This is a genomic window from Blastopirellula sp. SH421 (assembly GCF_057808535.1).
The window spans coordinates 2,766,757-2,997,442 of record NZ_CM173712.1 but is presented as its reverse complement, the minus strand read 5'-3'; the positions used below and the strand labels follow the sequence as shown (position 1 = coordinate 2,997,442).

The window sequence follows — 230,686 nt, the reverse complement described above, 5'->3', positions numbered from 1 at the left end:
GCGACGCAGGGAACCCTGACCGTCAGCAGCTTCGGCAGAGACAACGACATCCAACTGACCGCCAACCAACCCGGTTTTGAGGCAGGTGACGTACGGATTAAGTACTCCAAGGGAACAACCAGCACTACCAGCGCAACCTATTCGGCGCCTGTTGGCGACAATCCCGCCAAGCTCGAAGTGACCCTCGGCGTCACCGAATACATAGCAGCCAGCGTCACGGTCGACACCGCCGGCTCGGACAACGACTTCCGTATCACCGCCAGCCTGGGCGGAGCCGACTTCAACGATATTTCGATTCAGTTCGCCGACTCGACGATCGCTGGACAGGAAACCGTAACCTACGACGCCGACACCAAGACGTTGACAATCAACAAAAACGCCGCTTCCACCGCGGCCCAGATTGTCGATGCGATTAACAACGCCAGCGGTCTCTCGGACATTCCCTTCGCCGTGATCGACGGGGCCGCCGCCAACTCGGACTTTTCGCTCACCTCGGATTCGACCGGGCTGGCCAACAATAACACCACGCTCAACTTTATCGGCGGCGCATTGGCCGGTTTTGAATCGGTCGCCTATGATAACTCGGATCCCGATAATCCGATCATCACGGTCATGATCGAAGACGGCGTGTCGACCGCCAACGATATCATCTCCGCGATCAACCTTGACGCCACGGTCGGTCCCTTGTTCACCGCCGCCGCCAACATTGCCGGCAGCAACGGTACCGGCGCGATTGCGGTGGGCGATAGCGGAGCAGTCACAACCACTGCCAACAACTCCAGTGTTGCTGCATTATTCTCGGCGGAATTAGTTGAAACGATCGGCACCGGCGCTGGCGCCGTCTCGTTCACCGGCGTCTTCGGCTCAACCACCGCCGGCGGCATTGATGGTGGCGACATCAGCGCCAGCGCCAATGACGTGATCGCCGCAATCAACGCCGCGACCGGCAATACCCAGGTCACCGCTTCGCTGGCAGTCGGCAACGATGGGCATGACGCGGTTACCGAGTTCACCAATTTCGCCTTCAACGGCGTCCCCGAACAAAACACCAGCCTGCAATTTCTTGCCCCAGAAAACTCGCCCAACATCCGCTTTGTCTCGAATGCCGGAACCGGGCTCTCCATTGACACTACGACCGACCCCCGCGTCGAAGGTCGATCCCAGTCGATCATCCAAAACGCGGACCCCGACGGCACGTTTTCTATCATCGCCAAGCTCAAGGGAACCGACTATGACGGCTACTCGATCAGCTTTGTCGATGATCCCAAAGTGACCGGCGGAGCAAACGAGTTTTCGGTTCTCGACAAAGAGAACAAGACGCTGGCCATTCATATCGAAGATGGCGTTACAACCGCCGAAGACCTGTTGGCCGCCGTCAACAATGACGCCTACGTCAGTAAATTCTTCGAAGCCAAAAATTTCGGCTCCAGCGATGGCAGCGACGCTGTCACCATTGCGGATCTGACGATTCCGACCGCAACATCCGGCGGCTTGGTGAAGGAAGGAACCCTGATCGTCAATCTAGAGACCGACGTAGATGGCAACATCAAAACAACGGCCAACGATTTGACCGCTTTCTTTGATAATCCCAGCGCCTTTATCTCTGATCCCGTCAAGGCCGCCAGCACCCTCTCTTACTTGCAAAACCGTGGCATCAGCGTCACCAACGTGGAAGGAAGCAATGGCTCGGGCGTGCTAGAAGTGACCGCCGAAGACATCCTCTTCGCCACCAGCGGGAACGAACTAGAAGACGCCCAAGCCTCCGGCTCCACCTATGCAGTCAACGGCCTCAACGCTCAGTTGGCCTTTACTGCGATTAACTCGGGCGAAGCCTTCGACAACGTCACGATTAACTTCGTCAATGACGCGACCGTCACCGCAGGCGTCAATGAGCGCGGCGAATACGAGCCGGCGACCAAAACCTTAACCTTCTACATTCAAGCAGGTGCGACCACTGCCAGCGACATCGAAGATATCTTCGCTCCGCTCGACGCCAACTTCAACGAAGACCTGTCGCAACTGTTTAGCGCGGCGGCTGTTGGCTCCGGCGCCGGATTGGTAACGACTGACGACACGGCGACCCTGACCGGCGGCGTTGTCAACAACGGCACCACCGATGGCGCCGCGCTGATTGGCAACTCAGACCTAGAGGATCTAGGCCTCACCTTCCGCGCAACCAACTTTGGCTCAGAATCTTTTGTCAGCGTAAAAGCGCTCAGCGGCTTCTTTGGGCTGACCGATCAAAGCGGCAACACCAACGTCGATCGAGCTTCCGGAACCGATGTGGACGTCCGCATCAACGGAATTCAAGCGATCGGCGATGGGCTCAAAGCCTCGATCAACACCTCCTCGCTCGACCTCAGCTTCTCACTCAGCGAAAACGTCGAAGACGATTCCAGCTTTGAATTCCAGATCGTCGGCGGTGGCGCGTTGTTCCAACTAGGCCCTGACGTCGTCAGCAATCAGCAAGCCAGACTCGGCATTCAAAGCGTCAGCACCGCCACCTTGGGCGGCGTCAGCGGACGCTTGTTCGAGCTCCGCTCCGGCGGCAGCAAGAGCCTCACCGCGGATGTCGGCGGAGCGGCCAAAGTGGTCGACGAAGTGATCTCGGTCGTGACCTCGTTACGCGGTCGACTAGGTGCTTTCCAAAAGACGACTTTAGAGTCAAACATCTATTCGTTGAACGATACGCTGGCCAACTTGACCGAAGCCGAAAGCTCGATCCGCGACGCCGACTTCGCCACCGAATCAGCAAGACTCACGCGAGCCCAAATTCTCGTCCAGTCTGGCACTTCAGTCTTGGGCATCGCCAACCAAAATCCTGAAAACGTGCTCAGCCTGCTGCGATAATCACCAAACGTCCAGGCCAGGACGTCGGGTTGATTTTGGCTACGGAACTATCTCCAACTCGGCCACGATCGTCCACCCATCCACCACCGGCAAATCGTTCGCAAAGCGAATTGCCGGACGGTCGGTCCAGGGATCACGAATCCCCAGCCCCAACCGGTAAACGCCAGGGGGAACATCGAACGCAAGCTGAGCTTGCTCCGAAAATCGTCCAGGCCTCCAGCGGCGAATATCCCAATCAGTCTTGTGCAGTGCGACCCGCTCGCCAGCCGCATCAAGCAAAACGCATTCGACCGCCCAAGGGTAATAAAACGGAGCGACCCCTTGGTTCTCACCTTGTAAAGCCAAGGAAACCGGCTGGCCAGCCTGTGCTTGATCTTGGGTGACAATTTCAGCGATCCGAAATTCGTAGCCCATCTTGCGGACCAACTCTTCGCTGCGTCGGCGAAACTCGGCGTCTTCTGACTCCTCCAGCGCAGGGCAATACGGCCCCACCCAACTAAAGTGCGCCCGCTTTAGCATGGTCTGCGTAGTCTCCCAATCTTTTCCCAGCCATCGCGTAGCCTGGTTGGGCTCCATCTCGCCGCCGATGACGGCAACTTGCCAGTTCTCTGTTCGCTTTGCAGCTCGCACCCCAGCTAGAAAACTCCAGTCTTCACCGTTGTCCGTGTCTTGCGGAAACATGTCGTCGTGAAACCCGATCCACGCTTGACGGCCAGCATCGTCTCTGGCGTAGCGAGCCATCAATGACTTGTCCGGAAACGCTTTGTGATAAGCTGCGATAATCTGGCGTTCCGTTTTTGGCGAAGCATACAACTGCTCCGGCGGCCAAGTGTGCCATTCCCCCCAAAAACCAAGTAACCCCAACTGCACAAACGCGATGCGGGGATGATTGTTGTAGCGTTTCCCCAACGCGGCGATCAATCGCTCCATCGCGGCGATCATCCGCCGATTGTCGTAATCTGGCGACAGTCCCCCGCCATGTTCCTGATAAGCGGTCTCTGCAACGCCGGCCTGACGCAACCAATCAGGCAGCCCCGACGGCAAAGAGGGATAGTCAATATAAACCCGAAAGACAATGTGCTTCCCCTCGGCCTCCGGCACATTCCAGCTCTGCTCCCACTGCTCAAATCGATATTCGCCTTCGGTCGGCTCTAGCTCACGCCATGAGGTGTAAAAAAACACCATCGAATAGGGCTGATCGATCTCGCCAGCATCCGTATAAGGACACCAGCCCTTCAGCGGATTATCCAAAGGCCCCGCCTTAGCCGCGGGACGAATCACAATCTCTGCCGCCAAGCTATTTCCCCCGGCCAGCAAAAAAGTCGCCGTCCCCAAACAGGCGAACAGCAGCGATCGAACTGATTGCATAGTTTTCTCGTCGTTTCAGCCAGAAGTTACGCAGCCCGGCCGCTCAACAGCTCGCCAAGCATCCCTCCGATTAAGTTTACCAAAGCGAAAACTCTGCGACGACTTTGATGGATTCGCGCTGGTCGGCGAATCAGCTGCCACGAATTGCTCCCAAGCAGGAATCAGATACGCCGCGCTGCGGCTCGGCAAGCTACGGGTCTAGGTTGCGGATTGGTCCCAAGCCGGACGCCATGCTCTTTCAGTACAGACGCCGTAACCGCATGCGGAAATGAACGGGCAACTAAGCAGACGTCCATAATGCTCGCAGTCGTGACCATTTCTACATCCTAACTCTTGGAACCGGTCGGGATTAAACTTTACTTGCATGCCCATTCATGGCCACGCAAGGCCGTGGCCATGGCACCTGCGCCCAACAACGCATCGTGATAATCTCTCAATTCAAAGCGAAGTCCTTATAGCATAGCAATTTGAATCTAGCAATTCTTTGACGGTAATACCTAAAGACTCAATATTCCCTGCCTCATCCTGTAATATTTCCGCACCGCTATTTGCAAGATCAACGACTAACTCCCAGCCGTCGGTATTAAATGCAAACGTTAAGAGCTGCTGCCCACGTCGAAAATTTATTGGATCGAATATATCAGTTAGATGCTGTATTTCGAGAGCCCACTCATGTTGTTGAAAGACAAATCTCGCTGGGAGCGCTGACCGAATCGTTTTATCCGCCATTAGTTCTAATAAACCATCTGGTGGCGTGAGACCGAAATGTGATTGAAAAGCTTGTGGTGAATAGGTTTGCATTGGCATTTTATGATCCACATGGATCAGGAAAGGCGGTGTAAAACTTCTGCGTTTGAGCATCAAACTTAATCACTGCCCGGCTGGTAAACACTGTATCAAACGCACCGCGATTAGTATAACTCCCCCTGTTGATGACCGTCGGCGGGGTGGCACAGACGAACAGCCCATTTTTCGCGTGCCACTGGCCCCTTTCAGCCAGTGTCTTCTCTTTCTTCCTCCTGCTTCGCAGTGAAAGAAAGCAACAGAATCCAATCCCATTTTTTTTGACTCGGCTGCTTGGTTATTTTATCTTCCTATTTATGGACGCCCAAGCGCCGCAGCGAAAGCGAGTCAAGCATTTTCATGTTCCAGGGCATTTTCATGCGTTGACCTTTTCTACCTATCGTCGTCGACCACTGCTGACTAATGATGCTTGGCGAACCATCTGGGCTCGATCGATTGACGACGCCTGTCGAGCAGAGTCGTGCCAATTGATCGCGATGGTTTTTATGCCGGAGCCGGGTGCCATGGGCACGGCCTTGCGTGGCCATGAATACGGCCAGCAATTGCCAAGGTATTTCAAACCGCCGGACAACTCTTACCAGCCGCCGGGCCTTTGCCCCAATTTCTGACCAGCCCTGCTTGGCGATGTTTCAGCGGGGGACAAAAAAACGCGGCTAACGCCGTGTGGCTGATGTGCACCAGGATCCATATTCGCCTTTAGCTCCCGCGAAAGCAGAGTCCGACTGGCGCGATGCACTTTGAGTACAGACGCCGTAACCGCATGCGGAAATCAACGGGCAACTAAGCAATCATCCATAATGCTCGCAGTCGTGACCATTTCTACATCCTAACTCTTGGAACCGGTCGGGGTTAAACTTTACATGCACGCCCACTCATGGCCACGCAAGGCCGTGGCCATGGCACCTGGGCGAACCCAACGTACCAACGTACCAACGTACCAGCGAACCCGAAGACTAAGTTCAACGACAAGACCAGACCAAAGGATCAACCGTTAACCTACTAGCCCCTTCCCCTGCAAAAAAAGAGAAGAGGGGAAAGGCCCGGTCGAGGTGCGCCTTGACAGGGGACTTCCTATAGGTGCCACCCAACGCTGGTAACGATTTCGTCTTTTTAGAAATAAGTCTTGATGCGGACTGCGGTTAAGCAGTTCAATGCGGTCGACTAAAACCGTATGCACTGACGACCAAGAAAGGATTCTTGGATGCCGCATCAAGACAGCACCGATATTCGCACGAATTTCCAGGCTTTGAAAGCCGGCTTTCAGGAGCTTTTGTCGACGAAGTTTGACTTGCCCAAGGCGCACGGCAACACGTCGCTGCAGCCGATGGCGCTAGCGGCGATGGCAATCACCTGTTGGGGCTATCCAAAGAAAAAATACCCCCAATCATGCGGCCCTGGGAGAAGCGGCGATGACGAAAGGGGCACAACGGGATGCTGCGAAGGAGCGAGCTTGGCGAGAGTTGATTTCTGGTCAAGCGAAGAGCCGATTGTCGGTGCGGGCTTGGTGTTTGCAGCAGGAGATTTCGGAAGCTTCGTTTTCTGCCTGGAAGCGGGCGAGGCTTCGGCTGGATGGCACTGACCAACGGTCAATCCTTCGGGCGCCGCTGGCCTTTTTCAGCCAGTGCTCTTCATTCGGAGTGCGGCAGTTGTCCGCCACTTTTATCGAACAGTTCCTGCGGCGGAAACGATCGCTTCGGAAGACGGCGGCGTGGCACAGTCGGAAGTTTTTTTTCGAGTGCCACTGGCCAAAGCCAGTGTCCTCTCTTTCTACCGCCGCACAACTCAGAAGCGACAGAGCGACTCCGGCTTCTGTTCTTTGACTCTACCGCGTGGTTGATTTATCTTCCAATTCATGGACGACCGCCCGCCCGCGACCTTTCTGGCTGGTTTTGCGGTTTGATTCGTCGGAGATGACTGTGGCGGCGAGATTTTTGACTAGCAGCGCCGCGGATTGCGCGTGGGTCGCGATGGCGTTAGAATCTGTTGCTTGCTTTCACTGGGAAGCAGGAGGAAGAAAGAGAAGACACTGGCTTTGGCCAGTGGCACTCAACGCTGGTAACGATTTCCCGTCAGCCCAAAAAAACGTCTTGATGCGGAAGGCCCTGGGGCCTTCAATGCTTCGTCGCCAAACGTCGCATACCCCCAAGAAGGAATCTTGGAATGTCGCATCAAGACAGCATGGATGTTCGCAAATCGCTCGATAATTTGAAAGCCGTATTGGAATTTTTGTTGCCGCCGGCTGCGCTTCAAACGCCTCGGCACGGCAATGCGGTCGTCGACTCTTTCACGCTAGCGGCAGTCGCCGTCGCCACCTGGGGATGGTCGTCCAAACGCACTTTGAGTCAGCGCGTCGAGGAGGCCTGCGGCGCGGTGCGCAGCCTCTATCCCGATTGTGACGTGCTCTCGCGCCAAGGTTTGTGTCAGGCGTTGGCGACCTGCGGAGACGCGACTAGTTCGCAGGTTAGCGAGCATATTCAGCAGCAACTTCGGCAGTGGAGAGGATGTTGGACGACCGCCGGAAAACCAACTTACGCCGTGGATGGAACGAAGTTCGCCGCGCCGCGCACCGCGGCCAATCAGCAGGCCTTCTCCGCCGATCACGATGAAACGGCGAAGCCAAAGCAATATAAGAAAGAGGCTGACGCTTCGAAGGCGAGTACGGTTCAAGTGCTGGTTACGCTCTTTTGGCACATTGGCTCAGGCATGCCGATCACGTGGCGGCAGACGCCTTCCAACGGCGTTGAACGCAAGGAAGCGCTCGCCATGCTGGAAGAGTTGCCGGCGGATGCGCGGATCGTGGGAGACGCGCATTACACCGGCTATCCGTTCTGGTCGGCGATCTTGCAATCGGGACGGTCGTTTGTCGTTCGTATCGGTTCGAACATTAAGTTGCTAAAACAGCTCGATCCGCAACTGAAACGCCGCGGCGAGCTGGTTCATTACTGGCCGGAAAGCTCCCAGAAAAAGAACCAACCGCCGTTGTTGTTGCGGCTGGTTCATCTGAAAAGCTCACGCGGCGAGGTATGGTTGTTGACCAATGAAATGGAGCTGACAAATCGTCAGATTCAAGAGATCTACCAGGCGCGCTGGGGCATCGAAGTCTTCTTTCGCACGGTCAAGCAAAACTGCGGAAAAGCGAAAGGACTCTGTCGAACGCCGACGCATGTGAAGACCGAATTGACTTGGACGCTGCTCGGCGTCTGGGCGTCGCTATTTATCGCCAAGCTTCAGTCCAAGCGACATCGCCAGCCGCTGCAACAACTGAGCCCGATGCAAGTGATGGATGCCTTTGCAAAGGCGCTGCAGCAAACGGCCCTGGGCCTATGTCAGGCGGTGCAATTGAACCTGCACAAGTGCCAAAAGGCCGACGAAAGCGGTCGCACAAGCAGCAAGAAAAGCCGCAATTATCCCCGCAAAAAGAAACCGAAACCATGCGGAAGCCCGACAATCATCAACGCCACGCCTGAACAAATAGCGGCTGCGAAGATGATGCTAAATTGAAATCGTTACCGGCGTTGGGTGCCACCCCGCCGCGATCAAGAACTGGCTGGTGCTGATCGGCGTGGAGGTGTTGTACATCGAGCCTAGCTCACCTTGGCAAAACGGCTTGTGCGAAAGTTTTAATAGCCGCCTTCGTGATGAATACCTGCACCAGACCGACCTGCTGGGCGTGGAGGACGCCCGAATCAAAGCTCGGGCCTGGCGAGAGGACTTCAATAACAACCGTCCGCACAGTTCGCTGGGCTACCTGCAGCCTTCGGAGTTCGCGCGCCTCTGTGCTGCTTCCACTTCAGTCGCTGCGCTCCTTCCGTTCCAGCAGCACAGCGTCCCTTTTGAATCGTTACCTGTTTCCCAACCCAATCTTTCATAACGCCTGGTACAGAAAAAAGGGGCAGCCCAGAGTGACATCGCCAGCAATGTGCGAGCGAGTCTGGCGGAATTGTAAATTCGAGCCTCCTCGAAATAGTTCCATAGCGGGACGCTTATCGCCATCAATTCGATTGAATGTCGCTCGCCGTCACCACGCCAAAACATCACTTTGAAACGTCAGCCGATGTGCGCCTCGCAGGACCAATTTCCACATCTAGGCATAAAACAAAGCCCTAAAAATGCTCATCGCGTTCCCTAAGTCGGCCAAGAAACGCCTCCCGGCAGACTCACCCGTTCTCAGCATCGCGCCGTGATCACTACGTGGGGTCGAATCCTCATTCGACGAGGATCCTCCGGTGGAATTCAGGCAACCGTTGAGGTGAAAAGGATAGGAAGGACGGTTGCATTAATTGGATTCCAAGGCTTTTAGCCAGTCATCGAAGCTCATAAATTCTTCCCATTCGCCTGCTTCATCGCGGATCAGTTCTTGCGTCCATTGGCCTATTCCTTGATCCGTGCGAGTCAACATAAATACCAGCGTTTCCCCAGGAATGTCAGCAGCGAGTTTGTGTTCACTCAGTCGCTTGCCGCAGCAGAACAAAAGTGAAAAGAGGTGGATGTAAACAGACTCGCCATGATTCACGGAAATCGATAGATCGCCCACCAATACGAGCTGGAGCGGTGGACAGAGGTCGATTTGAACCATCGCACCGACGCCGCTATGTCTAGCGTTGTCTTCATCGTCGATGAAGACCTCATCTATTTTGAATCGGCGTTCAAGATGTTTTGCCAGGCTATCGCAAACCAGCTGAAATAGCTGAGTCCATTCCTCATCTGTGCGAGTGTTCCCAAACGAGTTGTCCCAAAGTTTTTCGATTTCATTCACAGTCCGGTCCTGAATTGTTCGGATATGGATGGATTTTGTGCATCGAACCGGAGCTCCCATTTGGGAACTGAATTTCAACGTAACGGCTGTGTGGCACTGACGAATAGTCATTTTTTTCGCGTGCCACTGGCCAAAGCCAGTGTCTTCTCTTTCTTCCTCCTGCCTTGCAGAGGAAGAAGGCTCAAAACTTCTATCTCATTTTTGAACCAGCTGCACGGTTATCTTATCGTCTTGCGCATCGCCATGCAGGGAAAGTTTGACCGCGACATTTTCCAAATTTCCAAGCTGTGGGAATGGTCATGACTTCAATTGTAGGGGGCGATGGATGGCCGGTAATCATGGCCGCGGTGGGCGGGGGCGCCCGGCTGCTGCTGCCGATGAATTTAGAACGCTAGTCGACCGGGGAGAGGTTCGCGACCCAAAGTCGCTGGGTGTTCTGCGGTGAATCCGTTGGGGAATCTACTTTCGGCGGAGCGAAAGGGGACAGTCGTCCGCTTCGGGCCGATGGTCGGTTGACTAAGATTGCACCTTGACAAAGTCTTAGTGTTTTGTTACAACATATTCACGCTTTTAAACGCGATGTGCGACGCGATGGTTTCAGTTTGCCGGCGCCTCGTCGTGGAAGGTCGGCAACTTCGGGGGAGGTTGGCGGGGTGGTTTGCTGCGCTGGTGGGTTTTTGAGCTGGATATACGGCAGATCGGCCGGGCGATAAAGGTGCGCGCCTGGGGAGAGGACGCGATTGACCGAGCAAATGCAACGCGTTGGTTGCGGATCCGCCGCGGACAATGGGGGTCAGATTCGGATCAGAAACGTCGACGCCAAAAAACGCTGCTGTCCGGTCCGGTTCGGTGTCCTGTCCCATCGGGGCGAATGTCTAAGGACCAATGTCTGACTCAAAGAAAATCCCTAGCGACGATGTGCGGTTTTCGTGCTTCGTCGTTGACTTGCAAGCGTATTTCCCTCGCTCGCGCATTCGGGCTACGAAGAATTGGAGACATACAAAAAAAGTAACACGGTCCGGTCCAGTCCACAGTCCGGTCCGGTGGATCACCAATTCACTCTTTATTAGACATTAGGATTTCGACATTAGTCATTTACTTACACCCACATTTCCCTCGCTCGCGCATTCGGGCTACGAAGAATTGGAGAGATACAAAAAAAGTAACACGGTCCAGTCCGGTCCACTGTCCGGTCGCTCAGAAAAAAACCGACGCGGAGTCCGGTCCGGTGGATCACCAATTCACTCTTTATTAGACATTAGGATTTCGACATTCGTCATTTACTTACACCCAATTTCCCTCGCTCACGCATTCAGGCTACCAAGAAACTGGCCACGCAAAAAAAAATCGCCGCAGTCCGGTCCGCTTTCATTCCTCATTCACTTGCAACCGCATGTCCATCGACTTGCGTTGCGTCGTGCGTTCATTCCCGATGTGCAGTTCGCCAAGCCTTGGGGGTGACGCTGCGGATTTTTCGGAAGGCTCGGTAGAAGGTTGAGAGTTCGCCGAAGCCGCATTCAAACGCGATCGATGCGATCGTGCGATCTGATTCTTCCAGCAGCTGACACGCGTGATCAATGCGCTTGCGCTGCACATAGTTTAGCCAGGTCTGCCCGGTCAGGCGGCGGAAGATGTGGGTGAAGCGGCGACGCGGCATTCCCAGCTCTTTCACCACCTCATCAATGGTGCTTGCTTCAAAAAAGTAAGAATCAACATGCCGAACATAGGAGGCGACTTCATCAACATCCGGTTCCAAACTCAGATCACTAACAGGCTGGCCCGTGGGGATCGACTCAGAGGTGAGCAGCGACAAGACCTCCAGCGCGTTGGCGACCATCGCCAGCGGCGTGGTCGGATCGGCTTGCCACTGCTGATACAGCAAACGACGCAGCCGGCGCTCGATCCGCTGCGAGAAATGAAGCTGGCAGGCCTGCTTGCCATGCGGCAAGACCGACGTGACCTGCGGATCGAAGCCGAGGAGGCGTTTTTCGATGCACAGAATGTAGAGCGACATCGGCGAGTTAGGATCATCCTCGATCCGATTCCGCCGTTCGGCCGGAACTACCACAATATCGCGCGGCCCGACGGTATAGCTGTCATTGCCGATCGCGATTTGTCCGCGACCGGCCAAGACATATTGCACCTTGATAAAAGGGTGCGAGCGCCACTCCATGACAAAGCCCGGCGCATGATGGCTCTCGAGGATCGCGACGCCCCAGCTGGGGAGATTCTCGGGCAGCGGAGTTTGCGTGCGCACAAGCAGCCGGCGCCCAGTGATGGGATCAGTCTGCGATGCGTGAACAGGGGGTACTTTCATAGCGGTTCATAGTAATCGCAAATGACCGACAAGTAATTGATAGAGCAGGGGGAGCGCATAAAAAAACCGCGTCCTAAGTTGGACGCGGTTTTGAATGGTTGTTAGCAACACCAGGCGAGATGATTATCGCTTGGGCGGGCCCATTGGCTGCGAGCCTTCGTAGGGATCACCGACACGGTGCAGGTGATTATGGTCGATGTAGACCACTTCGCGAGTATCTTCGTCAACCAAGGTATGCGGGACAGGCCAACCGATTCGCTTGACTTCGGTGAAGTAGACCGTGCACTTGTAGTGGGCATGGTGCAGTTGAACCGGGCCAACCAGCGGCATCACACGCGGCGGATCGACATAGTCGGCGATCTTTTCTTTGACGATGCGAACGTTGTTGCGATTCACTTCGTGCAAAAACGGCATGCCCCCTTCGGTCGGACGAGCTCGCTCGAGCGCACGCATCACTTCATCATCGCTAGGAGTGTCCATCGCAACGTGCGGACCTCCCGGCGGAATCGGCGGCAGAACCGGTACACGACCGTACCGTTCGTGCTCGAGAAACTCGTCTTCTTTCGCCTCTTGAAAGTAAGGCGAAACCGGGAACGGCATAAAAAACGGGCCCAAATAGGGACCTTGCGTCGCACACCCGACGTTGGTCAACGTCGCTGCCGCGATCGCCAAGCCAAGATAGGTACGAAGGCTGATACGGAACATGGAACTACCTCTCAGTTTTGCCAGGGCGCTGTTTTGCGGGCGAAGCCCAATCCGTTAGGTCGCCGCTCAAAAACGCGGCATCTGCTGCTAGTGCTATTTATCGTGTGAAGCTGTAACAAACTTGCGGCCTTTTCCGGTCGCACGGCAATTTCCTGAAACGCAGGCCCGATTTTCGCTCTGCGCATGAAAAAACCCCTGAAAGGCAGCAATCTTTCAGGGGTTCGGATCGCCATCCAGCTTTCGCCCTGGCTAAACGGCTACTCGCTTTCGGTGATGGTATCGCTTACGTATCTCTTGCAGCTTGCTGAAAATTGCCAATATGACGCTTTTCAACTTTGCCAATCTCTAAGCCGAGCTCTTCGCAGCCCGCCGAATCAAAACCGATGTCGCGATTCTGGCGTTTCAAGTTTTAAAAGCATTCGCCTGCCGAAACTCAACAGGCGATGTGCCCATTACCAGCGGCCGTGACGACGAGCCTTGAAGTCAACTGTCCACCAACCCTTGTTGAATTCCATCGTGACTTTACGCCAGCCGAGCGGAACTTGCGGGTACGGGTAGAACGGACCCACATACGGCCAAGCCGCCGGTGAGTACTTTTTGGGATATTGCAGAGCAGCGTAGTTGGGGTAAGCCGCGTAAGCTGGCCAAGCATAGCCCGGCATCTGCGGGTTGTCATACCGAACCGGCGACGCGTAACCTGATGCGGTCGGGTAGTACGACGGAGGCTGCACCGGTACCGGCGGCTGCATCCGAGCCGACGCGTAGCGGAAGTCTTGCGTTCCGGCCTGAGCAAACGCACGCGGCATTTGCCCTGGCGTCTGTGCCTGATCCTGCTGACCTTGCTGATAGTTCGGCATCGAAGCGATGGCCGGAGTTTGCTGCTGCGAAGCGGCCGGAATCGGACGCAACATTTGCGGAGCCAACGGAGCTGCCGAAGCGGTTCGCGGCAGATCGGCGTAGATCGGCTGTGCTCGCAATTCGCGAGGCTGACCTTCTGGAGTGACCGTTTCTGCGGCCGAAACCAGTACGCCTTGTACGGCGGGTGCGTTCGGTTGATTGACGGAAACGCCGTCAACGACCTGCTCTACGCCGGAAACACGACGAGCAATATCCACGGCCAAGTCATGCTGCGACTTGTCAGAGACATGCCCTTCGAGCCAAACAACGCCATTTTCGACGCTGAGGCCAATATTGAAACCTTTGAGGCTTCCTTCAGACTTCTTTGAGTTGAGTTGCTCGACAATCTGACGCGAGATTTCCGCGTCGTCGGCATTTACCGTCGCAACTGGGGCGAGCGTAATCGCCGCCAGTAGCGCTAATTTCCAAAACCGTCGCATGGTTCCCCCTCCTAAATTTATCCGTAAGCGATCCGAGTGAATCACGTCCGCCGTCATTTCCGTTGCGGGTCGAAAACGTCGACCTTCAAAAGTCGACAGGCGATGACGTTTGCTGCTCATGCTGCGTCGCTTGCGTTCGCTACGCACCGCGGAAGCGGCATAACTGTCATTAGTTGTCGGCAATGCGGACGTCCTAATGGCACTGTTTTTTTCGATTTTGAGGATACAAAGGACCTCAAAGTCACTCCCTGCGCAATAAAAGAACCTCGCCATGAGACGAGGCTCTTTGAGTCGCCTAGCGATCGCCACCCAAGACTAGTGGGTGTGATGCCGCGATTTACGACGATGGAATTCGAGCCACCAATAACCGTCATCCCATTCCAACGTCGTCTTTCGCCAGCCGAGTGGAATCTGCGGATACGGATAATGCGAGCCGATGTACGGATACGTCGAAGCCGCTTGTTGTTTTGGATACTGATCGACGCCGAAGCCCGGATAGCCTGGAGCTCCGCCCATGCCAGGCCCCATCCCGTAACCAGGATCGCCGTTGCCGACCATTCCATGGCCGTGGCCGCCGTATCCAGGCGGGCAACCTTGCCCCGGAGGACAGCCCTGACCTTGGAATCCGACTTGTTGAATTTGTTGACCCGGGGGCATCCCAGGAGGCATCTGCTGCTGATAGCCCACAGGCTGGCCAGCCATGATCGGTCTGCCAAGCGGCACTTGCTGACCGGGCGCCTGAGCCGATGCAAACATCGGCAGCGCGAATAATAGGAACGTGCTGGCGCTCCCAATCCACGAAAATCGCATCATCGCCTCCTGATTTCAGTGCGGCATGTCTGATCAATCGCCCCGGTCTGCTTTGCTGCGGGGGGCGAAAAGTGATTCATTCCCTCGAAGGCTGGCGCTGCTTTCACATAACCAGAAAGCAACAGCAACAGACTTCTAGCAATGATTTCGGCAGATCGGCCGGCTGAAAGGTAGGTTTTTTTCCGGTTTTGGCAATCATGCCGAAAGTAAGAGACCTGCTGACAACAACAGGCGACGGCAGAGTCCAGAATTTACGCCGTTAGCGATTGGCCAGACGCCAGGTCGCTAGCAAGCTGGCGAGCAAAAGAGTTGCTTCGGCTAGATCGAATGATACGAGATCCGACTCCCTTGACTATCAAAGACGCATCCAACCACCAACAACGACAGCACGCTGGCGCTGCAAATCCAATAAGGACAATTGACCGCGATCTGCAATATCGCGACCCCGCACAATACAAACATCGAAGCCACAGCGCCGCAGCGACAAGCAGTTGCGATCCAACCGCGAAACTGACGCTTACGAGCCAGCGTCACCCAGGCAGCACTTAGAAGATAGATGACTACCAACAGTGACAAGCCCTGAGTATCGACCACATCAATCAGACCTAGCATCCGTGCCCTCATCGAAAATCATAAGCCGTGACTCCCTAGACTTCCTTGTCCGGGGTAGGGCGGTGAATTGTTTTCACTTTTTCGCCCACTGGGCCTTTTTTTACTAAAGTCCCCCTCATTCCCGAAGATCAATTCCCGCATTTACCCTATTTTGTCACAAAAAAAAGCCGCCCCAATTGGGCGGCTTCTCGATTTACTACCGGATGTGAAGGAGCAGCAACTACTTCAGCAACTTACCCAACTCGGTATCGAGCTGGCTGACGTGAATATTACGACTAATCACTTTGCCATCGGCGCCCACCAAAAACATGGTCGGTAACGTCAACACGCCCAGATCGGTGGCGAGCGGGCTATCAAGTCCACCGTCTTCATAGATCTGCGGCCAAGTCAGCCGGGTTTGCGTCAGATACTTGGCCAGCTCGGTTTTATCCGAATCCAGACTGACCCCGATCAGCTCAAATCCCTTACGACCATATTTGGCCTGCAACTGACGCATGGTCGTCTGATCTTGCTTGCAAGGCTCGCACCAGGTCGCCCAAAAGTGGACCAGCACAACGCGTCCTTTGAGCGAAGCAAGACTGACCGGCTTGTTGTCGAGCGTTTTACCAGACACTTCGATCGTCTTACCGACCGAAGTCAAACGTCGCAGCGAACCTTCCGCCTTTTTCGACAGGGGAGTCCCCGCAAAGTCGTCACGAATCTGCGAATACCAGGCCTGGGCTTTGTCTTCTTCGCCAGCAAATTCGTTGGCGATCGCCAATTGCAACATTGCCTCGGCGGCGTCATCGCTCTTCGGGTAGGCTTTAACGAACCCTTCCAGACTCTCCAACCAGGCGTCTTGCACCTTGGTGAAGTTGGCGTTGGGGTCCTGCAATTGATGCGTGTAATCGGCGCTCATCCGCCGGAATTGAATGTAAGACGCAACATCGCTGCCGGGCGCAGCTTTGGCGGTCGCATCGGCGAGTGACTCTAGCTTGGCCATGCCGTCAGGATATTCGCCGGTTTGCACTCCAGCACTGATTGCGTCGGCCAATTGACGCAGCCAGTTGTCGCGTGCTTCGCCTTCGCCGCTAGCAGCGGCCAATGCCTCGATCGTGGCTATACGTTGCTTGGTAACGTCCTGGCGAGCAGCCGCAGTGGTCGCCATCGTCAGTTTTTCGTCCAACAGTTCCAGCTCATCCAACAGCTTTTGAGCTTCGGCATTCACCGCCGGACGACCGCCAGCTCCTTCCATTTCAGGGCGTTTGGCCGCAAACGACGCTTGGAAAAAGAAGCCTTGCGAAGCGGCCGAATCGGCGACTGCCGCGTTTCGCGGCGCGGCGATCACCTTCCAAGCATTCCCCAGCTTGACCAGCGTGCCGATATCGATCTGGCTATGCTCGCCAGCGGTTTCAACGACAGCGGCGACGTTTTCATAGACCAATAGGTCCTGGGTGGCCCCATTGGTTCCGGCCGGAACGATCCCAGGTCGGGTTGCACCAAAATGCACCCATTTCGTCCCGCTCTTCACAGCAGTTTGCGAAGCGGCCCACTTGGTGAACTCGTTGGCGGCGGCGGTTAGAGAACTGATCAACTCAGCCGCTTTGTCTTTGCCGAGTCCCAATTCATTCGCTTCGTCGGCGGTTAGCAGCAGCGATTGAAAGCGTTTTACGTCTTTTTCACGAACAGCGGCGACGATTTCGGCCGAGACCTCTTCTGGCGAAATAATTTCCCAGCGATCGATCGTTCCATCTTCATTGTCGTCAAAGCCCCAGCGAGAGCCGCCGGTCGCCAACCAACGATATTGATCGGCCTTGCTGTTGAAATCGGTGTCGAGATCGCGATAAACCTCGACTCCATTGTTGTAGTAGGCCCAGAGATCGACCTTGTTATCGCCGTTAGAGTCGACGAATTGACGCATCTTTTCGCCAGCCGGTCCATAAACCACCCAGCCCGTTGCGCCATTGACCTTTTCAGCGCGTATCGAGCACTTGGCGATCTCTTCCGGCGTCGGTATCTCGTATTCAACCTCTTGAAGAGGAGCCAACTGCAAGGCCTGTTCGACGGTGGGAGTCGCGGCTTGCAGTGTCCCCGTTGCCGCAGCGGCAAGCGCGGCGGCCAACGAGAGAGTAGTGTGCGGCTTGAAAATCGCCATTGTTCTATGCATCCTTGCTTCTGTGAGACTCCGGTGATGACAGCACCAGGGATTATCCACACTTTCCGTATTTACAACATCCTCAATTTTCGACGAATCAGCCCGGTTAAGACGAACCTATCCCGATTTTTTCGCCTCCTTTTTTCAGGCCGAACCCTTGATAGGTGGCCATTTTACCGCAGTTTTGCAGCTTTCAGCAGCAAATTTTTCGATCCAGGGCGGTTGCCCGTTTGACAAGAAAGCCGCTCTGCCTAGAATAACGAACTTCCTGTTACGGCAATGCCGTCAACAAGGGCGCATAGCTCAGTTGGTTAGAGCGCGTCGCTGATAACGACGAGGTCCCAAGTTCGAATCTTGGTGCGCCCACTTCCGACTCGGTTTAGACCGAATCGGGGCCGTAGCTCAACTGGGAGAGCGCCTGCCTTGCACGCAGGAGGTTGCCCGTTCGATCCGGGTCGGCTCCACTGCTTTGGCCGATTGCTTTTGACGAAACTGCTTGTTTGGCTCCGCTCGCGTTGATTCGCGATCACAGCCTCGAAAACAACTTTTCAGAAAAATGCAGTTGGCCCCTTTACTTCGGTTTTGGTTTGGTTATATTTGGACGCTTCCCCAAACGGGAACGAGACTGATCAAGGAGAGTTCAGTCATCAGGATTCGAGAGAATCGAGCCTGAACTCTCCTCGCTCAGTTCGAGCGGTTGGCCAAAGTGGCCAGCAAGTTCTTTGACAATTTGGCAAATGAAGTAGATGGCATTCATCACGTCTTGAAGATGTGGTTTGCGATTTAAACATGACTTCCTGGTGGAAGCGACTTTGCATGCAAGTGCAGGGGAGTGGAGGCTGAGGAGTTGGTTCAGTTTGCGGCCGCGGAATTGAGTCGTGAAGATATAGAGAATGCAAAAGTAACCGGACCCCCGGTTCTACAAGCTGGGGGTTAATTTTAAGGTGAAATTCTCGAGCGAATAATCGTTAAATAAGATCGGATATCTAAACTGGCCGCCGCCGTGAGGCGTCGGAAAGACTTAGGTCCGGTAGTTTGAAAGATGTTCTTTGCTGAAGAGCTTTGAATATTTGTGGTCAAGCTATTAAGGGCGTATGGGGGATGTCTTGGTATCAGAAGGCGATGAAGGGCGTGGAAGACTGCGATAAGCCTGGGGGAGTTGTCAAACGAACGTTGATCCCGGGATTCCTGAATGACTTACGTTGAATACATAGGCGTAAGTGGCTAACCCAGAGAACTGAAACATCTCAGTACCTGGAGGAAGAGAAAGAAAACTCGATTTCGTAAGTAGCGGCGAGCGAAAGCGAAATAGCCCAAACCGTGGGGATTTTCTTCACGGGGTTGTAGGGTCTCTCACATGGGAGTTACAAAGTAATCTGCTAGTTGAACGACATGGAAAGGTCGGCCATAGACGGTGACAGCCCGGTAAACGAAAGCGGCATTATCTCCCGAGAGATACCTGAGTAGGTTCAGGCACGTGAAACCTGGACTGAATCCACGGGGACCATCCCGTAAGGCTAAATACTCTCTGATAACCGATAGTGAACTCAGTATGGCGACTGAAAGATGAGAAGAACCCCTGTTAGGGGAGGTATGTGAACCTGAAACCATACGCTTACAAGCGGTCGGAGCCCGATTTATGGGTGACGGCGTGCCTTTTGCATAATGATCCGGCGAGTTACGGTCTGCGGCAGGTTAAAGTCTTACGGACTGAAGCCAGAGGGAAACCGAGTCTGAATAGGGCGTTAGTCGTAGGCTGTAGACGCGAAACCAAGTGATCTACCCATGAGCAGGTTGAAGCGCGGGTAATACCACGTGGAGGACCGAACCCACTTGGGTTGAAAACCGAGGGGATGACTTGTGGGGAGGAGTGAAAGTCTAATCAAACTTGGAGATATCTCGTTCTCTCCGAAATAGCTTTAGGGCTAGCCTTGAGCCACTACGCACCGGGGGTAGAGAGACTGAATCGATTTGGGGCCCCTTCCCGGGGTACCCTATTGAACCAAACTCCGAATACCGGGGCGACTATCTCAGGAGTCAGTCCACGAGGGATAAGCTTCGTGGTCGAGAGGGAAACAACCCAGACCGTCTGTTAAGGTCCCGAAGAGACGCTCAGTCACTAAGGAGGTTGAATTACTGTGACAACCAGGATGTTGGCTTAGAAGCAGCCACCATTTAAAAAGTGCGTAACAGCTTACTGGTCGAGTAATTCTGCGCCGATAATGATCGGGAGTAAGCGTCTCACCGAAGCAGCGGACGAAAGTGGTAGGAGAGCGCCGATAGTCAGATACGAGCCGTACCGAAAGGAGCGGTGTTGGGGCTATCGGGTGATTATGCCGGAATGAGTAACGATTAAACAGGTGAGAATCCTGTTCGCCGAATACCTAAGGTTTCCTGGGGAAGGCAATTCCGCCCAGGGTTAGCCGGTACCTTAGTCGAGGCCGAAAGGCGTAGACGATGGATAGCAGGTTAATATTCCTGCGCTAGAACGTTGGACCGATGGAGGGACGGCGTCCGAAAGGTGATCGGGCTGGTGGAACAGCCCGTGATTTGCAGCAAGTTGGGGAGATTGGAAAATCCGCTCCCGGAATACAAGCTGTCGATCTGACTCGATTAGAGGTAATCATCGGTAGGACGTCCAAGAAAAGCTTCTAAGGGATGAAGACGTTTTAACCGTACTAAAACTGACACAGGTAGGTAGGTCGAGTAGACCAAGGCGCTCGGGAGAACAGTGGTTAAGGAACTCTGCAAAATGACCCCGTAAGTTCGCGATAAGGGGTGCCCCTGACGGTGCAAGCTGTTGGGGGCCACAGAAAATCGGCTCTGGCGACTGTTTATCAAAAACACAGGACCCTGCTAACTCGCAAGAGGATGTATAGGGTCTGACGCCTGCCCGGTGCCGGTAGGTTAAGGAAGAGGGTGCAAGCTCGCGACCGAAGCCCCGGTAAACGGCGGCCGTAACTATGACGGTCCTAAGGTAGCGAAGTTCCTTGTCGGGTAAGTTCCGACCTGCATGAAAGGCGTAACGACTGGAGCACTGTCTCAACCACTGACCCGGTGAAATTGTAGTTGTGGTGAAGATGCCACATACCCGCAGTTAGACGGAAAGACCCCGTGAACCTTTACTGTAGGCTGATATTGGTCTGAGATATGTTCTGTGTAGGATAGGTGGGAGGCTTTGATCTCGGTGCGCCAGCATCGAAGGAGCCGTCCTTGAAATACCACCCTGAATATGTTTTAGCTCTAACCCTGAATATCCGTGAATCCGGACAGGGAACAGTGTCAGTTGGGCAGTTTGACTGGGGCGGTCTCCTCCCAAAGAGTAACGGAGGAGTGCAATGGTACCCTCAGCCTGGTTGGCCATCAGGCAAAGAGCGCAATGGTAAAAGGGTGCTTGACTGCGAGACTTATCGGTCGAGCAGGTACGAAAGTAGGTCATAGTGATCCGGTAGTCCCGTATGGAAGGGCTATCGCTCATCAGATAAAAGGTACTCCGGGGATAACAGGCTTATCGCATCCGAGCGTCCATAGCGGCGATGCGGTTTGGCACCTCGATGTCGGCTCATCACATCCTGGGGGTGAAGAAGCTCCCAAGGGTTCGGCTGTTCGCCGATTAAAGTGGTACGTGAGCTGGGTTCAGACCGTCGTGAGACAGGTCGGTCCCTATCTGCTGTGGGCGTACGAATTTTGAGGAGGTTCTTCTTTAGTACGAGAGGATTTGGAAGGACGACCCTCTGGTGTCCCAGTTGTCATGCCAGTGGCACGGCTGGATAGCTATGGTCGGAAAGGATAAACGCTGAAAGCATCTAAGCGTGAAGCCCGCTCCAAGATTAGAATTCGTAAGCACTTTAGTGCGAGAGTCCCCTGGAAGACGACCAGGTTGATAGGCTGGATGTGTAAGCACAGTAATGTGTTCAGCTAACCAGTACTAACGGACGAAAGCTTGACCACATATATTCAACGCTTTTCACTCGAGAAAAGCATTCTCTAGACAATCAACTTCGGTCGCATGCTCCAAGTTCATTCCGATGAACGAGACACACAAAGCTTCAATGCTTTCGGCATGCGACGGATGGCCACTACGCTGCGGACTGCTAACCCAGTCCGCCGTTTGCCATGAGTCATTAGGCTCGCGTCAGCCCTCACGTTGACGCTTGCCTTTTCCGGTGACCATATCGAAAAGGTTATACCTGTTCCCATTCCGAACACAGCCGTCAAGCTTTTCGAGCCGATGATAGTACCAAAAGTGCGAAAGTAGGTATCGCCGGATTTCATACAACAAAAAGGCCCCAGCTAAACCGCTGGGGCCTTTTTTTATGCGCGCTGCTCAACTTTTAGTTTGCGCTGCAATCGCAGGCCCGCCGATTCGGAAAGCACTGCCCGCACTTCGATGGGTGGTTTCTTTATGCCGATTATCCCGTTTGGGATCTCTCTGTTCGTTTAAAAGCGCTGCATTGATGCCTAAGTCTACTTACCTGCAACCTATGTTTGAGCAGATCCCCGCACAGGCGGCGGTTTTTGTTCTTTCTCCCCTGAATTCGCCATGTCGCTTCCCTTAGACATTTTGGACTGTCCCATCTGTGGGCAAGCCTTGATCCATCAGGACGATACGCTGGCGTGCGAATCGCCGACCTGCGGTCACGTCTTTCCTACATCGCGCGGCGTGCCGATTTTGATCAACGAAGCGAACAGCATCTTTGACATCCGCGGATTTGAGGCGGACGAAGAGACCTTTTTCCGCTCCAATCATCCGCTGCATCAGTGGATTAGCGAACATCTTCCTGATTTATCGTGCAACGTTTCCGCCAAACGGAATCTCGCAACGCTGGCCGAGCTGCTGAAAGCTCGCAAGCGACCGGTTCGCGTTCTTGTGATCGGCGGCGGGGTCGTGGGAGCTGGACTCGATCAACTTCTCGGTGATACGGCGATCGAAGTGATCGAAACCGACGCCTCGTGGGGACCAAGAACGAAGATTATTTGCGACGCTCATAATTTGCCGTTTCGTGGTGACGCGTTTGACGCAGTGATCGTCCAAGCAGTGCTCGAGCATGTGCTCGATCCGCAATGCTGCGTCGAAGAAATTTACCGCGTGCTACGCAAAGATGGCTTTGTTTACGCCGACACCCCGTTCATTCAACAGGTGCACGGCCGCCAGTTCGACTTTACTCGCTTTACGCGTCTCGGACATCGGCGACTGTTTCGCCATTTTGAAGAAGTTGAATCCGGGGTGACTTGCGGCCCCGGAATGGCGCTGGCCTGGACGGCTCGCTATTTCATGATGAGCTTTTTCCGCTCGCAACGTCTCCGTTCGGCGGCTAGTCTGGCGGCACGCTGCAGCCTGTTTTGGCTGAAATACTTTGACTACTACCTAGTGCGACAAAAAGCGTCGTTTGACGCCGCATCGGCCTTCTTTTTTATTGGTCGCAAGAGTGCGTCCATTTTGAGCGATCGCGATCTTATCGCCGATTACCAAGGCGGATTCTAGAAAATTATCGATTAACCACACGCACAAGTTTCGGCTCGGCTCGATTGGCCTAAAAGAGCTATTGAGGCTGGATCACTCATGAAAATTCATCAGTAAAATCGCCAATAACTCAAGCGGAAGACCAACCACGTTCGATTGGCTGCCGTCGACCACTTCGATCCAATCAATGCGATCCTGCAAGCCAAAGGCGCCTGCTTTCCCTCGCCAGAGGTCGGTATCGAGATAGGACTCGATCTCGGCGTCGCTGAGCATTCGCATCCGCAATGCGGTTTCCGCCGCATCGACTGCGATAAAATCATCGGGACGGCGCCAGAGACAGATTGCGGTGATGACCGTATGATCGCGCCCACGCAGCGTTTGCAAGATTTCGCGGGCATGGTCGCGATTGTGCGGTTTTCCGAGCGGCAGCCCGTCGCATGCGGCCAAAGTATCGGCGGCCAAAATAATTCCCTCCCCAGTTCGACCAGCAACATTGGCTGCTTTGTCGTGGGCGAGTCGCAAAACGGTATCGCGCGGCGATTCGCCGACTTGGGGCGGAGTTTCCGCGTCGGCATGTGGTAAACACACCTGAAAGTCGATCCCCGCGACGGTTAATAATTCACGTCGCCGAGGAGAGCCGCTGGCCAAGATCAAACTGGGATACATTCGCAGGTCTGGAATGATTGGGCGTGGGACGCTTAGAATCGAAGTTTTTGCGGGTAGCCCCGCGCTTTCCAATGACGATCATCCTATGAAGTACGCAGCTCCGCTAGTTCTTTACGAAGATAATCATTTATTAGCGATCTCGAAACCGGCGTTACTAGCGACCATGGGCGCTCAAGAGGGGGAGCCGAGCGCGGTACAGTGGGCCAAAGATTATTTGAAACGGACCTACAACAAACCGGGTAACGTCTATGTCGGCATTGTTAGTCGGATCGATGCCCATGTGACCGGCGTGCTGTTATTTGCGCGAACCTCCAAAGCGGCATCGCGACTTTCTGAGCAATTCCGAGATCGTTCGACCATCAAAGAATATAGCGCATTGGTTCCGTCAGGGCCCAAAATTCGCAACGGAGAGCTCGTTGACTGGATCCGCAAAGAAGATCGCCTCCACCGGATGGTGATCGCAGAGGAGGGGACTGCTGACGCCGACCGGGCCGAACTGGAGATCCTTGAACAACAGCGCCTGCGAAACTGCCAGATGCTGCAGTTACGGCTAATCACCGGGCGAAAACATCAGATTCGGCTGCAACTTGCCAATCGCGGAGCGCCAATTCTGGGGGATAAAAAGTATGGATCCACCGATCGTTATGCGCCGGGAATTGCGTTACATGCACGACGGCTTGTGATTACGCATCCCACGCTGAAGTCCAAACTTACGATCGAAGCGCCCTTGCCAGAGGCATGGCAATCTTATCTGTAACCAAGAAATGGTTTGAATCTGAAAAAACCTTAATTTCCATTTCTCGCCTCTTGAAGAATGCGGGAAGCGAGTAAAATCAACTCAACTACTTTTCTTTCTGGCAAGAGCGCCGTGTCTACAGGGTCAGCTAAATCGTTTCGAGAAACCGCGTTAGTCAGCGGACTAATCTCTTCGGATCAAATCGAAGAGACCGTTCAGCGACTGCATGCGGCTTCGATTCGTCGCACGGTCAGTGACGAGGATCTCGCAGCGGCCCTGGTCGAGTGCAAAATGCTCACCCAGTATCAGGCCGACCAACTGCGTAAAGGCCTGACCAAGCTCACTTTGGGCCCCTATGTCATTACTGACTGGATCGGTCAGGGAGGCATGGGGCAGGTCTTCAAGGCCGAACACAACTTTATGGGTCGCCAGGTCGCGATCAAGGTCTTGCCGCTGCAGCGCAGCACTCCGGAGGCAATTGGTCGATTCATGCGAGAAATACGCATGCAGGCCCAATTGGATCACCCTTGTCTGGTGCGGGCCTACGACGCTGGCCAAGATGGTAATGTCCACTATCTGGTGACGGAATACGTGCCGGGGACTGATTTGCGTCGGCTCATTCGCGCCAAAAGGCATTTGACGCAGTACCATGCGGCAACGATCGTTTCCCATGCGGCCCGCGGCCTTGATTACGCCCACCAGAAAGATCTCTGCCACCGTGATGTAAAGCCAGGCAATATCTTGGTGACTCCTGAGGGTCAGGCAAAAGTCTCTGACCTGGGTTTGGCTGACTTCATGAACGAAGCGAACAGTTCTGGTTCGTCGGGCAAGATCGTCGGCACGATTGATTATCTGGCGCCAGAGCAGATCCGCGACCCTTCCGAAGTTTCGACGCTGTGGGATATCTACTCGCTGGGCTGCACGTTCTATTACGCGCTGACCGGCAAAGTTCCGTTCCCCGGCGGATCGGTCCAAGACAAAGCGCGCCGTCATCGCGATGAGCCGCCGCTGCATCCGCATCGGTTCAACCCCGACATCGATCGAGATTTGGTTGACGTCATCGCCGAGATGATGGAGAAAAACCCCGACAAACGGATTCAATCAGCGGCCGAAATTGTCGCGCGGCTCGAACCATGGGTCTCCGATTCGCGGCAGTTCGAACTAAATCAGACGATGCAACCTGCCTGGCAGCCGCCACCGCCGGTTTACGCCAACGGCGGCCATCTCAACGATACCGAAGCCGGCTCGAACGCTTACGAGGTTAGCACCGACGATATCCCCAGCCAAACTTCGCAATCGACTGAGCAATCGTTGTTCGCATCGCAAGATACGCAAGCAATCCAATCTGCTAGTTCTTCACGGCTTCTCTTTCAGCCGCGTCAGACGCGGCGCGAACGTCGTTTGACGATCGCGCTATTGGTCGGCTTACCGCTGTCGGCCCTGCTGGGATCTATCGTCACCTACCTGATGATGGCGACACGTTAAAGCATTGCTGGCAAAGCACTGGTTAATTACCGAAATCGTCCGAGCTATTGGCGGGAATCGGAAACGGCTGCGAACCGCCAAAGGCTCCGTTGGAATCTCGCAATTTTTTCACTTCAGCGGCTAGATCACGTTCGAGATTGCGATTGTAGTTCTTACTGGCCGACTGCTGAGCTTTGTCAAACAGTTGCGAGATCTGAGCGGTGACGCGTGGATCGGACGAACCGCCCTCCAGAAAGTCGTTTTTTGCCTGGCGAAACTGATAAAGCAGGTCGTTGATCGACTTCATCTTTTGAAGTTCTTCCAACCACTTTTCGGCGTCATCGATGTTCTCCTCTTCCAGGCGACGACGAATTCGCTCAGCGATCAATTCGCGGCGAGCGATCGAATCGAGCATTTGACGTCGCCAGCCCAGCACAAACCCTTCCGCTTCGATCTGCCGAGAGTTGTCACTGACCAGCGCCGTTACCTGCTGATCGAGGCCCGGCACCAGCGGCAGCCGAGCCAACAAACTTCCGCCGCTGCGCACGTATAACAGGCGCAGCGGATGAGCCGGATCCAGCAGAAGTTCCACGACTCCATGCTCGTCGCTTTCGGCAAGCCGTTCGCTTTTGCCGGTCTTGGTATCTTTGGCGTAGATCTCATAGCCCGCGAGCGCATTCCCCTGGCGACTCTTTAAGTGAAGCTCGGTTTGCTCTCGCGACGGTTTCACACCAATTGCAAGGCGTTCGACACGAACACTTTTTCGCCCGGCCAGCGGACGCCGAAAGCCAGAGAGGATTTTGCAACGTTTGAAGTTCCACTGATCCTCCAGCACTTCCAACACCGTCCAGTCGATCGGCTGTAGCCCGTTGGGCTCGATTTGGCCGACCCGGTTCAACCGCCGCAGCATCACGGTCATCGCCGAGCCAGGCGGAACGCTCGCCGGCGAATCAAGCGACTCGGCCAAGCCTTGCGCTTTCATGAGGATCAGCGCTTCGTCCTCGTTGATCCTTTCAATCTGTCCGATCGGTTCAAAGGAACGTCGTAGCAGATCCACCACAACGCTGCTGATCAGTTGCACATTGCCTACCAATTGGCGATGGACGCCGCCCCATTGTTGCGTGCGCAGATCAAATTGGCGCGTCGCCACTTCAAGCTGTGATCCGTTGGCCTGAATCGTCACCAAGGCGATCTTATCCAGCATTTGGTCGTTCGAGCTTGCCGCGAGCGGCGCCAAACTCTGCGTCATGCCGGCGAGATTGTGAAACGCGTCCCACTGCAATTCGATCGGACAAGCATTGACTTCAACGCCCCAGACCGCTCTGGCAGAGATCCAACTTCGCTCGATAATCTGCTCGCGCAACTGCTCCCAAGCCTTTTGCTCCAATAAGCGGGGATCATCGGTCGCGATCCAAACTTCGATCCGATACGGATCAAACTCCCACGGCGCCGCAGCGGCGTTTTGCGAGACAAACAGAACCCAGCCAGCCAGGATGGCGGTCAAACAAGATCGCATTTAATTTCCCTTTTGCGGAGTCAGGGAAATCGCCGACCAACGCTCGACATCTTGGAACAGCGTGATCGGCTGTCGCGAAATACCGCGGAACTCAGACGAGCGGACAAAGTGATCTCGCATCTGCCACAGCGGCAGCACTGTGGTTTCGTCAAACGCCACGCGATGCACCGTCCAAAAGCGTTCGCGCACTTGGGTCCAGTTGGTCGCTTCGTTTAATCTTCGCAGTGCGGCTCGCAAATAGAGACTTTGCTGATCTCCAGGAACGCATTGTTCAAAGAGTAGCGGAATATCAACGAGTGATTCCTGCACGCACGCTTCTACGTAAAGGAGATCTACGCCAGCATCGGCGGCGCGCATCGCTTCGGCAGGCGTGACCAACACTTCGATCTCGAAGCCAACACGTTGCAGATACTTGGCGATCGCCGTAACCGCTTCGCGAGAGATCTCGCTATCAGGATGGCCGAGCTTTAAGGATTTGGGCAGCGGCGACGCCTGGGAACCATCCGCTTCTGCCTGTTGCTCTAGTTCTAGCAGGGCCATGCGAAACAGAGTCACGCTCATTTCCGGCTCGTAAGGACGAGCGTCGATCGAAGTGTCGTATCCATAGCCGGCCGGATCGTCCGCTTCTAGGCCCGCCGGGATCGGTGCGCTGATCACATGAGAACCACGGATTTCCGTCTCTCCCAACAACCGACCGTTCAAGATCGCGCTGCGATTGATCGCATACAGCAAGCCGCGTCGAAAGGTGGGAGTTTGCATGAAGGGGTTATCGTAGTTGGGAGCGAGAAAATGGATCGTTGGCATCCGGTAATAATCGACGACCAGCGAATTGTCAGCTTTGGCCTCTGCAAGCTGGGTGGGAAACAAGCGATCAATCAGATCCACTTGCCCCGCACGAAGCGCCGAGAGGGCGCGGCTTGAATAGGCGAATGGCAGCATTTCGATTGCGTGCGGCTGCGTTGGAGTGCGAAGGGTGTAGTCCGGATTCACCACAAATCGCTGTAAGTCGCCGCTGCTGTTTTCGACATAGGGCGCCGCCGCTCCAAGTTTGTCGCTGATTTCGATCCGAGCCAACGCTTCAGGACGAACGTGAGGCGTTTCCAATTGCACGCGCAACTCGCGTCCATTCTCAAGATCCACGTATTCCAAGCACTCCTGCAACATGCTTAGGCGCAGAGAATCGGCAGGTTGTTTCAACAGTTGGGCCGAACAAGGATAGGTTTCGGTCGGATTGCGAAATAACAGGCTAAACTCGACGCCGCCAGCGGATCGACCTAACGTGCCAAGTGGCGAAGCGTATTGGCTGCCGTCGGCGCCAAACCCGATCATCTCGGTCAGGCAGCGATGCAACAGCCGCCGATCTCGCGTCGCAGCGAATGTCAGACTTGGGGAGTCGGTCGATATGCCTGGCGCAGTTATTCCGACCCGGATGAAAGGAAAACGTTCGGCAAGTTGTTGTGATAACTCGGCCCCGCCGCTGACATCGGCATAGATTAGACGCATTCGCTTGGCAGCAATAAATGCGGCGTTTAAATCCCCGGCCTCCATCAGTCGCTGAGCTTCGTCTCGCTGTTTGCCCGCTTCTGCTTCCAAATGAGCTTTCCATTTGGAGACTGCCGCTAAACTGCCGTACCGCCGCTGCGAAAATCGGGTCAGCAGATCACGGGCAGCAGCAAAATCTTGCTGCTCTACGTAATTCGCCAGCATCTTGTCGATGGCTGCGTTGATCGCCGTATCAAGGTTTTCAACCGGCGAGCGATACGATTTTGCTTCTTCCAGCAGCCCTAACGCTTCGCCATAGTTTTCATTGCGGAACGAAACCTTGGCGTTCTCATACAAGTAAGCAGAAAGCGAAGTCGACAATCCCTCGAATTGCGGATAGTCGATCAGCAAGCGGTCGAAGTAGGCATAGGCTCCGTCAAGATCGCCAGACGATACCAAACGTTTCGCTTCGGCCAACAAGAGCTGCGGAAAGCTGGCGTATTCCGTGATGAATTTACGTTGGACTTCCAGCGTACGGCCATCCTCGGCGATCATCCGGACTTTTTCCGTCTCTTGCAGGGTGTCCAAAAATCTCCCCTCGGGGAGAACCAACGGACGAATGCTGATCGCAAACCATTCATCTTTTTCGCGCAGCACGATCTGATCGAAAGGTATGTCATCCGGTTGAGCGACCCGCATCTTCGGCATCTCTTGCGCAGCAAGCGACGACGCCAACAGCCAAAGACTGCTGATTGCGATTGTGCGAATTGTCCAAGGTGATCGATTCACGAAATCGGTTACTTCCAATCCAGAACATGAACGACGCCGCCGTAGCCGTTGACCCACAACCTACCATCATGCAGCGAGACGCCGCCGGTCAACGGTTCGTCCAGTCGTATCGTTTTTGAAATTTCCCCAGAAGCAGCGTCAATCTGTAAGATTTTTCCATCCTTGCAGACAGCCAGGATCTGGCCGCTTGCGTCAATCGGTTCACCAGCCAAGACGGACGCATCGGTCGGCACGCGCCATCGCTCTTGCTGATCGGCGCTATAAGCGATCAATACGCCCAGCGACGTCTGCACTACCGCCAGATCTCCCAACGCAAACGGACCAGCAATCACGCGGCCATCGATTGGCGCCTTTTGCACCGACTGCAAGTCTGGGAGCGAAACGAAGACCAGCTCATCGGTGGTATAACCGATCTGCTTGGCAACCAGTGTTGGTCCCATCACCGCCATGCGGGGCCCCAATTTTGCATCGATGATGCACTCAGCGATGCTGGACAATTGCGGCGAATTGGGATCGTCAACTTGCATCCGATACAGCGTTTTTCTTCCATCAAAAACGATCGCCGCCTGACCGTCAGCGACAGGCATATTCCAATCCAGATTTTCACCCAGCGCCAACCGAGGTTGAAACGGCAATGCTGCCGCTGCGCCGGTCGCTGGATCCAGGTAAAAGACTTGACCTTGAGAACTGGGCGCCACAATGCCGGCTCCGGCAAGCACGGCCCCAGAGATCGCGTTGTCGCTAGGAACTTCAAGCGTAATTTGCTTCAACAGACTACCGCTGCGGGCTACGTCAAAAAAGATCGCGCGATTTTCCGGAGGCGCGGCGATAAACAGACGCTGCTTGTCTGACACGAAGATCTGGTGATTCAGTAGCGGAGGGGTCACATAGTTGGCCGAGTCCGACGGTGCGTCGGCAACGCCGGTTTGGATCGCGGCGCTGGTTAGCTCAAACAAGTTCCCCCGCGAAGTCATCACCAGCGGTGGTTGCTGCGGGGCGATTGCAAACGCCGGACCGGTCAGCGGCGCCGCCAGCGTTGTCTCCCAGCGCTGCTTGGATCCGCTTTCCTTCAGATCAGCGGCGGTGACAATGACTCCGCCTCCTTGCGCCGGTCGGCGGACATGAATGAGTAGATCCCCATCAATTTGTAAAGAGACAAAATTGTCGCGATCAAATTCGACGACGCGCGGAACAATGGATTGTTGCGAAAGCTGCAGTGCATACCGCGACAGCCGATTATCGCCGACCCAGAGATAGCCATTCTCTAGCGCCATGAGCGAATAAAGCCGTTCTCCCCGCGCGGCTTTGGTTTGCGCCAACAGCCGAACAGGATTCTCTTTGGTCATGCCTCCTTCAAAGACGAAAAGCGCGCCGCGATCGTTGGCCGCTGCGACGCGGGATTGAAACGTAAGCGCCGGCGCTAGGACTAATCCCGGCAAGCGCGTTGGCGATTGCAACTGCTGCAACTTGTTCTCGTTGGTCCCTAGAACATGCAACAGCGAGAAGTCAGCGCCCGCGTTTTCGAACAAGCACAAATGCCCTAGTTCGGTGAAGACCGGCGGAGAAACGATGGCGCCTGCTTCGTGCCCAAGAAAAATCGCTTGGCTGCATGTCAGATTCTTCCCATCCAAGACATACAGCGTCGAATGCAACCCGATTACCAATATGCGATCCTGCGAAGCGCCAATCACGGCCGCGACGGAAATCGGTTGCGGCAGTTGGACACTTTGCGTCTGCTCGCCTGACGTTTGATTGATCCTTAGCAGTTCACCTCGCTTCGTGACGACCAACAGATCGTCCCCCAGCGGAAGTAGCTGCAATACGTCTGCGGCTAGGGGAAAGCGCCAAGCGAGTTCGCCGGTCAGTGCGTTCAGTTTGACCAACTCTTGCCGGAGACTGTTGACCGCGATCACCGCCGATTGATCGGGGATCCGAAGCGGTTCTACTTGATCGGGAAATCCAAGAAAGCGCCGCCAAAGCGGAGTACCAGCGCGACGATCCAGTCCAAAGATAGCGCCATCCAGCACGACAGTCACCGCTTCTTTGGCTGCCTGCGGCGAGACGCTGCTATTGCGTGCGGCGATCAAGATTGTCCGAGAAGGACCAAGTGGATGATCTTGACGAAGCGGAGATACTTTCTCATCCGAAACAACCACTTGCGTCTCCAACGCTGTCACTACCTCACGTACGGCGTTCTGTAGTCGGGCGTCGTCGCTCAAGCCGGGATAGACGCGCAGCAGCGCCTGTCGGCGCCGATAGACCGTTTCAAAGTCCTTTAATTTTGCCGCCGATTGAATGTCGACGATTGCCGCAACAAGCGCTTCATCGCGCAAAATACCACGCTCTACCCGCTGAATATCAGCGACGATACCATCGATACGCGTTTGTTGACCGCTGCGTAGCGACGTGGGGAGATAGTTACTGTCATCAACCAGATCCATTGCGGCTTGCGCCTTGGCGACTAGTTCGCGCCGCTTGTCGGTCGCATCTTCAGCGATCGCCGCTTGCGCCAGACCATGGGCGACATCTGGCAACAGCGAAGCTAACTCGGGGCGAGCCAGAGCAAACTCGGGCTCGTCTTTCAGTTCGTTCAAGATTTCGGTAGTGCGCGCGAGCGATTGCTCATAATTGTTGGTCCCTTCGATGGCGAGCCGCAGATTCGCCAAGCCGCTTCGCACTCGCGCAGTGGGCGCTTGCGAATGGGTGGGGAACGACGAGAGAAACTTATCGTACTTGGCGACCGCTTGGGCGTACTTGCGTCCTTCATAATCCGCTTCCGCCAGTTGAAATACCGAGTCGCCGCTGTCCCACGACAGCCAAGCGAACAGCAATCCCCCGGCCAACAAGAGCATCACCAGTCCGGCGCCACCGAATAGTAACAACGGCGAGTCCCAGCGATTTTTTTGCTGCGGCGCTTTGACGTATTTCTTTCGCTTGCCAGGCGTCGCCCCGCCAATCGGCTCCAGTTCATCCTCCGGAGAGAGAATTTCGTCGCCGATGATGTCGTCAAACGCTGAGCCCCGATCTTGATCCAACGGAACAAGGTCGCCATCTCCCAGATCCACGATCTCTTCTTCGACCGGCGTCGAGCTGAGCCATTTTTCCTGAGCGCGGCGGCGGCCACTGCTGACATCTTTCGTGCGCTGGGTCTTGCCGCTTAGCGCTTCGGCGATCAAACGCTTGGCCTGATATTTGGTCAGGTGTCCACGCTGCAACAAGCTATTAATGATCTGCTCTGGATTCACTTCCCGATCCATTTGCGCAAGCTGCCGACGCAGTGCAGCGATCTGGTTTTCAGCCAGATACTCGTACGTTTCGAGCAGATCGAGGAATTCAGGAACGTTTATCATAAGCGGAAAGCGTTTCGTTCAGCGGACTAACGGTTGGGTGCGATCGACGATGGGGATGTCTATTCTTCTTCGGTTGTCACCAGTTTCACTTGATTCATTCCCACGGTATTGCCGGCATCGAGCGCGGCGACCACTTGTTCATGCATGGCATTGATATGCGCGTTGACCAGCAAGGTTCCCGGCGGCGCCGACGGGTTAGAGTTGCGGGCCTCTTGAATTTTTACAAGCAACTCTTGGCGGCTGGGAGCTTCACGCTCGTCGTTCCAAGCAGCGCAAGTGACAAAAAAAGTATTATACGAATCGATGCGGACGACGACGTAATCGGGATCGTCGATCAGATCTTCGATTGTGCGCGCTTGTGAACTGGGCGATTCGTTGCGCGGCGCTGGTGTTTCTAGCGTCTTCTGCAAGCTGAACGAAGCAGTCACCATAAAGAAGATGAGCAGCAGGAACGTCACGTCAACCATCGGCGTCAGATCCATTTCCTCTTCTTGGATCGCATGCTGCTGTCGAAACCGAACCGGCATCTCGTCGGCGATCGCATCCTCTCCCAAGCGATCTCGCTTGGCTTTTGAGTCTTCTTCGTCACTTGGCTTTGAACGGGTCTTGGCCGGAGCAGGGACCTCCAAACGAGTCGCACAATTTGCGCACTTGATCTCGGCGCCAACCATGTCCATACTCGCCGAAAGCACATCTCCGCACGCGGCGCAGCGGAATCGGAATAGGTGTTCGCTCATGCGCCATCCTTCACGCCGATATAGGCTTTGGAGACCTCGGCGCCTTCAATGTTGGACGCGGCGCGCATGACGCGCACGACATCGCCGGCATGCACATTTTTTTCTGCTTTGACCAATACCGATCGTGCGGGACGCGACTGCATTTCGCGGTCAACATAGGCCATGATTTCTTCCTCTTGCGCATCCAAACTGTCGGACGTGCGCGTCTCATCAAGCGGACCATCCCCCAGATAAACAACCGCAGCTCCGGCTGGACCGCTGGCGGTGATCGTCAGCACGACGGTCTCGGTAGCCGAGATGCTGACCCCTTGGGTGGCGTCAGGCAAGTTCCGGACCGAATCCGAGTCGAGACGCGAGGCGACCAGAAAGAAGATGAGCAGCAAGAAAGTAATGTCAATCATCGGCGTGATGTCGAGATCGGCTTCGTCTTTCTTCACCTTGGGACGGCGAAACGAGATCGCATCCGGCTCAACCGGCAAAGCCCCTGACTTCGATTTTCCCCGATTCGCGTCGATCATATTTCTGATTCTCGGTTCATTCGCTCGCGTAGTGCGCCCAGAAATCGCGTCACGCCGACACCGACCAGATCTTCCATTTTGCGAATCCGCACATTGATGCTGGCGGTGCAAAAGACCAGTGGAATCGCAATCGCTAGTCCGGCGGCCGTAGTGATCAACGCTAGGCCAATGTCTTCGGCCATTTTTGTCGCAATGTCGGTCCCGCCGCTCTCGCCGGCGGCTAATTTGCCGAACGCTCCCATCATGCCGACCACCGTCCCGAGCAATCCCACCATCGGAGCGCCTTTAATAACCGTATAGACCCAACTAAGTCGGTATTCGAGGTCAGAGAGGACATCCCGCTGAAAGCGGTCCAACATCATCTGTTTGATTTGCGCATAGCTATTGTCACGCATTTGCAACGCCAACAGCACCAACTGCGGCACCGCACGCGAATCATCTTCGCACAGTTCCTCAGCGGCAGAATAGTTGCCGCGTAACAACGGCTCTTCGACCGCATCGAGAAATGCATCTTGGTCGGCTTCATTGCGAAAACGTTTTTGGGCGACGCGCATCCAAACCACGATCACGCAAAATGCGCCCCAAAGCGCGATCAAAGCAAGTGCGCCGTAAATGATCAGACCAAAGATGTTGGTGAGCCCGCTGATATCCATCGAGTTGTCAAAACCTTGTTGGAAGTTTGGTGACGAGGGCGAACAATAGATCGCACTGGCCGGTTAACGAACGTTGCGATATTCCTGCCGAATGACGTAAAACTCGAAGTCGTTTCCCTTTTTCCGTACGCCAAAATACGTACGACGAATCTGTCCGATCGATCGCTCCTTGGCGTATTCCTTCTCGAGAAACGCTAGGATATTCTCGGTCGCGGGATCATAAAATTGCATGACGACAGGGCCCGGAGTCACCCCAGCGCTGCTGAGCAATTCTCGATCTGCTTCTTTGAACGAGCCGTCGCGCCAGGTCATGTAAAGCCGTTCTTCGGTGGCGGTTGAGCCTGCCGAGCTTTTCGGCGCGGTCGACAGATCGGCTGCGTACAGCACTTTCTCGCCACCGGCGAGCGTGCCCAACTGAATCTTGAAAAAGTCAAGCTGTCGCGCGTAGGTCGGCAGATCAGAAGATTCGAACTGAATTTCCCAGCGCTCAAACCGTGGAATCACATCTTCGCCATCCCCCGGCGGGCCCACAGGACGACTGTCCCCCAGTCCGCTGCCTGAACCGCTCGTGTTCATTTGGCCTTCTAACGTTTCGAGCGCCGCTGCTTGCGATGCGACCACTTCAGTAACCGCTTGCAGCGACATTTCGAGTTGCGGCTCGAATTCTTCGTCCAACTCTTCCAACCCAGGCGCTTCTAAATCTCGAGCGACGCCTGCGGCGTTTGCACCTCGTCCCGAGATTTCTTCTAACACAACCGGCACCGCTGTTTGCGTGGGATAAGTGCGCGTGGTCAGAAAGATCAAAAACAGGATTAATACGGCCAGTCCGACCAACAACAACAGCGCAACCAACAGACTAGCGACACGATCATACGACGAAACTCTCATCGGCGGCGTCGCTCGTGACGGCCGTGAAGCAGCAGAGGAAGTTTCAGACGAGCCGGCCATTCAGTCCAGGAACTCAGCGTCGGGACGGAGAGAGCGATACCATTGTTTCCACTGGTTCGCGTAAAGTGAGCGTTGCGTTACATCAGCGCCGCGAGGCATCCCGAAGCCGTTAAATTTGCGTGTCATAAAACGGAGAGTATCGCGTGCTTCAACTGCGACGCGCTCATCAGGATCGGTCAGCGCGTAGATCAAAGCCGGAATACTGTCAAAATCCTTCGCCTGGCGAATCGCGCGAATCGCCAACAACCGAGCACCAAACGAACCATCACGAATTTTACGTCGCAGTTGGATGATCTGTTCCGATCGACCTCGCTCATCATCACTGAGGGCAAACTTGACATCCTGATGGAGAAAGCGTTCAAGTTCGACGTCATCCGCTTCGATCATCGAAAGAAACTTATCGGATTCTAAAAGCTCCGATTTATTGACGACCTGGCCGTTTTTGATCGTCGCGTCTTCCACAATTTTCGGCAGCCCACGCCCACCGACAAGGCGTCCTTCGTCGAAAACGCGATTGCGTTTCTTAATCGAGTCGGCGGTGCTTCGCTTTAAAAACAACATTGCGAACGCCGTCGAGACAATCATGTCTTCGCTGCTACCCGTCCAACTTCCGTCATTTTGCTGCGTCGAATTGAGATGCTTCACCCCGGTATCATACCAAGCCGGACTGGGATCCTTTTTGCCGAGATCCAACTCGCGAAAGCTCTCGTACCGCTCTAGTGCGTACAGATAGTAATAATCCCACATCGACGGGGCGATCGTAAAATTAGACATCAGAAAGCCGCGTCCCGCATTCTTGGCTGCTGTGACCCTGCCGGCGTCGACCGCTTTTGTCAGGATGTTGGCTCGCTGTACTTCGTCAGGCGCTTTTATCTCTCGCACGAAGCTTGGTAGAGTAGGCCCCTTTGCGTCGTCTGATTCTATCGGATGACGACGTTCGGTAATGTTGAGCAAATCGCTCCCCATGTACAGACTGCACAGCGCGGCGCAGACCATCGTAAGCCGAATCTCCATCTGCGCGACGCGCTGAAAATTTCCGACGCCCGGATCGACGCCTTGGTAGCCCCATGCTCCCGATGGGTCCTGACAACGCAAAACCCAATTGCAGAGACGTTCTACCGTGGGTATCGGCACTTCAAAACCGCTTCGCTGCGCTAGCCACAATCCGAGTGCGCCATACTGCGTCATCGAATTGTCGCCTTCTTTGCGTTCCGCATATCCCCATCCGCCGCCAGGCTTTTGGGTGTCGATAAAATATTGCAGGAGATTCTGAATCTGCTTTTGATTCTCCTCAGGATCAACTTCACACAGCAAGATGAGCGCCATGCCAACATCGTAAACGTTATCGTTGGAATGACCGGGGACATTATTTCCCAGGCGTTTCGCTTCGGCGATTCCGCCTTCTACGAGGGGGTGACTTAATTTTTCACCAGCTTTGAGCAGCGCCAACGCAACCAACGCCTTGCCGCCGGGCCGAGCGTGCGGAGCCTGCTTCGTGAGAAATCCGGCCCCCTTTTTAATCATCGCTTCGACCTCTGGACTCTCTGGCGTATAAGCGCAGAGAACCGCAGGGAAGAGCATCACGAGGAAGACGCTCCACCATCGGCTGTTAAAAAGGTGAGATGGTCGGTCGCTGCGCATGGCCTAACGCAATGTGAAATAACAACGCGAACCCTGTTACGAATCGATCAGTCGATACGTACGGCGAAAGATTCAACGTTGTAAAGCAATGTTCCGTGAGAAAAGAAGTTCTGGTCAAACTAGAAGTTACTCGGCAAACTGTCAAGCAATTGGTGCGATCTTCACGCGACGTAAGTCACGACAGGGACTTTACCTGGGGCATTTGGGCCCCCAATTGACAAGGGGCGACTACTGTCCTAAATTTGGTCACTTGTTGGTTGGTCAGGTAGCTCAGTTGGTAGAGCATCGGACTGAAAATCCGAGTGTCGCCGGTTCGATTCCGGCCCTGACCACTTTCATTAAAACGTCGCAAGTCTTTAAAACACAAGACTTTCGGCGTTTTTTTATGCGCAGCCCGTTTCAACTTGGTTGCTCCCAGCCGCTGGAGCGTTGTTTTCGCCAGAAAATAGCGATATGCGCCTGCCCTACTCTCAGGCAATTCGCAGCGGTCCCCGCTTCGAAACGAGGGCGCCGCGAGCCGACAAACTTGGGAGTCTTCCCATTATCTTTTGGTTTTCCGCAGCTCGGATAAGCTTAGATGGCTCGTTCAGAATCTTACTTCGCGGTCCTTCTAGCACGAAATTGCCCAACGCTATGAACGTAATTGATTTCATCGAACGGAAATTTGCCGAAATGGGGGATCGGACCTACGGCGAAGAGGTCACCGAACGACAACACGCATTGCAATCGGCCTATTTCGCCGAGCTGGCCGGCGCCGACGAATCAATGATCGCCGCCTGTTTTCTGCATGATTTTGGCCACTTCATTTCGGGGAAAGACGAACGGATCGCCGACCAAGGGATCGACGCGCAGCACGAAGAACGGGGAGCTCGCTATCTCTCGCGTTATTTTAAGCCAGAGATCGTCGAACCAGGGCGCCTGCATGTTGCCGCTAAGCGGTATCTCTGTGCAACCGACGCCGATTATCTAAGCGGGCTATCCGCCGCTTCGCAGCAGAGTCTGCGATTGCAGGGAGGCCCGATGTCGGCCACAGAAGTGTCCGAATTTGAGCAAGAGCCATACTGGCGACAAGCGCTTGCGCTGCGTCGTTTTGACGATCTGGGGAAAGAACCAGAGCTGGAAACGCCGCCGGTTGAGTATTATCTGGCAAAGTTGCCGCAATTTTTACTTGACCTGCCGGAACTGGCGTAAGCGCAATTGCAGAATCGATCAAGCACAAGAACGGCGTAAAGCCGCGTGAAAGAAGGGCACGGGTCTGTTGCGCCCCTCATCTCTTGCGGCCTTACGCGTGTTCATGTGCGTCGATCGCGTTGAAGCGATTCAACGTTCGCGACTAAACCATGTCTTTCAGGTTTTTCAGTGCGCGGATTTTCACTTTGACCGACGCCGGCTTGGCCGGAACGTCCATCAATTCACCCGGCTTGAATGGGTTCGGAACGCCCTTTTTGGCGGGACGAGCCGGAACCTTCTTCTTCTCAATCTTGATCAAACCGGGCAGCGAGATGGCGCCAGCGCCAGTCTTGCCGAGCGATTTCTTCACTTGGTTCTGAAGAGATTCCAGGACCGTGGCCACGTCCTTTTTGGCAACGCCCGTTTCTTCCGCGATGTTGTTCAGCAGTTCGGTCTTCGTCAGCGGCTTCTTAACAGGTGCGGCCGCAGCGGCTTTTTTTGCCATTTTTTCCCTCCTTGCGAGGCTGTGCAGTATGGAATGAGTTGTCCGTCCGTTGAGCGGAACGCGTTGATTAAAAGATTTCAGTCGAGTTTTTCAAGCCGGACAGCGCTAGTTAAGCCCCAAAAAACCCGAAAAACCGGGAAATAACGCCATTTCGGCACATTTAGCCCCCTTTTTTTCCGGCAAAAATGGTCTGGCCTCGCGCCAGACAACCCGCAACAAGCTGAACCAATCCGCTGGGAAGAAGACTAAGTTGGTGTGATTCAATTGGTCATTTTCGTCCGGTTGTCGTAAATTGGGGATGTAAATACTTATCCAATCGTTGGAGTCGCCGCGCGTGAAATTTCGCAATCTCCCCTCCCTTCGCAACTGCAACGAGCCGCTTTGCCTGCGCCGCTTGATCACCATCTGCTTGATCGCGGTTGCGTCTGGCTGGGTCTCGTTGACTACGGGTTCTGCTTGGGGGCAAGTCGAAACCAACGAAGACGCCATCTTTTTGGCGCCCCCCCGAGAGATCCGCTTGCTGACGGAACGTGCTCGCGAAGCGATCGCTGAGAAAAAATGGACCGCTGCGGCCGAAGAGCTGGGAATGCTGCTCAACGATCCGGAATTGGAAGATTTCTTCCTGCCGGGGCAGATTTCGGGTCCGGTCGACATGAGCGTTAAAAAAGAGGCCCGCGACCTGCTTAACTCTCTGCCAAAAGAGGGGCAAGAAGCCTTCGAGCTGCTCTACGGCGCCGACGCCAAAGCGATGCTCAAGCAGGCGATCCTGTCGCGGGACTCTGCGATGTTGGCTGAAATCTCCCGCCGATACGCACATACCGACTCTGGCTATCAGGCGACGATCCTACTGGCCCGCACGCAGTTGGACCTAGGATCACCAATGTCGGCGGTCCTGGCCCTCCAGCCGTTGCTCAGCAGCCGTCTGGCTTTGCAGAAGTATGAGCCCGAGATCTCGCTACTGATGGCGATCGGCTATTTCGCCGCCGGTGAAGAAGAGCACGCGGTCGAAACGCTGGAGACCCTCCGCGAGAAGCATAAGACCCAAAATTTCAACGTGCCGGCGTCGCTCAAAGATCTCTTTGCCGAACAGACCAGCCCTCGCGAGTGGCTCGCTCTGCAGTTCCAAGACATGTCATCGCCCAGTTCCAAGATCCCGCAATCCTGGATCGTATTTGGCGGAGACGCGTCACGCAATGCGCCGACCCGCGGCAGTGCTCCGCTGCGTAATTTGAACTGGCACGTCCGCATGGCGCGTAGCAGCAATGATGAAGAGCAAGCGGATGATACGTCGCAAGGCTTTATCGAAAACGGCGTCGCTGTCCTTCCCGCCGCGCAACCGCTGGTCGTGCGCGACCAGGTTTTGGTTCGCACTCCCTGGCATCTGCTGGGCGTCGATTTGACGACTGGCAAGGTGAAATGGAACTACCCCTGGGACGCTTCGGACGTCAATCGCGTCGATTCGCGGTTTAGCGCCATGTCCAACGACCCAGGCTCCAGCTATCTCGATCAGATCAAAAAACGAACTTGGCTGGATGGCTGCTATGGTCAGATTTCATCGGATGGCGAACGCGTCTTCATCATCGAAGAAGCGCCCCCCAGCGAGACCAAACAAAACGGACCTGCGGTTGCTTTTTTTAGCATGGCGCGTGCTCCGGCCCCCAATCGACTACGGTGTTTTGGACTGCGTGGAGAAGGGGAGACGCTCTGGATTGCCGGAAGCGAAATGAGCGACGAGCCCGCTTTAGCCGAAGCACAGTTCCTCGGCGTTCCGCTGCCGGTGGAAGGCTCGCTCTACACGATTGCAGAAGTCAACGGCGAAATTCGCCTGCTGGTGTTCAACGCTGCTGACGGTGCGCTGCTGTGGTCGCAACAATTGGCGCAACTCGATGGACTGTGGATGTCGGTCAGCGAGCCGCCGCATCGCCTGTTTGGGGCTTCTCCTTCGTATTCGGATGGGGTCCTGATTTGTCCCACCAACATCGGCGTCGTCGCGGCGATTGACGTTCGCCAACGTTCGCTGTTGTGGGGTTATCAATACCAAACGCTCGAACGCCAGCCGCGGCAAAACTTCATTCAACGTCGAACCACCGAATCACGGCCTGGATACGGCGATCGCTGGTCAGATGGCAAAGTGGTCATCGCCGGCAATCGCGTTTTTCTAACGCCGCCGGAGACGGACGAAATCTTTTGTTTAGATCGGATGAGCGGCAAGTTGCTGTGGCAAAAGCCGCGGGAAGATGGGGTCTACTTGGCCGCCGTCTCCGGCGACATCGCGCTCGTCGTTGGCGCCAACAGCATCTATGGTTTGAAGGTGGATACTGGGGATGCCGCTTGGGAGAGCCAGTCGATTCCGGACGGCGGTTTGCCGAGTGGACGAGGATTCCTGAGCGGCGACTTTTACTACTTGCCTTCGACCCAGGATGAAATCGTCCGAATTAACATTCACACTGGCAAGTTTGACAAATCAATCCCGACCGAACGGACCTTGGGCAACTTGGTTTGCCATGGCCGATATGTGATCTCGCAAGGGGTAAACTTTGTCGCTTCGTTCAAACAGATTGACGCGCTGCGCGAAGAAGTTCGCGTCCGCTTGGCGAAGAACCCCAACGATGCTGAAGCGCTGCGCAACCAGGGCGAGTTGCTGGTCCACGACGGCAAGATTCAAGCAGCGTTGGAGACCTTGCATCGATCGTTAGAACTAGTCGACTCGCCGGAGACGCAGCAAGCCTATGTTTCGACGGCGTTAGAAGCGCTGCGCGAAGATTTCGCCGGCAATCGCGAAACGGCAGCCAAGCTGGAAGCGATTGTCGAAAGCATGGACGATCGGCTAGAGCTGGTGCGTGTCACCGCGCTTGGCCTGCATCAGAACCAAGAACATCAAGCCGCGTTTGAAGCATACAGCCGCTATGTCGACCTGCTCGATCAAACTCTCGAACAAGGCAAGTCAGAACGCCCGCTCCAAAACATTGGCCCCAATCTGCGGGTACAACGTGATTTTTGGATCGGCGGTCAACTGGCGCAGTTGTTAACCACGGTTGACGAAACCGTAGCCGCTGCAATGAATGAGTCGATCGCGCAGCGCTGGACTACGACGCAGGAACACGTCAAAAATGACGACTACGCTAGCCAACTACGTCGCTTTACCAGACGCTTTGGTGCGTTCCCCTTGGCGCGAGCTGCTGAATTGGAAATGGCTCGCGTTGCGATGGCCGATGGCAACGAATTGACCGCCGAAACTATTTGGCAACAACTCGCCTTCTGCGATGACCCTGCAATTGCCGCCCAAGCGACCGCCGAATTAGCCGGGCTGTTAACCGCTCGCGGGCATACGGCCGACGCTTCGCTCGTCTATCGACGTCTGGCCGATCGATTCCGAAATCAGAAACTCGCCAATGGCGACTCAGCACGCCAACTGGCGATGGAACAGGCAGTAAACGTCGCAAATCCTTATTGGAACTATGGCGCCGTTTCGATCGAGCGCCGCAGCGAAGACCTGGACGCCGCCGTTCGCATGCTACACCCAGTGCGGATCGACGAGCGTTTCGGCTTTGACATTCCCCGCGAGTCGTTAAAGATCGACACAGAAGAACGGCACATTGTGGCAGTTGACGAATATGGGAATCAACGCATCCACTTACCCTTCACCATGCTGAACGAAGCCCAACTCTACAATTCGCAAACGGCCCAGATTCATGCCGATCGGCTTGGCCATCTGGTCGTTGTTTCGTTTGGCAACGAAGTCCATGCGTTTGACACGCTCGATCGCAGTGAAGAGGACGACGTTCGCGAACGAGCATTGTGGCAAGAAAATCTTTCGCCTGAAGGAAGCAATCCCCGCAGCAGGCCGAAAGTCATCGCCATTGATGTGAAAGACAATCCGTTTGGCGACTATCCGGCGGATGGACGTGACTCTTTGAACGAACGCCCCATTGGCTACTTCAGTTCGCTCCGTTACGACTCGCTCTGCTTTCAGCGGGGCAACAAGCTGATCTGCGTCGATCCACTGACCGGCGACTCAAACTGGGAACGAGACAATGTGTCGCCCGGCTGCTACCTGGTTTCGAATGACTCGGTGTTGGTCGCGATTCCGCCTCGTAAAAATGAAAGCGAGACCGAGACCGAAGCAATGTTGTTTGATCTGCGGAGCGGCGCTCCGCTCGGAGTGATCCAAACGCCGGTGCGAGAAAGAATTTGGGCGACCTCTGGAACCAACTATCTGACTTGGGAAAAAGACGCCAAGCTGGCGGCAGTCGCACGCGACATCCTAACCGGGAAAGAACGGTGGCGTTACGAAGCAGAACTCGGCTCGCGCGGCCGAGTGTTTGGATCCCGCGTTGCGATTTTCGAGCCGAGCGGCCAGTTCCATGTTTTTGATCAGGAGAGCGGAGACACGATCCTCTCAGCCCAACTGGATGCCGAGCCGGAACTCGCCCAAACTGAGTGGCAAATCAAAGTCATCGACGGCGCGGATGACATCACGTTACTGGTCACCACGAGTCGCAAGAGTCCGCAGCTCAACTCACGCAGCATTCCTTACAATTCCCAAGAGCCAGTCGGCCCGGTGTCACGGGCTTACTGCTTCTCGCGTGCCGGTGGAGAGCTGCTGTGGCAAACACCTGAACCGATTCTCGATTTTCACCTGATCCAGTCCGAGCAGTCGCCGCGATTGCCGGTTCTAGCGTTCGCTTCACGGCAAAATCGGACCGACAAAAAAACGCACGAAGCGATCGTCTTGTTGGTCGATCGCCGCGACGGGCGCGTTTTACTACGAGACGGCCAGTCGGACCATACGATTACCTACCAACTGTTTGGCGACCCCGAGAACCAAACGCTGCGAGTTCTGATGGCAAAAATGTCGTTCACGCTCAACTTTACCGCCGCGCCTGCTCCCCCGGCGCCTGCCGGTTCTGCTTTGCCCAGCATCACTTACCCCCCCGCAAAGTAGTTTGGTCGTCCCTACTTGACTAGAAGCGATCAAAAAACCGCAAAGCATTGGCATACCCATACTTAGCGCAATCGATACAATCCTGCTTATCCGAACGGTCTGAAAGCAAGCCGCCTAAAGTTGATTTGCGAGCTACCTTTTGAGGTCGAAATTTGGCTTGAATGAACTAATTGTGAACATTACGACACGAAGAGTACGAATCGCCGTTTTAATGGCTGGCGATTTCGCCCTACGAACTACCACTGCCGTTTGATCGAAGGAACCGCTCATGACCGACTCTCCCCTTCAGGCAGACGCCGCCGCGGTTGAGAGAATAGCCGCTGCTCGTCGTCAGATTCATGAGCAACTCTCGCAAATCATCGTCGGGCAGACCGACGTTATTGAAGAACTGCTGATTTCATTAATCAGCCGCGGTCACTGCCTGCTGGAAGGGGTCCCTGGTCTGGCGAAGACCTTGATGATCAGCTCGCTGGCGAAAACGCTCAATCTGAGCTTTAGCCGCATCCAATTCACGCCTGACTTGATGCCGGCCGACATTACCGGAACCGAGATCATCGAAGAGAACCGCTCGACCGGCCATCGCGAATTTCGCTTTCTCGAAGGTCCGCTATTCTCCAACATCGTGCTCGCCGACGAAATCAACCGCACGCCTCCCAAGACGCAAGCGGCGCTGTTGGAAGCGATGCAAGAGCGGCAAGTGACCGTTGGCCGCGTCCGACATGAGCTGGCCGATCCCTTCTTTGTGCTCGCCACTCAAAATCCGATCGAACAAGAGGGAACCTATCCGCTGCCCGAAGCGCAGCAAGATCGGTTCATGTTCAAGGTTTATGTGAAGTATCCGAACTTTGGCGACGAGTTTGAAATCGCGCGCCGCACCACCGGGGGCGGCAAAGCAGAGATCGCTCCGGTCCTCTCCGGCGAAGAACTGATCGAGCTGCAAAAGATCGTCCGCGAAGTTCCCATTACTGACCATGTTATTCGCTACGCGTTGTCGCTGGTCCGTCAGACGCGTGTAGGAGCAGCCGGAACTCCTGATTTTGTGCAAGACTTGGTCAGCTGGGGCGCTGGACCCCGCGCAGTGCAGTTTTTGATTCTCGGCGGCAAGGCTCGCGCCTTGCTGCACGGCCGTACACATGTTTCGACTGACGATATCCAAGCGCTGGCCAAACCGGTATTGCGACATCGCGTGTCGGTCAACTTTGCCGCCGAAAGCGACGGTATTTCGCCCGACGATGTGATCGATCGGATCCTGGAATCGACCCCCACCAAGGAAGACGAGCTAACAAGCGATGCCCGATTCCAAAAGATTTTTGCATCCTGAGGCGATCAAGCGGATCGCTCGGCTGGAGTTACGGGCACGGCATATCGTCGAAGGTTTTCTTTCGGGAATGCATCGCAGCCCTTACTTCGGTCAATCGATCGAGTTCTTGCAACATCGCGAATACGCGTCCGGGGACGATCTACGTCATATCGACTGGAAAGTCTGGGCCAAGCAGGATCGCTATTACATCAAACAATTTGAAGAAGAAACCAACCTGCGCTGCACGCTGCTGGTCGACGCATCGTCGAGCATGCAGTACGGCTCGGGGCCGCTTAACAAGTACGAATACGCGTGCACCGCGGCGGCCAGTTTGGCCTATCTGGTGCTCAAGCAGCAAGACGCAATCGGCTGTGCGATCTATGACGAAAAGATCCGTGCTCGCGTGCCGATCATGAGCAAACGAAATCATCTGCTCTCGGTCGTCAAAGCGTTCGATGAAAACCAGCCACGTGAAAAAACCAGCTTCTTGCGCATCTGTCGCGAAGCGGCCGAAGCCTATCCGCGTCGCGGCATGATGGTAATCGCCTCCGATATGTTTGGAGATGTCGCCGACACCATCAAAGGGCTAAAACTGCTGCGTCAGCGCGGCCATGATGTCCTAGTGCTCCATATCCTCGATGACGACGAGCTCGATTTCCCTTTCAGCGGCCCGACCCGATTTGAAGGGATGGAGACCGACGATCAGTTGGACTGTAATCCGCGGGCGCTGCGTGACGGATATCTGCAAGCCATGCAGGCGTACCTGGACGAAGTCCGTCGCGGCTGTGCGAAAAACATGGTTGATTACGCTTTGGTCCGAACCAGCGATTCGCTGGGAGCGGTCCTCTCGACCTACTTGAACAGCCGACTCGGCATGCACCACCGCAACTAACCCCCATTTGCTTTCGCTATGCAGTTTGTCCATCCAGCACTGACATGGGGCTTTTTGCTCCTGCTCGTTCCCGTGTTGATCCACCTGATCAACATGATGCGACGACGTCGCGTCCAATGGGCCGCGATGCAGTTTTTGCTGGAAAGCCAAAAGCGTAACCAGCGCTCGGTCTGGTTCAAGCAATTGTTGCTGCTGCTCGCTCGTATGGCGGCCGTCGCGTTGTTGGTCGCGATCATGGCTGGGCTGACAACCTCGGATCAATGGTCCTCGTTGTTCGGCGGCGGTGGAACGCATCACTACGTGATCTTGGACGATAGTCTGTCAATGTCGGACCGCACCGGCGGCGTTGAAGTGATGGATCGAGGTCGTGAAGTGATCCAACAAATTTCAGCCGCGGCGGCCGATAAACGAACTCCTCAACGCCTGACCTTGCTACGCACCTCACGAGCCGGCGGCGGAGATGGCGCCGTCGCACGGGTTGATATAAGCGGCGACGATGTCGATTCGACGTTCCGAGATTCGCTGGAAGCTGCGCTGCGACAAGTAGATACGTCCGAATTGTCCATTGGCCCCGCCGCCGCGATCGCGGCCGTCAATCGCTTTATCACAGACAACGTAGAGAACGAAAATGCCCTGGTCTACTTGGTGGGAGACTTCCGCCGTCGCGATTGGTCGGAATCGCAAGACGTAAAACAACGTCTGCAAGAGCTCGCTGGCCGAACGGCCGAGATCCATCTGGTCAATTGCTCACGCCGCAATCCAATCAATCTGGGGATTACGCGACTGACGCCAGAGTCGGCCACGCTCGCCGCCGGAGTGCCAACTTTTTTGGAAGTGACCGTTCGCAATTATAGCGACAAAGCGGCGACCGGCGTGCAGGTCAAACTGCAGACCTACCATGACGACGGCGCCGATCGCAAGTTCAGCAGCGCCGGCGAAGGGCTGGGGACGCCCCACTCAGAACCGACCGTTTACTTTGAAGAAATCCCGCCAGGCGAAGAAGTGACGCGGCGCGCTCAGATCTTCTTTCCAACCGCCGGACAACATGCCGCCGTCGCTCAATTGCCGGACGACGCGGTGGCGGCCGATAATCGTCGCTTTCAAATTTTGAATGCTCCGCCCAGCATCCCCGTGCTGCTGGTTGACGGCGATCTGAATCAACGCAACGCCTACTTTATGAACGCCGTCTTTCAGCCCGGCGAAGCGGTGAACACCGGAATTCAACCGTTGGTCGTCGGTCCGCAATATCTCCGGGACACTTCATTAGAAACCTTGCAAGGCTTCGACGCGATTTACCTGTTCGATATCCCCCGCTTTGACGGCAACGCGATCGAAAAGCTAAACCAATATGCGGCCAGCGGGCGTGGAGTCGCGATCTTCGCCGGTCCCGGCACAACGGTTGACGCTTTGAATTCGCTGCATGCTGGGGGCTTGCTGCCGGCGGCCGTGATCGGCAAAAAGCAACTTTCGCCACCGATCCCCGGCGAAGAGACGGTCGATTTCGTGCCGTCGGATCATCCGATCTTTTCCGTCTTCCGCGGCGAGAAAAATCGGTTCCGCAACGACCTGAAATTCTACGAGTACTACGATCTCGACGCGACCTGGAAGCCCAGCGACAACGGCGCCGTGCTCGGCAAGCTGCGCGATGGCCGACCGCTCATCGTTGAGCAAGCAGTCGGAGACGGCAGCGTCGTCACGTTCTTAACCAGCTTGACCCCAGACTGGAATAACTGGTCGATCACGCCGGGCTTTATTGTCACCGCGCTAGAGTTGCAAGCTTATTTGGCCTCGGGTACGCGGCAATCGACCGAACGCTTGGTAGGCGCACCGATTCGTTTAGAGGTCGACGCTTCAAGCTTCCGTAATGACGCTCTGGTGTTTGCTCCCGGCGCCGATCGGATGCCGACCGTCAAACGAGATCGCGCCATCCTGATCAAAGAAGAAGGGCGCCCGCTGCTCAAGCTCGATTACGCCGGTATCAACAGCATCACCGGCGATTCGCTCACCGGCCAGTCTGGCGTCTACGACATTTGGCTTACCCAAAGCGACGGGCTTCCCAATCTGCGACGCTTCGCGCTGAATGTCGATCCGCTCGAAGGGGATCTGACAACGACCGACCAAAATGAATTGAAAGCGGCGCTCGCACCGGTCGTCTTCACCTATCACACCGTCGAATCGGTTGATTACAGTTGGAACGCCAGCGAAGGCTTTGCCTGGCAAGATTACCTGCTCTACGCTCTGTTGGGGTTACTGGTCGTGGAACAGTTGCTGGCTTACTTGACGAGCTACCATCCTCCCGTGATGGGAGCCGTCCGATGAACTTGTTACTAGCACAAACTGACGCGGCGACAACACATACAACCTACGAATTTTCGCGTCTGGCCGAAATGACGCAGTGGAGCCACTGGGCTTTGCTGGTCGCATTGGTCGTCGCGATGATCACCTTCGTCGGCTGGCTCTATCGCCGTGATACGCGCGAGCAATCGTGGCCGGTCCGCTGGACATTGACCGGTCTGCGTTTGACCGCACTAGCCGGACTGCTCCTCTTCTTTTTCAACCTAGAAAAGAAAACCGAGAGCGAGCTGCACGAAAATTCACGCGTGGTCGTCCTGGTCGACACCAGCCAAAGCATGGCGCTCCCCAACAGTATCGAAGGGGGATCGGCGCCGCGTTATGAGCAGATCGTCAACAAGTTCTCGCAAGGAGAACTGCTAGAGCAACTGCGGAAGTCGCATGACGTGCTGGTCTATCAATTCGACCAAACGGCCCAACCAACCGAACTGGCCGTCTTCCGACGCCCACAGACCGATAGCGCCGCTGAACGGGAAGATTCGGCCGAGATGGATGCTCGCTTCCGCTCGGCTCGGCTGTTGCTGCTAATCAGCTTTGGCGTGCTGGCGATCAGCTTAATCGCCTACTTGGTCGCATTCGTTATCCGCCGCACCACCCCCACCTGGCGAGATACAGCAGCGGCTTGGTCGATGATCGGCGCCTTCTCGTTGGTGGTTGGCGCATCGCTGGCGGCGACCGCCAACTTACGAGCTCCCGAGCTCAGCCTGCGGCAGCTTGCTCAAGGGGATCTGACGATCCAAACCACCGCACAACCCCAGCCCGCTCAAACCGAAGCCGAAGAAAAAGCAGCCGAGCCGACCTACGCCGACATCGATTGGCTAGACAAGATCAAGCCCCGCGGGATTGAGACCCGAATCGGCGATGCGATCGCCCAAGTGGTTCAGCAAGAGCGAGGGCGCCCGATCGCCGGCATTCTGTTGCTCTCGGACGGTGTAAATAACGGCGGGCTCGAAATTCGCGAAGCAATTCAGATCGCCGCTGATTCTGAGACTCCTGTCTTTCCGATTGGGCTGGGTCCTGCCGAGCGCCCGATCAACCTGCGGGTTGTCGATCTTGAAGCTCCAGCGCGCGTCTTCCCCAATGACGCGTTCCAAATCACTGGCTACCTCCAGGCCTTCGCGTCGAAGACCGACTTCATCAACGTGCAGCTCGCTTCCGGCGTGACCGACTCGGACGGCAAGTTCCGCGAAGAGTCGCTTGAAGGGGAAGCTCGCCGCATTCAATTGGGCGCCGATGGCGCGGTGATCGCAACTACATTTGACGTAACGCCTGACTCGCTGGGTGAGCGGACCTATCAGCTGCGAATCTTGTCGCCGGCAGGTTCCGATCAAGACACCAGCGACGATCAAAAAGATGTCAAAGTCCAAGTCGTCCAACGGAAAAACCGCGTGCTGCTGATGGCCGGCGGACCTTCTCGCGATTTTCGATTTTTACGCAATCAGCTCTTTCGCGACAAAGATGTCGAGCTGCACGTTTATCTGCAAAGCGGCAAGCCTGGCATCTCACAAGAGTCCGACCAACTGCTGTTTAGTTTTCCGAAAAGCGCGGCGGACCTGTTTGAAAACTACGACTGCATCGTCGCGTTTGATCCTGATTGGTCGCAACTGACGCTCGAACAAGCCGAACTGCTGGAACGTTGGGTCGCCGAAAAAGCAGGCGGGTTGATCGTCACTACCGGTCCGGTCTATACGGCCGAGTGGGCCAGTCAACGACGCGGCGATCCAGTGATCGACATCGTTAAGCAGTTGTACCCAGTTACGTTCCATAGCCGGGGCACCTCGATTGGCCTGGACCGTTTTGGCTCAGAAAAAGCCTGGCCGCTGGTCTTTACCAACGAAGGTCAGTCGCAATCCTTCCTATGGCTCGGCAACGATGGCGCCGGCAGCGCCGCTCGCTGGGAAGAGTTTCCCGGGGTCTACGGCTATTACGCCGTGCGAGACAAAAAAGAAGGCGCGTCGATCTTGGCTCGCTACAACGATCCCGATGCCGCGCTCGGCGATGATCCGCCAATTTATATGGCGACCCAGTTTTATGGCGCCGGTCGCGTCTTCTTTATGGCTAGTTCCGAAATGTGGCGCATACGCGCTTTGCACGAAGGCTACTTCGAACAGTTTTACACCAAGCTGATCCGCTACGTTTCGCAAGGTCGTTTGCTGCGTGACTCTAGCCGCGGCGTATTGTTAACCAACAAAGACCGACTGCTGGTGGGCGAAACGGTCGAAGTTCGTGCGCACTTAACAGACGCGAAGCATGAGCCGCTGACCGAACCGCTGGTCAAAGCGCTGGTTAGTCGCCCTGATGGACGTCGTGATGAGCTAACGTTGACCCAAGCCGAGCAGGGGGGGAAAGGCCAATACCATGGCCAGTTTACCCCGCTGATCGAAGGGGACTACCACATCGAATTGCAATTGTCAGGCGGCGGTGAGGATTCACTGCTGACGCGCGACATCCGCGTCCGACTGCCTGACAAAGAAATTGAGCACCCCGAGCGAGACGATGTCGCGATGCGACAAATCGCCGAGGGGACCGGCGGCGTCTACTATGTAGGGATGGACGCCGCGCTCGGCAAATCGCCACTGCCGGCAGTTTACCTGCCGGCCACCTTGCCGGCGCAAGATATGTACACCGCATTGCCCGATTTGGTTGATCGCAAGTTCGACCGGCTGTTGCGGACTTGGCTGCTTGGCCTGATTTGCGGGGTACTCGCCCTCGAATGGCTCACGCGGCGGTTGTTGAAATTAGCGTAACCTGAAGAGCAGTCGAACATGGCGACTCCCAAACCGAAACCCGATATCCCCGCCGATCTGCGCGAGCTGCTTGGTTCGCTGCGCCGGCGGATTCGGCTCTACGTGTTGCTCGAAGGTCTTGCGCTGCTGGTCGTTTGGCTGGCCGTTACCTTTTGGGTTGGTCTGGCGGTCGACTATCTGCCGGTCACCTTTGGCGCCAGCGAGATGCCACGCGCGGCGCGGATAGTCTGTTTGGTCGCAATTTACGGTGTTAGCGCTTACATTTTTTATCGCTGGGTCTTGGTTCGTTTGCTGACACGAATGTCCGACACCAGCATGGCGATCTTGATCGAACGCCGATATCCAGCATTCCACGAGAGCCTGCTGACCGCCGTCGAACGCCCTGTCGAAGAAGAGCTGACTGACGTCGCATTTCGCGAAGGGATGATCCGCCAAGCGGTTCGCCAAGCGGTCGAGAATAGCCACAAGGTCAAGCTCAACGAGATCTTTAATCCCTGGCCGCTGACTCGCAACATTACGTTGGCGTTCGCCTTGTTGATTAGCATTGGCGCGTTCGCCGTCATCTCATTCGACTCGTTTCAGATTTGGGGCCGCCGACTCTATTGGCTCTCGGACGAAGCTTGGCCCCGCTTGGCGCGAATTGAAGTGCTCGGCGTCGAAGTCAGCCGACCTTCCGGCGCCAGCGATGGAACGACCGCCGCCGATGTGGTTGAAGTCATCCCGTTCAAAAATGGGGTCGCGACCGTCGCGCGTGGTTCGTCGCCCAAACTGTTGGTGCGTGCCGAAGCCGACGCCCCAGTCGTCCCGACCTACTGCACGATCGTTTACGAGACAGAAGATGGGGCTCGCGGCAGTGTTGCGATGCAGCGCGTTGGCGCCGCTCGCAACGACTATCAACGCTACATTTTCCAGCGCAAACCGCTGAAAAGCATTTTGTCGTCCATCGCGTTTGATGTGATCGGCTACGACCATCGGCTCCGAGGTTTGCGGATCGAAGCGGTCGACAGTCCGGCGGTGCTCTCGATGCATGTTGACGCCGCTCCGCCGCAATACACCAATCTGCTGCCGCGCGTCTCAGAGCTCACTTCTTCTTCTGAACTTCCTGTCGGCTCGCAATATAAGCTGCTCGCGAAAACGAACAAGCCAATCGTCCGCGTCGAGATCGCGAACTTGCGCGAGCAAACTGAAAGCGAAATGACGCTGGCCGAGCCGGTCAATCAATTCGAGCTTGATTTTCCCCCGCTGACTGACGACTTGTCGCTAGAGCTCACGCTGATCGATAGTGACGGGATCTATAGCGAAGCTCCTTTCCGCGTGCAGATCGCGGCCGTCGCTGACCAAGCCCCCAACGTCAACTTGCAACTCTCCGGCATCGGCACGGCGATTACTCCCGAAGCGCGAATCCCGCTGCTGGGTACGGTCGCCGATGATTACGAAACCAAAGACGCTTGGCTTGACGTTCAACCGGGTGACGGCGATATCACCCCCTTTGCGATCGAGCCCAATCCCCAGGGCGAAGTCAGTTATGTCCTCGATCTCAAAGAAACAACCGGGGCGCCGCAGCTGGTTGCTGGTGATCAAATTTCGCTCACCTTTAAAGCGAGCGACCTCCATGACCTCACCGGTGGTCCCAACATCGGCGCCAGCACGCGATATCCTTTGGACGTGGTCACTCCCAGCAAACTGCTATCGCTGCTAGAAGCCCGCGAGTTGGGACTGCGCCGCCGTTTTGAACAAATCTTGCAAGAGACCCAGCAACTGCGCGAAGAATTTGTCCGCGTGCAGCTAGACGCCAAAAGAATCGCGACCGGGCCCAGTTCGTTTTCCTCGGGTGATTTGGAAGGAGAAGCCGCAGCCGATCCGGTCGCCAAGCTCAAACAGGCGATCGAGTTACAGCTGCTCCGCGTACAGCGAACTCCCCAGGCCAGCCGTAAAGCGGAAGAAGAACTGCGGGGGGTCGCCGTCGGGTTCGAGGAGATTCGCCAAGAGATCATCAACAATCGCGTCGATACCGAGAAACGGAAGGAACGTCTCGAAAATGACGTGATCGCCCCGATTCACCAAATCGCCGATCGCCTGCAGCCCGAGTTGCGAACCGCCATCCAGCAGCTAGAGGCCTCGTTAGGCGAACCCACCCAATCGGTGGATTCGGTTGGTGTGGCGATCGCCAAAACGGACGAGATTATCCTAGCAATGCAGCAAGTCCTGGATAAGATGCTCGACCTAGAGACCTTCAACGAACTGATCGATCAAATCCGCGAAATCATCCAGTTACAAGAAGAACTGCAAAAAGATACCGAAACTGAGCAAAAGCGGCTATTCCGCGATCTATTCAATTTAGAGTCGTCGGAATAAGACAATCCGCTTAAACTGGAGTAACGGCGAGCAACACCGCCCTGGAAGGACCGACCGATGTTCTATGTACGCAATTTGTCGCTTACGGCGTCTGCGGTCACCGTCTTTCTAGCCCTTGCCGCTGGCCTGCAAGCTCAGGACGCCGGCGAACCTGCCGACGCCGCCAAACCTGAGGCCGCGCTCTCCGAACGCCAAGGGCGCCTAGCCGCAGGTTTCTCGCGGCTCGAAGATCTGATGATCAAGATGGCCGAGATCGACGAGATCGAGAATCCAGAGAGGGCAAAACTGCTGCGTGAAGCGGCTCATTCCAGCAAAGACAAGCTGATTCGCTCGCAGCTCGAGTCGATTACCGCGATTCTGGGCGATGGCAAATTGAAGCGAGCCGTCGATGGTCAAAAAGATGTCTCCAAAGACCTCAACAACTTGCTGCAATTGCTGCAAAGTGAAAATCGCGACGATGAATTGAAGTCAGAACAAGAACGCATCCGCGAATACATCAAAGAGACACGCAAGCTTCTCAACCGTCAGCGCAGCCTCCAAGGTCGCGCCGAAGGGGGTGAAGATTCTCAGCGACTTTCAGAAGGACAAGACCAACTGTCGCAAGACGCCGCGAAACTTGCGCAGCAGATGAAAGAAAACGAAGAGCCAGAATCGGCCGAGAATTCGTCCGGCGAAGAAAAAGAGGGAGACAAAAATCCCTCCGGTGAAAAACCGAGTAAAGAGGGTGAATCGAAGCCGAGCGAAGGGGACTCGAAACCTTCAGAAGGTTCCGAATCGAAGCCGGGTGAATCCCAACCCGGTGAGTCGAAATCAGGGGACTCAAAACCAGGCGAAGAAAAGCCCCAGGAAGACAAGCCCGGCGATGAGGGCGAAATGAAAAAGCCAGGCGAAGAAGAGCCTAGCGAGAAAAAACCAGGCGAAGAATCGAAGCCAGGGGAGCCGATGCCGGGCGAACAAAAGCCCGGTGAACAAAAGCCCGGTGAACCGAGCGAAGGCGAACCGAAGCCGAGCGAAGGCGAACCCAAACCGGGTCAACCACAGCAGGGCAAGCCACAACCCGGCCAACCCCAACAAGGCGAGTCCCAACCCGGCGACCAGCAACAACAAGACCAACAACAGCAACAGCCTGACTTCCCGGCTCGCCAGCGAGTTGAAGAAGCGCAGCGACGCATGGAAGAAGCCAAGAAAAACCTCGACGAGAAAAAGACCGAGGAAGCGATCGAAGAGCAAAAAGAGGCTGAACGCGAATTGGCCAAAGCGCTCGCCGAACTGGAAGAAGTGTTGCGTCAGTTGCGCGAAGAAGAAATCGAACGCGTGCTGGCCAGACTCGAAGCCCGGTTCTCCAAAATGTTGGAGATGCAATTGAAGGTCTACGAGGATTCAGAGCGTTTGTCGCAGGTTCCCGAACCGCAGCGCGGCGCCGCCGAGGACATTCAAGCTGGCAAACTGGCCTTCGCTGAAAAGCAAATCGTGCTGGAAGCGGACAAAGCGTTAACCCTGCTGCAAGAAGAAGGCTCGTCGGTCGCTTTCCCTGAAGCACTACAGCAGCTGCGCGACGACATGCAGAATATCGCTGACCGATTGAGCCAATCCAAAGTCGATCCGTTGACGTTGACTTTGGAACAGGACGTCATTGACGCGTTGGAAGAATTGCTAGAATCGCTCAAGCAGGCCCAAAAAGATCAGGAAGAACGCCAACAGCAACAACAGCAGCAGCAACAACAACAGCAGGGCCCGCAAGACGAAGCATTGGTCAACAAGATCCAAGAGCTGAAACTAATCAAATCGATGCAAGTCCGCATTAACCAGCGGACTGACCGGTATTCAAAACTGCTACGCGATCTCGATGATGAAGTGGGTCAGGCGACGAGCGAGGAAGTGCTCGACGCGCTGCGCGAACTCGCCCAGCGGCAACAACGCGTCTACCAAATCACGCAGGACAACGTTTTGGGGAAAAACCAATGACGCCGCGTCTAATGCTTTCGATCGTGCTAAGTTTGGCGACCCTCTCGGCGGCCAGCGCCCAGGATGCTTTAAAAAAGCAGGCCGATTGGCACAATCCAGAATATCCGACGATCCGGCAAAAACTGATCGACTGGCTCACCGAGTCAGATGCTCCTGAAGCGCATATGACCGCCGTCTCGCAGCTTTGGCCAGAAGAGCCCCCCAGCGACACGCCTGCCGAGTTGGGAATCCGCATCCTGGAGACCGCTACGGTAATTGACGCCGACGCGCGAGAATTAGCGGTCACAACGCTGGGAACCGGCGCCGAACCCGAGTTGCCAGAATTTCCTTGGCTGGCCGACGAGTCGAAACCGTTTCCCAAGTGGATGCGTGATAACCTACGCTTCCAATATGGCCGCTGGCTGGCCGAGCAGCGGATGCTGGACGAAGCGTATCAACAATTAAAGGATCTGCCGGTCGCCGAGGTGGCTGATCCGTCGGCGCTGCTGTTCCATCGGGCCGTTTGCGAACATTACTTATTGAAGAAAGAAGATTGCGTCGCGACGTTGGGGACATTGCTCTCGAACCAAGAACAGATCGCTCCACGGTATTTGACGGTGGCCAAGTTAATGCTGGCCGACATCCAACCGCTGGAGACCGATTCGCTGGACGAAATCGCGCGTCTGATGCGCGATATCGAAAGACGATTAGACCTTGGGCGGGCCGGCAAAAAAGTCCGTACGCAAGAAGACGACGTGGTCGCCAAGCTCGACAAGATGATCGAAGATCTTGAAAAGCAAATGCAGCAACAACAACAGCAACAATCGCAGGGAGGGCAGCAGGGGGGCAACAATACGCAACCTACCAGTCCCCTGAATGAGTCGATGCCTGCCGGCGGATCCGGCCCCGGCAACGTCGATCCCAAGAAGATGAACCCCGGCGACAATTGGGGCAACCTGCCGCCCAAAGAACGCCAAGCGGCGCTACAGCACATTTCCAATGAATTTCCGTCCCACTATCGCCGCGTCATCGAAGAATACTTCCGCAAGTTAGCGCGTGAAGAGGAGTCGAAGTGAACTGCATTCCGCTCATCATGCTTGCCGTAGCCACGTTGTCGACAGCAATTACCGTTGATGTCGAAACGTTGGACGGCCGGACCATGCAGGGAGAACTGCGTCAACTCTCGGCGAGTGAAATCGGTCTGCGCACCAGCGTCGGCGACGAGAAGTTTCCGTACGATTCGCTGATGCAGGTTGATTTCCCCGGTGAAGAAACTCCCCCCGTCGCAGGCAGTGCGCTGCTGCAATTGGCCGACGGCTCTCGTCTGGACGTGAAGAACTTCGTTCTTGAAAACCGCAAGTTCCTCGTCACTGATGAAAGCTTTGACCTGTTTGAAGTTCCGGCCGCCGCGCTGCGCATGCTGCGGTTTGATGGTGATCAGCGCGCGTTGGACAAACGCTGGGATCAACTGCTAGAGGAAAAAATCCTCGGAGACGCGGTCGTCATTCGTCGCGACGATGATCTGTCGTTTCAAGAAGCGATTGTTCAATCCATCATCGACAACAAGGCTGCGATCCAACTGGATGATCTGGAAGCCAAAATCCCGCTCAACAAACTTGCCGGGCTCTTGTTTTATCAACGCAACAATCGCAAGCTGGCGCCCCCGCTGTGCAAGCTAGAACTGCACGATGGCGGAGTCATCTTCGCCAGCAAGCTGATGCTGGAAGGAGAGCAGTTGCAAGTCGAGTCGGTCTCGGGAGGCAAGTTTGTCATCGCCATTTCGGCGGTTCAGGGGATTGATTTCGCCGCCGGCAACATTATCCCGTTGACCGATCTTTCGCCGGACCAAGACGCATGGGCGAGCTTTATCCCGTCGAATCTGCCGCGAGACCAACTTTCGCTGATTTACGCCCCCGATGTTAGAACCGGCTCGGCCGCTCAGCCGCTTGAATTAAGCATCGGCGGTCAGTCAAAATCTTTCAACAGCGGAATCGCGCTTCATGCGCGTACCGAATTGTCCTACCTGCTTCCCGAAGATGTGCGCCAATTTCATGCCTTCGCCGGTTTGCCGGAAGGGGCGAGCGGCCCATTGAAGCTGACGATTACGGCCGACAAGACGGTCCTAATCGATCAAGTGCTCGACGAAAATCAATCGTCTCTTGATATTCATGGCGACGTTCGGGGCGCTCGACGCCTGAAAGTTGTTGTGGATTTCGCCGGCAACGGCGATTTGGGAGACCGCGTTTATTTGTGCCAACCACGGCTGATTAAATAATGCGTACGATCGCCTGCTACACGCTCTGTTTCGCCGCCACCTTCTGGGGAATGTCGGCTCTACTTCAAGCTGCGCCTCCGCAGGAAGTGCTGGACGCCGAAAACGCCCGAATTGCGGCGGTCGAAAAAGCGACCCGCTCGGCGGTGTGCGTCTTTGCAGGGGCCGCCGGCGGCGGGAGCGGAGTCTTGATCTCTCCCGATGGTTACGCAATCACCAACTATCATGTCGCTGATCCAGCCGGATCTTTCATGAAGTGCAGCCTGTCGGACGGCGTGATGTATGACGCCGTGATCGTCGGCATCGATCCCGTGGGTGACGTCGCGCTGATCAAGTTGCAAGGTCGCGACGACTTTCCGGCCGCCGAGATCGGCGATAGCGACAAAGTGGAAGTCGGAGATTGGTGCTTCGCCATCGGCAACCCATTTTTGCTGGCGACCGACATGCAGCCCACCGTCACTTGGGGCATGGTCTCCGGCGTTGGTCGGTATCAGTATCCGAGCGGGACGTTGATCGAATATACCGATTGCATTCAAACCGACGCTTCGATCAATCCTGGCAACTCAGGCGGCCCCCTCTTCAATCGCGATGGCCAAGTAATCGGCATCAATGGTCGAATCTCGATCGAAAAACGGGGACGCGTCAATGTGGGGGTTGGCTACGCGATTTCGATGAACCAAGTGATGAACTTTCTCGGTTACCTGAAAAGCGGCCGGGTTGTCGACCATGCGACGCTGGGCGCGACGGTCTCGACCGATTCGGAAGGGGAAGTGATCATCACCAACATCTTGGATACTTCCGACGCCTACCGTCGCGGGCTTCGTTACGGCGACGAGCTCGTTTCGTTTGGGTCAAAGCCGGTCACCACAGTCAATGGTTTCAAAAACGCGCTCGGCATCTATCCACGCGGCTGGCGCGTTCCGGTCGGCTTCTTCCGCAACGGCGAGCGACATGACATCGTCGTCCGCTTGGCAGGGGTTCACTCGCGGGAAGAGCTGCTGGCGAAAATCCAAAAGTCGGTCGCTCCGCCGAGCCCCGATGGATCGCAACCCGAAGATCACCACGAAGAAGAAGCCAAACCGGTTTCGGAGGCCCTGCAAAAGCTGTTTGAAGCTCGGCCCGGCTACGCCAACTATCACTTTAACCTAGCGCAACGCGACCGAATCTGGCAAGCTTGGAAGCGGGGCGAAGAGACTTCGGCGGATGTCTGGAAAGTCACCGGTCAACTTGCCGATGGCGACTCCGCCACAATCGAACTAACGCCCCAGCAGGTGACTGCAAGCGTCGCTGGTCGTGACTCGATGATCGCGATCGAAGGAGATCTGACCGCTAAACTAGAGCCGGCCGGCAGCGGCGGACTGCTGCTGGCGCTACATGCCTGGCAACGTCTGCAGCAGCAAGGCCCCGAAAAATTTGGCGAAGTCTCTTACCTGGGGACTGCTCCGCTCGATTCGATCACCGAACGCTTTGACGTATTGGTCGGACTATATGATGCGATCGAAACCCGCTTTTACTTCGAGCCGAAGTCAGGCGACCTGATCGCGATGGAAATGTTTCCAGAAGCAGACTCGGATCCCTGCGAGTTACGATTCCAGGAATACGATGAGTTTGCAGGGGTTCGATTGCCAACCAAAATCATCATTCGCCGCGGCGATCAGATTTACAATATTCTGCATGGTCTGAAATGGACCGTGTCGTCGTCCGAACCCAAGGATGCCGCATGAACCGTAGCGCATTGGTATTCGCCGTGATCCTTTCGCTTGGCTTGCTGACTACGACCGCATCGGCCGAGTCTTCGCTTGCGAAGACGATTCGCGGCGTGCAGCCTCGCATTGTGAAGATCTTTGGCGCAGGCGGCTTAAAGGGTTTGGAATCGTACCAGAGCGGGTTCGTAATTTCTCCGGAAGGTCACATCCTGACGGTCTGGAGCTACGTCCTCGACTCCAGCGTGATCACGATTGTGGCCAACGATGGGCGCCGCTTTACGGCCGAACTTGTCGGCGCCGATCCCGAACTAGAAGTCGCTGTCTTGAAAGTGGACGCCGACGACTTGCCGTACTTTAACCTAGACGAGTCGGTCGAGTTAACCTCAGGCCAGCGCGTGCTGACCTTCAGCAACCTGTACGGCATCGCTACCGGCGATGAACCAGCGAGCGTGCTGCATGGCTACATCACCGCGATTACCGACTTGCAAGGACGACGCAGCGCCGCCGAAGTTCGCTACAAAGGTCCCGTCTACGTGGTTGACGCGATGACCAACAACCCCGGCGCTGCTGGCGGAGCATTGACCGATCAGCAAGGCCAGATCGCCGGCGTGCTAGGAAAAGAGATTCGCAACGCATCCAACAACGTCTGGCTGAACTACTCGATACCGATCCGTGAACTACAGACCTCGGTCGAAGATATCCTGAGCGGACGGTTTCGCCCTCGGTCGCGGGACGAAAATCAAAATCGCCCCACACAGCCGGTCACCCTGGCGCAGCTGGGCCTGATTTTGTTGCCCGATGTGCTGCCGAAGACGCCCCCATTTGTCGAACGTGTTGCTCCAGAAACGCCGGCCGCAACCGCCGGTTTGCTTCCCAATGACCTGGTGATGTTTGTCGAAAGGCGGCTGATTTCTTCGCAACGAGAACTGCGGGAAGAGCTAACCTTTATCGATCGGGACGATCCCGTCCGTCTGACGCTGCTTCGCGGCGATGAACTTATCGAAGTTGTGCTTAATGAATAAGAAACTCACACTCGCATCGCTGGCGATCGCCCTCGGTTTTTTCGCATCCCTCTCAGCGGTCTGCAGAGGAGCGGACGATCTCAATACGCTTGAACAGCAAGCGCTGCGCGACGCCGTCGAAATCGTTGCGCCGTCGGTCATCCAGATCGAGACCGTCGGCGGACTGGAGAAAGTTGGCGATCAAATCGCAGGCGGCGGTCCCTGTAGCGCGTTGGTTGTTTCGGCCGACGGCTACCTACTTTCTAGCAGCTACAACTTTGTCCATGAGCCGACCTCGATTTTGGCGTCGTTGCCCAGCGGCAAACGAATCTCGGCCAAGATTGTCTCCTCCGACCATAGCCGCAACCTAGTGCTGCTAAAAGTGAACGCCGAAGAGCCGCTACCAGTCCCCACCTTTGTGAGCCGCGACCAGTTGCGTGTCGGCCAATGGACCATCGCCGTTGGCAAGTCGTTTTCGCCGGTCGAGCCGAACGCTTCGGTCGGCGTGCTCAGTGCGCTTCAACGCGTCTGGGGCAAAGCGGTGCAATCAGACGCCAAGATCTCGCCCAACAACTACGGCGGCGCTCTGATCGACATCGAAGGTCGCGTCATCGGTGTCATCACCTCACTATCACCGCAAGCGACCGGCCCTCAAGCTGGCGCCGACTGGTATGACTCAGGCATCGGCTTCGCTGTTCCGGTCACCGAGCTGCTGCCTCGCTTGGAGAAGCTGACTCAGGGCGAAGACCTCCGGCAAGGTTTGCTGGGGATCAGCCTGAAGGGGAACGACATCATGGCCGATCGTCCTGAGATCGGCGCGGTCCGTTATAACTCGCCGGCCCAAGAGTCAGGCATCCTCGCCGGCGATGTCATCACCGCCGTTCAAGGCCACAAAATCATCAACCACGCTCAGTTGAAACATCAGCTCGAACCCCTCTACGCCGGCGACGAGGTTGCTTTGACAGTGCAACGCGGCGAACAATCGGTCGACGTCAAAGCGACTTTGGCCGCTGTATTGGTTCCATATGCTCATCCGTTTTTGGGGATCTTGCCGCTTCGCGACGCCGACGGCGTCGTCGTCCGTGATGTGCTGGTCGACAGCCCAGCCGCCGCTGCTGGGCTAGCCGCCGGCGATGTGATCATGCGGGTCAATGACAAACTGGCCACCACTGCCGACGAACTGCGTACGCAGATCTCAGCACTTGAACCAGAGACATCGATCCAACTGGTCTACAAGCGAGGCGAAGAAGAAAAGCAGGTCGATATTAAGCTCGCGACTTTGCCGACCAACATCCCCACACAATTGTCAGCGGCTTGGACCCAAGCCGTAGAGCAGCCGGCTCAACCGCCGCAGACCGGCGAAGTCGAAGCTCGATTGGCCGAAGAGCCGAATGCGGCGTTTGCCTGGATCCCCAGCGACTACCATGCCGATCGCCGCTACAGCTTGCTCGTTCTGCTGCAAGAGCCCGGCAAAGTCGAGAAGCAAGCGACCATCGACGCTTGGAAAGAGCTGTGCGAACAGACTGGGACGATCCTGCTGTCGATCTCACCGGCCTCCAAAGAACGCTGGACCCCGTCCGAAACCGGGGTCGTTCGTAAATGCATCGAGCAGCTCGCCGGCAAATACAACATCGCCCCTAATCGTACAGCGGTGGTGGGCGTTCGCAGCGGAGGCGCGATGGCTTACATGGTCGCCTTTGAGAACCGTGAAGCGATTGCCGGCGTGGCGACCCTGTCTGCTCCCGTGCCTCGCGGAGTGCAACCTCCTGACAATGACCCGCTGCATCGTCTTGCGATCTTTACGCTGTATGACGACAAGTCGCCACAATCGGCGCAGTTCAAGAAGCTGGACGAAGCGCTCGCCAAGATGAAGTTCCCCGTCGTCCATCGCAGTACAAAAAGCGAAGCGGACAAGCTGACCGAAGAGGATCGGACCGCGATCGGGCGTTGGCTGGACTCGCTGGATCGAATCTGACCCCAGCAGTTGCTTTGACCTTGTGCGACAACTTCCCTTCGCCCCATTGCGCTAACGCATAGCGTCAGACAATCCTCATCGTGAATTCTCGAACCAAAATCGGCATCGTCGCCATCGTCTGTTGCCTGATCGGCGCCGGCCTGTTTCTGGTCGAAGCCAAGGGAACGTCTCTAGAGCACTTCCAAGGGGCGCTGATCAAGGTAGGCGGCGTCTTTGCCATGTTGTGGCTCGCCTATCCCGAGATCGTCAAACTGCCGATCTGGCTGTCGCTGTCGATCATCCTGGTCGCGATCGTGACGGCGATCGCTTCTTCGGTCTGGAAGAAAGCGGCGCTGGTCGCGATCCCGCTGTTGATCGTACTCTGGATGCTGAGGCCTCCCCCAGCATCCAAAGATTCGACCAAAAAGCGGGTTAGCCGATCTTCGTCCGAAGCGCGGTAAGCAGTTCGACCGCGGCGCCGATCTCGGCCTTTTGGCGCTCTGGCTCTTGCGGAATCTCACGTTCGATCGTCAGCGGCCCGGTGTAGCCGATCTCTTTGACCGTACGCAAAAACTCTTCCATGCCAACGTCGCCGGCGCCCAGCGGAGTTTCAACACCCCAGGTTACGCCGGGCTGATCCGACCACTTTGCATCTTTGCAGTGGACGCTGCCGACATGTTTGCCGACCAGCTTTAGCGCTTCGATCGGATTGCCGGTCCCGTACAGGATCATGTTGGCCGGATCAAAGTTGACGCGCAAGTTGGATCGATCGACGGCGGCGATAAAGCCTAGCAAACCTTCGGCCGACTCTTGGCCTGTTTCCAAATGCAGCGCCTGCTCGTTGGCTTGGCAGTGATCACACAGTTCTTGCGTCACGGCGACCACTTCGGCATACATCGGATCTGCTTGGTCGTGTGGAATGAAACCGACATGCAAGCCGATCACGTCGCAGTCCAGTACGCGGGCAAAGTTGCTGATCTCTTTCATCTCGGCCAGTCGCTCGGCCCGGGTGGCCGGCGGCACCAGGCCGACTGTCTCTTTGGTGGTCGGGATGTCGGCGTAACTCTCTCCTTCAAACCCGCCAAAGACGCAAGTCAGGGTGATGTCCATCGCGGCGAGATTCGCCAGAAATTTGGCCGCGTTCTCCGAAGTGCGCGATTCTTTGGAAGGAGCATGCAACTGAATCGTCGGCACCCCTAAAGCTTCGGCGACCGGCAACTGTACGCCAAGTCCTGCATCAAGACTGGCGAAGACGCCTAAGGGCCATTTTGCCACGTTGCAACTCCTTCAAATTGGAAAGCCTCAAATCACTGCGTCAGCCAATCGTTGACTGATCGCTTAACTTCGTGTTAGTACGCAATTTAAGCCTCTGATAGCACTTTAGCAACGCGTTACTCACGTCCAGTGCAAAAAAATGACCGCAGCCGGCAAGGCTACGGTCAAAGGATTCCCATTTGCGGCACAGCAGCGCGAACTAGGCCAAATCTTGTTCCGGCGTCGCGTCGCTGTCCAAGTCAAACCATTCCGGCTTGAACTGGACATAGCCTCCTTTGCCCTGGTTCGATCGTTGGATCGCCAAGCGTGCGGTCAACGCGATCACGGCGTCTCCCATCGCAACTTCCGGATGACACTTCGGCTTGTTTTCCGGGGCAGGGTTCCGAATGCAATAAGCCCAGTGCTCAATCTCTTCGGTATAACCACGGCTGACCGGGCCTGATGTCGCCGCGCTGGCGATGTTGGCCGCTTGCGTCGGAGCACCGCTTGCTTGGGTGTCCATCGTGGGGCCATCTTTCCCTTCTTTGACCTTAATGTTGGACGACGAGCCGTTTTTCAACAGCATGATGTCTTTCTCGGTCTCCAGAATCAGCGTTCCCTTGGTTCCCATCACCACTTCGCCGTAACCGCCGTAGCCGTTACCGTTGATCGAAGAATAGGTGACCACGACCTTTTTGTTCGGGTCTTGCTCGTAAGACGGAACGCCTCCGATGTGCGCGCCTTTGGCGTCACGCTCGGGATAGTTGCGGAACCGATCATAATAGCCGACGTCAAACTTCGGATCGTAACCCTGGCCCGGAAACTCAAATGTGCAGTAAACGTGATCATCGGCATCACGATCGTACGGGAAGGTCTGACGTCCGCCGGTCGCGTGAACCGTCAGCGGATGAACCTTCTTGCCATCGCTTTCCTTCCGCATCGCGCTGATAAAGATCGACGCCGCGTCCAACTGGTGACTACCTAGCTCGGCCATCAAGCCGCCGCCGGTACGATCCCACAAGCGCCAACGGCATAGTTCTTCCATCGCCGAGATCTTGCGACCATCGGCCAGTTCAAACTCTTGAAAACCGTAGTTCTCAGGCTTGATATTGCGATCTTCGTTCCACGCTTTGAACTGCTCGTACATCGCCCAGTTCTTGGCCAGCGTCGCCGGATCTCCCTCTTTGCCGTTGGCATGGGCCTTCTCGTACTTCTTCATGCCGTCCAGGATCGTGTCGACCAGTTTGCCATGGGCGTCAACTTCACCGCCTGGCAACGGTTGGCTCCAGCTATCGGCGCCTGGCAAGTTGCCGCGATGCCACTGGGCGCGAATGTGATGGATTTCGCCCAGCAATCCCCATTGCAGCAGGTTGACCGCGTTGTCATACAGCACGCTGTAGTGACGTTGGTGACCGGTCGCCAAATGCAGGTCGGCTTCTCGGGCGGCGCGCCCCATTTGCTTGCACTGCGTGATGTTATGGGCCATCAGCTTTTCGGTCAGCACATGCTTGCCTGACTTCAGCGAGTCCATCACCACCGGATGATGCAAAAACAGCGGGGTCGCACAGATGATCCCTTCGATCGAATCATCGGCCAGCAGATCGTGATAGTCTTCATAAACTTTCACTTGCTGACGTGCTTCTTCTTCGGTTTTCCAACCGTAGACGTTCATCAGCCCGCGACGGGCCGAGTAAGCGGCGTCGCTAGAATGATCGCCGTGGAAGGCGCGATGAATGTTGTAAGGGCGAATGTCCGAGATCGCGACAACCTGCACATAGTCAGGGTTGAGCGCGCCAATCAGTACGCCCCCTTCGTCGCCGGTGCCGATCACGCCGATGCGAACTGGGTTTTCGACTTTGTTGTAGTTAAAGTACATCGCCCCCAGACCGGCGCCTGAGACAGCGCCTGCCGCGACAACGCCTTGCAGGAACTCGCGTCGATTCACACCGACCGCTTCGTTGAAATTTTCTTTACCCGCCTTTTTGGCGTCTGGCTTCAGATTCATATTTAGTTCCCTTCGGTGGGAGATGTGGTTGGAGCGCAACACCGGCGGAACATCGCGCCGAGGATGAAATCAAGACCGGCGAATCGACCAGCGCCAATTGCGGCCAAAAGTAGGAGGGATACGAATTCAACCGATTGGTAATACACCGGTTCGGCGCCCACAGCGCCAGGCCACTGAGCGACCATCACTTGCAACAGGAAACCGGCGGCCGCTAACGCGGCGATCCGGGTGAACAATCCCAGGATGAGCAGAACGCCGCTGCCGAAAACGACATAAGTTACTACGACATCAATCGGCATCTGGTTCGGATTGGGGACCGAAAACGTGGAGGTCGCTCCGGCGGTGCGACCAATCCGATTCAAATCCTCAACGTATTCATCCTGCATTTTTTTCACATCTTTGGTCCAACCGTTCATTTTACCGAACAGTTCACTATCTTTCTTGGCAAGACGCTCTTGTTCGTACTGCAAACCGCTACTTGCCGGTTTTGAGCGAGCCGTGGCAAGACGGTCGACTTCGAGGAAATATTCGTCCAACTCATCCCGTTTTTCGGCCATGTACGAATCAAGTCGGTTCACGTAGATCTTGTACGTGCGATCTGTCTTCTTCTTGCCGGCTTCATCCAGGCCAAATTGTTGGTCCGCTTGGTCGCGGTAGAAGTTCCAGTATTGCGCGACCCGATCTCGATCCAAACGCAATTTGCCGTCCGGATCAGGACTGAGGTTGCGAAAATAGTCGGCAAACGGGCCTTTGGCATTCCGCAGGAATCCAGCCGACGAAAAATCGCCTGACTTGATCTTCTTCGACCCTTCCATAAAGAAGTGCCAACCGATTACCAAGCGAAGTGCGACGACAATCACAATCGTCAGCATGCCAATTTGGGTTTTTGACGTAGTTATTTCTCAAACTCCCTACGAAGCGTTACAGGCGGGATAGACTCAATTCGAGCCCTGTCGCGATCATCCGCGGCAACGCGCTAGAGGTGTGGTCGAGGGCGGTCACCAAGAATGCAAAACGATGCGATAGCTACTCATTATGAACAGAAAACAGCAGTTCGCCAAGAACAGGCCTCTATTTGCGGCTTTTTCCCCCTAATAGCCCCAAGGGCCCCCAATGGGGGAAAAGCAATCCGTCATCCCAGCTTGCGACGTATTCCAGTCAGCGCTCAGCCTTATTCGAAATGTGGATTCCGGAAATCCTCCTGTTGAATGTCGGAAGTGGATACTTAGCCATCTAACCGCTCAACTGGACCGGACAACAACGATTTTTTTTGCGTGGCCAATTCCACGCGCGAGCAAAGGAAATGCGGTTGCATATAAATGACGAATCACGGATACCGCACATCGTCGCTAGAGATTCTCCCTGAGTTAGACATTGGTCATTCGACATTAGTCATTGCCTCCCCGATTGGACCAGACACCAGACCGGACTCCGCGTCGTTTTTTTTTCAGAGTGACCGGCCTGTGGACAAGTGACAGTCAACTGTGGGCTGTGGACTGGGCCGCGTTACTTTTTTTGCATTTGCCCCCATATCTAAGGCACCACTGCCTGGCTTGTCTAGAAATGCCGCCCCGCTGACCATTTTCAGATCGGCTCCAGCGTGCGAACGCCATTGCCCCGTTCGCCGGCGGGACCACACTTCACCGCCGTCTGACAGAGTGGACTCGGCAGCAACTTTTTTTTCACCGCCCCCGCAGCAGCCAACATGGGGGGGTCGGGAGAGTTTAACAGGCACGTCTGCCCGACGATCGGATCGCAATTCAATTCTGCCCGATTCATCTGGCGAACCACCTCAAATGGGTGGAATACTTAGGCTTAAGAGCAAGCACTGGCATGGTCACGTCACGCGCCGCTCCACTAACCCCCACATGCCCACCACGCCGCTCGGAGCGTAACACCCGATTTCGAAACGGAATCACCAGTCCGGACTGGACCGTTTTTCCCACTGAATTGAAGATCCCCCAAAACCCCCATCCCCGCGCAGCAAACCAACCCGGCAACCTCCCCCGAAGTTGCCGACCTTCCACGACAAGACGCCGCCAAACTGAAACCAGCAGGGCGTACGGCGTGCTGGAATGTGTGAATAAATAATAACGAAACACTAAGAACTTGTCAAGGTGCAATTTTAGTCAAGCGACCATAGGCCCGAAGCGGACAACTGTCCCCTTTCGCTCCGCCGAAAGTAGCGTCCGAGCCAGATTCCCCAACGGATTCACCGCAGAACGCCCAGCGACTTTGGGTCGCGGACCTCTCCCTGGTCGACTATCGTTCTAACTTCATCGACAGCAGCAGCCGGGCGCAGCCGGCCATCCATCGCCCCCTACGATTGAAGCCATGACCTTTCCCCAGTTTGGAAAATGTCGCGGTCAAACTTTCCCTGCATATCGATGCGCAAGACGATAAGATAACCGTGCAGCCGGTTCAAAAATGAAATAGAAGTCTTGAGCCTTCTTCCTCTGCAACGCAGGAGGAAGAAAGAGAAGACACTGGCTGTGGGCAGTGGCACGCGAAACGAGTCTCTGACTGCGCCACCCCGCCGTTTTCCTGCGAAACGAGTGAACCTGACGGGTAGACCTCTATTAGAATATCAGGATCCTGGGACCGGTAAAACTGAAGAAGACCTACGTCCTTTTCTTCCCCAATTGATGCGATATGCCAGACAACCCGTTTGAGTCCCCGAACAGGTCGCAATCATTAAGCGACCAACGCCGGCCTTTCGTTCGGTGCATATTGGTCCCTGTCGCGATTTCACTTAGCGTAATCTTGACGGCGCGGCTTTTCGTCCCGGAAGAGTTGTATTTTCTATTGGCGCCAACTGCGTTTGTTAGCCTGATGACCGGCGTATGGATTTCCGACTGGCAAGTCTCTCGCCTTGAGTCGTCGTCGCCATATTTCGCATGGGTACACTGTCTGGCCTGGGGAATCGCCCTGATTCTTGGGATCTTACTCTTGCTCGGTTGAATCGTCCGACGGAAAGTTCTTTATCCCATTCCATCATCCTCTCTTCAGCTTACCGGTAGCTCCGGCCGTTTTGCCCAGAAGGATCGAGCCCAGGCGAAGACAAAGCGCGGGTGCCATGGCCACGGCCTTGCGTGGCCATGAATGGGTGTGCAATTAAAGTTTAATCCCGACCGCTTCCAAGAGTTAGGATGTAGAAATGGTCTCGACTGCGAGCATTATGGACGATTGCTTAGTTGCCCGTTGATTTCGGCATGCGGTTAAGGCGTCTGTACTGAAAGAGCATCACGCCAGTCGGACGCTACTTTCGCGGGAACTAAAGGCGAAAATGGATCCTGGCGCACATCAGCCTCCCGGCGTTAGCCGCGTTTTTTTTTGTCCCCCGCTGAAACATCGCCAAGCATGGTTCGTCAGAAATTGGGGCAAAGGCCCGGCGGCTGGTAAGAGATGTCGGGCGGTTTGAAATACCTTGGCGATTGCTGGCCGTATTCATGGCCACGCAAAGCCGTGGCCATGGCACCCGGCGGGCAAAAAAACGTTGGTGGTCGTCGATGGTCGATATCACGATCAAGATTCACTTCGTCGATGTCAACGGCAAATCGTCTTCTGTGGATATTGAATCATACAATCCATTCTTCGGCTGTGACGTTGGCATGATTGAATGGATCCACGACGACGTTGCGTTCCTGATCTACAGCGAAAAACATGGGACGTTCGTATATCGCATTGGTGATAGATGGCCGCCACAGTTTGCGAAGATTGACGAACGATGGGGCATCAAAGACAATGTACTGTCATTTATGACTTACAAAGCCGACGTTGTTCAGCGACTGCGAATTCCGTCACTTGAGCCACTCACGGATATTCCGGTTTCGGAAGCGGAAGCAAATGGCAGCCTGCCACCCGATCCATATGCGTGCTAACCAAGCGGTGAACGGGAGCCGCCGATGACGCGGGTTTTGAAATCATAGTTTTTTGGCGGCGGCCCAGTTACCGCCTTCGTTACCCGACTGAAATCAGCATGACCACGCCGCGGGATGATCGCGACACATTTCACATATCGATTGGTGCGTGCTTGGTCCTGACGGCCGCGATCGCATCCGAGTTGGCTGCATACAAATACTACGGACTTGCAGGCGCCGCGTTTGCCACGGGTGGCATTGGATGCGTTTGGTTCGCTTTGTCTCGCATGTCCATATCATCACTGCGACCGATCAACTCGCGGCAACTGACAGTCACCGAACTGTTTACATTGCTTGGACTGTGCGCGATCATGTATGGATTCTCGCTCCCGACCGTGAGTTCTATACCGCGAGGGCGACCTCCTGCTGCAGTCCCGGCACCAGCAACAAACACCGTCATTCAGAATGGCGGGTAACCATCGCATGCAACGGAGGACGGGTGGTCGGCGTTTCGGTATGCTTGCATGTCTTTCGCCCGTCCCCGCTGATGCGTAACGTTATTTGGCTAAGAGCCTATCCGGAAACACGTTTACGCTGTAAGTCGATATTTGAACGGAGGTTGGCCGCCTGTTGGGGCGAGCCTTCGTAGCATGCGTCCGATCGACGCGACTTGGACCATCGCTTCGCTTGATTCGGCGTGGTGTTCGTAGTCGCGACTCAAGCGTCGCCAGCGCCCCAACCAACTGAAAGTGCGTTCGACGACCCAGCGTTTTGGTAATAGCACGAAGCCTTTGGCTCCTACCGGCCGACGAACGATTTCCAGCTCCCAGCGAATGTTCTTTTGGTGCGAGAGCCAAGAGCGGAGACCATGATTATGATACTTCGAATCGGCCCACACTATTTCCAATCGAGGCTGCTTCACTTGCGAGAGCTGTTTCATCACGGGACGCGCGGCGCAGGCATCATCCATCGACGCGATTGTCACCACGACGGCCAGCAGCAACCCCAATGTATCTACCGCGATATTTCGCTTGCGCCCGGTGATTTTCTTGCCGCCATCGTATCCACGTGTCGCGGAACGCTCGCTCGTTTTCACGCTTTGACTGTCGATGCTGGCGGCGCTGGGATCGATCTCTTGGCTCGGAGCTTCCAATTGACGGATCGCGCCGACAAGCGTCTCATTGATCCGCTGCAGTACGCCATTATCGCGCCAGGCGGCGAAGTAATCGTAGACCGTGCTCTTCGGAAGCAGGTCATGCGGCAGCATATCCCACTGGCAGCCTGAGCGGCATTGATAGAGGATCGTATTCATGACTTCACGCATGTCGACCGAGCGCGGGCGGCCTCCTTTTTTGCTTCGTCGCGAACGCGGGATCAAACCTTCAATCAACTCCCACTGCTGGTCGGTTAAATCACTCGGGTATCGTTTTCGGCCTTCGTCGGACATCGCATGCTCCACTGATTGTTGAAGCGGTAAAGTCTTACGAAAATCGAGGTTTCAAGAAATATCAGTTTCCGGATAGGCTCTAAGCCGTGGCTGACATCCTCTACAAGACTCCGCCGACCCATCGGTCACACCATGATCCATCGTTCGATATTTCACCGGCGGTGTTCGCGTTCGATTTGGCACTCGTCAGACGCATATACCACAACCGAATCGCTGCGTACGATAAGGCCGACGAAAAGTACATCGTTGGGCCGGGACATAAGAACGAGCGAGAGTCCCTGAGTCGAGCGCTCGCTGAACTTGAAGCACTTTCGGAGATCACTGACACTGACCACTACTGCCCCGAATCCATTGCGGCAACATTTGCAAATGCAATGGGTGATCACGTTTATGATCGCTTCACCAGCGTTCATTGCGAAGAGTGCAATGCTGACTACGTTGCCCGAGACGTTACAAAGACAAAGTGGGTGGTCGACAATGGCGACGGAAGCGGAAGTACAGGCTGGCGTTTGGCATGTCCCAAACAGCACGTGCTTTACGCCAGCATTACCTCCGTTGCTGACTAACGAAGAAAAGGAAGAAAAGGGCACGGAGGTGAATGGCACGAGCTTAACTCTAAGCCGCTGTTGCGTAACGATTTCGGGGCGTTTGCATTAGTTTATACGGCGGGGTGGCACAGGCCAAATAACACGAAAGCCTATCGGATGAGCTTTCAAGAAAGGGTTTCGATGAGGACCATCTGTTTCTTTGCAGTACTTTCAGTCCTTTCGTGTTCCTGCGATAAGAATACGCCTGCTCCAATCGCGGGAGCGCGAAAAGTGACTAGCCACAATGGAATAGACTTTGTATTTCCCACGACGATTCAATGTTTTGATCAGCAATGGAGAATAATCGATGGCTCACAGTCACGTATAACGAATGCTGTTTACTGCGAATATGCCGGTAAGTCAGACAATGCGAAGGTTCGATATCTTCAGGCTGAGTCGAGTGAATTTACAGCCTGGAGCCTGGAAATCTACCGTCGCGATAATCCGCTCGCCAAATGGTCCTTTGCTGAAAAGGTCTTGATGTTTAACCAAGAGAACGGGGTTGGCACTGAAATATCACATCGCAAGCAAGATGGGTTAGTAGAGGGGCCGTGTCGGCATTTTTATCCGAACGGCATCGTCAAAATGGAGTTCAATGTCGTGCCGCCAGCCCAAACAAGAGTAGGCGCTGCGAGAGGGTACCGTCCATCTGGTGCTTTGTGGTGGTCAGGAGATTTCAGGCGAGGCCAATTCGAGTTTGACGAGGCAAGTTTTTTTGATGAAGACGGAGTCGAAGCAAAAAACTTGCTTCGTCATGAAAAAGAAGAGATTTTTGATCGCTTCTGGGATACAACGACACCAAGAACAGATACAAGGCCAAAATAACGTAACCTTCCTGCCACCCCGCCTCATTAATAATCTGGAACGTTAAACGTTTCTAGGCGGCAGCTGGGATGCGATGCGAGGACCGCGTCAATCTCCGAGTCCGCCAGCTTTGCGCCGTTGATGTCAAGTTTCTCAAGATGATGTAATTCGCACAGAATCGGGATGATTTCAGAATCTACGGCCGACCCCAATCGGATTTTCAGGGATGGTGTAACGCCTGGCGTTTCGGGGAGCTCTTGAAATGCGGACAGTTCAGAAATCGAGTAGCGAGTTGGTTTCCAACCTGAGAGGTCGGTGTATTCGAATGGCAAACAGGCCTTGTTATAAGGTATTACCGCACCATCGGATTGCAGTCTCGCCCGAGCTGCCCAAAGCCGTCGCTGAATCGCCGCTACGTGCTGTTGCCGCGACTTGATCTCCCGATACGGTGCTTCCGCCTTCCAATAATCGCAGACTTTTACAGCAGCATAGCCTGCGGTGATGGTCGCGACGATCAGCAGGAGACTATGCTTCAGTTTCCAAGATGACTTTGACATCACGTAGTCACCGTTCACTCACGAAAGTCGGCAGTAACAGATCCGCCGCCATCCAGGTTGTTAGATATGGTCAGAAGTACTCAGCCAATCGCAACAGATCTGCGTACGCATTCTCTGGAACGATCCCCTCAAATTCAATTTCTTGGTCTAGCTCGAGCTTGGTCGCAAGTTGATCCGTGAATCGCAGTCCCACGCGATCGCGGTGAACCGATAAGATCGCGACACCCGATCCTGATCGAATCGGCATTTCGCGGCTACAGTGACCGTCAGCGTCAATCGAAAGTGAATACTCAAGTCCGCTTTCGTGCAACCAGGAAAATGTGATCCACCCTTCGCCGTGATCGAGGTCGAGAATGCTTTCGATTCGTGTATTCGCTATGGATCTCATCGACCGTGGAACTTTCGGTGAGGTGACACAGTCCAACACTCCTTTTTTATCGGGCGGCACTTGCCCACAGCCAGTGCCTTCTCATTCTTTCTCTTGCTTCGCAGTGAAAGCAAGCAACCGACTTTCAGCCCATTTTTTTTGAGTCAGCTACCGGTTATTTCATCTTCCCGTTTGAGGACAACCAAGCGCCGCAGCGAAAACGAGTCAAGCACTTTCATCTGGCGGAGCAATTTCAGGAGTTGATATCTGTCTGTTGGACGAGTGGACCATCCCATCGCGCCCTGGTCTTGGCAAACTAGCTCACTCTGCGACCAGTTCTGGCTCGATCACTTGCATCCCGCGCCAGTTGCCTAGTAAGAACCGCGTCAGGTTGGTGGCGCCCATCGCGAAGACCCACAGCGTTAGCACGATCCAACAGGCGTACAAACCGCCGCCGGCCAGCAAGACGGCAGCGCCAACGCAGACCGGCAGCACCGAGATAACGAACGTTGAAATCATCACAAACTTTACGTCGCCGGCGCCTTTTAGTGCGCTGACAAACACCACGTTGGTCGCATCCAATAAGCAAAAGAACGCGACGAACCGCAGCAAAATGGTGGTGGTCGACAGGACACCTTCGACCTGAGCGACTACGCCGGGCTCGGCGACTTGATGAAAGGTGAGAAACAGATCGGGCAAGGTCCAATAGATGGTGGCCATGATGCCGCTGTAGGCCAAGGCGATCGCGAAGCCTGACCAGGTTGCATTGCTGGCGATGTCTGGCTCGCCGGCGCCGATTTCTCGGCCGACCAACGTGGTGACGGCGATCCCGATACCGACCAGCGGGACGAAGGCGAATCCGTTGATCGAAAAGGCCAAGTTGGTTGCGGTCATCGCCTCGGATCCCAAGCGCCCCATCATCAACAAGAAAAAGGTGAGCGCTGAGACTTCGAGCGCCAGCTGCACCCCGCTGGCCGAGCCAAATCGCATCAGACGTTTCATGACTTCCCAGTCCCACAGCCGGGCGTCGGCAAAGCCGAAGTTGCGCCAATTGGCGGGCAAGACAATCAAACCGCCGTAGAGGGCGACTTTGTACCACTGGCTAATCACCGTCGCCCAAGCGGCGCCGGCGATTCCATCCGGCACAAACGAGACGTAGCCAAAGATGAAGAAGTAATCGAGGATCACGTTCACCAAGCACGAGCTGCTATCGACCGCCATGACGACGCCATTTTTTTGCCGTCCTGAGAAAAACGCCGACATCGCATTGGCGACGACCGCAGCGCCCCCGCCGTAGGCCAAGACCCAGAAATAAACGGACTCTAAACGGGCAACTTCGGGCTCGACTGTGGTTACCGCAAACAGAAAGTTGGCCGGAATCGCCGCCAAAAAGAAGAAAGGGGCGACCACGCAGCCCCAGATTATTCCCTGAACGACGATTGGCCCAATGTGACGCGGTTCGCGGGCGCCGTTGTACTGCGAGACAAACGTATTTACATACGAGGCGACGCCGATCGGAAAGCAAAGGAGCGAAAAGTGAAGCATCCCGGCCGGCAGCGAAGCGGCCATCGCCTCTTTGGAGTGCCAAAACAAAAACATCCGATCGACAAAATTGGTCAGCGACCAGGAAGCGGTCGAGATGACCAGCGGCAATGCGACGATCAAAACTTCGCGAATTCCACAGCGTCGCCCCCACCACGAGGCGTTGCTAGAAAGTAAGCGAGGGGAAGCGTCCATCGGGGCAACCTAGAAGCATTGGGTACTCATCCGTCCCCCCAGGACAACGCAGTCGCCAGCAGGTTCGCCAATTGAGCACGCATTATATCGCGCCGCGCGCTAAACGGGTCTCACGCTCTGCGGTCGGCTTGGGTACGATAGAAAAAATAACAACGAAGTTTCTGCGAATTTGCCCCCATGAATATTGTTCTTTGTTATCAAACGGTCCCCGCCCATCTAGAGCAGATCCGCGCCGTCGCCGGCGACTGGAACGTGATTGACGCCGGTCAGGAGGGGATCGCCGCAGCGCTGCCGCAGGCCGATATTTACTGCGGGCATGCCAAAGTTCCGGTTCCCTGGGATGAAACGGTTGCAGCGGGTCGCTTGAAGTGGATTCAATCTTCGGCCGCCGGAATGGATCACTGTCTGGTCCCTGCGGTAATTTCTTCCGAAATTCCGGTGACCAGCGCATCAGGGTTGTTCGCCAATCAGGTGGCCGAGCAGACGCTGGCGCTGCTGTTGGGGGTGATTCGCTCGCTACCGACCTTCTTTCGAGCGCAGTTGAAAAAAGAATACATCCGACGACCGACCGGGGATCTGCATGGCAAAACTGTGGGGATTGTCGGTCTGGGAGGCAATGGTCGACGGCTGGCCGAAATCTTGGCCCCGTTTCAAATTCGCATCATTGCGACCGATTATTGCCCCTACGACAAGCCGCAATGTGTAGACGAATTGTGGCCGGCAGATCGACTGCCAGACTTATTGGCCCAGTCCGATATTGTGATCCTCGCATTACCGCTAAATGACGAAACTCGGTACTTATTCGACACCGATCAATTTGCAGCGATGAAAACGGGCGCTATCTTTATTAATGTGGCGCGCGGCCAAGTGGTTCGCGAGTCGGCCCTCATCCATGCATTAGCTTCGGAGCATCTATCCGCCGCCGGAGTCGATGTCGCCGAAGTAGAGCCCTTATCACCCGATAGCCCCCTCTGGGATTTTGAAAATGTGATTATTACCCCGCATGTTGGCGCCCAGGGGCGAACGCGAAACGACGATGTCACCGATTTGTTTTGCGAAAACCTGCGTCGTTTTCGTGCGAACCAACCATTGATCAACCAAGTGGATAAACGCCTCGGATTCCCGCTCCGAAAGGCCCCCGCGTGAAAAGCTTTGTTCGCGAAAGTTCCTTCGACAGGGACGTCGGATATTCGCCGAGACGCTTTCCCATCCAATGCTTCTTCAGATGATTCGGTCCGAGTAATGGCAGACCCCGAATTCCCCGCAGGTGATGACATGGCGCAACCGATGCTGACCACGACGCGCCATGACCTGCATCCCACGCTCACCTTTAGCGAGGGAAAAACGTACAAATGTCCTGAGGATCTGTTGCGGCGGTACGACGAGCTCGTCCATGCCAAACGGTCGAGCTGGACCGAGCATTACAAACTGCGGCGTCTGCTGGGCTGTGGCGGGCAGGGGATGGTCTTTTTGACCGAGCGCCGGGGAGCCGACGACTTTACGATTCCGCTAGCAGTCAAGGTCTTCTCTCCAGAACGCTACGAAGGGATTCATACCTACGAAGCGGCGATGTCGCGTATTGCTCAGATCGCTTCGCGCGTCGCCCAAATTCAACAACACAACTTGCTGGAAGTCCACAATTTTCTCGATCGCCGCCGCATTCGCGTGATGGTGATGGAATGGGTCGACGGGTACGACCTGCAAGAATTGTTGACGCCTGGCATGGTCGAACGCATACGAGACCGGGTAACGCAGACGCGGTGGGAATACATCAATCAGGTGATTGTTACCCAAGGGCCGCAGCAACCCCGTTTTAAACCTGGCGTAGCCGTAGCCATCGTACGCGACTGCCTAGCGGCGCTTGCGGCGCTGCATCGCGAAGGAATTGTCCACGGCGACGTCAAGCCGTCGAACATGATGTTGAAACGGACCGGCGCCGCCAAGCTGATTGATATTGGTTCGGCCTTCTTGATTGATGCGCCGCCGAACGAACGCACCTGCACGCCCTCTTACGCAGCGCCGGAAGTGCTGGAAGGAAACGAGGCGTCGCCGCGCAGCGACCTGGCCAGTCTGGGCTATGTGTTGATCGAAATGTTGGCCGGACGCTCGCTGTTTAGCGGCATTAACAACTATCGTGACCTGCTAGAAGCCAAGCGATTTTTGGCTCAGCGGTTGACTGATATTTTGCCGGCCGAAGTTGCCTGCAATGAATTGCTGATGAGCTTTTGCCGCGGCCTGATCGCGCCCGATCCGATGCGCCGCTTCCCATCGGCCGAAGATGCCGAACTGCGCAAAGGAGGCGCCGCCGCGTTTCATCGTCAGCTGGTCAAAGGAGACTTGGCCAGCGAATACGACAACGAAATCCGGCTGTGGGTCGAAGAACTGCGCAGCTTGGACGAAGAGCTGGGCGAAACGGTCGAAGAGTAACACGCCCCAAAATTGGCGCCAGGTCCCAATTTTGGCTTTGGCTGTCACACGACGACTATGGCTTGGCGTCCTTCGCTGGTTTTTCTGCGGCTGTCCCCTCTTGTGCAGGCTGCACTGCTGTAGCGGCCTCCTTGGCGGCGGCAGTGATTTCTTGGACCGCTTGATCGGTGGGGGTCCATTGATAAAGCCAGGTCTCGGTCAGCGATTGCCCGTTGCAGCGCAAATACATGCGAATGTTGATCGGCTCGCGGCTGCTGTCGGTCGGCTTTAAGTCAAACATTGCGCGCCAGCCGCTGACACCTTCGCCGTTGACTTCAAACAGGGGTCGAACCGACGAGATTTCGATCTCTCCGCGTGACGCTTCGATTACCGGTTCGACCTTGGCGCCTTCTCCCAAATGCGCAAAATCGCCGCCGGCGAAGTCGACGGCAAATCGCCACGAAAAGTGTTTGCGCGGCTGGCCGACAACGCCGCCGATCCCGGTCCGCGTAGCACGAACCGTTGCGCCTTGCGACGTAATCGGCGGTCGTGCTCCCCAGTACAACTTGTAGCCTAGCGCTAGTTCGACGCCGGGCTGCGGTTTTTCGGTCGGGCTCCAAAACGCGACGATGTTGTCGAATGTCTCGTCCACGGTCGGGATCTCGACCAGCATCACCGCGCCTTTACCCCAGCCTTGGCCATCGGCGTCTGTTTTCGGTTCGACCCAGACGCTGGGACGACGATCATAAAAGACGCCGTCGTCCTGGTAGTGATCAAAATCATGATCGCGTTGCAGCAAGCCAAACCCGCGCGGGTTGTCGTCAAAGTAGGAGTTAACACGTACTCCTTGCGGGTTGACCAACGGACGCCAGATCCATTCGCCGTCGCCAGTCCACATTTGCAGTCCGTCGGTGTCGTGAATCTCGGGGCGCCAGTCATTGTCCATCCGTTTGTCATTTTCGCCATACTGAAACATGCTGGTCAGCGGCGCGATTCCGAGTCGTTCGATCTTTTTTCGCGGATAGATCGCCGCATCGATATCCATCACAAAGGTATCGCCTGGCGTTAGCAAAAATCGATAGGCGCCGCTGACGCTGGGTGAATCGAGCAGGCCATAGACCGTCAACGTGGCTGAGTCTTTGCTAGGTCGCTCTAGATAGTAGGCGATGAAGTTGGGGAACTCTTCTGGATATCCCATTCCGCAGTTGATCGCCAACCCGCGAGCTGATTGACCGTATTGTTTTTCGCCGCCGACCGCGCGGAAATAACTAGCCCCCTGAAACGCGGCGACGTCACGGGTCCAATCGGTATGCATGTTCAAGCGAAACCCGGCAAAGCCCAAGTCTGGCGGCAGCGTGCTAGGATCAACGCCGCTTTTGGCGTAGTCAAACATGTGCGTATCGTAGGCCAGCTCCTGGGCCTGACCGTTGACTACCTCAAACATCCGCACCGGCGTTTTGATGGTGAATCCTAGATGGAAGAAGCGGGCCTGAAACCACAGATCCTGGTCGCTCCAGAGCGAATGGTCTTCGTCAAAGCGGATTGCCTGCCAATGGTCCCAGTCGAGCTGAGCAATCGGCGGCGGCAACGTGTCACGCGGGGGAACATACCGCTGGCCCGCCAACTCGCGAGCTTGCTTTTTCAAAGTCTCAAAGTCGAACCTTTGCGGCTCTCCCAGCGGTTTTAGTCCGGCTTGGGCGGTGGCGCTAAGCAATGAACCCAATGGAAATGCAGTGGAAGCAAACGCAGCAGCGGCAGTCTTCAACAAATCGCGTCGATGCATCGGAGAAATCCATACAGTGCGGAACAAGCTTGGGTAGGTAGAGCTGGCAGGTCTTCAGCAGCAGTCTCCACCAGTCGGGATCCGAGATCGACGCCCAGCAGAAAGCGCAGCCTATAAGTCGATTTGAGTTTGGAACAAGAATCAAATCACCGATAGAACATCTAGCATATACGAGCCCAGGAAAAGTAAAGCTCGCTCGCTAGCGAAAAAAAACCGCAGATTTTCTCGCCAAACATCTAGGCAGCAAGATCTGCCGATGCAAAACCACCCTTCAGAGCGGGTAGATAGAAGCAGCTAGGCGAAAGCCAAAAATGGCGCCATTTTTGGATCTTTTGGGCCTATTTAGGCCGGGTCGATCGGCATGCGGGTGCGGCTCTCGTAGCTCTCGTCGGCAGCCCGCATGACACGTAATGCACAGTCAACGTCGTTCAAGCAGCTGGTATTTCGCAGTAGGCTGGTGACGCTGCGGTGAAACAGGCTGAGCATCTGCTCGCCCACAGGGCGTTCGTGATCGAGCGATTCCATGTGACGTCCCGCTTCGTCAAACCAAATCAAGGTTGACGGCAAATCGACGAAGGCGACTCCGTTGGCGCAGCAAACTTGCAATGCGGCCGGCGGTCGGAAGGATGAGGCCTCGGGCCAGCCATGCTGTAAATAGCTGCCGGCGCTGATTTGAGCAATGACCGGTGAGCCGCCGCTGGGTGAATCAAACTCGACGCTGAGCATCTCATAATCGAGATTGATCTCGTCCCCTTTGCGGTGCTGCACGCCGAAGACCGTTTGCGGCTCTGAGCCGACGACATAGCGGCACCAATCGACGAGCTCGGCCACATGACGCTTGACGGGACGGGGTCCAAAGCGATCGGCGGCGCCATGCTCCGGCTTGCGAATCCGCTCGTGACAGAAGAGCAACTGCGGCGCTCCGAGACGCGTCGCGATTAGCTCTTTTAAGCGAATCGTCGCTGGCGAATGACGCCGCGGAAACTCGGCCATAAACGCGATGCCTGATCGATCGACCGACTCGCGGAGGTTCGCCGAGTTGGCGCCGGCGATTTCGAGAATTGACGTACAATAGAACGCTTTGCCTTCTTCGCAGGCCACAAGCAACGGCTCGACTCCGTGCCACTGCGGGCCCAGCATTAGGACCGCTTCGATCTCCGGAGCAGAAACCAGCTTGCGAAAGCCGTTAACCGCTTTCGCGCCGATTTGTCGGGCGGCGTTCTCTGCTCGCAACGAAACCTCGTCACAGATCGCTTCGACATGAAAGCGATCTCCCAGAGCCAGAAGGGCAGGGCGATGACGAGAATCCCATTCCGGCCCCAGCCCGATAACACCTACTCGCAGACGCATGAACCGGCCGTTTAGAATAAGACTAAGATGTTCCGCTGCTTAAGGATAGCGATTTCCGATCATCTAGCAATGGTTCCGCAGTGGGGGCGCCCCAAAAGTAGGTGTAGGAAAAATACAACGATTTTAATCATAGGGAAGTCCTTGCAGGTTGTATCGACTCGGGTAAACTGTGCGGTAATCGTGACCTTGGACGACCCAAACCCCTGTCGCAGGAGCGCAGCACGGTTCCCCCCCTACCTTGGGCCAGTTAAAGACTGACGTCGCCGGATGTGGTTCTGACGGATCGCTTCTAAACCGAGTTCTTCTCACCCTTCGTCCGTACTTATCTACCCCGCCGGTAACTTTTTTTCGGTACCGCTGCGCGATGTCGACTACGCACAAAGGACTTTCTTATGCATGGCGTTCTTCTCGCCGTACTGCTGCAAGCTACCATGGCCGGTGGCGAACATGACTATCCCGCTGCTTTCCGTGCTGCTGACGAAACGGGCAAACCGCTGTTGATCTTGGTGGGAACCAACTGGTGCCCTGGCTGCGTGACGATGAAACGTTCGGTAATGCCGTCGTTGCTTCGCAAAGGAAAACTGAGCGGCGTAGCATACGCCGAAGTTGACGCCGATTCGCAATCTGCTTTGGCTGGCAAACTGATGCAAGGGGGATCGATCCCGCAACTGATCCTCTTCCGCAAGACGTCAGACGGATGGCGTCGCAAACTGTTGGTCGGCGCTCAGTCTGAGTCGACGATCGAAACCTTGGTTGAGCGCGCCATCGAAATGCAGGCGTCACAGCAAAACAGCGCCGCCGAGCAAGCCGTTACTACCGCTTCGCATGCGGTTAGCGAATAGTTGTTGCAGGAAACCGCCTGGTGCGAGTTTCGGTTATCACCGCGGCTTTGAATGAACAAGCCAATATTCAAGCCGCGGTTGTCTCAGCACAAGTTGCTGGGGCGGATGAAATCTTCGTCGTCGATGGGGGAAGCGCGGATGCGACTCCCACTTTGGCGCAACAAGCAGGCGCGACCCTGATTCATTCGCTGCCGGGTCGTGCAATTCAACAAAATGCAGGCGCCGTCGCTTCCAGCGGCGACGTGCTGCTTTTCTTACATGCCGACTGTCGGCTCTCGCGCAGTTCGATAGCGCAACTGCGTCAGCAGGGGGACGACTTTGTGTTTGGCGCGTTTCGCCAACAGATCGACGCGCCGCAGCGGATCTATCGACTGGTCGAGCGCGGAAATGATCTGCGCGTTCGCTGGCTGGGCTTGCCGTATGGAGATCAAGCGATCGCGGTAACGCGGACCGCGTTTGAACAAGCAGGTCGTTTCGCCGACGTTCCCTTTTTGGAAGATTACCTGCTCTCGCAGAAACTCCGTCGACAACATTGGCCCACATTGCTGCCGGGCCCAGTGATCACATCAGCACGACGCTGGCAAAAGCAGGGCGTGATTCGACAGACGCTTTTGAATTGGCGATTGCTGGCGGCCTATCAACGAGGCGTGCCGATCGAAACGCTCGCCGCCCAATATCGGCGACACGATCAACAGAAATAACAAACAAAGCTTTGTCTGTTTACCAAACCGCAACAGACGTGTGGCTGCGCGTTCGACGGGTCGGTTTACCTAATCCGCTTACAGACGCAAAAATGACATGCTGACGCTCAGCAGGCGATCTTCCAGCATCACCGCTTCGGGATCAGCATGTTCAAAGGTGGCGCTGACAAACTCTAGTCCGCGCGCGAACGCCATTTGATACCCGCCGCCAACAATCACGGAAGGAACCGTAATTCCCTGAAAGGCCCACGGGGTGCGGGCCAGCTTGGACTTGATGCCGCCGCAAATGATATTAGTGATTTCACCGGCTCCGTCGACAACTTGCGAAGTCAATTTGCCGAACTCGTCCTGCAGCAGACCTTCGACCGCTTTGATCACCAATCGCTCTGACATGTTCACGGTAATAAAACCGGAAACCTTGCCATGTACGCCGATAATGCCGGTGACCAGCCCTTTTTCTCCCATCGGCACGGCGGCGACACCGACGCAACGTGCAGTCATGTTGCACATCGAAAGCGCGCCAGCCACAGAGTCGATGACTGCCTGAGTCAGGGTCGGATCGGTGCAGGTAAAGCTGGCCGAGGTAATTGCTTCTGCTGTCGCCATGTTGGGTCGCCGTTGTCTACGGTGCTTGAATTGTGACACTGTCGCGACCATTCTTGGTCACACAATTCTAGAAAAGTATTCGCTACGATTAAGCGGCGCAGCAGATATTCGGTCGCCAACGTCCGTTTTTTGAAACGTCGCGTCGCTCCCAACGCATAAAGATCGCCAGATCGGCATATTTATAACTTCACCGCTGGTGAAGCTGCATCAGTTCGCCAAGAGAATCAGCGTAACCGTTGCAAAAGGACTTTGCGATTCGCCGCATCCAACGCCTGGCTCGACGCACTGCTAGCGCTGGATCGTGATATTGGGGCGCAGCTGATAGCGCCGAATTTTGCGGTCGAGCGTAGAACGCTCTATCCCCAGGATGCTGGCCGTGCGACTTTTGTTCCAGCCGGTCGACTCCAGCGTCAACGCAATATGACGTCGTTCGACTTCCGCCAGCGAAGCCGGTTCGTACACATCCGAAAGGGAGATGTTATCCGCGGTATCGCCTGAGGTAGCCAAGTTCGATAGCGCCAAATCCTCGACTTCGATGCGTTCTCCTTGCGCCAAGACGACAGCGCGCTCGATCACATTTTTCAGCTCGCGGACATTGCCGGGCCAGCGATACTTTTTCATGTGTTCGTAAGCGGCTTGCGTAAAGCCAAGCAGTTTACGGCCGGTCTCGGCGTTGAACTTCTCCAGAAAATGACTCGCTAGTTCGACGATGTCTTCTGGTCGCTTGCGGAGCGGCGGAGCGGTGATCTCGACGACGCGCAACCGGAAGTACAGGTCGCGGCGAAAGCGCCCTCGCTCGACTTCTTTTTCTAAGTCGCGATTGGTCGCGGCGATCACGCGGACGTCGACCTGCACCGGTTCGCTGCCGCCAACGCGTTCAAACGGATGTCCCTCTAGCACGCGTAGAAACTTGGCTTGGATCGCTTCGCTCATTTCGCCAATTTCGTCAAGCATCAACGTGCCGTTGTGCGCCGCTTCAAATTTGCCCATCTTGCGATCGGTAGCGCCGGTAAAGGCTCCTCGCTCGTGACCAAACAGTTCACTTTCTAGCAGCGATTCGGAGAGCGCAGCGCAGTTTAGGCAGACAAACGGTCCTTTTTTTCGTGGACTGGCGAAGTGGACCGCTCGGGCGACCAATTCTTTGCCAACGCCGCTTTCGCCGCAAATCAGCACCGTCGCGCGACTGGGCGAAGCTCTGGCGATTTGCTGTTGCAACGACATGATCAAAGGGCTGCGGCCGACGATTTGACTTTCGGCGCCTAGCTTTTTGCGGAGTTCATCAATTTCGACCTGCGTCTGCGAAATTGTTTCGGTCAGCTCGAGCTGACGTCCCAGATTTTTGAGCGCCAGCGCGACGTTGTCGGCCACGGCCAGAGCGAACTCTAGATCGTCAGGATCAGGGATTTTACCAGCGTCGGTCGAATAAAGATGGACAACGCCGATGGCGCGCCCATTCTGGCGGATCGGAGCACACAGCACGCTGGTAGCATGAATGTCTCCCTTGCTATCGCGAATGCCAAAGCGACTATCATCCATCACGTTTCGCGCCAGGACCGCTTCTCCTTCACGCAACACCGTATTGGCCAAAAAACGGGATACCCGGTGATAGTTGGGCCCCTTATCGGTACGTGACGCGATCAGCTCTAAATCTTTTTCGGTCGCGATTCCTTTATGACTGCGCGGCAACAGCAGCACGGCGCCGGCATCGATACTGGTGCACTCGAAGAGACCTTCCAGCGCCAAGTTGGCGACCGCGGTAATGTCAGTCTGGTTGGCGAGATCAAACGCCAACTTGCAAAGCAGCGTCGCCGCTTTTCCTACCTTAGGGATTGTGGACGCGTCGGCCCCTTTGTTGGCTACGGCTTTGAGAAACTTCGTTTCGCCGCGACGATGCGTGATCGTCGTCGGTTCTGCGATATCCAGAACGTGTTCGCTTTCGTCGACGGTGCGAAACGTCGAGGGGTCTGCCTGCGCGGCGTCACTAAACAGATGCGAGCTGCTGCCGGAACCGTCGGGGAACGCAGTATTTAGATCTTCGACAAAAGCCAACTGCATGCTGGCGATCCGGATTACCTGGCCAAATTCAAGCTGCCAGTCCCCCCGCATCGCGTTTTCCCCCACTAAAGTTCCGTTGCGAGAGTCGAGATCGCGCAAAATCCATTCCCCCTCCGAGAGGAAAATCTCGGCATGGTAACGGCTGCAACGATCGTCCTTGATCACAATCTGGTTGGTCGGCGCGCGACCGATCGTGACCGTGTGACCCGGCACTAGGCGAAAAACGTCGGTCCAATTTGAACCTTCTCGGATAATCAAAAAGGCGACCATCGGGTATTTTGAACGCCGTCCCTTGCTTTTTAAGCGTAAATGTCTGTCAGAAATCAACTTAAGCCCTCTGACGAGCGCCGCGGCGGCACTTCTAACGAGGGTTCATTAAATTATAGGTAACTTCTCTCTCCAAGGACGAGGCGGCTATTTCCTGCCGAATAATTCAAATCCTTAGAACTTGGGTAACTTAGTGGACGTTTTCTTGCAAATACCGCAGCTGGGAACTATCGTAAGTTTGTGTAGTTTCTTGCCCTGAAGCCAAATTACAGCACTCGCTCTATTCTGGTGGAGGGGGGATATCACTCTTCAGATGCCATCTCGGGGTCTCCGGGAACCAATACGCAAGTCAGACGCTTTGGGTGCACGTCATTTTCGCCAGCATCCGTCAGGAGTTTCGCAATGATTCGGACCGTGAGCAATCTTTCCACTAAATCGCTCCTTTTGCTAGTAGTTGCGGCCTTGGCCCTGCCAACAGCAGCAAATGCAGGAAATAACCAATTCCGTACCCAAGCGGTCGGTGGGATCTCGATCGACGCCCAAGGGGTGGTAGGTCTCGCGAGCGTCGATTCGCAGCGAATGCTGCGTGCCGAGATGATCAAGGCATTGCAGAAGGCTCCCGGCGATCTCAACACTCCCGTCTCGATGCGAAAAGTTTCGCTCAAAGGATTGGACGCGGCAATCAAGCAAGCGCAAGAGAACAACCTGGACGTGCTGCCGGATGAAGTGAAATACCTCGCCGGACTGCAACGAATCGAGTACGTGTTCGTCTATCCCGAAGAGAACGATATTGTTTTGGCTGGCCCCGGCGAAGGCTGGACAGTTGACGATCACGGCACCGTGGTTGGCGTCACGACAGGGCGCCCGGTCTTGTTGCTAGAAGATCTGGTTGTCGCGCTACAATCAGTCGACAACGCTCGCAGCGGAGGCATTACCTGCTCAATCGATCCAACCCAACAAGGCCGCGTAACTTTCCAACAATACATGAACAACGTGACTCAGGCGTCACAGTTGTCCGCAGCCGTAGTTCAAGGCATGGAACGAGCAATGGGGCTGCAGGACATCACCGTTCGAGGCGTGCCGCAAACGAGCCATTTCGCTCGCGTGCTAGTTGGCGCTGACTATCGGATGAAACGCATCGCGATGGGCCACGATAAAGCCCCGGTTCGCGGTTTGCCGAGCTTTGTTGACATGGCTTCGGTCGGCGTGCTGCAAGCCAACGCTGCTCCTCGTTGGTGGTTGGCCTGTAATTATGAACCGCTCGCCAAAAGCGAAGATGGCTTGGCCTGGCAATTACGCGGTCCCGGCGTCAAAGCGATGACCGAGGATGAAATCATCACCGTCGACGGCAAGGTCCTACAGACCGGCAAAGAAGGGGCGATGGCTAAGAAATGGGCCAACCTAATGACCGCCCAATACGAAGACCTCTCTGGCGAAGATAAGATCTTCGGCGAATTGCGAAACGTCATGGACATGTGCGTGATCGCCGCGTTGATCACCAAAGAGGACATGCTGAAGAAGGCGAATCTCGAACTCCCCATGCTGGGTGAAGCGACAAACTCGCTAACGCAGTCCGAGTACTACGCTCCGAAGAATGTCCCCAGCATTGTCAGCGCCTTGAAAAAGGGGCGCAGCTGGGTCATCACCGTCTCTGGTGGCGTTGACATCGACTCTTGGACGGTCGCCAGCAACAGCGAAGCGGTCCCGACCATGCAGCCGCTGCGAGAACAAAACGCCAAAACCGGCGACGCTACCTGGTGGTGGAACTAGTTTTCACCGCTGACTCAGACCAGAAAAAGGCCGCGATCTTCGCGGCCTTTTTTTATTCGCCGTCAGACTTCTGCCCGCAGGTTCACCCAGGAAACGTTGACGCCAGCGGCTGCTGCGGCGAACTGGGGATCGACGCCTCCTGACTGGCTCCATTGGTCGATTGTCTCGCCGGGAAGCTCACAAGACTTCAGCAGGACCAGTGACTGGGCTTGCCAGTGCTGGGCCAACATGGCCGCGATCGAATCACTAGTCAACGACCAACCGCGTGAGCTCTCTATCAAGGTTGGCTCGATTTCGTTGAGCCAATAGTCGATCACGTTCCAGACGCCAACGTAGGGAACAAGACTATCTGACGGCGCCAAGGACGCCAAATGAGACCTTAAGCGATTCGCTTCGCTGACATAATCGAATGCGGGCAAGAGGAGCGCTAACGCATGAGAGGCCAGTTGCATGCTGCTTAGAGCTAACCGATGAGAAGCAGGGGAGGGGAGTTGGTGAAGCGCATCAAACTGCCGCACCGCATCGGTAAACATGCCGCCGCCGGCGATCAGCACGGTCGGCTGCGGCGACTGCTGGGTGAGCCAGGTCTGAACGCGTTGCCCCAGGTCGGGCAAGTTGAAGAGACTCCCTCCCAGTTTGACGACACGTAGGTTCATAACAGCGTTACCAGTTCTCTTCCGCCCAAACCGCCAGCGCAAACGCCGGACCGCAGCGAGCGGCGCGATCGTTGATCAGGTCAGAGAAATAGATTCGCTGAGAAGTCACGCCTGCGGCGTCCAAAATGGCTTCCGCCAGAAAATCGCCATGACCAGAAATCACAACCAGCTCTGGCGACAGTCCATTGGCGCTCATCGCATGTTCCCAGCGAGCAGCGGCGAACTTCACCTGCTTTCGATACAACTCGCGGGCCATCTCGTTAACTTCGGTCCAGGTCAGCTCTTCGGCGTCGGCGCAGACCATGCGTGCTAGACGTGACTTGGCGAACTCGCGCGTCGCCGGACGCCCATCGGCCGTTTCGTGATTTTCGGTCGCTTCGTCAATCAACCCCATCACCAAAAAGATATCAAGCGAGGTTGCAAACAATTCGGCCGCCAGAGGACAATCGGCGCCGCGCAGAGTGACAGTGTGCGCCATAGCGCAAATCGGCGTCCGCTCAATTCCTGTATAGACCAGCTCGCCTGCGAGCAGACGCTCGGGATCGGTGCGTCCTACATTCAGTAGCTTGCCGTTGCGGATCGGTACAAAGTCGGTCGTAGTCGAACCAACGTCGATCACTGCGCCATCCCCAGTGGTCGGAAAATGTCGACATGCGTACTGCCCCAGTGCGTGCCAGTTGGACGCAGCCGCATCCAGCGGACGCTCAGCAGCGGCGGCTACGGTGGCCAGTTCGCCGGTCGTCAGATAGACCCGAATTTTACTGTCGCTAAAGACGTCTTGGACGCAGGACAGGATATAGCGGACCCCTTCCTGCTTAGAGCCGAAACAGTCGGCCAACTCGCCGGTCATGGTCAACGCGATCCGCTGAAAAACGGGAGCATGCTCGCGAACTTCTTGCAAGATTTTCGGCAGGTCCTCGCGGCGTTTCCACAGCGGAAACTCCATCGAATCGGCGTAGCCTGAAGCGTTGGCGAGTTTGATATTGGCTCCGCCAATGTCGAGAGCGAGTACCGGCATCAGTTTTCACCGTCGTCGTCGTCAGAGTTTGAATTGATAAGGCTCGCTGGAAAACTCGATTTCGATCGGTTCGCCCTCAGCCAGCGCCAGCATCGCCGTTGATAAGTTGCCGCAGCAAAGCTGACGCAGCCCAATGTAGGAAGTCGTCAAACGCGGGTTAATCTCAACGGCGAGATCCTCACCATCTATTGCGTTCAGAATCATATCAACGCCGACATACCCCCGGAAAGGTGGCAGCGGGGCGATACTACGGCGCGCCAACGCCTGAGCACGCTGCTTTAGCGCCTCTGGCAGGGGCCAAGAGCCTCCGCGATATTGAAATCCATTGTAGCAATCGATCTGCTGGATGCTGGGAGGTAGCGAAACGATCTGATTTCCGTTACTTAACAGGCCGGCGCTCACGTGCAATCCTTCACAGAAGGTTTGAACTATAGCCTCAGGATGCAGCGCTAATTTTTCTCCAGAATCCCAAAAACCAACATCCTGCGAGCCTGCTCCATCCCGCGGCTTCTGCACATACCGCTCACCGCCAGGCACAAAGTCCGCAGCGAGCCAAGTAGGTGGAGTGGGGACCCCAGCTTGGCGCCAAGCTTGGTACGTCCGCCATTTGTCGCCGGCAATCGCGACAAAATCAGATCCGGGACTAATCAGCCGAGCTGGCCCCGCTTCGGCCCAACGGACGCGGTCAAGCAACAGAGATTCAAACTCGGGAGCGATGACCAGCACCGCATCAGACCGCTCACAGGCCGCCTTAAACTCAGCTCGTTCAGTTGCTGCCGAAGCGACAACCAGTTCTTCGCAATCCTCAGCATTCCGATCTGGGACAAGCCGCTGATCGCGCAAGAGGGTGACTGCAACGTCGGCAGCCAACAAACCGTCGACAACAGCCGATCTCATCAAAGCCCCCTCGTGTAGGAGAGAGCCAGCAGGCGCCGGAGCATCCGGCATCGCGTAAAGCCCGCCGCCGGTGATGAACTCGTAAACAAAGACCCGTTTCACAGCGGCCTCCATTCGATTCAACACCAGCCCGCGATGCGAGCTAAGGAAAAGCGGAATGAATTGTTAGGAAAAGCGATTGGTTGAATCAAACCGCAAATCGATGTTTGACGGATTGTCTGCTGCCAACCCCATTCCCTCGGCTCGCGCCTCGGGCTGGTGGAAAGATCGTCCGCTTTCCGCTTTTCTAAAAAATGCCTAGCTGATCGCGAGCATCTTCGGTCATACGATCCGGGGTCCACGGCGGCTCCATGACGATCTTGACTTCGACCTCTTTGACCCCGGCGATTTGACCGACAAACTGTTTGGTTTGGCCAATCAATTGCGGGCCAGCGGGACAGGCCGGGCTGGTCATCGTCATTTCGATCAAAACGTTGGCCATCTCTGGTTCATCTTCGATCGGCTGGACGTCAATGACGTAAACCAACCCCAGATCGACGATGTTGACGAACAACTCGGGATCGATCACTTTTTTGATTTCTTCGCGGACGGCATCTTCACTAATCGCCATTGCATTGATCCTCTCTGCTAACTTCGAAGCCGAACCCAAACGGCGCCGTCTTCGACCTTGACCTCGTGACAAATCGTCGCTCGCGTCGCGGGCATCGTTAACGCCGCGCCGGTGCGGATATCAAACTTGGCGCCATGTCGCGGACAGGCGATCGTACACCCTTCCAACCGACCTTCGCCAAGCGGACCATCGTCGTGCGTGCAAACATCGTCCAGGCAAGAGAATTGCCCATCGACATGAAACACCACCACGACCTCGCCGTCGACTTCAAATACGCTTTTACCAGGATCCGCAATCGCATCGACTGCAGCGACACGTACAAACTCAGCCATAGTATCTTTAGTGCTTTCTAGCCGCGTTTGTTATTCGTACTCGCGAACGCGAACCGCGATCGCTTTGCCCAACGCTTCTCGCACGCTTTCGACCGGAATCCGATCAAAAACCTGCTGGAAGAAACCGATCACGATCGCACGAATCGCTTCTTTCCGCGTAAACCCGCGGCACTGGGCGTAAAAAATTTGTTCTTCGTCAACACGCCCAATCGTTGCGCCATGCGTACAACGAACGTCGTCGGCTTCGATTTCTAAACCAGGAATCGAGTCGGCACGACAGTGCTCGGTTAGCAACAGATTGTCGTTGCGTTGGTAACCGTCGGTCTTTTGAGCTTCTTTGTCGACCTTGATCATGCCGCGCCACACGGTGCGCGAACGATCTTGCAGGGCCGTTTTGTACAGGAAATTGCTGCGGCAATTGGGCGCTTCGTGATGTTGCAACGTGTGATACGAAAGGTGCTGACGACCTTCAGTAAACATCACGCCGTTCACTTCACTCTCGGCGCCGATACCGGCCAATGCGACATGCTGATTGACCTTCGACAGCTTGCTGCCGAGCGCGCCAATCGTCCACTGGATATGGGCGTCCCGCTCGACAATGCCCTTTTGATGGGCGAAGTGCCAAACGCCGCGTCCCCAGTTTTGCAAATTGATATAACGCAGCCGAGCACGAGGATGAACAAACAGCTCGATCGCTCCGCAGTGGAGCCCCGGAGCGTTCTCGTCCAAGCTGGCCGTCTCGTTGAGCATGGTCGCTTCGGCGCCTTCTTCCAGGATCACCAAAGTGTGCCCCAGATCGACACCGCCTGCACCCAGCAACGACAACGCATGCAGCGGCTTTTTGACCACCACGCCGCGCGGTACATACAACACTTGCCCGGTGGTGAAAAAGGCGGCGTGCAACGCCGAGAACTTGTCAAAGTTCGGATCAACCGCCTGGGCGAAGTGCTCACGCACGATTTCGCCGTGGGTCGCCAACACTTCTGCAAAGCTGCCGAAAACAACTCCCTGCGCTTTCAGTTCTTCCGATAGCTCAGAAGAAACCGTCCGGCTGTTGTACGAAACCAAGCGACCGCCCAGATCGACCCCTTCGGTCAATAGGCCAGTCGGCAGATCGGCGGGGAACTCGGTTAGCTCGACCGGCGGATCAAAGTTATCGAGATGGAAGGTGCGGATATCGGTCCGCATCCATTCTTCTTCTTTCCGCGAAGGAAGCCCCTTTTCGCAGAAAGCTTCATACGCAGCGCGACGGAGATCGACCAGCCACTCAGGCTCTTGTCGTTTGGCGATCAGATCGTCTAGCGCAGCAGCGCTGAATTTGACGCTATCAGTCACGGCAGTAACGCCCATCGGCATAACTCTATTGGCGGAAGTGTCTCAGTAAGTAAACAGCTTCGGCCGGTCCCAGGGCAGCGGGCCCGGCCGAACTGCAAGTAATTTGCGGATCGATGCGGCCTAGCCGACCGAACCTTCCATTTGCAATTCAATCAAGCGGTTTAGCTCGACGGCGTATTCCATCGGCAGCTCTTTGACCAGCGGCTCGATAAAACCGTTCACGATCATCGTGCTCGCTTCCGCTTCGGACAAACCACGGCTCATCAGATAGAAGAGCTGCTCTTCGCCGATGCGGGAAACGCTCGCTTCGTGACCGATCGAAACATCGGGCTCAGCGATTTCGATATAAGGATACGTATCGCTACGGCTCTTGGAATCGAGAATCAACGCATCGCAGACGACGCTCGACTTCGATCCCTTGGCGCCTTCTTCGACCTTGACCAAACCGCGATAGCTGCCGCGTCCACCGTCCTTCGAGATCGATTTTGACACGATCTGCCCGGTGGTGTTCGGAGCACAGTGAACCAGTTTGGCGCCGGTGTCTTGATGTTGTCCCTTGCCCGAGAAGGCGATCGACAAAATCTCACCGCGGGCGCCCGGTTCCATCATGTAGACGGCCGGATACTTCATCGTCAGGTGACTTCCCAAGTTGCCGTCGACCCACTCCATGGTCGCGTCGCGATAAGCGAGAGCCCGCTTGGTCACCAGGTTGTAAATATTGTTGGCCCAGTTCTGAATCGTCGAATAGCGACAACGCGAACCCTTTTTGCAGATCACTTCGACCACGGCCGAGTGCAAGCTTTCGGTGGTGTACATCGGAGCGGTGCAGCCTTCGACGTAGTGAACCTGGGCGCCTTCGTCGACGATGATCAACGTTCGCTCGAACTGGCCCATGCTTTCGGCATTGATCCGGAAATAAGCCTGCAGCGGGAACTCGATCTTCACTCCCTTGGGAATGTAGATAAACGAACCGCCCGACCAGACAGCCGAGTTAAGCGCGGCGAATTTGTTGTCATCCGGTGCGATGACTTTGCCAAAGTATTCACGCAGCAATTCAGGATGTTCGCGAACGGCGGTGTCGGTATCGGTGAAGAGCACGCCCTTTTTGGCGAGATCTTCCTGGAGCGACCCGTAGACCACTTCGCTCTCAAACTGCGCCTTAACGCCTGAGAGATACTTACGTTCGGCTTCGGGAATCCCCAGACGCTCAAACGTATCTTTGATCTCGGCCGGCACATCATCCCAGCTGGTTCCCTGGTGATCGGTCGGCTTCAGATAGTAGTAGATATCTTGAAAATCAATCGCGATATCGCCGCCCCATTTGGGCATCGGCTTCGCATTGAAGATCTCTAGCGAGTCCAAGCGAAACTTCCGCATCCAATCAGGCTCGTTTTTGATGTCCGAGATCTGATTGACCACTTCGGCGTCGACACCCTTGCGGGCCTTGAAAACGCCGGTGGTTTCGGTGCGAAAGTCGTACTTGTTGATCTCGCCAACCGGAGATTCGAGCGCGTCTGTCGTAATATCAGTCGCCATTTTCTTGCTCTATTTCTTTTCTGGAGGTCGAAGTCGCTGCCTGCTGACGAAACGAAATACGATTCGTTAGCCGGCGACTTGCGTCTCTTCTTCGTTCATCTCTTGTTCGATAGCAGCAGCATCTGGATAGGTTTTGCGAATCCGGTCGTAGCCCGACGAATGCAATTCCTTGGCCAGATCAACGCCGCCGGTCTCGACAATACGTCCCCCGAGCATCACATGAGCGAAGTCCGGCGGATTGTGCTCTAGCAATTTGTCATGGTGCGTAATGATCAGCAGGCCCATCTCGGCGCCTCCGATCTCGGCAATGCTTTGGCTGGCCAGACGCACAGCGTCGGCATCCAGGCCGCTATCGGTTTCGTCGAGGATTGCGAACTTTGGCTGAAGCATCGCAAGTTGCAGGATCTCGGCACGTTTCATTTCACCGCCCGAGAAACCGTCGTTGACGTAACGGCGAGCAAAGTCGAGATCCATTTGCAATTGCTGCATCTTTGACTTCATTTCCTGGCGAAATTCCCGCATGGGGATCAAATCTTCGCCTTCTTTACGCTCCGGATTGCGGACATTGGTGGTCGCATGACGCAGAAAGTCGGCCAGCTTGACGCCGGGAATCGACATTGGACGCTGAAAGGCCATGAACAACCCGACTCGGGCACGTTCGTCGGCCGCCATCTCCAACACGTTCTCGTCATTCAACCAGATGGCGCCGTCGGTCACTTCGTACTTGGGGTGCCCCATGATGGCATAGCCGAGCGTGCTCTTTCCAGAACCATTCGGCCCCATCAGCGCGTGGGTCTCTCCACGACGAATCGTGAGATTCACGCCGGTCAAAATCGGCTTGCCTTCTACGGCGACATGCAGGTTTTCAATCTTTAAAACGTCGGTCATGCTCGTCTCAATCCATCCCATGTCACTTCACCACCGGCTCAAAATGCAATCGCTTTTAAGGATCGCTGGTAAAGCATCGAACCGGGCTAATAAGTTAGCCCGTAATTTTTTGATGATCTGTTAATGGAGCGTCGCCACCTGGGGCTTCGACCCAACCGCTGTGGTGCGGAATCGGCAACTCGTCTTCGACGCGAACGCCGTTTCGCTTGTTGATTCGTTTCCCTTTGATCTTGTCCTGGATTCGCATCAATCCCTCCAACAGCGCTTCGGGCCGGGGAGGACATCCAGGCACGTAAACGTCGACCGGCACCACCAAGTCAACGCCTTTCACCACGTGATAGCCGTATTTGAAATAAGGACCACCGCCGACGGTACAAGCGCCCATCGCAATGACATACTTCGGGTCGGGCATCATGTTGTACAAGCGGCGAACTCGGCTCGCCATTTTGTAGGTCACGGTTCCAGCGACAATCATTAGGTCAGCCTGTCGGGGAGTCGCACGAAAAGCGCCCGCCCCAAACCGATCCAAGTCATAACGACTAGCGCCGGCCGCCATCATCTCGATCGCACAACAAGCCAAGCCAAAAGTCATTGGCCAAATGCTCGATTGCTGCGCCCAATTGATCGCTTGCTCTAACGTCGTAAATACGACGTTTTCTTCAAATCGACCTTCAATCCAAGGTTTTGTCATGATCAAGCTCCGTCTGCAGGACCCAGCCAATCCGCTGCTAGCGAATAAGGCGAACATCCTACACGGAATCGGCCTCGCTTACGACAACTCGAACTTACAACAACTGTCACCGTTTAGACGGCACTCACCCAACTTCACATCGTTGCCCAGCAACTCACTAAACATGACCTTCTCCATCGCACAGATAGATTGATCCAATTCGGCAAGTCCCGGGTAAGGGCAGGCCATCACATTCAGCACGGGAAGTTTTCCCTCGCGCTTCTCAATTTGTATGGGGATACGACGCTCGCCAAAGATTGAAGCGATTTTTCGCAGCTTCTCATCTAGCTCGGCGCCTTCTAGCTCTTCTGCATATTGAGCGACCAATCGCTCCGAAATTCGTTGCACTAAACCGCGACGAACCGCAGGATCTTTGATCGATCGCACTTCTTGCCATAAGGCAATCGCCAGATCCGCAAAATTGCCCCCACCTTTGCGTTTGCCCTTTTCCGACAAACGATAATGGTGGATCGGGCGACCACGGCCTGATTTTTCCGCAAACCTCTCAACGTAACCCTGTGCCATCAAACGGTTTAGCCGTTGACGCACCGCGGTTGCGGTTACTTCTAGCTCACCGGCTAGTTCCGCAATCGTCATATGGGGAACTTTCCGCAGCAGGTCGAGTAGCACAATGTCAGACGGCACCACCTCTTGCGTCCAATAGGGATCGCTCGCGGGCTGTTTGACCTGTTCGGCGCTGCTCGAGATGTACTCTTGTTCCGCCATAGGTTCATTTCCTCTGTAGGTAATCTTATTGATTATCGCATTTTTGACAACCATATGTTTGAAAATTCATGATCTACCCCTTCCGGCGACGTAAACAGTTGACAGGAAACTAGTTAAAATGGTAGAACCACGTCGCCCTTATACCTCATGCGCTGACTCTACCTATTCCTAACGGCCTTTTCGCCGCCAATCACGAAGGACTCTTCGGGCATGTTTCGCGCGCCACTCTCCCTGTGCGTTATTGCTTGCATGGCAATCGCTTTCTCGCCTCTCGCTAGTTGGGCTCAGGAAGAGCCGCAATCGCCAGTTATCAATCCGTCGATACCCGACTCGGCTCCTGCGTTGAAGATTGAGCCGGTGAACGAAGTGCAGTCTACGCCTGAGTGGGTTAACGCGCAAATTAACGCCTGGTTTAAGCCGGCGGTTGATTTCGCCGAGTCGATCCTGATGCGGCCCATCTACTGGACCGAGCAAAAATATGTGCAATTGGACCATGTGGTCCATTACACGCGTCCGGCCGACAATGCCGATGCCCCCTTTGCCATTTATGCTCCTGATGTCGCCGAGAAGCCAGCCAACTTGCCCGATATGCTCTCGCTGCAAGAAGCGCTGAAGTGGCAAGCTCGCGGAGAACTGGAAACCGGAAATGATTCGCAGCCTTATAGTCCAGGCCATCTCGGCGAAGCAGCCGTCGAAGTTGTCGCTATCAAAATTAATACGGGTGACAAGTTCGTCCGTCAACTAACTCCCAACGGAGAGGTCGTCTATAAATTAGCTGGCAAAATCCGGGGACAGCTTAGTCCTGAGAAAGACAACTGGCGTACGCAGGCTCAGATCGAAGAAATGGCCAGCCGCCATCTTTTGCTGCTTCGATCCGACGCCAAGCCGGATGACAAGGATCCTTCTTATTTACTGACCGAACGAGTCGGCGGGGCTCCGTTGGTCGTTGTTTGGCTAGGGTGCGGCGCATTCTTCTTCACGCTCTACTTTGGCTTTGTCAATATTTGGGGATTTAGGCATTCCCTAGCAGTGGTCAGCGGCGCTTACGACGATCCCAACGAACCGGGCGAAGTGACGCACTTTCAAGCGCTAGCATCCGCACTTTCGGCCACGGTCGGCTTAGGCAACATTGCCGGCGTAACCATTGCCATGACGATGGGAGGACCTGGGGCGTTTTTCTGGATGATGGTCTGCGGGTTTCTTGGGATGGCCAGCAAATTCGCAGAATGCACCCTGGGCCAGATGTATCGCGAAGTAAAGCCGGACGGCACGATTTTGGGCGGTCCTATGCAATATTTGCTGCGTGGTTTTGAGGAATTTGGCCTGAAATCGGTCGGGGTAGTTTTCTCGGTCGTCTTCGCCGTCCTCTGCATCATGGCCAGCTTCGGCGGCGGAAACATGTTCCAATCCAACCAGTCTGCCGACGCGGCGCTGCAAATGGTGCAGAGCGGTCAACAAGTCCAAATCGTGGCGCTGAATGAACAAATCAAAGAGGCGACCGTCAGCGAAAATTGGGACCAGGTTGCGACACTGCAGAAAGAAAAGACCGAGCTCGTCAAAGAGATGGCGAATTTTAAGAGCATTTTCAAAATTGGATTTGGCATTGTCTTCTCGATTTTGGTGGCGCTCGTCATCATCGGCGGGATTAAGCGGATCGCCGCGGTCTCTAGCAAGATCGTCCCGTTAATGTGCGTGTCTTACGTATTGATGTGCATTTACATCATTGCCGTGAACTATATGAAGGTCCCGGAACTCTTCGTTAGCATCTTCACCGAAGCCTTTACCCCCAAAGCGGCGTTAGGCGGCATCGTCGGCGTGGCGATTATCGGGATTCAACGCGCCGCGTTCAGCAACGAGGCCGGCGTCGGCAGTGCTGCGATCGCTCATAGCGCCGCCAAAACCGATCAACCAATCCGCGAAGGATTAGTCGCGTTACTTGGTCCTTTTATTGACACGATTGTCGTTTGCTCGATGACGGCCTTGGTGATTTTGATTACGGAAGCCTGGAATAACGAGGCTTGGGTTGTCACGCAAAATCTGAAAGGCGCCGCCCTCACGTCCAAAGCGTTTGAGTCCCAAGGAGGCGCTTTCTTCAAGTACACGCTCTCGATCGCAATTCTGTTGTTCGCCTACTCGACCTTGATCTCTTGGAGTTACTACGGCGAGCGTTGTTGGGAACGTTTGTTCGGCATGCAGAGCATCATGGCCTACCGATGCATTTACGTTGGCGTCGTATTTCTCGGTGCAGTTGCTAGTCTTGATTCGGTGATCGGATTTTCAGACATGATGCTCCTCTCGATGGCATTCCCCAACATTGTGGGGGTTATCCTGCTCTCTCCCAAGGTAAAACGTCATCTCCACGAATATTGGGGAAAATATAAGGCAGGAGAGTTCAAGAAATTCAAATAGCCAGCGAACACCCTCTTGGAACAAGAATCTATTTGTCCTGAGGGATCGCAAATGTGCTGCCGTAACTCGAAGTCAGAAAGACCATTACGTCCTCCCGTCAACTCGCTGGGGGTCTTCGGCTTTTTTGTTTCGCTGTTTGGATTGGTCTTCACGCTGGGCGCAATCAGCCCTGTCGGCTTAGTGATCAGCTTAATGGGGCTGCTTCATCCGCGGCGCGGGTTTGCCGTCGCCGGCGTCCTCTTTGGCTTGCTAGGAACGGCACTGATCACGGCGATTGTCGGCACAGCCGCCGTAGCGGCAGATGCCTACCATCACTATGCCCACGAAATGCCGCAGATCGAACAGACCTTGGCTCAACTTGATGACGCGATCGTCGTGATCGAAACCGATCGTCAAGCGAAAGGAGAATTGCCCGAAGGTGTCGACGGCAACAAACTGGTGCTGCCGATCACCGATGCGTGGGAACAATCGCTCCGCTACGAGCCAGAAGATTCAGGTAAATACGCCATCCGGAGCGCCGGCCCCGACCAAAAGTTTGACACCCCAGATGACCTGCGGATGGTTCCGACCCAATATTAAACTTCGATCTCTTGCCAGGCTCCGTGCCAATATCTGGCGGCGACCAGCATGCTGCGGAGGGTGACGTCGAACACCATCACCCACCACGCGCCCAGAATGCCGTAGCCGAAGCCAGGCACATTGCCTACGAGCGGCAACGGGATCTCATCCAGTGCAAACAGATAAACGCCGGGGATGCGGATCAGCAGAAGCCCAACTAGCGTGATCATAAACGGGAACTTCGTATCTCCGGCCCCGCGCAGGGCGCCGCTGAAGATCGACAGGGCCGCCATAAACGGGGTCGAAAACGCGACTACTTGCAACAGATGAACCGTTAGTTCGGCAGTCTCGGCATTGGTGCTGCCAGGCTCCACAGCCCCCAGATAAAGCCAAGTGAGACTGCCGCCGCCAAAGTACAGGAAGATGCCGTAGGCGGTGACTAGCGATGTGCCGGCCGCCAGCGAAAGCATGGTCGCTCGCTTGGCTCTCGCCGGGTCTTTGGCGCCGAGAAACTGCCCTGTCATGGTCGATGCGGCGACTGCAAATGCTCCGGCGCCCAGATAACTGGGCCCTTCGCAGCGAACACCCAAGCCATGCGCCGCGGCGGCCATCGTCCCCAGACTGTTAATCACCCCCAGATACCAGAGGTGACATCCCAGCGTCAGCGCATCATTCGCGCCGCCGGGCAAGCCAATCCGAATTAATCGCCAGATCATCGCACGATCAGGACGTAACCAGCGCAACCGGAGCTGCATTCCGGCGCGTCCCCCCAGCATCAACAACAAGACGAGACATCCGCCGACGATGTGTGCGACTGCGGTGCCGATGGCGATGCCGGTCCAGCCCAGATTGGGCGCCGGTCCCCAACCAAAGGCCAGCGTCGTGCTGACTGCGACGTTGATCAGGTTGACGATCGTCATGACGCCGAGCCCACTGACGGTGTCTCCGGCCCCATGCAAACAAGCGGTGCCGATGGCGATCACCATCAGAAACGGCAGGGACGGCGCAATGATCCGCAAATAAGTGGTCGCCAACTGAGCGGCATTAGCCTCCAATTGCATGATCGCCACAAACTGCTCGGCCCCCAAATACAGCGCGATCGTCCCAATCACCGCCGTGGCTGCGCCGGTGACCAGCGCCTGATTTGCGGCGAGCGCCGCCTCTTCTGGCTGGCCAGCGCCGACTAATCGAGCGACGACCGCCGTAGCGCCCACGCCGACCGATGCGAAGATGGTAAAGGTCATCCACATCGCATAGGCCATCAGCCCGATGGCGGCCAGCGCCGGCGTTTTCAGATCATCGGGCAGCGCGTGTCCGGCCAGGTAGGTGTCGACCATGCCGACCAAAAACTCAAGCGACTGTTCGGCCAACACCGGCAGCGCAAGCTGCAACATCGGCCGAAACTCGCCGCTGGCTCGAACGAGATGCGTAGACAAGTCCGCCTCTGCTCCCTGATATCAGACGCCGCCGATCAGGCGGCGTCTGCGCGTCGGATTACGGCGACTTTTCGAGATAGGTATAGCCGCGGAGGCCTTGCTCGTAGTACTGCATGATCGCGCCCGCTTCTTTGTGGTTCAGTTCGCCAGAGCGGGTCAATTCTTCGACCGAATGCTGCATCTTGTCGACCAGCTCACGCTCGGTGAACTGCACGTACTTGAGCACTTCGGTGACGGTGTCCCCTTTGATGATGTGCGAAAAGTGGGGGTGCCCATTCTCGCCCAACTCCACGTGAACCGTGTTGGTATCGCCAAACAGGTTATGCAGGTCGCCCAGAATCTCTTGATAGGCGCCAACCAAAAACGCCCCCAATATGTATTGTCCGCCGTTTAACTTGTGCAGCGGCAACGCACGTTTGATATTACGCAGGTCGATAAACGAGTCGATCTTGCCGTCCGAATCGCAGGTAATATCGCCTATCACGGCGCTGCGTTGCGGTTCTTCGTTTAAGCGGTGAATCGGCATCACCGGGAACAATTGGCCAATCGCCCAACTGTCAGGCATCGACTGGAACAATGAAAAATTGCCAAAGTACGTGTCGCACATCAACCGGTCCAAGCCTTCCAGCTCTTCCGGGACATTGGACATGCTTTTGGTCAAAGTGCGAATCTTGGCGCACAAATTCCAATAGATCGTCTCCGCGATGCTGCGATGCTCGAGCGTCAAGTTGCCGTTGCTAAACATGTTTAGCGAAGTGTCGAGCGCCATCTGCGCGTCGTGGAAACTTTCGAGCACCGTACGCTGCGTGACGTTTTGATACGCTTCGTACAAATCTCGCAGCGGCAGCGGAGCATCTTCGGCCAACGGATCAAGTTGATCGCCGGTGGTCTGCTCGGCGACCCCCAACACTTCAAAGATCAGCATGCTGTGAAATGCAACGATCGCGCGTCCGCTCTCTGATAGCAAATGCGGGTGCGCTACGCCGGCTGCATCACAGATCCCTTGAACGTGCGAAACGACGTCGCGGGCATACTCTTCGATCGTATAGTTCATGCTCGATTCAAAGTCAGTCTGCGAGCCGTCATAGTCGACTCCCAAACCGCCGCCGACATCGAGATAACAAAGCCCCGCGCCGCGGCGGACCAGGTCAACATAGATCCGAGCCGATTCGACCAGCGCCGACTTAACGTGACGAATGTTGCTAACTTGGCTCCCTTGGTGGTAGTGGAGCAGCTTGAAGCAATCTTCCATTCCGCGCGATTTAAGCTCTTCTAGACCTTTCAGAACCTCGGTCACGGTCAGACCGAACTTGCTGCGATAGCCGCCGGAAGCAGACCATTTGCCGGCGCCGCGCGAAGCGAGCTTGACCCGCATCCCAATCTGAGGACGCACGCCGATCTTGGCCGAATATTCGAGAATCAGCTCGAGCTCACTATATTTCTCGACCACCGGAATAATGTTTCGCCCCAACTTTGCAGCGTGCATCGCAATTTCGATGTACTCGGCGTCTTTAAAGCCGTTGCAGATGATCGGGGTCTCATTGTCGGTCAGCGCAATGACCGCCAACAGTTCTGGCTTGCTGCCGGCTTCCAATCCAAAGCCATGGGGGCGTCCATATTGCAGAACTTCTTCCACAACCTGACGCTGCTGATTGACTTTGATCGGGTAGACGCAGGCGTATTTATTTTGATAGCCATACTCGCGGATCGCGACATCAAAGACGTCGCGGATCTCTTTCAGACGCGTTTCCAGAATACCGCTAAACCGAATCAGGATCGGGAGATCGAGTCCGCGTTGTTCCAAGCGGTTAACGACTGACTCCAACTCCACCGAGACCTCTGGGTCACGATTGGGATGGACGGCCAATTTGCCGTTTTCGTTGATCGAGAAGAACCCCTTCCCCCAGCGCGCTACTTCATACAGCTCGCGAGAGTCGGAAACTGTCCATCGATTGCCTGCTTCTGTAAGCATCGCTAACCTTAGATTGGAATGTCAAAGGCGAATCGCCCGGGATTCAGGCGGTACGGATGTGGAAACGCCAGGGGAGTATTCTAAGGGATTGGGAGCCATTTGTGAAAGGAAGCCTCCACGATGAAACCTGACTTGACCTGGTTGGCCAGCAGTTCGGCCAGTTTTTTGCACGTCGCCGAACTGCTACGCCGCGGCGACACGATCGACGATCTGGGGCTGGTCGACTCCATTCAAACGCCGCTGAACCTGCTATGCGTCGAGCTAGAATCATCAGGAATTAATATTCGCCAGTTTTGGCGACATGTGGTTCCCTTGGCCGCGGGGATTGAAAGCGAACAAGAGCTAGTTGATGTAATTTTTCGCAAAATAGGTCCCGACAGCACCCAACTGGGGCCCCGAATTGCCGGACGCATCCGCGATCTAAAGCTGGCGATGCGCGCAGCCAAACCAAATCTGACCGACGAATTGGCCCAACGCGGCGGTCCGCTACGCGAACATTGGGAAGCCCGAGGCCCTGGTCTCATGTGGCAATTTGCCGAGCTGACCAGCGACGATCTGGTGGTCGAATCGGCCCAAGTAATTCTCGTTCAGCCTTGTCGGGGGGGAGGACTTAGAGCCCATCTGCCGTACAACAGCGTCCGGATGGAAGCGGTCCTCTACGATCCCGAACCGAAATTGCCCGAGGTCGTCCGCCTAGCCTGGGGGCTGGCGCAATTGAATCTGGACCTGCCGGTTTACAGCGAGTTGATTTCGCCCGATCGGCTGCCGATGATCGCCGGCTTGGCGGTACTGCCGCCGATTCTCATCGCCGGCGAGCATGTAGAACTGACGAGGTACAGCGAGCAGATGCTGAGCCTGGCTTGCGAACTTTGGCGATTTCCCCAAGCCCCAGACCTGGATCTGCCCAAAACGGCGCTGAGTTGGTGGAACACCTATCAACAAAGCCGCCCACCGTGGCCCGTCGCAGTGCAAGCGCTTGATCGGATGGTCGGCGAGTTTTAGCCGTACCCCGAGGCGCGAGCCGAGGGAAGGCGGTGGGAATGAATGTCGAATGTCGAATGTCGAAACCAGAATGACGAATAAAGCACAAAACGCGAATGAGTAAACAGTTTCGTCCTTCGTGCTTTACGTCATTCATTCGACATTGGTGCTTCGACATTCGTCATTGATACAGGCCGCCTTCCCTCGGGCCACGGTGGAATCAAGCCACGAAGAGAACAACGCTACTACTTCGGCTCTACGATTCGCACGCGATGATTGTTGGTGTCGCCGATGTAGATCGTACCATCGGCGCCAACACAGACGCCGTGCGGGCGATCTAGCTCGGCCTGGACGGCGGGGCCGCCATCTCCGGCGCCACCGCGGGCTTTCGGGCCGCTGCCGGCGACCGTCGAGACCGTCGCGTCATCCAGATCGATGCGGCGGATCGTCTGATTTTCGGTATCGACTACAAACAGATCATGATCAGGGCCCAGCGCGATTCCTTTGGGGCCATTAAAACGAGCCGCTATGGCAGGTCCCCCGTCGCCGGCAAAACCTTGCTTGCCTTCACCGGCGACATGCGTTAACTGCTCTGTCGGCAGATCCAATCGCCAAACGCTATGTCCTTCGCGCAGTGCGATCCATAGCGTGTCGCCGTCCAGAAACAAGGCACGAGGGCCGAGCAACGGTTTACTCGCGTCAAGCAAGCCGGCGCTCGGTAAGGTCTTTTTGCCGTTTCCGGCCAAGGTGTTGATGACCCCGGTCTGCAGATCGACATGACGAATGCGATGATTCTGGATGTCGGCGATGTACATATTTTTGCCGGCCGGATCGACAGCGATGCTATGAGGCTGATTCAACTGCGCTTTGACCGCCGGTCCGCCGTCGCCAGCAAAGCCAGGATTGCCGGTTCCGACCAGCGTTTCGATCTTGTGGGATTCCTTCAATACGCGGCGGACGTTGTGCCCTTTCATGTCGACAATGTACAGATTGCCGGCGGTGTCAAAACGCAATTCATACGGCTCGATCAACCGCGCTGCCGTCGCTGGTCCACCGTCACCAGAGATCCCCGGCTCGCCGGTGCCCGCAACCACCGAGATTTGTTTCGACTTGGGATCAAGCCGCAGCACGCGATGATTTTCGACCTCGGCAATGTACAGCGCGCCGTCCGGGCCGATCTCGACGCCAAACGGCTGGCCAACGTTGGTCTCTAGCGCCGCCCCTACCTGATTGAGTTGCGGTTTTCCGGTACCGGCGATCGTCACGATCTGGGACATCTCGGCCAACAGCGGTCCGGTCATGATCAGGCAGCAAGCGATGGTGAGTAAGCGCATGGTGGGTCTGTCCAGTTGGCAATAGGAGCGGGCATGTTCTCTATTGTAATTCACTCGCCTGCGCGAATCACGGGTGAAGCACAATTTTGCCGGCCAGCGTTTGTTCGCCGTGCAGCGTGTTGCCTTCTTGCAGCTCGTGAGCTTGGGCCGCTTCGCTGAGAGGGAAATCGGCGCCGATTTGGCTTTTCAATTTGCCTGCAGCCAGCCAATCGCTGATCGCTTCGCCGCAGATACGCATTGACGCAGCAGAGGCCTTGAACATCACAAAGCCAAACATGCGGCATTGCTTGACGTAGAAAGGTCCGACAGGAAACTCCGGCCGCGCGGTACGACCAGCCATCAAGACGATCCGCCCCTTTTCGGCCAGCGATCCGACAATCAGGTCAAAGTTGGGCTCGCGCTGCGTTTCCCAAAAAATGTTGACCCCATCGGGGGCGAGTTCCTTGATTCGCTCCTCCACATTTTCAGACTTGTAGAGAACGACTTCGTCAGCGCCCAACTCACGACAGATCGCTGCTTTTTCTTCACTGCCGGCAGCGGCAATGACCCGGGCTCCGGCCAACTTGGCCATTTGAACCACCATCGAGCCGACGCCGCCTGAGCCCCCTTGAATGTAGACCGTTTCGCCTGGCTGTAGATTGGCGTTCTCTTGGAATAGCCCAAGATGGGCCGTAATCCCCACCAAGGCAGAAGCAGCGGCGCAGCGATCTTGGGCGCCATCTGGCAACTTATAAAGCCACGCGGCGTCAATCGCGGCGTACTCGGCGAAGGTGCCCTGCGTGCCGCGAAAACCTTGATTACTACACCAAACGCGATCGCCTGGTTTGAGATCTTTAACTTCTGCGCCAACTTCTTCGACCACTCCGGCTAGATCCGATCCAATAATGTACGGCTGCGGCAGTTCCCAATAGGTGGCGCCGCCTCGTATGTAGGTGTCGATCGGATTAACGGCGACGGCCGTCATTTTGACCAGCGCTTGCTGCGGCCCCATCTGCGGCGTCGGCAGCTCGCCGTATTGAATGACGGAGGGAGGACCGGGCTCAGTAAAGAAGGCGGCTTTCATGATGCGTCAACCTGGCGAGGGTAAGATACGGAAAATCAAACGATCTTCCGTATCATATCCGAGTCGACCATGACTGACGACACGCGACGCGACTAGGCCGCGCGGCGATCCAACGGCACCGCATGATCGAAGTCATGCTCAAAGTTAGTCAACGAGCGCACCGCGTAAGGCTGCTTCCGCTGATCCGAATAGTAGATTCGCGCGTTGACTTCGCCGATCATGCCGAGGCTGAAAAACTGCCCCCCCATGATTGTTGAAAGGACGCAAAGCATCAGGAGCGGATTGCCAGTCATATCGACTCCGCCCATCAGCTTCATGCTGACGACGCCGAGCGCCGAAGCCATCGCGATCACCAAACAACCAAGTCCCAAGCGGCCGAATAATTTCATCGGGCTCGAGAAAAAGTTGAGCATGTAGGTGATCGTCAACAGATCGAGCACTACGCGTGTGGTTCGCCCGATGCCGTATTTGGTAGTTCCAAAGCGTCGCGCATGATGTTGGGTGACAACCTCGACGCAACGAGCGCCGCGTTGATGGGCCAAAATCGGGATAAACCGATGCATCTCACCGTATAGCTCTAGCTCTTGGGCGATCTCGCGGCGAACCGCTTTTAATGTGCAGCCCAGATCGTGAATCGGAAACTTCGTCACTTTCGAGATCAGCCAGTTGGCGATCTTGGACGGCAGTTTGCGATTGATGAATGTGTCTTGGCGATGCTTTCGCCAGCCATGAACCAAGTCATATCCTTCGTCGATCTTAGCCAACATCATGGGGATATCGGTCGGATCGTTTTGCAAATCGCCATCCATGGTGATGACGACATCCAGCGAAGCGTATTGGATGCCGGCATGCATTGCGGCCGTTTGGCCATAATTGCGGCGGAACTCCACCACTTTGACGTGGTGATCGCTTGCGGCGATCTCCTGCACGCGGCCTAAGGTGCCGTCGTTGGAGCCGTCGTCGACGAAGATGATCTCATACGGCCGGTCCAATTTGGAGACGACATTATGAATCTGTTCGTAAAGCAGCGGGATATTTTCTAGTTCGTTGTAAATCGGAACGACGACTGAAACGCCCATGCTGTGCGATCCTCTGTTGCTAGCTTCCTTGCCGCAATCGCTTCCTGCGCGAATTGATCTGGCGGAGTGTAGTCGAACGAAATCTTGGCGGCAACCTCAATCACCTTGATCGATACCCGCGGGGGCGAGTCAGGCGTTGACGAATATTGCAAAATCGCAGCCCGCTTTGTAGGGCTAGGGAGTCCGTTCGACCATTCAAAAACATTCATAATTCTCTCTGCGACTGGGCATCTATTGGAGGCTTGTTTGTCGTTGCTGCTTGGCTTCTCACCTAGCAAACTCCACGGGCCAAGCCTTCGATCTTGTCCAGCACCAGCATCAATTGGCTCCACTCGGCGACGACGTCCATCGTGTCATATTGGGTGTCGGCCACGCGACCGAAGCCTTGTTCGTTCAGCGTGATCGCATCACCCAACACCATGCCGCCAACCGGTTCTTGATCAGCTTCGTCCGGCACTTCTTCGACCAGCGGCAGAACCTGCTCCATCACACGGTGGACCGACCACAACGCGGCGCGGCGAGCGTCTGCAGCTTGAATGACCAAACGGACCGAACCCGATTCAACATAATATTTCGACATGATTTGATTCCTTTGCGTCCTGCGTTTACTGATCAGCGAGTCACTCTCGCCTGCTGTATGTATCGCAGTCGGCCCGACACCTTAGGTCCTAGGACGAAAGATTCTGGCAAAACGTTCACGAAATACGGGTAAAGAGGTCTGTGCTAGAATTACGATCTTAAATTAGGTTAACTGCGAAGCTTTCGACGACGGAAAACATGACCAAACACGCTAGCACCGAGCAATTAGCTGCCCAACTCCACCAGGCGATCCTCACCAAAGAGGCCAAAGTGGGGGTGATCGGACTCGGCTACGTCGGACTGCCGCTGGTTCAGGCCTATATCGCAAGCAACTTCTCGGCGATCGGTTTTGACGTCGATCAGCGCAAGGTCGACGCGCTCTCGCGCGGCGAGAGCTACATTAAGCATGTCGACTCAAAATGGATCGCCGCTTGGGTCGCCAGCGGGCGATTTGCCGCGACCACGGATCCCACGCGTCTGCCTGAAGCCGATGTCCTGTTGATCTGCGTGCCGACGCCGTTGACCGCCAATCGTGACCCCGACCTTAGCTATGTCGAGTCGACGGCGCAGATGATCGCCGAGAACCTTCGCCCTGGTCAGTTGGTCGTACTGGAAAGCACCACTTATCCCGGCACTACCCGCGATGTGGTCGCGCCGATCTTGGCCAAGTCGGGTCTTACGCCGGGAGTCGACTTCTTTTTGGCCTATAGCCCCGAACGCGAAGATCCCGGCAATCCCAACTTTACCGCTAGCGCCATTCCCAAAGTGGTCGGCGGCTATGACCCATTCAGCTTGCAAATCGCCGATGCCTTTTACGCTCAAGCAGTGGTAAAGACGATTCCGGTCAGCAGCTGCGAAGTAGCCGAGGCCTGCAAGATCCTGGAGAACACCTATCGCGCGGTGAATATCGCGCTGGTGAACGAACTGAAGTTGCTGTTTGATCGGCTCGACATTGACGTCTGGGAAGTGATCGAAGCGGCCAAGACCAAGCCGTTCGGCTTTCAGGCGTTTTATCCTGGCCCAGGACTCGGCGGGCACTGCATCCCAATCGACCCGTTTTATCTCAGTTGGCTTGCACGGGCCAACGAGATGCCAACGCGATTTATTGAGCTGGCCGGCGAGATCAACACCTCAATGCCGCAGTATGTGGTGCAAAAACTTTGCGACGCGCTCAACCAGGTCCGCAAACCGGCCAACGGCAGCAAAGTGCTGATCCTGGGCGCCGCGTATAAGAAGAACGTCGACGACCCGCGCGAAAGCCCCAGCTTTAAGATCATGGAGCTGCTGACCGAGCGAGGCGCCGTACTCTCGTACAACGATCCCTATATCCCCAAGCTGCCAGCGATGCGGCACTACGACTTGCCATCGCTCAGCAGCGTTGCGTTAACGCCCGAGAATCTAGCGTCGTTCGACGCAGTCATGATCGTCACCGACCACGACGACTACGACTATCAGCAAATCGTCACGCATTCACAGTTGGTGGTCGACACCAGAAATGCAACGAAGCACGTCGAGCAGGGCCGAGAGAAGATCGTCCGCGCGTAGGGCGCCCGTGAATTCACTCCACTTCGTAGCCCGCCAGCGCCAGAAGGGCAAAGAAAGAATGGAACACGGATACCACGGATGAATCACGGTATTACACGGTAAGAGAAGAAGTTTGCAATCTCCCGAATTGTCAATTTTGTTGCAGAAAACAGGAAATTGAGAACTGCCTACGTGACGCTCAAGCAGCGAAATCTGACCGTGTAAATCCGTGATTCATCCGTGGCCTTGCCGCGTTCCATTCTTATTTTTTTCTCAAATAGCCCAACTGCAAAACTGGCGTTGGCGGGCTACGAAGATTACGTTCGCTCTCAAAAACTAGGAGCGCGCCAGCTTGTGGAACAGCTCTTGCAACTTCACGGTGATTGGGCCGGGACGCGCGTCGCCGATTGGGCGGCCGTCAATGCGGACCACGGCGATCACTTCGGCGGCGGTGCCGGTCATAAAGCATTCGTCGGCGACGTACACGTCGTGTCGGGTTAATGTCTTTTCTTCGGCCGGAACGCCGGCAGATTTGGCCAGTTCGAGAACCGCTTCCCGGGTCACCCCTTCGAGGATGCCGGCGTCAGTGGGCGGAGTTTGCAGAACGCCGTTGCGGACGATAAAGATGTTATCGGCCGTGCATTCCGAGACTTCCCCTTTGTGGTTTAGCATCAACGCTTCTAGGCAGCCAGCCTTGGAAGCTTCGACCTTGGCCATGATGTTGTTCAGATAGTTCAGCGACTTGATCTGCGGGCTCAGCGCGCCGGGATGATTGCGGATCGTGCTGGCGGTGACGATCTCTAGCCCGTTGCGGTAGTGCTCTTCGGGATAGAGCGAGATCTTGTCAACGATGATGATCACTTGCGGATTCGAGGTCCGCTCGGGGCCAAGCCCCAAACTGCCGGCGCCGCGGGTGACGACCAGGCGGATATAGCAGTTGTCTAGGCCGTTTTTCTCGACCGCTTCCAACACTGCATCTTGCATCCCTTCAACCGTCAGCGGGATTTGCAGCATGATCGCTTTGGCCGAGTCATACAGCCGTTTCAGATGTTGGGCTATCCGAAAGACTTTCCCCTCGTAGACCCGCATCCCTTCAAAAACCCCATCGCCATAGAGCAGGCCGTGATCGAAAACGCTGACGACCGCTTCTTCTTTGCTGAAGAACTTACCGTTGATATAAATTTGCTGCGACGACATGCAATCTGCCGGGGTTGAAACTGCGCCTGACAAGGCGGTCAAAGTTGAGGAATGCGACATTATAGCGACAACCTGAACGAGTGTAGGGGGTAAAGATTCGCGTCCGAACTACCTGAAGAGCGAATTTGCCGGCGTCAGGTTCACCACGCCGGAAAAATCTCGAGTTTTCAGGGGAATTTTGTACAAAGCAGGGTCAATCCGATCGACTTGCCGCCAGCGGTGAGCAAAGAAAATCCTCTTTTAAACGGTCGAAATTCGGGCCGCTAGGGCAGTTTTTCTCTCGGCCTGACGGCGGCGAATATGATCCAGGTCATCCTGCGGCGTGGCGCTGATCAACCGCTTGGTGTATTCTTGCTGCGGATTGGCGTAAATATTGTCCGCTGGACCAAACTCGACGATCTTTCCTTGGTTCATCACCGCAATCATATCGGACATAAATTTCACCACGCTCAGATCATGGCTGATGAACAGATAGGTCAACCCGCGGCGCAGCTGCAAATCTTTCAGAAGATTTAACACTTGGGCCTGAACCGAAACGTCCAAGGCCGAAACCGACTCGTCGCAGATCAAAAACTCGGGCTCTACCGCTAGCGCACGCGCAATACAAATCCGCTGACGCTGACCACCAGAAAACTCGTGCGGGTAGCGACGCAAATGGGCCGCGCTCAACCCGACCTCTTCTAACAGGGAGGCGGCGCGATCTCTACGTTCTTTGGCTTTACCGATTTGCTGAATCACCATCGGCTCGCAGATCGCCGCCTGAACGGTCATGCGTGGATTTAAGCTGCCGTAGGGATCTTGGAAGATAATCTGAAACCGCCGCCGCAAGCGCCGCAATTGCACCGACTTGCGCATGCCGCCAAATTTGTAAGCGTCCAAGAAGTCAAAGACGGAAGGCGCCGGATTCAGTTTCGCCAAGTCGATCCCGTCAAACAGCATCTCGCCCGAGGTCGGCCGCACCAACTGAATGATCGCACGTCCAGTCGTCGTTTTGCCGCAACCTGATTCACCGACCAAACCAAGCGTCTGCCCGCGATAGACATTAAAGCTAACTCCGTCGACCGCTTTCACATGGCCAGAGACGCCGCGAAAGATCCCTTTGCGGATCGGAAAGTGCACATGCAAGTTGCGCACCTGCAACAGCGGCTGCTCACCTTCGGCCACCATCTTGGCGTCAGCCGCATGATGACCTTCTTCCCAAGGCTGTCCCATCGCGGCGAGTTCTGACTTGGGATGTAGCAATCGCCCGCGTCCGGTTGTCATTAACTCGTTCAGGCGTTTCTCATCAACAAACTTCTCAATGATTTTGGCTTCGCCCTGTTGGTCGACAGAGACCTCCATAAAATCATCGACTGTCGGCAGTAACTTGTACTTGGTGTCGAGTCGCGGACGACAGGCCAACAAACCTTTGGTGTAAGGATGCTGCGGGTTCTCGAAGATCGAGACGACGTCCCCTTGTTCAACGATCTTGCCTCGATACATCACCGTCACATGGTCGGCGATGTCGGCAATCACTCCCAGATCGTGCGTAATGAACAGAACAGCCATGCCCCGTTCGTCCCGCAACTTGCGGAGAATGTCAAGGATCTGGGCCTGAATCGTCACATCCAGCGCGGTGGTCGGCTCGTCGGCGATCAGCAGTTTTGGATTGCACGAAAGGGCCATCGCGATCATCACGCGTTGCTTTTGCCCGCCTGACATCTGATGCGGATACGAGTTAATACGGATCTCAGGATCGGGAATACCGACCTCGTCAAACAGTTCGATCGTGCGCTGGCGAGCCTGGGCTTTGGTCACCTTCTGATGCAGCATGATCGCTTCCATCACTTGGGCGCCGACGGTGAAGACCGGATTGAGCGACGTCATCGGCTCTTGGAAGATCATGCCGATATCTTTTCCGCGGATCTTGCGCATCTCCGGCTCTGGCAATTGCACCAAATCGCGGCCGAGGAACGAAATCGAACCGCTTTCGATGTGGGCCGACTTGGCTAGCAGTTGCATGATCGTCAATGACGTCACGCTTTTGCCGGAGCCCGATTCGCCGACGATCCCCATGGTCGTACCGGCGTCAAATTGCAGCGAGATGTCATCGACCGCTTTGACCACGCCATCTTCGGTGTGGAAATAGGTCTTGAGATTTTCGATTTGGACAAGCGTGTCAGTCATGATTCAATTCGTCTGGGAAGTATGCGTCTAAGACGTCTCACGAGTCCGCGGGTCGGTCGCTTCTTGCACCCCTTCGCCGATCAAGTTGTAGGCGAGTACGGTGGAGAAAATCGCCAAACCAGGAAAGACCACCATCCACCACATCGACTGGATTTTGGTTTGACCTTCACTCAGCAGCGTTCCCCAGCTGGGGTTCGGCGGAGGAGCGCCAAAGCCGAGAAAGCTTAAGGCGCCTTCGGTTAAAATCGCCGAAGCAATGCCAAACGAAATCGGCACCAGAATCGGCGCTAGCGCGTTTCGCAAAATGTGCACAAACATTAGCCGCAACTGTCCGGCGCCCAGCGACCGCGCCGCCGAGACATACTCGATCTCACGAATCTTTAAAAACTCGGCCCGCGTCAACCGCGCGACGCTGGTCCAACCGGTCACGCCGATCAGCACCATCAAGTGCCAGATGGTGATGTCGTTCAAAATCGAGCGCACCGCCAAGATCAAAACCAAAGTTGGCAAACACATCACCACTTCGATCAAACGGCTGAGGATGACGTCGACCCATCCGCCGTAAAATCCCGCCAAAGCGCCAATAACCACGCCGATCGCCGCAGCAATCCCCATTGATACGAATCCGACCAACAGCGAGATCTGAGTCGCATGAACCATTTGGGCAAAGACGTCGACGCCTTCGTAGTTGGTCCCCAGCAAGTTGAATTCGTTGGGACTTCCCTTGGTCAGGGAGGGATTCTCGGGCTGGCCAGGCCACTCATCCGCTTCGATCGGTCGATACGGATCTTGATAGACCAGCGGCCAAATCGCCCAGCTGTTGGGATCGTTCTTTTTTAGATTGCCCGGGTAAACGCCGCGAAACTTATCCTTGGTGAAGATGGCCTCCACTTTGTAGGCCTGCGAGTTAAGCCCCAGAATGCGAAAGTAGTAGTAGGTCGCCGGAAAGTGAATCTCTCCCTTGTACTCGCAGACGATCGGACGCGTACCGACAATCATCGGCGCCGTCAATGCGACCAGCGACAAGAACACGACAAATCCCAGCGCCGCCATTGCTTGCGGACGACGTCGAAAATTTTTCCACGATTCTCGCCAAAAACCGAGCGACTCGCGCGGCTTCGCTGGAGTGGAGGGAGGAGCTGTTTCGCTCGACATATTTTAGTGCGTCTAGGAATAGGTGATTCGTGGATCGACGACGCCGTATAACACGTCAGCGAGCAACTGGCCCAGCAACGTCAGCGTAGAAAACATGAGGACCAGCCCCATCACTAGCGGATAGTCACGCTGACTGATCGCTTCGAGAAAGAGCGCTCCCATTCCCGGCCAGCTAAAAATCTTCTCAATGATGATCGCGCCGCTAAATAACGTCGGCAGCGTCAAACCGATCAACGTAACAAAGGGGATCAGCGAGTTACGAAACGCATGCACCGTCAAAATCTTGAACGGGCCGACTCCCTTGGCTTTGGCGGTCCGAATATAATCTTGCTGCACCACTTCCAGCATGTTCGCTTTGATAAAGCGGGTGTAGTAAGCCAGCGACGTGTAGGTAAAGCAGGTGACCGGCAAAATGCAGTGCAGCAGCAGATCCCAGGCTTTTCCCATCACCGACATCTCGGCGTAGTTGGAGCTGGTGACTCCGTACAACGGCAACCATTCGAGGTTGACGTGAAACAGGATCTGCAGATAAAGCGCCGCCACAAAAACAGGAAACGAGTAGAGCATGTAGAGCATTAGACTCGTGCCGCGCTCTGGGATCGTTCCATTTCTCGCGGTCGAATAGAGCCCCAGCGGGATCGAGAGGACATAGGCCAGGATCAAGGAGGTGACCGACAGCATCAACGTCGGAGCAAATCGATCGCTGATCAACTTGGCGACGGTGCCTGGCCGGGTCAGCGCGTTCTGCAAATCGCCCTGGACCACGCCTCCCAGCCAATCCAGATATCCAATCGTCCAATGCTTGTTGAGCCCAAATTGCTCCTTCATCCGCTCGTACTGCTGCGTACTGATGGACTTGTCGGTCGACTCGCTCCCACCGGCGATCATTGCCGTTAACGGAGAGCCCGGCATCGAGCGAATCAATCCATAGATGCAAGCCGTAATCATGATCAGCGTCAACACGCTGATCAGCAAGCGACGCACGATATAAATAAGCATAGGCTTAGAATTCTTCGGTTTCGACGAGCAAAAACAACTTACGGCTGAGCGGCCCAGATGCTGTTAAAGCCTGGGCTGTAGTTGTATGGGCCACGAGGGCTAAAGCGATAGCCTCGCAGCTTCTTATTGAAACCATAGAAAGAGTTGCGATAGAAGAGCCAGGTATAGACCTGATCTTCGTACAAGATCTCATGAATCTTGCCGTAGATCTTGGCTCGCTTTTCTCGATCAAATTCACGCAGCCCTTCTTCAAAGAGCTTGTCGACTTCGGGATTGGAGTACTTGCCGTAATTACGACCTTCGTTCGTCGCAAAGATATTCTCCGAGGAATAAGGGTCGGTACTCGTTCCCCAGCCCCCCAGCGTCGCTTCAAACTGACCATCTAGGGTCAACTGTTGCAGCGCGGTGAACTCGACGATGTCGATGTTACAGGCGACGCCGATCTTACTTAGACTTCGCTTGAGCAAGCGAGCGACCCGTTCCAAATTAGGGCTGGGAGGGCAAATGACCGAAAACTCGAAGCGAACCTTTTTGCCGTTGATCTCTTTGTCGCGAATCCCGTCAAAATCGGTATCGGACCAGCCCGCTTCGTCCAGCAATTCTTCCGCTTTGTCCAGGTCTTGCTGGTAAGGCTGCGGCATCGGTTTGGGCGCCATCCACGAAGTCGGATGGAACGGGCCCGACGCCGGTTCGTACAGTCCTTCAAACAACTTCTCGATCATCTCTTGATGATCAAACGCATAGGACATCGCTTGGCGTACGCGTTTGTCTTCAAATAATTGAGACTTCGTGTTCCAACAAATATGGAAACTGACCCATTCGGTCGCCGTCACTTTGGTGTTCTTTTCATAGAACTTGTCGTCGTTGGCTTGCGTCGTCCAAAGATCGGCCGGGATCGCCATCTCTTCGATCGCACCGGTCTTGAGGGCCAACATCGCGGTATTGGGATTTTCGATTACTTGAAACCGAATCGTCTTGAAGTACGGCTTCCGGCGGACTTGCTTGCCGTCGACCATGTAAAAATCTTCGCGACGTTCGAGCACGATCTCTTGACCGCGATCATGCTTCACCAACTTGTAGGCGCCTCCGCAAACCGGATTCGATTCCAGCTTAGAGTGAGCCGCGCTCAACCGCATCGTCGGATCTTCTTTGATCGTTTCCTCGTAGACATGCTTCGGAATCACCGGGAAGTTAATGTTCCAGACGTTGACCGGGGTCGACTCGCGATGAAAGTAGACCAGCGTCTGATCGTCGTAGGCCTGCACCCAGCGAATGCGATCGGTCCCCTGTTTGACGGCCGGAACGCGCGATTCGGGGTTCATGATCGTTTGGAACGAGAACATCACGTCTTGAGCCGTGAACCTTGTACCGTCCGACCAGTAGATGTCGTCTCGTAAGACCAACTTGTCATACATGCCGTCTTCGCTGGTCTGCCAGCTGACGACATAGTCCGAGTTGGCGAGCGGGTCCATGTTCCAATCAAAGCCGTAGATTTCGATCCCCATCAACCCCACCACGTCAAACTCGGTGACCGAGCTGACCATCAGCGGATTGGTGCTTTTGGCGTCGCCGCCGACATGACGAACAATCGTCGCGTCATAGTCGACCTCTTTGTCAGACTTTGGCAAACGACCGAGCGCCGACAGGATCTTGTCATTATTCTCTTTGTTCGGCGGGAAGTTGTTTTTCAGCGTCAGCGCTGTCGCCACATCGGTAAGCGGCGGCTCCTTTTCTAGCTGCTTTTCCAGCAGTTCGATCGGATCCACCACACGTTGATCCACCCATTTCACTTTGGCGTCGAGCTCTGCCAGAGGAGGAGCGTCAAAAGGCTCTAGCAAGTACTCTGCTTCTTCCTCTTCTTCGGGAGCCTCTCTCCCTTTTTCGCCAGTCCCCGCAGTCTTCCCATCTGTCGAAGTCGTTTCTTCTTCGGAACTCGCGGTTCCGCCACCGCCGCAACCAGAAACCCCCGCTATCAGCAGCGAGGCGACAAGCAAGAAGCAAGCAAATAGACGCCAATTCATCAGGGATTATCCTTTCCACAGCGCCGCGATAAGCGAGCGTGGCCGCGAGTGGGAAATTGGAATAGAGCTAAACAGGGAAAGGCAGGGCGTTCTCACAAACGCTGCATTCTATCTAGACGGGGCATTTGCATCGTAGTCCGTTCATGCACTGATGGTCAATAACGATAAATGCATAACCTTTTTCCCTTACTTTTTTCAGAATGGATGCGCCAGCGTGCTGGCAAGTTTTCGGCAGGTCGCTTGGCAATTTTTCATAATTGTGCCGGAAGTGACAGTTTTGCTGGTTTTGAGAATCCTACAGGCCCGATTCTTGAAATGATGTCGCATTTCCTCTCCGACGGCGCAGGGTCGTGGGAGATCGACATACCCCCAGGGCAGAGACACAAAACGACGAAACAGGCCGACTGCTCGAATGCTCCAACCAGCCATGAACGCAAAAAGACTGACTCAGCTTGTGACTTGCGGTCTCCTGCTCTTCGCAGCTAGCGCCGTAAATGCCGAGACTGCCAACTGGATCTGGGCTCCACAGCATTCCAAAGATGCCGTACCCCGCTCAAGTTGCTTCTTCCGGAAAACGATCAATGTGCGCGGATCCCAGCGCGCGATTTTGCAAGTCGCCGCCGATGACGCCTATGAGGTCTGGATTAACGGGACCCGCGTCGCCACCGGTTCTACCTGGAATCAACTCCGCACGCTTGACGTCACGCGTCACCTGACTGCCGGGCGCAACGTAATCGGCGTCCAAGTCACCAACACCACCGGGGCTTCGGCCGGCTTAGCGGCTCGCGTTGAGTTCACCGACTCCAGCGGCCGCGTGCAGGATGTAATTACAGACGGAACGTGGCTGACCAGCATCCGCCCCATGCCGCAGTGGCAATCGCTGCAACTGAATGACTCGCAGTGGGCCACGGCTCAGGTTTTCGGACCGCAAGGGACGACCGCTCCTTGGGTAGCGGATGGAGTTGCTTCGACTTCGCCCAGCACGCCGGCGGCCAATGTTTCCACCGAGGCACAGCCGAAAGAAGAACCCCGCTTTCAAATCATGCCAGGCTTTGCGATCCAGGAAGTCATCCCGGCAGACAAAACCGGCTCGCTGATTGCGATGTCTTTTAACGAGTTTGGCAACGTCATCGCTTCGCAAGAAGGGGGGCCGCTGATGCTCTTCTCGGACGAAAACGGCGATGGCGTCGTCGACAGCTCGCGCGTCTATTGCGACGAAGTCAAAAACGTCCAGGGGATCCTGCCGCTCAACGGCGACGTCTATGTGGTTGGTGAAGGTCCGCAGGGGACTGCGATGTATCACCTGAAAGACGAAGACAAAGATGGAACGCTCTCAATCAGCGAAACTTTGATTCGGTTCACGGGACCACTTGGCGAACATGGCGCCCATCAAATGGCGCTGGGCCCCGATGGCCTGATCTATCTGACCGTCGGCAACCATACCCAACTGGCCGGCAAAATCTCAGAAACCAGCCCTCATCGCAACTACTACGAAGGGGATTTGGTCAAACGCTTTGAAGATCCAGGCGGTCACGCAGTCGGCGTTAAAGCGCCCGGCGGCATGATTTTGCGAACCGATATCGACGGCAGCTTTGTCGAGATCGTCGCTGGCGGCCTGCGGAATGCGTTTGACATTTCGTTCAATCGCGAAGGCAATCTGTTCACGTACGACTCGGACATGGAGTGGGACGAAGGCCTTGTCTGGCATTTGCCTCCGCGCGTCCTGCAAGTTGTTCCCGGCGCTGAATTCGGCTGGCGTAGCGGCTGGGCGAAGTGGCCTTCGTTCTACCTAGACAGTTTGCCGGCCACGCTCGAAACCAAAGCGGCTTCCCCCACCGGCATGGTCTTTTACGATCATCAGAAATTCCCGATCCGGTATCAGGATCGGCTGTTTGCGTGCGACTGGTCCAACGGTCGCATTACGACGCTGCAGTTCATTCCTGACCGCGCTGGTTATCGCGCCCAGCAAGAAGTATTCCTTGAAGGGAAGCAGTTCAACGCGACCGACATTGACATCGGCCCCGATGGTTGGGTGTATGTCTGCACCGGCGGTCGCGGAACCGACGGCGGGCTGTATCGCATTATCTGGAAAGGCGAAGAACCGACGGGCCAGTTGAAAGACGAAACAGGCATCGCCGCTGCAGTTCGCCAACCTCAACCGCATAGCGCCTGGGGACGTCAACGCATCGCCGAAATCCAGCAAGAAATGGGCAGTACCTGGGACGCTCAAGTTCAAGGAGTCGCCATCGCCGACAAGAACCCTTCGCAGTTCCGCGTTCGCGCTTTGGAACTGATGCAGCTCTACGGCCCGACCCCCAGCATTGAATTTTTGCTGAAACTCTCGGCCGATCCAGATGCCGACGTTCGTTTGAAGTCGCTAAAACTGCTCGGTCTGCGAACCGAAACGGAAGCCCTAGATCGCATCACCGAACTCGTCGCGGACGACAGCCCCAAGGTTCGTCGCGCCGCCTGCGAGGCGCTGGCTTATAAAGATGCCCGCGTTCCACTGAGCGTGATGAAGCCGGTCCTGACCTCCAATGATCGACGCGAAGCATGGGCGGCTCGTCGTCTGCTAGAGCGTCAACCGATTGACCTTTGGTTCGACGAAATTTTAACCACCGATGACGCTCACCTGTTTAACATGGGCGCGCTGGCGGCGATGACGGCCGCGCCCAGTCATGAACGTGCGACGGCCGTTTGCCAGCGAGCCAGTGAGCTGCTGGACAGCTATCTGAATGACCAAGACTTCAAAGATGCGATGCGCATCATCCAAGTCGCCATCTTGCGTGGTGAGCTGAAAAAAGAAGACCTGGGACGGATTGGCGAACAAATTGCTCGTGAGTTTCCGGCAGGCGATCACATCATGAATCGCGAATTGATTCAGACGCTCGCCTTTTTACAGGAAGGCTCAATCACCGATCGCTATATCGCGCATCTCGACAGCGCCATCCCCAACAACGAACGCTTGTTCCTGGCGATGCAAATGACCTTTATCCCGACCGGCTGGACGCGTGAGCAAAAACTCAAGCTGATCGGCCACCTCGAAAAAGGGCTAGAAATCGAAGGGGGGGAAGGGCTGCGAGGCTATGTCGAAATGTCGACCAAGCAGTTTGTCGGCCACTTGGACGATACTGAAAAGCTGTTGCTGCTAACCGTGGGGGACGTCTGGCCGAATGCGACGCTCGCCGCATTGTTTGAATTGCCGGAAGAACGTCCTGCTCACATCGTCAAGACGCTCCGTGATGTTGACCAAAAGCTGCAAGGTCGTGAAGGCGCCGTGATCGAGCGTCTGCAAATGGGAATCGTCGCGATTCTGGCCGAGAGCGGCGACGAAGCGATGATGAGCTACCTACGAGAAGTCTATCGCGACTATCCAGAACGCCGTACGTCGATCGCCATGGGCTTGGCCCAACAACCGACCGGCGAGAACTTTGAGTTGCTGCTGGATAGTCTTTCGATCTTGAAAGGGGAGTTCGCCAGCGCCGTCTTGGCCAAACTGCGCAATGCCCCGGCGACATCAACCAATCCAGAGCATATCCGTCAGCTAATCATTCTGGCCGATCAACTGCAGGATGAAGGGGGAATCAACGCGATTCGCCTGCTCGAAAAATGGACCGGCGAATTTCCGGCGAGCAACTCGGCGCCGATGGCCGATCGTGTGGTCGCCTGGCAGGATTGGTTTGCTCAAACGCATCCTGAGATGCCGGCCGCCAAACCGATCGACATCGCCAAAGGCAACTGGAACCTGGAAGAGCTGCTGGATTACATGACCGGCGACAAGTTTGTCGGCGGTGACCTTGCCAACGGCAAAGCGGTCTTCAAAAAGGCCCAGTGCGTCGCGTGCCACCGTGTTGGCTCGTTCGGCGAAGCGGTTGGTCCGGACTTGACCGAAGTGGCGCGTCGCTTCCAAAAGCGGCAAATCCTAGAGTCGGTTTTATTCCCGTCGCATGTGATCTCGGATCAGTACGCCGCCCGCAAAGTGTTGACGATGGATGGCCAGATTCATGTTGGCCTTGTCACTCGCACAACGGACGACGATATCATCTTGACCGGGCAAGATGGCCGGAAACGGACGATCTTCGCCAATGAAATTGACGAAATCGCCGCCAGCCCTACCAGCGTGATGCCTGACGGCTTGCTCGATCCGCTGACCGCAGAGGAGATCGCCGACCTGATGACCTTCCTCGGCGCCGCGCCAGAAGCGAAAGTCGCCGGACGAGGCGCTACAACACGATAGACAGCTCCTAACCGATTGAATCTCAGACCGGTCCAGATCTAAATGGACCGGTCTTTTTTTTGCGATCTTCTTGGCAGAGCCCCCAGCGCCGACCATCCGAACGTTGCTCATTGGTTTGCAATCACGCGCACTCTGCGATATAAGAACCGCAGCGATGTTTTCTTCTCCGTGCTGTCTCTCTTCTTCTCTAGCATGAAAGACGCGATATGCCAGATTCCCAATCGCAACGCGTGCTTGTACGCGGCCAAATCACCTGGATCTTCCATCTGCTGCGCGCCGTGGGTCCCATCCTGATTGCTATCGGGATTGTACTGAGCGTGCAAAACGTGGAGCCGTGGAATGACATTCTCTTTGGCGGCGGCATCGTGGTGACCGGCATCGTCGAAGCGATCGGCTTCGTCAAACGCCGCGCGCAGCTCTGGTGCACGGACCTGGGATCAGGCTTTGTGATTCATGAGCGAAGCCTAGATCATACGTTCGCCGATGGCGACGTGTTAGCGATGTCGCTGTGGGACAAAAAAATCTTCCGTAACGGCAATGCCGCCGGCCTTCAGCGCGATGTTCGCTATTGGGTTTCCGATCGCGACAAACCAATCGTGATGAACTATCGCATCAAAGAGGATCAGCCTGACCTGGTTGCCGATCTGCATAATCGTCTGCTCGACCAGCTGGAGCATCGTGCGACCGAGGCGCTCGACCGCGGCCAACATGCCGCTGGCGAAGGGTGGGCGATTAGCAAAACGACGCTGGCGACCGGCACTTCTCAAGAGAGTCTGATCCCGTTTGAACAGTTGCTTGCGGTCGATGTATTTGGGGATGAAGTCTGCATCTGGCGGACCGATGACGAACATGCGTCGATTCGCTTTCCGATCAAAGGCCGCAACTCGTACTTGTTGATTCGCCTGTTGGGCAAGATGATCCCTGAGCGTGATGCCAGCGCCGTTCCCAGCGGCGGATTGGGCCGGATCTTGTTTGAGCGCGCGACGCGATTCAAAGCGATCGGCTGGGTGCTGACAATCCTGCTTACTCTGCTGTCACTGCTGCTGTTTGTAGTTCATCCGCTGTTGGCGATCGTCGCCCCTTTGGTCGTGATCGGGCTAAGCATCCTGATCTACTTCTACTGCGAGCGAACTGCGTTCCGCTGTCACGAACAAGGCGTCTATCAGTCAGGCCTGACCGGCGAGCAAAGGCTGCGGTATGAAGATGTCGCGTCGTTCACCTATGGAGCGACTCGGATGTACTACAACGGCGTCTACACCGGCACCCAAACGCAAATGACCTTTGAGCCGCGTCCAGGCTCAGGAGTCGCCAAAATCAATTACAGCGCCAACATCCAAGGTGCCGACGATGATCTCGAAGTACTCCGCGCTCATGTCTCGCAATTCATCGGCTCGGCGATTCTTCGCGAAATTGCCGAGAGTCGCCCGGTTGCGTGGACGCCAAACATCACGTTCTATAACGATTATCTAGAGTTCGTCCCCACTTCGTTCTTCGGTGGCAAAAAAACGCCGGTTCAGCTCCCCTGGAACCAAATCCAAAACTTTGACATCCAGGAAGGAACCTTCCACGTTTGGCAGCAAGGGATTGAGAAATCTGTTATTCACGAGCCGGTCTCGGCGCCTAACTTCTTTCCCGGATTTCATGCGTTTTGCACGATCTTGGCGCCGGTCGAAGCCAATGAAGCCGAACTGGTCGAAGCCGAGTAAGCCCTTTACGAAGGGCTCGCCAGCTCGGCGGTCGGCGAAGCGGCAGCATCTTCTTCTGGATCTCGCGGAAAGAGATTCTCAACAATCTCATAGAACTCGGCCGGTGACGATACCTTGGCAGCTCGCGTGCGAAACGCGCGAGCGCCGTACATCCCTTGGGCGTAGCAACATGCGAACTTTCGCATCAGCATCGTTCCCTTTTCGATCCCAAATCGCTGCACTACCAGATCATAGTGACGCAGCAAACAGGCCCGTTGTTCGGCCAAGGTCGGATCGGCCGGAACCGGCTCTCCCCGCAGTGCGGCGGCCGCTTGCGCAAACAACCAAGGTCGACCCAAACAGGCCCGTGCGATCATCACTCCGTCGACCTGGTAACTCCGAAAAGCTTCGACCACTTTGGCGGCCGAATCCAAGTCGCCGTTGCCGATCAGCGGGATCTTTTTCAGGTACGGCTTGATCTCCGAGATCTTCTCCCAGTCGGCGTTCCCTTTGAAGAAGTCGGCGGCGGTTCGGCCATGCACGGTCAGTGCGGCGGCGCCTGCTTCTTCGACCACCTGAGCAATCTCGATCGCATTGATGCATTCACGACTGCAACCCAGCCGAATCTTGGCCGTCACCGGAGTCGGCGCACAGGCTTCGACCACCCGGCGGATGATCGAGAACATCTTGTCAGGCCAGCGCAGTAAGTATGATCCGCTATGGGCCGACTGCGTCACCTGCTTGACGGGGCAGCCAAAGTTGATGTCGACCACGCTGACTTGAAACTCTTCGACCAACCGCTGGCCTACGCGGGCCATCGTATCAGGATCGTTATCCCACATCTGAACAGCCAACGGCCGCGGTTCATCTTCGATCCCCCACAGGCGATCAGGGAACTCGGCCTGTTGATCGAGCCACACAAAGCTGCGTGCACTGACCATTTCGGTCGCTTGCAGCCCGACGCCCCCATAATCGCGGACGATCTGCCGAAACGCATAGTTGGTGTACCCCGCCATCGGCGCTTGCAAGATGGGAGGATCAAGCACCAAATCGCCGATTTTTAGCGGTTTGACGGAGACCGGCGGCAGTGTTGTGTCAACAGTTTCATTCATAACGCTCTATCGTCGGCGCCACGCCGCTTTCCGTCAAGCGGCGCTTGCCGCACAAGCTTGCCAACCAGGGGCTATTGGCCGACAGCCGTCCAGTTTAAACCGCCAGACGGCACGTTGGGCTGCATTCCCTGCGTGAGCGGCGATGCTGCGCCGGTTGCCGGAACCGCCGTAGTAACTGACGGGATCGGCTCTTGGGCCGAGGCCAATTGAACTTGGGAGCCCCCGCCATCGATGATGCTGGATGCCGGCATATTGCTGGCGGACGGCGGAGTCCACGTCGCCGGCGGAGCCCCAGTTGCCGGATATTGGGCCGGCGGAGCACCATAAGGAGACGCACCCGGCGGCGGCGCCAAAGTCCCGCCCGGAGGCGCATAGGTGCCTGCGGCCGGAGCACCCAGCGTCGCGCTTGGTTGCCCGGTTGGCTGATAATATGGCGCTGTAGTCCCCGGCTGCGAAAAGCTGCCAGTCGCCGGCGGCGGCACGCGCTGCGGACCATAGGCCGAAAACGGATTCAACTGAGCGTTATTGCCTTGGCAACCCAGCGTCAGTCCTAACGCGGTAATAGCCAGCCCCAAAATGATTCGATTCACTGGGAATTCCTTTCCCCTTTATTCGTCTCGTTCCATCAACGAGTCGTAAGCGAGCGTTCGTCGGTTTCCAGCGGAAGGGATGACGAACCGATTAGTTTCGGTCGATGCAAGCACGCGAAGAATAGCTAGAACGCTGGCGCCGACCAAGAGGGATTATCAAAAATCTGGTTAAGGAGTCACAATTTTTGTAAAGCTGACCGGCACGACCTCGTTGCTATTCACAAACGGGTTGATCACCACCTGCGGGGTCGGCCAATAGCTAGCGGCCGCTTCGTTCGTTTCGACTGGCGCCTCTTCGGCCTGTTCCTCTACCGCTTCGGCATCGGTCTCGCCGCCGTCTGCGTTGCTGGTCGACGCGTCGGTCTCAGCAGCCGGATCTTCGATGGGGGCCGCTACTTCTTCGGCGACCGGCGCTGCGGTCGTAACGTACGGGTTGATCACCACCTGCGGCTCCGGCGGCGGCGTTGTGTAAACCACGCGCTGCGAAGGACTAAAGGAGGTAATCGCAAATGGGCTGATCCCATACGGCCGCGCGACCGAATGCGAATAATAGACCGGCGGATGCAGCGCAAAGTAGGGAGGCGTCGGCACATTGCCCCAACCATAGCCAGATCCATAACCGCCCCAACCAAAGCCAGGACCGCCAAAATTGGTGATTCCAAAACCACGGAAACCGACGCCTGGGCCGCCGCCGTAACCGATGCTCGGTCCAAACGTGCCGGGGAAGTAGGCATCCGCATCCTTCGCGGCGACCGACAGGCCGACAACAGCGACCAAGCTGAACAAAAGTGAACGCAACATGGGAGACTCGCTTGTCGAGGGGGGGCGATAAGCACTATCGTGGACGTTCTACCTCCACTAGCTCCACGCTAATTACAACCAGCTAGCAGTCAACCCAAAAGCTTGAAGAGTTTTCCACAACCATCGACGCTTACGCATTCGTTAAAGGATGCTGCGCGTCGACTTGGCTTCCTGCATGTCGGCGTGTGCCCCGCCGTTTCACCGACCGGCATCGATGCATTCCGCGATTGGCTCGCCGCAGGATACGCCGGCGAAATGCAATATCTGGCCGATCGAGTTGACGCCTACGCCGACCCCGGCCAAGTCTTGGCCGGCGCTCGCAGCATCGTCATGCTGACCTTGCCGTATCGCACCGCCGACGCTCAGTCAACCGCAGCAGGGCAAGGGCGCGTCTCGCGGTACGCGTGGGGCGAAATCGACTATCACGATCTGATCCACGGCAAACTGAAACAACTGAAGGGCGCGTTTCAACAACTCTCCGCCGATGCCGACATCCGCGGCGTGGTCGACACCGCGCCGCTGCTCGAGCGCGACTTCGCCCAACTCGCTGGCCTCGGCTGGATCGGCAAAAACACGCTGCTGCTCAACAAACATGCCGGCAGTCTCTTCTTTCTCGCCGCGCTGCTGACCTCGATCGAACTTGACTACGACGATCCGCACGACGCCAGCCACTGCGGCACTTGCACCGCGTGTCTCGACGTTTGCCCAACTGACGCATTCCCTCAACCACACGTCTTAGACGCAACCCGCTGCATCAGTTATCTGACCATCGAACTCCGCGGCCCGATCCCTCGCGACCTGCGCTCCGACATCGGCGAGTGGGTTTTCGGCTGCGACCTGTGCCAAGACGTTTGTCCCTGGAACAGCAAAGCGCCGCACAGCGCCGAGCCGACCTTCATTCCGCAAAAGGGATCGAACCCGCTAGAACTAATCCCGCTGTTCGACCTCGACGACGAAACCTTCCGCACGCGGTTCCGCAAATCGCCGATCTGGCGCCCCCGCCGCCGCGGCCTATTGCGCAACGCAGCCATCGCGCTGGGCAATCGCCCCACCGCCGAAGCTGTCCCCGCACTGATCCAAGGTTTAAACGACCCAGAGTCACTCATCCGCGGCGCCGCTGCCTGGGCGCTGGGCAAATACCAATGCGACGCTTCGCTACATGCCCTGCAGCAACGCGAGTCTATCGAAACCGAAACGGAAGTCAGCGAAGAGATCGCGCTGGCTCTCCAAGAGCGGACGACAGTCAGTTAACTGCGGACGTTTTCCGAGCCGCTCGACCGGACCGGACTCCAACGTTTTTTTGCGTGGCCAGAGTGAACTGGACTGCAGCGAGTTTTTTTCTGAGCTATCGACCGAATCACTTCGCCCCCCTTCCATATAACATTCGGATTGCAAGCTGGGACCCTAGGACGGGACCAAGTTACGCTATAGGGGTCCTGGGGTCCCATAAAGCGGAAAGCGGAAAAAAATAGTAGCCCGCGGCGCGAGCCAAGGGAATGCGGCTTCTATTCAGTAAATGTCGAATGTCTAAAACCTAATATCTGATCGAATGCCGAAGCTCGATTGCCAAATTTTGCGTCCGTGCTTCATTCCTCTATCTCCCGCACCCCATTCGATGGCAGACGAGTGGACTGGACAAAAATAAGCAGAGGGAATCCACCCGCCTACTCATCTACTAGCTCCCAAAATGCTTCCCCACAGCGCGCACCGCGGGTGGTCCGACCAGTCTGTCCAAGACTCGCTTGGATTGCGTCAGCAACAAGATGCCCGCGCCCTTCGGTCACCATTTCAGGACCAACGACAATTCCAATCCAACCCGCATTCGAACCAAAATCGATGCGGCTTGTCTAGAGACAAAATATTGCCGCCAGTCTGGCCTGCTGATCCTCAAAGAAGCCCTCGATGAATTCCTTACACCGCATTAGTCCGACGCAGCTGAAGCTGGAAAATCGAGCCGGAATCGATGTCTCGGTGTATGCCAATGAGCAAGTGCCGATCGAGCAAGCCGCCGTCTTGGAGTTGCAGTCGATGCTGCAGTTGCAGCAGACGGTGGAAGATTTCGCTCTGGCGAGCCCCGCTAGTTTCTCGGCGCCGCCGCAGATCGAACACGTTGCGCTGACGCCTGACTTTCATAAGGCGCGCGGGATTCCGGTGGGCACGGTGCTGGAGACCAGCGGATTTGTCGTCCCTCAGGCGATCGGCAACGATATCAATTGCGGCATGCGATTGCACCGCACAAACCTGACGGCCGAGCAAGTGCAAGCCAACGTCGAACCGCTGGAAACCGCCTGCAGAAGCATCTACTTTGAAGCAGGGCGCCGGATCCCTACTTTGCACCAGCATCGAGAGGCGCTGCTACTCTCTGGGATCGCAGGCCTCTTTGATACGGTCGATCCCGCTTTCGACGAAGGGCTGTGGAGCTATTTTCATCGCACCGATCGTGATGACACGCTAGCCCGAATCGACCGACGCGGCAGTCTTCAGGCGAGCAAAATCCACTCTCTCGAAAGCTTTTTGGGAGAGCAAGATCGACTTCATCGCGATGGCCAGATTGGATCGATCGGAGGCGGCAACCATTTTGTTGAATTTCAGCGTGTCGAACGGATTATTGACGGCGGCGTGGCGCATGCTTGGGGACTGACGCCGGGGATGGTGACGGTAATGGTGCACACCGGATCGGTTTCGATCGGTCACGCGAGTGGAACGTATTATCGCGATAAAGTCCGCGAGCTTTTTCCCGCCAAGCTGCGACATCCAGAGAACGGGATCTTTCCGTTACCAACCGGTGCATCGCACGCCGAAGCAGCCCAAGTATTTTGGGACGCGATGTACAACGCCGCCAATTTTGCGTTCGTCAATCGAATGTTCTTGGCGTTGATGGCTTGGGCAAGTCTGGAGCAATGTGTTGGCCCCATTCAGTTTGATCTGCTGTATGACGCACCGCACAATATGATTTGGCCCGGTACGCGTGACGGCCGCGAGACCATTATTCACCGCAAAGGGGCATGTCCGGCGCGTGGATTTGCCGAAATGCAGGGGACTCCGTTCGCGTATTACGGCGAACCGGTGTTGGTCCCCGGTTCGATGGGGGCAAGCAGCTACATCCTAGCCGGCAACGGATTTAACGGGACCAACTCGAGCGCTGCGCACGGCGCCGGACGCGCTATCTCACGCGGCACAGCGATGAAGGGATATGACAAAGAGTTTCAAGACTTCATGCAAAACTTTCGGGTGGTGACGCCGGTTGATTTTCGCCGCGCCGATATCAAGCAACGCCGCGACATCATCGACAAGAAACTAGCCGACCTCAAACAAGAAGCCCCTTTCGCCTACAAAGGAATCGGAGCGGTCATTGAAACGATCGAAGCCAGCGGAATCGCACGCCCCGTGGCTGAGCTAAAGCCGATCATGACGGTGAAGGGTTAGGCGCGCGTCGTTTGCCGCTCTGCATCCATAGCCGCCGTATTCTATGTTGGGATCTCGCCCAATCGCGAGCCGCGATCCCCAACTGCTTGGCTCAGGCAATGTCTCGCGTGCTGCAAACTTTGTCTTCCTGTCTGAAAATCTTAAACCACGGTTTTCTGATTACACGGGTTGTGATCTTTGCTCGATTGATTAAACTGAGGCCGAATGAGACTGATTCTCAAGTTCATCCCTGGCCTGCCTATCAGCATTTTTTCAAATGCAAGCCAACCACTTGGCCGGGACTATCCCACCTTAAGTCTAAATTAGGGGCCACTTTATGTCTTGCCCACCAACTTCCCGCCGCGGGTTCACGCTTGTGGAATTGCTAGTGGTGATTGCCATCATCGGTGTGCTGATCGCACTATTGCTGCCCGCTGTTCAACAAGCCCGTGAAGCTGCACGACGGATGCAGTGCAGCAATAACATGAAGCAGATCGGATTGGCGCTGCACAACTATGCAGGTACGCATGGCGCCTTCCCGCTAGAGACGTACTATTCGCCTTTACCCGGCGGTGACCACTACTACAACAGCTGGATACATTGCTTGTTGCCTTACTTTGAACAAGCGGCGTTGGCGGATCAGTATGACCAAAATTACGCTTTCTTTCACGTCAACAACCAGGCGGCGATCGAGACCAAGTTAACTGCATTTGAATGTCCTTCGACGCCGGGCGGAACGCAAATGACGCCAGAGCTGCGTTCGCGCGATTCTTCGGGCTGGAACATCGTTTCCACTCGCGGAGGCTGGACGACCGACTATGCAGGACAGCGAGGAATCCATAGCGGCACCCATTCGATTTATACACCGGGAGCTGGCGCGAATACCAATCTCGGCGTCTTTGGCATCAGTGAGACGGGCTGCAAGTTTCGCGACGTCACGGATGGAACCAGCAATACGATCATCGTGCACGAATCAGCCGGCCGTTGGCAATGGCTTCATCGCGAGAACGGCAAAATGAATAGCGCGAAGCCAGAGTTTGGCGGCTGGTTTGACTATTGGGCAGGACCCTCGGCCGGCTGGATGTATGGCTTTGAAGATGACGGGGTGACCACCAAAGGGCCTCGGTTTATCAATGCTTCGAACAAATGGGCCAATCCGTTTGGTTTCCATATCGGCGGCATCGAGGTTGCGATGACAGATGGTTCGGTACGCTTCTTTAGCGACACGACCAATAACAACGTCTTTATCGCCATGTGCACTGCCAGAGGAGGAGAAGTCGTCGCTGAAGACTAGCAGCCTGCTGCTGACGCTGTTCGACGATCTCTCTTGACTTTGCTGAAGGAACGATTTTATGTGGACGCCGCTCTGCTTCACAACTCACGCTGCAAAGCGTATTGCCTGCCTGACGGTGATGAGTTTGACCTGCTGCTGCCTGGCTGGTTGCGGCCAACCAGGCGAGGCTCGGCCTGATTTAATTCCCGCCCAAGGCAGCTTGCTGATTAACGGCAAGCCGGCCGAAGGAGCGATGCTGGTCTTTCACCCGCGCGACGGGGAAGAATTTGACGTGCGCGGCTCGCGTCCTCGCGCAACGGTCGAAGCAGACGGTCGCTTTTCAGTGACCACGTATCAATCTCACGATGGAATCCCCGCAGGCGACTACAATATCTCGGTACTGTGGTTCGACAATCCTGATTCGTCCCAGCCGCATGATAAGCTTGGAGGTCGTTACGCCGTTCCGACCCAGTCGAAGCTTCAGGTGACGGTCGATGAAGAAACCACCGAATTATTGCCGCTGACCATTGAAGGGGCGCGAATCTCAACGCGTCGCCCTCGTTCTGCTACGCCCGATTTAGACCAGGTGGATTAGTAGCTCCCTTTAACGCTCGCTTCCAGATCGTCGCCTACGATCAGGACATCCGTTGCTTTCTCGCCCCCGCATTCTCTGCTATGTACGCTTCTCGAAATCGAGATACGGAAAACTATTTATGATCGCAAAGCCGCTTTATGTCGTAGCGCTCTTCTGCTTGCTGGCTCTGGGGAACTTTACTTTCGTCTGCGCCGAAGAACACGCACACCATCACCACACAGCGGCGAAGCAATCCCGTGACGTTTTGATGACCGCTGCGAGTGGGCCTTGGTCGGCTGCGACCACTTGGGAACAGGGGAAGCCGCCGCAAGCGGGTGACCGGGTCGTTATTCGCAGCAAGCACGAAGTGCTGTATGACGTCGACTCGGATCAAGTCATTCGCGGCATTCAGATCGCAGGCACGCTAAAGTTTGCGACAGATCGCAACACGCGACTCGAAGTAGGGCTGATTCGTATTGAAGCGAACGAGCAATACAGCGAAGCAGGGTTTGACTGTCAGCATGCTCCCGGCGAAGAGGGACACACTCATGCAGCAGACCACCAGCCGCGCGCCGCCCTTGAAATCGGCACGCTTGCAGCTCCCGTACCGGCGGCACATACGGCGACGATACGCCTGCATTATCTAGAGGGGATGGATCGCGAGACTTGCCCGGCGATTGTTTGCTGCGGCGGACGGATGGACATCCACGGCGCTCCGCTAGAGCGAACCTGGGTGAAGCTGCCTTACCAAACGGCGAAGGTGGGGGAAGCCCGCGTTGTGATGCCTTATCCGCTGCCAGGCTGGAAAGAAGGGGACCGGATCATCCTGACTGGCACGACGCGGCAGTTTGGCTATATCGGCACGCGTCATCGTCGCGACGGCGATGATAACTCGGTCGCCGATAACCCAGCGACCGAAGAACGAGTCATCACGCGCATGCGACATTGGGGCGGACTTGATTCTAAGTTGCAGATTGTCAGCTTTGACAAGCCGCTGGCGTTTGATCATTTGGGCGCCGGCGAATACCGGGCCGAAGTCGCCAACCTATCACGCAATGTCGTCGTTGAATCGGCCGATCCCGAGGGAGTTCGCGGGCACACGATGTATCACGCGAATTCGGCCGGCGGGATTAGCTACGCCGAATTTCGTCATCTCGGCAAACGAGGCGTCCTGGGCAAATACCCGATTCACTATCACTTGGTCGATCAGTCGATGCGCGGCAGCAGCCTGGTCGGAGTGTCCGTTTGGGACAGCCACAACCGCTGGATTACGATTCACGGGACGCAGTTTTTGGTTGTCAAAGATTGCATCGGCTACAAAAGCGTTGGCCACGGCTATTTTTTAGAAGATGGCACCGAGGCGTACAACATTTTCGATCGCAATCTAGCGGTGCAGGCGTTGGATGGAGATCCGCTCCCTCAACAGGTCTTGCCGTACGATAACAATCTGGGCTCTGGTTTTTGGTGGGCGAACAGTCTGAACACGTTTACCAGCAATGTCGCAGCGGAATGCGATGAAGATGGGTTTCGCTTAGAAGTGGTCGAGCGTGACGACTTTGATCCCAACCTGAATATTCTGCAACCGGATGGCTCATTCAAAAAAGTCGATATTCGAACTTTGCCGTTCATCCGGTTTGATAGCAACGAAGTCCATTGCCAGCGTCTGTTTGCGATCAACCTGGGAGGTTTCGCCGGCGGGAACTTTAGAGAGAAAGATAGCGACGTCGAAGGGGTCGGGCCTGACTATCAACATCCCTTCATCCTGCGAAACACGAAGATCTGGGATTCGCACTGGGCGTTTCACATTGGCTCTCCCTGCGTGAAAATCCAAGACGCCGATCTGCATGACTGCGCCTATGGATTGTGGCGCTGCGTGATGCACCGGCACGAGCATCTGCGAATGAACTTTTCGCAGGTCAACACCACGGTCTTCTTTCCGCGCGGCTCCAACGAGGCTGACTACAAGTACGGGATTGAAGATTACTTTGACTTGGAGCCGATGGATGACCTGCCTCCCACGACGGTGATTACGTCAGTCCAACCGCTCTCTGTTGACATGGTCCGCGTCGAGGGGACGACCACTGACAACTACGAGGTCAAGCAGATCTTGGTCAATGGAGAGCCGGCACGCGTGGTCGATCCGATCGGGATGTCTTGGACAATCGATCTACGGATCGAGCCCAGTGATGCCGTAGCGATCGCCGCCCATGCTGAAGATGCCCACGGCAATGTCGAAACGAAAGGGCACACGCTGCTCTACCATCCGCAAGGAAGTGGAAAAAAGTCGGCCGCAAAGACGCAGGTGACCGTTTCACACGCTGGGCATTAACAAACTGGTTGCGGAAGCTGCGAATGCAATCATTTCGCACGAAAGCCCTGCCGCCGTCGCCACGCAAAGTTGTGGCATCGGCGGCTGGGTTGGATTTCTTTGACTCGCTGCCGTCGCCCGCTTATCTTTTTGGGTACGCGCGACCAATCGCCGGGCGCCGCTGGCTTGGCGATCTCATCTTCAGCCCTCTTCCTGCGATGCAAAGGAGTCCCCGTGGCGCTTGCAATTTCGATGGTCATGTTTAGCGATGAGCCGCAGCTTTCGGGTGCGGCGGTGCAACGTGAATTAGCGGCGAAGTGGCCCAACCTGCCGGCGGCGACTGACGCGGAAGAAGCGGACAATACCTTCTCGTTTTGCATCGGCTCGGCCAATGTGATTGTGGGGATCATGCCGGCCCCGCTACCGTGGTCCGAGCTTGAAGGGCCGTGTGCGACCAGTATCCTGTGGTCCGACGCAGCGGATGTATTAAGGCCCCACAAGTCCCACGCCATCGTGACGGTCATGGCCGAGGTCGATCCGATTGAACTATCGACCTTGCTCACCCAGGCAACCGCAGCGCTGATGGCGAGCGCTCCGACGGCGCTCGGCGTTTATTGGGGCAATGCGACGCTGATTGTCCCGAAAGAGATTTTCATCGAATTTGCCGTCGAAGTCATGCCAGAGGGTCCGCCGCTGCACATTTGGGTCGATTTTCGCGTTGGTCCCGAAAGCGATCAAACAAGCTCTGGTTTCACCACCGGCATGACCGCGCTGGGGCACATGGAATTTGAATCGCAGAGCGCGACTGAACCGCCGCGCGAACTGTATGATCGATTGATGGGTCTGGCCAGCTATGTGGTGGAAAATGGGCCAGTCATCAATGATGGCGATACGGTTGGTCAGGACGCAAACGAACGCATTCGTGTGGTTTATTCTGATTCCAATTTTGGCCACGACGGTAAAGTCATGCGGCTTGTCTATGAGAATGGATCAGGGGCAAAACCTTGGTGGAAGTTTTGGTGAGCAACCGGTAACGCTTGCAAGTGACTGCGATCGAGAAACTCAACTTTGGCCAAAACTCTCCTACTACTATGAATATCAACCGATGCGTGACAATCGACTTACGGTACTTTCAAAATTGGACGAGGGAAAGTTTCGGATTTGTTGGACTGCCCAAACGCAAGCCGTCCTTCACTTTGACGGCAGAATCTCGCTGGCATTTTTGTAAGGAAACCCCATGAAGATTGGCTGCCGATGTGGTGCGTTAATCCCTGACACGACCGATTACCTTTCCCACAAAGCCCACCTTACGCCTGACCAAGAGATTTACGGCGTGTGGGATGGGATCGATGAGGAGATCATCGACAAAGTCGCCGCGGGCGAATTAGCCGTGGAAGATGCTTACATGCTCGCAAGACGGATTATCTCGGCAGAGTCGCGACGAATGTGGCAATGTTATGAGTGCGGTCGGCTCTACATTGATGGCCTTGACGCCAAGTTGCATTGCTTCGTCCCCGAGAACGAATCCACCGAGAAACGAATACTTCGTTCTCGCAATCGTAAGTAACAACTGGTCCCCAAGGATCTGGCTGTATTAGGGCGCCGGCCTCATGAGAAGTGCCGGAACATCACGCCAGCACAACCGGCTCTGCAAAGCTTGCGGAGCCGGTTGCTTCTGGTTTCGTAAACTAGGATGCTAGTTTGGTGGAAGCTCTTTGCTGAAAACCGGAGAAAGTCACCGCGCCTTGCCTTAGTTCCCCGCGACAGCTTCTGCCGCTGGTGCTTCGACCTTGGTGAATCCCGCGAGTTCTAACCCACGCATTGCCGATGGGTGTTGCATGAACATGTTCCAGACGTTGCCGGTCAGCATGTTCTCACCCATGAGTAGCGAGATTCCGGTGTCGATGCCGATGACGTCGGTGTCGACCCAGCCGGTGGCCGGATTGAATGCGTTGACAAATCCATAGCGGCCGTAAATCTTGTCGCCAAAGTTGGCCTTTTGGTACTCGAGCGTCTGCAGCGCTTCGGCCGGTACGGCGGCTAGTCCGCCGGCGGCGGCACTGGGGACGACGGTGCCGTCGATACCGCGATCTGGTTCGACGTGGCCGATCTTATAAGGGCCGCCCCAATCGCGATAGCCGGTTTCGCTGTCGCTGCTGGTCAGACCCCAGAGGTTGGCGCCGTAGTGTCCCAACTGTTGCGGATAGCGCTCGCCCAGCTTGGTCTGGAACTCTACTTGTGCTTGATGCGCCAGTACGGCATTGTCCCAATAGTTGCGCCCGGTCGACGAACGGTAGTCTTGGAACTTGAAAAACGCCATCGGGTACTGATGGACAAACAGCGGTGGATAGCTGAGGAACTTGGCGCCGTTATGCTCCATGATCGGAGAGCGTCGCCAGGCGTTCCACGACGAAGCGGGAATCGCGTTGGCCGGCGCGCCGATCGCCAATAGCAGCAGCACAAAGTGTTCGCTGTAGTGATCCCATTGGTAAGGCAGGATACCGGTCTCAGGCTTGTAGCCCATCTGCATGCAGCCGTTGTCACCCAACAACCAGCGCCAATCGACGCGGCGATATAACTGATCGGTCATCGCAACGATTTCGGCATCGTCACTAAAAGCGGCGGACGCGGTAATCGCGCCGGCCAGCATCAAAGCGGTATCGATCGATGACGCTTCGCACTCCATCGCGCGAACCCCGGTCTTAGCGTCAAAGAAGTGATAGAGAAACCCCTTTTCATGAGCGACCAAATTGAGCAGCGAGCCGAGCATCGTTCGCACGCGTTCCTGAATTTCGCCGCGCGGGGCCCATTTGTATTGAGCCGCGACCGCATGCGATGCGAGCCCAAAACCGCAAGCCGCACTACTGGCATGGGCGCTATAGCCGCTACCGTCGGCGGCAGCGCGATCGGCGACCAACTGCGTCTGCGGATCGACTGCTTCCAAAAAGTACCGGTAGCAGCGCCGCTGCATATCGCGGACAAACGTTTCGCCATTCTGGCCGGAGGCAGACTCGCTGGAAATGAATTCCGCCAGCGATCGACGCGGCAGTAGCCCACTTAGCGCCAGCGAAAGTCCTGCGGCGAGAAAAGTTCGTCGCTTCATTGCGCACGCTCCTCGTTCGAAGGTTGAAAGATGAAAAAAGAAGGAGGCAAAACGCCCGAATACCCTCGTCTTGGAATCCGCCGGCACGGGAAGACAAAGGGAGGAGGGGAGGGAACGCAGGAATAATATACGAAAAGCGAATCGGAGTAAAGGCCAATTACTATCCACAGATCCAGCATTAGGGGGCATTCTTGAACATGCACGCCACTTTTGGGGATAATCCAGGAATCAGATCCCTTAATCGCTTTAAGGGGCTGTTTGCCGGTTTCATTGGTCACAACGGCCGGAACCGGCCAAATTCGAGATCGGCCCCTTGCTCATCGGCCACTTTCGTAAATTGGGCAGAGCAGGCCTGTTGAGTCCACGATTGCGAGCGTCGCACACCGTTTGCGACGCTGCAACGTATTCGTGGCAATGCTCGCCGTTGGCGGTTATATTCGGCGAAGTCCCTTCTGCTTCCGAACCATTGGATTTCGCAGGACCGGGAAGCAAAATAGTTCTTCCCGATTGTCGTGGCGAACTCGTTGCGGCAATCTCTTTTTCAAAACATCGGATGACCCACGAAACGCCAAGGTCGACTCCTCTTCTTGCGATTGGGCTGATTGGCGTCGCGCTGATCGTCATTGCTTTTTTGCGTGGCAAGTACCTTTTGGGGATCCAGACCGGCGTGGTCTATGCTCTGGTTACGTCCGCGTTGATCCTGCTGCTGGTCAGAGCGTTCTCGGCGGGCGGCAAAGGAATGGTCGTTCGTCTGATCGTCTTGCTTCTCATCGCTGGGCCAGCAAGCTTCATCTTGGCTTTCCCGGCGATGATTAATTCCGACGTGCAGCACTTTATTGACAAGCAGGCGATCGATAGAAGGGCCCGCACCGAATTTAATCAGGTCCGAGATTCGGACTCCGCACTGACCGACCTATCAATCTCCACGACGCAAACGAAGTTAGTCTGCGTGACAATCTCTGGCGAATTGCCCACAAGTGGTGATCTGCAAAACCTGCGGAAGCGTATAGATCAGGAATGTCCCAGTCTGAAACTTTGCTTGCTGATCTGGGAAATTCAATTGCTCGACTCGACGGTTACTATTGACGGTTCTGATCGCGGACAATTTCTATCCCCGCAAGAGACGGAATGATCTGTCAAATGAGTCGACGATGATCGAGCGAGACTTACTCAAGCTGCTGTTTGTTTGCTCAATGAATCAGTGGCGCAGTCCCACGGCTGAAAGGATCTACACCGACAAGCCGCTGTTGCTGGCCCGATCTGGCGGGACCAACCGCAACGCGCGGAAAACCGTGTCTTCCGAAGATCTGCAATGGGCCGACATCATCTTTGCTATGGAGCAAAAGCACAAACAACGGCTGCTGGCGGAATACCCCCGAGAAATGCGATTTCAGGAAATCCATGTTCTGGATATTCCTGACAACTACCAGTTTATGGACCCTGAATTGGTCGCCGAGATCAATGCTGCGGTAGAGCCGATCTTAACGCATCGTTCAAAGTGAACGCGCGATCCTGTTTGGGATTGTCGCTATCCATGCCTCGCGTGACAAATGACTTACCACAAAACTGGAACGTTTCCGTTTGGCGACATTGCGATGTCATCCGCTTCGTCGCCTGCTTTAGAGCAACGACTTGTTGTGCAGCGAATCGACTATACGCCGAAGCTTCCACCCGGCAAGTCGGTCGATCTGGTCGCCGCTTACCGAGTCGCTTTCATCGCAAAGTTTCCGGTATACGATTTCTCGTTTGACTTCACGCTTACTAATTGCCCGACCGAAGGAGAGCCAAATACGGGTGAAGCTCTCGACGCGCAATCGTGGTCGATCGGCGAGGGAATCTTTATGCTGGGAACCGAAGATGGCGAAACCTTGCAGTCCCGCATGCCGTGGCTGAAAATCGAGGGGGATGATTACCCTATCGAATATCTATTCCACGGTTTTGGCATTTCGATTCCGCACATTGCTCCTGACACCAAGGTTGGATTCCATTTTCTGCTGGCCTACAATCATCTCGATACCGGCAGCGACTCGGAATGGTTTGCGGTGGATTTCCCTCATTCGAAACTTTTGCAATTGCCTGTGTTGAAACACATCTATGGGACAATCACGGATTAGCAGCGGCTTGCCCAGGAAGTTACGCGTCGGGGAATTGCTAACACTTAAGAGCACTTTGGGGTTATAGGCGAAGACATGACCGATGAACCGATCACAACCGCCCCATCTGCGCACTCGATTGGGCGATTCATCGCATGGATTTGCCTAGGCGTCGTGATCGTGAGTCTGGTCGCCAGTCTGGCGATAGCCGCCGTTCGCAGCGTTGGCCTCACGCAGTTAACGGTGACCGCGCTAGATGAAGCGGCCGAACCGCGGGATCATGTGATTCCGCTGGTTAAACAGACCGAGGCTCTGCCCGATTACAAGATCGTCATTGGCACGACCGATGGGCGGCGAATCAATCTAGGCGCCAAACCTAACCAATCGGCCGTCGCTGGACTGACTTGGCGGCTGCCAGATCCAGTTTCGACCAACGACATCGCCAGCGTCCGCTTAGAGGACCAAGATAAGGTTGTGTCGGATGCGCTTGTGGAGGTTCAGCTTTCCAGCGAAACGGTCACCGCTGGTAACTACAAGTTTGAATTTGTGACCGAACGATCTTTTGCGGTCGGGTTTCAATCGTTTTTCAAAACGCCGGTAGGGATGGCGATTGGAACAGCGTTTGTGATTGCGATCGTGTTGATTGTTCTCATCGTATTGGGGGCACTTGTTGGACAATGCTTCTAGGCATTTAGGATTCGCTGCAACTTTTGGGGTGATACGACTCGCCATGTACAATCCGGCATACGAACTCATGCAAGAGAAGGCCAACAAACTACGTGAAGCTTGCGCGCCGCTGATCGGCTGCACCATCCAACGGTACGAGACGGCTGAAATTCAGTACATCGATGGAACATGGGCTGACTGGCCCGATCTTCCCATTCGCATCTACTGCTCCGATCAAAAACTGCTCTCCGTAGCGTGGTCACGGTTCGATGACCTGTGGTTGTCCCACGATACCTCCTTGCCGTTCGCCATCGAAGACGCCAGCACGCGATGGAAGTCCAACGGCATCGAATCTATCAATGCGGCGATTGGCCGTCAGATTTATGGGGTATGGCTGGGTCGCGGGAGCATGACGATCGAATCTCAAGAGATTGAAATCTGGACTCGCCTACTTTTCGATTTAGGCGAATCGTGGCTGGAAGTCGTCAACGCGCTGGATGAAAATGGCTACGAACTGCATCCTACCCAGCCAGTTGGTGAATTCCGAAAATGCGTGTGACAATTCACTGGGAGCCGGTGCGAAATACGTAAGATCCAAACACGACAAGAGGCTGGGGCGAAAAGCAGTAGCCCCGACGATCCGCGATCCACCGGAGGAGACTGCACGCATGGCCATTATCTTTGAACTGTTTATGGAGACGCGTGACGAGACGGAGATCCCCGGCATGCTTGCTTTTTGGGATGGATTCTCCACCACGACGTCCGATGGGTCCATCTTTCAATGGATCGCATCACGCGACTCCCCTAAATCGATAACGCTTTGGTCGAAGGCGTTAGGCGCCCATGGAATCCAGTCCTTTGAGCAAGCCAAACAAATGACAGAATGCGGGATCGCATTCGCGCAGCGATTACTGTTGTCCCCAGACTTCGAACTGGCCAGGATAGGAATCGAAGTAGACTGCTACTCGCGTGAAGATATCGTTCAAGCGTCTCTGGACGAAGGCGAACCCTGGGTTCCAGAAGGGACGATCATCTCAGAATCACTTTGGTCAGATATCGGACGACCTGACGATCTGCCAAAATTCCGAGAGGGTTATTACTGGCGCGTCTATCAAGGTGAATCGGTAAATCCGATTTACCTCGACCATGAGCTTTATAAAACCTGGAAACAACTCCCAGGTTGTTAACACGGACCTCTAACCGCACTCCGACGTCCCTGCATGGATCTGCGGATCTAGGTAATGCCCTGGGCGATCTTCTACATAAAACGTGTCGCGGATGGCGTGCCAGTCGGCGAGGGTTCGCATCTTGGTGAACTTGGCGCGGCACTCTTCCATCTCGGGATGGAGGAACGAGTATTTGATGCCGAACTTGCGCATCTGGGTCAGGCCTCGCTTTTCGCCGTACAGTTCGTCGGCCAGACGCAGGTGTTCGTTAATGACGTCGCGCTGTTCAAAGACGGTGGGCGGCGGGGGCAACGGCTCGCCGGCGTAGAGGGCTCGGCATTGCTGGAAGATCCAAGGATTGCCGATTGCGCCTCGTGCGACGGTGACGCCGTCGACGCCGGTCTGCTGCATCATGTCCCAACAATCTTGTGCGCAGAACAAATCGCCGCTGCCAAGGATCACGCGGCTGCCGACATGTTGTTTCACTTCACGCAAAAACTCCCAGCGACTTGGCCCCACGTATCGCTGCTGGACCGTGCGGCCGTGAACGGTGATCGCGGCGACGCCTAGCTCATAGGCGCCGTCGAGAATGCGGAAGAAGTTGTCGCGGCTCTCGGCGGTGTCGTCGATGCCGCGGCGCATTTTGACGGTGACCGGGATCTCTGGCGGCGTCGCATCGCGGGTCCGCGCGATGATCTCGAGCGCCACTTCGGGCTGACTGAGATGAAAGCCGCCGCGGCAACGCCCTAAAACTTTGCGGACGGGGCAACCAAAATTGATGTCGATCACATCGTAACCGGCCTCGACCAGCTTGACGGCGCCCGCGGCAAACTGGATCGGCTCGGCGCCCATCAGTTGTCCGCCAACAGGATGCTCTTCGTCAGCGATCGCAAGAAAGTGCCGGTTTTTGCTGCGGTCTTTGAAGGTCACCAGAAATTGATCAAGCATCACTTCGCAGACCGCATACGAAGCGCCAAAGCGGCGCGCCATCACACGCATCGACATATCGCTGTAGCCGGATAGCGCCGCCTGAACGACGGGAAAATCTAATTCGATCGGACCAATCTTCAACGGCGCCGACAACGGTCGAGTCATTTCCATCGCTGCTTCGTTATTCATTTCATCCATTGCCAGTTTTCGGAGTGTCGATCGCTGACAGCCCACCAATCCAATAGTAAACACATTGGCGCCCGTAATCGGCATTAATGCAGCGACGTTTCACTTCTTATTGAGTCACTATCAAACTCCCGAGATGGGGAGTTTCTTGCGTTTTTGCGCTAAAGCGGCTACCCGCAAAATGACGATAGCATGTTTAGCAAAGGAACGACCGCCCCACCCAAGGGACAGTCTATGCACGACATTGGTCGTTCCACTGCGTCAACATTCTAACAACTTGCCGCCCGCTGCACGCAGGCGGCAATCTTTGGGGGTCGATCGGTTACCTGCCCCAACCGATCGCCCCTTTTTTCTTTCTTGCAAACGAACGCTACAGACGAAATCATAACGGCTTCGCCCCGCAGGTTCGCAAACAACGTTTTTATGCTCGAAGTCCAATTCACTTCCCATTTGCGCCGTCTGATCTTACTGCCACAGTCGGTCGAAGTCGACGCGCCGACGGTCGCTGAGGCGCTTGATCAACTGGCCAAGCTTGTGCCGGGGATCGACTCGTATCTGCGTCATGAAGATGGCTCGCTACGGCAACATGTGAACCTCTTTCTCGACGAGCAATTTATTCGTGATCGCCGGCATCTGAGTGATTCGACCGCTGGCGCATCTCGTTTATTTATCATGCAGGCTCTATCCGGAGGTTAATCCATGTCGCTGCTTGCCCTATCTACGCGCAAAGGTCTGCTGTTGGTCCATGATCATGGGGATCGGTTTGAGCTGCAAAGCGAGTCGTTTCTCGGTGCACGAGTTTCTCTAGCTGCTCAGGATCCGCGGGATGGGATGCTGTATGCCTGTTTGGACCATGGTCACTGGGGCGTCAAATTACAACGTTCGGCCGATCTAGGAAAAAGCTGGACCGAGCTTGATCCGCCCAAATATCCAGAAGGAAGCGAAATTCGCCCCGGCACGCCAGCCGTGTTGAAATATCTGTGGGGATTTGGCTTTCCGAGCGATCAACAACCGGGACAGTTTTATCTTGGCAGTGAGCCAGGCGGTCTGTTTATCGCAACCGAACATGGCGCGGTGATCACGTTGAATGAGTCGCTTTGGAATCATCCTTCGCGTCCCGAATTTTGGTTTGGCGGGGGACGCGACGAGGCCGGTATCCACAGCATTTGCGTTGATCCCAGCGACGACAATCATCTGCTAGTCGGCGTTAGCTGCTCTGGAGTCTTTGAGTCGCTCGACGGCGGCCAATCATGGAACCCCAAAAACAAAGGGCTGAGGGCAGACTTTATGCCCAACCCCCATGCCGAGCTAGGGCACGATCCGCACCTACTGGTGCAGTGCCGCAGCCAACCGCACAAGCTGTGGCAACAAAATCATTGTGGCGTGTTTCATAGTGATGATTATGGCGCTAACTGGCGCGACGTCTCGCAATCGGACGTTGGAGTGAAGTTTGGTTTTGCAATCCAAGTCGATCCGCTCGACGGCGATGTCGCTTGGGTCGTTCCCGCGATCGCGGATGAAGTACGCGTGGCCATCGATCGCAAGTTGTTTGTCGCCCAAACGACCGACGGCGGAAAGACTTGGCGACAATATCGTGAAGGCCTGCCGCAGGAGCATTTTTACGACTTCGCCTTTCGACATGGCCTGGCGCTAAACGGCGATCACATGGCGCTAACCACGGCCGGCGGCAGCCTGTTTACGTCCAGCGATCGCGGCGAGTCATGGCGCAGCTTCTCTACGCAATTGCCACCGGTTTATGCGGTGTGTCATCTGGATGAGGAACTGGTCGCGTGAGCCGCCGTCCGAGAAACGCTGCGGGACACCAAACTTGCCCGCAGCGTAAGCGTTGCGTCCAAGCTTACTTCGATGACGCGTCCGACACTGCCTTCGGCAGCCGAGCAAACTTTCGCAGCACCACATAAAACACCGGCGTCAAAAACAAGCCGAAGATCGTGACGCCCAGCATGCCGGCGAAAACGGCGGTTCCCAAAACGCGACGCATTTCGTAACCAGCGCCGGTTGCGACCAGCAGCGGAATCACGCCGAGAATAAACGAGAACGCCGTCATCAAGATCGGGCGAAGCCGAAGTCGACAAGCGCTGACCGCCGCATCAAAGCGATTTTTGCCGGCGTCTTCTTCGGCCTTGGCGAACTCGACGATCAAAATCGCGTTCTTACAGGCCAAGCCGATCAGCACGATAAAGCCGATCTGCGTGAGGATGTTGTTGTCCATCCCACGAAACCAGATGCCAATGATCGCGAACAACAAGCAGAGCGGCACGATCAAGATGATCGCCAGCGGCAAAATCCAACTTTCGTACTGAGCGGCCAACGTCAAAAAGACGAACAATACCGCCAGCGGAAATAGGAAGATGATCGTATTGCCGGCCTGACGTTCTTGAAACGCAATATCGGTCCACGCATAGCCGAAGCCTGGCGGAAGATTTTTGTCGGCAAGTTCTTCGATGGTCGCTAGCGACTGACCGGTACTATAACCGGCCACCGTATCGCCGCTGATATCGGCCGCCGGATACAGATTGTAACGAACCAGACGATCGGGCCCGGTAACGCGTTTCAACTGAACGAGCGATCCCAACGCGACGCTGGAGCCACGCTCGCTGCGAGTCCGCAGTTGCAAAATATCGGACGGCTCATCGCGAAACTCTGGCTCTGCCTGGGCAGTCACGCGATAGGTTCGACCAAGGAAGTTAAAGTCGTTCACATAGAGCGAACCGAGATAAATTTGCAGCGCCGTAAACACATCGCTGACAGGAACCTCCAACATCTCGGCTTTGGTTCGGTCAACGTCGACAAAGATTTGCGGCACGCTCAGCCGAAAGTTGGAATAGACCTGTACAAGACCCGGTTGCTGATTCGCGTCGGCGATCATCTGATTGGTCACTTCTTGCAGTGCGTCGAGCCCAGCTCCGCGTTGATCCTGAATGTACAGTTTGTATCCGCCGCCGCGGCCAATCCCACGAACCGGCGGAGGCTGAATCACAAAGATCTCCGCTTCATTGATCTGACTCATTTCTTTTCGTAGATCGGCGACAATCGCGTTTAAATCACGACCGCGAGCGCTACGTTCTTTGGAGTCTTCTAAGGGCAGGAAGGTCACCGCGGCGCTGGGACTGATCGAAAAGGTCGAACCTGACAAACCGGCGATTCCGATCGCATGCGCGACACCATCCACTTTACGGCCGATCTCGGCGACTTTCTTCGTCACAATGTCGGTCCGGGCCAGGGCCGCTCCATCCGGCAAGCGGATACTGATGATGACGTAGCCTTGATCCTGCGGCGGAATAAATCCGGTTGGGACCATACCAAAGCTATACCAAGTGCATACCAACAAACCGACATAACCAACCAACACCACGGCGGAGACACGGATTGTGCCGGCAATTATCCGCGCGTACAAGTTGCTGGTGTAGTCAAAGGTTCGATTGAACCAGCGGAAAAACCAACCAAACAGGAAATCACCGGTGCGGTCAAAGAAACCTTTCACTTCGGCGTCTTTGGGGCGTAGCAACAACGCACACATCGCCGGGCTAAGCGTTAACGATACAAAGGTCGAAAACGCGGTTGAAATGGCGATTGTCAACGCAAATTGCTGATAAAACTTCCCGCTGATGCTGGGAACGAACACGGTCGGGACAAACACCGCGATCAAAACCAATGTGGTTGCGATCAGCGCTGATCCGACCTCGTCCATCGCTTTATGCGTCGCAGCGCGCGGCTCCATCCCTTCACCGATCAGGCGTTCTACATTTTCGACCACCACGATCGCGTCATCCACAACGATCCCAATGGCCAGCACCAAACCAAACAGCGATAGCGTGTTGAGCGTCACTCCCAACGATTGCATCGCCGCGAAGGTGCCGATCAGCGAAATCGGAATCGCAATCACCGGAATAATCGTCGGGCGCCATCCGTGCAAAAACAGAAAGACCGTCAGCACGACCAGAACAGTCGTGATAACCAACGTATCAAAAACTTCGGCAATTGATTCTTCGACAAAGTCGGTCGGGTTATAAGCGATCTCGTAAGCGACTCCTTGCGGAGCATCCTTGTCCAGCTCGGCCATCGTGCGTTTGACTTGGTTCGCAGTGTCGACCGCGTTGGTGCCTGGCCGCTGGTAGACGATGACGGAGATGGCCGGCTTACCATCCAGGTAACTGATGCGGGAATAGTCTTGAGCGCCAAGTTCTAAGCGTGCGATGTCGCCCAGTCGCGTCACGCGACCATCTTCTCCCCGCTTCACAATGATTTGCTCAAACTCTTCAGGATGGGTCAATCGTCCCTGCGTCGTCACGTTAAGCTGAAAGGCGCCCGATTCGTCGATCGGCGGCTGGCCAATCACGCCGGCGGCGACTTGCACGTTTTGACCGCGGATCGAATTGACAACATCGCTGGCGCTGAGATCGAGATAGGTCATCCGTTCGATATCAAGCCAGACGCGCATCGCGTATTCATTACCGCCGGCGATGCGAATATCGCCCACCCCATCCAATCGCATCAGCGCATCGCGAACCCGGAGGAACGCATAATTGCTGATGTAAAGCTGATCGCGGCTTTTATCAGGCGAATTGAGATGGACCACCAGCAGCATGTCTGGGATCTGTTTGGTCGTAGTCACGCCGATCTGGCGCACCGATTCTGGCAACCGCGGCAACGCGACCGCGACTCGGTTTTGGACCAGCACCTGGGCGTCATCAAGATCGGTTCCCAGCTTAAAGGTCACCGTTAACTGCATCGTGCCGTCAGCGCTGGAGGAAGACTCCATGTACAGCATGTCGTCCACGCCGTTCATCTCTTGCTCAATCGGCGTCGCCACGGTGTCGGCGATCACCTGCGGAGTTGCGCCCGGATAGCTGGCGCGAACCAAAACCGTAGGAGGTGCGACGTTTGGGTACTGCGAGACCGGCAGCGTCAGATAGGTGATGCTGCCCACCAGGACAATGATGAACGAAAGCACCGCTGCGAAAATCGGCCGCTCGATAAAAAAGTGCGGAAACTTCATTGGACGCCCTCTCGCTTCTCCAGTGTCGCTTTGGCGGTTTCGTCCCCGTTCTGCAACGAAGAAAGCCCCGCCGAAATCCACTGGTCTGGCGGTAATGGGACATACGTATCCGGCAGCCCATCTTCTACAATCTGAATCGTTTCCTGCTTCGTCACTACCTCGGAGCCTGGACGAACCAACAGTATCCCTTGAATCACAAGCGATTCTTCACCGGTTAATCCTTCCCGAACAACCCGCAGTCCATCGACGATGGGGCCCAGCGACAGGTCGCGGCGTTCGACTTTTCCATCGGCCACAATATAGGCGTACTGCGTTGACTGATCGGTGGCGATCGCCGAATCGGGGATCAACACGGCTTCGTAAGCGGCGCTGCCTGGCAAGCGGACCCGGGCAAACATGCCTGGCACCAATACGTGCGATTCGTTCCGAAAGATACAGCGAACTCGCATACTGGCGGTGTTCAAATCAAAGCGGTTGTCAACAAAATCCATGTGCCCTTGATGCGGAAATCCCGCTTCGTCGGCCAATCCTAGATAGACCGGATTTTTGGCGACGCGCGAGCTTTCGCGTTTGCCCGATTGAGCCAGACGAATGTACTTGAGCGCCTGTTGTTCGTTGACATCAAACGTGCAGTAAATCGGTTCGATCGAAGTGATGGTGGTCAACAGCGTCGAAGTCGCTGTACCGCCGCTGACCAAGTTGCCTTCGGTGACATATTCGCGGCTGATCCGCCCCGAGACTGGTGCATGAATTTGGGTATAGCTCAGATTCAACTCGGCAGTTTCGACGCCGGCTTCCGCCGCTTCGATCGCGGCTCGTGCCGTTGCGATCCCGGCCGAAGCGAGTCCCATCCCCGCTTCGGCGGCGGCGACGTCCGCTTGTGCTTGGAGGATCTCGGCTTCGCTCTGGTCCAGTTCATCCTGCGAGACAGCCGCTGAAGTTCTCAGCGAGCGGGTCCGTTTGACGCGAGCGTCGGCCAATTGCAGACCTGCGTCGGCTTGTTGCTGCTGTGCTTTCGCTTCTTGCGATTGAGCGTTGGCTTGGGCCAGTTGTGACTGGGCTTGGTTCAGGGCCGCTTTGGCGCCGTTCAGTTCAGCGACAAAAGGGCGCGTGTCGATCACAAACAGCAGATCGCCGGCTTGCACCAGTTGACCTTCGTCAAAGTGAATTGACTGCAGATACCCACTGACGCGAGCCCGGATTTCGACATACTCGATCGGGTCAAGCCGCCCTGTGTAGGCGTCCCACTCTACGATCCCCTTTTTGACAGGTTGAGCGATCGTCACGGTGGGCGGCGGCGCCTTGGCGGGTTCGCTGGTTGTCGAACCGCATCCCAATAGCGGGGCGAAGACCAAGCCGCAAGAGATCAAAACAAGGCAATGCAGCGTGCGAATTCCGTTTGTTTCCATATAGCTAAGCAATTACTCGACAAAGGTTTTCGACAATTTCCACGACTTTCTCGGCATCCAAACAGGCGACAGATCACCCACTTTAATTGGTTCGCTAGATAAATTTTAGCCTAAAACCAATTACCTCTAAGAAGGAACCTGGACAATTGATTGATAAATCAACAAATTTCGGGTTGTCGCGTATCTAGAGAGGAAAACGAGGCAATCAAAGGGGCATGAAGCACTGCAGGGGACCTACAGCAGCAAATCTGGTGGGAAAGCAAAGGGAGGGGGCAGCGTGATCACTTACATCCGAAACAAATTACCACGCCGAGCGCTTTAATTTCGGTAAGATCCAACACATTAGCGCACGAATGACCCTAATTAACATCCCAAGCCGGCGAGCCTCAGCAGCCACAGAAGCCGCGAACAAAAGTTCTCGCACTCCGCTTTCGGCTTTCGTTCTCTCTACCTACTTCTCGATCAACTGCAACACTACGCCGACCATCGTCTTGTCATCAAACCGATCGAGTCTCAACTTGGTCGCGACCACTCCGTTAGCGGTGTTGATTCGGCGTGACTCCTGCTGGTTGCTGAAAAAATCCTTCAGCTCAGGCAGTTGTGTCAGGACGGACGTTAATTGGTTGCTTGCAAAGACGCCGACGCCGGGCTCATCGCTGATCCAAAGGTTACCCTCGCCATCGGTCACGCTGATGATCGCCGTCGCTTGATCGACGCGTTCCAAAAATTTAGTCAGCCGATGCAAAAGATCGATCTGCACGACCACCACGCCAAACAGATTTCCTTTCTCCTCGTCGTACACGGGTGTCGCGGCGAATAGACGAACTCCGTCGTCGACCTGGTCGAGCGGATCATCATTCGCGTCTCGCAACACTAACTGGATATCGCCGCGATCAAGCTCTCTGGCTTGTTGCAGCGTCCCTTGCTCTTCAAAGGTCGTCAGCCGGCTAGAGGGAACGCGGCGAATATAGGCGGGGTCACTAATGTTGCGCTCAACGCGCACAATATCGGTCGCTGCTTCTTCAGACATCTTCATGTACGCGATCGACACATAGTCAGGATTTGCTCGCAAGAATTCTTCGTAGATCATTTCGAGCTGGCTCTTTAAAACCTCCTCAGTATCGCCGACCGCAGCGTCTGCTTCCGCTGGGATTAACGCCTGAATCGGCGGCAGATTGGACATAAAGCGAGCATCTTTTGACACTTGCTCGGCCGTCGAGCGCAGCTGGATTTCTAGCTCGCGTTTGTAGGCTTGCATTTCATCAAAACGAATTTGCCGACTGGCTCGCTGCGCTTGATGCGTAGCGACGATCATCACCGTCAGTCCCACAATGCCGGTCACCACCAAAAAGCCGATTGCCTGGGACATGATCCGGTGGTTTTGAATCCAGCGAGCCAAACGTTGGGCGGGTCGTTCGCGATAAGCCGAAACATGCTCGCCGGCCATCCAGCGTTCAATATCCTGTGCCAGATCAGTCGCCGTTTGATAGCGCGCATACTGACGACGAGACATCGCTTTGGCACAAATCGCCGCAAGCGCCGGATCGGCGTCAGGATTCATGCTTACCGCGTGTGGAGAGGGGCTACCTGCAATGGCGGTTAGTAGCTCTCGGCTACTTGTGGATTTTGTCGACTCTCGCGTGTATTCGTGAGGCGCCGCACCAGTGAGAATGGCGAATAGGATCGCTCCCAGACCATAAATATCGGTTCGCTCATCCAACTCATCAATGCGGCCGCCAGCTTGCTCGGGAGCCATGTATAACGGCGTTCCTAAAACCTGGCCTTCCATTGTGCTTTGACCGCTGCCGCTAGATTCTTGCGTGCTGCCTGACAAGTTGTCGAACGACTGCAGTTCGTCAACCACTTTGGCGATTCCCCAGTCGATCACAATCACCTGACCAAAGCTGTCAATCGCTACGTTCTCAGGCTTCAAATCACGATGAATGACCTTGCGCGAATGTGCATGGCCGATTGCCTGACAGACGTTGACAAAGTCCGTCAACAACCGCCGCAACAGCATCGGATCGTGGTCTCCTTCGCTACGGCGTTCATGGTATTCCATGATGGTGTCATGCAGCGTCTGCTTGCCGAGAAAACGCATCGCATAAAAGGCTTCGCCAGTGCTCGCATCTTCTCCCAACTGATAGATCGGCACGATACCGGGGTGCTCTAATCGGCCGGTGATCTCGGCTTCGCGGCGAAACCGCTCTTGGGCGAGGGTATTGTTGGCCGCGGTAATTTCTTTGACGGCGACAGGACGTTTCAGATGTTCGTCGAAAGCAAGCCAGACGCGTCCTAGCCCTCCTTGTCCCAATTTGCGCAGCAATCGATAGCGCGCCGTCGACGAGCGGAATCCGGTCACGTCATTTGCACCTGCTCCGGCCACCGCTCGAATCCCCATCAATCGTGCGATTGTGCCAGAGGGATCGATCGAATCTAGCGTTTGCGCCACGACACATTCGACCGAAGAATGACGCTCGTTGCCTGGCTCGATTTCTTTCAACAAGCCAGGCGAACTGGCGATTAGGCGTTTGTTGGTCGCATCATCAATCAGGCCCATCGCCAGCAGATGCTCATTGATCGGCAGACTGCCGTGGATGGTCCAGGTCGCAAACCCATGGGCAAGTTGACGTTCGGTCAAAACGCCCATCCGCAAAATTAATGCGGACATCGCAATATCTCTCTGCTCTTTCGAGAAATCACCGCTGCCGCTGTGCGCCATGGTCGCGGCGAAGGACGTATCTTGGGGCTGAGCATCGTCAGATCGGGACATGCAAATTTCGACAGCGAGGAGTTAGGCAAGATATTCGGTCTAGGCTCATTAAGTCTACCTACCGAAACGTCCGCTGGGGAGGAAATCTCTCGGACTAGCCGCGCAAGACCCGCCGTGCGGAGCAAGTAGAAGGCGAGCTACTGCCAACCAGCAAGGAGATGCACCAGAACACCCCCATTAAAGGGAGATCCCATTTAGGGCATCCCGCATGCTGCTTTAGACCGCACAACAGTCCCACCAAATAGGACGAGACTCACCTGGAATCCAGGGCAAGACAGCAGCTCTTGGCAAGCCAGAAAAGCTAGTCAAACTCTTCTAAAAAGAACCCCTTTTCCATCGTTTTCGACTGCGCATAAAAAAACCCAAGTCGTTATATGACTTGGGTTTAATAAGAGGCGCCGCCCGGATTCGAACCGGGGATGGTGGATTTGCAATCCACTGCCTTAGCCACTTGGCTACGGCGCCGTGTCATTTGTATTCACGCAAACTTAGGGAAACTGCTGCTGCTGGTCAAGTGGCGGTAGCAGTTCCGGTCGTAACGATTGCTTCGTTAGCGATAGGTTTTAATATCGGCGGCATGATCGTTCAGCTTGATCTAAATGTTACGAAAGTTATCAACGGCCTTAATTCGCTGTGCGGATTAACTAGACGTGCGGCGAGAACTTTGATTGCTTTGGGGCGGATGGTTCGAACATTGGAGATGTGTCAAACCGGCGCCTACGCCGCAGCGACACGCTTTTAATCACACTGCCTAAATAGAGGAGGGGAACGCCATGGATTGGTTGAACCCTTGGGGAAACAGCCGACGTCGGATGATCGCGGAACTATCCGCCAAAATCGCCACCGCGGCGATTCCCCTAGTAAAGCGGCGCCTGGATGACGAATGCCGTGACATGTCGGACGCCGAATTCCGCGGATTTGTTCGCGCTCGCGCTGCTCAGGCGATTCATCTAGAGCTCGACAAGATCCGCGGCGCCCAGCGGCATTTGGTAATTCGACATCGCGAACGACTGTTTGATGCCTCACTCTCTCTGATGCTGGTCTCTGAACTGTTAAAACCAACCGCCGAGCAATCGCGCGACTTCATTCGACTCGCCAAGGCGGCGTAAGCGTTTTACGTTCTCGCCAAAAGCCTAGCAGGAGCACTTTATCTTGGCCGATACAAAGTTGCCTGACATCTCGGGCATGTCGCTCCGGATTGCGTTGGATAATGTCCGTGTACAAAAGTTTTTGGACGGCCTGACTCCTCACATCGACGATCTGGTCGCTGCGGTCAAAGAAAAAAACTGGCCCGAAGCGGGACGCTTAAGCCATTTCATCTATCGCTGTAGCGAAGTCTACGGATATCCCGAAATCGCCGAAATCGCCGGCTCGGTTTGCAACGCCTCGGCCGGCGGTGATAAACAGCAAGCAGGACGTCACGTCCTGAAACTGCTGGGAGCCTATGCCAGAGCAGGGCGGAAGACAACGGTTTAGGAAGCCAAATGACGAATGTCCAAGGATCAATGTCTAATCTAGACGAGAATCTCCTTTTTTCAGAATTCGACATTAGTCACTAGAAATTAGTCATTTCCTAACTCTTCTGGGCGCCCATCCCCACGCCTCTCAAAAGCGGCCCATCGACGCTCATTTCGGCCCGGTTTGCTACTAACAACCCAATCCCCTCCCCAATCCCGCAATCTTTGGCGCTTGCCTGGGTTAGCTCGCCCCTAATTGTCCGGTTCTTTTGAGTCGTCTAAAATTAGCGGTTTTGTCGCGGCTCTCTCTTCGCCCAGAGGAGCGGAGTGCACTGATTTCTTACGCCCCTTTGCTGTTTGAGTTCACGAAATGAGCGCTCCCAAGAATATGATCGTCGCCCAAAGCGGCGGGCCGAGTCCAGTGATTAACAACACGCTACGCGGCATCATTGAGATGGCCCGCGATCTGGACAACATCGGGACGGTCTACGGAGCGCATCATGGGATCGAGGGCGTACTGAAAGAAGAGTTGATTAATCTTTCGGATCAGCCGGCCGACGAAATTTCGCTGCTCCGTTACACACCGGCCGCCGGTTCGATCGGTACTTGCCGCTACAAGCTGAAGGAATGGCAAAACGAAGATTTCGATCGTGTCATCGAAATCTTCAAAGCTCACAACATCGGCTACTTTATCTATATCGGCGGCAACGACTCGATGGACACCGCCAACAAAATGGCGTTGATGGCTCAAGAACGCGGTCTCGACCTGATCGGCATCGGCGGACCAAAGACGATCGACAATGACGTCGGCGACAGCGAATTCAAGCTGATTGACCATACGCCCGGCTATGCGTCGACCGCCAAGTACTGGATGCATATGGTTCAGTACGCCAACGAAGAAAACAACGGCAGCAGCCCGGCCGATCCGGTGCTGGTGATGCAGGCAATGGGCCGCAAGATTGGCTACATCCCAGCGGCGGCTCGTTTGGCGGATCCAAATCGCGAGATGCCGCTGCAGATCTATCTAGCCGAGTCGCCGTGCTCGCTAGAAGAGTTGCACCAGAATGTGAATGAACAGCTAAAAAAAGATGGCCGCTGCATGGTCGTCATCAGCGAAGGTTTTAACGTTGGCGACATCGGCGAAGTGAAAGATTCGTTTGGGCACACTTCGTTCAGCTCAAGCCAGATCACCGTCGCACAGACGGTGACCAACTATCTGAACCAAAACGGCCTGGCCGCCAAGGGCGCCGCACGCTGCAACGTTTCTGGCACCGATCAACGTCACGCGATGGCCTATGCGTCAAGCGTCGACCTGGAAGAAGCGTATCACGCCGGACAGACCGCGGCGCTATTGGCCTCGAATCGTGAGTCGGGCTATATGTCGACCATCTTGCGAAACGAAGGCCCGGTATACAGCGTTCGTTACGACAAAGCCCCGTTGTCTGAGGTCGCTAACAGCGAACGAACCTTCCCGAAAGAATGGATCACGGCCAACGGTTACGATGTGACCGATGACTTTATTCGCTACGCCAAACCGCTGCTTGGCGAAGGAATGATTTCGTTGCCGATGATCGACGGGCGCCAGCGGATGACGCGGCTTCAGCCAATGTTCGCAGAGCAGAAGCTGCCTGCTTATGTGCCGCAAGCAGATCGCCAAAAGGTGCCGAAGTAACATCGGCCGAAGTTGGCGTTTTCACCCATCACACCCCTCAAAATTGATCCAAGACGATGACCTATCAAATTGAACCGAGCAAAAAGTTTCTCGTTGGCATCGACTCCGACGGCTGCGTTTTTGACACGATGGAACTGAAGCACAAAGAATGCTTCATCCCAAACATCATCAACTACTACGAGCTGCAAGGGGTCAGCAAGTATGCCCGAGAGGCAGCTGAGTTCGTCAATCTCTATTCAAAGAGCCGCGGCATCAATCGCTTTCCGGCTTTGATCGAAGCGCTCGAGTGGCTCGGCAAACGTCCCGAGGTCAAAGCTCGCGGCTATGACATCAAGATTCCGCAGTCCATCGCCAAGTGGGTCAAAGAAGAAACGAAGCTCGGCAATCCGGCGCTCGAAAAGAAAGTTGCCGAAACAGGGGACGCTGAACTCAAGCATTGCCTGGAATGGTCGGTCGCGGTCAACGAGATGATCGCGGGCATGGTTCGCGGCGTCCCGCCGTTTCCGTACGTTCGTCAGTCGCTGGAAAAGCTGAAAGATAACGCTGACATGCTGGTCATTTCAGCCACGCCCAACGAAGCGCTCGAAGCGGAATGGGCCGAGCATGACCTAGAGAAATATGTCACCGCGATCTGCGGCCAGGAAGCAGGCAACAAAAAAGAGACTCTGACCAACGCGACCAAGTACGCCGAAAATCATACCTTGATGATTGGCGACGCCCCCGGCGACTACGCCGCAGCAAAGGCCAACAACTGCCTCTTCTACCCGATCAACCCGGGTGACGAGGAAAATAGCTGGAAGCGATTTGAAGCCGAAGCGATTGATAAGTTCCTCAGCGGTCAATTCGCCGGGGACTATCAAAAAGCGTTGCTCGACGAATTTGATCGCTATTTGCCGTCGCGTCCCAGTTGGCCTGTTGAAGACTAAGACTAAATTACACCACAATTTTTGAAGTATCCGCCAGTAGCGATTTACCGCGCCTGACCAACGACATCTTGTAGGAAAGTTGAACAACCATGTCCGAAAAATGTGATTTCGGTTTGATCGGTTTGGCCGTCATGGGCGAGAACCTCGCTTTGAACGTCGAAAGCCGCGGCTATAGTGTCGCCGTCTACAATCGCACGACCGAAAAGACCGACGAGTTTATCGCCGGTCGCGCCGCCGGCAAAAAGTTTGTCGGCTGCCACACTCTGGAAGACATGGTCAAGTCGCTAAAGACTCCCCGCAAAGTGATGATGTTGGTCAAAGCGGGTCCAGCCGTCGATTCGATCATCGATCAGTTGATTCCGCTGATGGACAAAGGGGATATCATCATTGACGGCGGTAACACGCTGTACAGCGATACCGAACGTCGCACCAAGTATGTCGAAGAGCAGGGGCTGCTCTACTCAGGAACCGGCGTTTCTGGCGGTGAAGAAGGAGCACTGAAGGGTCCGAGCTTGATGCCAGGCGGTAGCGAAGCGGCTTGGCCCGAGCTGAAAGAAATCTTCCAAGCAATCGCCGCCAAAGTTGGTCCAAACGACGACATTCCGTGTTGCGAATGGGTTGGTCCACGCGGCGCCGGTCACTACGTGAAGATGGTCCACAACGGCATCGAGTACGGCGACATGCAGATGATCTGCGAAGCCTACTTCCTGCTGAAGCATGGCATCGGCCTGACCAACGAAGAACTGTACGACGTCTTCGATGAATGGAACCGCGGCTTCCTGCAGAGCTACCTGATCGAAATTACCCGCGACATTTTCAGCGTCAAAGATGACAAGACCGGCGACTATCTGGTCGACAAGGTTTTGGACGCCGCCGGCGCCAAGGGAACCGGCAAATGGATGAGCCAACTGGCGCTTGACTTAGGCGTCCCCAGCACGCTAGTCACGACGGCTGTTTATGCTCGTAGCCTGTCAGCGGCCAAAGAAGCTCGCGTCCGCGCCAGCAAAGTGCTGTCAGGTCCCAGCGAAACGTTCAGCGGCGACAAAAAACAGTTTATCGAACATGTCCGCGACGCTTTGTACGCATCCAAGATCATCAGCTACGCCCAAGGCTTTGTGCAGTTGCAAGCTGCCGCGGCCGAGCATGATTGGCCGCTAAACTACGGCGATTGTGCGCTGCTGTGGCGCGGCGGTTGCATCATCAGGGCTCAGTTCCTGGACCGGATCAAAGAGGCGTTTGACGCCGATCCGAATCTCGAAAATCTGCTGCTCGCACCATATTTCACCGATGCGATCGCTAAGGCGCAAGCCGGTTGGCGCAATGTGGTCGCCACGGCGGCCAAGCTAGGCGTTCCGGCGCCGGCCTTCGCAGGAGCATTGGCCTATTACGACGGGTATCGCCGTGCCGATCTGCCGGCCAACTTGTTGCAGGCTCAGCGCGACTACTTTGGCGCTCACACCTTCAAGCGAAACGACATGGAAGGGACCTTCCACGCCGAATGGCTGAAGCTGCGAAAAGAACCGCAAGAGTAAGGCAACTTTTGCAAGCTCCGTGATTCGCCGCCGCATTCGCGGCAAAGTTGCTGAATTTTCGGTGAATAATACGATGCCAGATGAACCGTTGCCTAGACGCGCCCCAGAGGGGCGCGTCTGGCTAGTTCGACACGCGAGCTAGTCAATCGTCACCAACCGATTCTCGGACAATCGAGAATTCTCGCGTGCCTCGGGCTACGAACAGAAATAGAAAGATCGAAATGTCGGAAAGTTATTTGCAAGGCTTGTTCGGGCTCAAAGGACGCACCGCCATCGTTGTCGGCGCGACCGGCGTCCTGGGCGGAGCGATTGCTGAAGGCCTAGCCCAAGCCGGCGCCAACATCGTCGTCTCTGGAATGAACAATGGCCGAGGCAACGCGCAAGTGGCCCGCATTCACGAACTCGGCGGTGAAGCGATTTTCCAACCGGTCGACGCCGTAAGCAGGCCGTCGCTGGCCGAATTGAAGGACGTGACGCTCGACAAATTCGGCTCGATAGACATGCTGGTCAACTGTGCCGGCGTGAACTCTTCGGTACCTTACGAAGAAATCACTGACGAAGATTGGGACCGCGTCATCGCGACCAATCTGACCGGTACGCATTTGGCCTGCCAAATCTTTGCGCCAATGATGGCTGAACAACCCGGCGGCGGGTCGATTTTGAACATCGGCAGCGTCACTTCGCACCTACCGCTGTCGCGCGTATTCGCCTACTCAGCGTCAAAAGCGGCAGTCGTGAATCTGTCGCAGAACGTTGCCCGCGAGTACGCGACGCGTAATGTACGCGTGAATGTGCTCTGCCCTGGGTTTTTCCCGGCGGAACAAAACCGAAAAATCTTGGACCAAGATCGCGTTTCCAACATCATGGCGCAAACGCCGATGAAACGCTTCGGTGAGCCAGAAGAACTAGTAGGGGCGGCGATCACCCTCTTATCCCCCAAGGCGGGAAGCTTCATCACCGGTGCAACAATTTACGTCGATGGTGGATTTACGGCGATGCGGTTCTAGGATCCGCTAGCGACTGAAGTAGTCGACAACAGGGTTTCGCAGGACGCCTGAGAAGTCATAAAATAGCTGCGTTGCATTGCGCGCATTCTTTACGATTACTCTCCCTGAAGACCCACTCCCTATGTCGCATACGATTGTGATCTTTGGAGCTTCCGGCGACTTGACCAGCCGGAAGCTGATCCCTGCTCTGTACCTACTGCATCGCAAAGGGCGTCTCCCCGAAGCGACGCGCGTGGTTGGCGTTTCGCGGACCGAGTTCACGCATGATGCCTGGCGGGTCGACTTAGAAAAAACGACCAAGCAGTTCTGCGGAGAACTATTTGACGACAAAGTCTGGAGTGAGTTCGCAGCGCAGGTCTTTTATCAGCCGGGCGACCTGCAAGATTCAGCCGATATGGACCGCCTGGCGACCTTCCTCAATGAATTAGAAGGCGGTAAGTCGACGCGCATCTACTATCTCTCTACCATGCCTAAGCTTTATCCCATCGCGGTCGCAATGATCGGCGCGGCGGGGATGGCGGACCAATCGCAAGGCCCGCGCCGCGTGGTAATCGAAAAACCATTCGGCACCGATCTGACCACCGCCCAGCAACTAAATATCGACGTCCACAAAGTCTTTGCCGAAGATCACGTTTACCGTATCGACCATTATCTGGGCAAAGAGACGGTTCAAAATTTGTTGGTCCTGCGGTTTGGCAACTCGATTTTTGAGCCGCTCTGGAACCGCAACTATATCGACCACGTGCAAATCACCGTGGCCGAAGAAGTCGTAGTGGGTCGCCGCGGCGGATATTATGACACCTCAGGCGTCATGCGCGATATGGTGCAAAATCATCTGCTGCAGTTAATGATGATTACGGCGATGGAATCTCCGGTCCGATTTGACGCCGACATGGTCCGCGGCGAAAAGGTCAAAGTGCTGGAGGCGGTTCGCCCGATGACCGGCGCCGACTTTGCCCAAAACACATTGCGCGGCCAATACAAAGGCTATCTCCAGGAAGAGGGAGTTCCGGCCGACAGCAAAACGGCCACCTTTACCGCACTGAAACTGTGGATCGACAATTGGCGTTGGAATGGGGTTCCGTTCTATCTGCGCAGCGGCAAAGCGATGTCTTGCCGCACCACGCAGATCGTCATCCAGTACAAAGAACCGCCGCTCACCCTGTTTGAGCATTGCGAATCGATGGAAGGAAACCGTCTGGTCATTCAGATTCAGCCGGCCGAAGGACTTCAAATGCACATCCAAAGCAAAGTCCCGGATGCCGGCATGCGAACCCGAACCACCGATCTCGACTTCCGCTTCCGCCGCCAGTTTGCTGGCGATCTGCCTGACGCTTATCAACGACTGCTGCTGGATGCGATCCAGGGAGATGCAAGCCTGTTCGCACGCAGCGACGAAGTCGAACTTGCTTGGGGAATTGTCGACCCCATCCTGGCGGCGTGGAATAGCCCCGCTGCGCCCAAATTGATGACGTACGAAGGAGGCGCTTGGGGCCCCGAACCGTCCGCTGATTGGATGGCCAAACAGGGTCGCCAGTGGTTTGACGTCTGTCCGGTGATTCACTAACCCAGAATCAACCACAAATTAACGATTCGTTTTATCTATTTTTTACTTTACACGCATCTGCGGGTTGAGCGCAATTGGGGATCCAATTTAACGGAAAAAGAGCTACGATTTAGACCATAGACATTCGGTTGAACGCCCAGCGAGATGCGTTTTCTCCGCAATACCTTGGGCTCAACCGAGCCTATTTCGTTGGATTCCTAGAAAATTCCCGACGTTTATTGGTAGTCCGCGGATACCCGCTGTAGCAACCGAAGGCAGTTGTCGTAATGATTGCTGTAGCGGGGAGAGGGCAAGCATTCCCCCCAGTGGAATCCAAGCCGCAAAGCGAAGATTCAAATAACCCATTTTTTTGTCGTTTTTTTCCTGCAAGGCCCGCAATCTTTCGCCTGCGAATTTTCAGGCAGAGAGTTTGGCGCCGGAAGTGCTAGAAATTTGTGCGAAATCGGTCCCGATTTCCATAAAGAACCTTGAGCAGCGGCGCCTATAACACCGATGGCGGGTACAATAAAGGCTATTAACGACAAGTCGAGCGTTGCATCTGGAGTGTTGAATGACCATTCGATTGTTAGTTGCGGACGATCATGAAGTCGTCCGTTGCGGATTAAAAAGCCTTGTCGCGGGTACGGACATAGAAGTCGCAGGAGAAGCCCGAACCGGCGAAGAAACGGTGCGGATGGTTACTTCTGTCAATCCTGACGTCGTCCTGCTAGATATTCGTATGCCGGAAGGCGATGGACTGACCACGTTGGGGCGGATCAAGCTAGAGCGTCCCGATCTGCCGATTTTGATCCTGTCGACCTACGACAATCCAACCTACGTCGCGCGTGCAGTCGCACTCGGTGCCAACGGTTATGTGTTGAAGGGGGATCCTCGCGATCGCCTCGTCGATGCGATCCACACGGCCGCCAGCGGCGAGAGCGCTTGGACGCGCGAAGAACTTCGCCGAGTAACCGGCGCTTTAGCGACTCCACGGTTGAACGCAGATGTAGAAGTGCCGTTAACGCAACGCGAAAGCGAAGTACTGCGACAACTTGCGTTGGGTCTAACCAACAAAGAGATCGCCCAGGCGCTTCACATCAGCTACGAGACGGTCAAAGAACACGTCCAACATATCCTGCGAAAAGTCGGCGTTTCAGACCGCACTCAAGCAGCAGTATGGGCCGTTCGCAAGGGATTGGTCTAAAAGCTCTTAAGCTTGGTTGCGGCGGAAGCTATCTCCCGCCATATTCTACGGTTCACCCCACGCTGGCAATTTACAGCAAGCGTAGAACCAAGGAGCAACCCTGTGGCCAAACCTACTGATATTCGTATTCGCGACGTCCGCATCTCGGCTGAGCACATCAACTATCGCACCCCGATCAAGTTCGGGGGGCGCGTTGTCAATGACGTCACCCTTCTAAACGTGACGTTGGATGTCGAAACCGCCGACGGACGCCGCGGAACCGGATTCGGTTCGATGCCGATGGGCAACGTCTGGGCTTGGCCTACGTCCACCACTTCGGGCGACGCGACGCTCAAAGCGATGGTGGACATCGGCAGTGCGATCGCTGCCGCTGCGCCGCAACTGGATCGAAGTGGTCATCCGCTTGAGCTGACCGCCGCTGCGCACACGCAATATAGCGACATCGCTGGCCAGATCGCCCAGCAAGCCGGCATCCACGAAACCGTACCGAAACTCGCCGTCTTGGTCGCCGCTAGTCCCACCGAAGCAGCGATCCATGACGCCTACGGCAAAGCCCTGGGGCTGAACAGCTACAACGTCCTCGGCGCCGAATTCGCCAATACCGACCTCGCGACTTATCTCTCGCCCGAGTTCGCAGGCGAATATCTTGATCGCTACACATTACGAACCCCACAACCGCAGATGCCGCTCTATCATCTGATCGGCGCGCTCGATCCACTGGATCAGGACGAACTGCAAAACCCGGTCAGCGATGGCTTGCCTGAGACGTTGGGGGATTGGATCCTCGCCGATGGACTGACTCATTTGAAGATCAAGCTAAACGGCGACAACCTGGACTGGGATGTCGCGCGTGTCGCCAAGATTGATGCGGTCGCGATCGCCGCCCAAGCCCAACGAGGCTGTCAAGTCTGGCAATACTCGCTCGACTTCAACGAACGCTGCCCGAACGTTCAGTACATCCTCGACTTTCTCGCGAAACTAAGCGAGTCGAGCCCCCAAGCGCTCGATCGCGTTCAATACATCGAACAACCAACTAGTCGCGACCTGCGCGCCAATCCCGAAAACCGGATGCACGCCGCCGCCAAGATCAAACCGGTGGTAATCGACGAATCACTGATCGACTTCGAGTCCCTGTTGCTCGCGCGCGAACAAGGCTATAGCGGCGTCGCGCTCAAGGCCTGCAAAGGACAAAGCGAAGCGCTGCTGATGGGCGCAGCGGCCCAAAAGTTTGGCATGTTTCTCTGCGTCCAGGATCTCACCTGTCCCGGCGCCTCGTTCCTGCATTCGGCCAGCTTGGCCGCACGCATGCCGACGATCGCCGCGATCGAAGGCAACGGCCGACAATATTGCCCGGCGGGCAACATCGAGTGGGCCAAACGCTACCCCAGCATGTTCGACATCACGCAAGGGTATGTCGGCACCGAAGTGCTCACCGGCCCAGGCCTCGGGTACTAATCCTCGCTGGATAGCCGCAGGGTCCGCACGCAAACACTGCGGCCCCTTCTTTCTTTTTTATTGCCTTGTCTCACGCGTGGCGTACGGTTGGGCTGTCTAGCCCTGCGCGCAAACGTATTTCATTCGCCTTGATGCAATGAGACTAACGATGTACCGCTTCCCCCGATCGATCCTGACGATTCTTCCGTTTGTGCTGCTGAGCCTGACCTCCACGGCTCAGGCCCAAGTGTTGCTTGCGCCGGAAGTTGACGCGATTTTGCAAAAGCCGATGTACCAGCACGCGACCTGGGGCTTGTTGGTGATTGATTTAGAAACCGGCGAAACCGTTCATGCTAAAAACGCCGATCAAAAATTGCTGATCGGGTCGATCCGCAAGCTGTTTTCGGTTGGTTTGGCGCTTGATCAGTTGGGGCAAGACTATCGCTTTGTCACGCCGATCTATCGCCAAGGGGATGTGAAAAATGGCGTGCTCAACGGCGATCTGATCTTGGTCGCGACCGGCGATCTGTCGATGGGGGGGCGAGAACAGGCCGACGGCAAAATCGCGTACACCAAGTTCGATCACAACGAGGCCAACGCCCTGGGCAACGCCATCCTGACCAAGACTGATCCACTGGCCGGCTATCGCAGCCTTGCTCAGCAAATCGCTGACGCTGGAATCAAACGGATCGAAGGGGATATAGTCATTGATGACCGGTTGTTTCAGCCCTATGAATTTCGCGAAGAATTCAATGTGCGGCCGATCTTTGTAAATGACGACGTGGTCGACGTGATGCTGCAGGCCAGCGCAGTTGGCCAAGCGGCGAACGTGACTTGGCGGCCTCGTTCGGCGGCGATCTCACTGAAATCAACGCTCCAGACCACCAAGCCGGGCTCTGAACTGGAGCTCGACTTTGACCCGTTGCCGCAATGCGTCGGACAAGCAAATTGCTCGGTACCGCTGCAAGGGACGCTGCCGATCGACCTCCAGCCGGTCCTCACCGGCAACTGGCCGCTGGTCCGTACCTTGCGGATCACGCAGCCGCAAAACTATGCTCGCACCGTCTTGATCGAAGAACTAGAAAAACAGGGCGTAGTCGTCACCGCTGACAAGACCGCCGCCAACGCCGTCAAGCGGTTGCCGGATCGCGGTTCGTATCAACCCGCCCAGCAGGTTGCCAAGCTGACCTCGGCCCCGTTCGAGCAATTCACCCAATGGATTTTGAAGGTGAGCTACAACATCGGCGCCGACACGAGCTTGCTTTTGCTAGGTGTTCAGAATCACGTCGAGAACATGGACGACGCTTTGCAGGTCGAGGCCGCGACGCTACAGAAGCAGTTCGACATCTCGCCCAGCGAGTATCACTTTGTGGATGGCAGCGGCGGCGGTGATTCGTCAGCAACGCCTAAATCGATCGCCAAGCTGTTGACCGCACGCGCGAAGCTCGCCAATTTCTCCACCTTCAAAAAATCGTTGCCCCAGTTGGGCGTCGATGGCTCGCTCGCGACGGTCAACCGCTACGAAAAGATAGGAGCGATCCAAGCCGCCAAAGGCAACGTGTGGGCCAAGACCGGCACCTATGTTACGCTCAACGACAAGGGCCAAATGGTGATCCAAGCGCAAGGGATTGCTGGCTACATTGACGCTGCCAGCGGACGCAAGTTCGCCTTTGTGCTGATCGTCAACCACATCGGCCCGATCTCCGGCATCGATGACATTATCCAAGTCATGCAAGACGAAGGGGAGATCGCCGCTTGGTGGTGGCGCGAGAACTAGACCCCTTCGCCTTTGGTTTCACAAACAAAGTGAAACGTCGCTCCTTCGATTTCGCCATCGGCGGTGACCGGATAATGGAGCCCTAGCTTCTTCATGAAGTCAAGCATCTGCCAGCAGTCAGGCGCCGCAAACTCGTCATCTTCGTACGCTTTGCGTTCTTCGTCAAACAGCTCATCTTCCCAGCGGATCAGATACTTTTCGATCTCGTCCGGATCCAAGCCGGGGACCGCATCTGCGACAACTTTGGCGTTGCCGTTCCACTCGGTCTGCTCTTTTGCGCTTAGCGATTCGTCCCAATAGTCAGGCGTCGGATTGAACGAGTCAATGACCTGACCTTTGCGGAACAGCAAGTACATCCACAGATCTTCGTTATGGATATGGAGCGAAAAGACCGGCGTGTCGAGCACGCGCGAAAGATACTGACTCGCCGCGTCCCAGTCGAAAAACTCGTAAGGATACAAAATCGAAACGCGATCTCCCTCGGCGGCTAGCACCAGGCAGTCGTCGTCATCGGTGGTGCGTTCCGCCTCGACAAACTCTCCCTCTTTTTCCGCAGCATAAGCGGCCAAAGCAGCTTGAACCACCGAGACCTCTTTACCGATCACGCCAGACATCGAGAGAAACAAACCCATCAGTAGCTTTCGACAGAAACCCAAAGAAAATCAACTCCGCCCGCTTCCAGACGCGCCCCTGAATATAGCCGCGATGGAGTTCGAGCGTTGCGAAACGCGGTTGATCTGGGGAAGAAATCGGGAAATCGCGGCATTTCGTGTTGATCGCTATGCTTGCAGCTCGAACTTTGCAGCCAAAGCGTACACCGCCCCAGAAGCCAACAGAGCGAACTATCGCACCCAAGATCAGCCATGAACAGAAAAAACTGGACCTTCCAGAGCGGGCGAGGCCCAAGCGTTTCTTCGTCTGTTTGCGTAGACCAGCGCGGTGTGGGGGCCACCTAATAACGACCTTCCAACACCCGATCGAACGCCGCGAAGCGCGATAAAATTTCTTGACAAGCTCCATCCGCCAGATGGATCGCCGCACAATGATCGGCGTATTGCTGAATTGCCCCGCCGATCTTTTCAATGCCAAGTGGATCTAGTCCGACCGTCTGAAAGATCAAAACGTCAGCTCGCTCCGCTGCCGTGATAAGGATTTCAATCAGTCGACGCGGCGTGCCTCCCAGCCGATTCAATTTCTCGTCAACGGACACGCCTAACGAATTCAATTGTTGCGTCACTTCGTTGCCCGGACAGCCCGACGAGACCAAGTATTGGCGCACGGTTGGTGAAGAAAAAATAACTCGCAGGCTTTGCTGCGTAGGCCACAACGGAACGACTCGGATTCGATAAGGAGATGGTTCGACCCAATTGCTCGCTTCCTCCAGACAGCGGCAGACTTCCATCATAGGCAGATCATCTCGGTCTTGATCTGTTCGCAAGACCAGCGTCAGCAACTCTCCACGCGACACTTCAAACGGGGGAAGTTCGATCTCGTGCGATATTCCATTAAAAATCCATTTATCTGGCATATCCAACACCATGCATAATCACTTCCCAAGTTTTGTCCCAGTCGATGCGGCTCGCATTAACTCTAGCATGACCAACATCGGCCATCCAATATAGCGCTCGGCACGAGGATACGCTGCGGCAAATTTTTCATCCGGCGAATGTTCGGTGAAGTTGTCGATCTGAAAGCCGGCTCGCACCGCCGCCATCACAAATGCGCTGACCGAGTGGGCCAGGCTTCCCGGCATGATCAACTCATTCGTCGCTGGGTCTATGAAACGAGCCTGGGCGCCGCGGAGGAACATCGCTGGATGCATCGATGATATCACTGCGCGGCCGCCAGGCTTTAATACCGTATGAGCAGCGGCGAAGAACGGATCCATTTCGCGAAGATGCTCTAGAACTAGTCCGCTGACGACCAGATCAAACTCGGCCGAGTAGGGGAGGGGCTGCGTCAGATCGAGCGTGACAAATTGCACGCGTTCGGCGCCTGGCTTCTTACGCGCTTCGCTCAGCATCCCGGGGGAAAAATCAACGGCGACAACTTCGGCTCCTTGCGCTGCAAGCCAGAGAGCATGCCGGCCGGTGCCGCAGCCGAGATCGAGAACACGTTTTCTGGCGACGTCGCCAACCGCGGCATGCACATATGGTCGTTCGATCCCTTGCAGCGGGTTCAATTCACGATCGTAAACAGCCGCCCAGCGGTCGTAACCTTGGCGAACGCCTGTGAGTTCATCGGACATTGGAAGAAGCTCCTGCACCATCACACGGGGAAGATTGTTGTGACAAGGATAACCCAATATCGGTTCAATCCCACAAATTGAATAAGCACAGCATTCGAGAGAGGATTTTCGGGTTGCTTCTGTCCTCCTCTTTGCGTGATTCTACCGCTCATTGCCGCGTTGATTCTCGCATACCTAAAGTTGGATTTGAACATTTTTAAAACTCGACCGTTGACACATTCCGTTATGGGAATATAAATAAAGACATGCCAAGAGCCGCCACCACCACCGACGTTTTTAATGCGATCGCCGAACCACGCCGCCGGCAGATTATTGACCTGTTGGCTCAAAGCGGCCGCGCTCAAGCGGTAGGTGATTTGGTCGAAGCGCTGCAACTTTCGCAGCCGGCGGTATCCAAGCATCTGGCCGTGTTGCGCAAAGTTGGCATCGTGTCGGTGCGCAAGCAGGGGCAGCATCGCTTGTACGAATTGAATGCGGTGGAGTTACGTCCCGTGCATGACTGGGTGAAAACTTACGAGCAATTCTGGAGCGGTCAGCTGTCGCGAATCAAACAGCGGGCCGAAAAGCTGGCGGCCGAGCGCGCCGCTCAATCGAAATCGTCTAAGCCTAAGGAACTGTGATATGGTTGCCGTCAACAATTCAGAAGCGGTGCGCGTACTGCACATCTATCAAGAGATCGAAATCGCCGCGCCGATCGACATCACATTTGCAGCGATCCTGTCCGAGCTTGGGCCGGAAGGAGTCATGCCGCACAACGAACAACCCTTTCCGATGGTGCTGGAAGCGTATCCCGGCGGACGTTGGTTTCGCGATTTGGGCGCCGACGGAGGTCACTTCTGGGGGCACGTCCAAGTGATCAAACCGCCAAAGTTGCTAGAGATCTGCGGCCCGATGTTTATGTCATACGCGGCGACCAACCATCTGCAATATCGCTTGGTCGAAGCAGGAGAGCTGACCACGATTCAAATGACGCATCGCGGCATGGGTCAGATCGCCGACGATGTTTTTGAAGGGGTGACCGCAGGCTGGGGATTCCGCAATGATCGCATCAAGCAGCTGGCCGAAAAATTGACCAGCCAACGCTAATCGTATTATCCATCTCGCCATGTATCGCGGAGCATAGGAGGAACAAGCGGATGTCTGCTGCGAACACAAATCAGGATCTTGATTTCCAGTTAACGCGTTACTTCGACGCTCCGCGAGAGTTGGTCTATCAGGCCTGGACCGACGCAAAACACTTGGTCAACTGGTGGGGACCGCCCGGCTTAGCGGTGCGGATCGTCAAGCTAGATCTACAACCCGGCGGCGTTTTTCATTACGCGATGAAAATGCCGAACGGCCCCGAGATGTTCGGCAAGTTCGTCTATCGTGAGCTCGAGCCGAATCGGATGCTGACTTATGTCGTGTCGTTCTCCGACTCCAACGAAGGAATCACCGTACATCCGCTCAGCATGTCTTGGCCAAGAGAAGTGCTGAGCGCGGTAGAGCTGTTTGATGAGGATGGCCAAACCCGAGCCGAACTCTGGAGCACGCCGTTCAACGCAAGCCCTGAAGAAGCACAGACCTTTCAATCAGGTCATGCCAGCATGCGACAAGCGACTAACGGCTCGCTGGATCAATTGGAAGCGTACCTCGCTACGCTGTAACTTAAATTATCCCTACACATTTTTGCGGAGTTTAAATATGGACGCCGTTGCCAGTGCCGAGATTACCTTGCCGGAGGTCGTCACTCGCGCAGAGTGGCTCGCCGCTCGCAAAACGCTACTCGCCGCCGAGAAAGCGCTCACTAAACATCGCGACGCGGTCAATATGGCGCGACGCGACTTACCGATGGTCAAGATCGACAAGGACTATCTTTTTGATGGCCCCGACGGTCCGGCTAGACTGATTGACCTATTCGCCGGACAGCGGCAACTGATTATTTACCACTTTATGCTAGAGCCCGACGATTCGCCGTTGGCGCAGAAGAACGGACCGATAGAAACGGGCTGCCCTGGCTGCTCGCACTTGGCCGACTGCCTGCCGCGTGCCGAGCATCTGCATGCTCGCGACACGCAACTAGTGATGGTCTCCCGCTCGCCGCTAGAGAAAATCAAGCGGTTCAATCAGCGGATGGGGTGGAACGTACCGTGGTACTCTTCTTACGGCAGTGATTTCAACTACGACTTCTATGTCACGATGGATGAGTCAATCGCGCCGGTCAATTACAACTTCCAAGATCAGGCGACCCTCACCGAGAAGGGAGAAACGTATCACCTGCTGGGCGAGCAGCCTGGCTGCAGCGTCTTTACGCACGACGGCGAACAGGTTTTTCATACCTACTCGACCTACGGCCGTGGTCTCGATCCGCTACTTTCGACCACTCAATATCTGGATCTGACGCCGATGGGCCGCGGGGAAGGTTGGGACGGCATGCCCAACTTGAACGGGCAAGGAACCATGTGGTGGCGACTCCGCGACGAATATGCTCCTTCGCCTAATGCATCGAGCTGCTGTCATTCGTAACGATGTTGATTGGTAAACCGACTACCAGGAGACGCGTCATGTCGTCGCCAGCTTCTACTTCGTGTTGCTGCAGAAAGTTGCGAGTATCTTGGCGCAGTCGCATCCTGGAGGCGATCGCCTGGATCGTTCCGAGCACGCTGCTGGCATTAATGCCCAAGTGCCCGCTCTGCCTGGCGGCGTATCTAGCGTTGTTTACCGGCCTCGGCGTTCCGCTTTCGGCGGCCGGCTATTTGAGGACCGGCTTGATCGCGGTTTGCTGTGTTTCCTTGATCTATTTGGCGATTCGTCGCTTACCAAGTAGCTTTGCTCGGGAGTCTGCGTGATGTTTTTAAAAATCGTGATCGGCGTCATGGCTGTTCTGATCATCTTGATCGTGATCGTGTTAATCGGAGCGCTCATGCAGCCCAATCACTTTAGCGTGCAGCGTTCGATAAAGCTGAACGCATCGCCAGAGGTCGCTTTCGCCCATGTGAACGATTTAAAGCAATGGGAAGCCTGGTCTCCGTGGGAAAAGTTTGATCCCAACATGGCGAAGAGCTATTCGGAAAAAGTAGTAGGTGAAGGAGCGTCGTACAGTTGGAATGGGAACAAAGATATCGGCGAAGGAACACTGACCATCGTCAAATCGCAGCCCTATCAACGGATCAACTTTGACCTGAAATTTGTCCGCCCATTTGCCTGCGAGAATGACGTTGTCTTTACGTTTGTCCCAACCGGCGAGCAAACGGAAGTAACCTGGAAAATGGATGGCGAGAACACTTTCTTCAGCAAGGTGATGTCGCTGTTCATGAGCATGGACAACATGGTGGGGCCCCAGTTTGCAGAAGGTCTGGAGAACTTAAAACAGATTACGGAAGAGGAAACCAAGCACACTTCGGCAGAGAGCGCCGAAACGGGCGCCTAAAGTTGAGCTACTGTCGTATTTCGTTGGACTAGATTTATTGAGGAAGAACCGATGTTTGAAAATACAATCACGCCAGAGCATGAGTGGCTCCAAAAGATGGTCGGCAAATGGACGTTTGAATCAGAGGCTGTCATGGGCCCCGATCAACAGAACCATAAAGCTTGCGGCGAAGAGACAGTCCGCATGCTAGGCGCCAATTGGCTGATCGGCGAAGGGAAGGGGGAGATGCCTTGTCCCGAGGCCAAGCAAGCAGGCGAGATCGGCTACACCGCGATCACGGTCGGCTACTGCACCGAGAAAAAGAAGATGGTCGGCACGTGGATCGGATCCATGATGAATCACATGTGGGTCTACGAAGGAGAACTTGATCTCGAAAAAGACCTGTTGATTCTGAATTCGACCGGGCCCAGTTTCGATGGCCAGGGAACAGCCGAGTATCGCGAATCGTTGCAAATGGTCAGCCCCGATGAGAGAACATTCTCCTCTGCTGTCAAAGGCGAAGATGGCGAATGGGTCACCTTTATGAATGCGGTCTACAAACGAGTCTCCTAAGCCGCGGCGCTGACCAACGCAAACGACAACAAACGGCCGAGCAATTGCTCGGCCGTTTGTTGCGTGTTGAAAGCTTGGCGTTGGGCTCGATTAGAACTGCCGACCGCCGATGACATAGATCGGCGCGGCGCCGGTCGAATAACGCAATTGCGTCTCTGGATCCCACGCTTTGTCGCTACGCAGGTTCGAGTAGTTACGAAACATCGGCGTTGCGTTTGCTTCGGGACGAGCCAGCGAAACGCCGTACCAATCGCGAGCCGCGATCCGCGAGATGCGTTGACCGGCAATAAATTGGGCACGCTGCAGACGCAGGACCGAAGGAGACTCAGCCCGGCGAGCTTCCTGCAAATAGAACCACATTTCAGGCGTCGACGACGAAAGCGCCGGTGCTTGTTCCAGAGGTTGAGAAAGCTGATCGCTCGGGCTACTACGAACCGTGAAATCTTGAGCCATCGTGGGGGCGGCGACCAACAACGTCATCAGCGCCGTGGCGACGCAAATCATCATCTTCATTATTCGACTCCAGGCAATGTTCGTTCGCTGGCGGATTGCAGCCAAGAAAGCGCATGACGGACGCAGGTTGTCCGTGTACTGCTTGGATTCGGCGTTTATCGCCCGCAAATTCGCATAATCTGGACGAACCGTTAGAGTCCCACAAATCCATGTCGGCAAAGTTATCGCAAACTCCCTAAAGCACCAATCGACCGCTTACAGTAGAAGCTGGAGTGAGTTGGGGGCTCGCTGAGAGGCTGCTAGCCTCGTTTGGGGCGTGGAGTTTTGGCGCCTCCGCGGCGGCGTTTTCCGCGTCCTTTTTTGTCGTCACTTTTGCCCACGTCACTGATCTTTTGGCCGACGGAATCTTGCATCTTGGTGATCCGATCGCGAATCCCGGCCGCACGTTCAAACTCAAGGTTTTCAGCCGCCGCTAGCATCTCTGCCTGGAGCTCGTTGATATATTCGAGCGTGATGTAGGCGGCGTCATCTTGTTTACCGACTGCGGCGCTGGCGGTGCGATGCGCGTCGGCTTCAGTCTCGATGCCGCGGCGGATGTTTTTACGCACCGTTTCAGGCGTGATGCCGTGCTTCTCGTTGTACTCTTGCTGGATCTTGCGACGACGCTCGGTTTCGTCGATTGCGGCCTGCATCGAGTTGGTCATTCGATCGGCGTAGAGGATTACTTTGGCGTTTACATTACGTGCGGCGCGACCGATCGTTTGAATCAACGAGGTTTCACTCCGCAGGAAGCCTTCTTTGTCAGCGTCGAGAATGCCAACCAACGAAACTTCAGGCAAGTCGAGCCCTTCGCGCAACAGGTTGATCCCGACCAGACAATCAAACTTTCCTTCTCGCAAGTCACGTAATAGCTCAACCCGCTCGAAAGCGTCTAACTCACTATGCAGCCATTTGCACGCGATGCCTTGTTCGCTGAGATAGTTGGCCAGATCTTCGGCCAAACGCTTGGTAAGCACGGTAACCAGCACGCGTTCTTTGACGGCGACCCGCTCTCGAATTTGCTCAAGCAAATGTTGAACCTGACCCCGTGCCGGTTGCAATTCGACCACTGGATCCAGCAGCCCGGTGGGGCGAATGATCTGCTCGACGACTTCGCCTGCGGCTTTCTCTAATTCATAATCGCCAGGCGTCGCCGAAACGAAAACCGCCTGGTTGACAATGTCTTCCCACTCCTCGAACTTGAAAGGACGATTATCGAGGGCGCTCGGCAAGCGGAAACCATGCTCGACCAGGTTCATCTTGCGACTGCGATCGCCGTGATACATCGCGCGGATCTGTGAAATAGTGACATGCGATTCGTCAACGAACAGCAAAAAGTCTTTGGGGAAAAAGTCATAAAGCGTGCTCGGCGCCGAACCAGGAGGTCTGCCAGAAAGGGGGCGACTATAGTTCTCGATGCCGGGACAAAATCCGACTTCTTGCATCATTTCGATATCAAACCGCGTGCGCGCATTTAACCGCTGCGCTTCGAGCAGCTTGCCTGCCTTCTCTAGTTCCGCTAGTCGAGCCGCTAGTTCATGCTTGATTTCGACCACTGCTTGGGCGACGCGTTCTTCAGGCAACACAAAGTGCTTGGCCGGATAGATATAGAGCTGATCTTGCGGCGCGATCACTTCGCCCGTTAGCGGATTGATGATGGAGAGCTGTTCGACCTCGTCGCCCCACAGCTCAATCCGATAGGCGAACTCTTCGTACGAAGGCCAAATCTCAATACAATCGCCGCGCACCCGAAACTTTGAACGCTCAAACGCAACGTCGTTCCGCTCATACAGAATGCCTACCAGTCTTCCCAAAACTTCATCACGGTCAATCATTTGCCCTTTGGCGATGCTGACCATCATCGCTTTATAGTCCGAGGGAGAACCGAGCCCGTAGATGCTAGAGACGCTCGCGACGATGATTACATCGCGTCGACTGACCAGCGCACTGGTGGAAGCGAGACGTAAACGATCGATCTCGTCATTGATCGATGCGTCTTTCTCAATATAGATATCGCGCTGCGGAATATAGGCTTCCGGCTGGTAGTAGTCGTAGTAGCTGACAAAGTAGTGAACCGCGTTATGCGGGAAAAATTCTTTGAATTCGCTGTACAACTGGGCCGCCAACGTTTTGTTGTGCGAAATTACCAACGCGGGCCGCTGCAACTGCTGAATCACATTCGCGACGGTGTATGTTTTGCCGGAACCGGTTACCCCCAACAGAACCTGGTGGCGCCGTTGGGCGCGAAGTCCTTCGACAAGCTGCTCAATAGCGGCGGGCTGATCCCCAGCGGGCGCAAAAGGCGCCTGAAGCTCGAACTGCATCAACAATCTCGGTGAGCGGTGAAAGGGAGAGCGAGGATGTCCCAGAATCGCGGGTAGCGAATTTTTTATTATCGCTTTCTTGCCGGTAAATGACATCCCCACGACCATTTCTGCTTGCGACTCGTCTTCACGCGAACCCACAAATTGCCGTAGAATCGGATCTGTAGGAGACAAAAATGCTGATTCGATTGACGGAAAACCGCTTACTTTTCTCGGCGGCGCTCTGCTGGGCGAGCCTGTGGCTCCCTTTTTATGCGGCAGCTCAAGAGAACCCACCGGCCACGGCCAGTGCTGCGCTCACATCCAAGGATGATGTTGAAGTTCGCCAAAAAGCGGTCGCCGATTTTCCCGGAATTGAAGATTCCGAAAAAGAAATCTTGGCCGGACAGTTTGAAGCCGCGGCCAAAAGCCTCGACGCAGCGGCCAGCTGGAATAAGAAGCGAGAAGAATGGCAAGCCGCGATTGAGCAGCCTGGCCAAATGCAAGCGGATCTAGAAAGCCAACTAGAAACGGCCGAACAGTCGGTTCGCTCTCCGGCCAATGAACTCTCAAAATTGCCGCAGGTTGAGACCGAAGTCGCCCAACTACAAAAGAAACTTGCACAGCAACAAGCCGAAGTGCAGAGCCTAGCCAACGAAGCGAACCGGCAAACTGAGCGTCAATCGTCCAATCCCCAATCGATCCTGGATCTGACCGCCAGCGAAGAGAAGTTGAAGGCCGAGCTAGCCACGTTGCCTACCGCGGTCGAATCTAACCCCGCCCAACTGGCGCGGCGGACCGTGATCGAAGCCAAGCTGCAAGAAATCGGTGCAGAACTAGCCGCTGAGAAAATTGAACTCGCCGCCTACAATTCGACAGCCGACTTGCTGAATCTGAAAAAAGAGCTGGCCAGCAAGAAAACGGCGTTCCTCAAAAAAGAACTTGAGCGTGTGAGTCAGTTGGCGATTGTCAAGCGTGAGGCCGAGGCCAAAATGCAATTGGACAAGGCCAATGACCAATTGAATGAGGCGAAAAGCAATAAGACGGAAGCTTCGACGGCGATCACCCAATTCTTAGAGTTGAATCAAAGGCTGGTCGCGGTCCGAACAAAATTGCTGGATGAGCTAAAAGCCCGCGAAGACGATCTGGCCCAATCCGTACAACGGCTGGAGAGTTTGAAAAAGCTCAAAAATTCGACCGAAGAAAACGCCAACAACAAGGATCTGCCAGCCGATGCCATTGGCCTAATGTTGCGTGAGGCTCGCGCCCAACTAACCGAAGATCGGCAGTTTCAAGTCGATCTGCAAAGCCGTGACGAAACGCTCAAGACCTATCGGCTTAATCTACTTGACGTGCGTGACGCGAAAAACGAATTGATTGAGCTGAAATCCGAAGTCCAAGCCGGCGTGATTGATCCGGCTTCGTTCCAAATATCGGCCCAGCGAATCCGCCAACGTCTGTCGCGCAGCCTAGACCGTCTGGCGCAAATGGACGAGACGTTTGCGTTTGCAAGCTCCAAACCGCTAGAGACGAATCTGCGAGAACCTGACCTCTCTGATCCGCAAGTCGTCGAGCGAATCGCCGCCGCGTTTGAAACGCGTCTAGGGATCATTGAGGACTTTATCAACTCGACCGACAAGCTGCAGCAGAAAATTCAAGAGCTGAAAAACGATGAGCAGCAAGCCGCTGCGCTGACGCGGCAGTTCAAAACTTTTATCGACGAGCGAATTCTGTGGATTCGTTCGCCTAACACGCTCGACATGGAAACGGTCCATGAAATCGGACGAACCGCCAGCTGGTTCGTATCCCCATCCAACTGGAGGAGTCTCGCCGAGCTGACGTTTCTCGATTTCAAGCGACGCCCTTATCTCTTTCTACTAACGGCTGTCTTTTTTGGCGTTTTGCTGTTTTACAAACGTCGGATGCGTCATCGGCTGAACGACATTGGCTCTGAACTCGCGTGGAAACGGCTCTCGCCGATCCGGATGACTACCGAAGCATTGTTCATGACGGTGCTGATGTCGCTGATCTGGCCGGCGATTTTTTTGGCGTCAGGCTACTTTCTTTCGCTGCTGCGTACCGAATCGGGGTTTGCTGCGGCCCTGTCAGCCGGATTTTATGCGATCACTTTCGTACTCTTTCCGCTGGAATTGCTGAAACAATTGGCTCGCCCTAACGGTGTAATGGCGGCCCATTTTCGCGTACCAGACGAGGTGACCAAAGAAATTCGCTGGACTAGCGGCACCCTTAAATACTTGCTTCCGCTCGCCGCAGGCGTCAACGCCGCCGCCGAAGAACATAGCGGATCGGCGGTGGACGACCCACTGGCCCGTTTGGTCTATATCATCTCGATGACACTGGTCTCGGTCGTATTATGGCGAGCCCTTGGCGCCGATCGTGCGGCGCGTAAATGGTTTGCAGAGAACTACAGCGATGGCATTTTCGCGAAGCTGACGCCGGCCTTGTTTTTTATCTTCATCGCGACGCCGCTCGCTTTGGCGATCGCCTCGATTTGGGGATATTACTACGGCGCCGTTCGCATTGTCGAAACCTTGTATGCGACGCTCTACTTGGTGATCGCTGTAGGTGTCGGACAGGGCTTTCTGTTTCGCTGGATCATGCTGAAACGAACGTTGCTGCTTCGTGAACGGTTGAAAGCTCAATTACAAAAGAGTGAAAAAGAATCGTTGCAAAGCGAGGTCACGGGGGCAGCACAAGAGACTCCCGAGTTGGATCCTTCGATCGTCGGTGAACAGACTCGCCATTTAGTGAAAGTTCTGTTCGGCGGAATCTTGTTAATCGGGCTAGCGGTCATCTGGCAAGATGTCTTGCCGGCGATGCGCAGCCTAGGACGCACGACGCTCTATCCCTTGATCGAATTTGGCACGACGCTTGATGTGCCCGGTGTTGCGTCGACTGTTGCACCGCGGCCAGCCAGCGACAAGACGAACGCCGCCGAGTCTACTAATCCGCTGCCGATACCGTCTCTTGAAGCGCCGACGGCGACAACCGCCTATCGATTAACGCTGGGCGCTTTGACGCTCGCCATTTTGGCGACGTTTATCACATTTGTTTTGGCGCGCAACCTGCCTGGCGTACTCGAACTGTTTGTGCTGCCGCGCTTAGAGCTAGACTCAGGAGGACGCTTTGCGGTTGCTACGATCTGCCAATATCTGGTGGTGACGTTAGGCGTGATCATCACTTCTGGCTGGCTCGGTTTGCAATGGGACAAAATTCAATGGCTGGTCGCCGCGATGTCAGTCGGCCTTGGTTTTGGCTTGCAAGAGATTTTTGCGAACTTCATTGCGGGCTTGATCCTGTTGATCGAGCGTCCGATTCGCATCGGCGATATTGTGACCATCGACGGCGTGACCGGCACGATCGCGCGAATTCAAATCCGCTCCACCACCATTTTGAACTGGGATCGTCAAGAGTTTATCGTCCCCAACAAAGAGTTCATCACCGGTCGCGTGTTGAACTGGACTTTGACAAGCACGCTGAACCGCATCCAAATTCCGATCGGCATCGCTTATGGTTCCGACACGCGTAAAGCAGAAGCGATTCTCCTCAAAATCGTGGGCAACCATCCACACGTGCTCAAGGATCCTGCGCCGCTGGTCACCTTCGAGGGATTCGGCGATAGCTCGCTCTCGTTCTTCGTTCGCGTCTATCTGGGCAGCTTTGATCATCGGCTCGAGACAATTCATCAGCTGCATCAGCAGATTGATGACGCATTCCGCGAAGCAAGTATCGAAATTGCCTTTCCGCAAACCGATCTACATATTCGTTCGGCGCCCGATTCCATTACCAAGTCTTGGCAAGAGTCGTTACGTGCGAACCGAGAAAACGACGCTAGTAACGGTAACGGCAACGGCCAACATGGGGCTGGACCGCATGCCGCGACGAATTCTTCTACCGCGTCCAGCGCTGCGACCTCGACACCCCCAACTGGCGGATCGACCAATTAAATAAACTAGCTGCCTGCCTCGCCGGGTGAGCGTGCATCACCGGCGATGTTCTCTACGTCGGCGGTCGGCAGCAGATAAGGGCGAAGCCGCTCTAGCGTCCGCGGCCCGATCCCGCGCACACGCTGGAGATCATTGTGATCGAGAAACGGCCCAATCGTTTCTCGCGACTCGACAATGCGGTGAGCCAACGTCTCTCCGATTCCCGGCAGTTGCGTTAATTCGGGCCAATCGGCTTGATTGATGTCAACGATAAAAGCGGCTGGTTGCGGCTCGGTTTGATCAATATCAAGGAATCGAGAACGACGACTCTGCTCGCGCCACGCCGAGAGCGACATCCCCACGGTTAAGACCACCAGCACGATCACCACCGCCAATTGATCCCCGCGGCGCAGCGTCCAGCCGAATTGTTTTCGGCTCTTGTGCGGTGGTGGCGATGGTTGGGTCATGGTGAATATGTAGCCGGATGTCGCCCTCTATTATCGACAAAACGGCGCCGCCAAGCGAGACTAAAGCTTGTTCTATTTCTGTCTGTTTTTCTGATTGACGTCATGCCGAAAGAATACCCCCAGGTTTCATGGGATCCGCAACTGATCGATGATTGCCGCCAGCTGATTCGCTTGGCCTTTCGTGAGGATCTCGACGACGAACAAGACTGGTCCACCGTCTCGCTGGTTGCCGCAGACGCCCAGGGCAGCGCCAATATCGTGAGCCGCGACTCAGGCGTGCTGGTCGGGACGCAACTGGTTCCCCTGATCATTGCAGAAGCCGAACTGGAATTAACCTGGAGCCCACAAAAGCAGGACGGCGACGCAATCCAGCGCGGCGATGTGGTCGGCAATCTGCAAGGGAATGTCCGCGACTTACTGACCAGCGAACGGACGATTCTGAATTTTCTCTGCCGGCTGACCGGGATAGCGACCTTGACCCGACGTTATGTGGACGCCGCTACAGGTCAGGCCCGCGTCTATGACACGCGCAAAACGACCCCAGGCTGGCGACGTTTAGAAAAGTACGCGGTGCAGTGCGGCGGCGGCGTCAACCATCGCGTCGGTTTGTTCGCCGCCGTCATGGCGAAGGACAATCACCTGGCCTTTAGCGCTACGCAACGAACTTTGGCCGACATTACGCCGCAAGTGCGGCAATTTTTAGAAGCCCAACTCGGTATCGCGGCCGCTGCCGAAAAGTTAATCGAAATCGAAGTCGACAGCCTGCAGCAACTAGAAGCGGTCCTGCCGTCGCAGCCTGATATAATTTTGCTAGACAACATGCCGCCTGAAGTCTTGCGACAAGCGGTCGAGATGCGCAATCGTCTGGCTCCCCAGGTCGAACTCGAAGCTTCTGGCGGAATCAACCTAGAGACGATCGGACCAATTTCTGAAACCGGCGTTGAAAGAGTCAGCGTCGGTGCATTAACGCATGGCGCGGTATCACTTGATCTGGGACTTGATTGGAAATCGTAGCTTCGCAAACTTGCGATCTATTTTGACTCCAGCTCGCAGCACGATTTCAAAGTTGCGTGATTTTACGGCGCCAAAGAAATAGAACACGGATGCCACAGATAAATCGCAGAATTGCATGGCAAGAATGCTGAGCCCAGCTCGTCACGATTTCCAATCTAGATTGCCTGGCAGCTCTCGTCGATTCGAGATTCTCTTCCATCGGAGGGCTTCTTTGTTGCCCTGTGTTCCGTTTCCGTCGGCGGGGCCCAGGTTCTAGTCTTCTTGAATTGCGACGGAACCCTGCGGCAAAACGGGTCTGGTGGCCTACGTCGAAGAAGCGTCGCTCCCATGTGGCGTTTTCGCCTCATTCCTGGGGAAATCTCGACAATTCTTGGCGCCATTTGACTCCGGTGCGATGGACCCTATGTTTCAAATGAACTGAAGCCTTGGGGAGGGGTGAAGTTCACTGCGCGGCGAGGAAGCTAGGAGCTTGAGGGGACCTCGCCGCGCAATTTTTATAGTTCTATCCAAGCAGCTCGCCATGCGACTCCACTCTCAACTCCCACGCCGCGGATTCTCTCTGATCGAAGCGTTAGTTTGTCTAACGATCATCACGATCACTTCCGCTGCGCTGCTGCTAAGCGTTGAGAGCACTCTGGAAGCGACCATGGACGCGCAGGAGATGACGTTCGCCTCGGGATTGGCCGACCAAATGCTGGACGAAGCGCTGGGGCAGGATTGGGTCGATCCGTCGATTAGCAATCCCTACGAAACGTCGCTGGCCGCCTCGTCGGACGAGACAAACGCCGCAGGCAGGTCCAAATATGACGACACCGACGATTACAACAACTATACCGCGTCTCCGCCTGTCGCGATCGACGGAATAACGCTTGGACAAAGCAACGGGGCAGGGCAATACTTGCCGGCCAGCTTTCGGATGAGCAACACATTTTTGCAGCGTTGGCGTTGTAAGTGCAATGTTTATTACGTCGATAAAAACGATCTCACGATGGAGCTGGACGATAGTAATGCCGGCCCCTATCGTGCGATTGAAGTGACGCTCTTCCATCAAGATGGGACCGACTGGCGCGAAGTCCTGACACGGCGAAGGGTATTCACGTATGTACCTCCCACAATCTAAACGCACCAATCGCCGCGGCATGACGCTGGCCGAAATGCTGGTTGCGACCGCGATCATGGGAATGATGGCCGCCGCGCTGAGCACGATCGCTTTGGCTGTCCAAATGGCACATGAGTACGCCGCCGAGCAAGGCGTTATGGCGCAACATGCTCGCGTAATCATTGAGCGTATCCAACGCAATTTCGCCGCCGCAAACGCCAGCGAGTCTTTTCCCGGCGCCCAAGTCATTTCTTACTACGATGCGAGCTATAACTTTCCGCAAGCGATCGCGATTTGGAATCCCCAGACGCTTGCATTCGCCCCCAACGACCGCCCGCTGATCGGAGAGTTGAAGTTTTTCGCATCCGATCCAAGCACCCCCAATCGCCTACTCGAGTTTCAAGCGGTCGGCAACACACGACCGGCGCCCACCACCGCCGCTGCGTGGCGCAATCTGGTCGACGAGCTAATCAAAGATGAGAGCGTCGAAAAGATCGAACTAACCAACCTGATCGCCTCGCCCAAGCTGAACGCCGGCAGCGCTAAAGCGTATAGCACGCTTCGATTTGAGCTCCGATTGCGTCCCGATGCAGCCGAAGTCGCCGACATGCGTAACGGCGCAAAAAGCTGGAACTCGCTCCGTTGGCCGTTGCGCGCGTATGGCGGAAACTCTGGTACGCGGCAGTCATGGGTTGCGTTTCAATTTCAGGTCGCTCCGGATGTCACGACTGCGAAGCTTGCGTCTGTGGGAGAAGAAACCTCCCCCTATTTCGGATCGGCTTCTATTTTTTACTCACTAAATCGATGAGCCTGCATCGCAATCAACTCCGATTTTTCCGCCCCCGGCGACGAGCAATCGCCGTCGTGATCGTGCTTGCGCTGTTGTCCATTACGCTGGCGATGTCGTATGCGATGCTGCGAACGCAAATGAGCGCCTCGCAGATTGAGCGCAACCTGCATCGCACCGGATCGGCACGCCATGCGGCGCTCTCTGGTCTCGCGATTGGGGTGCGACAAATGCACGCCGCCAACTGGACCGGCGTTGACGTCCCGATCCATGGATCATTGGGTGATAACGAAAGCTATCTCGTCACTTATACAACAGGCGACTCACGCTTGACCGCCGACCATCCCGATTGGGCCGAGTATCCCTATCGTGTGACCGTCAAAGCAACCGGCATCGCATTTGACCCGCTCGATTCGACCTACAAATCAGAGCATACGGTTGAAGCGGTCGTGCAATTGGTTCGCAAACGCCGCACCAGCAATCCGAGCCATTTTGCGTCGGCGCAAGCCTACACGACCTATCTCTGGGGGACACAGGATAACCGCATTGAAATGCCAATTTCACTGAATGGCCCGGCGCACATCCAAGGCGAACTCAATCTGTGTCAGGCAATGCCGGCCATAGAAAGGCCTTTTTATGGATTGATCGACGAACTGGCGATTTACGATCGCAGTCTCAGTTCGCTCAGTCTGTTGTTCATGGCCTTGTACGGCAACAGCGACAACTCAAATTTATACTCGCAGATCAACAATCAAAACCCAACCCACTGGTGGCGATTTAATGAATCATCTTCCACGGCGGCGACTGCGGCGGCGCAAGCAGGCGGCCGAACAGGAACCTATGAGGGGGGCGCGCTTCCCGGTGTCACGGTCAGCGGCTCCAACCGAGCCGCATTTTTTGATGGCGAAAGCGGTCACTTGGATCTGGGCAAGTTTGATCTCCCAGCGACCGGAGAATTTAGTATTGTCGCCTGGGTTGCGCCTTTCGCAGGCAGCAGCAATCAAGACTTTGCACGCATCATTTCTAAAGCGACCGGCGTGAACGCCAATGATCACAATTTTATGCTCGGATTTCAAAACGGCGGCAACAACCCGCGGCTTCGCACACACTTAAGGCTCGGCAATTCGGTCAATACGCACGTCGCCAATGGAGGTGAATTGTCGACAGGGCAATGGTCGCTGGTAGCGGTTACCTATGACGGCAATAACTTGCGGTTTTACAAAAACGGGGGGCTGATCTCAACCTATAACGCCAGTGGAACCCCGAGAAGCGATCTCACCTCCCGTGTTTGGATCGGCGACAATCCCCCGGGCAGTCCGCGGACACGCTACTTGAGCGACCTGCTAAAAATGAAAAACGCCGGCCTGGGCGACTATCGCCCACTGACCGGAGAAATTCGCTTGAATCAGTCAACTAACTCCAACGCCAACTGGCTGACCTTGGCTCGCATGCTGGGTCTAACCGTCGACTATTCCAACCATAACGTGACGACGCCGACCGAGATCACAGCATCGGCTAGCAGCTATCGGCTTTACCCCGGCGGGAAAAGCTACTCGGCGCCTGCAATTGCCGGCAACATCTCCCAGCGCACTTATACGCCTGATATGCTCAGCAACCCGCTGGGCGTATTGCGAATTAACGGCAGCACCACGCTGGGCGATAGCGTGTCGATTGACGGCATGTGCATCACCCCCGGCGACGGCATCGACCTGACCATCAAAGGCGCCAACGTCCAACTGCGCGCAACGACGTTGCCAGCACTGATCGGCGAGTCCACCGTTTGGCAACTGCCGGCGATCTATGGTCGCGACGATCTCTATATCGACGATGCGCAGGTCACCATCGATGGCGCCGTGATCGTGGGGGATCTCTTCGAGATCGAAGAAGGAAAAAATGACGACACGCGTTGTACTTTGACCGGCATGTTGCATGCTCAGCGAGCGACCGTGGGTACGCAGAAAAACTGGGGAGACAACAAAAACGAGTGGGAATCTCGGCTTTCGCAATTTGTTGCGGAGACCGACGCAGACCCCGACGATTATTTTCCGCAGTGGCTAGCCGAAGAACGAGACCTCGATTTGAACAAGAACCTTTCGATCTCTCCCCCGACGGAGGCTCGAAGCTTCTATTGGCCCGATCTGTCTCAACCGATATACGTAGCGGATCCGGCGGATGAAGGCCTGGTGTGGGAATATGTGCGGCGCCAAGAAAACGGTGCAAGTTAGTCCAATCTATTCTGGAGAAATAACGCGATGAGTACGGAGAAACGCTGGTTTGTTCTGCTAGGTCTAAACGCCTTAGCGATTGTGACAATGATCTCTTGGCAATCGTGGGCTCAGGCTCCTGCGGCGAACATGCCGTTTGCGAATGCCGTCGCGCAGCGCGAACAAATGATTCAATTGCTCAAAGAGTCGAACCAGTTGCTCAAAGAGCAAAATACGCTGCTCCGCAGCGGCAAATTGAAAGTTGAGCTCGTTGGAAAATAATCGCAAGCAAGTTCCGGCATGCGTTCGCAGCGGCTTTACGCTGATCGAACTGTTGTTAGTGGTGGCGCTGATCAGCGTCATCACGGCGATCGTGTTGCCGCAACTTGCCCCCACCTTTGACCAACAACTAGTGGGCTGCGGCGAAATCCTGGTCGCAGATTTAGACTACGCGCGCAGCTTGGCCATCGCCAACGGATCTACCTATCGAGTTACCATCGACACGGCCGCAAACAGCTATACGCTGCATCACGTTGGCTCAAACACAACTCTCAATACGCTGCCGCACTCGCCGTTTCATAATCGAGATGCAAATCCGCAGCAGCAGGTCACCTCGCTGGCGGATCTACCGCATATCGGCGTCAGCGTTACGATCGTTGCAGCCGTGCTAACCGGCAGCAACGACACCCTGACGACCTTCGTCGAATTCGGACCTCTCGGAGAAACTACGGCGACCAAGCCCACAATCATTTGGCTGCGCGCCAGCAGTGGCGTAGATTCCAAATACGCGGCCGTGCGGATTCATCCGATTACAGGCGTCGCCACGTTAGAAGAAACGACCCAAGTCACTCCGAGTATTCCCGCCTCTTAGCAGTCGCCTGCACGCGACCGACCGAGGCGAATTGCTCTCATTCGCCTTCGTTAGTACGCATGATTCGTCTCCCCTTCAATTCGACCGGCCCAATCGGCGTCGACATCGGCTCTCGCTCGATCAAGATGGTGCAATTCACCGCCGATCGTCAACAGCTGCTCGAATACTCCAACTACGACCTTCCTGGCGGCGGAGCCGAAACCGTTCTAGCAGGCGAACCCCTGCAAGCGGCCCTGCAGCATTGCCTAGAAGGGAGACGATTTCGAGGGAAAGACGCCGTCGTCTGCGTAGGGCGTCGCGATTTGTTTCTCCAGAACATCCGCATTCCTAAAAGCGAAACCAAGCCGGTTGAGTTGTTGGTCCAACAAGAAGCGGCAGGGCGGATTCCATATTCCGTAACCGAAGCCGAAATCCGTCATTTCGCCACCTGCGACGTCCGCCAAGGGGATGTCGCTGCTCAAGAGGTAGTGGTCATGGCCTGCCATCGGCCAACGCTCGAACAACGCTTGGAATCGATCGAAGCAGCCGGCTTGCGGCCGGTGGCGGTTGATGTGGAGCCGGCTGCGATCCTACGCAGCTACTGCAATCAATACCGCCGTGAATCAGATCTTACCGATCGCGTCTTGTACGTCCATGTCGGCAACACCACCACGGTGGTCGTCATTGCCGAAGGGGAGCAGATCCTGTTTATCAAGTATCTCGACTTGGGAGGCCGTCAATTTGACGAAGCGGTCGAGAAGCGTCTCGACATCTCCTCTCAACAAGCAGCCGATTTACGCAAACACAACGGGGATCGTCGCCGCACCCAACAAGATCCAGAAATCGCACGCAGTTTGGCCGAAGCGACCCGACCAATCGTCGAAAAACTGCTCTCCGAATTGTCGATGTGCATTCGATATCACAGCGTGACTTTTCGGGGCAAACCGTTGGTTCGCTTGGTCCTTTCAGGCGGAGAAGCGAACGAGCAATTGAGCGAAATTCTGGCCAAACGATTATCGTTAGACGCCGAAATCGGGGATCCGCTTCGCGTTTATGACGAAGCTCAACCAATCACGCGCCGCAGCATCTGGGACGTCGCCGCCGGCCTGGCATTGCGGGAAACGTAAATCGTTTCCAGGAATCAATCATGCAAGACATCGACTTTTTACCGAAAAAATTTCGCGATCGCCGCAAACGCCGGCGAGCCAGTCTGTATCGCTGGATCGGCGCTGCCGCCATCGGCGCTCTGTTGGCGGTTGCGGCGCTGATGCAACTTGGCGTGCAGCATCAATTAAAAAAGCAGCGAGATTTGCTTCAGCCAGCGCATCTGGCGGCCATCGCCAAGCGCGATCAACTCGCCAACCTGCAAATGGAACTGAACCAGCACCGCATCGAGGCGCAGCTTTTCGCGACGCTTCGCAGTCATTGGCCTGCAACGCAATTGCTGGCCAGTATCACGGCGCCGACTCCCGTGTCGCTTTCATTTCATGAGCTGAAACTTTACCAAGAGATCGCTTCCGATGCGCGTCGTCGTGAAGAAGCGGAAGATGCGGCAGCCGCTCAAAAATCGCCGACCTTGCGCGACTATGAATTTTTTCGCGCTGAACGCCAGAAACGCATCGCCAAGATCGATGTCGACGGGGCGGTGCTGGACGTTTCTCAATTGTACGAATACCTGGTCAAGCTTAATGATCATCCGCTGGTGCAACGAGCGATGATCGAATCGGTGGAACCAGTTGCCCAAGGTGACGATTCAGGGCGTTCCGAGTTCGAGCTGCAGATCGAGCTGACCTCGCCGCATGGCGGTCAGACGGCTCCCGCAGCGACCACCGCATTGCGAGCAGAGCGATAAGGAAACGCATCTCATGGCCGAATCTGTTTTCAACAGCAAAAAAAATAAAACCGTCAAATGGCAGCATCTCTTGCTCATCGCAGGCATCGCCATCGCTTACGCGGCTTTCGTCTACTTGCCGCGCCAGCGCCATATATCGGCACTGCGCGATGAGATCAATTTGATGGCGGCGACGATCGAATCGGAAGCGGTCATCGACGCTCAACTTGCGGCCGTACAACAGGAAGTCAAGCAGGTCAAAGAGTTTCTCTCGCCCTGGCACGCCGCTTCCGAAAAAGACATCGAAGCCGGCCGCATTTATCACCAACTGACTTCGCAAGCACGCGATGCTGGCGCCGAAAAATTAAGCCTCGTCCCGATGCCAGAGCAACGTCATGCGAGTCTTGTCTCCCAGCCTGTTCAACTTGGCTGTCAGGCCCGGTTTGCCGAAATTCACGCGATGTTGCAGCGATTTGAGCAGCTTCCCTACGTCGTTTGGGTGAGAAGCATCGAGCTGTCGCCGCTATCATCCGACGACGATATTTTGCAGTGCGAGCTAACCTTGGAGTTTTTTGTCGATTTTGACGGTAAATCCGGTTAGCCAAACGCTATCAGCGTCCGATACATAAGGAGACGGAGCGGAAACGTTCTGTGGAGACAATGAAATCGCAATCCTTGATCGCACGGATCAAAAGAGAGATCCAAAAGAGCCCGCAGAAAGCTGCGGTGCTTGCAGGTCTGTTTTTGGTCGCGATCTGGTTTTGGGCGCCATTGGTCATCAAATGGATGCCTGCATCCAAGTCGAGCTCAGCCTCCAATGACATTGCGATCGTGCCGTCCTTGAATAGCACGCCGCAAATGTCAGCGGCGCCACCGCTCGACGAACTGGACTGGCGAACATGGGCGAAACGAATGGAAGCGAATCCTAGGATGCGATCGGCCAAGCTTTCCGAGGATAGTCTCGATCCGTTTCGCAAATTGCAAGTTGCTGTGTCTGACAAACCTAAGGACGAGATCACCGCGCCGGCCGTGGTGGTCGAAACCAAGCCGGATGACTTGTTTGTAAGATCGATCATCGTGGGTCGCCAACGTGCGATCGCGAGAATCAACCAAGCGAACTACCAAGTAGGAGATGTCGTGCCGTCGAACCATGGCGTTAATTTCGTCGTTAGTTCGATTGATGCCTCAGGCGTTATCCTCGCTCGCAATGGAGAGAAATTCGATCTGCCGCTAAAAACCTACGATGCGGTCGAATCAGACAAAACGCTGGTGATGCGGCAGGGATCGCTGCAGCCGTAGCACGGCAAGTCAATTTACTTACGACATGGAAGTCGAATGCAATTTTTACTCCGAACGACGGTCTTCGTACTGTGCGCCGTCGCTGGCGTCGCCGCTGCGATTGGATTGGTTCACTATTCGGACGATCTGCTCGACAGCCCCATGTTCGCCGCAGCTCAAGTCGCTACGACGCCTCTGGCCAGCGCGCCGATTCCAACGGCAGCATCCGTCCCTACAACTCCGGCAACTGCTCCCTATGCGCCGGCGGTCACGCAACAAGTCGATATCGATAGCTTGAAAAAGAGCATCGAAGCGGTCAACGATCGACAAAGTGAAAGCTTTCAATTCTTTACGAAAGCGCTCGACTCGATCCGGGACGTCGCCGAATCGGGAATCAACGCCCAAAAAGAAAATCAACCGGTCAATCCGCCGCAAAATCAACCGTTCAATCCGGCTGCAGCGCCGATGAATGGCGCGATCCTCGCGCCTCCGCCGGTTGGTTCCACCACCCCGGCTGCGATCCAACCCACTGAAAACAACCTCCCCGAACCGCAACCGCTGCCAACCGGACCGCGTATCATTCGCGGAGAAGGGGATGACGGTCTGACGATCATCATCCAAGATACGGACATTCGCGAAGTTCTGGAGATGCTGAGCGAGCAGGGGAATCTCAACATACTGCCAACCAACAGCGTGCGTGGAACGGTCTCGGCTTCGCTCAGCAAAGTCGATGTGCAGACCGCGCTGAACGCGATTTTGCGTTCGACCGGCTACATCACCTTAGAAGAGAACAGCTTTATCTACGTCGGCACGCCAGCTGAACTGCATGCGATGAACAACATGGCTGATCGCGTACAAACGCGGATCTATCGTCCAAACTATGTTCGCGCCGTTGACCTACAAACCTTGTTGACCCCACTGCTGACCTCTGAAGTGGGCGTAATCAGCGTCTCGACCGCATCGCAGATTGGAATCAGCGCCAACAGCAATGCCGCCGGTGGCGACGACTTTGCAGGGACTGAAGCCGTCATCGTACGTGACTATGAACATAAACTGAATGAAATCGACGAAGCGGTGCGCGAGCTCGATCGTCGCCCTTTGCAGGTGGCCATTGAAGCCACGATTCTGTCGGTCAAACTGGACGACAGTCTGAACCTGGGCGTTAACTTCGAGGCGCTAAGAGACAAAAGCTCGGTACGTTTGGTTTCTGGCTTTCCCCTCTCAGCGCTCGACAACCTGAAACTAACCGACGGCGGTCTAAAGTTTGGCTTTCTAGACTCAAGCTTAGGAGTCTTTATTGACGCCCTTGAAACCTATGGTGACACCAGTGTTATCGCATCGCCGCAGTTGCTAGTGCTTAACAAGCAACGCGCCGAAATCTTAATCGGCGAGCAAAAAGGCTATATCAGCACGACGGTCACCGAAACCGCGTCAACGCAATCGGTCGAGTTTCTAGAAATCGGAACGCAACTGCGACTACGTCCGTTTATTACCGACGATGGCATGGTTCGATTAGAAGTTCACCCCGAAATTTCGGACGGCGATGTGAGAGTCGAAAACCAGCTTACCTTGCCGAACAAAATCGTCACCCAAGTGACGACCAATGTCATTTGTCCCGATGGCCGCACCATCATCATCGGTGGTTTGATCAAAAGCGATCTTCGGAAAAATGGGACGCAAATTCCTTATCTCGGCAGCATTCCGATCTTGGGACCGGCGTTTCGACAAAAGCAAGAGAAAACGGTCCGTGATGAGCTGATCGTGCTGCTCACTCCGCGGATCGTCGACCCGGCTCATATCCCCAGTGATGGCGAAGTGCTACAAGATGTTTTTGAGCAGCAACATGAAAATCTGGCCGACAAAATGTCGCCGCTGGGCAAACGCTATCTGGGACGCAAGTACTATCGGTTAGCAACCGCGGCTTGGGCGACCGGCGACGCCTACTCGGCGCTCCGCTATTGCAATCTGGCGATCCACTTTGACAACAGCAATCTCGAAGCGACGGAACTACGCAGCCAGGTAACAACTCAATCGGGCCTCGGCGATCGTTCGGTCGTAACCCATCTGCGCGAAGGCTGGGTTCCCCCCAGTCCGCCGCGGCCGGTCCAAGTCTCGCCATGGCATCTTGATCGAATCCAAACTCCGGCGCCGATCGATACTCCCTACAACCAGCCTCCGCTTCCGGTCAATACTCCGCCCCCCAATGCACCGGCTCCGGTGGTTACACCGCAAGACTTTGCTACCGGGCCGTATCCACCCCAGGTGAACCCATGATCCGCACTCTCTGCATCATCGCATTCACCATGTCAGGCATCGTCGGTTGCTCTAGCTTGCCAAGCTGGAGCGAACCAATCATGCACCCTGGCCGCGACATGCAAGAACGAAAAGCCGAACTCGCCGACTCACTGGCGCAGCGCCAAGCCGAGACCCAATTCAAAGCAGCCCAGGCTCGCTTTGCCGCCGGCGAAACCGCCAACTGCCGCACCTTGGTGGAAGAATCGCTGACGCACCGTCCTGATTCGATTCCGGCACTTCGACTCGCGGCTGAAGTCGCGTTGGCCGAAGATCGCGGCGCCGATGCGATCGGCTACTACCGCCGCTTGGCGGAAGTTCAGCCAGGCGACGCCCAAACGCATCACATGCTGGGCGTGGCGCTAGAAATCGAAGGGCAAGTGATCGAAGCCAACCAGCACTTCGAACGAGCCGCCCAACTCGCCCCCGGCAACCCGGTCTACCAGATGAGCCAATTGCCCACGACTCCGCCGACTCGGTAACGCCGAAGCTCCACCTTCTAAAAACAACGCGCCACTACCGCGTCAAATTGGTCACCAACGAAGGGCTGCCGGCAACCGATAACAGCGGCGAGAAAGTCTTACGCCGCCATCCCAATGCGCCTCCGCCGGGATAGAACGCGAAACCAAGATAGGCGTCAACTGAACCGGTATCCGCTGGCGTAACAAAGTTTGCTTCACCAAAGATCGCCCAGTGATCACTCAGCGGACAATGCAAGTCAGCGCCAAATACGACCACGGCGTTGGTGTCATGCGTGTTCATCAGCGCGGCGTTCTCTTGCCCATGGCCCTCGGCGGCGCCAAGCCAAGTAGTCGTCTGCCCACCAAATTTCCAAAGGTGACGCCAGAAGAAGCTCCCTTGTGCGAGGGGACGCAAATGCACGGCGTTCCCCGCCCAATCAGCGTCGGAACCCGTCATCGGCAGCATGCCCATGACGCCGATTTCGTCGCGATGGCTCACATCGTAGCCGACTCGTCCGCGCCACTGACTGAGCGTTTCAGTATCGTAATCTTGTTGATATAAAATGTCACAAGCGATCGCCCAATTCCAACCACTCTCGGCGCGCTGAAACAGGCCAAGCGTCGTAAAGCTTTGCGTGCGACTCGAAGAGCCTTCTAGCGCCCGCGTCACCGCGACGGCATGATCCGTTTGAGAAATTGCCGTGCCGATCTGCAGCCCGATGCTATGGTCAAATGACAACGGCAAGCCCCAATTGACATGCACTCGCCCACCAAACTGTGCGTTGACGCCAAAGTCTTGCGGCTGTTTCGAGCCATCGAGCCCGAGAAACAATTCCAGGCTGTCGGACCAGTTCCAACAATGGGCTTTGGGTGGAATCAGCGGATAAGTCGGCGTTTCCGAGAAGCAGCTGTAACCCTCCAACTCATTCATCGTGATGAAAGAATTGTCTTCGTTTAGCGATGGGTCTAGCGACATGTCGGCAAAACCGACTGCAGGTAGAAATGCCCAGCAAAACAGAGACCAACCAAAGGTCCAACGCAACATAAGCGATACGCCCATCCGTGGGATTGTCAGAAAACAGCCTTTTTCGCCCCGTGCCCTGGCGAGCACATTTCCTAAGGTCGGATATTTTGGAGGCTAATGAAAAGCGATCTTACCTCCCCTCCGAGAATCGCGATGAGTCATTTTTCTGATTCCAACGGTGCAATCGTACCTTGGGCCCCATGACTTGCTCGTCAATTGGGCAAGCGATCCAGTATTTGTCGATTGATACAACTTTCGATCGTTCAACAGTTTAATGCGACTAGACTTTTTACTGCGGCGGTTCTGCCCCCCCGGCATAACAAGAATGCCCCTTTTGGTGATCCGGCAGAGTTGCTTCCTGGCTGAGATAGGGGAGAGAGCGGCTACCGCCAAGGATCGCGATTCACCTAGCGCCGGTTAATTGGAATAAGTGTGAAAAGTATCCTAAGTTTAAGATGATTGACTCCCGATTTCTGCGATCGGTCCGCCGGGCCCGGTCGAACTACCGAACCGCGACGCATGACCGAAAATCCCTTCGACAAAACTGGCGTAATCCCCCGTGATGACTTCAGCGGTGATCCTTCTTGGTCGGAAGGACTCAAGGCTATTTACGCTCGCCTTGCGCAAACCGAAGTCGATCAGGCCGCCTCTTCGCGCAGCAGCTTTGGTTCCGTCACGGCGATTCCCTCTCTTGGTAAACGATATCAACCGATTCGTAAGCTCGGACAGGGAGGAATGGGAGCGGTCTACCTGACTGCCGATACCGAAACCGGCCGCTTGGTCGCGGCCAAGGTTCTGCCGCCAGAGTCTTTGCCGAATGAAGAAACAATACAGCGATTTCAAAAGGAATCACGACTATTAGCCGAAGTTCAGCATCCTCACGTTGCGAACTTGCTGGATGTCGGTCGCTGCGGAGAAGTCTCGTACCTGATTATGGAACTGGTCGAAGGCGCCGACCTGAAACAAGTCATTCAGAAACAAGGAGTGTTACCCGAGCGATTGGCGCTGCAAATCATCGGTGATGTCGCGGCGGCATTAGCGTCTGCTCATACTGCCGGCATCGTTCATCGCGACATAAAGCCCGGCAATATCTTGCTGGCCGCCTCCACCGAACCGGGAGAATCGCCACAGGAAGCCGTCTTTGCGGCGATTGAAGCCCACCAACTTCCTACGGTGAAGCTGACCGACTTTGGCTTAGCTCGCCATGTCGACCAAGCCGCCTCGCTGGACTTGACCAAGACTAGCGCCATGCTGGGGACCCCTTACTATATCTCACCCGAACAATGCACCGACAAAGCGAAGGTGACGCCGTCATCAGATGTTTACTCGCTGGGCGCTACGCTGTTTGAGTTGCTGACAGGTCGACCTCCCTTCACAGGAGACGATTCGGTACGCTTGATCACAATGCACTGCTTCGAGCAGGCCCCCGATCCCCGAAAATTCAATCCGCAGATTAGCGACGGAGCGGCGGCACTGGTGTTGAAAGCGCTGCAAAAGTCTCCTACCGCTCGCTTTGCGGATGCGGGACACTTGCTCCTCGACCTCGATCGACTGATCCGCGGCGAAACTACCAACATTGCGATTCATCCAATCGTGCCGGCGGCCAAAGGCAAAGTTTTTGAAGCGCAATGGGAATGGGATTTTGACGGCGAGCCTGCTGACTTGTGGCCGCTCATCTCAAACACCGAACGGATCAACGCCGCAGTTGGCTTGCCTCCGGTCGAATACGTCAACCAACGCGACCCCCAAGGCGTGCTGCATCGCATCGGCTCGTTTCGCTTAGGCTTGACCCGCTTGCAATGGGAAGAGTATCCCTTTGAGTGGATCGAAGGGCAGCGATTAGGCGTGTTACGTGAGTTCAAAAATGGTCCATTTCAATGGTTCGCGAGCGTCGTCGAAGTGACGCCGCGAGCGACCGGCGGAAGCCACCTGACGCATACGGTTCGCATCGCAACGCGTAGTTGGTTGGGGCGTTTAATCGCGACTATCGAAGTCAATCTCAAAGGGCGTAAACCACTCGACCGCATCTATCGCCGCATCAACGAAATGGTGACCGGTCGCTTGCGTGGTTCGGCGGCGACCGATCCTTACGTCTCCGCCCCCAAGGTTTCGACTTCGCTCCACAAAAAGCTCGCGGCGGCGCGTGTGCGGTTGTCGGTCGAAGCCTATGACGAAAATTGTCTGGATCGCTTGCTAGAGTTTCTTGCCGAAAGCCCCGCTCAGGAACTTGCGAGAATTCGTCCGCGAGCCTTGGCCACGCGATTCCAGGTTGATCCCCATCTCTTTACAAATGTCTGTTTGGCCGCGTGCCATGCAGGTCTGTTAGAGATGTACTGGGACGTCCTTTGTCCGACTTGTCGCGTCGCGTCAGAAATCAAACAGTCGCTGAGCGAGATCGATCGTCATGCGCGATGCGAAGCCTGCAACCATGACTTTGAGACCGATTTTTCGAGCGCAGTCGAGATGATTTTTCGCGTTCATCCCGAAATCCGGCAGGCCGACATTCGCACCTATTGCATCGGCGGACCAGAGCATGCGCCGCACGTTGTTGCGCAAACGCGATTGTCTGCTGGCGAAGCTTTGGAGCTTGACCTCTCGCTCGATCCAGGCGCTTACATTCTCCGCGGAACGCAACTCCCTTACACCATCAGCATTTCTGCCGAAGCTTCGGTCGGCGCCAATCGCCATCGGGTTTCTCTCAGCCAAGACGAGTCCTGTCGCCGACCGATTCGCGTTCGCGCAGGGCGTCAATTGCTGACGCTTGTCAACGACTATCCTCACCCTTTAGTGATCCGACTAGAACGTGCTGCAATGGCTAGAGATGCGGTCACAGCTGCCGATGCGCTCCGTTTACCCGAGTTCCGCCAGCTTTTTCCATCAGAAAACGTCACCCGCGATCGGCTCTCGAACCTGGCGACCAGTACGCTGCTGGGCTTACGAATTACCAACGTGCTTGATTTGTTTACGTCACTCGGAGATCTCGCGACGTGTGATCAAGTTCATGAAACCTTCCAGTCATGCCTGCGTATCCTGGAATCCCATGAAGGCAAATTGGTTAAAGAATCGGACGATCGGATCTTGGTTGCTTTCCCAACAGCCAGTTCGGCTTTTACGGCGTCGCTAGAAATCCAGCAAACCATCGCGTCTGGGGCAGGGGAGGACTCGCCGCAGTTGCAGTTGGCTCTGCATCGCGGCATGACGATGTCTACCAGTTTCAACGGTCGCTCTGACTACTTTGGCCGCTCCATCTCCTTCGCCAATCGAATGCTCGACACCCATGAGTCTTATCAATTAGTAGTCTCCCAAGAATTATTCGACGACGACGATTGCCACCAGCTTTGCGCCGCAAACGGCTTGCAGATGCGGCCGATCCCAAGCCAAGAAACGACAATCGCCTACGAAATCTACAAGCCGATTGCTATGTCATAACGCGATCTTCTTGGGCGGATTTCCCGCGAACATGCTGTTCAATCATTCCAGCGCTGGTTAGTCGAAAATGCCTCTTCCCACACTCAATTCCGCTTCTCTCTTGCACGAGAGTACTTCCGCTGCCGCGATTTGGATCTTAGAAGGCTGTTTGCCGGGCCAGGCCGTGATCTCGCGGACGCCGCTCAAGGCTTTTCCCTTTTGCGTCGGTCGAAATCCAGCCTGTGAGCTGTTGGTAGAATCGCCTAATGTATCTAAGCGACATGCGCTGTTCCAATTGCGCGATGACAAGCTGATCGTCGAAGATCTACAAAGCACCAATCGCACCTTCGTCAATGGACACTCCATCTCTCAGCCAACCTGCGCAAGTCATGGCGACTTGATTCAGCTGGCTGATATTGAATTTCGCTTATTACTGTCAAGTGAGATCCTCCCCGAGATTGATTGCACCAAAGTCAATTTTCAGCCGGAACAAAACTGGGCGATCTCGCGCATGCACGAAGTGCTGAACGAAGGTCGCATGGCGATCTTTTTTCAGCCCATTGTCACCGGCTCGCTCCGCGATGTTATGGGTTACGAAGCACTCGTGCGAACCGATGTGCCGGGACTGGAATCTCCCCTCGCTCTGTTTGAAGCCGCCACGCGTTTAGGGCTAGAAGTGCGATTGAGCCAAGTATGCCGTACCGAAGCGATCAAAACGCTGGAAGCGGCCGCCGTGCCGGGCGCCCTGTTCTTAAACACGCATTGTCACGAGCGACTGGATGCCGAATTGCTTGAATCGATGCGGAAGATCCGCCAGCAAGCAGGCACACGACCGCTCGTGCTAGAAATCCACGAAGAAGCGGTCACCGATATCAACTCGCTGCAAGAGTTCACCACAGCGCTGCGGAAACTCGACATCAAACTAGCATTCGATGACTTTGGCGTGGGGCAATCGCGTTTGATGGAGTTGGCGCAGGTTTCGCCCGACTATCTCAAATTTGATCGCTCGCTGGTGAAAGACCTGCGAGCAGGCGCCGCTCATAACGGACTAATCACCAACCTGCATAAAATGGCGATCGAATTGGGCATCACCACGTTGGCCGAAGGACTAGAAACTCCAGAAGCCATTGCGGCTTGCGATGCGATTGGATTTACACACTACCAAGGCTTCGCCTTCGGTCGCCCGCAACCAATCGCCAACTTTCAAACGCCGCCTCCCCCAAAAATTTAGCCAGCCGCCCGAAGCGCTGCACTTGCGGTCTCCAGAGCCCACCGTTCCTTCGATAGCCCTCTCTGGCCGATTCTTTCTGATGTCGGCTCCCACGCTTTGGGACACAGTTCGGAACCAATCGCGACAATCCGCGACTCTACGCGTAAGTCCTTTTAATTATTGAACTTGCGCAATGAATCCCTCAGACACAAGGGCAAAGAGATCATGGATTGAGCGATAGCCCAAATATTGCTCTTACCAAAATAAAGGATCCCGCTAAAATGATTACATAGCTAACCATTAGGTGGTAATCATTCTGGCGGACTCAAGTGCTTGAATACGACTTTCATAACAGCATCAGCTACTGGGTCTGCCATACGGCTCACCTGATCCAGCGAGAAATGAACACCGCTTTGACACCGCGGGGGATCACCTTTCGCCAAGCTCAGGTACTTGGTTGCTTGGCGCTAGAGGGTCCCCTTTCGCAAGTCGATCTGGCCGAGCGAATGGGGGTTGAACCGCCAAGTCTAGTCGCAATTTTGGATCGCATGGAGCGTGACCAGCTGATCACGCGGCAGCCCTGCCTGCAGGATCGTCGCGTGCGTCGGATTGTTCCTCGCGCTGAAGTGATGCCGATGTGGGAGGAAGTGGTCGCCGTGGCGAAGCAAATGCGACGACGAATCACGCACGGCATGACAGCCGAGCAAATCACGCAACTCGATCAGCTACTCACTCAAGTGCGCAACAATTTGAAATCGGGGGAACTCACCGATGTTTAATACTTCTATCCCTTCCACTCCAGTTCGCGCCATGCGTTTGCTGACACTCGCAGTTTTGCTCGCTGCGATCGCAGGTGGATGTGCAGAACGCAACGAGTTTAAGCCCCCGCCGCCGCCGACCGTTGACGTCGCGCATCCTCTCTCTCATCCGATCGTTGATTCGATGGATTTCACTGGCACGACGGTGCCGTTCGCCCGCGTCGAAATCCGCCCGCGCGTGCAGGGCTATTTAAAGTCGATTCATTTTGAAGATGGGGCCAACGTCAAACAGGGAGATCTGCTGTTTGTGATCGAGCAAGAGCCGTTCCAAACCGCGCTCATCGCAGCCGAAGCGCAGCGAGAACGAGCTCAAGCCGACAAGCAGTTGGCGATGGCCAACCTAGAGCGATCAAAACAGCTGATCAAGACGACCGCTGTCTCCAAATCGCAAGTCGATACCGATGAAGCCGAGCTTGCGACCGCCAATGCTGATTTGAAAAGTGCTGACGCGGCGATCGCCAAAGCGAAACTCGACCTTAGCTATACCGAAATCCATGCTCCGATCTCGGGACGCATTGGCCGGCACTTACTGGATGTCGGTAACCTGGTGACGGCCGAACAAACCAATCTGGCCGTGATCGAAACCTTGCAACCGATCTACGCCAACTTCTATGTCAGCGAAACTGACCTGCTGCATTTTATGGAGTTGTTGCGTCAAAAAGTGTTGCCAGATCCCGAGCAGAATCCACCGGTGCTTTATCTCGGTCTTGAGAATGAAACGGACTTTCCGCATGAGGGAAAACTCGCCTATCGCGAACTCGGAGTCGATCCGACCACCGGGACCGTGATGCGCCGCGCGATTTTTCCGAACAAAAATGACGAATTAATCCCCGGCTTGTTCGTAAAAATTAGAGCTCCCATCGGGGATCCAACCCCCCGCACCTTGGTTGAAGATCGCGCGATCGCTACCGATCAACGCGGCGATTACATGCTAGTGGTCGACAACCAGAACAAGGTCGAATATCGCCCAGTCCAACTAGGGACGAGAATTGGCAGGATGCGGGTCATTCGCGAAGGGGTCACGCCCGAAGATCGGGTGATTGTCAATGGAATGCAGCGTGCTCGTCCTGGCGCGACCGTTACTCCCGAAGCGGTCGAGATGAAGCTTGAGCTTACCGCCGACTACGAAGCGATCCGCGCCCGAGTCGCAACGCCGTCGGCGCCAGACCGCGCGACGGTGCAGCTTCGGCAGCAAAGCGATCGTCGCTAATTCTTTCTAAAAAACTGATTCCGCTCCTTCATCGATCGATCGCCGCATGTTGTCGAAATTTTTCATCGAACGCCCGATCTTCGCGAACGTCATCGCCATTATTACGATGCTGGTCGGAACGGTCGCGCTCTTTAATTTGCCGATTGAGCAATACCCAGAGATCACCCCGCCGACAGTCCGCGTTAGCTGCGTATACCCCGGCGCCAACGCCGAAGTAGTCGCCAGCACGGTCGCCGCACCGATCGAACAACAAGTCAACGGCGTCGAGAACATGCTCTACATGTCTTCGACCTCCTCCAGTGACGGTTCCTACACGTTGACCGTCACCTTTGAGATTGGCTCAGACCTTGATCAATCGCAAGTGTTGGTGCAAAACCGCGTCGCCGCGGCCGAAGCCAGTCTGCCGGAAGAAGTGATGCGACAAGGGCTGACCGTCAAAAAACAGTCGACCAACATCATCCTACTGTTGTCGCTAACCAGCGAAAACAAAGAGATCGATCAGCTCTATCTGTCGAACTATGCAACCTTGCGATTGCGTGATGAGCTAAGCCGCATCAATGGAGTCGGCGACGTCACCGTGTTTGGGGCGACCGACTACAGCATGCGAATCTGGTTAGATCCCGATAAGCTCAAAGCCCGCAACATGGCGGCCGAAGACGTACTGCTGGCGATCCGCGAGCAAAACGTCCAGGTCGCCGCAGGGCAGATCGGACAACCGCCAGCGCTTAGCGATACGCCATTCCAATACACCGTCTCGGTCTTAGGACGCTTGAGTGACAGCGAACAATTTAAAAATATTATCCTCAAAACCGGCGAAGATCGTCGCGTCACGCGGCTCAAAGATGTCGCGCGAGTCGAGCTTGGCTCACAGGGTTACGACCAATTCAATCTGAAACAAGGTCAGCCGACCGCCAACATCGCCATCTACCAGTTGCCTGGCGCGAATGCGTTGGACGTCGCCCATAACGTACGGCAAACCATGGATCGGCTCAGCGGATCCTTCCCAGAAGGTATGCGTTACGAAGTTCCGCTGGATACCACTTTGTTTGTCGAAGCGTCGATCCATGAAGTTTACAAGACGCTGATTGAAGCCGGCGTGCTAGTGCTGGTGGTGATCCTGGTCTTTTTGCAAGATTGGCGCGCGTTGTTGATCCCAGCGACCACCGTTCCGGTGACCATCATCGGCGCCTTCGCCGCGATGGCGGCGCTCGGCTTCTCCGTCAATATGTTAACCCTGTTCGGCATCATTCTGGCGATCGGCATCGTCGTTGATGATGCGATCGTGATCGTCGAAAATGCGGCGCACCATATCGAACAAGGGATGAAGCCCAAGCCGGCGACCATTCAAGCCATGGACGAAGTGCTGGGCCCAATTATCGGCATCACCCTGGTGCTGATGGCCGTATTTGTGCCGGCCGCATTCATGGGCGGCATCACTGGCCAGCTCTATCGGCAGTTTGCTTTAACGATCGCCGCATCCGCTCTCATCAGCGCGTTAAACGCACTGACGCTCAAACCGGCCCAATGCGCATTGTGGTTACGAGCGCCGAGCGGCAAACCCAAAAACTTCTTCTACCGCGGTTTCAACTACGTTTACAACATCTTTGAAGGAATCTACGCATCGATCGTCGCGATCATGGTCCGGCGAATCGCGCTGATGATGATTCTGTTTGTCGCGATCGTGGGACTCACCGGCTGGTGGTATCAACAGGTTCCAACCGGCTTTTTCCCGAACGAAGACCAAGGCTATATCTTTGTCGCCGTCCAACTCCCCGACGCCGCCTCGCAGCAGCGGACTCGTGACGTGATGTCGCGTCTGGACGAGATCATGGAACAGCAGCCAGGCGTCGCCGACTGGATCACCATCGGCGGTCTGTCACTGCTCGACGGCAGCAATGCGCCCAACATGGGCACCATGTTTGTCACGCTCGAACCGTGGGAAGAGCGGCTAGAACATGGGCACACGCTCGAAGCGATCCTGGGCGGGCTCGGCGGCCAAATGGCGCAGATCAAAGAAGCGGTCGTCTTCCCGTTTCCCCCGCCGGCCATTCGTGGGCTCGGCGTGCGCAGCGGTTTTCAAATGCAAATCGAAGACCAAGCCGATGTCGGTCTGGCCGAACTGCAAAACATTACCCAAGCAATCGTTGAAGACGCCAATACGCAGTCATCGCTGGCCGGAGTCAAAACCACCTTCCGCTCTGGCGTGCCGCAACTTTATGTCGACATCGACCGCGAAAAAGTGAAAACATTGGGCGTGCCGCTGGCCAGCGTCTTCACCACGCTGCAAGCTTACCTTGGCTCGGCCTATGTAAACGACTTCAACAAGTTTGGCCGAACCTACCAAGTGCGAGTTCAAGCCGAGGCCGAGTTCCGCGCCGATCCTGAAGACATCAAACAGCTTGAAGTGCGTAACATCAACGGCGAGATGGTGCCGATCGGAACGCTAGGAACAGTGGAACGTTCGTTTGGGCCACAAATCGTGAATCGTTACAATCTCTATCCGACTGCGTCCATCACCGGCGGACCGGCACAAGGTTATAGCTCCGGCGAGTCGCTCGCCTTGATGGAGCAAATCGCCCAACGCACGCTGCCGCGTTCAATGAACTACGACTGGACCGGCATGTCGTTTCAAGAGAAACGAGTCGGCGGTCAAGCCATCTTTATCTTTGGCATGGCGGTCGCCCTCGTTTACTTGGTGCTCGCCGCGCAGTACGAAAGTTGGTTGATCCCGGCCGCAGTGATCTTGGTCGTGCCGCTCGGCGTGCTCGGCGCCGTTGCCGCCGTCGCGATCCGCGGGATGGACAATAATCTGTACACGCAGATCGGCATCGTGCTAATCATCGCATTGGCTAGTAAAAACGCGATTTTAATTGTTGAGTTCGCACGCGAAATCCGCGCTCGCGGCGAGACAATCATTGACTCGGCAATCCAAGCGTCACGTTTACGATTTCGCCCGATCTTGATGACCAGCTTCGCATTCATTCTAGGCGTATCGCCGCTGGTCTTCGCCACCGGCGCCGGCGCCGCCGGTCAACAAGCGCTCGGCACCGCGGTCTTCGGCGGGATGATCGCATCCACCATCCTGGCCGTCTTTTTCGTGCCGGTCTTCTTCGTGTTGTTCCAGTCCCTCTCCGAATGGTGGACCGGCGATAAGCAAGACGAAGATGCTGCGCCCGACGAAAATCTCTCGGCTCACTAAGTAATCCATCGCAACTCAATTTTCGTGTTCCTACTCTTCGTCAGGCGCCATGCGCTTACCGCGTCTTCGCGGAAGGAGCACGGCGCCTGAGTCGGAACGAGTTATCGATTCGCGCACACTACAGACCACTACCTAGGCGCCGCCCTCCAAAAAGGGAGGGCGGCCCTATTTCTGTAGTTCGCAGCGGCCAGCAACCGATGCAATCTCGCATTTCTCAGCCAAGGTTTCTTTGAAGGTTCCGAGGCGATCTGCTACAATCCAACTGTCGTAGTTTGTATATAATCTGCGTCCCCCGCATGCCTTCCTGAACCTACCTACCTCCCAGTTGGACTCGCGCGCCGCCCTCCGCCGCGCCGGCAATCCCACCCGCCAGGATCCTACAATGCGACTGCTCGCTCTTCCTCTCGTTGTTGCGTTGGTCTGTTGTTCAATCGCCCACGGCGACCCGATTCCGGTTGAGGAACTAAAGCGACCGACGCCGATCCAATTTGAGCAAGAGATCCTGCCGATCTTTCGCCAAAGCTGTCTTGCTTGTCACAGTGACAGTGAGCGAAACGGCGGCTTGGTGCTTGAGAGCCCCAAAGCGATCCTCGCAGGCGGAGACTCGGGCGCTGCGATCGTCGTCGGCAAAGGGGCCGAGAGCTTGTTGCTAAAACTCGCGGCGCATCAGGAAGAGTCGTTCATGCCGCCGCTGGACAATGACGTTAACGCGCCCACGTTGACTTCGCAGCAGTTAGGACTAATCCGCCTGTGGATTGATCAAGGCGCCCACGGCGGCGAATCAGCGGCGCCTACTTCATGGAAGTGGGAACCACTGGCCGGCAGTCTTAAACCTAGCTATGCACTGGCGCTTAGTCCCGATGGTCAGCAGGTCGCCGTCACGCGAGCCAACCAGTTGTTTGTCTATGACACCAAGTCGGGCCAACAATTGGCTCAACTCCAAGACTCATCCCTGGCCCCAGGATCGGCCCATCAAGACACCGTCAAATCTTTGGCCTGGAGCAGTGACGGCAGCTTGCTCGCCTCTGGCGGATTTCGCGAAGTCAAGCTTTGGGAAAAGCCGCGTCAGACACGCCAAGCGACTTTACCAACCGGCAACGCGCTGGCCGCCATCGCAGTCAGCCCAGATCAAAAATGGCTGGCGACCGCCGGCGCCGATCATACCATCCAGCTTTGGAACGCCGCGACGGCTGAGCCCGGCGCCAAACTAACAGCGCACACCGATCGAGTTTCCGCACTTCGCTTCACCACTGATAGTCAGCGTCTCGTCTCGGCGTCGCTGGACGGAACCGTCCGATTCTGGCAGTCCCAGGATGGAGCCGCGTTAGGCATGCTTCAGTCGCCAAGTCCAGTTCATGCGCTGGCACTAGTCGCAACCGCCAAACCTGCAGACAACCAAGCCAGTCCGCCGCAAATTGTGGTAACCGCCGGCGCTGACAAGCTGCTACGCACCTGGAAACAGCCGCAGTCGCCGCCAGAGATGCAGCCTTCGACTACTACGGTAGAATCGACACCAGGGGAGGGCGCCGCCGCTGAAGCAAGTCTGCTAATCGCCACCAGCGAGACTCCTGCACATGACAACACAATCACCGCACTGGCCGCATCCCCCGACCAACCGCAGCAGGTTTTATCAGCAAGTCTCGACGGCAAAATTCGTCGTTGGAGTCTCAGCCCGCTCAAGCAAATCGCCGAGTTGGACCACGGCGCCCCGGTGCTGGATCTCGATTTTAGCGCCGATGCAAAACGGATCGCCTCGGTCAGCGAAAATCACACGGCCAAACTATGGGACTCTGCTGGCAAGCAGATCGCCGAGTTGAAAGGAGACGTGCGCAAGCAGCAATTCGCGGCTCGCTTAGATAACGATGTCAAAGCGGCCAACCAGCGTGTGACCATCTTGAAACAACGCTTAACCACCGTCGAGGGCGACCTGACAACCCGAACCGAGGCGCAAAAGATCGCTGACGAGGCGCTGACCGCCGCCCAGGAAGATCTCGCCAAAAAGAAGCTGGCGCTGGACCAAGCACAAGCGGTGGCAAAGACCGAACAGCCTGTTCCCGACGCACCGGCCCCCACCGAAAAGAAAGCCGAACAGCCAGAACCAACTGCCGAACAGGCGTTTATCGAAGCCGAAGCGGTACAGAAACTCGCGCTGAAAAAGCAGACCTCGGCAACAACTGCTACCCAAGAAACCACCGCCATGGTCGCAGCCGTTAAACAGCTGGTGACCGCCGCCGAACAGCGCGTTCAGCTACTGCAAGCAAGCCTCGCTGCAGCCAACCAGCAGATCACCGCGGCTGAGCGCCCACTGCGTACGGTTCGTTTTTCTCCCAACAGTCAAATCGTCGCAACATCCGGCGACCTGCCCAGCGTGCAAATTTGGAACGCCGAGACCGGCGCTCCGCTAGAAACGTTCACCGAACAAGCGGCGCCCCTTTTTCCCCTGGCCTTTTTGGATAACCAGCGATTGGTCTCGGCATACGGCGCGACCGAAGCGGTCCTTTGGGATCTGAACCCCGCCTGGCGACTGACGCGGACGATCGGATCGGCCGAACAGCCTGAAATGATTTCCAGCCGCGTAACCTCGCTCGACTTCAACTCGACGGCGACTTGGTTACTGGTCGGCGGCGGCGCTGCATCACGTAGCGGCGAATGGGGAATCTTCCAGGTCGCCGATGGCAGCCAAGTCCATCACCAGCCCAAGGCCCACTCGGATGTGATCTATGCGGCCAGGTTTTCTCCGGATGGGTCGCAGCTGATCACCGCCGGCGCCGACAAGTACCTACGTATCTGGGACGCAGCGACCGAGAAACAGCTGCGGCAACTAGAAGGGCACGGCGACTACGTGCTGGGCGTCGCTTGGAAAGAAGACGCCCAAACAATCGTTTCGGCGGCAGCGGATCAAACCATCAAAGTTTGGAACGTCGAAACAACCGACCTGCAGCGAACCATCACCGGCTACGCCAGAGACATCACGTCCGTCAAGTACATCGGCGCAACCGACCAAATCATCTCCAGCTGCGGGGACGGAACCGTCCGCCTCCAAAACGCCGCCAACGGCGGAACCGTCCGCAACTTCGCCGCCGCTATCTGGCTCCACTGCGTCGACGCAACATCCGATGGCAAACTAGTCGTCGCCGGCAGCGACGACGGACGCCTATTCATCTGGGACGGCGCCACCGGCAAACAATTGCACGCGATTACCGTTGGGAAGTAAGACGAGTAGAAGATGAAGAATGGAACACGGCCAGGCCACGGATGAAGAGCGGGAAGACACGGTAAGAATCGATGTTCGCCCGTCGCCGCAAAGCACAAAAAACCGCGGCTATCATCGTGCCGCTGTTTATATTTTGATCGATGTGAGCCTAGCCCGATAGTCGCCTTTCGCTCCCGCGAAAGCGTCCGATTAGCGAAAGGCGACTATCGGACAAAGTCGGCGAACTGGGTGGGCCACCCCAGCGCTAAATCGCGGCTCTTTCCGCATGGCGATCGTGCTGCCTCTTTGCCGTCAAAACCTTCCCGCCGCGGCCGCACTAATCTTCCCAAAACAAGGTTGACTTGCTGAAACCATATTAGTATAAATATGTACAGGTAATCAAGCTGCGGTTTGATTCTGCCTATCTACAAAATATCGGGCGCCTGCGGGATGCGTTGGGGGCTGTTTTTGGGGCGTTTGGCCGGGGGATCGGGCTGGGCGTTTGCATCGGGTGATCGCTGGTTCGGCGAGGTTTTTCTGCTGCGCCAGGGTGAGCCATGGGGGAGAAATTTTCATGTCAACGGCCATGATGGAGTCTGCTTCTTTCGAGTCGATTGCTAATCCAATCCACCATGCGGAATCGGCCGCAGGGCTTTCGAGTTTGTTGCGTTCCGATTCTGCGAAGACAGCGGCTGTTTTTCAGCATTTGGACCTGGGGCAACTGCGGCCTGATGAACCCTTAGAGGGGCTGACCACGGTTCAATTGTTGGCGCGGCAAACGCCGCAGGCTTGGCTATTGCCGGGAGTACTCGCCCGGCATCAGGCGGCGGTGATTTTGGGGCCTTCGAAATGTCTGAAAACTTCGCTGGCGGTTGACTTGTGCGGAGCACTGGCCAGCGGGGGCAAATTTTTGGGGCAGTTCGCGGCCGAGCGGGCATTTCGCGTCGGCTTTGTGGGCAGCGAAGAAGTTGAGCCAACAATCGCCGACATGGCGCCGCGCTGGAGCGCTGCGGCCCAAGTCGATCTGTTGACGCTCGACCGACTGATCTGGAGCCTGAACATGGACGACCCTGGCAGTCCGGTCAATTTGCAGCGGCTGACCGCTTGGATCGAGCAGCATCAGTTAGAAGTCGTACTGATCGACGTCGCCGATTTGGCGGATGCGACGCCGCGGGCCCAAGCCAAGCAGTTGAGCGCGTTGGTTCGCTGTTGTCAAAAAGCAGGCGCCACGCCGATCATCTGTTGCCCGACGCGCAGAGAGTTGTCCCCGCGAGCCATGACCGCCGCCGATCTGGGCGGTTCGGCGTGCAGCGGCATTGCCCGCCAATGGCTCTTGGTGAATCGCCGGCAAACATTCGAACCAGGAACCGGGCGCCATCAATTATGGCTAACAGTCGGCGGCGGCGCGCGAAGAAGCAGCCAATGGGGCCTGGACATTGACGAAGGGCAATACGAAGAGGAAGCCGGCGGCAAATGGGAAGTGCAGCTGCGCGACGAGCCCTCCATCGTTGAAGAAAATGCTCAACTGGCGGCCAAATCACAGGCCGAACGCTTGCGCTGGAAGCTGCGCGGCGTGATCTCGCAGATCGCCCCGGAGAAAGCGACCAAGCTGAAAATCCGCGAGCAAAGCGGGATGAGCGGAAGCAATTTTGGCTTGGCTTGGCAGCGCATGGTCGACGCCGGAGAAATTCGCCTGGTCTCGAAAACGGAAGCCTTCCGGGGCCAGGGCGAGGCCCGGTATCGCTTGGTCGATCTGGCGGAACTGAACAATCCGGATGCACCCAAGTTCGACCCGCTCGACACCGTCTTCCCCACCTTCACCACCGCCGAACTGATCGCCTACGCCGAAAAAGAAACGCCTGCGAGTCCAGTCCAGCCGCCAGAAAAAATGTTCGGCGAGAGTCCACTCGAAAAAAATTCGCAACCGAGTCCAGTCCAGCCGCCCCGCCAGTCACAAAAACGACGCCCGAAAGTGCGGAACAAGCGACGGAGATAACATAGCAATCGTAGGGTGGATGGAGCAAAACCGAAACCAATCCCACCATCACCAACCAACGCAACCGGTTTTGCGCAACCCACCGGCCCTGCCGAACAATCCGGCGGCATTGGTGGGTTACGCAAGCGGGGACGTTGTTTGAAATTGGATGCCGTGAATCGCTTGCTGCACCCACCCTACTGTACTGAATTCGACATTCGGTTTTCGACATTCGACCTTCGTCATTTGGAATAGAGGCCGGATTTCCCTCGCTGGCGCAACGGACTACGAAGAAAAAAAACGTGTGCGGTTTTTGATCGGTGGCTTAGGCCGCGTTGCTTGCTTTTTCTTTTGTAATTACTAGGAGATCAATTCTGGAATTGGTGCTCCGTGGTCGACGATGGGAGTCGGGCGCCCGTTGAGGTCTTTGATAAAGACTTTACTTCCATCGATCCCAAGATGGTGATAGATGGTCGCCAGGAAGTCGCCAGGACCGCAGATACGATCGATGGTGTCTTCTCCCTTGGAGTCCGTCGCACCGATAAAGCGTCCTGTTTCGATCCCGCCTCCAGCCCAGATGTTGGAAAACGCGCGGGGCCAATGGTCGCGGCCTGGTTGTTTGGTTCCGGCTGCGGCGCTGGCGTTTCCGGCGCCGGTGCTGGGCTCATAGTTGACCTTTGGGGTCCGTCCAAATTCGCCGGTCACAACGACCAGTACGCGTTCGTCCAAACCACGCTCGTAGATATCTTCAATCAAAGCCGAAACTGCTTGATCGTAGGCTTGAGCCCGGAACCGCATAGCGTCAAAGACATGATGATTGACCGCATGGTCGTCCCAATTACTGACACGTCCGCACAAGGGTCCATGCAGACTTGACGTAAGAATCTCGACGCCTGCTTCGACCAAGCGACGAGCCAATAACAATTGCTGCCCCCAGGTGTTGCGGCCGTAGCGGTCGCGCGTCTTGTCGCTCTCTTGGCTAAGATCGAAAGCCTCTTTGGTTTTCGGATTGGTCAGCAGCGTCATGGCCTGCATTTCAAACTCGTCGAGCGCTTCGAGTTCGCCCGCTTTGTCGAAAGCGCGCTCCAGCGTGTCAAGTTTTTGGCGCAGCGTGGCGCGACGTTCCAGACGCGTTAGTTCGCGTGGATCCGAGACGCCGATGTTGGGGACCGTAAAGCTGGGATTATTGGGATCGCCGCTGACTGCAAACGGTGCATAAGCATCACCCAGGTAAGCAGGACCGGTGTAGTTGCCGGGCGGATTGACCCCTGCGTAGATCGGCAGCGGATTGGTCCGCGGGCCTTCCTGCGATCGCAGGTAATTAGCGACCGACATCCAATCGGGCAGTCGCGGCGCCGGTTTGTCGCGCGTGTCGGAGTCACCAGAAAGCAGTTGCATCGAACCGGCCGGATGCCCGCCGGCGCTTTGGTGCATTGAGCGGAGAACCGTGAACTTGTCGGCGATGGCGGCTTGCATCGGCAGCAGTTCGGTAAAGTGCATGCCGGGCACTTTGGTCGGAATGGTGCTGAAGGGACCGCGATATTCGAGCGGCGCATTCGGCTTTGGATCGTAGGTGTCGATGTGCGAGCATCCGCCGGGCTGCCAAACCATGATCACAGCGGTCTTTTGTTTTGCGCTGTCGAGCGTGGGGCTTTCGGCCTTCAGTCGCAACACGCCAGGCAAGCTGAGCGAAGAGAAACCGGCGAGCCCCATTCGCATGAAGCCGCGACGCGAAAGGGGACCAGGACAAATAGCCGACGCTGCGTTGAATGGGTGTGTCATTTCTGAGTAACCTCCACCGCGGGTAGTACGCGGATTTCGATAGGCGTAGAGACAACGATGTCGACAATATCTTTAGGAGCAGCTTTCGCTTGGGCAGCTTTCAATTGTTTATCGGCGGCGACAACGGCCGCATCGGCCTCCGCTTTTTTGGCCGCGGCGGCTTTGACTGCGGTTTCAGCCGCCTCCTTTTCGGCGGTCGTCAACGGCGCAGTTGGCGCTGTGGGTTGCATCGACACGGCCGGCGTTGTTGCGGCGGCGGCCGCTTCGGCAGCGTTCTTTTTGGCCAACTCCAAAGCAACTTCGGCGACCGCGATCGCTTCGGGATGATCGCGATACTTGGCGACGGCGCTGCCGTAGAAGGCGATCGTGTACGTCCCAGGCGCCGGCTTCAGCTTCGCCAGATCGAGCGTTACCTCCGAGGAATCCTCGGTCAATTTCAAGTCGAAGGCGGGGTTCGCCTCGAAGCCCTGCCCGAAGGTTTTCAGGCTCATCACCTCACCAGAGAAGTCAGTACGGCGCGTATGAACCAGTGGAATAGTCAGCGTCTGCCCGGCCGTTACTTCGTAAACTTTCGGCTCGGCAGGTGCGATGGTCAGCGGCGCCGACTCCGAACCACCCACCGAGATCGGCACATCGGCCAGCAGACGAGGATTAGGAATCTCGCTCCACTGATCGGTCACCGGCCAAGTCATCGAAGCCATGCTGCCTTGTCGGGTCACCTGCTGGCCGCTGATGTCGGCACGGCCTACAAAGTTGGCGCTAGTCAGACCTCGCGGAGCGTTCTCTGCCGCGGTAAACAGCAGGATGCCGTTGGATTTGCCTGCAGGAATTGTCAGCCCGGCGGCGGTTACGCCTTCGGGCAAATTGTCGACGGCCAGTTCGATCGGGCCGTCAAATCCATCCCGGCGAATCGCGACTACTTCCATCGCCATCGTCGCGCCGCCGCGCAGCGCGATCGGTTTGGAAAGGGCGTTGCGGTCACCGTTGCGAAGATTCATATGCAGCGCCCAGCCGACAACAGCAAAGTCGGGTTGAGCTTGACGGATAATCATTCGATAGACATTACGCGGATCGTTGCGAGTTCCACCAAACAGATCGGTCAGTTGCAGTCGGTAAACGCCGTCTTCTGGGATCTCGATTTTTCCATTGATGTCAGACGACCCGGCGTTGTAGCAAGGGCCGTCATAACTATAGCCGTTGCTGGAGACCTTAACCGGACTAGCGATATCGGTCAGCTCGACTAGATCAACCGCTACAGCGTTGGCGTCGGCGCCTTTGATCTGCTGAACGACAATCGATGGGTCGGTCGGCAGGCCGAGTCGCTCGGAGACAACTTCCACCCACCAGACTTCGCCCTTTTTGGCGGTGAACTCAAACGCGTCGACATCGGCCGCCGGGTAAAAGTTGCCGCTGATATCGCAGGGAAGCGAGATTTTTTGAATCTGTTCGGCCGAATTGTTGGGCTCTTGTTCAGCGGTGAGTTTGTCATCACTTAAATTAGCCGGCGGCCAAGAGAACGCATTTACATTGCGAGTCGACGCCAACAGCGGCAGGGGAGCGTCAGCCGCGATCTCTTGCACCGCCAAGCGGTAGAAGTGATACGGCCCACCGGCAAAGGTGAGGTCATGAACCTTGATCACATATTTGCCATCCACTGCAGGAGTGAAATCAATCGAACCGCCGCGGCGTTCGACCAACAGGTCATTCCCACTTTCATCCGCCACAATCAAGACCGGCGCCAACTTGGAGTCAATCCCCGTCGCGGCGCAGCTGACAATCAGGCGTTGTCCCTGCTTCGCGTCAAAGGTGAAGTAATCGATCGCCTTGGCGGTCATTTTGCCGTTGCAAATAGAGTTGATCGCCAGCGGCGTGGCGGTCGCAAGCGTCGTATTGGGGGTCGTAGAGATGCTTTCGGTCAGTGCACCAACGTTGAAGACGCGGGACGAAGAAATACCAAGTCGCGTCATCACTCGGGCTTCATGAATCCCCAGCGGACAGTCAGCAGCGATGGTGACCGTGTACTGATTGACGACGGGAGTTCCGTCGGCGGCCAGCTTGGGAGTTGCGGTAATACCGGGATGCGAAAAGCGAAGCTCGTCGAGATCTTCGAGTTGATCACCGGTGATTGTCACATCGACGGTGGTTCCGACTTGCCCGCCCATCGGCATCGTGGTCAGCAGACGTGGAGCCGGCAAACAGACGGCTTGTGCTGCTGCGATCGACGGCCATGCGGCGGTGCAGAGCAACATCAGAAGCAGCCAGGGGAGGACGGCCTGTCGATTGTCGTTCATCTCGCATCCTCTTAGTGGTTAAACAGGAACTCTTTCGAATTCATCACGGCCCAAATAAGGTCCTGAAAGTTCTGCTGTGCCGCTTGCACGGCGCCCAGCGGTTTGCCGGCGGCGTCAGTCGGAACGGTGTTGAGGTACTCCAGGGCAATTTGCAGCTCTTCAGAATCAGGCTCACGCGCAAATGCGACCAAATAGATCTCACGGATTTTGTCTTCAGGCGGAGCATCTTTAGTGGCCAACGTGGCGGCGCGCCCTTGAGCGACGCTGAGCTTCGATTTGATTTCGGCCGAATTGATCAAGTGTAGACTTTGGGCCAAGCTGGAAGATTGCACCCGCTCACATTCACACACGCTCGAATTGTCAGGACGTCCAAAGACGCGGAGGAAGAGAGACGCGTTGTTGTAGCTATTGTCGGGAAGCGCGACGGCTCGGGTACCCGGCGGCAGGTTGGCGAAGTTGGTCGGCGCTCCGGTCAAGTCATCGACGGCGTCCAACAAGACTTCGGCCTGCATGCGTCGCGGATAATAGCGAGAGTAGTTTTGCTCGTCGACCAGGTTGTATTCGTCAGGCGTGGCGCTCAACTGGTAGGCCTGCGACTGAGTGATCACGCGAACGAGTTCTTTCAGGTCGTAGCCGCTCTCGATAAAGTGGGCTTCGAGCGCCGCTAACAACTCGGGGTTTGATGGTGGATTGGTGTCGCGGATATCATCCTCCGGTTCGATCAGCCCGCGTTTGAAGAAGTGCTTCCAATACCGGTTGACCAGCGCCTTGGCGAAGAAGGGATTGTCGGGCTTCGAGATCCAATCAGCTAATTTCAAGCGAGGATCCCGATCGGCCGGGATCTCGCCGACATCATCCCCCAAGGCCGCCGGTTTGAGGGCAACGCCGGTTTTGACATTGGTCGCCGTCGCGACGCCGCGTTTGTGAAAGATCATATCTTCACCGCGAGTGCCGGTCGGCTTCCGGCCAACTTGGCTGAAGAAGGCGGAGAGACTGTAATAGTCGTCCTGGCTCCAACGTTCGAAGGGATGGTGATGACACTGGGCACATTGCAGACGGACACCTAAAAACAGCTGGGCGACATCCTCTAACTGCTCCTTTGGCTCCTTCACACGCTTGTACCAAGCGACCGGAGGATTCGCGACGACGGTGCCGGTAGCGGCTAACAACTCGCGGACCATTTGATCGTACGGAACGTTTTGCAACAGACTATCGCGAATCCAAGCATGGAAGGCGAAGTTCGAGGTGATATCGCTCGCATCATCGCGACGATTTTTGAGCAGCGACGTCCACTTGTTGGCGAAGAAGTCGGCATAGCCGGGACTGCGTAGCAGCCGATCGATCATTTGATCGCGTTTGTTCGGTTCGGTGCTAACCAAAAAGGCCTCCGCTTCCGCCGCAGTTGGCAGACGTCCGGCGAGGTCCAGCGAAATACGACGCAGGAAAGTCGCATCATCGCAAACCGGGGAAGGAGGTATGCCGATCTCGGTGAGGTTGGCGAAGACCAGTTCATCCACAAAGTTTTTGGCTTGCGGCAAGTTGCTGACCGACGCTCCCAACGGAACCGCCGCCGTAAAGACGGCCGCTTTGTCCTGGTAACGCAGCATGATCGCAACGCGTCCCGGAATGTTGTGCATCTTGACCAGACCGTTGGCAGAAACCTCGGCCATCGCTTCTGAATTTGATTCAAACAGCGCAAACGGAGTGACGTCTCGCTGGCTGCCGTCCGAAAAGGTCGCAATCGCTTTCAGTTGTTGCTCTTGGCCCATGTTGACGACGCCGCGAGCAGGCTCCACTGCAATCGTCTGCAACTCTGGATCGGCTTCCAGTTGATAGGCGGCTCCTTCGCTGATCCAACGACGGATGAGCTCGTAACCTTCCGAATCCTTCGCCAGACGAACGCCGCCGCCATGCGGGGTTTCGGCCGCCGCTTTCTGTAGCAGGAGACTTTCTTCAGGAACGGGAGGAAACAGACGACGCCCTCGTGCTTCGCGGACAATACTCTCGTAGTCTTCGGCCGCTTCAAATCCAAGCAGCGAAAGCTGGAACCCGTTTTGTCCACCTCCGGCTTTGGCGTGACAAGTTCCCAGATTGCAACCGGCTTTGGTCAACACAGGGACCACATCGTTGACAAAACTAACCTTCTTGGGCTCGGTTTCGGCGGCCGAAGCAGCGGAACAAGCAAGCAGAGCGATCGCCAAACAAACAGCGCCGAAGCGCCACTTGCCCCTGGCTGAACGGTAGGAAGGCATGACCATCATGGTTGCAACTATGTAAGCAGGAGGGACTCAACGCGAGGGATTCGCAGCGAGTAAACGGCATGGCAGGCTTGGGGCTTTGATTTTAACACTGCACAAAATTGTCGTCTATTAAATATTCATGCAACCTGGGTTAGCATTCATGCAACCTAAACCGAAGAAGATTGCACGTGAAATCGAATGGCCCATAATTCGCACAAACTAGGCGTTTCTGTGCACATCAAGCACGCTATCGAGAGCAAGCGTCTACTTTTAGGCTGGAAAGATCCCGGCAGGCCCTATGACATCGCCCAAAGTTGACCCATCGGATCGGATGGGTGACAATAAGTTACCACTCCCTAATCGAATCCCCCCATCCGAGTGCTCTCTCATGCTTCGTAATCTCGCCTTACTGGCTGCTGCAATCATCGCCAGCGTCACTTGCGCAGCCGATATCTTCGCTGCTGACGCCAAACGTCTCCCCAACATCGTCATCATCTTTATCGACGACATGGGCTACGCCGACATCGGGCCGTTTGGCGCCAAAGACTATCCGACGCCGCATCTGGATCAATTGGCCAAAGAAGGAACGGTTTGCACTGACTTTTACGTTACCCAGGCGGTTTGCTCCGCTTCACGTGCCGGACTGTTGACCGGTTGTTACAACAATCGGATCGGCATCTTGGGGGCGCTTGGCCCGCAAGCGAAGATCGGTCTAAGCGCTGAAGAAACGACGTTAGCCGAGATCTGCAAGCAAAAAGGCTACGCGACCGCTTGCTACGGCAAATGGCACCTTGGTCACCACCCAGAGTTCCTGCCGCTTCAACATGGCTTTGACGATTACGTTGGCCTGCCGTACTCGAACGACATGTGGCCCTATCATCCAGCCCTGCGAAACAAGAGCCCAGAACAACAGCGAAAGACCTATCCCGATCTGCCGCTGTACGAAAAAAATGAAATCATCGACACCGAAGTCACGCCAGAAGATCAGCGGAACCTGACCACGCTTTATACCGAGCGAGCAGTCAAGTTTATCGATGACAATCAGGCGAAGCCGTTCTTCCTGTACGTTCCCCACTCGATGGTGCATGTCCCGCTATACGTCTCTGACAAGTTTGCCGGCAAGTCGGGCGCCGGTCTGTTTGGTGATGTCGTGATGGAAGTCGACTGGTCCGTCGGTCAGATCATCGAGGCATTGCGGCGGAACAAGCTGGACGACAACACGCTGGTGATCTTCACCTCGGACAACGGCCCTTGGCTCTCGTATGGCGATCACGCAGGCTCGGCAGGTCCGTTGCGAGAAGGGAAGGGGACCATGTTTGATGGCGGTTGCCGCGAACCGACGATCTTTTGGGAACCCGGCGTGATCCCAGCGGGCAAAACCTGCTCGACGCCGATGATGACGATCGATATTCTGCCGACCGTCGCCGATTTGATCGGCGCCAAACTGCCCGATCATAAGATCGACGGCAAAAACATCTGGCCGATCCTCACCGGTCAGCCAGGCGCCAAGAGCCCGCATGATGCGTACGTCTTCTATTACGGCGATCAACTGCAAGCAATCCGCAGCGGCAAATGGAAAATGCATTTTCCGCACGGCTATCGCACGATGAATGGTCGCGCGGGTGGCAAAGAGGGACTACCGGCAGACTACCAACAGGCCCAGATCGGCCTGGCATTATTTGACCTGGATAGCGATGTCGGTGAAACGACCGACGTCAAGGATTCACATCCTGAAGTGGTCGCTCGTCTTCAAAAACTGGCGGACGAAGCGCGAGCCGATCTAGGGGACAGCCTGACCAAAACCAAAGGCGCCGGGCTTCGTCCTGTAGGTCGCGTAAAATGATACGAAGCATTTTTAGCTTCGCGATTTTGCTGAACTGCTGGCTCTGGATGCAAGTCGTTCACGAGCTAGGGCACGTGCTTGCCGCTTGGTTATCGGGCGGCAGCGTGCATCGGGCTTATCTGGTGCCGTGGGATATCTCGCGAACCGACTATAGTGCGCAACAAGCTCATCTGATGATTATTTGGGCTGGGCCTTTGGCGGGTGTCGCTCTGCCGCTGGCGATTTGGATGGCGATGCGTCTAGGGCGTAGCCGCCATGAACCGCTGGCAGCGTTCTTCGCCGGATTCTGCTTGATCGCCAACGGCGCCTATTTGGGGGCTGCGATAATCACGCCGGTTGGAGACGCCGCAGAAATCTTAAAACTAGGGGGCTCACTTTGGCAACTCGCATTGTTCGCCGCGGTTTGCTTGCCGCTGGGCTTTTGGATATGGAACGGCCTTGGCGGCTATTTTGGGTTTGGTCCTAGCGCCCAGCCAGTTACCGGCCGCGGTGCAGCGATCGCCGCCGGAGGATTAGCGGCGACCGTATTGCTTGAGACCCTCTGCTACTTCGCGTTGGTCGCTTGATCGACCGGGGGCGACTTCAGTCCAACCGCATGTCCGTCTAACTGCCAAGCGTCGTCGATCTTCACCCCTAAGTAGGTCAACAAAGTTGGCACAGCGTCGACGATGTAGACTTGGTCAGCAAACTTGCCTTGCTGAGCGCTTGCGCCGCTCACGATTAAAAAACTGTGCAGGATGTCAGGATCCGTATGTCCGTTGCTATGACCGCGTCCCGAACCGCCGTGATCGCTAGTGACGACGATCAACCACTCCTCGTCAGTGCGTTTATCGATCGCATCCAACACCGGTCCGATGAGCGTATCGACATTTTCGATCGCTGCGATGTATTGGGGAACACTAGGGTGAAAGCCATGGGCATGACCGGCGCCGTCGACTTCGCCCATGTAAAGCATCATCGCTGTCGGCGACTCGGCAGCTAACAATCGAACCGCTTCGGCCGCCGCATCCGCGTCCGCTTGGTCATAGGATTTGCCGTTACCGCTGGTATCGATCGAAACGTCGGCGGAAGAGACGATGTATTTTGCGATCGGAGCCCAATTGATGATCGAGACAGTTTTCGCCTGGGGATTTCCCTGCTTCACATAATGAAAGAAGTGCGGAAACTTGTCGAAGTGAGGCTCTTTAAACTGATTCCCTTGCACGTTGTGCTTGTCAGCCCACACGCCAGTATTGATGCTTCCCCAGCCGGGACCGCTGATCGTATCGTTCTTCCGGTATCGATCTCCCAGGATCAATGTCGTTGGCGAGAAGATGCCGCGAGCGATCAGCCGATCCAGGTTCGGCGTCTTCGCCTTTTGCATCGCGTCAAAGCGGCAACCGTCGATTCCTAGCAGCAGCACATGCTTTTCTTTTTCAGCGGCAGCAAGCGGGGCGGCAATCACCAACAGCAACAACGTAAGGAATGGCGCGATTCGCATGATCTTTGGCTCCGGGGGAGGGAAATCAGCACAAGCTCAAAGGAGAGTTGTATTGTGCATGACCGCAGAGCCGCCGTCGAGCGAACTTAGCGCAACGCTAACAATTCACTGTTTCGTGCGGATATAGGCTTGATCTTCGTCGCTAAGACTTTGGATCGGCGCCGAAAACTTTGATCCGTCTTCTTTTTCTAAACGGATCGTGCCATCTTCGTTCACATTCAGCAGCTTCGCTTTGATCGTGAACTTGCCGTCACCGCTGGTGAACGTGCGCAGCTCGCTCTCGGCAGAGGGCATGGGAGAGTCGGTCGCTTGGATGCGCGGAATGACATACATGCCTAGCGACACCAGGCTTTTATCTTTTTCATACGTCCCAAAGATGCCGGCGATCATTTGGCCGTCCGAGTCAAAGCTGCGAGGACTTCCCCCGCTGGAACCTGCGGGGGCGCCCAAGTAAGCCTCCTGAGCATCGACTTTGCTTCCCTTGATCGGACCATAGAGAAGTTGCACCGAATCCATAATCAGGCCGATCCGCACGTTGGCGCCGATCACCGCTCCGCCGGGATCGGCCAACGTTAGCAGCGGGCGATCGGTCTGATTACCGCAAATCTCCCCTTTGATATATTTGTCGCCAACCTGATAGATCGGTTGAATCCCGGCGACTGATTTGCCCCAGTGATCCCCAATAAAGCAGATTGCACCAACCATCACGCCCCCGACTGGCGCCCGATCGGTAAACGGCACTCCACTGGCTCGCCCCAACAGCGAGCCCTCTTGAACGGATCCGCCTCCATAGGCGAACCGACTAAGCGGCTGAGCCGGTTTCGGCAGTTCCGTGGTCGCGAATTCGGCCGTTTCCTGGACGGGCTGCGATGGCGTTTCGGCCTGACCAAAGAATGACTTTCGCGGCTCGGCATCGCGTTGCGGCTCGCGCATTCGCTGGGCAAGATCGCTCTGAGGGTTTCCCTGCCGGGCATTCCCCGTCGGAGGATTCTCTTGCTCGGCAGGGGGAAACAGGGGAGACCTGCGCGGCCCTGATCGCCAGACGTCATTTGCCGCCTGCATGGTTTTCTCGTCTGGCATTGCGCGCGTCGCCGGCTGGTAGATTGCTCGCGTCTCGACGGAGGTTTGACTGGGTTGCGGCGCGGGTGCGGATTGCGGAATCGGCGAAGGCTGACGAGATTGCGTGATGAGTTCTCGCGGCTGAGGATTGGGATTGCCAAGCTCATCCGGGTTCCCAATAAAGGGAATAGACGGCTCTCGACCCTGCAAATAGGCGGCGGCCACTCCAAAAAAGATGACGCCGCCGCTGAAGAACGGAATGCTGGAGTAAAGCGCGGGGAAGATCTGCCTGCGATTGCGCAGCAGATTGGTTTTGATCAGGACATAGACGATCCCGGCAGCAAATCCGACCAAGCCGAAAAAGATGCTTACCGTAACGCGTGCCCCCACGCGCTGCGGACCTTCGGCAAGCAAAGGCAGCCAATTGTCCATCAAAAACCCCCAGTTAGCTTGCAACAAAGATTTGCTGCAAGCTTATGCAACCAGGGGGGTGTCAGTCAACTAACCCGAGGAGACAAATCGCCTCTTTTCAGATCGCAAGCGCGATTTCTAATTCTTCCGCCCTGTGCGACGACGATCCGCTTCTTTGAGCGTCATCTTGCGCAAGCGGATGAAGTTAGGGGTCACCTCGACCAGTTCATCGTCTTCGATGTACTCTAGCGCTGCTTCTAGCGACATCTGACGCGGCGGCTTCAAGACGATGTTTTCGTCCGAACCAGAGGCACGCATGTTGGTCAGCTTCTTTTCGCGGATCGGATTGACGACCATGTCTTCGTTACGGACGTTCTCGCCGACGATCATCCCTTCGTACAATTCTTCGCCCGGCTTGATGAACAAATCGGAACGATCTTGCAAACTGAAGAGCGAAAACCCGACCGCTTTGCCGGTTGAGTTCGAGATCAACACGCCGTTGGGCCGACGCGGCACGTCACCGCTGACCGGGCGATACGAGTCAAAGCGATGATTGATGATCGCTTCTCCTTGCGTCGCGTTGAGCATCTTGGTGCGGATGCCGATCAAACCACGAGCCGGGATCGAGAAGACGACCTGGGTGAAATCGCCACGCGGCGACATCTCCAACATTTCGCCACGACGTTCGCCGACCAGTTCCATAACCGGGCCCATCTTGATCGACGGAACTTCGACTACCAGGTTTTCAAACGGCTCTTCTTTGCGGCCGTCGACTTCACGCGTGATGACCTGCGGCTTGCTCACCGCGAGTTCAAATCCTTCACGACGCATCGTCTCGACCAGCACTGCCAAGTGCAACACACCGCGTCCCGCGACTGCAAACGCGTCGGCCGATCCGGCGTCGCGCACTCGCAGGGCGACGTTGCGTTCTAGCTCTTTGTAAAGACGATCGCGCAGGTTACGCGACGTGACATACTTGCCATCTTTGCCGACAAATGGCGACGTGTTGATGGTAAAGACCATTTCCAACGTCGGTTCGTCAACCAACAATCGCGGCAGCGGCTTCGGCTTGTCGAGTTCGCAGATCGTATCGCCGATATCGATGTCTTCGATACCGCACAATGCGACCACATCGCCCGCTTCGGCAGAATCGACGTCAACGCGGCCGAGGTTCTCAAAAACTTGCACCGAGCTAATTTTGGCGCGTTGCAGTTTGTCGTCCATCTTGGTGACAGAGACGTTCTGTCCTTTTTTGATGCGTCCAGCTTTGATGCGACCGATCGCGATGCGGCCGACAAATTCGGACCAAGCGAGCGTCGTGCAGAGAATCTGCAACGGCTCTTCCGGCTCAACTTCAGGACCGGGAATGTGTTTCAGCACTAGATCGAGCAACGGCTCCATCGTGCCGCTACGCTCCGTCGGATCATGCGAAGCGAAGCCTTGTTTGGCGCTGGTGAAGATAAAGGGAAAATCGGCCAACGTGTCGTCAGCGCCCAGAGCCAAAAAGAGATCGAGCACTTCGTCGACCACTTCCATCGGTCGCGCGTCAGGCTTGTCGACCTTATTGATCACCACAATCGGCTGCAGTTTGCACTCGAGCGCCTTGGCCAACACAAACCGCGTCTGCGGCATCGGGCCTTCGGCGGCGTCGACCAACACTAGCGCGCCGTCCGCCATACTGAGAACGCGTTCAACTTCGCCCCCAAAGTCGGCGTGTCCCGGCGTGTCGATAATATTGATCTTCACGCCCTTGAAGGGGAGCGCGATATTTTTGGCCAAGATTGTGATGCCACGTTCTTTTTCTTGATCATTCGAGTCGAGGATTCGCTCGCTGCTCAATTGGCTGTCACGGAACTGGCCGCTTTGCTTGAGCAGACAGTCAACCAAGGTCGTTTTGCCGTGGTCGACGTGGGCGATAATTACGATGTTGCGAATGTCGTCGCGACGCATGGACGTATCTCTAGCGCGATTCTGGAAAAACAGTGAATCGTGAATCGTACCAAATTGGGCCAATTATGCGGTAGGGGAGTCGCCGCAATGAGGGGCGTGAGTTACCGCAGTCTGTCAAGAAGTTTGCATGAATCTTCGTGACCGCTTCCGCACGAGGGGAAAACAACAAGCCTAATCCGCCAAGGCGGTCGGCTGCTATTCCACTAAGCAGCCGCAACCGTTATTCGGCCCAATCCGGCTTCGGGAAGTCGCGAATTGGGCTAAATCGGGGATAAGTCTCCCAAATTTCGCCAGAACCGCTCATTCGAGGATCGCCGGTCTTGGTCAGATAGTCGTTCAACTCCTCCTCCAAGACAGCTCTTTTATCGGCTTTGGAAGCATCGTCCGCTAAATTTTTTAGACAACCTGGATCGGCCTGAATATCGAAAAGTTCAATCGCCGGCCGACGTTCTACCGCTGCTTGAAACAATGGAGCTACCGCCGCCGCTGCTCGATTATCGACCATCCAGTTCAGCGTTGGCGAGCCATCAATGTCATGATATCCACCATGCGGCGGGCCCAAGACGCCGGGCTTGGCAAAGACTTGCGGTGCACCAGCAGGCCAACGCTGCGGCTGAAAGTTGCGGATCAGCAAGTATTGTTCGGTTCTCAGGGAGCGCTGCGGATAGGTGAGATTGTTCCAGCGCGACGAAGAGTGACGCTCGCGCGAACTATAAACGCCGCCAGTCAACATATCTTGCTGGCCAGTCAAACGCGGCAGCAAATTACGGCCGATCATCGGCGGCGCGTCGCCAACAGGCAAGTTGACGCCGGCGGCTGCGAGAAACGTGGGCGCCAGATCGGTCAAGCTGACCGGCTCGGCGATCGTTTGCCCTGCGGTGATTTTTGCCGGCCAGGCGATCGCCAACGGCATGTGGATCCCGTACTCGTAGTTGTTCGCTTTGGCTCGGGGAAACGGCATGCCGTTGTCGCTGGTGACGACGACGATCGTGTTTTCTAGCTCGCCGAGCGCTTCAATCTGCTTCAGCATCGCTCCTAACTGTTGATCAAACCACTCAATTTCACGGCAATAGTCCAGCAAATCGCTGCGTACCGGTTCGGCGTCCGGCAGAAACGGCGGCAACGTTGCATCGGTGAGGGCTTTGCCTGCGGCGACGCCGCTGCCGACCTTATAAGGACGATGCGGCTCCATCGCGCCAAACCAAAAACAGAAGGGGGTGTCGGCAGGTCGATCAGCCAGAAAATCAGCGAAGTTCGCCGCATAGTCATTGTTGTTGATGCCGGAGGTTGGCTTCTTCGCCAGCTTTCGTTTTTGATACGCCGGGCCGGCCGGATTGCGTTCGCGACCGCTGATTTTGAAATTGCCGGGGCCCCAACCTTTGCCGGTGAAGCCCACAAAATAGCCAGCCGCTTCTAATAGGTCCGGATAGACAACATACTTCTGCGGAAATGACGAAGCGTGTGTGCCTGCTTCTTCAATCATCCAAGGGTAACGTCCCGTCAGCAGAGCGGCTCGGGAAGGAGAACATCCTGGTGAAGCTGCAATCGCATGCTTGAAATAGGCTCCGCGGCGCGCGATCTGGTCAAAATTGGGCGTCGCCGCCGACTTGCTGCCGGCAAGCGAAGTGTCGAGCCATGACTGGTCATCCGAGATGGCCAGTAGGATGTTGGGGCGCTGGTCAGCATAGGAATGGGTCGCCCCCAAACAGCAAATCAGACCGACAAAGAAAGCAGGGCGAAACATAGGAAACTTCTCAACAGAGTAAAGTCCAAGCCAGACGACACGGGTCAGGGAGTTATGCGAACCGAGAGGAATTGCCTCGGTTGACTTGGCACGGCTCACCAAGCCAGGGCGCCTCAAAACGTCATGAGACGTGTAACTAGTATGCGGCGCCGGCGCGATCGATTCAATTATTCCAACTCAACTTAAGATTCCGGTTAGAAGGGATTCCGCGTGTCGGTTTGGTGCGGCGATCATGCTATGCTTGGACGCCTTCACTGTTACAAAATCAGATTAACAAGCGACCGCCGGCTGGAAATTGCAGTATGGAATGGATTCAAGAAATCGGGCTGATCGCCCTCTGTGCTCATTCGCTCGGAGTGCTGACGGCGATCAATGCGATTATGAAGACGCGTACCTCGCAGGGGGCGATTGCCTGGGCGATTACGCTGTTCATGTTTCCGTATGTTGCGGTCCCTGCCTATTGGATCTTCGGCCGCAATCGTTTCCATGGCTATGTCGAAGCTCGCCGCAGCGAAAATCGCGGCGTCCAGCATATGACGAGCACGCTGCGCGGCGCAGCTGGCAAGTTTATCGTCTCTGCCGAAATGCCATATGAACTGAAGACCTTCGAGAATCTGGCCGAGTTTCCGTTTAGCCGCAAAAACTCGATTCGGCTGCTGATCAACGGCGAAGCGACGTTTGACGCGATCTTCGCCGCGATCGCGACGGCCGAAAAATATGTCCTCGTGCAGTTCTATATCTTGCGCGATGATGAGCTAGGTCGGGCGCTACAGCAGCAGTTGATCGAACGGGCCAAAGCCGGGGTCCACGTCTCGGTCTTGTATGACGAAATCGGCAGCTATGGCCTCTCGCGCCATTACGTCACCCAATTGCGCGAAGCTGGCGTCTTGATCGTGCCGTTTCATACGACCAAAGGACGCGGCAATCGCTTTCAGCTCAATTTTCGCAATCATCGCAAAATTGTTGTCGTTGACGGGCAAACGGCCTATGTTGGCGGACACAACGTCGGCGACGAATATATGGGGCGCGATCCGAAAATCGGCCCGTGGCGCGATACCCACGTCGAACTCCGCGGTCCAGCGGTTCAAGCCGTCCAGCGTTCGTTTCTCGAAGACTGGAACTGGGCGACGCACGAACTACCGCCGGTCGAGTGGATCCCCGAACCTTCGGACGATGACCAACAAGTGCTGGTCTTACCGACAGGCCCAGCGGACGACATCGAACGCTGCACGCTATTTTTTGTGCAGTCGATCAACATGGCGCAAAAACGGGTCTGGATCGCAAGTCCATACTTTGTGCCTGACCCGCCGGTCATTGCGGCGCTGCAGCTGGCGGCGATCCGCGGATGTGATGTTCGCATTATCCTGCCAGAGCGTCCCGATCATATCTTGGTTTACTTATCGGCCTTCTCGTTCATCGCCGAAGCGGCGCCCAGCGGGGTTCGTTTCTTTCGGTATGAGCCTGGTTTCCTGCATCAAAAAGTGGTGCTGGTTGACGATCACTTTGCGGCGGTCGGTACGGCGAATCTTGATAATCGCTCGTTCCATCTCAATTTTGAAATCATGATTGCAGCCGCCGATCACAAGTTTGCGACCGAAGTGGCGCAGATGCTGGAACAAGATTTTGAGCAATGTCGTGAAGCCCACGCCGACGAACTGGCGCAGCAATCTTACGCCTTCCGACTGACGGTTGCTCTTTCTCGCTTAATGGCCCCCATTCAGTAGGACAGCAGCTAGCAGCGACAGCGGCACATTCGGCAGAATCGTAAAAAACGACAAGCTCTTCTGAACTTGCCCAGTTGATGTGACCGAAACAAAGAGAGGAGACGCGCTCTGCAATTTGCTAGCGACCTCTTCTGCTTTGAATCTGATGGATCATCGACGGAGTCGACTCAATGCCACGCGCGACCTCGCTGCTACCTTGCTTGACCCTCCTCGCTTTGGCGTTAACGTCGGGCTGCGCCTTCCCCTTCTTCCGCCCCAAAGACAAATCCCTGGAAGAGATGGTGACTGTCGAAGCGCTCGCAGAAGAAGGGCCCAAGACTCCGGCCGTCGAGCCCAAGCCGACCGTTGCGACCAGTGAAAAGCCGCTGCCGCCGATTGCCCGGTTCTTTGGCGGGCTCTTCGGTCGCGGAAAACCAAAGCCTGATCCCAATGCCGAACCCCTCTCAACTATTCCGAATCCGGCAAAGCCGCAATCAGAAAATGTTGCGACGACCCCAGAACCAAGAATCGAATACAACAATACCGGCGATGTCGGAGCAGGGGTCATCGCATTCCCGTCCCCTACCGCCAATCCAGCAACTGTTCCACAAATCAGCAATCTGGCCGAAATGACCCCGGCCCCCACCGCAACCAATCCGACGACTACAGCACCCCAATCGGCCATCGCGCAAAAGCCGCAACCGACCGAGACGGTCAATCCCTATGCAGTCGCCGAAAACCCCCAAGAAAAACTGATCTCGCAAAAGCGTGGGGCGATTCCGAATCCAGCCAAGCAGACGTTCGCGACTCAGTCGCAATCATCCCAGTCGGGATCACTAACCGCGGCGCTGCGCAGTGCCTTGGATGAAGCTACCAAAGATGGTCTGGCCAACGAAGCAGGTCCGCAGGATCCGCAAGCGATCGCCGCCCAGCGAAGTAGTGCGCCGACGACTGCGAGTGATCCCGTTGCTCCTCCAGCGTCAGCGACGCCGACGCCGACACAATCCCAAATCGTAAACCTTGACGCATCGCCGATTGATACGACACCAGCGGCGCCAAATCGTGCTCGTTCCACTCCGGCGGTTGCGAATCCGGCCGTAATTGCCCAGCCAAGCATCAAGACTCCAGCGATGGCTTCTCCGCAGATTGTGACCGCCGCTCAGCAAAGCAGCAGCAACCCACTTCGCGAAGAATCGGCGACGTCGCGCACGCGTATGATCGATCTCGCGGCTCAGCCGATCGGATCTCGAACAGAAAAGCCGCAAACCGTCTATCCGACGCAAGAGACAAAGCCGGTCACCGAAACCGTCGCGGAGCCAGCGAATCCGAACACGCTGGTCGCATTTCAATCGCATGTGCATGCCGGTGACTCGATCATTGATCAAATGAAGCAAAGTCGCCGCATCAATCAGTTCCGCTCGATGTACGACTCAGAGGAAAACGCTCCGACAGCCGTCAGCACTCGATCGGTAGCTCCCGCGATTGCCCAAGCACCCGCGATGAAGCCTGTTCCGGCGGCCCCCAGCGAAATGCAAACGCGACCGACGGTTGTCGCCGCAACTCCAACGGATGCCGTCCCCCAAGCAGAAGTTGCAACTCTGCCGGCCATTGCCCGCGAAAATCAAACCGTTGTCGCCGCTCAGGCGGCGCCGGTTCCGGTCGAGCTTTATACCCCAGAACGCACCTCCGTACCGCTAGAAAATCCAGCGTCGGGACTGTCGGCGATGAGTAATCCAGAACCGGCTAGTGATCCAATCCGCAACGAATCGCTATCGCAACTGGTTCCCTCGGCGCTGCCGGTCGCCTCTGCGGTTTTAGAGCAACCTGGCAGCCAGCCAGTTGAACCCGCGTCAGAACCGATAACCGATCTGCCGTCGCGCCAGCAGTTAGCGGCGACGCCAGCCAATCCAGTACGCGCTGTTCCGCGGGTTGCCGTCGCTCCGCAAACTTCGGCCAGTTCAACCCGTCAGCCGGCAACGCCGCCGCGCCCCACTCCGCAGATTGCTACTCGTCCAACTCCAGCAGCGGATGCGATTGAGCCGCTGGTCGTGCCGAATCGTCTGCGAGCCTCGGCGCCGTTTATCTCCCCGGTTGCAAGTCCTCAGTTGGCGCCGGTTGTTTCGGTCGAAGAATATCGCCGGATGCAACAAGAGCGGCGCAATCAAACGACGCGGCGATACTAGTTGCGACTACAGTTCTCGCCAGTTCACGTCGATTCGTCCATGCAAACGCGACGCGATGTCGCGATACTCGGGGCGGTTGTCTACCAGCATGCGAGCCGCTTCACGGAGCGGCGTCCCTTCTATATGCTGACAATAGACGACTTCCGGCACGTCGCACGGCACAAGCCCTGCGGCGCCTGCGGAGGTTGGCAGCACGCCCACTTCCGACTCGGCGATGTTGGAGCAGGGAAAGAAAACGCTGACATAGCAAGAGCCCCCGAGGGTTGCTAGTCGCGGCCGACAGTCGGCTAGCGCTTTGGAGATTTCATCGCCTGGCGGAGCGCCCGTGAGCGAAGTCGAACTGGTCGATTGCGTCAGATCCGTCTGTGCTCGGATAATGACGGTGCGGCAAATGCTCTCCAGTATCTTCGCCGCTTTCATCATGCCGTCACGTGTGCAAACCAAGAGGTTCTGCAATCCGCAATGCTCTTCGGTTATCCGAGTGCGCGCTTCGTGATCGGCGACGAACAGAAACTCGTGGAAGCGGGGCTCCACATCTCGAATTGACGTATCGGTAAGATTACCAACTTCCAGATCAAAAAAGTTCGCCAGTCGGCGCAACTCTCCCTCGACGTTCTTCAACGCCAAGTTGGAATCGAGAATTTTGGCGCGCACTACTTGGGCAAACTGGCAAACGCCCAACAGCGCGACTCCATGCGTGCGCAGATGGGCGTACTTAATCCACGCGTCAAAATCATTGGCGACGCTTTTTACCCGCTCGCGAGAACGCGCGTCTTTGCCGTCAAAGTTTGTCTCCAACAGCTTTTGTCGGTGACGATGGACCTCGCCTTGCAAGCGCTGAGCCATGGCTCGCGCTTTGTCTTCCAATTGGCGGAAATAGCCGTCCGTAACTTGCTGTAATTCGCGTGTCCGTTGCAGGCGAAATTCTTCCTGATCGAGATGCGACAATAACCACACGATCACTTTTTGTGCGGTTGATTCTCCCAAACTTCGCAATTTCGGAGCAATTTCGCTGCGGAGTGAGACTCCCCGTTTCTCGGACGATTCCATTTCGGTCGCGTTTTGACCGATGACAGCATCGAGAAACTCAAATACTTTCAGCGATCGTTGGACCGGATCAGCGCATGGTTCGTCTAGTTGTTTAAATTCTTGCGCTAAGAGCGTGCGAAAGTATTCGTCAGGATCGGCGCCCAATTCGTTGTGGACCATCACAAATACCGATTGCAACAGTGGATCGAGCGCCAGATTTTCTTGAGCGACCAGTAGATCAACGTGGTTCTGTAAGATGCGCTCAAAACGTGTTTGGCGTTCTTCGCCATCTTCATCCTGCTTGTGCAACGTCGCCATGCGGCGACGATCTCCGGGATTACTCTCTTCCATTCCCAGCCATCGCTGGACGACAGCGCTGGCGACTTCACAGCTATAACGCTCGGTCGCCGAACGCGAGCTGAGCGGGACCGTGTAAGTCGAGAATGTGCTGATCGTGGGCGCTTCGCCGTTATCATCGGCGGCTCCGCTGTGCAAGTTATCTAGATAGCCGCCGCTGCGACTACGAGCTCGCATCAGCAAGTAGTCCGACAGTTCGTCGATCTGGCGATCGTAGTCGCCGTCGTTTAGCTCGTCTCCCCAGTGCAACAATTGAAACAATGGCCGACGCTCACCGCGAAAATCGATCGCCGGAATCCTCGCAGAAGGATCTCCAGGATATTTCTGCGATTGCAAGATCTGATGCAGTTCGGTCAAGCAAGCCAAGCTGTTGGCGCGAGCCAAATCTTGCTCGTCCGCCTTCCGTGGTCCAGCATGAATCAGCATCACTTCCAAGTCGCTCAAATCCTGCCCCCGCTGTTGCAGCAAACTAGAGATCGCGAACGCCAAATCCAGCACAATTCCACTACCTGCGCCACCGTTAATGGACGCCATCACGATCACGCGCGGCTCACCACCAACAGCATTAGGAGTTCGCTGAGATTGCGCAGCGACATTTTCCAGCGCATCGCGAATCGTTTGTAGGATTGTGTCGATATGATCTAAATAGGCGATTCGCCCCAAGGGGCGCAGCCCTTCGGTCGCCAAAGAGTTGGGAATGTTGTACAACCACCGCCGACTCACCGATTGCATGATGCGCGCCGATTCGCTGCGATACGATTGCGGACGTCTGAGCGGAACGAGCAGGCGCGTGATGTCAGTCGCCTCGGGTAGCGGCGCGGGGATCTCCATCGCGTTCATCGTCCGTGCATCGGTATCGACAACGATCGCCTGATACCAGGCTTGTCCCTGATCTTTACCGCTATCGCGATATTTTTGCTCGATCGCGTAAGTCAGGCGAACGCCAACTCCTCCCACGCCGATCACCAGCGTAGGACGATGCTTGCATTCGGCAGTGTTCCACGCGCGAGGACCATTATTTTCTACCTGACGTTCCGGCAGGTCGTCCCATAGTTGATGCGATACCGGCGAAGGATTAGGAGCACCGATTTCTAAAGTGCGTGATTTCTCACAGGCTGAATTCGCTTCAAGGGGATCACTGGTGCGCGTGTCGGCAGCGCAGATGGTTTTGGTATCAGTGTTGGAGTTTTCCTGCTGCGAGTTTGCTCCTGATGATGGCAAAACCGAACTTGGATCGGAAGCGGCGACTAGCTGCTGCAGCATCTCTCGACAATTGCGGAACCGCTGCAAAGGATCTTTGGCCAGCGCACGATCGATGATCGCGCGATCTGCTTCTGGCAATGAATTGAGTCGCGGCTTGCTGCTGAGATGCTGCGCCGTCAGCTGCGCCGGAGTCTTGCCGGGGAAGGGGAGTGCGCCGGTCAACATCTCCTGAAAGACGATCGCCAGGCTGTATTGATCACTTTGCATCGATGGCTGATCATGAAACACCTCAGGCGCCGCATAAACCGGCGTCAGCCCCGCCATCATTGAAGCGGTGACGTCCTGTAGATGCTTGACCAAACCGAAGTCGGCCACTTTCGAGTGATCGCCGACAATCAGCAAATTCTCAGGCTTAACATCCAGATGCTGGAGAGAGTGGGACTCGCTCATATAGTCGAGTCCCTCGGCCGAATCGCACAGATATCGCAGCAGTTCGGCTCGCGGGATGCCGGGCAGACCTGCGCTGCGGCATTCTTCAAATCGATCTTTCAAACTCTTGTCGGCCAGCTCGGTCACGATGACCAGTTGACCGTCGATCACTTCTACCCGCTCCAGCGAGAGGAGGAAGGGATGCCGAACGCTCCGAATCCGGTGAAGCGCTTTTAACTCGCGTGCGGCGCGGGCTTCGTCATGGAAACCATAGACAAATTTTACCGCCTTCTGCAGTCCACCTGGGGCTTCGGCGATCCATACTTCGCCGTAGCCGCCGGCGCCGATTCTTTGGCGCACGCGGTAGCCTGCTACCTCACGTACATGTGCAGGGACTTCAGTTGTCACGGAAAGTTCGCCTCTATACGCTTTTGAGTTTTGCGTCCGCTTCTCGACGGCCCGGCCGAGAATGCTCTCCGCTGATGATTCCGCTTGTTATCTGCAAGACGTCGCTTGCTACGCTTGCCCAGCGTCGCGACGTCGGTACCTTCCTCGACTCATGTTGACTCCCAAGTCGCGAAACCGCTGCGCGCTTGCTTCGGCATGCACTCCAGTCGCGATCGTCACGATATGTTTATTCTGACAAACGCCGATCACCTCTCGCACCGCTGCTTGCAGCGCCGCATCGTCGTCAATCTCGCGAGCGACAGTTTCACGAAACTCGATATAGTCAGGCGCCAGATCGACGTAATCTTCAAAGCGGGTATTGGACGGATGAAAGCCAGCGAACGCCGTTTCGCAGCCGATGGATTGCAGTTCGTTCATAAAGTCGCGGAAGAACGGCAATTCGCAAACGGCGTCATCCGGGATCACGATCACGGTGCGCCGCGCTTCGGGCGATTGATCACGCGCATAAGCGACCGAATCGAGAAAGCTGGTCGAACCAATCTCGTACGATTCGGGACGCAAAAACAAGCAGACGTTTTCTGGCAGCATCTCCGCCGCCGAATAAGCTCGCAGCCGATGCAAACGCTGCAAACGCTCGGTCAATCGACATTCTGTATCTAAAATTTTGCGGCTGATCGGATCGTCAGGGCCTACGTTGCTTTCGATCATCCGACGGACAAGAAATCCAAACGGATCGCCGGTCGACAGATCATAAATCCCATCAAAATCAACGCGTACGCCGCCTACCGCCGCGATCTCTTGCCAGCGTCTGAATGCTTGCAGCGAATCAAAAAATGTGGCGTCATTTGTGATGGCGCTGGCGTTGGCCCCGCCATCCATCTGCAAAGTTACGGTTTGCCGCTGCTGCGTTTGATCGCCGCTGTGAAAATCGAATTCGATATCAGCAACCATCAACGTATCGCCGTCAGCAATGATTTTCTCGGTAATCTTTTCGCCGTTGACGAAAGTCCCATTGGTGCTGTTCAGATCGCGCAGCAGATATTGATTTCCTTCTTTCAGCAGCAGCGCATGCTCACGAGAAACGCGTCCTGATTCAACCGGATAGTCGCACGAATCATTTCTCCCAATCGAAAAGGGAAACTTTTCGATCGCCAGTTTTCGAGTCTCGCCGCGTTCCGCCGAAAATATCTCGAAAAACGGTGCTCCTACCTGGGGATCAAACAGGACTTCTGTATGCATAAGGAACCTTCTCGCAGGCGAAAAGTCACATCTATTTCACCCCTTCCGACAACGAGATTTTGCCGAGAAAAGGGACGGTCGATAAGGGTAAACGCACATTGGCCGTAGCGCTGTGCATCGAAAACATAGCATTGAATTCTCCGTCCAGTCGGAATTTCCAAAATCGAACTGGATTGTTTCAAGTTATTCGCAACGCTTGCCCCAGCTTTTTGACGTATGTTTTGGATGGCTTCAGCAACGGCCTAAGTCCGGATGTTGCCAAATGTCAACACTCTTCTTACCAATCGCTACTCAGCCAAGAGACGTTTATGCAACGCCGACCGCTACGCGTATTGCTCGTATCGCCAGACCGTTCTTTCCTCCGTCGCACGGCCGAATTCTTAAACGCTTGCCGGTTGGAAGCCTATGTCGCCGCCGATGCGGATCAGGCCGAATGGGCCTTGGCCAGCCGTGAGCCCGATATTGTGGTCGTCGATTCGGCAGCGCCACGGACCGCAGCCGTACTGCAAAGTTCGCATCGTGATCGACACACCACCCAGGCATACGTGTACGCGATCGTGATCACCAACAGCGATTCGCCAGAACAGATTTTCGAAGCGATCGCCGGGGGGGCCGATGACGTCATCCCCCGACCGTTGCGGTTTACAGAATTGCTCGTCCGGATTCGCGCGGCGGCCCGTTCGCTAGAAGTCGAAAGTCGCCTGCATCGTCGCGTCGGTCGACGTTCGGCTTCGGGCCTGGGAAACGCCGGCGTACTGCTGCGGCTCTTGCGTGAAGACCTGCGCGATGCTGGGACAACCGGAAACGAAGTCAGCCTGGTTCTGTTCGACATTGATTATGCACTCCGATTTGGACCGGATCCCGGGTTCGATCGAATCGTTGAGCAGGTAACCTCAACCATCCGCAATGAGCTGCTGCCAACCTATCGAATGTGCCAACCTTCGGTTGATCAATTGGCGGTCCTGCTTCCTAATTCGACAGCCGAAGAAGCCTACGAATGGGCAAACGATCTGCGTCAAAAAATCGCCGTTACCGAATTCCTGCATGCTGAAAGCACACTCAAACTGACGGTTAGCGTGGGAGTCGCCGCATCGGCCGATTCGGGCCCAATTGCCGAAGAACTGTGGGAAAATGTCCAGGAACGACTCGAATTTGCGAAAAATTCTGGCGGCAATTTTGTCGCTTCGATTCGCCAACTGCAGGCCGAAGATACTTCGAGCGGCAGCTCTCATGGCCGCTTGTTTGATGGAACGACAACTGCCGACGTTTTACGCCCTTCGTTTGTTCAACTCTCGACACACACGCCGGCCGACGAAGTCATCGCCGCGTTCGCCAAACATGATCTGGATATCGCTCCCGTCATCGACGCCCAGCGACATTTTGCTGGCGCAATCACCCGCGATGTGGTGCAAAATCGGGCCGCTCGCTCCCGAGAACTGACGGCGGCTGAACTGGTCGACACCAACTTTCCGCAAATGGAATCCGACGCGAGCTTCAGTGAACTGGTCACCTTCTTCTCTGAACATCCCGCGCCATGTGTCGCTATCGTGCGCGACAAAAAACCACTCGGCTTCGTCTCCCGCGACGACCTAGCGCTGCTCAGCGAACCACTCGACTCTTACAGCTACGCCGAATCTCGCGAGGATATTCCCACCACCGAGTTCTATGTGGTCAGCCGGCCGCAATTGGTGGAAGCAGGCATGGAGGATTAGGGGGAAAGCGGAAACGTGAAAGCGGAAAGCGGAGAAGATCCGCTTTCCGCTTTTCTTCTAGTCTCCTGCGACCACGGTGAAATAGCTATTCACCACTCGGTCAAAATATTCCGGCTTCATCTCCATCGGCACCCCTTTGTACAGACAATAGTTGCGGATCTGGCTTAGCAGATCGCGCGGCTGGCAGCGTCGCATCGGGCGATTGATCGGTTGATAGTGGCGCTCGATTAGATGTTCGACGGCGTCGGCGTTGTATTCAAAGTTCAGCTGTTTGGCGAAGATGCGGAAGAGGGTTCGGAACTCATCAATTTGGGCGTCTCGGACTTCGATTTTGTAGGGAATACGCCGCAAGAAGGCGTCGTCGGTGAGATCTTTTGGCTCCAAGTTGGTCGAGAAAATGATCAATTGCTCAAACGGTACCTGAATCTTTTTGCCGTTTGCTAGCGACTGATAGTCGACTCGGTTTTCGAGCGGTACGATCCAGCGATTCAGCAACTGCGTCGGCTCCATCCGCTGGCGTCCAAAGTCGTCAATCAGCAAGCAGCCGCAGTTACTTTTCATTTGCAGCGACGCTTCGCCGATGTTGTTGATCACGTCGTGTCGTATTTCCAAACTGTCCAGCGTTAACTCTCCACCGACAATTACGGTCGGACGCCGAATCTTCACCCAACGATGATCGTAACTCTCGGACTTCAAAATAGTGCTAGCAGCCTCTTCGATAACCTCGTGATAAACGGTATCGAACAGTTTGACGTATTGACCATCTTCGATGATCGTTCGCGGGATCCAGATATGCTGGCCGTAGCAAGCGGTGATTCTCTTTGCGAGCGTCGTTTTGCCGTTGCCTGGCGCTCCGTACAAAAAGAGTCCGGCGCCAGAATTCACAGCCGGTCCCAAGTTGTCGAACAGATCATCGTCGACAGACAGCCCGGCGAACGCTGCTTCGAGCTGCTCGCGCTGCGGTGATTCGTTCCGAATGGACTGGGCTTCTACCGAAGTAATGTAGTCTTCCAGAATGACCGGAGCCGCCCCAAAATAGGTGCAACTCGCCATATAAGACTGGGCGCGGGTACGTCCTTGATCAGTCAACGCATAGGTATAGTCATTCAGCGCTGCTGAGCCTGTATGTTGTAAAATCTGGCGCGTACGAAGTGCTGTGAAGAGCGGTTCGAGGATGCCATACGGCAAGCAGATTTTCTCGGCGATCTGGCGTCCGCTTGCCGATCCGATATTGAGCAACAGCTTGCAGATGAGGGATTCGATCAACTGCGGCGACAGTCGCGTCTCCTCCATCGATCGGGGCTCTTCTGGACGAAAATTTTCGTCCGACAACAACGATGCAAGCAAGCTGCTTTTTAAATCAAGCATGGGGCTAGCGGACACGAGCAACTCTCCACAAAGGGGATCGAATGGGGGCGCTGAAGCTTAGTTCATCAATCCCAAGCCGGCGAACCATTCCCCTAGAGAAGCGACCTCCTATAATTGGCGCGATCGTTATATTCGTTACATCCGGCAGTGCGATAACGCTGCTAGCGCCATACGTAATCCAAGAGCGTCCGATGTTAGTCCAGCGCACAGCTTAACAAACTGCTAGCGCGTTGATTTTAAAAGTTCGTATTTCTTGAATCCCTATTCAGTGCTATGGTTGCACCGAACAGGTTGAACCTTGGGGGGAGCTAACGCCCATGGCCTATGAAAAAGCTAAACTGCTGCTGGAGTCATCGCACTCTTATTTAGAACGAATCGCAGCGATCCAGTCATCGCTCGAGCTGGGGATGCCGTACGACGAGATCGAAGATTATCTCGATTGGGTCGAGCTGATGCGGTGCGAAACTTCTAGCGGCTCTGCCGAATAAGGCAGTCGACTGCCAGCAGCCGGCTGCTGGAGTGCAGCTAACCGGCCGCTTCTAAATTTTTTAGAACGCGTACTGCTTCGTAGGCGTTTGCAAGTCCACCGATGCGCTGCACGAAGATCTGCACTTCGAGCACTTGCGAGGGGGACAAAATGTCGCTGCCGCACGAGAGCAAAATCTCGATCTCTTCGGCAGTCATATTCTCGACGTCCAA

171 protein-coding genes, 4 tRNA genes, 2 rRNA genes and 1 pseudogene (2 of these 178 running past the window's edge) are annotated in these 230,686 nt (G+C 55.7%); 100 read left to right on the top strand and 78 right to left on the bottom strand.

The genetic code is table 11. The features are described from left to right. Positions 1 to 2,850: the 3' portion of a flagellin N-terminal helical domain-containing protein gene (locus tag SH421x_RS12325; RefSeq protein WP_488855960.1), read on the top strand. 720 nt of this gene lie to the left of the window's left edge; 2,850 of the gene's 3,570 nt are visible here — the last part of the coding sequence; its start codon lies off the left edge, out of view; it ends in the stop codon at positions 2,848 to 2,850. A gap of 39 nt (positions 2,851 to 2,889) precedes the next feature. On the opposite strand, the gene SH421x_RS12320 is transcribed toward SH421x_RS12325, so the two are convergent. Both SH421x_RS12320 and SH421x_RS12315 read right to left on the bottom strand, forming a co-directional pair. Then, positions 2,890 to 4,218: a DUF4832 domain-containing protein gene (locus SH421x_RS12320; protein ID WP_488855958.1), complete on the bottom strand. Its 1,329-nt coding sequence runs from the start codon at positions 4,216 to 4,218 to the stop codon at positions 2,890 to 2,892. 438 nt (positions 4,219 to 4,656) lie between these two features. Next, on the bottom strand, positions 4,657 to 5,079 hold the full coding sequence (locus tag SH421x_RS12315; protein ID WP_488855957.1) for a hypothetical protein: 423 nt from the start codon (positions 5,077 to 5,079) through the stop codon (positions 4,657 to 4,659). A 68-nt stretch (positions 5,080 to 5,147) separates the two neighbouring features. On the opposite strand from SH421x_RS12315, the gene SH421x_RS12310 reads away from it, so the two are divergent. The 4 genes and pseudogenes from SH421x_RS12310 to SH421x_RS12295 all read left to right on the top strand — a co-directional run. After that, positions 5,148 to 5,630, top strand: coding sequence for a transposase (locus SH421x_RS12310; RefSeq protein ID WP_488855955.1), 483 nt, complete (start codon positions 5,148 to 5,150; stop codon positions 5,628 to 5,630). Positions 5,631 to 6,431: 801 nt separating this feature from the next. Next, positions 6,432 to 6,842, top strand: coding sequence for an IS66 family insertion sequence element accessory protein TnpA (gene tnpA, locus SH421x_RS12305; protein WP_488855954.1), 411 nt, complete (start codon positions 6,432 to 6,434; stop codon positions 6,840 to 6,842). 340 nt (positions 6,843 to 7,182) lie between these two features. After that, the gene (locus SH421x_RS12300; protein WP_488855952.1) at positions 7,183 to 8,523 is read left to right on the top strand and encodes an IS4 family transposase; all 1,341 of its coding nucleotides are present in this window, start codon (positions 7,183 to 7,185) and stop codon (positions 8,521 to 8,523) included. 31 nt (positions 8,524 to 8,554) lie between these two features. After that, positions 8,555 to 8,893: pseudogene (locus tag SH421x_RS12295) on the top strand (integrase core domain-containing protein); the annotation flags it as partial. 405 nt (positions 8,894 to 9,298) lie between these two features. Here SH421x_RS12295 and SH421x_RS12290 read toward each other — a convergent pair. Further along, on the bottom strand, positions 9,299 to 9,778 hold the full coding sequence (locus tag SH421x_RS12290) for a hypothetical protein (protein ID WP_488854577.1): 480 nt from the start codon (positions 9,776 to 9,778) through the stop codon (positions 9,299 to 9,301). 60 nt (positions 9,779 to 9,838) lie between these two features. On the opposite strand from SH421x_RS12290, the gene SH421x_RS12285 reads away from it, so the two are divergent. Beyond that, entirely contained in the window at positions 9,839 to 10,081 is a 243-nt protein-coding gene (locus SH421x_RS12285; protein ID WP_488855951.1) for a hypothetical protein, read from the top strand. Positions 10,082 to 11,201: 1,120 nt separating this feature from the next. On the opposite strand, the gene SH421x_RS12280 is transcribed toward SH421x_RS12285, so the two are convergent. From SH421x_RS12280 to SH421x_RS12255, 6 genes are all read right to left on the bottom strand, one after another. Then, positions 11,202 to 12,095: a helix-turn-helix domain-containing protein gene (locus tag SH421x_RS12280; protein WP_488855949.1), complete on the bottom strand. Its 894-nt coding sequence runs from the start codon at positions 12,093 to 12,095 to the stop codon at positions 11,202 to 11,204. A gap of 123 nt (positions 12,096 to 12,218) precedes the next feature. Continuing rightward, complete coding sequence (locus SH421x_RS12275) at positions 12,219 to 12,800, bottom strand: hypothetical protein (RefSeq protein ID WP_488855947.1); 582 nt, start codon at positions 12,798 to 12,800, stop codon at positions 12,219 to 12,221. A gap of 452 nt (positions 12,801 to 13,252) precedes the next feature. Next, entirely contained in the window at positions 13,253 to 14,320 is a 1,068-nt protein-coding gene (locus tag SH421x_RS12270) for a BON domain-containing protein (protein WP_488855945.1), read from the bottom strand. A gap of 132 nt (positions 14,321 to 14,452) precedes the next feature. Then, the gene (locus SH421x_RS12265) at positions 14,453 to 14,950 is read right to left on the bottom strand and encodes a hypothetical protein (RefSeq protein ID WP_488855944.1); all 498 of its coding nucleotides are present in this window, start codon (positions 14,948 to 14,950) and stop codon (positions 14,453 to 14,455) included. A gap of 315 nt (positions 14,951 to 15,265) precedes the next feature. Continuing rightward, positions 15,266 to 15,559 (bottom strand): hypothetical protein, encoded by a 294-nt coding sequence (locus tag SH421x_RS12260; RefSeq protein ID WP_488855942.1) that lies wholly within the window; start codon positions 15,557 to 15,559, stop codon positions 15,266 to 15,268. Positions 15,560 to 15,779: 220 nt separating this feature from the next. Continuing rightward, the gene (locus SH421x_RS12255; protein ID WP_488855940.1) at positions 15,780 to 17,693 is read right to left on the bottom strand and encodes a redoxin family protein; all 1,914 of its coding nucleotides are present in this window, start codon (positions 17,691 to 17,693) and stop codon (positions 15,780 to 15,782) included. Between the two features lie 292 nt (positions 17,694 to 17,985). Here SH421x_RS12255 and SH421x_RS12250 point away from each other — a divergent pair. The 5 genes from SH421x_RS12250 (at position 17,986) to SH421x_RS12230 (ending at position 23,178) form a co-directional block, all read left to right on the top strand. Then, positions 17,986 to 18,059, top strand: a tRNA-Ile gene (locus SH421x_RS12250). Between the two features lie 25 nt (positions 18,060 to 18,084). Further along, positions 18,085 to 18,157: transfer RNA gene (locus SH421x_RS12245), tRNA-Ala, on the top strand. Positions 18,158 to 18,767: 610 nt separating this feature from the next. Next, positions 18,768 to 21,644: ribosomal RNA gene (locus SH421x_RS12240) — 23S ribosomal RNA — on the top strand. 211 nt (positions 21,645 to 21,855) lie between these two features. Continuing rightward, positions 21,856 to 21,963: ribosomal RNA gene (gene rrf / locus SH421x_RS12235) — 5S ribosomal RNA — on the top strand. A gap of 273 nt (positions 21,964 to 22,236) precedes the next feature. Next, positions 22,237 to 23,178, top strand: coding sequence for a methyltransferase domain-containing protein (locus tag SH421x_RS12230; protein WP_488855939.1), 942 nt, complete (start codon positions 22,237 to 22,239; stop codon positions 23,176 to 23,178). Positions 23,179 to 23,250: 72 nt separating this feature from the next. On the opposite strand, the gene SH421x_RS12225 is transcribed toward SH421x_RS12230, so the two are convergent. Then, complete coding sequence (locus SH421x_RS12225) at positions 23,251 to 23,823, bottom strand: Maf family protein (protein ID WP_488855937.1); 573 nt, start codon at positions 23,821 to 23,823, stop codon at positions 23,251 to 23,253. 85 nt (positions 23,824 to 23,908) lie between these two features. Here SH421x_RS12225 and SH421x_RS12220 point away from each other — a divergent pair, with 85 nt between their 5' ends. Together SH421x_RS12220 and SH421x_RS12215 are read left to right on the top strand one after the other, a co-directional pair. Beyond that, positions 23,909 to 24,580: an RluA family pseudouridine synthase gene (locus SH421x_RS12220; protein WP_488855936.1), complete on the top strand. Its 672-nt coding sequence runs from the start codon at positions 23,909 to 23,911 to the stop codon at positions 24,578 to 24,580. Between the two features lie 111 nt (positions 24,581 to 24,691). Continuing rightward, a complete protein-coding gene (locus SH421x_RS12215) occupies positions 24,692 to 26,044 on the top strand; it encodes a serine/threonine protein kinase (protein ID WP_488855934.1) in 1,353 nt (450 codons plus the stop codon). A gap of 22 nt (positions 26,045 to 26,066) precedes the next feature. Here the strand turns inward: SH421x_RS12215 and SH421x_RS12210 are convergent, their stop codons facing one another. The 8 genes from SH421x_RS12210 to SH421x_RS12175 all read right to left on the bottom strand — a co-directional run bounded on the left by SH421x_RS12210 (position 26,067) and on the right by SH421x_RS12175 (position 37,600). After that, positions 26,067 to 27,539, bottom strand: coding sequence for a hypothetical protein (locus SH421x_RS12210; protein ID WP_488855932.1), 1,473 nt, complete (start codon positions 27,537 to 27,539; stop codon positions 26,067 to 26,069). Continuing rightward, a complete protein-coding gene (locus SH421x_RS12205; protein ID WP_488855930.1) occupies positions 27,540 to 29,810 on the bottom strand; it encodes an ABC transporter substrate-binding protein in 2,271 nt (756 codons plus the stop codon). Between the two features lie 8 nt (positions 29,811 to 29,818). After that, the gene (locus SH421x_RS12200) at positions 29,819 to 33,160 is read right to left on the bottom strand and encodes an outer membrane protein assembly factor BamB family protein (protein WP_488855929.1); all 3,342 of its coding nucleotides are present in this window, start codon (positions 33,158 to 33,160) and stop codon (positions 29,819 to 29,821) included. A gap of 59 nt (positions 33,161 to 33,219) precedes the next feature. Then, a complete protein-coding gene (locus SH421x_RS12195) occupies positions 33,220 to 33,897 on the bottom strand; it encodes an ExbD/TolR family protein (protein WP_488855927.1) in 678 nt (225 codons plus the stop codon). Further along, the gene (locus SH421x_RS12190) at positions 33,894 to 34,415 is read right to left on the bottom strand and encodes an ExbD/TolR family protein (RefSeq protein WP_488855926.1); all 522 of its coding nucleotides are present in this window, start codon (positions 34,413 to 34,415) and stop codon (positions 33,894 to 33,896) included. Before SH421x_RS12190 ends, SH421x_RS12195 begins: the two co-directional genes overlap by 4 nt. Continuing rightward, positions 34,412 to 35,068 (bottom strand): MotA/TolQ/ExbB proton channel family protein, encoded by a 657-nt coding sequence (locus SH421x_RS12185; RefSeq protein ID WP_488855924.1) that lies wholly within the window; start codon positions 35,066 to 35,068, stop codon positions 34,412 to 34,414. Before SH421x_RS12185 ends, SH421x_RS12190 begins: the two co-directional genes overlap by 4 nt. Before the next feature lie 63 nt (positions 35,069 to 35,131). Continuing rightward, a complete protein-coding gene (locus SH421x_RS12180) occupies positions 35,132 to 35,956 on the bottom strand; it encodes a hypothetical protein (protein WP_488855923.1) in 825 nt (274 codons plus the stop codon). 60 nt (positions 35,957 to 36,016) lie between these two features. Then, positions 36,017 to 37,600: a hypothetical protein gene (locus tag SH421x_RS12175; protein ID WP_488855921.1), complete on the bottom strand. Its 1,584-nt coding sequence runs from the start codon at positions 37,598 to 37,600 to the stop codon at positions 36,017 to 36,019. Between the two features lie 316 nt (positions 37,601 to 37,916). Here SH421x_RS12175 and SH421x_RS12170 point away from each other — a divergent pair. Beyond that, a tRNA-Phe gene (locus SH421x_RS12170) sits at positions 37,917 to 37,989 on the top strand. A gap of 301 nt (positions 37,990 to 38,290) precedes the next feature. After that, positions 38,291 to 38,848: an HD domain-containing protein gene (locus SH421x_RS12165; RefSeq protein ID WP_488855920.1), complete on the top strand. Its 558-nt coding sequence runs from the start codon at positions 38,291 to 38,293 to the stop codon at positions 38,846 to 38,848. 142 nt (positions 38,849 to 38,990) lie between these two features. Here the strand turns inward: SH421x_RS12165 and SH421x_RS12160 are convergent, their stop codons facing one another. Continuing rightward, the gene (locus SH421x_RS12160) at positions 38,991 to 39,332 is read right to left on the bottom strand and encodes an HU family DNA-binding protein (protein ID WP_488855918.1); all 342 of its coding nucleotides are present in this window, start codon (positions 39,330 to 39,332) and stop codon (positions 38,991 to 38,993) included. 334 nt (positions 39,333 to 39,666) lie between these two features. Here SH421x_RS12160 and SH421x_RS12155 point away from each other — a divergent pair, with 334 nt between their 5' ends. The 13 genes from SH421x_RS12155 to SH421x_RS12095 all read left to right on the top strand — a co-directional run bounded on the left by SH421x_RS12155 (position 39,667) and on the right by SH421x_RS12095 (position 63,261). Then, a complete protein-coding gene (locus SH421x_RS12155; protein WP_488855916.1) occupies positions 39,667 to 44,277 on the top strand; it encodes an outer membrane protein assembly factor BamB family protein in 4,611 nt (1,536 codons plus the stop codon). A 268-nt stretch (positions 44,278 to 44,545) separates the two neighbouring features. Then, positions 44,546 to 45,598 (top strand): AAA family ATPase, encoded by a 1,053-nt coding sequence (locus tag SH421x_RS12150; protein ID WP_488855915.1) that lies wholly within the window; start codon positions 44,546 to 44,548, stop codon positions 45,596 to 45,598. After that, complete coding sequence (locus tag SH421x_RS12145; protein WP_488855914.1) at positions 45,567 to 46,469, top strand: DUF58 domain-containing protein; 903 nt, start codon at positions 45,567 to 45,569, stop codon at positions 46,467 to 46,469. The genes SH421x_RS12150 and SH421x_RS12145 overlap by 32 nt, the downstream gene beginning before the upstream one ends. Positions 46,470 to 46,487: 18 nt before the next feature. After that, positions 46,488 to 48,788, top strand: coding sequence for a BatA domain-containing protein (locus SH421x_RS12140; RefSeq protein ID WP_488855912.1), 2,301 nt, complete (start codon positions 46,488 to 46,490; stop codon positions 48,786 to 48,788). Then, complete coding sequence (locus SH421x_RS12135) at positions 48,785 to 51,568, top strand: hypothetical protein (protein ID WP_488855911.1); 2,784 nt, start codon at positions 48,785 to 48,787, stop codon at positions 51,566 to 51,568. The genes SH421x_RS12140 and SH421x_RS12135 overlap by 4 nt, the downstream gene beginning before the upstream one ends. Positions 51,569 to 51,586: 18 nt before the next feature. Beyond that, entirely contained in the window at positions 51,587 to 53,923 is a 2,337-nt protein-coding gene (locus SH421x_RS12130; protein WP_488855910.1) for a hypothetical protein, read from the top strand. 57 nt (positions 53,924 to 53,980) lie between these two features. Continuing rightward, positions 53,981 to 55,888, top strand: coding sequence for a hypothetical protein (locus SH421x_RS12125; protein WP_488855909.1), 1,908 nt, complete (start codon positions 53,981 to 53,983; stop codon positions 55,886 to 55,888). Continuing rightward, positions 55,885 to 56,943 (top strand): hypothetical protein, encoded by a 1,059-nt coding sequence (locus SH421x_RS12120; protein WP_488855908.1) that lies wholly within the window; start codon positions 55,885 to 55,887, stop codon positions 56,941 to 56,943. The genes SH421x_RS12125 and SH421x_RS12120 overlap by 4 nt, the downstream gene beginning before the upstream one ends. Beyond that, complete coding sequence (locus SH421x_RS12115; RefSeq protein WP_488855907.1) at positions 56,940 to 58,142, top strand: NPCBM/NEW2 domain-containing protein; 1,203 nt, start codon at positions 56,940 to 56,942, stop codon at positions 58,140 to 58,142. Before SH421x_RS12120 ends, SH421x_RS12115 begins: the two co-directional genes overlap by 4 nt. 50 nt (positions 58,143 to 58,192) lie before the next feature. Beyond that, positions 58,193 to 59,863, top strand: a complete 1,671-nt coding sequence (locus tag SH421x_RS12110; protein WP_488856430.1) for a S1C family serine protease — start codon at positions 58,193 to 58,195, stop codon at positions 59,861 to 59,863. Further along, on the top strand, positions 59,860 to 60,867 hold the full coding sequence (locus SH421x_RS12105; RefSeq protein ID WP_488855905.1) for a S1C family serine protease: 1,008 nt from the start codon (positions 59,860 to 59,862) through the stop codon (positions 60,865 to 60,867). The genes SH421x_RS12110 and SH421x_RS12105 overlap by 4 nt, the downstream gene beginning before the upstream one ends. Next, positions 60,860 to 62,821: a PDZ domain-containing protein gene (locus SH421x_RS12100; protein ID WP_488855904.1), complete on the top strand. Its 1,962-nt coding sequence runs from the start codon at positions 60,860 to 60,862 to the stop codon at positions 62,819 to 62,821. Before SH421x_RS12105 ends, SH421x_RS12100 begins: the two co-directional genes overlap by 8 nt. Positions 62,822 to 62,901: 80 nt before the next feature. Beyond that, positions 62,902 to 63,261 carry a hypothetical protein gene (locus SH421x_RS12095; RefSeq protein WP_488855903.1) on the top strand — a complete coding sequence of 120 codons (360 nt, stop codon included), beginning with the start codon at positions 62,902 to 62,904 and terminating at the stop codon, positions 63,259 to 63,261. Here SH421x_RS12095 and SH421x_RS12090 read toward each other — a convergent pair. The 3 genes from SH421x_RS12090 to SH421x_RS12080 form a co-directional block, all read right to left on the bottom strand. Beyond that, complete coding sequence (locus tag SH421x_RS12090) at positions 63,233 to 64,075, bottom strand: sugar phosphate isomerase/epimerase family protein (RefSeq protein WP_488855901.1); 843 nt, start codon at positions 64,073 to 64,075, stop codon at positions 63,233 to 63,235. The genes SH421x_RS12095 and SH421x_RS12090 overlap by 29 nt on opposite strands. Positions 64,076 to 64,274: 199 nt before the next feature. Further along, positions 64,275 to 66,059, bottom strand: coding sequence for a Gfo/Idh/MocA family protein (locus SH421x_RS12085; protein ID WP_488855900.1), 1,785 nt, complete (start codon positions 66,057 to 66,059; stop codon positions 64,275 to 64,277). A 2-nt stretch (positions 66,060 to 66,061) separates the two neighbouring features. Next, a complete protein-coding gene (locus SH421x_RS12080; protein ID WP_488855899.1) occupies positions 66,062 to 66,931 on the bottom strand; it encodes a DoxX family membrane protein in 870 nt (289 codons plus the stop codon). Positions 66,932 to 69,508: 2,577 nt separating this feature from the next. Here SH421x_RS12080 and SH421x_RS12075 point away from each other — a divergent pair. After that, positions 69,509 to 69,940, top strand: a complete 432-nt coding sequence (locus tag SH421x_RS12075; RefSeq protein ID WP_488855898.1) for a hypothetical protein — start codon at positions 69,509 to 69,511, stop codon at positions 69,938 to 69,940. A 568-nt stretch (positions 69,941 to 70,508) separates the two neighbouring features. Here the strand turns inward: SH421x_RS12075 and SH421x_RS12070 are convergent. Beyond that, entirely contained in the window at positions 70,509 to 71,366 is an 858-nt protein-coding gene (locus SH421x_RS12070; protein WP_488855897.1) for an IS5 family transposase, read from the bottom strand. 86 nt (positions 71,367 to 71,452) lie between these two features. On the opposite strand from SH421x_RS12070, the gene SH421x_RS12065 reads away from it, so the two are divergent. Together SH421x_RS12065 and SH421x_RS12060 are read left to right on the top strand one after the other, a co-directional pair. Continuing rightward, entirely contained in the window at positions 71,453 to 71,932 is a 480-nt protein-coding gene (locus SH421x_RS12065; protein WP_488855896.1) for a hypothetical protein, read from the top strand. A 252-nt stretch (positions 71,933 to 72,184) separates the two neighbouring features. Then, entirely contained in the window at positions 72,185 to 72,778 is a 594-nt protein-coding gene (locus SH421x_RS12060; protein WP_488855895.1) for a toxin-antitoxin system YwqK family antitoxin, read from the top strand. Positions 72,779 to 72,804: 26 nt separating this feature from the next. Here the strand turns inward: SH421x_RS12060 and SH421x_RS12055 are convergent, their stop codons facing one another. The 3 genes from SH421x_RS12055 to SH421x_RS12045 form a co-directional block, all read right to left on the bottom strand. Then, the gene (locus SH421x_RS12055) at positions 72,805 to 73,314 is read right to left on the bottom strand and encodes a hypothetical protein (RefSeq protein ID WP_488855894.1); all 510 of its coding nucleotides are present in this window, start codon (positions 73,312 to 73,314) and stop codon (positions 72,805 to 72,807) included. Between the two features lie 70 nt (positions 73,315 to 73,384). Then, a complete protein-coding gene (locus SH421x_RS12050) occupies positions 73,385 to 73,702 on the bottom strand; it encodes a DEAD/DEAH box helicase family protein (protein ID WP_488855893.1) in 318 nt (105 codons plus the stop codon). A gap of 300 nt (positions 73,703 to 74,002) precedes the next feature. After that, positions 74,003 to 75,418: an MATE family efflux transporter gene (locus tag SH421x_RS12045; protein WP_488855892.1), complete on the bottom strand. Its 1,416-nt coding sequence runs from the start codon at positions 75,416 to 75,418 to the stop codon at positions 74,003 to 74,005. 177 nt (positions 75,419 to 75,595) lie between these two features. Here SH421x_RS12045 and SH421x_RS12040 point away from each other — a divergent pair, with 177 nt between their 5' ends. Both SH421x_RS12040 and SH421x_RS12035 read left to right on the top strand, forming a co-directional pair. After that, on the top strand, positions 75,596 to 76,564 hold the full coding sequence (locus SH421x_RS12040) for a D-2-hydroxyacid dehydrogenase (protein WP_488855891.1): 969 nt from the start codon (positions 75,596 to 75,598) through the stop codon (positions 76,562 to 76,564). 141 nt (positions 76,565 to 76,705) lie between these two features. Further along, the gene (locus SH421x_RS12035; protein WP_488856429.1) at positions 76,706 to 77,845 is read left to right on the top strand and encodes a serine/threonine-protein kinase; all 1,140 of its coding nucleotides are present in this window, start codon (positions 76,706 to 76,708) and stop codon (positions 77,843 to 77,845) included. A gap of 55 nt (positions 77,846 to 77,900) precedes the next feature. Here the strand turns inward: SH421x_RS12035 and SH421x_RS12030 are convergent, their stop codons facing one another. Both SH421x_RS12030 and SH421x_RS12025 read right to left on the bottom strand, forming a co-directional pair. After that, positions 77,901 to 79,607 (bottom strand): OpgD/OpgG family glucan biosynthesis protein, encoded by a 1,707-nt coding sequence (locus SH421x_RS12030; protein ID WP_488855890.1) that lies wholly within the window; start codon positions 79,605 to 79,607, stop codon positions 77,901 to 77,903. A 342-nt stretch (positions 79,608 to 79,949) separates the two neighbouring features. Continuing rightward, on the bottom strand, positions 79,950 to 80,957 hold the full coding sequence (locus tag SH421x_RS12025; RefSeq protein ID WP_488855888.1) for a Gfo/Idh/MocA family protein: 1,008 nt from the start codon (positions 80,955 to 80,957) through the stop codon (positions 79,950 to 79,952). A gap of 392 nt (positions 80,958 to 81,349) precedes the next feature. Between SH421x_RS12025 and SH421x_RS12020 the strand changes: the two genes are divergently transcribed. Then, complete coding sequence (locus tag SH421x_RS12020) at positions 81,350 to 81,799, top strand: thioredoxin family protein (RefSeq protein ID WP_488855886.1); 450 nt, start codon at positions 81,350 to 81,352, stop codon at positions 81,797 to 81,799. 20 nt (positions 81,800 to 81,819) lie between these two features. After that, entirely contained in the window at positions 81,820 to 82,500 is a 681-nt protein-coding gene (locus SH421x_RS12015) for a TIGR04283 family arsenosugar biosynthesis glycosyltransferase (RefSeq protein WP_488855885.1), read from the top strand. Between the two features lie 78 nt (positions 82,501 to 82,578). Here the strand turns inward: SH421x_RS12015 and SH421x_RS12010 are convergent, their stop codons facing one another. Both SH421x_RS12010 and SH421x_RS12005 read right to left on the bottom strand, forming a co-directional pair. Further along, positions 82,579 to 83,106, bottom strand: a complete 528-nt coding sequence (locus SH421x_RS12010) for a chemotaxis protein CheX (protein ID WP_488855884.1) — start codon at positions 83,104 to 83,106, stop codon at positions 82,579 to 82,581. A 288-nt stretch (positions 83,107 to 83,394) separates the two neighbouring features. Beyond that, positions 83,395 to 85,431 carry a sigma 54-interacting transcriptional regulator gene (locus SH421x_RS12005; protein WP_488855882.1) on the bottom strand — a complete coding sequence of 679 codons (2,037 nt, stop codon included), beginning with the start codon at positions 85,429 to 85,431 and terminating at the stop codon, positions 83,395 to 83,397. Between the two features lie 399 nt (positions 85,432 to 85,830). On the opposite strand from SH421x_RS12005, the gene SH421x_RS12000 reads away from it, so the two are divergent. Continuing rightward, on the top strand, positions 85,831 to 87,198 hold the full coding sequence (locus tag SH421x_RS12000) for a DUF1598 domain-containing protein (RefSeq protein WP_488855880.1): 1,368 nt from the start codon (positions 85,831 to 85,833) through the stop codon (positions 87,196 to 87,198). A 62-nt stretch (positions 87,199 to 87,260) separates the two neighbouring features. On the opposite strand, the gene SH421x_RS11995 is transcribed toward SH421x_RS12000, so the two are convergent. The 10 genes from SH421x_RS11995 to SH421x_RS11950 all read right to left on the bottom strand — a co-directional run bounded on the left by SH421x_RS11995 (position 87,261) and on the right by SH421x_RS11950 (position 95,926). Further along, entirely contained in the window at positions 87,261 to 87,854 is a 594-nt protein-coding gene (locus tag SH421x_RS11995) for an amino acid kinase family protein (RefSeq protein WP_488855878.1), read from the bottom strand. 7 nt (positions 87,855 to 87,861) lie between these two features. After that, on the bottom strand, positions 87,862 to 88,872 hold the full coding sequence (locus SH421x_RS11990) for a hydantoinase/oxoprolinase family protein (RefSeq protein ID WP_488855876.1): 1,011 nt from the start codon (positions 88,870 to 88,872) through the stop codon (positions 87,862 to 87,864). A 21-nt stretch (positions 88,873 to 88,893) separates the two neighbouring features. Further along, entirely contained in the window at positions 88,894 to 89,871 is a 978-nt protein-coding gene (locus tag SH421x_RS11985) for an ATP-grasp domain-containing protein (protein ID WP_488855874.1), read from the bottom strand. 184 nt (positions 89,872 to 90,055) lie between these two features. Then, the gene (locus SH421x_RS11980) at positions 90,056 to 90,379 is read right to left on the bottom strand and encodes a metal-sulfur cluster assembly factor (protein ID WP_488855872.1); all 324 of its coding nucleotides are present in this window, start codon (positions 90,377 to 90,379) and stop codon (positions 90,056 to 90,058) included. 17 nt (positions 90,380 to 90,396) lie between these two features. Further along, entirely contained in the window at positions 90,397 to 90,711 is a 315-nt protein-coding gene (locus SH421x_RS11975; protein WP_488855870.1) for a non-heme iron oxygenase ferredoxin subunit, read from the bottom strand. Positions 90,712 to 90,741: 30 nt separating this feature from the next. After that, the gene (sufD, locus tag SH421x_RS11970; protein ID WP_488855869.1) at positions 90,742 to 92,061 is read right to left on the bottom strand and encodes a Fe-S cluster assembly protein SufD; all 1,320 of its coding nucleotides are present in this window, start codon (positions 92,059 to 92,061) and stop codon (positions 90,742 to 90,744) included. A gap of 105 nt (positions 92,062 to 92,166) precedes the next feature. Beyond that, positions 92,167 to 93,582, bottom strand: coding sequence for a Fe-S cluster assembly protein SufB (gene sufB, locus SH421x_RS11965; RefSeq protein WP_488855868.1), 1,416 nt, complete (start codon positions 93,580 to 93,582; stop codon positions 92,167 to 92,169). A gap of 66 nt (positions 93,583 to 93,648) precedes the next feature. Next, positions 93,649 to 94,470 carry a Fe-S cluster assembly ATPase SufC gene (sufC, locus tag SH421x_RS11960; protein WP_488855866.1) on the bottom strand — a complete coding sequence of 274 codons (822 nt, stop codon included), beginning with the start codon at positions 94,468 to 94,470 and terminating at the stop codon, positions 93,649 to 93,651. Positions 94,471 to 94,564: 94 nt separating this feature from the next. Continuing rightward, a complete protein-coding gene (locus tag SH421x_RS11955) occupies positions 94,565 to 95,161 on the bottom strand; it encodes an NADH-quinone oxidoreductase subunit B (protein ID WP_488855864.1) in 597 nt (198 codons plus the stop codon). A 78-nt stretch (positions 95,162 to 95,239) separates the two neighbouring features. Further along, positions 95,240 to 95,926 (bottom strand): helix-turn-helix transcriptional regulator, encoded by a 687-nt coding sequence (locus tag SH421x_RS11950; RefSeq protein WP_488855863.1) that lies wholly within the window; start codon positions 95,924 to 95,926, stop codon positions 95,240 to 95,242. A 210-nt stretch (positions 95,927 to 96,136) separates the two neighbouring features. On the opposite strand from SH421x_RS11950, the gene SH421x_RS11945 reads away from it, so the two are divergent. Both SH421x_RS11945 and SH421x_RS11940 read left to right on the top strand, forming a co-directional pair. Then, a complete protein-coding gene (locus SH421x_RS11945; protein ID WP_488855861.1) occupies positions 96,137 to 98,335 on the top strand; it encodes an alanine/glycine:cation symporter family protein in 2,199 nt (732 codons plus the stop codon). Positions 98,336 to 98,386: 51 nt separating this feature from the next. Next, positions 98,387 to 98,914, top strand: coding sequence for a hypothetical protein (locus SH421x_RS11940; RefSeq protein ID WP_488855860.1), 528 nt, complete (start codon positions 98,387 to 98,389; stop codon positions 98,912 to 98,914). On the opposite strand, the gene SH421x_RS11935 is transcribed toward SH421x_RS11940, so the two are convergent. Together SH421x_RS11935 and speA are read right to left on the bottom strand one after the other, a co-directional pair. Continuing rightward, complete coding sequence (locus tag SH421x_RS11935) at positions 98,911 to 100,329, bottom strand: MATE family efflux transporter (RefSeq protein WP_488855859.1); 1,419 nt, start codon at positions 100,327 to 100,329, stop codon at positions 98,911 to 98,913. The genes SH421x_RS11940 and SH421x_RS11935 overlap by 4 nt on opposite strands. 58 nt (positions 100,330 to 100,387) lie before the next feature. Next, entirely contained in the window at positions 100,388 to 102,301 is a 1,914-nt protein-coding gene (gene speA, locus SH421x_RS11930; RefSeq protein WP_488855857.1) for a biosynthetic arginine decarboxylase, read from the bottom strand. Positions 102,302 to 102,421: 120 nt separating this feature from the next. Between speA and SH421x_RS11925 the strand changes: the two genes are divergently transcribed. Next, positions 102,422 to 103,303 (top strand): hypothetical protein, encoded by an 882-nt coding sequence (locus SH421x_RS11925; RefSeq protein WP_488855855.1) that lies wholly within the window; start codon positions 102,422 to 102,424, stop codon positions 103,301 to 103,303. 224 nt (positions 103,304 to 103,527) lie between these two features. On the opposite strand, the gene SH421x_RS11920 is transcribed toward SH421x_RS11925, so the two are convergent. The 4 genes from SH421x_RS11920 to SH421x_RS11905 form a co-directional block, all read right to left on the bottom strand. Continuing rightward, positions 103,528 to 104,616: an NHL domain-containing protein gene (locus SH421x_RS11920; protein ID WP_488855854.1), complete on the bottom strand. Its 1,089-nt coding sequence runs from the start codon at positions 104,614 to 104,616 to the stop codon at positions 103,528 to 103,530. 67 nt (positions 104,617 to 104,683) lie between these two features. After that, positions 104,684 to 105,679: an NADPH:quinone reductase gene (locus SH421x_RS11915; protein WP_488855852.1), complete on the bottom strand. Its 996-nt coding sequence runs from the start codon at positions 105,677 to 105,679 to the stop codon at positions 104,684 to 104,686. A gap of 92 nt (positions 105,680 to 105,771) precedes the next feature. Next, complete coding sequence (locus tag SH421x_RS11910) at positions 105,772 to 106,758, bottom strand: glycosyltransferase family 2 protein (RefSeq protein ID WP_488855850.1); 987 nt, start codon at positions 106,756 to 106,758, stop codon at positions 105,772 to 105,774. Positions 106,759 to 107,029: 271 nt separating this feature from the next. Then, complete coding sequence (locus tag SH421x_RS11905; RefSeq protein WP_488855848.1) at positions 107,030 to 107,338, bottom strand: hypothetical protein; 309 nt, start codon at positions 107,336 to 107,338, stop codon at positions 107,030 to 107,032. 197 nt (positions 107,339 to 107,535) lie between these two features. Here SH421x_RS11905 and SH421x_RS11900 point away from each other — a divergent pair, with 197 nt between their 5' ends. Further along, positions 107,536 to 108,882, top strand: coding sequence for a nucleotide sugar dehydrogenase (locus SH421x_RS11900; RefSeq protein ID WP_488855847.1), 1,347 nt, complete (start codon positions 107,536 to 107,538; stop codon positions 108,880 to 108,882). 315 nt (positions 108,883 to 109,197) lie between these two features. Here the strand turns inward: SH421x_RS11900 and ilvE are convergent, their stop codons facing one another. The 5 genes from ilvE to SH421x_RS11875 all read right to left on the bottom strand — a co-directional run bounded on the left by ilvE (position 109,198) and on the right by SH421x_RS11875 (position 116,399). Further along, entirely contained in the window at positions 109,198 to 110,058 is an 861-nt protein-coding gene (ilvE, locus tag SH421x_RS11895; protein ID WP_488855846.1) for a branched-chain-amino-acid transaminase, read from the bottom strand. 240 nt (positions 110,059 to 110,298) lie between these two features. Next, positions 110,299 to 112,224, bottom strand: a complete 1,926-nt coding sequence (locus SH421x_RS11890) for an ABC transporter ATP-binding protein (protein WP_488855844.1) — start codon at positions 112,222 to 112,224, stop codon at positions 110,299 to 110,301. 27 nt (positions 112,225 to 112,251) lie between these two features. Beyond that, positions 112,252 to 113,379 (bottom strand): ABC transporter permease, encoded by a 1,128-nt coding sequence (locus tag SH421x_RS11885; protein ID WP_488855842.1) that lies wholly within the window; start codon positions 113,377 to 113,379, stop codon positions 112,252 to 112,254. A gap of 12 nt (positions 113,380 to 113,391) precedes the next feature. Beyond that, the gene (locus SH421x_RS11880) at positions 113,392 to 114,378 is read right to left on the bottom strand and encodes an ABC transporter permease (protein ID WP_488855841.1); all 987 of its coding nucleotides are present in this window, start codon (positions 114,376 to 114,378) and stop codon (positions 113,392 to 113,394) included. A 38-nt stretch (positions 114,379 to 114,416) separates the two neighbouring features. Next, positions 114,417 to 116,399: a peptide-binding protein gene (locus tag SH421x_RS11875; protein WP_488855839.1), complete on the bottom strand. Its 1,983-nt coding sequence runs from the start codon at positions 116,397 to 116,399 to the stop codon at positions 114,417 to 114,419. A gap of 583 nt (positions 116,400 to 116,982) precedes the next feature. On the opposite strand from SH421x_RS11875, the gene SH421x_RS11870 reads away from it, so the two are divergent. Further along, entirely contained in the window at positions 116,983 to 120,636 is a 3,654-nt protein-coding gene (locus SH421x_RS11870) for a DUF7133 domain-containing protein (protein ID WP_488855838.1), read from the top strand. A 206-nt stretch (positions 120,637 to 120,842) separates the two neighbouring features. Beyond that, positions 120,843 to 122,342, top strand: a complete 1,500-nt coding sequence (locus SH421x_RS11865; protein ID WP_488855837.1) for a hypothetical protein — start codon at positions 120,843 to 120,845, stop codon at positions 122,340 to 122,342. A 5-nt stretch (positions 122,343 to 122,347) separates the two neighbouring features. Here the strand turns inward: SH421x_RS11865 and dusB are convergent, their stop codons facing one another. From dusB to SH421x_RS11850, 3 genes are all read right to left on the bottom strand, one after another. Then, positions 122,348 to 123,433 (bottom strand): tRNA dihydrouridine synthase DusB, encoded by a 1,086-nt coding sequence (gene dusB / locus SH421x_RS11860; RefSeq protein ID WP_488855836.1) that lies wholly within the window; start codon positions 123,431 to 123,433, stop codon positions 122,348 to 122,350. Between the two features lie 71 nt (positions 123,434 to 123,504). After that, entirely contained in the window at positions 123,505 to 124,023 is a 519-nt protein-coding gene (locus SH421x_RS11855; RefSeq protein ID WP_488855834.1) for a hypothetical protein, read from the bottom strand. A gap of 168 nt (positions 124,024 to 124,191) precedes the next feature. Continuing rightward, positions 124,192 to 124,824 (bottom strand): hypothetical protein, encoded by a 633-nt coding sequence (locus SH421x_RS11850; RefSeq protein ID WP_488855832.1) that lies wholly within the window; start codon positions 124,822 to 124,824, stop codon positions 124,192 to 124,194. A gap of 102 nt (positions 124,825 to 124,926) precedes the next feature. Here SH421x_RS11850 and queG point away from each other — a divergent pair, with 102 nt between their 5' ends. The 7 genes from queG (at position 124,927) to SH421x_RS11815 (ending at position 133,951) form a co-directional block, all read left to right on the top strand. After that, on the top strand, positions 124,927 to 126,075 hold the full coding sequence (gene queG / locus SH421x_RS11845; protein ID WP_488855830.1) for a tRNA epoxyqueuosine(34) reductase QueG: 1,149 nt from the start codon (positions 124,927 to 124,929) through the stop codon (positions 126,073 to 126,075). A gap of 651 nt (positions 126,076 to 126,726) precedes the next feature. Beyond that, complete coding sequence (locus SH421x_RS11840) at positions 126,727 to 128,250, top strand: RtcB family protein (RefSeq protein ID WP_488855829.1); 1,524 nt, start codon at positions 126,727 to 126,729, stop codon at positions 128,248 to 128,250. Between the two features lie 316 nt (positions 128,251 to 128,566). Beyond that, positions 128,567 to 129,523: a DUF1559 family PulG-like putative transporter gene (locus tag SH421x_RS11835; RefSeq protein WP_488855827.1), complete on the top strand. Its 957-nt coding sequence runs from the start codon at positions 128,567 to 128,569 to the stop codon at positions 129,521 to 129,523. Positions 129,524 to 129,581: 58 nt separating this feature from the next. Next, a complete protein-coding gene (locus SH421x_RS11830; protein ID WP_488855826.1) occupies positions 129,582 to 130,097 on the top strand; it encodes a hypothetical protein in 516 nt (171 codons plus the stop codon). A gap of 118 nt (positions 130,098 to 130,215) precedes the next feature. Then, positions 130,216 to 132,405 (top strand): G8 domain-containing protein, encoded by a 2,190-nt coding sequence (locus tag SH421x_RS11825; protein ID WP_488855825.1) that lies wholly within the window; start codon positions 130,216 to 130,218, stop codon positions 132,403 to 132,405. A gap of 213 nt (positions 132,406 to 132,618) precedes the next feature. After that, positions 132,619 to 133,407: a DUF4261 domain-containing protein gene (locus SH421x_RS11820; protein ID WP_488855824.1), complete on the top strand. Its 789-nt coding sequence runs from the start codon at positions 132,619 to 132,621 to the stop codon at positions 133,405 to 133,407. Between the two features lie 214 nt (positions 133,408 to 133,621). Next, a complete protein-coding gene (locus SH421x_RS11815) occupies positions 133,622 to 133,951 on the top strand; it encodes a hypothetical protein (protein ID WP_488855823.1) in 330 nt (109 codons plus the stop codon). 183 nt (positions 133,952 to 134,134) lie between these two features. Here the strand turns inward: SH421x_RS11815 and SH421x_RS11810 are convergent, their stop codons facing one another. Beyond that, positions 134,135 to 135,487, bottom strand: coding sequence for a glucoamylase family protein (locus SH421x_RS11810; RefSeq protein ID WP_488855822.1), 1,353 nt, complete (start codon positions 135,485 to 135,487; stop codon positions 134,135 to 134,137). A gap of 553 nt (positions 135,488 to 136,040) precedes the next feature. Between SH421x_RS11810 and SH421x_RS11805 the strand changes: the two genes are divergently transcribed. The 6 genes from SH421x_RS11805 to SH421x_RS11780 all read left to right on the top strand — a co-directional run bounded on the left by SH421x_RS11805 (position 136,041) and on the right by SH421x_RS11780 (position 139,433). Beyond that, positions 136,041 to 136,619 carry a hypothetical protein gene (locus SH421x_RS11805; protein WP_488855821.1) on the top strand — a complete coding sequence of 193 codons (579 nt, stop codon included), beginning with the start codon at positions 136,041 to 136,043 and terminating at the stop codon, positions 136,617 to 136,619. Between the two features lie 19 nt (positions 136,620 to 136,638). Then, complete coding sequence (locus SH421x_RS11800; RefSeq protein ID WP_488855820.1) at positions 136,639 to 136,989, top strand: low molecular weight protein tyrosine phosphatase family protein; 351 nt, start codon at positions 136,639 to 136,641, stop codon at positions 136,987 to 136,989. Between the two features lie 48 nt (positions 136,990 to 137,037). Continuing rightward, positions 137,038 to 137,601 (top strand): hypothetical protein, encoded by a 564-nt coding sequence (locus tag SH421x_RS11795; RefSeq protein WP_488855818.1) that lies wholly within the window; start codon positions 137,038 to 137,040, stop codon positions 137,599 to 137,601. A gap of 75 nt (positions 137,602 to 137,676) precedes the next feature. Continuing rightward, a complete protein-coding gene (locus tag SH421x_RS11790) occupies positions 137,677 to 138,267 on the top strand; it encodes a hypothetical protein (RefSeq protein WP_488855816.1) in 591 nt (196 codons plus the stop codon). Continuing rightward, the gene (locus SH421x_RS11785) at positions 138,251 to 138,805 is read left to right on the top strand and encodes a hypothetical protein (RefSeq protein WP_488855814.1); all 555 of its coding nucleotides are present in this window, start codon (positions 138,251 to 138,253) and stop codon (positions 138,803 to 138,805) included. Before SH421x_RS11790 ends, SH421x_RS11785 begins: the two co-directional genes overlap by 17 nt. Positions 138,806 to 138,914: 109 nt before the next feature. Then, complete coding sequence (locus tag SH421x_RS11780; RefSeq protein WP_488855813.1) at positions 138,915 to 139,433, top strand: hypothetical protein; 519 nt, start codon at positions 138,915 to 138,917, stop codon at positions 139,431 to 139,433. 9 nt (positions 139,434 to 139,442) lie between these two features. Here SH421x_RS11780 and SH421x_RS11775 read toward each other — a convergent pair whose 3' ends face one another. Then, positions 139,443 to 140,531 carry a tRNA dihydrouridine synthase gene (locus SH421x_RS11775; protein ID WP_488855811.1) on the bottom strand — a complete coding sequence of 363 codons (1,089 nt, stop codon included), beginning with the start codon at positions 140,529 to 140,531 and terminating at the stop codon, positions 139,443 to 139,445. A gap of 420 nt (positions 140,532 to 140,951) precedes the next feature. Here SH421x_RS11775 and SH421x_RS11770 point away from each other — a divergent pair, with 420 nt between their 5' ends. Both SH421x_RS11770 and SH421x_RS11765 read left to right on the top strand, forming a co-directional pair. Then, positions 140,952 to 141,224, top strand: a complete 273-nt coding sequence (locus tag SH421x_RS11770; protein ID WP_488855809.1) for a MoaD/ThiS family protein — start codon at positions 140,952 to 140,954, stop codon at positions 141,222 to 141,224. A 3-nt stretch (positions 141,225 to 141,227) separates the two neighbouring features. Next, the gene (locus SH421x_RS11765; RefSeq protein ID WP_488855808.1) at positions 141,228 to 142,322 is read left to right on the top strand and encodes a WD40/YVTN/BNR-like repeat-containing protein; all 1,095 of its coding nucleotides are present in this window, start codon (positions 141,228 to 141,230) and stop codon (positions 142,320 to 142,322) included. Between the two features lie 64 nt (positions 142,323 to 142,386). Here the strand turns inward: SH421x_RS11765 and SH421x_RS11760 are convergent, their stop codons facing one another. The 4 genes from SH421x_RS11760 to SH421x_RS11745 form a co-directional block, all read right to left on the bottom strand. Further along, positions 142,387 to 145,548 (bottom strand): efflux RND transporter permease subunit, encoded by a 3,162-nt coding sequence (locus SH421x_RS11760; RefSeq protein WP_488855807.1) that lies wholly within the window; start codon positions 145,546 to 145,548, stop codon positions 142,387 to 142,389. Next, positions 145,545 to 146,957: an efflux RND transporter periplasmic adaptor subunit gene (locus SH421x_RS11755; RefSeq protein WP_488855806.1), complete on the bottom strand. Its 1,413-nt coding sequence runs from the start codon at positions 146,955 to 146,957 to the stop codon at positions 145,545 to 145,547. The genes SH421x_RS11760 and SH421x_RS11755 overlap by 4 nt, the downstream gene beginning before the upstream one ends. Before the next feature lie 451 nt (positions 146,958 to 147,408). Next, positions 147,409 to 149,730 (bottom strand): serine/threonine-protein kinase, encoded by a 2,322-nt coding sequence (locus tag SH421x_RS11750; RefSeq protein WP_488855805.1) that lies wholly within the window; start codon positions 149,728 to 149,730, stop codon positions 147,409 to 147,411. A gap of 393 nt (positions 149,731 to 150,123) precedes the next feature. After that, positions 150,124 to 150,195: transfer RNA gene (locus tag SH421x_RS11745), tRNA-Cys, on the bottom strand. Positions 150,196 to 150,503: 308 nt separating this feature from the next. Between SH421x_RS11745 and SH421x_RS11740 the strand changes: the two genes are divergently transcribed. From SH421x_RS11740 to dacB, 10 genes are all read left to right on the top strand, one after another. Beyond that, positions 150,504 to 150,839: a hypothetical protein gene (locus tag SH421x_RS11740; protein WP_488855804.1), complete on the top strand. Its 336-nt coding sequence runs from the start codon at positions 150,504 to 150,506 to the stop codon at positions 150,837 to 150,839. A gap of 43 nt (positions 150,840 to 150,882) precedes the next feature. Further along, entirely contained in the window at positions 150,883 to 151,206 is a 324-nt protein-coding gene (locus SH421x_RS11735; protein WP_488855803.1) for a hypothetical protein, read from the top strand. A 351-nt stretch (positions 151,207 to 151,557) separates the two neighbouring features. After that, the gene (locus tag SH421x_RS11730) at positions 151,558 to 152,859 is read left to right on the top strand and encodes a diphosphate--fructose-6-phosphate 1-phosphotransferase (RefSeq protein WP_488855801.1); all 1,302 of its coding nucleotides are present in this window, start codon (positions 151,558 to 151,560) and stop codon (positions 152,857 to 152,859) included. Positions 152,860 to 152,915: 56 nt separating this feature from the next. Further along, positions 152,916 to 153,785 (top strand): HAD family hydrolase, encoded by an 870-nt coding sequence (locus tag SH421x_RS11725; RefSeq protein ID WP_488855800.1) that lies wholly within the window; start codon positions 152,916 to 152,918, stop codon positions 153,783 to 153,785. An 89-nt stretch (positions 153,786 to 153,874) separates the two neighbouring features. Further along, positions 153,875 to 155,317, top strand: coding sequence for a decarboxylating NADP(+)-dependent phosphogluconate dehydrogenase (gnd, locus tag SH421x_RS11720; RefSeq protein WP_488855798.1), 1,443 nt, complete (start codon positions 153,875 to 153,877; stop codon positions 155,315 to 155,317). Positions 155,318 to 155,538: 221 nt separating this feature from the next. Next, a complete protein-coding gene (locus SH421x_RS11715; protein ID WP_488855797.1) occupies positions 155,539 to 156,324 on the top strand; it encodes an SDR family oxidoreductase in 786 nt (261 codons plus the stop codon). A gap of 121 nt (positions 156,325 to 156,445) precedes the next feature. Further along, positions 156,446 to 157,891 carry a glucose-6-phosphate dehydrogenase gene (gene zwf / locus SH421x_RS11710; protein WP_488855796.1) on the top strand — a complete coding sequence of 482 codons (1,446 nt, stop codon included), beginning with the start codon at positions 156,446 to 156,448 and terminating at the stop codon, positions 157,889 to 157,891. A gap of 550 nt (positions 157,892 to 158,441) precedes the next feature. Beyond that, on the top strand, positions 158,442 to 159,074 hold the full coding sequence (locus SH421x_RS11705; protein ID WP_488855794.1) for a response regulator: 633 nt from the start codon (positions 158,442 to 158,444) through the stop codon (positions 159,072 to 159,074). Positions 159,075 to 159,176: 102 nt separating this feature from the next. Continuing rightward, the gene (locus SH421x_RS11700; RefSeq protein ID WP_488855793.1) at positions 159,177 to 160,529 is read left to right on the top strand and encodes an enolase C-terminal domain-like protein; all 1,353 of its coding nucleotides are present in this window, start codon (positions 159,177 to 159,179) and stop codon (positions 160,527 to 160,529) included. A 148-nt stretch (positions 160,530 to 160,677) separates the two neighbouring features. Beyond that, a complete protein-coding gene (gene dacB / locus SH421x_RS11695; RefSeq protein ID WP_488855792.1) occupies positions 160,678 to 162,285 on the top strand; it encodes a D-alanyl-D-alanine carboxypeptidase/D-alanyl-D-alanine endopeptidase in 1,608 nt (535 codons plus the stop codon). On the opposite strand, the gene SH421x_RS11690 is transcribed toward dacB, so the two are convergent. From SH421x_RS11690 to SH421x_RS11680, 3 genes are all read right to left on the bottom strand, one after another. After that, on the bottom strand, positions 162,282 to 162,917 hold the full coding sequence (locus SH421x_RS11690) for a hypothetical protein (RefSeq protein ID WP_488855791.1): 636 nt from the start codon (positions 162,915 to 162,917) through the stop codon (positions 162,282 to 162,284). The genes dacB and SH421x_RS11690 overlap by 4 nt on opposite strands. Positions 162,918 to 163,237: 320 nt before the next feature. Next, positions 163,238 to 163,813, bottom strand: a complete 576-nt coding sequence (locus SH421x_RS11685) for a hypothetical protein (RefSeq protein WP_488855790.1) — start codon at positions 163,811 to 163,813, stop codon at positions 163,238 to 163,240. 18 nt (positions 163,814 to 163,831) lie between these two features. Continuing rightward, positions 163,832 to 164,533 carry a class I SAM-dependent methyltransferase gene (locus SH421x_RS11680; protein ID WP_488855788.1) on the bottom strand — a complete coding sequence of 234 codons (702 nt, stop codon included), beginning with the start codon at positions 164,531 to 164,533 and terminating at the stop codon, positions 163,832 to 163,834. A gap of 245 nt (positions 164,534 to 164,778) precedes the next feature. Between SH421x_RS11680 and SH421x_RS11675 the strand changes: the two genes are divergently transcribed. Genes SH421x_RS11675 through SH421x_RS11645 form a run of 7 tightly spaced genes read left to right on the top strand, consistent with a single transcriptional unit; the run spans position 164,779 to position 168,494 of the window. Continuing rightward, positions 164,779 to 165,153, top strand: coding sequence for an ArsR/SmtB family transcription factor (locus SH421x_RS11675; RefSeq protein ID WP_488855787.1), 375 nt, complete (start codon positions 164,779 to 164,781; stop codon positions 165,151 to 165,153). Between the two features lies 1 nt (position 165,154). Further along, positions 165,155 to 165,619: an SRPBCC family protein gene (locus SH421x_RS11670; protein ID WP_488855785.1), complete on the top strand. Its 465-nt coding sequence runs from the start codon at positions 165,155 to 165,157 to the stop codon at positions 165,617 to 165,619. Between the two features lie 50 nt (positions 165,620 to 165,669). Beyond that, the gene (locus SH421x_RS11665) at positions 165,670 to 166,179 is read left to right on the top strand and encodes an SRPBCC family protein (protein WP_488855784.1); all 510 of its coding nucleotides are present in this window, start codon (positions 165,670 to 165,672) and stop codon (positions 166,177 to 166,179) included. A 37-nt stretch (positions 166,180 to 166,216) separates the two neighbouring features. Further along, positions 166,217 to 167,038, top strand: coding sequence for a DUF899 domain-containing protein (locus tag SH421x_RS11660; protein ID WP_488855782.1), 822 nt, complete (start codon positions 166,217 to 166,219; stop codon positions 167,036 to 167,038). A gap of 38 nt (positions 167,039 to 167,076) precedes the next feature. Beyond that, a complete protein-coding gene (locus tag SH421x_RS11655) occupies positions 167,077 to 167,361 on the top strand; it encodes a hypothetical protein (RefSeq protein ID WP_488855780.1) in 285 nt (94 codons plus the stop codon). Beyond that, positions 167,361 to 167,942 carry an SRPBCC family protein gene (locus tag SH421x_RS11650; RefSeq protein WP_488855778.1) on the top strand — a complete coding sequence of 194 codons (582 nt, stop codon included), beginning with the start codon at positions 167,361 to 167,363 and terminating at the stop codon, positions 167,940 to 167,942. The genes SH421x_RS11655 and SH421x_RS11650 overlap by 1 nt, the downstream gene beginning before the upstream one ends. Before the next feature lie 51 nt (positions 167,943 to 167,993). Further along, complete coding sequence (locus SH421x_RS11645; protein ID WP_488855777.1) at positions 167,994 to 168,494, top strand: DUF1579 domain-containing protein; 501 nt, start codon at positions 167,994 to 167,996, stop codon at positions 168,492 to 168,494. 90 nt (positions 168,495 to 168,584) lie between these two features. On the opposite strand, the gene SH421x_RS11640 is transcribed toward SH421x_RS11645, so the two are convergent. Together SH421x_RS11640 and uvrB are read right to left on the bottom strand one after the other, a co-directional pair. Further along, positions 168,585 to 169,007, bottom strand: coding sequence for a hypothetical protein (locus SH421x_RS11640; RefSeq protein WP_488855776.1), 423 nt, complete (start codon positions 169,005 to 169,007; stop codon positions 168,585 to 168,587). Between the two features lie 239 nt (positions 169,008 to 169,246). After that, positions 169,247 to 171,310: an excinuclease ABC subunit UvrB gene (gene uvrB / locus SH421x_RS11635; protein ID WP_488855775.1), complete on the bottom strand. Its 2,064-nt coding sequence runs from the start codon at positions 171,308 to 171,310 to the stop codon at positions 169,247 to 169,249. A 176-nt stretch (positions 171,311 to 171,486) separates the two neighbouring features. On the opposite strand from uvrB, the gene SH421x_RS11630 reads away from it, so the two are divergent. Then, a complete protein-coding gene (locus tag SH421x_RS11630) occupies positions 171,487 to 175,257 on the top strand; it encodes a mechanosensitive ion channel domain-containing protein (protein ID WP_488855773.1) in 3,771 nt (1,256 codons plus the stop codon). Positions 175,258 to 175,262: 5 nt separating this feature from the next. Here SH421x_RS11630 and SH421x_RS11625 read toward each other — a convergent pair whose 3' ends face one another. Then, a complete protein-coding gene (locus SH421x_RS11625; RefSeq protein ID WP_488855772.1) occupies positions 175,263 to 175,703 on the bottom strand; it encodes a ComEA family DNA-binding protein in 441 nt (146 codons plus the stop codon). A gap of 102 nt (positions 175,704 to 175,805) precedes the next feature. Here SH421x_RS11625 and nadC point away from each other — a divergent pair, with 102 nt between their 5' ends. From nadC to SH421x_RS11565, 12 genes are all read left to right on the top strand, one after another. Next, positions 175,806 to 176,717: a carboxylating nicotinate-nucleotide diphosphorylase gene (gene nadC, locus SH421x_RS11620; RefSeq protein ID WP_488855771.1), complete on the top strand. Its 912-nt coding sequence runs from the start codon at positions 175,806 to 175,808 to the stop codon at positions 176,715 to 176,717. Positions 176,718 to 177,237: 520 nt separating this feature from the next. Then, on the top strand, positions 177,238 to 177,837 hold the full coding sequence (locus SH421x_RS11615) for a type IV pilus modification PilV family protein (protein ID WP_488855769.1): 600 nt from the start codon (positions 177,238 to 177,240) through the stop codon (positions 177,835 to 177,837). After that, positions 177,818 to 178,624 (top strand): prepilin-type N-terminal cleavage/methylation domain-containing protein, encoded by an 807-nt coding sequence (locus tag SH421x_RS11610; RefSeq protein ID WP_488855768.1) that lies wholly within the window; start codon positions 177,818 to 177,820, stop codon positions 178,622 to 178,624. The genes SH421x_RS11615 and SH421x_RS11610 overlap by 20 nt, the downstream gene beginning before the upstream one ends. Then, positions 178,621 to 180,828, top strand: a complete 2,208-nt coding sequence (locus tag SH421x_RS11605) for a LamG domain-containing protein (RefSeq protein ID WP_488855766.1) — start codon at positions 178,621 to 178,623, stop codon at positions 180,826 to 180,828. The genes SH421x_RS11610 and SH421x_RS11605 overlap by 4 nt, the downstream gene beginning before the upstream one ends. Before the next feature lie 27 nt (positions 180,829 to 180,855). After that, the gene (locus SH421x_RS11600; RefSeq protein ID WP_488855765.1) at positions 180,856 to 181,089 is read left to right on the top strand and encodes a hypothetical protein; all 234 of its coding nucleotides are present in this window, start codon (positions 180,856 to 180,858) and stop codon (positions 181,087 to 181,089) included. Then, complete coding sequence (locus SH421x_RS11595; RefSeq protein ID WP_488855764.1) at positions 181,070 to 181,678, top strand: pilus assembly FimT family protein; 609 nt, start codon at positions 181,070 to 181,072, stop codon at positions 181,676 to 181,678. Before SH421x_RS11600 ends, SH421x_RS11595 begins: the two co-directional genes overlap by 20 nt. Before the next feature lie 59 nt (positions 181,679 to 181,737). Beyond that, positions 181,738 to 182,784 carry a type IV pilus assembly protein PilM gene (gene pilM, locus SH421x_RS11590; RefSeq protein WP_488855763.1) on the top strand — a complete coding sequence of 349 codons (1,047 nt, stop codon included), beginning with the start codon at positions 181,738 to 181,740 and terminating at the stop codon, positions 182,782 to 182,784. A 20-nt stretch (positions 182,785 to 182,804) separates the two neighbouring features. Continuing rightward, a complete protein-coding gene (locus SH421x_RS11585) occupies positions 182,805 to 183,509 on the top strand; it encodes a hypothetical protein (RefSeq protein WP_488855762.1) in 705 nt (234 codons plus the stop codon). Between the two features lie 13 nt (positions 183,510 to 183,522). Continuing rightward, positions 183,523 to 184,089 carry a hypothetical protein gene (locus SH421x_RS11580; protein WP_488855761.1) on the top strand — a complete coding sequence of 189 codons (567 nt, stop codon included), beginning with the start codon at positions 183,523 to 183,525 and terminating at the stop codon, positions 184,087 to 184,089. A 59-nt stretch (positions 184,090 to 184,148) separates the two neighbouring features. Next, positions 184,149 to 184,787, top strand: a complete 639-nt coding sequence (locus tag SH421x_RS11575) for a hypothetical protein (protein ID WP_488855760.1) — start codon at positions 184,149 to 184,151, stop codon at positions 184,785 to 184,787. 36 nt (positions 184,788 to 184,823) lie between these two features. Then, positions 184,824 to 187,040 carry a type II secretion system protein GspD gene (locus SH421x_RS11570; RefSeq protein ID WP_488855759.1) on the top strand — a complete coding sequence of 739 codons (2,217 nt, stop codon included), beginning with the start codon at positions 184,824 to 184,826 and terminating at the stop codon, positions 187,038 to 187,040. After that, entirely contained in the window at positions 187,037 to 187,540 is a 504-nt protein-coding gene (locus SH421x_RS11565) for a hypothetical protein (protein ID WP_488855757.1), read from the top strand. The genes SH421x_RS11570 and SH421x_RS11565 overlap by 4 nt, the downstream gene beginning before the upstream one ends. 34 nt (positions 187,541 to 187,574) lie before the next feature. Here SH421x_RS11565 and SH421x_RS11560 read toward each other — a convergent pair whose 3' ends face one another. Continuing rightward, positions 187,575 to 188,564: a DUF6666 family protein gene (locus tag SH421x_RS11560; RefSeq protein WP_488855756.1), complete on the bottom strand. Its 990-nt coding sequence runs from the start codon at positions 188,562 to 188,564 to the stop codon at positions 187,575 to 187,577. A 498-nt stretch (positions 188,565 to 189,062) separates the two neighbouring features. Between SH421x_RS11560 and SH421x_RS11555 the strand changes: the two genes are divergently transcribed. The 7 genes from SH421x_RS11555 (at position 189,063) to SH421x_RS11525 (ending at position 203,577) form a co-directional block, all read left to right on the top strand. Then, positions 189,063 to 191,972 (top strand): protein kinase domain-containing protein, encoded by a 2,910-nt coding sequence (locus SH421x_RS11555; RefSeq protein WP_488855754.1) that lies wholly within the window; start codon positions 189,063 to 189,065, stop codon positions 191,970 to 191,972. A gap of 67 nt (positions 191,973 to 192,039) precedes the next feature. Next, entirely contained in the window at positions 192,040 to 193,182 is a 1,143-nt protein-coding gene (locus tag SH421x_RS11550) for an EAL domain-containing protein (RefSeq protein WP_488855752.1), read from the top strand. A 308-nt stretch (positions 193,183 to 193,490) separates the two neighbouring features. After that, positions 193,491 to 193,940, top strand: coding sequence for a MarR family winged helix-turn-helix transcriptional regulator (locus tag SH421x_RS11545; RefSeq protein WP_488855751.1), 450 nt, complete (start codon positions 193,491 to 193,493; stop codon positions 193,938 to 193,940). Further along, positions 193,933 to 195,189, top strand: a complete 1,257-nt coding sequence (locus tag SH421x_RS11540) for an efflux RND transporter periplasmic adaptor subunit (RefSeq protein WP_488855749.1) — start codon at positions 193,933 to 193,935, stop codon at positions 195,187 to 195,189. Before SH421x_RS11545 ends, SH421x_RS11540 begins: the two co-directional genes overlap by 8 nt. Before the next feature lie 46 nt (positions 195,190 to 195,235). Then, positions 195,236 to 198,388: an efflux RND transporter permease subunit gene (locus SH421x_RS11535; protein ID WP_488855748.1), complete on the top strand. Its 3,153-nt coding sequence runs from the start codon at positions 195,236 to 195,238 to the stop codon at positions 198,386 to 198,388. Between the two features lie 382 nt (positions 198,389 to 198,770). Beyond that, positions 198,771 to 201,602 (top strand): WD40 repeat domain-containing protein, encoded by a 2,832-nt coding sequence (locus SH421x_RS11530; RefSeq protein ID WP_488855746.1) that lies wholly within the window; start codon positions 198,771 to 198,773, stop codon positions 201,600 to 201,602. Between the two features lie 553 nt (positions 201,603 to 202,155). Continuing rightward, complete coding sequence (locus tag SH421x_RS11525) at positions 202,156 to 203,577, top strand: AAA family ATPase (protein WP_488855745.1); 1,422 nt, start codon at positions 202,156 to 202,158, stop codon at positions 203,575 to 203,577. A gap of 339 nt (positions 203,578 to 203,916) precedes the next feature. Here SH421x_RS11525 and SH421x_RS11520 read toward each other — a convergent pair whose 3' ends face one another. The 3 genes from SH421x_RS11520 to SH421x_RS11510 are packed head-to-tail and all read right to left on the bottom strand — an operon-like array spanning position 203,917 to position 209,830. After that, positions 203,917 to 205,338 carry a DUF1501 domain-containing protein gene (locus tag SH421x_RS11520; RefSeq protein ID WP_488855743.1) on the bottom strand — a complete coding sequence of 474 codons (1,422 nt, stop codon included), beginning with the start codon at positions 205,336 to 205,338 and terminating at the stop codon, positions 203,917 to 203,919. Continuing rightward, positions 205,335 to 207,629 carry a serine protease gene (locus SH421x_RS11515; RefSeq protein ID WP_488855742.1) on the bottom strand — a complete coding sequence of 765 codons (2,295 nt, stop codon included), beginning with the start codon at positions 207,627 to 207,629 and terminating at the stop codon, positions 205,335 to 205,337. The genes SH421x_RS11520 and SH421x_RS11515 overlap by 4 nt, the downstream gene beginning before the upstream one ends. A gap of 11 nt (positions 207,630 to 207,640) precedes the next feature. After that, entirely contained in the window at positions 207,641 to 209,830 is a 2,190-nt protein-coding gene (locus tag SH421x_RS11510) for a DUF1549 domain-containing protein (RefSeq protein ID WP_488855741.1), read from the bottom strand. Positions 209,831 to 210,257: 427 nt separating this feature from the next. Between SH421x_RS11510 and SH421x_RS11505 the strand changes: the two genes are divergently transcribed. Both SH421x_RS11505 and SH421x_RS11500 read left to right on the top strand, forming a co-directional pair. Then, positions 210,258 to 211,712, top strand: coding sequence for a sulfatase family protein (locus tag SH421x_RS11505; protein WP_488855740.1), 1,455 nt, complete (start codon positions 210,258 to 210,260; stop codon positions 211,710 to 211,712). Then, on the top strand, positions 211,709 to 212,278 hold the full coding sequence (locus SH421x_RS11500) for a M50 family metallopeptidase (protein WP_488855739.1): 570 nt from the start codon (positions 211,709 to 211,711) through the stop codon (positions 212,276 to 212,278). Before SH421x_RS11505 ends, SH421x_RS11500 begins: the two co-directional genes overlap by 4 nt. On the opposite strand, the gene SH421x_RS11495 is transcribed toward SH421x_RS11500, so the two are convergent. The 4 genes from SH421x_RS11495 to SH421x_RS11480 all read right to left on the bottom strand — a co-directional run bounded on the left by SH421x_RS11495 (position 212,257) and on the right by SH421x_RS11480 (position 218,356). Then, positions 212,257 to 213,192: an alkaline phosphatase family protein gene (locus SH421x_RS11495; protein ID WP_488855738.1), complete on the bottom strand. Its 936-nt coding sequence runs from the start codon at positions 213,190 to 213,192 to the stop codon at positions 212,257 to 212,259. The genes SH421x_RS11500 and SH421x_RS11495 overlap by 22 nt on opposite strands. Positions 213,193 to 213,297: 105 nt before the next feature. Then, positions 213,298 to 214,683, bottom strand: a complete 1,386-nt coding sequence (locus SH421x_RS11490; protein WP_488855737.1) for an SHD1 domain-containing protein — start codon at positions 214,681 to 214,683, stop codon at positions 213,298 to 213,300. Between the two features lie 117 nt (positions 214,684 to 214,800). Next, entirely contained in the window at positions 214,801 to 216,612 is a 1,812-nt protein-coding gene (gene typA, locus SH421x_RS11485; RefSeq protein ID WP_488855736.1) for a translational GTPase TypA, read from the bottom strand. Between the two features lie 220 nt (positions 216,613 to 216,832). Continuing rightward, positions 216,833 to 218,356: a sulfatase family protein gene (locus SH421x_RS11480; RefSeq protein ID WP_488855734.1), complete on the bottom strand. Its 1,524-nt coding sequence runs from the start codon at positions 218,354 to 218,356 to the stop codon at positions 216,833 to 216,835. Positions 218,357 to 218,658: 302 nt separating this feature from the next. Between SH421x_RS11480 and cls the strand changes: the two genes are divergently transcribed. Both cls and SH421x_RS11470 read left to right on the top strand, forming a co-directional pair. Further along, the gene (gene cls / locus SH421x_RS11475) at positions 218,659 to 220,080 is read left to right on the top strand and encodes a cardiolipin synthase (RefSeq protein ID WP_488855733.1); all 1,422 of its coding nucleotides are present in this window, start codon (positions 218,659 to 218,661) and stop codon (positions 220,078 to 220,080) included. Positions 220,081 to 220,250: 170 nt separating this feature from the next. Beyond that, complete coding sequence (locus SH421x_RS11470) at positions 220,251 to 222,242, top strand: hypothetical protein (RefSeq protein WP_488855732.1); 1,992 nt, start codon at positions 220,251 to 220,253, stop codon at positions 222,240 to 222,242. Positions 222,243 to 222,248: 6 nt separating this feature from the next. Here SH421x_RS11470 and SH421x_RS11465 read toward each other — a convergent pair whose 3' ends face one another. After that, the gene (locus SH421x_RS11465; protein ID WP_488855731.1) at positions 222,249 to 225,668 is read right to left on the bottom strand and encodes a protein kinase domain-containing protein; all 3,420 of its coding nucleotides are present in this window, start codon (positions 225,666 to 225,668) and stop codon (positions 222,249 to 222,251) included. 108 nt (positions 225,669 to 225,776) lie between these two features. Beyond that, the gene (locus tag SH421x_RS11460; RefSeq protein ID WP_488855730.1) at positions 225,777 to 226,907 is read right to left on the bottom strand and encodes an FHA domain-containing protein; all 1,131 of its coding nucleotides are present in this window, start codon (positions 226,905 to 226,907) and stop codon (positions 225,777 to 225,779) included. A 308-nt stretch (positions 226,908 to 227,215) separates the two neighbouring features. Between SH421x_RS11460 and SH421x_RS11455 the strand changes: the two genes are divergently transcribed. Then, entirely contained in the window at positions 227,216 to 228,619 is a 1,404-nt protein-coding gene (locus SH421x_RS11455; protein ID WP_488855729.1) for a diguanylate cyclase, read from the top strand. Between the two features lie 57 nt (positions 228,620 to 228,676). On the opposite strand, the gene SH421x_RS11450 is transcribed toward SH421x_RS11455, so the two are convergent. Beyond that, positions 228,677 to 230,002, bottom strand: a complete 1,326-nt coding sequence (locus tag SH421x_RS11450) for a DUF8689 domain-containing protein (RefSeq protein ID WP_488855728.1) — start codon at positions 230,000 to 230,002, stop codon at positions 228,677 to 228,679. 302 nt (positions 230,003 to 230,304) lie between these two features. Here SH421x_RS11450 and SH421x_RS11445 point away from each other — a divergent pair, with 302 nt between their 5' ends. After that, a complete protein-coding gene (locus tag SH421x_RS11445) occupies positions 230,305 to 230,475 on the top strand; it encodes a hypothetical protein (RefSeq protein ID WP_488855727.1) in 171 nt (56 codons plus the stop codon). A gap of 37 nt (positions 230,476 to 230,512) precedes the next feature. On the opposite strand, the gene SH421x_RS11440 is transcribed toward SH421x_RS11445, so the two are convergent. Then, positions 230,513 to 230,686, bottom strand: the 3' portion of a protein-coding gene (locus tag SH421x_RS11440) for a hypothetical protein (protein ID WP_488855726.1). It continues 12 nt past the right edge of the window; 174 of the gene's 186 nt are visible here — the last part of the coding sequence; its start codon lies beyond the right edge, outside the window; it ends in the stop codon at positions 230,513 to 230,515.

What these genes read in the sequence shown, in the direction of transcription:
- SH421x_RS12320 (WP_488855958.1), bottom strand. Translation starts at nt 4,218, where the DNA reads ATGCAATCAGTTCGATCGCTGCTGTTCGCCTGTTTGGGGACGGCGACT.
- SH421x_RS12315 (WP_488855957.1), bottom strand. Translation starts at nt 5,079, where the DNA reads ATGCTCAAACGCAGAAGTTTTACACCGCCTTTCCTGATCCATGTGGAT.
- tnpA (WP_488855954.1), top strand. Translation starts at nt 6,432, where the DNA reads ATGACGAAAGGGGCACAACGGGATGCTGCGAAGGAGCGAGCTTGGCGA.
- SH421x_RS12300 (WP_488855952.1), top strand. Translation starts at nt 7,183, where the DNA reads ATGTCGCATCAAGACAGCATGGATGTTCGCAAATCGCTCGATAATTTG.
- SH421x_RS12280 (WP_488855949.1), bottom strand. Translation starts at nt 12,095, where the DNA reads ATGAAAGTACCCCCTGTTCACGCATCGCAGACTGATCCCATCACTGGG.
- SH421x_RS12275 (WP_488855947.1), bottom strand. Translation starts at nt 12,800, where the DNA reads ATGTTCCGTATCAGCCTTCGTACCTATCTTGGCTTGGCGATCGCGGCA.
- SH421x_RS12265 (WP_488855944.1), bottom strand. Translation starts at nt 14,950, where the DNA reads ATGATGCGATTTTCGTGGATTGGGAGCGCCAGCACGTTCCTATTATTC.
- SH421x_RS12260 (WP_488855942.1), bottom strand. Translation starts at nt 15,559, where the DNA reads ATGCTAGGTCTGATTGATGTGGTCGATACTCAGGGCTTGTCACTGTTG.
- SH421x_RS12255 (WP_488855940.1), bottom strand. Translation starts at nt 17,693, where the DNA reads ATGGCGATTTTCAAGCCGCACACTACTCTCTCGTTGGCCGCCGCGCTT.
- SH421x_RS12230 (WP_488855939.1), top strand. Translation starts at nt 22,237, where the DNA reads ATGTCGCTTCCCTTAGACATTTTGGACTGTCCCATCTGTGGGCAAGCC.
- SH421x_RS12225 (WP_488855937.1), bottom strand. Translation starts at nt 23,823, where the DNA reads ATGTATCCCAGTTTGATCTTGGCCAGCGGCTCTCCTCGGCGACGTGAA.
- SH421x_RS12220 (WP_488855936.1), top strand. Translation starts at nt 23,909, where the DNA reads ATGAAGTACGCAGCTCCGCTAGTTCTTTACGAAGATAATCATTTATTA.
- SH421x_RS12210 (WP_488855932.1), bottom strand. Translation starts at nt 27,539, where the DNA reads ATGCGATCTTGTTTGACCGCCATCCTGGCTGGCTGGGTTCTGTTTGTC.
- SH421x_RS12200 (WP_488855929.1), bottom strand. Translation starts at nt 33,160, where the DNA reads ATGATAAACGTTCCTGAATTCCTCGATCTGCTCGAAACGTACGAGTAT.
- SH421x_RS12195 (WP_488855927.1), bottom strand. Translation starts at nt 33,897, where the DNA reads ATGAGCGAACACCTATTCCGATTCCGCTGCGCCGCGTGCGGAGATGTG.
- SH421x_RS12190 (WP_488855926.1), bottom strand. Translation starts at nt 34,415, where the DNA reads ATGATCGACGCGAATCGGGGAAAATCGAAGTCAGGGGCTTTGCCGGTT.
- SH421x_RS12185 (WP_488855924.1), bottom strand. Translation starts at nt 35,068, where the DNA reads ATGGATATCAGCGGGCTCACCAACATCTTTGGTCTGATCATTTACGGC.
- SH421x_RS12180 (WP_488855923.1), bottom strand. Translation starts at nt 35,956, where the DNA reads ATGAGAGTTTCGTCGTATGATCGTGTCGCTAGTCTGTTGGTTGCGCTG.
- SH421x_RS12165 (WP_488855920.1), top strand. Translation starts at nt 38,291, where the DNA reads ATGAACGTAATTGATTTCATCGAACGGAAATTTGCCGAAATGGGGGAT.
- SH421x_RS12160 (WP_488855918.1), bottom strand. Translation starts at nt 39,332, where the DNA reads ATGGCAAAAAAAGCCGCTGCGGCCGCACCTGTTAAGAAGCCGCTGACG.
- SH421x_RS12150 (WP_488855915.1), top strand. Translation starts at nt 44,546, where the DNA reads ATGACCGACTCTCCCCTTCAGGCAGACGCCGCCGCGGTTGAGAGAATA.
- SH421x_RS12145 (WP_488855914.1), top strand. Translation starts at nt 45,567, where the DNA reads ATGCCCGATTCCAAAAGATTTTTGCATCCTGAGGCGATCAAGCGGATC.
- SH421x_RS12140 (WP_488855912.1), top strand. Translation starts at nt 46,488, where the DNA reads ATGCAGTTTGTCCATCCAGCACTGACATGGGGCTTTTTGCTCCTGCTC.
- SH421x_RS12135 (WP_488855911.1), top strand. Translation starts at nt 48,785, where the DNA reads ATGAACTTGTTACTAGCACAAACTGACGCGGCGACAACACATACAACC.
- SH421x_RS12130 (WP_488855910.1), top strand. Translation starts at nt 51,587, where the DNA reads ATGGCGACTCCCAAACCGAAACCCGATATCCCCGCCGATCTGCGCGAG.
- SH421x_RS12125 (WP_488855909.1), top strand. Translation starts at nt 53,981, where the DNA reads ATGTTCTATGTACGCAATTTGTCGCTTACGGCGTCTGCGGTCACCGTC.
- SH421x_RS12120 (WP_488855908.1), top strand. Translation starts at nt 55,885, where the DNA reads ATGACGCCGCGTCTAATGCTTTCGATCGTGCTAAGTTTGGCGACCCTC.
- SH421x_RS12110 (WP_488856430.1), top strand. Translation starts at nt 58,193, where the DNA reads ATGTCGGCTCTACTTCAAGCTGCGCCTCCGCAGGAAGTGCTGGACGCC.
- SH421x_RS12105 (WP_488855905.1), top strand. Translation starts at nt 59,860, where the DNA reads ATGAACCGTAGCGCATTGGTATTCGCCGTGATCCTTTCGCTTGGCTTG.
- SH421x_RS12100 (WP_488855904.1), top strand. Translation starts at nt 60,860, where the DNA reads ATGAATAAGAAACTCACACTCGCATCGCTGGCGATCGCCCTCGGTTTT.
- SH421x_RS12085 (WP_488855900.1), bottom strand. Translation starts at nt 66,059, where the DNA reads ATGAATCTGAAGCCAGACGCCAAAAAGGCGGGTAAAGAAAATTTCAAC.
- SH421x_RS12080 (WP_488855899.1), bottom strand. Translation starts at nt 66,931, where the DNA reads ATGCTGACGATTGTGATTGTCGTCGCACTTCGCTTGGTAATCGGTTGG.
- SH421x_RS12075 (WP_488855898.1), top strand. Translation starts at nt 69,509, where the DNA reads ATGGCCACGCAAAGCCGTGGCCATGGCACCCGGCGGGCAAAAAAACGT.
- SH421x_RS12070 (WP_488855897.1), bottom strand. Translation starts at nt 71,366, where the DNA reads ATGTCCGACGAAGGCCGAAAACGATACCCGAGTGATTTAACCGACCAG.
- SH421x_RS12055 (WP_488855894.1), bottom strand. Translation starts at nt 73,314, where the DNA reads ATGTCAAAGTCATCTTGGAAACTGAAGCATAGTCTCCTGCTGATCGTC.
- SH421x_RS12050 (WP_488855893.1), bottom strand. Translation starts at nt 73,702, where the DNA reads ATGAGATCCATAGCGAATACACGAATCGAAAGCATTCTCGACCTCGAT.
- SH421x_RS12045 (WP_488855892.1), bottom strand. Translation starts at nt 75,418, where the DNA reads ATGGACGCTTCCCCTCGCTTACTTTCTAGCAACGCCTCGTGGTGGGGG.
- SH421x_RS12040 (WP_488855891.1), top strand. Translation starts at nt 75,596, where the DNA reads ATGAATATTGTTCTTTGTTATCAAACGGTCCCCGCCCATCTAGAGCAG.
- SH421x_RS12035 (WP_488856429.1), top strand. Translation starts at nt 76,706, where the DNA reads ATGCTGACCACGACGCGCCATGACCTGCATCCCACGCTCACCTTTAGC.
- SH421x_RS12030 (WP_488855890.1), bottom strand. Translation starts at nt 79,607, where the DNA reads ATGCATCGACGCGATTTGTTGAAGACTGCCGCTGCTGCGTTTGCTTCC.
- SH421x_RS12025 (WP_488855888.1), bottom strand. Translation starts at nt 80,957, where the DNA reads ATGCGTCTGCGAGTAGGTGTTATCGGGCTGGGGCCGGAATGGGATTCT.
- SH421x_RS12020 (WP_488855886.1), top strand. Translation starts at nt 81,350, where the DNA reads ATGCATGGCGTTCTTCTCGCCGTACTGCTGCAAGCTACCATGGCCGGT.
- SH421x_RS12010 (WP_488855884.1), bottom strand. Translation starts at nt 83,106, where the DNA reads ATGGCGACAGCAGAAGCAATTACCTCGGCCAGCTTTACCTGCACCGAT.
- SH421x_RS12005 (WP_488855882.1), bottom strand. Translation starts at nt 85,431, where the DNA reads ATGGTCGCCTTTTTGATTATCCGAGAAGGTTCAAATTGGACCGACGTT.
- SH421x_RS12000 (WP_488855880.1), top strand. Translation starts at nt 85,831, where the DNA reads ATGATTCGGACCGTGAGCAATCTTTCCACTAAATCGCTCCTTTTGCTA.
- SH421x_RS11995 (WP_488855878.1), bottom strand. Translation starts at nt 87,854, where the DNA reads ATGAACCTACGTGTCGTCAAACTGGGAGGGAGTCTCTTCAACTTGCCC.
- SH421x_RS11990 (WP_488855876.1), bottom strand. Translation starts at nt 88,872, where the DNA reads ATGCCGGTACTCGCTCTCGACATTGGCGGAGCCAATATCAAACTCGCC.
- SH421x_RS11980 (WP_488855872.1), bottom strand. Translation starts at nt 90,379, where the DNA reads ATGGCGATTAGTGAAGATGCCGTCCGCGAAGAAATCAAAAAAGTGATC.
- SH421x_RS11975 (WP_488855870.1), bottom strand. Translation starts at nt 90,711, where the DNA reads ATGGCTGAGTTTGTACGTGTCGCTGCAGTCGATGCGATTGCGGATCCT.
- sufD (WP_488855869.1), bottom strand. Translation starts at nt 92,061, where the DNA reads ATGGGCGTTACTGCCGTGACTGATAGCGTCAAATTCAGCGCTGCTGCG.
- sufB (WP_488855868.1), bottom strand. Translation starts at nt 93,582, where the DNA reads ATGGCGACTGATATTACGACAGACGCGCTCGAATCTCCGGTTGGCGAG.
- sufC (WP_488855866.1), bottom strand. Translation starts at nt 94,470, where the DNA reads ATGACCGACGTTTTAAAGATTGAAAACCTGCATGTCGCCGTAGAAGGC.
- SH421x_RS11955 (WP_488855864.1), bottom strand. Translation starts at nt 95,161, where the DNA reads ATGACAAAACCTTGGATTGAAGGTCGATTTGAAGAAAACGTCGTATTT.
- SH421x_RS11950 (WP_488855863.1), bottom strand. Translation starts at nt 95,926, where the DNA reads ATGGCGGAACAAGAGTACATCTCGAGCAGCGCCGAACAGGTCAAACAG.
- SH421x_RS11945 (WP_488855861.1), top strand. Translation starts at nt 96,137, where the DNA reads ATGTTTCGCGCGCCACTCTCCCTGTGCGTTATTGCTTGCATGGCAATC.
- SH421x_RS11940 (WP_488855860.1), top strand. Translation starts at nt 98,387, where the DNA reads ATGTGCTGCCGTAACTCGAAGTCAGAAAGACCATTACGTCCTCCCGTC.
- speA (WP_488855857.1), bottom strand. Translation starts at nt 102,301, where the DNA reads ATGCTTACAGAAGCAGGCAATCGATGGACAGTTTCCGACTCTCGCGAG.
- SH421x_RS11925 (WP_488855855.1), top strand. Translation starts at nt 102,422, where the DNA reads ATGAAACCTGACTTGACCTGGTTGGCCAGCAGTTCGGCCAGTTTTTTG.
- SH421x_RS11920 (WP_488855854.1), bottom strand. Translation starts at nt 104,616, where the DNA reads ATGCGCTTACTCACCATCGCTTGCTGCCTGATCATGACCGGACCGCTG.
- SH421x_RS11915 (WP_488855852.1), bottom strand. Translation starts at nt 105,679, where the DNA reads ATGAAAGCCGCCTTCTTTACTGAGCCCGGTCCTCCCTCCGTCATTCAA.
- SH421x_RS11910 (WP_488855850.1), bottom strand. Translation starts at nt 106,758, where the DNA reads ATGGGCGTTTCAGTCGTCGTTCCGATTTACAACGAACTAGAAAATATC.
- SH421x_RS11905 (WP_488855848.1), bottom strand. Translation starts at nt 107,338, where the DNA reads ATGTCGAAATATTATGTTGAATCGGGTTCGGTCCGTTTGGTCATTCAA.
- SH421x_RS11900 (WP_488855847.1), top strand. Translation starts at nt 107,536, where the DNA reads ATGACCAAACACGCTAGCACCGAGCAATTAGCTGCCCAACTCCACCAG.
- ilvE (WP_488855846.1), bottom strand. Translation starts at nt 110,058, where the DNA reads ATGTCGTCGCAGCAAATTTATATCAACGGTAAGTTCTTCAGCAAAGAA.
- SH421x_RS11890 (WP_488855844.1), bottom strand. Translation starts at nt 112,224, where the DNA reads ATGACTGACACGCTTGTCCAAATCGAAAATCTCAAGACCTATTTCCAC.
- SH421x_RS11885 (WP_488855842.1), bottom strand. Translation starts at nt 113,379, where the DNA reads ATGTCGAGCGAAACAGCTCCTCCCTCCACTCCAGCGAAGCCGCGCGAG.
- SH421x_RS11880 (WP_488855841.1), bottom strand. Translation starts at nt 114,378, where the DNA reads ATGCTTATTTATATCGTGCGTCGCTTGCTGATCAGCGTGTTGACGCTG.
- SH421x_RS11875 (WP_488855839.1), bottom strand. Translation starts at nt 116,399, where the DNA reads ATGAATTGGCGTCTATTTGCTTGCTTCTTGCTTGTCGCCTCGCTGCTG.
- SH421x_RS11865 (WP_488855837.1), top strand. Translation starts at nt 120,843, where the DNA reads ATGCCAGATTCCCAATCGCAACGCGTGCTTGTACGCGGCCAAATCACC.
- dusB (WP_488855836.1), bottom strand. Translation starts at nt 123,433, where the DNA reads ATGAATGAAACTGTTGACACAACACTGCCGCCGGTCTCCGTCAAACCG.
- SH421x_RS11850 (WP_488855832.1), bottom strand. Translation starts at nt 124,824, where the DNA reads ATGTTGCGTTCACTTTTGTTCAGCTTGGTCGCTGTTGTCGGCCTGTCG.
- SH421x_RS11840 (WP_488855829.1), top strand. Translation starts at nt 126,727, where the DNA reads ATGAATTCCTTACACCGCATTAGTCCGACGCAGCTGAAGCTGGAAAAT.
- SH421x_RS11835 (WP_488855827.1), top strand. Translation starts at nt 128,567, where the DNA reads ATGTCTTGCCCACCAACTTCCCGCCGCGGGTTCACGCTTGTGGAATTG.
- SH421x_RS11830 (WP_488855826.1), top strand. Translation starts at nt 129,582, where the DNA reads ATGTGGACGCCGCTCTGCTTCACAACTCACGCTGCAAAGCGTATTGCC.
- SH421x_RS11825 (WP_488855825.1), top strand. Translation starts at nt 130,216, where the DNA reads ATGATCGCAAAGCCGCTTTATGTCGTAGCGCTCTTCTGCTTGCTGGCT.
- SH421x_RS11815 (WP_488855823.1), top strand. Translation starts at nt 133,622, where the DNA reads ATGAAGATTGGCTGCCGATGTGGTGCGTTAATCCCTGACACGACCGAT.
- SH421x_RS11810 (WP_488855822.1), bottom strand. Translation starts at nt 135,487, where the DNA reads ATGAAGCGACGAACTTTTCTCGCCGCAGGACTTTCGCTGGCGCTAAGT.
- SH421x_RS11805 (WP_488855821.1), top strand. Translation starts at nt 136,041, where the DNA reads ATGACCCACGAAACGCCAAGGTCGACTCCTCTTCTTGCGATTGGGCTG.
- SH421x_RS11800 (WP_488855820.1), top strand. Translation starts at nt 136,639, where the DNA reads ATGATCGAGCGAGACTTACTCAAGCTGCTGTTTGTTTGCTCAATGAAT.
- SH421x_RS11795 (WP_488855818.1), top strand. Translation starts at nt 137,038, where the DNA reads ATGACTTACCACAAAACTGGAACGTTTCCGTTTGGCGACATTGCGATG.
- SH421x_RS11790 (WP_488855816.1), top strand. Translation starts at nt 137,677, where the DNA reads ATGACCGATGAACCGATCACAACCGCCCCATCTGCGCACTCGATTGGG.
- SH421x_RS11780 (WP_488855813.1), top strand. Translation starts at nt 138,915, where the DNA reads ATGGCCATTATCTTTGAACTGTTTATGGAGACGCGTGACGAGACGGAG.
- SH421x_RS11775 (WP_488855811.1), bottom strand. Translation starts at nt 140,531, where the DNA reads ATGAATAACGAAGCAGCGATGGAAATGACTCGACCGTTGTCGGCGCCG.
- SH421x_RS11770 (WP_488855809.1), top strand. Translation starts at nt 140,952, where the DNA reads ATGCTCGAAGTCCAATTCACTTCCCATTTGCGCCGTCTGATCTTACTG.
- SH421x_RS11765 (WP_488855808.1), top strand. Translation starts at nt 141,228, where the DNA reads ATGTCGCTGCTTGCCCTATCTACGCGCAAAGGTCTGCTGTTGGTCCAT.
- SH421x_RS11760 (WP_488855807.1), bottom strand. Translation starts at nt 145,548, where the DNA reads ATGAAGTTTCCGCACTTTTTTATCGAGCGGCCGATTTTCGCAGCGGTG.
- SH421x_RS11755 (WP_488855806.1), bottom strand. Translation starts at nt 146,957, where the DNA reads ATGGAAACAAACGGAATTCGCACGCTGCATTGCCTTGTTTTGATCTCT.
- SH421x_RS11750 (WP_488855805.1), bottom strand. Translation starts at nt 149,730, where the DNA reads ATGTCCCGATCTGACGATGCTCAGCCCCAAGATACGTCCTTCGCCGCG.
- SH421x_RS11740 (WP_488855804.1), top strand. Translation starts at nt 150,504, where the DNA reads ATGGATTGGTTGAACCCTTGGGGAAACAGCCGACGTCGGATGATCGCG.
- SH421x_RS11730 (WP_488855801.1), top strand. Translation starts at nt 151,558, where the DNA reads ATGAGCGCTCCCAAGAATATGATCGTCGCCCAAAGCGGCGGGCCGAGT.
- SH421x_RS11725 (WP_488855800.1), top strand. Translation starts at nt 152,916, where the DNA reads ATGACCTATCAAATTGAACCGAGCAAAAAGTTTCTCGTTGGCATCGAC.
- gnd (WP_488855798.1), top strand. Translation starts at nt 153,875, where the DNA reads ATGTCCGAAAAATGTGATTTCGGTTTGATCGGTTTGGCCGTCATGGGC.
- SH421x_RS11715 (WP_488855797.1), top strand. Translation starts at nt 155,539, where the DNA reads ATGTCGGAAAGTTATTTGCAAGGCTTGTTCGGGCTCAAAGGACGCACC.
- zwf (WP_488855796.1), top strand. Translation starts at nt 156,446, where the DNA reads ATGTCGCATACGATTGTGATCTTTGGAGCTTCCGGCGACTTGACCAGC.
- SH421x_RS11705 (WP_488855794.1), top strand. Translation starts at nt 158,442, where the DNA reads ATGACCATTCGATTGTTAGTTGCGGACGATCATGAAGTCGTCCGTTGC.
- dacB (WP_488855792.1), top strand. Translation starts at nt 160,678, where the DNA reads ATGTACCGCTTCCCCCGATCGATCCTGACGATTCTTCCGTTTGTGCTG.
- SH421x_RS11690 (WP_488855791.1), bottom strand. Translation starts at nt 162,917, where the DNA reads ATGGGTTTGTTTCTCTCGATGTCTGGCGTGATCGGTAAAGAGGTCTCG.
- SH421x_RS11685 (WP_488855790.1), bottom strand. Translation starts at nt 163,813, where the DNA reads ATGCCAGATAAATGGATTTTTAATGGAATATCGCACGAGATCGAACTT.
- SH421x_RS11680 (WP_488855788.1), bottom strand. Translation starts at nt 164,533, where the DNA reads ATGTCCGATGAACTCACAGGCGTTCGCCAAGGTTACGACCGCTGGGCG.
- SH421x_RS11675 (WP_488855787.1), top strand. Translation starts at nt 164,779, where the DNA reads ATGCCAAGAGCCGCCACCACCACCGACGTTTTTAATGCGATCGCCGAA.
- SH421x_RS11670 (WP_488855785.1), top strand. Translation starts at nt 165,155, where the DNA reads ATGGTTGCCGTCAACAATTCAGAAGCGGTGCGCGTACTGCACATCTAT.
- SH421x_RS11665 (WP_488855784.1), top strand. Translation starts at nt 165,670, where the DNA reads ATGTCTGCTGCGAACACAAATCAGGATCTTGATTTCCAGTTAACGCGT.
- SH421x_RS11660 (WP_488855782.1), top strand. Translation starts at nt 166,217, where the DNA reads ATGGACGCCGTTGCCAGTGCCGAGATTACCTTGCCGGAGGTCGTCACT.
- SH421x_RS11655 (WP_488855780.1), top strand. Translation starts at nt 167,077, where the DNA reads ATGTCGTCGCCAGCTTCTACTTCGTGTTGCTGCAGAAAGTTGCGAGTA.
- SH421x_RS11650 (WP_488855778.1), top strand. Translation starts at nt 167,361, where the DNA reads ATGTTTTTAAAAATCGTGATCGGCGTCATGGCTGTTCTGATCATCTTG.
- SH421x_RS11645 (WP_488855777.1), top strand. Translation starts at nt 167,994, where the DNA reads ATGTTTGAAAATACAATCACGCCAGAGCATGAGTGGCTCCAAAAGATG.
- SH421x_RS11640 (WP_488855776.1), bottom strand. Translation starts at nt 169,007, where the DNA reads ATGAAGATGATGATTTGCGTCGCCACGGCGCTGATGACGTTGTTGGTC.
- uvrB (WP_488855775.1), bottom strand. Translation starts at nt 171,310, where the DNA reads ATGCAGTTCGAGCTTCAGGCGCCTTTTGCGCCCGCTGGGGATCAGCCC.
- SH421x_RS11630 (WP_488855773.1), top strand. Translation starts at nt 171,487, where the DNA reads ATGCTGATTCGATTGACGGAAAACCGCTTACTTTTCTCGGCGGCGCTC.
- SH421x_RS11625 (WP_488855772.1), bottom strand. Translation starts at nt 175,703, where the DNA reads ATGACCCAACCATCGCCACCACCGCACAAGAGCCGAAAACAATTCGGC.
- nadC (WP_488855771.1), top strand. Translation starts at nt 175,806, where the DNA reads ATGCCGAAAGAATACCCCCAGGTTTCATGGGATCCGCAACTGATCGAT.
- SH421x_RS11615 (WP_488855769.1), top strand. Translation starts at nt 177,238, where the DNA reads ATGCGACTCCACTCTCAACTCCCACGCCGCGGATTCTCTCTGATCGAA.
- SH421x_RS11610 (WP_488855768.1), top strand. Translation starts at nt 177,818, where the DNA reads ATGTACCTCCCACAATCTAAACGCACCAATCGCCGCGGCATGACGCTG.
- SH421x_RS11605 (WP_488855766.1), top strand. Translation starts at nt 178,621, where the DNA reads ATGAGCCTGCATCGCAATCAACTCCGATTTTTCCGCCCCCGGCGACGA.
- SH421x_RS11600 (WP_488855765.1), top strand. Translation starts at nt 180,856, where the DNA reads ATGAGTACGGAGAAACGCTGGTTTGTTCTGCTAGGTCTAAACGCCTTA.
- pilM (WP_488855763.1), top strand. Translation starts at nt 181,738, where the DNA reads ATGATTCGTCTCCCCTTCAATTCGACCGGCCCAATCGGCGTCGACATC.
- SH421x_RS11585 (WP_488855762.1), top strand. Translation starts at nt 182,805, where the DNA reads ATGCAAGACATCGACTTTTTACCGAAAAAATTTCGCGATCGCCGCAAA.
- SH421x_RS11580 (WP_488855761.1), top strand. Translation starts at nt 183,523, where the DNA reads ATGGCCGAATCTGTTTTCAACAGCAAAAAAAATAAAACCGTCAAATGG.
- SH421x_RS11575 (WP_488855760.1), top strand. Translation starts at nt 184,149, where the DNA reads ATGAAATCGCAATCCTTGATCGCACGGATCAAAAGAGAGATCCAAAAG.
- SH421x_RS11570 (WP_488855759.1), top strand. Translation starts at nt 184,824, where the DNA reads ATGCAATTTTTACTCCGAACGACGGTCTTCGTACTGTGCGCCGTCGCT.
- SH421x_RS11565 (WP_488855757.1), top strand. Translation starts at nt 187,037, where the DNA reads ATGATCCGCACTCTCTGCATCATCGCATTCACCATGTCAGGCATCGTC.
- SH421x_RS11560 (WP_488855756.1), bottom strand. Translation starts at nt 188,564, where the DNA reads ATGTTGCGTTGGACCTTTGGTTGGTCTCTGTTTTGCTGGGCATTTCTA.
- SH421x_RS11555 (WP_488855754.1), top strand. Translation starts at nt 189,063, where the DNA reads ATGACCGAAAATCCCTTCGACAAAACTGGCGTAATCCCCCGTGATGAC.
- SH421x_RS11550 (WP_488855752.1), top strand. Translation starts at nt 192,040, where the DNA reads ATGCCTCTTCCCACACTCAATTCCGCTTCTCTCTTGCACGAGAGTACT.
- SH421x_RS11540 (WP_488855749.1), top strand. Translation starts at nt 193,933, where the DNA reads ATGTTTAATACTTCTATCCCTTCCACTCCAGTTCGCGCCATGCGTTTG.
- SH421x_RS11535 (WP_488855748.1), top strand. Translation starts at nt 195,236, where the DNA reads ATGTTGTCGAAATTTTTCATCGAACGCCCGATCTTCGCGAACGTCATC.
- SH421x_RS11530 (WP_488855746.1), top strand. Translation starts at nt 198,771, where the DNA reads ATGCGACTGCTCGCTCTTCCTCTCGTTGTTGCGTTGGTCTGTTGTTCA.
- SH421x_RS11525 (WP_488855745.1), top strand. Translation starts at nt 202,156, where the DNA reads ATGTCAACGGCCATGATGGAGTCTGCTTCTTTCGAGTCGATTGCTAAT.
- SH421x_RS11520 (WP_488855743.1), bottom strand. Translation starts at nt 205,338, where the DNA reads ATGACACACCCATTCAACGCAGCGTCGGCTATTTGTCCTGGTCCCCTT.
- SH421x_RS11515 (WP_488855742.1), bottom strand. Translation starts at nt 207,629, where the DNA reads ATGAACGACAATCGACAGGCCGTCCTCCCCTGGCTGCTTCTGATGTTG.
- SH421x_RS11505 (WP_488855740.1), top strand. Translation starts at nt 210,258, where the DNA reads ATGCTTCGTAATCTCGCCTTACTGGCTGCTGCAATCATCGCCAGCGTC.
- SH421x_RS11500 (WP_488855739.1), top strand. Translation starts at nt 211,709, where the DNA reads ATGATACGAAGCATTTTTAGCTTCGCGATTTTGCTGAACTGCTGGCTC.
- SH421x_RS11495 (WP_488855738.1), bottom strand. Translation starts at nt 213,192, where the DNA reads ATGCGAATCGCGCCATTCCTTACGTTGTTGCTGTTGGTGATTGCCGCC.
- SH421x_RS11490 (WP_488855737.1), bottom strand. Translation starts at nt 214,683, where the DNA reads ATGGACAATTGGCTGCCTTTGCTTGCCGAAGGTCCGCAGCGCGTGGGG.
- typA (WP_488855736.1), bottom strand. Translation starts at nt 216,612, where the DNA reads ATGCGTCGCGACGACATTCGCAACATCGTAATTATCGCCCACGTCGAC.
- SH421x_RS11480 (WP_488855734.1), bottom strand. Translation starts at nt 218,356, where the DNA reads ATGTTTCGCCCTGCTTTCTTTGTCGGTCTGATTTGCTGTTTGGGGGCG.
- cls (WP_488855733.1), top strand. Translation starts at nt 218,659, where the DNA reads ATGGAATGGATTCAAGAAATCGGGCTGATCGCCCTCTGTGCTCATTCG.
- SH421x_RS11470 (WP_488855732.1), top strand. Translation starts at nt 220,251, where the DNA reads ATGCCACGCGCGACCTCGCTGCTACCTTGCTTGACCCTCCTCGCTTTG.
- SH421x_RS11460 (WP_488855730.1), bottom strand. Translation starts at nt 226,907, where the DNA reads ATGCATACAGAAGTCCTGTTTGATCCCCAGGTAGGAGCACCGTTTTTC.
- SH421x_RS11455 (WP_488855729.1), top strand. Translation starts at nt 227,216, where the DNA reads ATGCAACGCCGACCGCTACGCGTATTGCTCGTATCGCCAGACCGTTCT.
- SH421x_RS11445 (WP_488855727.1), top strand. Translation starts at nt 230,305, where the DNA reads ATGGCCTATGAAAAAGCTAAACTGCTGCTGGAGTCATCGCACTCTTAT.